The following is a 230,686-nucleotide window of genomic DNA, read 5'->3' as shown; positions in this document are numbered from 1 at the left end:
ACGATCTTGCCCAGGTACAGCGCGCGGCGTACTTTCTCAACGAACTCGGCTTTATCGCCAGCCAGTTGAGCCTGCGGGCCGGACAGTACTTTAGATGCAGCTACGCGCTGGTCTTTCAGAGAAGAGATATAGCGCGCGAATACAGACTCGGTGATCAGCGACAGCGGTTCGCCCAGATCCAGAGAACTCTGGCTGGTCCATTTACCTGTACCTTTGTTCGCCGCTTCGTCCAGGATCACATCAACAAGGTATTTACCGTCTTCATCTTTTTTAGTGAAGATGTCTTTAGTGATGTCGATCAGGTAACTGCTCAGCTCGCCTTCATTCCACTCGGTGAAGGTGGTAGCCAGCTCTTCGTTAGACAGATTCAGGCCGCCTTTCAACAGGGAATAGGCTTCAGCAATCAGCTGCATGTCGCCGTATTCAATACCGTTATGCACCATCTTCACATAGTGACCTGCACCATCAGCGCCGATGTAGGTTACGCATGGTTCACCATCTTCGGCAACAGCGGCAATCTTGGTCAGGATAGGCGCAACCAGCTCATACGCTTCTTTCTGGCCACCAGGCATGATAGATGGGCCTTTCAGGGCGCCCTCTTCACCGCCGGACACGCCGGTGCCGATGAAGTTAAAACCTTCCGCGGACAGCTCACGGTTACGACGGATAGTGTCCTGGAAGAAGGTGTTACCACCATCAATAATGATGTCGCCTTTATCAAGGTACGGCTTCAGGGAATCGATAGCAGCATCAGTTCCCGCCCCTGCTTTCACCATTAACAGGATACGACGTGGGGTTTCAAGAGACTCGACGAACTCTTTCACCGTGTAATAAGGAACCAGTTTCTTATCCGGGTTCTCGGCAACAACTTCTTCAGTTTTCTCGCGGGAGCGGTTGAAGATGGAGACGGTATAACCACGGCTTTCGATGTTGAGCGCCAGGTTGCGCCCCATCACTGCCATACCGACGACGCCGATCTGTTGCTTGGACATTACATACTCCTGTCAGTGATTACCACTGAATGATAATAAAACACCATTCGTATACACTCTAATATCTATCTACGTAATTCTTAAAGTTATACAACATATTTCATCACAAATCACTATTTTATTTTTGTGGTTTTTAAATCAACAAAATATATTTTTAATCTAGCACTTTTTGATATTTACTACCGCTACTTACCTTTTAAGAATGTCTTCGAATTTATCACCATAAACTTCATTACTGAAAAAATCGTTAATAAAAGAATTTCTTTTTTTCCTCTCATCCTGAGATAAGCCAAAAGAAAACAACTCATTAAAATTTATTTTATTTAAATCATCACTCATATTAAGCACAAGTCCAAAAGAAGGGTCTTTTATTATATCTGAAACACCATCAACAGGTCTACAAATGACATAAAGCCCTGCTTGAAGTGCTTCTATAATTGAACGAGGCAGTCCTTCCCGACGTGATGCAAAAAGAAAAACGTCATAATGCTCAATCATTGGAATAACTTCTGAAACATAGCCGTAAAAATGAACACTCTCATTTATTTCATTATCACTTTTTATTTTTAGTTTTAAAGATTCATAATATGAATAATCTGCAGGTTCATAGCCACCATATATATGAAGATTACATTTCGCATTAATACTAGAGCTTATATATTTGAAGAGTTCTATTACCTCTATTTGATTTTTCCGTTCGTTGATGGAACCAACCGTGACAAAGTTTATTGTTTTTACACTTTCAAAATTTGCCTCCAAACTTAATTGGTACTTTTGAAAACCCGTCATCAAAGTATATTTTTTTGTTTTACTCGAAATCCTCAAATTTTTTTTCACATCACTGGAGATAAAAATAACGGATTTACAAAAGAAAGACAAAAACCATATTAGAAGTGCATTATTTTCACGAATTCTAATATACCATATGTTTTTGTGCCTCGTAAAAATAAGTATAGGCAATAAAAACACAAAGGTTCGAGTATCATTAATACATATAGCATCATTTTTTATGAGCAAAGGTAATTTAAAAATCACTTTACACCAAAAAAAAATCAGTAAAGCTATATAAACAATCTTATCCAAAATAGAATTTAACTCAGTTACAGATCTTAAAATAGTTTTATATGCTTCAAAAGATATAAAGTCAAATTTCAAACGCCGCGCTTCATTTAATAAGTCCCCATCCCTCATACTAGAAATTGTAACATGATGCCCTCTATCACGCATTAAGCTACAAAGATTAATCATGCTCTTTTGAGCGCCATATAATGAATTAAAATAGCTATCAATAAATGTAATTTTCATTAGTGTTATTTCACATGTTTATGTCAGTAACTGTGGATTCACGCTTTTGTATAAGTACGGTGTCAGATGGAACATCTTTTGTCACGACACAACCAGCACCAATAATACAATTATTCCCAATCCGAACGCCACGTAATATTATAACACTGCAGCCAATCCAAACATTATTACCGATATGAATGGGTTCACTAATAAAATTATTTGCTATATTTTCAGTATTAAATCTAAAATCATGATCATGATCATATAATTTCACATTCTCACCAATTAAAACACTATTTCCTATAATAACATTTTCTCTTGCGTTGATTGAAACATTTCTATTAAAGAAAACATTTGTTCCAATTTTAATAACACCCCCATTTGCATTAAAAAAACTTCCTTCACGGCCTTTAAAACCGTCACCGATATATATACAGCCTTTATTTTTTATAATTACTTCGCCTGAAAAATAGGACTTCAAAGGATCAATATTTAATTCTTTATAGCATAATCTATAAACATAGATTGTAATAATTTGTTGAAGCCTACTAAATGCTCTGATTAAAGTTAATAACATTTTTGCCCCCGATAAATTTTCTTAAAGAAACGCAAATTATTTTCAAGAGTAAACTTATCATTTAATATAATATTACACTTATCATCTGAATATAATTCGATTTTTATTTCCTCAATCCAGTTTGAAAGTTCTAACGGTAAAAACTTAACCAACCCAATATCGCATTCATTTGTAATATTCGTTGAGACAATGCAGGGAATATGACATTTTTGTGCTTCAACTACACTTAATGGTAAACCTTCCCATAAAGAAGGCATAATAAATAAATTAGCATGTCTTATAATTACAGAACATGGATCACTTACAAAGCCTGGAAAAAATATATTTGTAAGACCTCTATTTTTTGCTTCAGAAGCATAGTATTCCAAACCCTCACCAAGACAATAAATTCTTATGTTTTTATCTTCGATTAACTTTTCAGCAATAGAAAGAATAAATTCATAATTTTTTGCCTTCGAAAAGCGACCAACATGAAAAATATTATAACTCGGTTCTCCAGGCACAATAAATGAATTATTGTTAGAAGACATTGAAGGCAAAGGAACACCACAATAATGTATTTCAAACCCTGTCCCAAACAACGAAAGCCCTGCATTATTTGATACAGCTATACGATGGTCACTTAGATTGTTAATAATTAACTTCATAAGCTTTATATAAACTCGCCTCAATATATTAACAGAGTTATCAATATTACGCCTATCAGAATGAGAATGAACAATTGTTATACTTTTAGTCAAAATTTTTGTGAGTAACAAATAAATACCGGAAGAATATCCAGGATGAAAATGTATAGCTTTTGGTTTTATCTTAAATAAGATTGATATAAAACTTATCATTCGATAGATAAGTCCATTACCTTTACTAAAAAAAACTTTATCGGTATCAATTTCAAATTCAGACAATATTTTTTTCTTTATCGGATCGGATGAAAAAATATAAAAATCCACTTCATTTGCCTGACTTTTTTCATAATTTATCATATTGCAAACCCATTTCTCTATACCACCAACATCTAAGGTTCCAACAACATGAAGCACTCTACTAACCATTATAGTCACACCTTAATTAGCTTTGACAGATCGACCGTTTTGATAAAACAAATCAGAAATGGATATATTACAAATGAGATTGTAGGTATAAAAACATATCTAAACCTATAAAACAGCCATGTTATAGCAATCAATTGCATGAAATAAAACATCAAAATAATCAATTTCTTACTTACATAGAACTCACTTTTGGAACTTAATAGATATATTACTGTACAAAGAACAGAAACATATTGATATCTTTCACTTATAACCCAAAATTCTGAAAAGACTAAGGAAGGTGCGAACAAGTTCCTGATATGAGATCATCATATTCATCCGGAGCGCATCCCAGAGGGACATCATGAGCCATCAACTCACCTTCGCCGATAGTGAATTCAGCACTAAGCGCCGTCAGACCCGAAAAGAGATTTTCCTCTCCCGCATGGAGCAGATTCTGCCATGGCAGAATATGACCGCTGTCATCGAGCCGTTTTATCCCAAGGCGGGCAATGGCCGACGGCCCTATCCGCTGGAGACCATGCTGCGTATTCACTGCATGCAGCATTGGTACAACCTGAGCGACGGTGCCATGGAAGATGCCCTGTACGAAATCGCCTCCATGCGCCTGTTTGCCCGATTATCCCTGGATAGCGCCCTGCCGGATCGCACCACCATCATGAATTTCCGCCACCTGCTCGAGCAGCATCAACTGGCCCGTCAATTGTTCAAGACCATCAATCGCTGGCTGGCCGAAGCAGGCGTCATGATGACCCAAGGCACTTTGGTGGATGCCACCATCATTGAGGCACCCAGCTCGACCAAGAACAAAGAGCAGCAACGCGATCCGGAGATGCATCAGACCAAGAAAGGCAATCAGTGGCACTTTGGCATGAAGGCCCACATTGGTGTCGATGCCAAGAGTGGCCTGACCCACAGCCTGGTCACCACCGCGGCCAACGAGCATGACCTCAATCAGCTGGGTAATCTGCTTCATGGAGAGGAGCAATTTGTCTCAGCCGATGCCGGCTACCAAGGAGCGCCACAGCGCGAGGAGCTGGCCGAGGTGGATGTGGACTGGCTGATCGCCGAGCGTCCCGGCAAGGTAAAAACCTTGAAGCAGCATCCGCGCAAGAACAAAACGGCCATCAACATCGAATACATGAAAGCCAGCATCCGTGCCAGGGTGGAGCACCCGTTTCGCATCATCAAGCGGCAGTTCGGCTTCGTGAAAGCCAGATACAAGGGGCTGCTGAAAAACGATAACCAACTGGCGATGTTATTCACCCTGGCCAACCTGTTTCGGGTGGACCAAATGATACGTCAGTGGGAGAGATCTCAGTAAAAACCGGAAATAACGCCAGAAATGGTGGAAAAAATAGCCTAAATAGGCTGATTCGATGTGTTTGCGGGAAAAAAATCGGCCCAGATCCGCGAAATTTTAATCAGCGAGTCAGCTTGGGAAGAAATGACCTGCTTATTCGCACCTTCCCTAATGAAATAGAGGCTGAAAGTACTGCGCAAATGTAGAATGTGTCTTTTGTTCTGGAGAAAAGAATGACAAAAACAGAAAGATAATATGGTAACTGAGTTAAAAACATTGCTATTTTTGCATTTAAGTTAAATTCTGCATCTCCTCCCCAACGATCTCCAGTAACATATATTCTGTATATATTTTCGAGTTTAGGTATGAAGGATAATTTTTGTACAAAAAATTCAATCACTGATGTTACATCTATAATTAATGATACTAATATGGAAATTACAATGATTACTTTCAAAATTCTCATTGAAACTAGTTTATGAAACCAGTTGCATATTATCAATAAAATTATCACTGGAGCTATAAAACTATGCATTAATATAGATAAGATAGAAAACAAAATAAATGTTTTTGTTCTAAAGTGATATAAGGATACTAACGAATATATAAAAAATGCAACAGATAAACCACTTCGTATACCATTGCTTAATGATAAAAATGAAATTGAAATGAACCATAACATATAGCATGAATATTTTTGCGAGCTGCTAATTTTAGCATCTAATACATATTTTAGTGCTGATAAAAGCAAGTAATATCCAATAAATGTTGACGTGAATGGCATCCATTCTTTATTTATTCCGATAACATTTAGTGTTTTCATGTAAAAATATAGTAAAATATTTTCACCCACATCAAAAATCTCACTATAACTCTGACTTGCTAGATCTTCAAATTTCCTGTAGTGAGTAGCAAGATCCATTGTATCATATGGAACAATATTATAGGCACATATAGCAGCCATCAACGCTACTACAAATATAACCACCTTTTCATTTTTGGCCAAATATAAACAACTAAGAATTGTACCAACCAATGGATTAATAATAAAAAGTATTAGGCTAAATATTAATGATGTGTTCATCATTATTAGCACCTCTTTGCACTAAGCAACAACTTTAAAACTATTGTAATACTTTTCATTGAACATACAATATATGATGCAACTTTCTTATTAATCTTTAAGTTTTGAAGTATAATATATACACGTTTGAACTTATTGTTTTTAATAAGTTGAATACGTGTATCTTTAACATGATTATTGTTTTTTTTAGATGTTCTCAGATTTTTATCTCTATTTTTGACATCTTTTATTAAATTCACAGACTCCTGTGTTGGTATATCTTCTTGTATAACATTGGCGATTAGAGAGCAATATTCTTTACTTGGAAACCAATCTGTGATCTGACCTTCTGATATCCTATATTGTGTATAAGGTTCGGGCAGATTAATTATCTTACCCGCAGGTGATATTTTATGCCAAAGGTGGTAATCTTCACATATTCCAGATAGAGATATATCATAGCCACCAGCATTTTTCACTATAGACTTCTTGAACATTGTTGCTGGATGAGAGTATATATTCATTTTTTTTAAAATTTCTTTTGATAAAAAAGAGAATATATATGGAAATGAACGGCCTATTACATTTCCATTAGTATCAATATACTCTACCGCACTAGATATCATGATAATATTTTTATCTTTTAAAAAACAATCATACTGTGTTTTTAATCTAAATGGCAACATTTTATCATCACCATCTAATCTAGCTATATACTCACTTTTTGCTAAACTTATACCATAATTTAGAGCAGCACTAATGCCTCTGTTCTCTTGGTAATAATAATATACTCTCGAATCTGTTATCGAATTTATTAATTTTGATGTTTCATCAGTTGAGCCGTCATCAACAATAATGATCTCGAATACTATTCCCTCTTGAGATAGAACAGAATTTATTGCATCCAATATCGTTGATGCACAGTTATATACCGGAATTAATACTGTTACATCCGGATTAACATCAATCATTATTTTCTCCATGAGTTGGCTAAAAACATAATGGTTTTTCTTTCATATAAATAATACATGAAAAGATAGAATACTAATGAAATAACAATGCCAATAAGTCTTATTTCCTCAAAATTTATAATATTTACAATTGTTAAACTAAAAAAAGCAGCGATAGATGCAATTATAATTGGCGGTAATATTACTGAGAGCATATTTATAAAAGAGGTAGTTAAAATTCTATTTGTGTATATGCAATTAATATATGTAGCAATCACAGAATATATCACCATCCCCCAACATATAGCAGCTATGCCTTTATTCAAAGTTATAGCTAAGAGTGCCAGTATTATTATTTTTTTAACCACTTCAAGTTTAAGGAACAGATCAGAGCGCCCATAAACATTAAGTATATTAAGACTAATTGCATGTATGGGGTATAAGCTAAAACACAAACACATTATTGATATATATTTTGCAGCAGGAACCCATTGATTTCCTATTAATAGAAGAATAATATCGGCACTATAAAATGAGAATGTCATCATTAAAGGAAAGAATATAAATGAAACATATTTCACAGTATCTAAATATTTATCCCTTAGTAATTTCCTATCATTTTTTATTTCACCAAAATATCTATATGTAACACGCTGAATTATTGCAGAATATGTATTTGTAGGAAGAGCTGTTAAATTCCTTGCTTGTACAAAATAACCAACCTGCATAGCACTGTAAAATCGACCTATTATAAGCTGATAAAGATTATCAAAAAATGTATTTAAGAGTGATGCCAAGGTCAGTTTGTAGCTAAATGAGAAGCTAACTTTAAAAAAACGGTAATTAAACTTCAATGATGGGAGCCATTTAACTTTTATAAAAAATAAAATAGTTGAAACACTAGAAAAAACGACACTATTTAATACTAGTGCCCATATTCCTCCTCCATTTACTGCGAATAAAATACTGGTTGCGCCACTGATTATTACTGAAATAAATGACACAACCGCCTGCGTTCTAAAATCCATAGCTATTATTAATTTCGCTTTATGAATAATACATAAAGCATTTATTATAATAATGAGCGCAAGAATTCTCAGCACATTACACAATATAGAAGAGTTATAAAAAACAGCAATATATTCTGAGAAGATATATATAATAATATATAATAAACACGATGTCGATAAATTAAACCAAAATATTGTTGAATACTGTTCTTGAGATACTTTCCTTTTTCTAACAAGTGATGATGTAAATCCACTGTCAACTAATGTTTGAGCTATCGCAATAAATAATGTTAACATCCCCATCAAACCATATATCTTAGGACCTAAGATTCGAGATAAAATTAACAAAATAAATAACTGCGATACTTGAGTTATAATTCTTTCAATGGCACTCCATTTAAACCCTGATACTAGTTTTTTATTTGAAGGCTCCAACTATCTATAACCCTATATAAAATTACTATATATATTGACAAGATATTGATATTTAAATACCAAACCCAATATGTATAGTGGAAGGAATTTTAATTAGCAATTATAATTATGACTTATAGTGATATATATAAGTCTTATATCGCCCCTAACAACTTAATTTTTACTTTCGTATAAGATTATTATACTCAAAAATTGTCTTGCTATACATAGCCTCGAAACAAAAATAATCCAAATACCGTTTTCTAGCGTCCTCTCCCATTTTCACACGCATTTCTTGGTTTTCTATGAGATTACTTAAGGCTCTCCTTAATGCCTGAATATCTTTCCTTGGTACAAGAAACCCTACATTTTCTGTCACCAGTTCAGAAACACCGCCAACATTTGTTGCGACGATTGGTAATGAAGAACACATAGCTTCTATTATACTAAGGGGTAAGCCTTCCCAATTTGTACTTAACACAAAGATGTCTGACTTGTCTAGAAAATCATGAACATTATGTATTTCACCATGAAAAAATACTTTATCCTCCAATTTATGTTCTTTAACCATTAATTCTACATTATTTATTCTACTTCCTTTCCCTATAAGATGTAATTCCCGGTGATGCTGCCAACTTACTGATTTAGTGTATGATGGTGTTTTTGAGGTGCTCCAGTGGCTTCTGTTTCTATCAGTTGTCCCTCCTGCTCAGCTACTGAAGGCGTAGTGCGTAACGGTAAAAGTACTGCCGGACATCAGCGCTATCTCTGCTCTCACTGCCGTAAAACATGGCAGCTACAGTTCACTTACACCGCCTCTCAGCCCGGTACACACCAGAAAATCATTGATATGGCCATGAATGGCGTCGGATGCCGCGCCAGTGCACGAATTATGGGCATTGGCCTCAACACGATTTTACGACACTTAAAAAACTCAGGCCGCAGTCGGTAAACTCACGTATACAACCGGGCAGTGACGTCATTGTTTGCGCGGAAATGGACGAACAGTGGGGTTACGTCGGCGCTAAATCCCGCCAGCGCTGGTTGTTTTACGCGTATGACAGGATACGGAGGACGGTTGTGGCGCACGTATTCGGTGAACGCACGTTGGCCACGCTGGAGCGTCTTCTTGGCCTGCTGTCGGCCTTTGAGGTCGTGGTATGGATGACGGATGGCTGGCCGCTTTATGAATCACGCCTGAAGGGAGAACTGCACGTTATCAGCAAGCGATATACGCAGCGCATTGAGCGGCATAACCTGAATCTGAGGCAGCATCTGGCAAGGCTGGGCAGGAAGTCACTGTCGTTCTCAAAATCGGTGGAGCTGCATGACAAAGTCATCGGGCATTATCTGAACATAAAACACTATCAATAAGTTGGAGTCATTACCTAATTCCCAATTTAAATTGGATATTCCTGACATTGCACATATTAATGTTTCATGATCTTTTTGTTCAGAAAAACGTGCCACGCTTGTGATGATTATTTTCTTACTATCCGAGTTTACTTTCTTATTCGGTACCTTTTCTTTAAATTTATCAATTATACCATTGTGGATCACTATTTGTTTTTCAGCTGTAGTTACATCATAATTTAATGCTAATTCTTTATCTTTCTCAGAAACAGTTATTATTTCATCTGTAAAATGGCTCATTATTTTTTCAATAAAAATGTAGAGCTTTCGTTTCCGATTCCCCACTCCATCTGTAAAAGACCATCCATGTGCAGTAAATATTACTGGAATTCCTAAACCTAATGCAGCTATGCGCCCAACAATGCCTGCTTTTGACGAATGTAACCCAACAAGATCAGGATTAAACTTTTTTATAATACCGCGTAACAGTACGCATGCTTTTAAATCTTTGTATGGTTTTATTTCTCTAACAAGTTCGGGTAAAATTGCATAAGCAATCCCTCTATCTTCAAGTTGATTAATAAATGCGCCGTACTCTCCAGCAACAACCATAACCTCATGATCATCTATTTTCAGCCTTTCAGCAAGATCGCGCACATGTATTTGTGCACCTCCGATTTCATCAGCCTTGGTAATGACATACAACACCCTCATATCGCCCCCGGTTACACCTTTTAAAGTAATATATCTAAAATATAAGCAGCCCTATTTAGGATAAATAAATAGAACTGCTATTGGTAGTTGTAGACTCAATGGAAGTTAAAATGATGAATGCTACCGCCCCTGGCTCTAAGCTACCAGTGCACTAACCAATGTTCAATTTGTATAAAGCAAGACGTTATTATATCCAAAAACAGAAAAATTCTATATTTTCAATTAAAGCCAAACATAATATTATTATCATTCATACAATATAATTAACAGTTGGAAAATACGGCGATAAAAAATTAGATATAAAGCATCAGTCACCGTATTTTATTTCTCATCTATTAATCGCAACTCATATCTAAAAATTATAACCCAGTAATTTCTCAATCCCCTTCCGGAACTTCGCCCCTTCTTTCAAGTTCCGCAACCCATACTTAACAAACGCCTGCATGTAGCCCATTTTTTTACCGCAGTCGTAGCTGTCCCCCGTCATCAGCATGGCATCAACAGACTGTTTTTTAGCCAACTCTGCAATGGCATCAGTCAGCTGAATACGTCCCCAGGCACCTGGTTGGGTATGCTCTAATTCTGCCCAGATATCAGCAGAAAGCACGTAGCGCCCTACGGCCATCAGATCGGAATCAAGCGTTTGTGGCTGATCGGGTTTTTCAATGAACTCAACGATACGGCTGACTTTGCCTTCGTTGTCCAAAGCCTCTTTGGTTTGAATAACAGAGTATTCAGACAGATCGCCCTCCATACGCTTAGCCAGCACCTGACTGCGCCCGGTTTCATTGAAACGAGCCACCATGGCAGCGAGGTTGTAACGCAGCGGATCTGCACTTGCAGTATCCAAAACGACGTCAGGTAATACCACGACAAACGGGTTATCACCAATGATAGGGCGAGCACAAAGAATTGAATGACCCAGCCCCAGCAGTTGAGCCTGACGAACGTTCATGATAGTCACGCCAGGCGGACAGATAGACTGCACTTCGGCTAATAACTGGCGCTTTACTCGCTGCTCAAGGAGTGATTCGAGTTCATAAGAGGTGTCGAAGTGGTTCTCAACCGCGTTCTTAGACGCATGAGTCACCAGAACGATTTCTTTGATACCTGCAGCTACAATTTCGTCGACAATGTATTGAATCATCGGTTTGTCTACGATCGGCAGCATCTCTTTAGGGATTGCCTTCGTAGCAGGCAACATGTGCATCCCCAGGCCCGCTACCGGGATAACTGCTTTCAAATTAGTCATTCTCTCTCCTACCTCCAAACGGCTGATAAAGTATAGACTTTAGCCGTACGTTAGCCAGTATTGCTGGCTCCATCCTCAACACGAAATAGCCAGGTTAAGGTAAACCGAATGCAAACTCTACACTTCACCAGCGCCAAGGTGAACTCGGATTCCTCGGAAACGAACTCATCTCTTCAGTTTTATAGCATTTCCGAAAAATCGAAGTTAACTAAGCCCCAGGCACTCTACAAACAACAATCACTCAGAGACAAACGTAATGTCATCTTTCTTATCGTGCAAAAATTCGTATTTCAAAGTGCGATCCAGCCCCTGAGACAATGTATAAGGTGCGACAAAACCGGATGAGTGGACTTTCGTTGCATCAAACTGTGTGGTGGCACAGAACTTCTTCACGCGCACAGAGCTAACAGCATATTTTTTGCCGGTCACTTTACCCAAAATATCAAAGCAATAGCCACCTAACATGCCTAAAGCGTAAGGTAAGTGTGCTGAGGGGATTTTTTTACTTAAGCTCTGTTCAACTTCGGTAACCAGTTGATTCATATTCAGATCAGGTTTATCAACGTAATTATAAACCTCATAACCAGCAGTCACATTCTTCAGTTTATACTTGATAAACTCAACAATATTACCCACATAAGCCATTGATTTATAATTCGTACCCGCCCCAACCATCATAAACTTACCGCCAGCGATCTGCTTCAGCAGATTATAAACGTTGCCGCGGTTGCGTTCGCCAAAGATAACAGTTGGACGAATGATAGTCAGCGAACGATCATCAGGCGCTTTAGCATGCCATTCACGAAGAACCTCTTCCGCTTGCCACTTGCTTTTACCGTAGTGGTTGAAGGGATCGTGAGGATGATTTTCATCAGGGTTGGTTTTGTTCAGGCCATAGACCGCAACAGAACTGGTGAAAATGATGTTCTTAACATCATTTTTCTCCATAGCGGCCAATACATTGCGCGTCCCCTGAACATTCACATCATAGTAGAGTGAAGTAGGACTGACATCATCACGGTGTTCAGCCGCTAGCAACACGACTGTGTCATAGCCTGACAGCGCCTGATCCAGAACTTGTTGGTCGCGAACATCACCGATTTGCGTGATTTGCGGATAGAAATGACTCTGCTGTTTATCCAGATTCTTGATATCAAAATCCGCAACAGCCGTCTCCAGGAGTCTGGTCCCCACGAATCCGGAGGCACCGATGAGCAAAACTTTATCGTTCATAAATCACTTTGTCTGTTCGTAACACAAGAAACGTATGATAAAGATGAGCGTCTTCCCTGAGTAGTCAATGCTGCCCAGCCCCAGCTTTAACAGTAATTGGGTGATTATAATCTTTTAGCCAATGATATCCAGTAAGAATATAGTGGGGTTACCTCCCCTGCCCCGGCAGTCGAAAATTCACCGCTTCGACATTCACCACCTGATGGTTTACCCGGTCAATGTCAACTGAACTTTGCCCAGTTTCGTTTACTGCATGTACGTTGGCCAGTGAGAGTAGTGTGTCCTGCTTAGCCATAAACTTGCCGCGTACGTCCTTGCGCAGATCGAAGTGCATCTTAAGCGCGGGTCCTGTTGCGGATTGCTGCATCACTCTGATGTTACGTAAAAAAAGATGCTGCGGTTGGTTGTGCAACTCAAGCGTGGCTCGCTTCATCTCAACGTTGGTAATGGCCACGAACGACGTTGCATTACCTGATGAGATCTGAATGCCGCGTAATTTATATTCAAGTTTCGTGTTATCCAGATGGATATTATTTAACTTAAAGTTCTGCGGGATGGATAAATATCGTCCTTTAATAACACCGTAGCCAATGAGCATGCCTGCGCTATTTTCCATATTGATATTATCAATCACGAAATTATCACAGCCATAAATAGCGACCGTTGCATTATCAATGCCTGCTTTCTTGCTAAAATCTGGGGTAATATTTCGTGCGGTGATATTACGAATGATAAAATGTTTGCCGTTCTCTACATGGACTAACTGTCGACAGTCGGTGCCGGTGATATTCGCCACCACAAAGTTTTTTACCGCCAGCTCATCGGGATAGGTATTGTCATAGGTACTGCCCGCCAGCCCAATGCCGATGCCCCAGTTCACGTTGCCGTTGGTACAGTTAATACGTTCAATGACATGGTCAGAAATGAGGATATTGCTGTCGTTGATCGCCACATTCCACTCAATGGCATCTCCCTGTAGATCGCTAAAACGGCAGTTTGTAATCTTTACGCCATCCATCCGGTTATGAAAGCCCTGACGCAGGATCCCATAGTTAGCGCGCGTGACGATAATATCCTGAATAGTCAGATTGCGCATCAGCCTCGGTGTTTTGCCGCCGATATAGATTTGCGTCACTGGCCCAAAACCACTCATGGCAATCCCTTTTATCACGCAATCCGAACCGCGCACATCGAGGGTAACATTCCTCAGGCTCCCCCCCTGCTCACCCACTACCTTACATCCATCCTGCAGAACAAAGCGACCACGGCCATTGCCGCTGATTCTGCCTTGCAGGTGTAGCGTTTTGCCAGGAGGAATAACGATAGCGGTATTGAGATCCTTACATTCCAGTTCTTTGGGTACGACTACCGTTTGTCCTTCTTTGAACGCCTGCCTGAAAGAAGCGACCCAATCCTTTGGGTTGTAATCCTGAATGTTAACACTGCCCGATGATTCAAGCGCCCGGACAACGGGAGTATGCAATACGACAAGCGCAGAGCCTGCCGTCAGAAAAGTACGGCGTGAGAGTTTGTTCTCTGACATACAACCTCGATTTACATCGTTTGCAGCAGACTGGCTAACTGTTTATTGATCGCTAACTGATTAAATTCAGTTTCAATTTTTTCGCGCGCACACTGCACAATCGGCTGTACCTGCTTACTGTCGAGCAGGCTAAATGCCGCTAATCTCTCAGCCAGGGCCTGCGCATCGTTTTCCGGTGCCAGCCAGCCAGATTTACCCGACTCGACCAGCTCAGGGATCCCACTGTGAACAGTTGAAATCACCGGAATACCTACCGCCATCGCCTCCATCAGCGCCACCGGGATCCCCTCCATATCGCCGTCTCTTCCGGTAATCGACGGCAGCAAAAATACATCCGCCTGCTCAAGCATCTCCTTTACCTGATGGCTGGGCTTAAAGCCGGGCATCTCAATCACGTCATCGAGTTGATATTGCTCGATCAGTGTGCGTAAACGTCGCTCCCAAGGGCCGATACCCAGAATGCGATAACGAAATGAAACGCCCTGCTCTTTTAACTGACGACAGGCTTCGATGGCGACGTGCAGTCCTTTTTTCTCGGTTAACCGGGCGACAGAGATAATTTCCAGCGGTGCAGCTGGTGCTTTCAGTTGGCGAGGGGTAAAACGCGTCATGTCGATACCCATACGCGAAACCGCGATTTTTTGCGGCGGGCATCCCATGTTTTTTAAACGTCCGGCCCAGAGATTGCTGATGGGTAACATCAAATCTCCACGTTGAAACAGCTGCTGATACTCAGGGGTATAGCGGGTAAGCACATCCCGATGCGAAACATCGACACCGTGAAATACCGTGGCGATTTTTCCGCGGATCATCCCAAGCTCACGCAGCTTAGCGGCCGTTACGCCTGCTGGCCCAAAATGAGCAATAAAGACATCCGCTTCAAACGCCCGCGGATTCCCACCGCAAATGGCCGCCAAAATCAGATTGCGTGCCTCGTCGCCATAGTGTGCAACATTCAACGCTTTCCAGGTCGCTGCGCGGGTAATACCGTTCAGAACTGCCGCCGCCCTATATTTCAGCTTCGCCAGTTTGCTTTCCGGTTCATTCAGCAACCAGCGCGTTTTTTCACCCAGCCGGTAGGTATTAAATGAGGCATGCGTATTTTCAAGATCGCCCTTCTGCAAAGCGACAATCTCCACGTCGTAGCCCATATCAATAAATGCGGTTATCTGATTGAGTACAAAGGTCTCAGAAGAGAGCGGAAATTTAAGCAGGAAAAAGCCAATCTTCATTTTTCCCCCTCAATACGCGTTAAAACCGACTGCACCATGTGCACCCCGCGTTCGCGTTCGCGTGTCACAGCATCCCCAAGCCGTATGTTCAGTTCAGGTAGCTGTCCGAGGGTATCGGCGACCTTTCCTTCCAGACTGCCATCGAGCAGATGGCGAATATCGACAGCCATCTCCGGCAACCCCAACTGTTGCATGATCCCTGCCGATTTATGCTCGTAGTTAATGGCGATGGCTGGCGTCATAAAATTCATCGAGATAATGGCCGAGTGCAACCGAGTACCCACCGTCAGATCGCATGCCCCCAGAATCTTCCCCATCTCCAGATCGTTAAGTTCATCCATCACCACGTGATATCGGGCCGGGTCGTTAACATACTGGCGAAGATTTAACGCCACCATGCGATCATCTTTGTTGTAACTATCAATACCGGTGCAGGTTGACAGTGCAATCACCTGATAACCTTCATCGAGTATGCGGTTCACTACCCCGGCAAAGGCTTGCTCATAGGCCTGCTGCGTTGTCCCCAGACGCTTATCAAAAGGCGCCAGCTCGCGCAATGTAATGGCAACGGTCTTCTGTTTAGCCGCCATGTCTAACCAGTGCTGTACCGCATAACCCGGCTCAAAATCCTCATGATGATTGTCGACCAGCCAGGCCGTATCTACGCCTGTTTCGACTTTATCCGTGGTAATTGCGCTGCGCTTCATCAGATCCAGACTGACGGATTCACGTAAAATCAATGCATTACAGTGGCCAAACACGTAGTTCGCCAGTTGATTAAACTGCTCATCCTGGAATGGCCCCACGCTATGACCAATCATGTACAGCGGTTTTTTTGCCATAAACGAACACAACGCATGTTCAAACTGCGGCACACCATACAGATCGACAAAGAACGATCCGCCGACCTGGATGATGGCGTCATAGCGCGACAACAAACGAACAAAATCGGTAAAGCCCTGGGCGATAGCGATATTGCGCAGATTACCGGAGTCGGTAACACGCGAGAGCAGTACCTGGTGCTGATAGCGACGACGCAGCACTTTCTTCACGCGCCCCATAACACCCACTGCATTGTTGTGTTGCTTCATCTGCGAATACAGCGGATCGCCCATCACCGGGCGGTTCAGTAACCATGAGGAGCTCACTGGGTAACGGCTCATAACATCCACTTCAGTCTCGGGACGCAACGCGTTAATGGCATCCAGCAAACCGCGCAGGATCGCGCTATCCCCTCGGTTCCCGCAGGTATGGTTGCCCAAAATTAATAGTTTCATTTTGACCTCTTAAAGCGTTGTTCTTATCCTGCACGGAGCAAGGTTTTCATTTTTTCACTGCGACAGAGCTGGCGTTTTATTTCCACCACCAGCGGATGACGCGACAGCACCATCATTAGCGCAAACGCCAGCGCCCCTGCCGCTATCTGGCTCCCCAACAACACGCCCAACGACAGCTGGTCATGCAGCATTACGCCCAGCGCATAGCTCACTACAAGGGTTGGCAAGGAGAGATACAACGGCAGCCAAAGACTGAGCATGTACTGGCGGTAGCTGGAGCCAAGAACAGGTTTAATCATCACGAAATAGCTGAGGACGGTGTTAATCACCTGGACCAGCAAAAAGCCCAGCGTCACGCCAATCGCTCCGGCCAGATGTCCACCGATGAAAATGGCGGGAATAAACAGAAAGGTTTTGAACACATTGAATTTAAAGCTGATATCGACCCGCGCCTTCGCCATCAGCAGTGAACCGATCGGGTTCCCCACCGAGCGCAGCAGCCCAACAATACACAGCAGTTGCAGGATGGGGATAATGCCGTTCCACTTCTCGCCAAATACCAGTGGCACCACATTGTTCGACACCACCATCAATCCCAGTAGTACCGGGAAGTTGATGATCCCGACCACCGACAGCAGCTTGTAAAAATTCACCCGTAGCTTTTCACTATCGTCCTGAATTTTGGCAAACGCCGGAAACAGGACACGGGTAATAATCGGGTTCAGTTTGATCGGGGGAACAACCGCCACGTTCCAGGCGAGATTGAATCCGCCCGCCACGCCAGCGCCCAACGTTCTGGCTAAAACCAGCGTGGAAAGGTTGGTATTGAGGTAATTGATAATGCTGTCTGCCGTCAGCCACGCGCCAAAACGCAGATTCGACGAAACGGATGCCAGCGAAAAATGCAGCCCCGGACGGTAAATCCGGCGACCAAAATAGCCGAACAGCAGCGTTCGTAGCGTACTGTTCACCAGATACCCGAGAATGGCCGTCAGCGCGAGCGGCCAGAAATGGGCGCTGACCACGGTAAAGGTAAAACCGGCCAACACCGAACTGGTTTCAATCATGCCAATTTTGTTGAAGGCCAGCTCTTTTTGCATCAGCGCGCGAAACTGCTGCCCGTGCGGTATCACCACAAACGCCAGCGATAAGGTTTTGATGAGTGGCGCCAGTTCGGGATTATTGAGCACGCTGGCAATCGTCCCGCTAAGCAGAAACATCACCACACATACCACCATACCCAGCCCAACGTTGAGCCAGTACAGCGTCGTCAGCTCAAGATAACCGATGTCTTTGCGCTGAATAATTGAATTGGCGATACCGAAATCCGACAGCGTATCGGCCAGCGCAATGATCACCAGCGACACGGTTAACAACCCAAACTGGTGGTTATCAATAATCCGTGCCAGGACAGTCATCTGGATAAGCCCCAGACCAATAATGATCACCGTAGCAATCGCCGACCACTTTGCGCCATTAAGCGTTTTTTCTCGTAAGCTCATGTTAATACGCCGCTTTGTTCACAAAGCCTTTGAATACCGTCAGAAAAACAATTTTGATATCGAACCACACGCTCCACTCGCGAATGTATTCGAGGTCAAACTCCACACGTTTTTCCATTTTTTCCAGCGTATCGGTTTCACCGCGCCAGCCGTTGATTTGCGCCCAGCCGGTAATGCCCGGTTTTACCTTATGACGTAACATGTAGCCCTCGATCAGTTGACGGTACTGTTCGTTATGCGCCACCGCATGCGGACGTGGCCCGACGATAGACATCCCCCCGGTCAGGACGTTAATAAACTGCGGCAGTTCATCGAGCGACGTCCGGCGCAGGAAATTTCCCACAGGGGTAACGCGCGGATCGTTTTGCGTCGCCTGCGTTACCACCGCGTCGTTCTCCATCACTTTCATCGAGCGAAACTTCCAGACTTTGATCGGCTTCCCGTCCATGCCATAGCGGGTCTGGCGGAAAATCACCGGACCTTTGGAGGTCAGTTTTACCAGCAGCGCAATACCACACAGCACCGGGGAAATAAGCAGCAGGATCAGTGAAGCCAGCACGATATCTTCCGCGCGTTTCAACAGGCGATTAATCCCCGAGAGCGGCGTGTCATACAACGGCACCACCGGAACGCCATTCATCTCTTCAATCCGTGAATGCAGAATGTTGAAGGTAAAGACATCAGGAATAAGGATCACAGAACAGGTGGTATCGGCCAGCTCGCGCACCAGTTTTTTGACGCTGGCGCCATCGCTCATCGACATGGCGATATAAACGTTATGAATACGTGAGGCTTTGGCGTCGTCCACCAGTTGTTGCAGATTACCGGCCCAGTCGCGGGAGTTTTTTCCAGGGATAGGATCGTGATAGACACCCGCCACTTCAAATCCCAGCCACGGTTCATGGCGAAAGCTGTCCAATAGCATTTGTCCGGCGGGCAGGTCCCCTGCCACCGCCACCCGGCGCGTGTTATACCCGCGATTACGCAACCATCCCGCACCGTAGCGAATAAACGAACGGCTCAACACCAGGCCAACACTGGATAGCAGATACCACGCCAGCCAGACGGCGAGACGGTTATCAAAATCGTTATTAAAGGCGATCAGACCTGCGCAAAAAATCAGACTCAGCGTCCAGTTTTGCAGCAACAGCACCAGCTCAGTGGAAATTTTGACACCGCGCCAGGAGCGATAAAAATCCGTTATGCCACCGAGCATCTGAAAAACGACCAGCGTGATCAGCGCCACCAGCAGGTGCATGTACAGGAAAGGCAAACCGCTTAATTCGCAGATTACCCACAACCCGCCAAACATGATGGTGATATCTGAAAAGCGTTGCACCATCGAAATTAACGACGCATTGGTTTTGGCGCGTTCGCGCTTTTTTAGATGTGTCATCGTGGTTCCTGTTAGTCACCCTTTGCCCAGAATCGGGCAAAGGAAGCACCAGCATTACTGATTCAGTAACGCCAGAAGAGTGCGCGTTCGCGCTTCCATCAACGGAATATCTCCGCGCGATTCCACGTTCAGGCGCACCACCGGTTCGGTATTGGAAGAGCGTAAATTGAAGCGCCAGTCGACAAACGACATGCTGATACCGTCCGTTCTGTCCACCGACAACGCCTCACGTGAAAAATGCTGCTCCACGCGCGCAATCGCCGCCGTCGGCTCTGCCAGCGTACTGTTTATTTCTCCACTAGCCGGGTAGGCCACCATCCGGTCGCGGACCAGTTCGCCCAGCGACTGCCCTTTCAGACACAGCAGTTCCGCCACCAGCAGCCACGGGATCATTCCGCTGTCGCAATAAGCAAAATCGCGGAAATAGTGGTGCGCGCTCATTTCGCCACCATAAATGGCATCTTCATGGCGCATCCGCTCTTTGATAAACGCGTGCCCGGTTTTAGACATCACCGGTTTACCGCCTGCCGCCGTCACCACATCCACGGTGTTCCAGGACAGGCGTGGGTCGTGGATAATTTTCGCCCCCGGATTCTTCTCCAGAAACGCTTCCGCCAGCAGGCCGACAATGTAGTAGCCCTCAATGAACTGACCTTTTTCATCGAACAGGAAGCAGCGGTCAAAATCACCGTCGAAGGCAATCCCCATATCCGCGCCGTGTTCAATCACCGCGTTACGCGTGTCTGCCCGACACTCCGGCAGCAGAGGGTTGGGAATACCGTTGGGGAAGTTGCCATCCGGCGTGTTGTGAATTTTGATGAACTCGACCGGCACGCCCAGCGCCTTAAAACGGGCTTCAATAGCGTCAACCACCGGACCTGCCGCGCCGTTACCGGAATTGAGCACCAGCTTCATCGGTTTCAGGTTGGCGGGATTGATGTAACCCAGCAGGTGATCAATGTAGGCATCGCGGGTAGTAATGCGCTGGTAGCGGCCACGTTTTGTCTCATCAACCATCGGGAAGTCATTGGCTTCCGCCAGGCGCTGCACGTCGCGCAGACCGGTATCTCCGCTGATGGGCCGTGCCCCTTCCCGCACCAGCTTCATGCCGTTGTAATCCATCGGATTATGGCTGGCGGTCACTTCAATACCGCCGTCAATGCCCAGGTGGAAAGTGGCAAAATAAATCTCTTCGGTGCCCGACATGCCAATATCCAGCACATCCACCCCTGCATCCTGCAGTCCTTTCGCCAGCGCCAGCTTTAGCGTCTCGCTGGTCAGGCGCACGTCACCGCCGAGGACAATCGTTTTAGGCTTCAGGAACTCGCCATAAGCGCGACCAATCCGCCAAGCGATATCTTCATTCAGCTCTTCGCCCAGCCTGCCGCGAATATCGTAGGCTTTGAAACAGGTTAATTTCGTCATGATTTACCCTTCTTCAGGCAACAGGAGGCCCTGACTCTTAATGAGCCTTTTAATGAGTGTTAAATGCATTTCCCGGCGCGCTTCGCTTATCGGGCCTACGGTGTTGTAGGCTAGATAAGCGCAGCGCATCCGGCATCAGGTACGCCCGTATCTGTCCGCAAACCGCACCACATCATCCTCATCGAGATAAGATCCGGAACGCACTTCAATCAGATCGAGCGGAATTTTCCCCGGGTTCTCCAGACAATGGGTCGCCCCCAGCGGAATATAGACAGACTCGTTTTCAGCGAGCAGTTTGATGTCATCATTGATTGTCACCTTCGCGGTACCAGCCACCACAACCCAGTGTTCAGCCCGGTGATGATGCATCTGCACGGACAATCCCTCACCGGGTTTAACGGTAATCCGCTTCACCTGGTAACGGTCTCCGGCATCAATAGAGTCGTACTTGCCCCATGGACGGTAAACTTCACGGTGAATATGGTGCTCATGACGTCCGTCAGCTTTAATTTGCTCCACCACTTTTTTGACGTCCTGCACCGCGTTGCGATCGGCGATCAGCACCGCATCTTTGGTCTGCACCACCACCAGATCCTTCACCCCGACGGTCGTCACCAGGCCAGACTCGGCATACACGTAGCTATTTTCCGTTTTATGGCTAATGACGTCACCATGATGCACATTACCTTCAGCGGTATGGGCGCTGATTTCCCACAGCGATGACCAGGAGCCTACATCGCTCCAGCCTGCGTTCATGGGCATCACCACCGCATCGGCCGTACGTTCCATTACCGCATAGTCCACAGACTCTTCCGGGCAGGCGAGAAACGCCTGTTCATCAACGCGGATAAAATCGAGATCGGGATCAACCGTACTCATGGCGTTTTCGCAGGCCTCAAGAATGTCGGAGCGATATTTTTTCAGTTCTTCCAGATAGCGCCCGGCCCGGAACAGAAACATGCCGCTGTTCCAGTAGTAGTCGCCGCTCGCCACGTAAGCCTGCGCGGTTTCCAGATTGGGCTTTTCAACAAACTGCGCCACCTCAAAAGCCACGGCGTCGGTATTGGTCGGCGAAACCTCGCCGCGACGTATATAGCCGTAGCCGGTCTCCGGCTGGTCCGGCACGATACCAAACGTCACCAGCTTACCCGCGCTGGCATACGGCATTGCATTGCGAACCGCCTCTCGAAATGCCTCTTCATCGGCAATCATGTGATCGGCCGCCAATACCAACAGCAGCGGATCTTCCCCCGGACTTTGACGTTTTGCCGCCAGCGCGGCCAGCGCTATCGCCGGTGCAGTATTGCGCCCGGCGGGTTCGAGAATAATATTCTCAGTCAGCTTGTGCAGTTGTCGTAGCTGTTCCGCCACGATGAAACGGTGTTGTTCATTACAGATAACCACCGGGCTTTCGCACTCCACACCGTTCAGACGACAAATCGTTGTCTGCAGCATGGTGAGATCGCCTTTCAGGCACAGAAACTGCTTTGGATATAGTACGCGGGACAGAGGCCATAAACGGCTACCCGAGCCACCGGCCATCACCACCGGAAAGAGTTTGTTTTGACTCATCATGTACCCCGAATATCTGCAATAAATTGGCTCAGCACGTTTTCTTTATCCAACGTGCGTTCGGCATACTCACGTGCCACCGTGTTAATCTTTGGCATGATTAACGCCTGTTGAATCCCGACAACCAGCGCACTCACTGATTCAGGCTCGACACACACCGCGATGCCTGGGTGAGCGTCACACAGCTGACCCAACTCGGTCTCAGGTTCGGCGGTAATCACCGCGTTACCACCAACGGCGAGGATATTGGTCAGTTTGGAGGGCAATACGGCATCCGCCGCACCGCGCTTTTGTACCACCAGATGACAGTCCGCCATCTTGAGCAGCGCAGGCAGCGCGTCATAAGATTGCAGCGGAAAGAACTTCACATTGTTCAGGCCGCGTTCGCTAGACATACTCTCCAGCCGTGCTTTACCTCCGCCCTGCCCGACAATCACAAACATCCAGGGCTGTTCGCTCAACAGGGCCGCTGCGTCAATCACACTTTCCAGCCCTTGCTTTTCACCGATATTGCCTGAGTAGAGAATGATTTTTTTATCATCAGGCAAGCCCAGTTGCTGGCGCACCGCCAGAGCATCGGCGTCGCTCACGTCACGAAAGCGCGCTACTTCTGACCAGTTCGGAAAGAAAATGACCTTCTGTGCATCAACGCCCTTCTCCTGCGCTTTATTCATCATTGAGCGAGAAATGGTCGAAATATGATCCATATTCAACAGCCCACTGCGCTCAAAGGCGCTGGCCAGTTTTGCCACCGCGCCACGCTTGCCTTTGCCTGCCATGCCAAGCCCCAGCATGGCATCGACTTCGTAATCCTGAATATGCAGCAGCGTGCGCGCCCCGGACAGCTTCGCCAGCAGGCGCATGCCCGGCGTACAAAACAGCGTTGGCACTACCCCAATGATGCGATCCGGCTTCCAGCGGCGCTGCGCCAGCAGCGGGAAGAAACTGCTCAGGGCGAAACTGGCTAGATGCAGCAAGCGCTTGAGCGTAGAAGGCTGCTCAGGCACATACAGCGGACAACGCCAGACGATGGCATCGCCCTCTTCACGACGATAGCGCCAGGATGAATAGCGACCGTTGACCTTCCACTGCGGATAATAAGGCGGCGCAGTGATCACCCGTACGTCATGCCCCTGTTGCGCCATCCACTCCACCATTTCACCGGTGTATTTACCGATACCGGTCAACTCCGGCGAATAGTTGATGCCATACACAAGGATCTTCATAGCCCGGGTACTCCGGCCTGACTCTTCTCACAGAAGTAAGCCCGGCTGTTGTCGTGCACGTGGTCACTGGCCAGGATCTCTTCAATTGTCAGCCAGCGGTACGCGTCATGTTGAACGTCAGGCAGTTGCAGGTCGTTTTCCGACACCCGCAGACGAAATCCCAGCACGATGTAATGCGTTGAGAAATCTTCCCCGGAAAAGTTGTCGTCATAGAAGTGCTGCCAGACCCCGTAAAACTCTGCAGCGGACAGCGGTAAACGTAACCCCAGCTCCGCTTCAGTAAGCCGCTCAAAGGCCACGTGCAGCGCTTCATCTTTTTGCACCCGACCGCCGGGCACGAACCAGTAACCCTGCGCCGGACGATTGAGACGCTTACCGAGCAGAAATTCACCGTGGGTGTTTTCCACGATCAAATCGATGGAAATCAGCGGAGTTGAACGTACTACGGTGGCAAAATCCTCATGACGTAAAAACATGTTTACCCCCGGTAGCGCTGCTGGTTTTCAAGGAACCACTGCCAGGTACTGGCAAGCCCCGCTTCCAGTGATATCTCGTGATACCAGCCCAACTGATGCAGACGCGTAACGTCGAGCAATTTGCGCGGCGTTCCATCCGGTTTGCTGGCGTCGAACACCACGCGCCCCTTGTAACCCACGACCTGCGCGATGGTTTGCGCCAGTTCGCGGATGGTGCAGTCCACGCCGGTCCCCACGTTGATATGCGACAGCATCGGCTGGGTATATTCCTGCAAGACTTCCTGAGCCAGCTCCATCACGTGGATACTGGCCGCTGCCATATCGTCAACATGCAGAAATTCACGCATTGGCGTCCCGCTTCCCCACACCACCACATCCGGCGTATTGTGCTCGCGAGCGTCATGAAAGCGGCGCAGCAGCGCCGGGATCACATGCGAATTACTCGGGTGGAAGTTGTCATGCGGCCCATACAGATTGGTCGGCATCACCGAGCGATAATCGCGGCCATACTGGCGGTTATACGATTCGCACAGCTTGATCCCGGCAATTTTGGCAATCGCATACGGCTCATTGGTCGGTTCCAGCTGCCCCTGCAACAGCTCGCTTTCGGCTATTGGCTGGGTGGCTTGTTTTGGATAAATACAGGATGATCCGAGGAACAGCAGTTTATTCACGTTATGCAAATGCGCAGCATGAATAATGTTGCTCTCAATCATCATGTTTTCATAAATAAAATCAGCAGGATAAGTATTATTCGCTATGATCCCGCCGACTTTAGCCGCCGCCAGATAAACCTGGTCAATACGTTCAGTGGCAAAGAACGCCTGCACCGCACTTGCGTCCAGCAGGTTAAGTTGGTCGCGGGTACGCAGCACCAGCTCGACATTATCTCGCTGCGACAATTGTCTGACGATGGCGGACCCCACCATCCCGCGATGGCCCGCCACAAAAATACGTTGTGTCTTCATCCTCAGTACTCCAGCGCGATGGCGACCTCGTAACCGTGCGACTTCAGCAGGGAATGCTTCTTCGCTGCTTCAAGATCGTTGGCAACCATTTCCGAGATCATCTGGCGCAACGTGATTTCCGGCTTCCAGCCCAGTTTTTCATGTGCTTTGGCCGGATCGCCCAGCAGCGTTTCCACCTCTGCCGGACGGAAATAGCGCGGATCGACGGCAATCATGACATCCCCAGGTTTCACACCCGGCGCGTCGTGTCCGGTTACGGAAACCACAATGCCTTTCTCATTCACGCCCTCGCCTTCAAAGCGCAATTTAATCCCCAACTGAGAGGCGGCCATTTCCACAAACTGGCGCACGGAATACTGCACGCCGGTGGCAATCACGAAATCTTCCGGCTTGTCCTGCTGCAGCATCATCCACTGCATCCTGACGTAATCTTTGGCATGCCCCCAGTCACGCAGCGAATCCATATTGCCCAGGTACAGGCAAGACTCCAGCCCCTGCGCGATGTTGGCGATCGCACGCGTAATTTTGCGCGTGACAAAGGTTTCGCCGCGGCGCGGAGATTCGTGGTTAAACAGAATGCCGTTACAGGCATACATACCGTAAGATTCGCGGTAGTTGACGGTTATCCAGTAGGCGTACAGTTTGGCAACGGCATACGGCGAGCGCGGGTAGAACGGCGTGCTCTCTTTCTGCGGGATTTCCTGTACCAGGCCGTAAAGTTCAGAGGTGGAAGCCTGATAAAAACGGGTCTTCTTTTCCAGCCCGAGGAAGCGGATAGCTTCCAGCAAACGCAAGGTGCCGATAGCATCGACATCCGCGGTGTATTCCGGTGAATCAAACGACACCGCGACATGACTCATGGCGCCGAGGTTATAGACCTCATCCGGTTGCACTTCCTGTAAAATACGGGTCAGGTTGGAGGAGTCCGTCAAATCGCCATAGTGCAGATGGAATTTGGGATTGCCCGAATGCGGATCCTGATAGATGTGGTCCACTCGTTCGGTGTTGAATGATGAAGCGCGGCGCTTAATACCGTGTACTTCATACCCTTTTTCCAGCAGGAACTCTGCCAGGTAAGAACCATCCTGCCCGGTTACGCCAGTGATGAGAGCGACTTTTGACATGTTATTACCTCTTAAATGATCCCCTCAGGGAGTAACTTTCTCGACGCGTTCGCGTGTGACTATTGCGGGATTTCCCCGACAAACGACATTGGCTGGCAGCGATTTAAATACACTGCTGCGTGCTCCGACGACGGTGCCATCGCCAATCGTCACGCCAGGCGCGACAAAGACATCTGTCGCCAGCCAGCATTTATCACCAACTACAATTGGTGTGGCGTTAATATCAAAATGTTGACTGGCATAATCATGACTCCCGGTGCATAAATAACTTTTTTGCGAAATAACCGCGTGCGCACCAATCGTAATATCACCCAGCGTATATAAAACCGCGTCATCACCCACCCAGGAATAATCTCCCAGGGTTAATTTCCACGGATAAGTAATTTTTACTGAAGGTCGAATAACTACGTTTTTTCCTATTTTTGCGCCAAACATTCGCAATAAAAACGCACGCCAGCGATACATTACCTGCGGGGACCAGCGAAATAATGTGGCTTGCACTGCCCACCATAATTGCACTTTAATGGCACCGCCGCCGCGAAAACCTCCCGGCACGTTGAAGCCGCTTAAATCCTGCATAATGTACCCTTACGCTTTTCCATATAAGGTTTTTGTTTTACCAGTTGTGCGCAGACGTAAATATTCTGACAGCCCGGTCCAAAAACCTGGCATGTGTAATATCTGGCGCTGTACCTTTTTTGCATCCCGGCACAATTCCAGATTATTCGTCGTTGACACCCCACCCATGGAAAACTCTGACACCAGCCCGCTCAGCTTTTTAAACGCGTAACCTGACTTGTATAATTTGGCTGCCAGTGCGTAATCAGACGATATCTTATATTGCAAATCATAGCGCCAGACATTCAGTCCAGAGAGAGGAAAGAAGATGGCCTGATGGCTGGCGGGAAGGCTGTGATAAATATACCAACCCGGCTTGGCCCGCCGCTTAATTTTGTTACCATTACCGAAATCCAGCAACGCATCGCCAATGACCATCGCTTTATCGCTCTGCGTTTTTAGCTGGCGGATAAAATGAGCAGCATCTGCATGCAAAATATCCCCGGAGTTGAGGAACAGCGCAAACCGCCCTCGCGCCATAGCGATACCTTTGTTCATTGCATCATAGATGCCCTTATCCGGCTCGCTGACAAACCGTAACCGGTGCTCTCCACTGAGCCCTTCAAGAAAGGCCGAGGTACCGTCAGAGGAGCCGCCATCAACAACAATCCACTCAAAACTGATATCACCCGCCTGCGCCAGATGAGCTAACGACGCGTGAGTTTTGACGATCCCTTCCAGATTACGAAAGGCGACGGTAATAATACTGAGCAGCATGCGTTCTACCTCGCTATATTCAGCGCCTTGCGCAAAATAAACGGACATACAATTAAAAATGCGTATTCCGGACTAAATACTGAACCTGTAAAAAACAGCGACAGCGGCGTAAAAAGATAAAGCTGCACCCGATAATTCTGATTATCACCAAACGCATTGATCATCATCTTCATGACTTTCCCCATGTACCACAGGGCTAATATCACCGCGAACCATGAGAAATAAATAATCAGCAGATACAAGCCATTGTCTATCGTTTTACCAACATCTGCACCGTTAAAAATTCCGAATGACGCAACATATTCATAAAGTGAGCCGAATCTCACTACCCCATCAACGTTAAGTAACGAATAACCGACCATTACTAATGGTCCCACGATACGATAATACGATGATGAGCCTTCAGTTCCTAAATCTCCAAGCCGTGTCGCGATGTACGGAAACGCAAATATCACACCAACGACAAACACGCTTAATGAGATTATCGCCAGCGGCAACTTCTTTTTTATCGCATCTTTATTCAGATACTGGAACGCCCACTCCAGGAGGTAAAACAAAATAAATGTCATTACCCCTGAAAACGATCCTGATAATATTATCCCTGCCAGAATCATAGCATCGGACTTAGGCGTTTTGATACCAAACTGTTTGATACTGAGCCAAATTGAGATTAACGCCAGAGCGAAGAATGCCGGTTCGAAATAGAGTGCAGTGGTACGCTTCCCGCCAAACTTAATAAAGTTCAGAACATAGCTATTACTGTAAATAAGATATTTCGAAATAACTTCCATTAAACTGCTGCCACCACTAAGAATTATCTGCGCCATTTCCACCGCAGCTAACCCCACCACCAGGCCCACAACCAGCCAGAAAAAACGCAAGATCTTAATGTAGTTATGCGGCGAAATGGTTTTGAAGCGAATACTCCACACCATACCGATAATTACCACGGTATAGACAAACAGCATTGCGGACGTCACGTACTTGCTGGCATCCAGTGATTGTCCGAACAGATAGTTAAACGCCGTCAGTCCGCCCCCCACGCCCAGCGCAATCATTAATTTTTTAATATTGATGCGCTCGACAAACAGCAACAGCAGAACGGGCAAAAACGTGACGATAGTTATCGGGAAGCTCTCGCCAAGCTGGGCGAGTTTGACGTTAACCAGCAGATAAAGCAGCGGTAGCACCAGATAGCTACAGATTCTGATAGAACGAGACATACTCCTCCAGCATCTGTTGCCCACTGTATGCCACCCGGCTGCGCTGGCTGAACGCGGCAAGCGACGTGTCAAATACCGCCTGCGCAATGTCTGATCTTTTCAGTTGCACCAGGTGCAAAACATCCGCTTCGCTGAACGTTTTGCCGCCCGATTTCGCCAGTACTTCCTGCGCGGCATCGCTATGCGTAGCAATAACCGGTACGCCGATGGAAAGCGCTTCGCACAGAATCAGCGGGTAGTTATCAACGCGCGAGCTGAACACCAGCCCATCCATCTCGTTAAGCGCGCTCATCAACGTGCGCTTATCGCTCTCAAACCCGTGATTGATGACGTTATCCCCGACAAACGGAGAAAATTTGCCGAAGGTATGCAGCTCAATTTTGTCTCCGAGCGCAATCATCGCTCGCACCAGTTGCTGACTGGTTTTTCCGTCATAGCGCAGGTCATGGGCCACTACGGCGATTTTCGGTCTGCCGCTTTCCTCATGCTTAGCGGGAAGTTCGGCAAGAATGGCTTCCGTTGCCACATCGATGCCGTTGTTAATAATGCGGCAACGACCGGCGCCATACAGACTGTTGAATGCATCGGCCACATGCTGACTGGGCGAGATGAACTGGCAGCCCAGTGCCAGCATGGCGCGAAACATCTGCCGTTTACCAGGCAACTGTTGATGGGCTTTATCGATTTTTACCGGCGGATAGTTACTAAGCGTTGGACATTTCTGACAGCCCGTTTTCCAGCTTTCGCAGCCATCGGTAAAGGCACAGCGCCCGGTCACGCTCCAGTGATCGTGCAGCGTCCAGACGAAGGTGATATCCGGTTTATGCGCCTTCACTTTTTGGCAAAAGGTGACCACCTCTTCCAGATTCAACCAGTAGCTGTGCAACACATGAAAATGCAGTACCAGCGGGCCGGAAGTGCGGGTTACCGTACGGTACAACTTGTCGAGATTGCCAAACATGTCGCGGTTCGCGAAACGAAACAGCGCAATGTTCGCCGCCGACGTCAGACGCGGCGTATGTTTGATAACCTGCGGGTAATTCGCATGGCTGACGCTTTTCTTACCGCCTTTGCCATAGCCGTAGACAAAACGCGATGACAGCCCTTTCTCCAGCGCCCTCAGATGCAAATCTAACGCCACGCCTGCCGCCCCGCCTTCTGCGAGTCGCACATTAAACTGTAATATCTTCATTTTATTACCTTCACCCGTGCCTTCTCGCCCACGACCAACGTATTGTCCGGGATGCTATCCACGACGACGCTCCCGGCGCCAATCGTCACGTTATCGCCAATGGCAACGCCGCCAAGCAGAGTGACATTGGCCCCCAGCTCAACGCCGTTACCGATGACCGGACAGGACAGATCGTTGCCGCCAAGATTGCCGATGGTGACGCCGTGGCGCAGGGTGAAATCATCCCCCGCCACCACGTGTTTATTGATCACCACCCCATAGCCATGATGGATGGTGAAACGACGACCAATAGATGCAGCGGCCTGGATTTCATAGCCAAACACGCATTCAGTGATAAGGCGATACATCACCAGCACCGGCGCCGCCCACAGGTTGTTCAAGACATTTTTTTTACGCCAGACGGAGCAAAAATGGGCAATCCGATAGGCCACCACCATGCAGCAGGGTCGCAGACTCCAGCCGTTCGCGCGTAAATCTTCCAGCATACTTAGCGTCCTCGCAGTCCGTCGGCCAGGCGCTTACTATTGCGAACAGAAAGCAGCGTCAGCAACGTGCGCCAGTTCATCCGTTTATTGCGGATTTGGTAGAGGGTAAACAGCTGATATTTCTTGCTGGCCCGGTCAAATTTGCCTTTGTGCTTACGGTAGAACTGAAAGTAGCCGGAGAATTTATGCGGGGATGAGGTAATACGCATTTCACCGTGATTCACATGCAGGATCTGCGTTGCCTCTTTTACCTTCCACGGTTTGCCATACGCCACCACCATACGCAGGAAAATGTCATAATCCTGCGCCGCTTTCAGCGTGGTATCGAACAGGCATGCTTTAAACCGCCAGGCCCAGGTAAACACCTGATTACCAATAATATTGCGCTTATAAAATTTACGGCGTGAATAAACGGCCTTCGGATAGAGCGGCAAACTGGTCGGCTGCGAATATACTTCGCCCTCACAGACATAGTCATTGGCATACAGAAACGCCCGCGTGACCAGATGATGGCGATAATTGAGAAATACGCTCAGGCGGTTCGGCGTCCATTCATCATCATCATCAATACCCGTAATATATTGCCCACTGGCCTGCATGATGGCCTGATTACGCACCGCACAGGCTCCGGAGTTAGTGGGATTACGCGTATACGACACACGCGGATCGTTGAGCTCTTCAACAAATTGCTGCAGTTGCTCATACGAGGAAGAGCAATCATCCACAATGATCATCTCCCAGTGAGGATAGTCCTGGCGCAGTACCGATTTAATCGCCCGGATGGCCAGTTGCTGACGGTTCCAGGTGGGCATATAAATTGAAATTAGCGGGTTGTCTGTCGTCATTTTCGTTTCCCAGATATCCCCGTCATACTTCAAGTTGCATCTGCGTTGGCTTTCCTGCAACCCGAATTATTTAGGGTATAAATATGTTTTTGTGGGCCGCTATCCGGCAATGTTCGTAATCTATTTCGAATCCGAGGTGTACTCGTATTCGTAGTAACCGTAATCCTGATACCCGCTGGCACGGCGGAAGATCGAGTTCAGGATCACCCCTTTCACCTGAATGCCGTTTTGCTCAAAGCGACTCAGGCTGGTTTCCACTTCTTTCAGCGTGTTGACCGCGTAACGCGCCACCATCAGCGTGGTTCCAACGTGATGCCCCACGATAGCCGCGTCGGTCACCGCCAGTATTGGCGGGGTATCGATCAGCACCAGGTCATAGTGCGAGCTGGCCCATGCAATCAGTTCGCCAAAGCGTTCACTCATCAGCAGTTCGGAGGGGTTGGGGGGAATTTGTCCGCGAGGGATCAGATCAAAATGTGGAATCGATGTCGGTTTCGCGCTGGATGAGATATCCCCCTTGCCGATGAGGATCTCAGACAGACCGTTAACGTTATTGGTCCCCAGCAGCTCGTGGGTATAGCCTTTGCGCATGTCGCAGTCGATCAACAGCACGCGTTTGTTGGTCTGACTAACGACCGCCGCCAGGTTGGCGCAGACAAACGTTTTACCAATTGACGGGCTGACGCCGGTCAGCATCAAGACGTTGTTGCGCGCCTGCATCATGGCAAAGTGCAGGCTGGTACGCAGGCTGCGGACCGCTTCTATCGCAAGATCCGTCGGATTCCCCACCGCCAGCAACTGGCTTTGCTTGTAGCGTTTCACGCCTTTAATGGTTTGCACGTTATCGCGAGCTTTTTGCCATTCTGATAGTGGAATGCTGGCATACACGCTGATGCCATGCTCTTCCAGCGCCTGTGGGCTTTCAATGCCGCGATTAAACAGGGAACGCAGCAATACGCCCACCACTGAAAGCATCAAACCAAGAATGATGCTGCCGAGAATAATCAGCGTCGTTTTCGGCTTCAGTACGCCTGGCTGGGCAATCGCGGGATCGACGATGCGCACATCTCCGACCGTACTGGCCTCGGTAATCTTCAGTTCCTGTTGCTTGTTCAGCAACTGCATATAGACCTGCTGACCGGACTCCACATCACGCGTCAGACGAACAATTTCCTGCTGCGTTTTCGGCATCGCCGTTACGCGCCCGTTCAGCTTACTTTTCTCATCTTCCAGCGCCTGGCGTTTTTCCAGCAGCGTGCGGTACGCCGGATGCGCTTTGGTGAACAGCTTGGAAATCTCCGCTTCTTTAAAGGTCAGTTCATTCAGTTGCGCATCGATATTCACCATCGAATCCAGCACCGCTTTGGCTTCCAGCGGCAAATCCACGGAGTCTTTATCCTGACGAAAGGCGTTCAGCTTGTTTTCAGCAACGTCAAGCCGGTTACGTACCTCAGGCAGTTGCTTTGCCAGAAACGCCAGACTTTTGGCGGCCTCTTCGGATTTACGTTCCACGTTTTGTTGCAGATAGTTGCGGGTAATACTGTCGAGGATCTGGCGGATTTGCTCGCGGTCTTCGCCGGTAAACGTCAGGCTCAATACGCCGGTGTCTTTGCCCGTTTCCGTCACCATCAGGTTATTTTGCAGGGTGTTTATCATGCCCAGCGTGGAGAATTTGCTGACGGTAAATTGGCTCTCCGGGCTGGCATGAATCGCCTCAACCAGCATCGTCACGCCATCATGTTCCAACACCTTGCCGACTTGCCCCCGGGCGCTAAAACCCCCGTCACTCACCAGTTGATAGCTTTTGTCATTCAGCACATTGAGCGTGAAGGTCTGTTCATTCATTGCCTTTGGCAACGTGAAGGTGGTCACATTAACCGTTTCGTTCTGGCGGCCCATCAGCCGGTCCCAGCCCGCGCCAAAAATAGGGAATGTATCTTTGGTAACGGCGATATCGAGGTTAAGATCGTCTACCGTTTTCCCTAATACCAGTCGCGACTGAATGAGCTGAATTTCCGCTTCCGAGGCCGGCGGTTTGTTCGACAACGCCGAGCCAATATCCTGCACCAGTGAATTTCCGGTATTTTGCTCAATTTGCACCAGCGCGTCCGCACTGTAGATAGGTGTGGCGAACAGCGTGTAGACCGCGGCACACAATGCAAAGCCCGCGGTAATGCCAAGAACCCACCAGCGGGCTTCCACTACCGTTGCGACCAGACGACCAATATCGATTTCATCATTGCCCGTTACCGGCGCAGCAGACTGTTTAACTTTTTCTGTCATTGTTTTCCCTGCTCTGCGTTCAGTGCCTGAGCCCATTGGCGGGCAGACCGTTCAAGTAATGCGTACACCGCGTCAAACGCATCACGGCTTTTACGATACGGATCGGGAATTTCGCGCTCGCTGTCCCAGTGCCCAAAAAGCATCACTTTGCCACGCATCTCCGGTACCATTTCACACAGGGCAGAGATATGGCGCTTCTCCATGGTCAGGATCAGGTCATACTCCCGGCACATGCGTCCCGAGATCTGCCGGGCACAATGATTATCCAGTGACAGGTTGTGCGCCTGCGCCACGCTAATAGCACACGGATCCGCGCCTTTCCCCACCAGCGCCCCAAGACCGGCTGAAGAGACCGTTAACGCCGGATGAAATTGCCTTAATAAACGCTCTGCCGTCGGGGAACGACAAATGTTCCCCACACAGACAACTAAGATTTTGTTAAACATGATGATTACCAGTTGTGAAGGTCGCTGGCCGTGTCCGTCATATAGCGAACACCGCTAATAGTCGGCAGCAACTGATTGATCAAACGGTTCCAGCGAGCAACCGGTGCGGTAGTGACGTACACCACATCGTATGGCTGGAGTCGGAATGATGTTGCCATCACCAGCGACGTCGCATCGGACATATCAAGCTGATAGATATTGGCGATCTTGCCGTTGTTCCCGCCCTCACCTTTCAATGGTCGAATAACGAAAATGCCGCTGGCATTGGAGGTGGTCAGGTCAATACCTTCGGCATTGCCCAGCGCTTCGGTAAGCGTCATGCCGCTGAAGTCCATTTTGAGGGTGCTCTGTTTTTTCACTTCCCCCATTACGAAGACTTTCAGATCGTCATTACGCGGAACAAACAGAATGTCGCCAGGATAGAGCAGACGGTTCTGGCTCAGGTCGCCATTTTGCATCAGCGCTTGCAGTGAAATGCGTTGCTCCTGCCCTTTATGAGTCAGCACAACGTTGCGCCAGTCTGCTGCCTCGGTGAGACCGCCAGCGGCGTTAATGGCATCGAGAACGGTAAGCGGCACGTTGGTGATGGCCTGCTGGCCGGATTTGTTCACCTGCCCGGAGACATAGGCCTTCTGCGAGCGGAAAGCGGCGATATTAACGTCCACCTGCGGGTCAGCAATGTACTTCGCTAAGCGCCCGGTAATATCACTACGAATCTCTGCCAACGTTTTTCCCACCACGCTGACTTTGCCGATGTAGGGGTAAAACATGGTGCCATCAGGCTGCACCCAGTTGCCGGTATCGCTTGAGCTACGGTACTGCCCGGCTGGCGTGGTGAGTTCAGGATGGTCCCAGACGGTCACATTCAGGACATCCCCCGGGCCTACCCGGTACTGATATCCGGAAATCTCCTGGTCCAGCGACATATTAGGCTGTGCAACATTTGGTCGAGGACGTAATTGTTCGACCAGCCGTGGCGTGAGTGGATAAACATTCACCATGCGATCGATATCAAAATCAGCGTCCTGCTGTTTAATCACATCTTTGCCCATCGTAGACATATTGCTGCCCGGAAGCACGGTACAACCGTTTATCAAGATTACCGATACCAATACTGGCATCAATTTAAGTTTGGATTTCATCATTGATTATTTATCACTTTGGCAGAGTATTTATCACATGCAATCTAAATAGCGACTTCGCCTGTACGTATTTACCTTGCCGTTAATTGAAAAGGAATTTAACTGGCATCTGTCCTAAAAAAAATGAATTCATCTGCGGTCTCTTGACAGAATAATTTAGGCTTGTTTCAGGCGACCAGACACGCTACCGCCCCTGGCTTCACTAGCTACCAATGCACTGATTAATTTAAATTTTTATCTTCTCCTTTATTTTCATCACATTTACAGCGTTAACGCATCGGGAATGGCGCCACTGATTGATGAGGAAATATTTATCTTTTGATTATTACCGCAAGAATTGTTGCAGCTATGCGAATATCAGGCAAGATAACAAACCGCCGATACCTGGCTTTTAAGATTAATATTAAGCGTAGGATTTATATATTTTTAGGATTTTATTGATATTGACAATGTTGATATAGAAATATTCCACCTGCGATATTTCCTAAATATATTTAGATTAATAAAATCATTTCCTGTAGTTACATTAAGGCTATTATCCTGCATCAGTTCTGATATAACCGACAGAGAAATCCCTTCTCGCCATTGCATTTTTCGCCAGTTTTACCCATGATCGAATTGTGACAATTGTCATACAACTATGGGTATAGCATTTACTATGGAATGGATTGCCGATCCGTCAATCTGGGCCGGACTGGTCACGTTAATCGTGATCGAACTTGTTCTTGGCATTGATAATCTTGTTTTTATTGCCATCCTCGCGGAGAAACTACCTCCTGCCCAGCGGGATAAGGCGCGTATTACCGGGCTACTGCTGGCGATGGTTATGCGCCTGCTGCTGCTGGCATCAATATCCTGGCTGGTAACGCTGACCACGCCGCTGTTCAGCATTCGCGATCTCAGCTTCAGCGCCCGCGATCTGATCATGCTGTTCGGTGGTTTCTTCCTGCTGTTTAAAGCCACTATGGAGCTCAACGAACGGCTGGAAGGGAAAGACAGCGATAACCCCACCCAGCGTAAAGGCGCTAAGTTCTGGGGTGTGGTCGCGCAGATCGTGGTGCTGGACGCCATCTTCTCTCTGGATTCCGTCATTACCGCTGTTGGCATGGTCGATCACCTGGCGGTGATGATGGCGGCAGTCATTATTGCCATCAGCCTGATGTTGCTGGCCAGCAAGTCGCTGACGCGCTTTGTTAACAGCCATCCAACTATTGTTATTCTGTGTCTGAGCTTCCTGCTGATGATTGGTTTCAGTCTGGTGGCCGAAGGGTTTGGTTTCCATATCCCGAAAGGTTACCTGTACGCGGCCATCGGCTTCTCGGTCATGATCGAAGCATTGAACCAGTTGGCTATCTTTAACCGTCGTCGCTTCCTCTCAGCCAACCATACTCTGCGCCAGCGCACCGCCGAGGCGGTAATGCGGCTGCTGAGCGGGCAAAAAGAAGATGCTGAACTGGATGCCGAAACCGCGGCGATGTTGGCGGATCATCATGAAGGTCAGATTTTTGCGCCTCAGGAGCGGCGGATGATTGAACGTGTGCTGAACTTCAATCAGCGTACCGTCAGCAGTATCATGACCTCGCGCCACGATATTGAACATATCGACCTCAATGCGCCCGAAGCAGAAATCCGCGCCTTACTGGAAAAAAACCAGCATACGCGTCTGGTGGTCACTGGCGAAGACGAGCAGGAGGAACTGCTGGGCGTGGTGCATGTCATCGATTTGCTGCAACAGTCTCTGCGCGGCGAACCGCTCGACCTGCGTGTATTGATTCGCCAGCCGCTGGTGTTCCCGGAGACCTTGCCGCTGCTTCCGGCGCTTGAGCAGTTCCGTAATGCCCGGACGCATTTCGCGTTTGTAGCCGATGAATTTGGTTCCGTCGAAGGGATTGTGACGCTGAGTGATGTGATGGAAACCATCGCCGGTAACCTGCCAAATGAGGTAGAGGAGATTGACGCCCGCCATGACATTCAGAAAAACGCGGATGGTTCATGGACCGCTAACGGACACATGCCGCTGGAAGATCTGGTGCAGTACGTGCCTATCCCGTTAGATGATAAGCGTGAATATCACACCATTGCCGGACTGTTAATGGAGTATTTGCAGCGCATCCCGAAAACCGGGGAGGAAGTTCAGGTTGGCGACTATCGACTAAAAACCCTGCAGGTGGAAAATCATCGCGTGCAAAAAGTACAACTGATACCGCTGCACAGTGAAGAAGAGATGGATTACGAGGTGTAAATCACGAGCCGGAGGCGGCATCGACCGCCATCCGGCAATATGAATCAGAGTTTATCCAGCAACTTTTTAACATCTTTACCGTTGCGGGAGTCTTTATTGCGATCGGCCCAGTCGTTAAGGCGACGTTTCGCTTCATCCTGCAAATGCTTACGCAAAATCTGGTCGACCTGCAGACTGTAGTTTAGCGCCTGCCACTGACCGTAGACTCTGAGAGGAACTGGGGTAGCCTTCAGGAAGTTAATCAGCTTACTTTCGCCATCCCAGCCGCCCAGCACGCGAATGTTAAACAGCGTGTCGCAATTCAGCTTCACCAGATCCAGCGTTCCCTTGCCGGTCAGCGCCAGCATCGCCGACTCACCCGCCATGTTATCCAGCGTAACCTCGCCGTTATCCAGCGTCATATCGGTTACAAAATGATCCAACCGGGTCACGTTATCCAGGTTTTGCTGAGCTTTAACATCCCCACCGTTACGCTCGACGGCCTGTTGTATCATCTGCTGGAAGTTCATTCCTTCCATTCGCGTATCGCTCATTTCGACATGGGCCTGCCCTTGCCAGCTATGACGAAACGCCTGGGCATCAATATCTGAGCCAGAGAAATCCCCTGCCAGTGATAGCTTACCGGTGAGGGCGATGGGGTAGTTGAAGGCTTTCAGAATAGTACCAATTTCTACGCCTTCCAGGCGCGGATGGAAGACAGCTCGCGGTTGTCCTTTTCTGGCATCCAGCATACCAGGAAGCGACACCAGCCCACCGTCACTTTTCCCCTGCAACTGCGTAACGTTCAATAAGCCGAACTGGTTGTCAATTTTTGCCGAGACATTGTCAAACACCATTTTCCGCCACAGCACTTTGTCAGCTTGCAACGCGATGTCTGCCGAAAATCCCTTCAGTCCCTGATACGAAACGGCATCAACTTGAGAAGCAATAACGGGGCGCGCCAGCGTTGACTGACTCTGACCTTGCTGAACCTCACCGTTCGTCGTCACAGCCTCACGCTGTACGAGCAGATTGTCCAGATTGAGCTGACCAAACTTCAGGTCGACGGCCCATTCTGGTTTATCCAACAATGTCACATGAGCTTGCCCGGCGAGAGAGCTGTCGTTAGCGGTCAAATGAATCTGGCTAAACGCGAGCTGTTTTTTCTCTTCCAGCCACTGCGCCTGAAACTGTCCCTGACCTTTGATCCCCTGCGTCGGTAGATCGGCCCCCTGCAGTTGCCAGCTTAGCTGCTCAATATTCGCGGATAAGTTATGCGGATAGTCGGAGGCATCAACGCTGCCGTTGAAGGATAATGCGAGGTCACGCTGATCGCGGTTAACGCGCCCGGAGAAATCAAACGTGCCGCGGTGCTGATTATCCTGTTCCATGTCCAGACGAATATCGCGAACCGTGATCTGTTCATCGTCTTCATGCTGGAATACCAGAACACTGTCGGCAACACGCAGGCGGGCAATATCAAACGACCATCCTCTGTCTTCAGCCAGGTCGGGCAACGTATTGTCTTTTGGGGCAACGGGCGCATCTTCGCCGCGCACCGCTTCAGTTTGCGGGGTCAGTTGAATCACCGCGCCTTTGAGCATCACCTGCTTCACGCTGAGCTGGTGACTCAACAGCGGCCACAACGCGACGTCAAGACGCATATTGTCGGCACGAATCAGGGGTTCGCTGGCGCCTTCAGCCGTTAACACCATGCGCCCCGAGAGGATACTCAGCTGTGGCCATACGTGCCAACGCAGAGGGCCATCCAACTGCAGCTGATATCCGCTACGCGCAGCAACCTGCTTGACCATATATGCGCGGAAATCATTCGGATTCACCAACAGTACTAACGCAGAAAAACCGGCCACCAGCACGACCAGTAGGATCATCAGCGTCGTCAGAAATCGTCTCATGCTATCCCCAATGGACTGAAAATACTCAGTCTTTATCGATCCGGCTGGCAACGGCGCCCTGCTGATCGCGATACTTTGCATCCTGACGACGGTTGTAAGGTCGCGCCGCCGGACCGGAAAGCGGTTCGAAGCTTAATGCGCCAATCGGCATGCCAGGACGCAGGGCCAGCGGTAGTTTTCCGGAGTTGTAAAACTCCAGTACGATGCAGCCAGACCAGCCCGGATCGATACGGTGTGCGGTGACGTGTACCATCAGTCCCAGACGCGCCAGCGAAGAGCGGCCATCTAACCAACCCACAAGATCGGAAGGCAGCGTCACGGATTCGAACGTTACTGCCAGCGCAAGCTCACCCGGATGCAAGAAGAATGCCTCGCCGTCCTTGAGGACGATTTCATCACTCATCACGCGATCCAGCGCGGCGCTGACTTCATCTTTCGGTCCGCTCAAATCGATATACGCCGCCGTATGACCGCGGAACGTACGGAATTTGTTGCCAAGACGCACATCTACCGTGGCGCCATTGATTCGCTCGACAGGAGGGCGTGGAGTGATCGACAGGCGACCTTCATCCAACCAGGCTTCAATATCTCGGTCACATAAACGCATGGCACTTTCTCCTTTCGTGCTTCAAACCCTTAATGCCAGGTGCGTTAAGGGTGAACCAGGTTATCACTGAACGGTACACAATTCGCTGAACTTATTCAAAGAACTGACTGATTTTAGCCTTCAGAATATCGATAGCGATGCGGTTTTTACCCCCGCGCGGCACAATGATGTCGGCGTATTGCTTTGAAGGCTCAATAAATTGCAGGAACATTGGACGGACGGTTTTCTGATATTGCGCCATCACTGAATCCATTGAACGACCACGTTCGTTCACATCGCGCTTGATACGGCGCATCAGGCAAATATCCAGCGGGGTATCAACAAAAATAGAGAAGTTCATCTCATCACGCAAACGCGCATCCGTCAGCAGCAAAATGCCTTCCAGGATGATGACTTTCTTGGGTTCGATATGAATAGTGTCTTGCGTGCGCGTGTGCTCAACGTAGCTGTACACCGGCAGCTCAATGGCACTACCGCGTTTCAGCGTTTGCAGATGTTGGAACAGCAGGCTGTGATCCATCGCGTTCGGATGGTCGTAGTTGGTTTTTACACGCTCTTCCATCGATAGATGGCTTTGATCTTTGTAATAGCTGTCTTCGGGAATAACGCCAATATGTTCGTCACCGACTTGTTCACGCAATTCGCGATAAAGAGTACTGGCAATAAGACTCTTGCCGGAAGCCGATGCGCCGGCAATGCCGATAATGACGCACTGATGGGACTGATCAGTCATAAATTTAGCGACCTGATTAACCTGGATGTTAGGAAGGGCGGCGCCGAAACGCCAAACGCGGCAATTATAGGGATTTCAGCGGCGCGACGCCAGCCCAGGCTGCACCAATGCCTTCCCTGTCGCAAATTAAAACGGTCATATTTAAAGCATGCGCTACATTTATTCGCCAGCCTTAGTAATTAATAGCTTGAGAGTGTTAATTTATGAGCAGCTGGCGTATAAATTGTAAATTATTTGTACTAGCATAAACCCAGATTAAATGTGATGCGTCCGGCATCTCTACTGGGCGACAACGGCTATTTGGGTAGAGTGGTAATGAGTAAACAATCCCAACATGTTTTAGTTACCTTACCTCATCCTCTACTGCGCCTGGCCAGTTTAGGTCTGGTGGCTTTCATCTTTACGCTGTTCTCGCTGGAACTGTCTCGTTTCGGGGCGCAGCTGGCGCCGCTGTGGTTTCCGACCTCAATCATGATGGTGGCTTTTTACCGTCATGCGGGAAAAATGTGGCCGGGGATCGCGCTGGCGTGCTCATTGGGTAACATCGCGGGTTCTTTGCTCTTCTTCCCCGGAGAGTCGCTTAGCTTTACCTACACGGCCATCAACATTATTGAGGCTGTCGTGGGGGCAATGTTATTGCGCAAACTGCTGCCCTGGTACAATCCTTTACAAAATCTCAACGACTGGGCGCGCCTGGCATTCGGCAGCGCAGTGGTCCCTCCGCTGCTGGGCGGCGTATTACTCTGGTTATTATTACCGCAAGAAACGTCGTTAAATACCTTCCTCATTTGGGTGCTTTCAGAATCCATCGGCGCGCTGGCGCTGGTACCATTAGGTTTACTGTTTAAGCCACATTATCTGCTGCGCCACCGCAATCCGCGATTACTGCTTGAAACTCTGATTACGCTTCTGGTGACGTTAACGTTCAGTTGGCTGTCGATGATGTTCATTCCATGGCCGTTTACCTGCGTTATTGTCCTGTTGATGTGGAGCGCTGTCCGTCTGCCGCGTATGGAGGCGTTTTTAATTTTCCTCAGCACCGTGATGATGGTTTCGCTGATGTTGGCCGCTGACCCTTCGCTGCTCTACACCCCCAAACAGAACATGATGACCAGCATACCGTGGCTGCCGTTTTTGATGATCCTGTTGCCAGCCAATATGATGACCATGGTGATGTACGCGTTTCGGGCAGAACGCAAGCACATCTCAGAAAGCGAAGCGCGCTTTCGCAATGCTATGGAATATTCCGCAATTGGCATGGCGCTGGTCGGGACTGAGGGGCAATGGCTACAGGCCAATAAAGCCTTGTGCCAGTTTCTGGGCTATAGCCAGGAGGAGCTACGTTCGCTCACCTTCCAGCAATTAACCTGGCCGGAAGATTTGAACAATGACCTCGAACAGTTAAACATGCTGGCGCGCGGGGAAATTAACAGCTATTCCATGGAGAAACGCTATTACACGCGCGCAGGCGAGGTGGTATGGGCCTTGCTGGCCGTTTCGCTGGTGCGCCATAGCGACACCACCCCACTCTACTTTATTGCGCAGATTGAGGATATTAACGATCTGAAACACACCGAGTGGATGAACAAACGGCTGATGGAGCGCATTACGCTCGCGAATGAAGCCGGGGGGATCGGCATTTGGGAATGGGAACTGCAGCCAGATGTAATCAGTTGGGATAAGCGTATGTTCGATCTCTACGAAGTCCCGGCACATATCAAGCCCAGCTGGCAAGTCTGGTATGAATGCGTTGTGCCTGAAGATCGCGAACACGCCGAAAATGTGATTCGCGATTCGCTGGCCGCACGAGCCCCGTTTAAGCTTGAGTTTCGTATCGCAGTAAAAGGTGGCATACGGCATATCCGCTCGTTGGCCAACCGGGTACTGAATAAAGACGGTGAAGTTGAACGCTTACTTGGCATCAATATGGATATGACCGAGGTGAAACAGCTCAACGAAGCGCTGTTTCAAGAAAAAGAGCGTTTGCATATTACGCTGGACTCCATCGGCGAGGCGGTGATTTGTATTGATGTCGACATGAATGTGACCTTTATGAATCCGGTCGCTGAGAAAATGAGCGGCTGGCAGCAGGAAAACGCAATTGGCATTCCGCTCCTGACAGTACTGCGTATTACTTTCGGCGATAACGGTCCGCTGATGGAAAATATCTACAGTGCCGACATGTCACGTAAGGCAATGGAGCAGGAAGTCGTCCTGCATTGTCGCAACGGCAACAGTTATGACATTCAGTACAGCATCACGCCCCTCAGCACCCTTGATGGCGGCAGCATTGGCTCGGTGCTGGTCATTCAGGATGTCACCGAGTCACGTAAGATGCTGCGCCAGCTTAGCTACAGCGCTTCGCATGACGACCTGACGCAGTTGGCCAATCGGGTCAGCTTTGAAAACCATCTCAAACAGTTGCTGCATACGGTGCACGACGCACACCAGAGTCATGTGCTGGTTTTTATCGATCTTGATCGTTTTAAAGCGGTGAACGATAGCGCAGGTCATGCTGCAGGCGATGCCCTGCTGCGCGAACTCTCTTCACTGATGCTAAGCATGCTGCGGTCCAGCGATATGCTGGCGCGCCTTGGCGGCGACGAGTTTGGTCTGTTGCTGCCGGATTGTAATATCGAAAGCGCCCGCTTCATCTCAGGTCGCATCATCAGTGCTATTAACGATTACCACTTCATGTGGGATGGCCGCTTGCACCGCATTGGCGCCAGTGCGGGAATTACGCTGATTGATGACAAAAACCATGTTGCGACTGACGTCATGTCTCAGGCGGATATCGCCTGCTACGCGGCGAAAAACAGCGGACGTGGGCGTGTCTGCGTCTATGAACCCCAGCAAAGCCAGGCGCATGCCGCGCGTAGCCAACTGTCATTGGACGAACAAAAGCATACCATTATGCACAGCCCGATGCTGATGATCGCCAGAGGCGTGGCTTCTCCTCGTATACCTGAGACGTTTAGCTTCTGGCTTATATCGCTACGCTTAGGGACCGCTGAAGGTGAAGTGATTGAAGAGCAAACATTCCGTACCGGGCTGGTCGATCCCACATTGAATCAAGCGCTCGACCGTCGGGTATTCAGCGAATTCTTCCAGAATGCGGCCCCGGCAGTCGCCAGCAAGGGCCTTAGTGTTGCGCTCCCCCTTTCCGCCGCCGGGCTGCTCAATTCAGAACTTGTTGATGAGCTGCTGGAACAATTGCAACATAGCCCGTTACCGCCACGGCTGCTGCACCTGACCGTTCCGGCCAGCGTCATCAAAACGAATCCAACGCAGGCGATATCCGCCCTGCATCGGCTACGTCAGTTCGGTTGTCGAATTGTGTTAAGTCAGGTCGGTCGTGATTTAGAGCTTTTTGACAATCTGAAATACCACATTGTCGATTACCTGTTGCTTGACAGCGAGCTAAGCGCCAGCGCTCACGGAGACCTGATTGACGAGATGTGGGTGTCCATTATCCAGGGCCATGCCCAGCGCCTGGACATTAAAAGCATCGCCGGTCCGGTGCAGTTACCGCTTATCATGGATGCGCTTTCTGGCATCGGTATTGACATGATTTATGGCGACATTATCGCCAACGCCCAACCGCTGGATCTGCTACTGAATACCAGTAATTTCGCCATCAACTGACGGTTGCCAGCCATCCGTGTACCAGATATGCAAGAGTGCATAGGAGCGCCAGGGTTTCCAACGCTCTGCATACCGCCGGATCTGGGCTGGCGTCATGCCGGGAAAACGCTGTTTAATCAGATAATCATCCGGCAAAAAAACATCCTTCGCCTGCCAACCACGCAGCGCAAAATAGTTGGCGGTCCAGCGCCCTATTCCGGGAAACGTTTGTAGTTGCTTAACACCTTGCTCAATATCGTCAGGCGCTACTGTCGCAAGCGTTCCTTCAAGCGTTGCACGCGCCAGGTGAATCAACGCTTCAGCGCGTTTGAGCGGCATCCCTAACGCTTTCAGGTGCAGCGGTTCGGCGTCAGCAAGCGCTTCAGGCGTGGGAAAAGAAACATACCCTGGCGCATCCTCCAGCGTGTCGCCATAAGCATGCGCGACTTTCGCTGTCAGTTTTGCCGCCATAGCCACGCTGACTAACTGCCCTAAAATCGCCCGTACCCCTTGCTCAAAAGCATCGACACATCCCGGCAGGCGCAGTCCCGGACGCGCCGCACCAAGGCTTCCCAGCGCGCTGACTATTTGCTGCGGGCAACAGGTAAGATCAAACAAGCGGGTTATTTTCGCCAGGCACTCGGGGGCGGCGGGTTGTAATCCCGAACTTAACGTCACGTGTAGCACATTGGCGTGCAAATCCGGTACGACGCGCACCAGACCCCGATGCTCCCCTACGGACAGGCTTCTGGCATAACTCAGTTCCTCCACCGTTTCGACACCGTCAACCGCACGGGCGGCAAGAAATCCCAGCATCCAGGGCCAGTCATAAGGCGGTTGCCAGCTCAGCGTGAACATTCCGTTTTCCTTTTTATGCAAACCTACAGCATAAACGGTATTCAATCGATGCGCCTTGCTTTCATATTCCAGTTGTCGGAGCGTCAACATTTCGTTAAAGTCACGCCCCTTCTTCACTGGCATGGGGATTTTTACGGTGTTTATTGGTTTTGACTACGGTACGGCAAACTGTTCAGTGGCCGTTATGCGTGACGGGCAGCCTCACCTGCTCAAAATGGAAAATAACAGCACGCTTCTGCCTTCAATGCTGTGCGCGCCAACGCGCGAAGCGGTCAGCGAGTGGCTGTATCGCCATCACGACATCCCAACCACTGACGACGAGACGCAGGCGCTGCTTCGCCGCGCGATGCGCTATAACCGCGAAGAAGACATCGACGTTAACGCCAACAGCGTGCAGTTCGGTCTGGCATCGCTGGGTCAATATATTGAAGACCCGGAAGAGGTGTACTTCGTTAAATCGCCAAAATCATTTTTGGGTGCCAGCGGTCTGAAGCCGCAGCAGGTTGCGCTGTTTGAAGATCTGGTCTGCGCGATGATGCTGCACATCCGCAATCAGGCACAAAATCAGTTGCCGGAAGCCATCACCCAGGCCGTTATTGGTCGTCCCATCAACTTCCAGGGGTTAGGGGGCGATGACGCCAACGCCCAGGCGCAGGGTATTCTTGAACGTGCGGCCAAACGCGCCGGTTTTCAGGATGTCGTCTTCCAGTACGAGCCGGTAGCGGCTGGTCTGGATTACGAAGCCACGCTGCAGGAAGAAAAACGCGTGCTGGTAGTGGATATTGGCGGGGGTACAACCGACTGTTCACTGCTGCTGATGGGGCCGCAATGGCATCAGCGCGCCGATCGCGAAAACAGCCTGCTGGGGCATAGCGGCTGCCGCGTTGGCGGGAACGATCTGGATATTGCGCTGGCGTTTAAACATCTGATGCCGCTGCTCGGTATGGGGGGAGAAACGGAAAAAGGGATCGCCTTACCTATTCTGCCCTGGTGGAACGCGGTCGCGATCAACGATGTTCCCGCGCAAAGTGACTTCTACAGTAGCGCCAACGGTCGCTTGCTCAACGATCTTGTCCGTGACGCGAAAGAAGCCGATAAAGTCGCCCTACTGCTTAAAGTCTGGCGCGAGCGTCTGAGCTATCGCCTGGTGCGCAGCGCAGAAGAGAGCAAAATCGCGCTTTCCGATCAGACCATTGTGACGGCGGCGATACCGTTTATCAGCAACACGCTGGCAACCGATATCAGTCAACACGGGCTGGAAGCTGCGCTCAATCAGCCCCTGGCGCGCATTCTGGAGCAGGTTCAACTGGCGCTTGAAAACGCGCAGGAAAAACCGGACGTGATTTACCTGACCGGCGGTAGCGCGCGTTCGCCGCTGATTAAAAAAGCCCTCGCCCAGCAACTTCCCGGGATTCCGATCGCGGGGGGCGATGATTTCGGTTCCGTTACTGCCGGACTGGCCCGCTGGGCTGACGTTGTTTTCCGCTAAGCGGCTCGCATGCTGAAAAGTACGCGTATTGACATCACCATTGCTGTGGCTTATTTTCAGGAGTGAGGGTTAGGGAGGGCTTCCCCTCCCCCTGGTGTCTTAGTAAGCCGGTAAGCTAATCACTAAGAGTATCACCAGTATGATGACCTGCTTCATCATAACCCTTTCCTTATTTTGGCCCCTTCCTCGGGAGGGGCTTTCCCGTTCCAGCGTCCCGCTGAAATCTCTGGCTCTCCTCCTTTTTGCCTTATCAGCACTCTAACGCACAATCACGTATTCGCTATCTTCACCACCGATTGTTGCGTAACGCTTCGCAAAGCCGCATTAGCATTCAGACGAATCCCGACAGTGTTTCATAATTCCTCCATTTTTCTCCCTTGTTCGCTGGCTAAACTAGTATCATTCCGCGAATCGTTTCAGGATGAGAAACTTATAACAATGAAAGGCAGTAAAAAATCCCGCTGGGTGATAGCAATCGCGATCGTTGTGGCCACCGTCGCCGCCATCTGGTTCTGGCAAAGCCGTAACGACGCCCAGGAAAACGCACCGGGCGCTACCAAACCAGCGCAGCACACGCCAGGTTCGGGACGGCGTGGAATGCGCTCCGGGCCGTTGGCTCCCGTTCAGGCTGCCACCGCCGCCATGGAAGCCGTTCCGCGTTACCTGACAGGACTGGGTACCATTACTGCCGCAAATACCGCCACGGTACGTAGCCGGGTGGATGGTCAGCTCATTGCCTTACACTTCGAGGAAGGACAGCAGGTAAAAGCCGGCGACCTGCTGGCAGAGATAGATCCCAGCCAGTTCAAAGTTGCTCTGGCTCAGGCGCAGGGCCAACTGGCAAAAGATAAAGCCACGCTGGCAAATGCCCGTCGCGACCTTGCCCGCTATCAACAGTTGGTGAAAACTAATCTGGTCTCCCGCCAGGAGCTGGATGCCCAGCAGGCGCTGGTAAATGAAACGTTAGGGACAATCAAAGCCGATGAAGCCAGCGTCGCCAGCGCCCAATTGCAGCTTGACTGGAGCCGGATAACCGCGCCTGTAGAGGGGCGTGTCGGTCTGAAGCAGGTCGACGTCGGTAACCAAATTTCCAGCGGCGATACCACCGGAATCGTCGTCATTACGCAAACCCATCCTATCGACCTGATATTCACCTTGCCTGAAAACGACATTGCCACCGTGTTGCGGGCGCAAAAATCGGGGTCTCCGTTAAAGGTCGAAGCCTGGGACCGAACCAATTCGCAAAAACTGAGCGAAGGCGTCCTGCTCAGTCTCGACAATCAGATTGATGCCACGACCGGAACCATCAAAGTTAAAGCCCGTTTTAACAATCAGGATGATGCTTTATTCCCTAACCAGTTCGTTAACGCCCGCATGCTGGTCGACACGGAACAAAACGCCGTGGTGATCCCAACGGCCGCCCTGCAAATGGGCAATGAGGGCCATTTTGTCTGGGTGCTGAACAGCGAGAATAAAGTGAGCAAACATCTGGTTAAACCAGGTATTCAGGATAGCCAAAAAGTAGTGATCGCCGCCGGGTTGTCCGCAGGCGATCGGGTCGTAACCGACGGTATTGACCGCCTGACGGAAGGCGCAAAAGTAGAAGTTGTAGAGGCGCATGACGCCTCAGCTCAGGACGAGAAAACTGCGCCCCGCGGATACGGCAAAAAAGGAGCTAACTCCTGATGCAGGTGTTACCTCCGCACAACACAGGCGGGCCATCACGCCTGTTTATTCTGCGACCTGTCGCCACCACGCTGCTGATGGTCGCGATTTTGCTTGCCGGTATTATCGGTTATCGTTTCCTGCCGATCGCTGCCTTACCGGAAGTCGATTACCCCACGATTCAGGTCGTTACGCTGTACCCGGGCGCCAGCCCGGACGTCATGACCTCGGCGGTAACCGCGCCGCTTGAGCGTCAGTTCGGACAGATGTCCGGCTTAAAACAGATGTCCTCGCAAAGTTCCGGCGGCGCATCGGTCGTCACGTTGCAGTTTCAACTAACACTCCCGCTGGATGTTGCCGAGCAGGAAGTTCAGGCTGCGATTAACGCCGCCACCAATTTATTACCGGGCGATCTGCCCAATCCGCCGGTCTACAGCAAGGTAAACCCGGCAGATCCACCGATCATGACGCTGGCGGTCACGTCCAGCGCCATGCCGATGACGCAGGTGGAAGATATGGTCGAAACCCGCGTCGCGCAGAAAATCTCTCAGGTTTCCGGTGTCGGTCTGGTAACACTTTCCGGCGGGCAACGACCGGCGGTCCGCGTGAAGCTTAACGCACAGGCTATTGCCGCACTCGGTCTGACCAGCGAAACCATCCGTACAGCCATTACCGGGGCTAACGTCAATTCGGCAAAAGGGAGTCTTGATGGCCCAACGCGTGCTGTCACCCTTTCCGCCAACGACCAGATGCAGTCCGCAGACGAATATCGCCAGCTCATCGTGGCCTATAAAAACGGTGCGCCGGTTCGTCTGGGCGATGTCGCCACCGTCGAACAAGGGGCAGAAAATAGCTGGCTGGGCGCATGGGCCAATAAGCAACAAGCCATTGTGATGAATGTTCAGCGCCAGCCTGGGGCGAACATCATCTCCACGGCAGACAGTATCCGTCAAATGCTGCCGCAGCTCACCGAAAGCCTGCCCAAATCAGTTAAGGTCAGCGTGCTTTCGGATCGTACGACCAATATTCGTGCGTCCGTTGCAGACACCCAGTTTGAGCTAATGCTGGCGATTGCGCTCGTGGTGATGATCATCTACCTGTTCCTGCGCAATATTCCGGCGACGATTATTCCTGCGGTCGCCGTTCCATTGTCGCTCATCGGTACTTTCGCGGTGATGGTATTTCTTGATTTCTCCATCAATAACCTGACCCTAATGGCGCTAACCATCGCGACAGGATTCGTAGTGGATGATGCTATCGTGGTTATCGAGAATATTTCTCGCTATATCGAAAAAGGCGAAAAACCGCTGACTGCCGCCCTGAAGGGGGCTGGTGAGATTGGTTTTACCATCATCTCTCTGACATTTTCGCTAATCGCCGTGCTGATCCCGCTGTTGTTTATGGGTGATATCGTTGGCCGATTATTCCGCGAGTTTGCCGTTACGCTGGCCGTGGCAATTCTGATTTCCGCCGTCGTCTCGCTCACCCTCACGCCGATGATGTGCGCGCGCATGCTTAATCAGGCCTCGTTGCGTAAGCAAAACCGCTTCTCCCGCGCCTCGGAGCGTATGTTCGATCGCGTCATTGCCGGGTACGGTCACTGGCTGGCAAAAGTGCTGAACCATCCGTGGCTCACGCTGGGCGTGGCGCTCGGCACGCTGGCACTGAGCGTTATGTTATGGGTCTTTATCCCCAAAGGGTTCTTCCCAATCCAGGACAACGGCATCATCCAGGGTACGCTGCAGGCGCCGCAGTCCAGTTCATTTGCCAGCATGGCCCAGCGCCAGCGCCAGGTTTCCGATGTCATCCTTCAAGATCCGGCGGTCGAGAGCCTGACCGCTTTTGTCGGCGTGGATGGTACTAATCCGGCATTGAACAGCGCGCGTCTGCAAATCAACCTTAAGCCGCTGGACGATCGCGACGATCGCGTGCAGAAAGTGATCGCACGCCTACAGGACGCAGTTGACAGAGTACCCGGCGTTGATCTCTATCTTCAGCCCACCCAGGACCTGACGATTGATACCCAGGTCAGCCGGACGCAATATCAGTTTACGCTGCAAGCAACGTCCCTTGACGCCCTCAGCACCTGGGTTCCACAGCTGTTAGAAAAACTACACCAGCTACCGCAACTGTCCGATGTCAGTAGCGACTGGCAGGACCAAGGGCTGGTGGCGTATGTGAACGTCAATCGCGATAGCGCCAGCCGTTTAGGCATCAGCATGGCGGATGTCGATAACGCCCTGTACAACGCCTTCGGCCAGCGACTGATTTCAACCATCTACACCCAGGCCAACCAGTATCGCGTCGTGTTGGAGCATGACACCAATAGTACGCCAGGACTTGCTGCACTGGACACTATCCGTCTGACCAGCAGCGACGGCGGCGTGGTTCCGCTCAGCGCAATCGCCAGCATTGAACAGCGTTTCGCCCCGCTGTCGATTAACCACCTCGATCAGTTCCCGGTCACCACCATCTCGTTCAACGTACCGGACGATCATTCGCTGGGCGATGCGGTGCAGGCAATTCTGGAAGCCGAAAAAACGCTCAATCTGCCAGCAAATATTACCACCCAGTTCCAGGGCAGTACGCTCGCTTTCCAGGCCGCGCTGGGTAATACCATCTGGTTGATTGTGGCTGCGGTTGTCGCGATGTATATCGTCCTCGGCGTGCTGTATGAGAGCTTTATTCACCCGATTACCATTCTCTCCACGCTACCCACGGCGGGCGTTGGCGCCCTCCTGGCGTTAATGATTGCCGGCAGTGAACTGGACGTCATCGCGATTATCGGCATTATTTTGCTCATCGGTATCGTCAAGAAAAACGCCATCATGATGATCGACTTCGCCCTTGCCGCGGAGCGCGAACAGGGCATGACCCCACGCGACGCTATTTTCCAGGCCTGTCTGCTGCGTTTTCGCCCGATTCTGATGACTACGCTGGCGGCACTGCTCGGCGCGTTGCCGCTGATGTTAAGTACCGGCGTGGGGGCCGAATTACGTCGTCCATTAGGAATTGGTATGGTCGGCGGTCTGCTGGTAAGCCAGGTATTAACCCTGTTTACCACCCCGGTGATTTATCTGCTGTTTGACCGTCTGTCGCTGTACGTGAAAAGCCGCTTCCCGCGTCAGGAAGAGGAAGCGTAAATGAAATTTTTCGCGCTTTTCATTCATCGTCCGGTGGCGACCATTCTCATTTCGGTGGCCATCACCCTGTGCGGGATACTGGGCTTTCGTCTGCTGCCGGTAGCTCCGCTGCCGCAGGTGGATTTCCCGGTGATCATGGTCAGCGCATCATTACCCGGCGCTTCCCCTGAAACGATGGCGTCTTCGGTAGCCACCCCGCTGGAGCGCTCACTGGGGCGCATCGCGGGCGTGAACGAAATGACCTCGAGCAGTTCCCTTGGCAGTACGCGCATTATTCTAGAATTCAAATTCGACCGTGACATCAATGGCGCGGCGCGGGATGTTCAGGCCGCGATTAACGCAGCGCAAAGCCTGCTACCCAGCGGCATGCCAAGCCGCCCCACGTACCGCAAAGCCAACCCTTCCGATGCGCCAATCATGATCCTGACGCTCACGTCGGACACTTACTCGCAGGGTGAGCTGTACGATTTCGCATCAACCCAATTAGCACAGACCATCGCGCAAATCGACGGCGTGGGTGACGTCGACGTTGGGGGCAGCTCTCTGCCTGCCGTGCGCGTAGGGCTTAATCCGCAAGCGCTGTTTAATCAGGGCGTGTCGCTGGACGACGTGCGTAGCGCGATTGCTAACGCCAATGTGCGTAAGCCGCAGGGAGCTATCGAGAATGATACCCACCGCTGGCAGGTACAAACCAACGATGAGCTGAAAACCGCCGCCGAGTACCAGCCGATTATCATCCACTACAATAACGGCGCTGCGGTGCGGCTGGGCGATGTTGCGTCTGTGAGCGACTCGGTGCAGGACGTACGTAACGCGGGGATGACCAACGCAAAACCGGCTATCCTGCTGATGATCCGCAAGCTGCCAGAAGCCAATATTATTCAAACGGTAGACAGCATTCGGGCCAAATTACCGGAGTTACAAACGCTGGTCCCGGCCGCCATCGATCTGCAAATTGCCCAGGATCGTTCACCGACCATTCGCGCCTCGCTGGAGGAAGTCGAACAGACGCTGATTATCTCCGTTGCGCTGGTTATTCTGGTGGTCTTTGTTTTCCTGCGCTCCGGGCGCGCGACCCTGATCCCTGCGGTAGCGGTTCCGGTCTCGCTGATCGGTACCTTTGCCGCCATGTATCTGTGCGGGTTCAGCCTGAACAACCTGTCATTAATGGCGTTGACCATTGCCACGGGATTTGTCGTTGATGACGCAATCGTGGTGCTGGAAAATATTGCCCGCCACCTGGAAGCGGGAATGAAGCCACTGCAGGCGGCGCTACAAGGTACGCGCGAAGTGGGATTCACGGTGCTCTCAATGAGCCTGTCGCTGGTAGCGGTGTTCCTCCCGCTGCTGTTAATGGGCGGATTGCCTGGGCGCTTGCTGCGCGAATTTGCCGTCACGCTGTCAGTTGCTATCGGTATCTCGCTGCTGGTGTCGCTGACATTAACGCCAATGATGTGTGGCTGGATGCTCAAATCCAGCGCCCCGCGTGAACAGTCTCGTAAACGGGGTTTTGGTCGTGTGCTGGTGGCACTGCAACAGAGTTACGGCACTTCGCTTAAATGGGTGCTGCGCCATACGCGACTGGTAGGCGTGGTGTTACTTGGCACCATTGCGCTGAATATCTGGCTTTATATTTCCATCCCCAAAACCTTCTTCCCGGAGCAGGATACGGGCGTGTTGATGGGGGGGATTCAGGCCGACCAGAGCATCTCTTTCCAGGCGATGCGCGGCAAACTGCAGGACTTTATGAAGATCATCCGCGACGACCCGGCGGTGAATAACGTCACCGGTTTTACCGGCGGTTCCCGGGTTAACAGCGGGATGATGTTTATCACCCTCAAGCCACGCGATGAGCGCGGTGAAACCGCTCAGCAGGTGATCGACCGCCTGCGCGTCGCGCTTGCAAAAGAGCCTGGCGCGAATCTGTTTCTGATGGCGGTGCAGGATATTAGCGTCGGCGGACGCCAGGCCAATGCCAGCTATCAATACACATTGCTTTCCGACGATCTGGCGGCACTGCGCGAGTGGGAACCGAAGATCCGTAAGGCGCTTGCCGCCCTGCCCCAACTGGCGGATGTCAACTCCGATCAGCAGGACAATGGCGCGGAAATGAACCTGGTCTACGATCGCGACACCATGTCTCGTCTGGGGATCGACGTTGCAGCCGCTAACAGCCTGTTGAACAACGCTTTTGGACAACGGCAAATTTCAACTATTTATCAACCGATGAATCAGTACAAAGTGGTGATGGAGGTCGATCGACGTTACACCCAGGACATCAGCGCGCTGGATAAAATGTTCGTCATCAACAATGACGGTAAGGCAATCCCGCTATCGTACTTTGCCAAATGGCAACCGGCGAATGCCCCGCTGTCGGTAAACCATCAGGGCTTGTCCGCTGCCTCAACCGTGTCGTTTAACCTGCCAACAGGTTCTTCACTGTCTGAGGCGACAGAGGCTATCAACAGAACCATGACCCAGCTCGGCGTCCCCTCCACGGTTCGCGGTAGCTTTGCCGGCACGGCACAGGTATTTCAGGACACCATGAACTCACAGGTGATCCTGATTATCGCCGCCATTGCCACGGTCTACATCGTTCTGGGGATGCTGTATGAAAGCTATGTTCATCCCCTGACCATTCTCTCCACGCTACCTTCAGCTGGCGTCGGGGCTTTGCTGGCGCTGGAGCTGTTCAATGCCCCGTTCAGCCTAATCGCCCTGATAGGGATAATGCTATTAATTGGCATTGTGAAGAAAAATGCCATCATGATGGTCGATTTTGCGCTGGAAGCGCAGAGAAACGGCAAGCTGCAGCCAGAAGAAGCCATTTTCCAGGCCTGCCTGCTGCGCTTTCGCCCAATCATGATGACCACGCTGGCGGCGTTGTTTGGCGCGCTGCCGCTGGTGTTATCCGCCGGGGATGGCTCCGAACTACGTCAACCGTTGGGGATAACCATTGTCGGCGGGCTGGTCGTGAGTCAACTCCTGACGCTGTACACCACGCCCGTGGTCTATCTCTTTTTCGACCGCCTGCGTCTGCGTTTTTCGCGTAAAAATAGCAAACCGGTAGCAGAGTTATGACAGAACTTCCCGACAGCACCCGCTGGCAACTTTGGATTGTGGCATTCGGCTTTTTTATGCAGTCGCTGGATACCACCATCGTGAATACTGCGCTTCCCTCGATGGCGGCAAGCCTCGGGGAAAGCCCGTTACACATGCATATGGTCATTGTGTCATATGTTTTAACCGTTGCCGTGATGCTGCCCGCCAGCGGATGGCTGGCGGACAAAGTTGGCGTGCGTAATATCTTCTTCACCGCCATCATCCTGTTTACGCTTGGCTCGCTGTTTTGCGCCGGGTCCAGCACACTCAACGAGCTGGTGATGGCGCGCGTCTTACAAGGCGTTGGCGGTGCGATGATGGTGCCGGTCGGCAGGCTAACGGTGATGAAAATCGTCCCACGTGAGCAATATATGGCGGCGATGACGTTTGTCACATTGCCCGGTCAGATTGGCCCGCTACTGGGACCGGCATTAGGCGGTATTCTGGTTGAGTACGCCTCCTGGCACTGGATATTTTTGATTAACATTCCGGTTGGCATTGTCGGCGCGATAGCGACGTTAATGCTGATGCCCAACTACACCATGCAAACCCGACGCTTCGATCTCTCCGGATTTGCGATGCTGGCAGTCGGCATGGCGGTACTGACGCTGGCACTTGATGGCAGTAAAGGAACCGGCATCTCCAGTATCTCGCTGGCAGCGTTGGTTATCTGCGGAGTGCTGGCTATTGCGCTGTATCTGAAACACGCCCATCGTAATCCACGCGCGCTGTTCAGCCTGAATCTGTTTCGCACACCGACCTTCTCGCTGGGTCTTTTCGGCAGTTTTGCCGGACGCATCGGTAGCGGTATGCTGCCGTTTATGACGCCGGTATTTTTACAAATAGGCCTCGGTTTTTCCCCCTTTCATGCCGGGCTGATGATGATCCCGATGGTGCTCGGCAGTATGGGCATGAAGCGCATTGTGGTGCAGGTCGTTAACCGCTTTGGCTACCGTCGCGTACTGGTCGCTACAACGCTTGGCCTGTCGCTGGTCAGTCTGCTGCTGATGACCACCGCGCTGCTCGGCTGGTATTACGCCCTGCCCTTCGTACTGTTCTTACAGGGAATGGTCAACTCAACGCGCTTTTCATCCATGAACACCCTGACGTTAAAAGACCTGCCTGACGATCTCGCCAGCAGTGGTAACAGCCTGCTGTCAATGATCATGCAGCTGTCGATGAGTATCGGGGTGACCATCGCGGGACTGCTGCTAGGTATGTTCGGTCAGCAGCATAGCGTTATCGACAGCGGAAGTACGCATACCGTCTTTATGTATACCTGGCTGTGCATCGCATTCATTATCGCGCTGCCTGCCATTATTTTTGCCCGCGTGCCGAACGACACGCAAACCAACGCGGTGATTTCACGGCGCAAAAGGAGCACCTGATGAAGTTCTGGCGGCCCGGTATCACCGGCAAACTGTTTCTGGCGATTTTCGCCACCTGCATCGTGTTGCTGATCAGCATGCACTGGGCCGTACGCATAAGCTTCGAACGCGGTTTTATTGACTATATCAAGCACGGTAACGAACAGCGGCTGCAAATGCTCAGCGACGCATTAAGCGAGCAGTATGAACAGCACGGCAACTGGCGATTCTTACGCAATAACGATCGGTTTGTTTTTCAGATCCTGCGCTCTTTTGAACACGACAACGACGATGATAAACCCGGCCCCGGCATGCCGCCGCACGGCTGGCGTACGCAGTTTTGGGTTGTCGACCAAAATGCCCGTGTGCTGGTCGGTCCGCGTGCTCCGGTCCCCCGTGACGGTATGCGCCATCCGATCCGCGTCAACGGTAGCGAAGTCGGTGCCGTGATTGCCTCTCCCGTGGAACGCTTAACGCGCAATACGGATATCAATTTCGACATGCAGCAAAGACGTTCAAGTTGGCTCATCGTCGCGCTCTCCACGATCCTGGCTGCGCTGGCAACGTTTACGCTGGCGCGCAGCCTGCTGGCCCCGGTCAAGCGGTTGGTAGAAGGCACGCACAAACTGGCGGCTGGTGATTTCACCACTCGCGTTGCGCCGACCAGTACGGATGAGCTGGGCAAGCTGGCGCAGGACTTCAACCAGCTTGCCAGTACGCTGGAAAAAAACCAGCAGATGCGTCGTGACTTTATGGCCGATATTTCTCACGAACTGCGTACGCCGTTAGCGGTGTTGCGCGGTGAACTGGAGGCCATTCAGGATGGCGTACGCCAGTTCACCCCTGACTCCGTTGCCTCTTTGCAAGCTGAAGTCGGTACGCTCACCAAGCTGGTGGACGATCTGCATCAGCTCTCCATGTCCGATGAAGGCGCGCTGGCCTACCAGAAAACATCGCTGGATCTCATCCCGCTGTTGGAAGTGGCAAGTGGCGCATTTCGTGAACGCTTTGCCAGCCGTGGACTGACGATACAACTTTCACTCCCGGACAGCATGACGGTATTTGGCGACAGGGATCGTCTGATGCAGTTGTTCAACAATCTGCTGGAAAACAGTCTGCGCTACACCGACAGCGGCGGTGGGCTGCACATCAGCGCCGAACAACGCGAGCGTATGGTTTTATTAACCTTCGCTGATTCCGCTCCCGGCGTAAGTGACGACCAGTTACAGAAGCTGTTTGAACGCTTTTATCGCACCGAAGGCTCGCGTAACCGTGCCAGCGGTGGTTCCGGGCTGGGGCTGGCAATTTGCGTCAATATCGTACAGGCGCATAATGGTCTGATTCGCGCTGCCCATTCGCCTTTTGGCGGGGTTAGCATTACAGTAACATTACCGCTGGAACGCGATTTACAGAGAGATGTATGACTGAGCTACCCATTGATGAAAACACGCCGCGTATTCTGATCGTGGAAGACGAGCCCAAGCTGGGGCAACTGCTTATCGACTACCTGCGCGCGGCAAGCTACGCTCCTACGCTCATCAGCCACGGCGATCTGGTTCTTCCTTACGTGCGTCAGACGCCGCCCGATCTGATCTTGTTGGATCTGATGCTGCCTGGAACTGACGGACTGACTCTGTGCCGGGAAATCCGCCGATTCTCTGAAGTCCCCATCATGATGGTAACCGCCAAGATAGAAGAAATTGATCGCCTGCTGGGGCTGGAGATCGGTGCGGATGATTATATTTGCAAACCCTACAGCCCGCGTGAAGTTGTTGCTCGCGTGAAGACGATTCTGCGCCGTTGCAAGCCGCAGCGCGAACTGCAACAGATGGATGCTGACAGCCCGTTGATCGTCGATGAAGGTCGTTTTCAGGCGTCCTGGCGTGGGAAAATGCTCGACTTAACGCCTGCTGAATTTCGCTTACTCAAAACGCTGTCGCATGAACCGGGAAAAGTGTTCTCCCGTGAACAGTTGCTCAATCATCTCTATGACGATTACCGTGTCGTTACCGACCGAACCATCGACAGCCATATTAAGAACCTGCGACGCAAGCTGGAATCGCTGGATGCGGAGCAGTCGTTTATCCGCGCGGTCTATGGCGTAGGGTATCGCTGGGAAGCCGACGCCTGTCGGATTGCGTAAACACTCCCGTCAGGACTCCGCGGCTTCGTGGAGTCCTGTTGACTAGCAACTCTCCAAATATCGCTCATACTCTTTGTGGCAACACTGTCGTCAATAACTGTTTGATATAAAACTTTAATCAAGGAGTTCATATGGCTGGTTGGTTTGAATTAAGCAAGAGTAGCGATGATCAGTACCGCTTTGTTCTTAAGGCTGGAAACGGGGAAACTATCCTTACCAGTGAGCTTTACACGACAAAAGGCGCGGCAGAAAAAGGGATCGCATCTGTCCAGGCTAACAGCCCCCTGGCCGAGCGTTACGAGAAAAAAACGGCAGCTAATGGCAAATTGCATTTCAATCTGAAAGCAGCAAACCACCAGATTATTGGTAGCAGTCAACTGTATGCGAATGAACAGTCGCGCGAGACCGGTATTGCTTCAGTTAAGACCAATGGTGTCACTCAGACGATAAAAGATAAAACCTGATAATGACTCGCTCAGCCGGGTAACGCCACGCTGTCGCCCGGCGTTTTTCTTTACCTGTCTTCCCCGCAGCGCTACAATGCCCGCCCTTAATATGGGGGCACTCCCCTAACCGCCTCATTGAGTGAGGCGAGTCTGACCTGTCATCAGAACGAGAAAATTATGTTTAAACCGGAACTCCTTTCCCCGGCGGGAACGCTGAAAAACATGCGTTACGCTTTCGCCTATGGCGCAGACGCTGTATATGCGGGCCAGCCGCGTTACTCACTGCGCGTACGCAACAACGAATTCAATCACGAAAACCTGCAGCTAGGCATTAATGAAGCCCATGAACTGGGTAAAAAATTCTATGTGGTGGTTAATATTGCCCCGCATAACGCCAAGCTGAAGACCTTCATTCGTGACCTGAAACCTGTGGTGGAAATGGGACCGGATGCACTGATCATGTCCGACCCTGGTCTGATTATGTTGGTGCGCGAAAACTTCCCTGACATGGACATTCACCTTTCAGTACAGGCTAACGCCGTAAACTGGGCGACGGTGAAATTCTGGAAGCAGATGGGATTGACCCGTGTGATCCTGTCCCGCGAACTGTCGTTGGAAGAAATTGAAGAGATCCGCACCCAGGTGCCGGATATGGAAATTGAGATCTTTGTTCACGGCGCGCTGTGCATGGCTTACTCCGGCCGCTGCCTGCTCTCTGGCTACATCAACAAGCGTGACCCAAATCAGGGTACCTGTACCAATGCCTGCCGCTGGGAATACAACGTGCAGGAAGGCAAAGAAGACGTGGTGGGCAATATCGTGCATAAGTACGAGCCTATCCCGGTACAAAATGTTGAGCCGACGCTGGGTATTGGCGCGCCGACTGACAAAGTCTTTATGATCGAAGAAGCCCAGCGTCCGGGTGAGTACATGACCGCGTTTGAAGACGAACACGGCACTTACATCATGAACTCGAAGGATTTGCGTGCCATTGCCCACGTTGAGCGCCTGACTCAGATGGGCGTGCATTCGCTGAAAATTGAAGGCCGTACTAAATCATACTATTACTGTGCACGTACCGCGCAGGTTTATCGCAAGGCCATTGATGATGCCGCTGCCGGGAAACCGTTCGACCCGCAACTGCTGGAAACGCTGGAAGGTCTGGCGCATCGCGGTTACACCGAGGGGTTCCTGCGCCGCCATACGCATGACGACTATCAGAACTACGAATACGGCTTCTCTGTTTCCGAGCGTCAGCAGTTTGTCGGCGAATTCACTGGCGAACGTAAAGGTGAACTGGCGGCTGTGCTGGTGAAAAATAAATTCACCGTCGGCGACAGCCTGGAGCTGATGACCCCACAGGGCAACATCAACTTTACCCTCGAACAGATGGAAAACGCGAAAGGCGAAGCGATGCCGGTTGCGCCGGGCGATGGTTACACCGTGTGGATGCCTGTACCGGAGGATATCGATCTGAATTATGCATTGTTGATGCGTAATTTTACCGGTGAGTCCACGCGCAACCCACATGCTAAGTAGTTAATTACGGTTATTTTTCAGCGTTCGGAAGATTCTTAGAAATCGATCACATACCGCTTCGTTCATTAAGGGTATTATCTCATCCGCTGAAAAACATAACCCATAAATGCTAGCTGTACCAGGAACCACCTCCTTAGCCTGCGTAATCTCCCTTACGCAGGCTTATTTTTTACCCATAATCTACTGAAATAAATGGATTTATTTCTTCCAATGTCCACACATTGACCACATCGATACTAAAAGCCTCGCTTATGCGAGGCTCACCCCTTCGTCACCTGAACTAAAAAGTAATGCCACACCAGACAAGAAGAATCCCTCATAAATCATGTTTTCGGGTTGTATAAATGAGATACCAGACACTTATTTTCGATTAATACCAATGTATTCTCATTAAATATTGTGAAATATCTATGAAAACAAGGAATTGGCAAAGATGGATACCAAGAGAAGATTAAAGCGGGCTCTAAGTGCAATTGATGACGCCATGACCGTTTTGAAGCGTACTCGCTCCAAGGTAGAGAATGGCCGTTCAGATATCAACAGGGCTATAAGTGAGCTTGACGACGCTGAATCAAACATACGCAAAGCGATACGCGAACTACCGGACGATGTCTAATCGCGAAAATACAGAAAACCCCGCATTTGCGGGATTTTCTTTTGACTCACAGCCAGGGCATTTGATGCTGACCGGACACTGTCGGGTGCGGTGGAGCCGGTACGACTTCCCCCGGCGAAACGATGAAACGCTCAACGGTTTCTGTCGTGACAAAAGTACAACTGCAGTTGATGTTTGTGCACTGATGATACCGCTCTTTTGTGGTATCAGAAAAATAGCGACTCGTGCGGGCATGGGCGGCGTAATGGCATTTCGGGCAATGAAACATGATGAGCACCTCTGAGCGTTTTCAATACAGTGATTTTACTCATTTTAACCTTATAAAACAAACACATATATTAAATTACCGCGTTATTTCCTCGCTCTCATACTCCACATCAGAAACCTTAACCTCAAGCTCTAAGCCCGTCGTGAAGCCGCTCCCGTTAAGGCTGTGCACCACACGGCTGATTATCCACGCCTGTTCGTCTATCACGCGCTTAAAGCCTTTCACGGCCACCGGCGTTTCGGGAAATAAATCAGCCCGGCCAGTGGCAAGCGTAATGGAAAACTCCGCCACGCCTCGCTGTATCTTGTCCCACTTTGCCTGAGCCGCGCGCATGGCCTGCGCCTTTGTGGCATAGATGGTCGTGAGCTCAAGAACGTTGTCCGACTCTCCGGTCATATACTCACCTTCCCGCGCTTCCTGCTCTTTTTTCTTCTTAGCCTTTGCTGATGTTTTGGTGGCTTTCGGGTGCTGCAGCGCGCGCAGGTGCTGCTCTTTGGGTTTACGTTTGAGCTTCACCTTTTGCTTTTGTGGTTTCGGGTCTCTGGTATGCAACCATTTCGCCGTCACGCCGGTGTAAGCCTCCCGGTCTGCAATGGCGAACTGATGGCGGTCGCCGTCGCCACGTTCGACAGTCATTTGGGGGATCGGCTTACCACTGGCCGTCATCGCACTACCGGCTTTCAGGAATAATAACTTCCCGGCTTTCACCGACACGGATGCACCGTTACGCTCAGCAAGGCGGGACAAAAACGCTGCGTCGGATTCCTGTGTCTGGTCGATATGGGGAATGGCGATAGCTTTCAGGGCGTCAGCAACACTGGCCGTCAGCTTATTACGCTGCGCGATGGCCTCCACAATCACCCCAAGCGTGGTGTCGTGCCATGACTGCTCGCGCCGCGAGTTCAGCGAGCCGCGAAAATCTGCACTACGTCCCCGGATGGTCAGCGTATCAGGCGCGCCCCGGTGCTCGATTTCATCAACCGTGAAACTCCCCTTGTTGACCAGTGCGGATCCCTGCCAGCCCAGCCACAGCGTCAGCGATGCCCCGCGCGGTGGCAGCTCGACCAGCCCGTCGGTATCATCGAGCGCAATATCGAGCTGGTCAGCCTCAAATCCGCGGTTGTCGGTCATGGTCAGGCCGATAAGCCGGTCGCTGAAATTCTGCGTGATATCCTCCCCGTCCAGCGTGAGCATATACGCGGGCGCGACTCGCGCCCCGGCCTGAATATTCATCCCTGTTATCATCCTGCCAGCCCTCCCGCCCATTCACTGGCAGACGTGACCAGATTATCCGCCTGCATTTTCAGGTCGCCATACATGGCCGCGAGCGACTCGTCGACACGTTTCATGGACAGAGTGAACTCGATTTTTCTCGCTGCGCCGTCGCTGAAAAGCTCGGTGTGGTTATGGGTCACTTTATCGATAACGTACATCCCGTGGATCATGCCGGTTCCGTCAATCAGCGGCCACGCACGCCCCTCATCGGCCATCAGCTCAATCGCCAGCAGCGACAGACGCCCGCCGGTGATTTCAGGGTAAAGCGTCCCCGACAGGGTGCGTGAGGTCTCACCCTCCCCCAGAAACTGATAAGCCGGTCGCTTGCCGATACGGTCATTGGATACCCACCGGTAGTCCTTCGAATACTGCATAGACTGATGCGGCAGGGTGCGCCGTTCAAACACAAAAAAGCCCAGCACCATTAACATTTTGCCCCCTCTCTCAGTCGAGTCTCATATTGGATCGCTGACGCGCACGCTTTTCACGGTCTAGTTTGTCGACGGCGTCGCGGAGCTGGCGGTCAAGGTCGCCACCCGGCGCACCCCCGCCCTGCAGTGTGATGTTGTATTCGCTTTTGCTCTGGTCGATATAGGAGCGACCTGCAGGCGCAGAAACCGGCTGGTACCCGCCATAACTCGCTGTCGCAGGAATATACGAGCCCGCCGGTGAAGCCTTATCCGCTTTGGCTGCAGTCTGGTCGAGGTCGGTCGATTCTTTTTTGATAACGCCGAGTTTCTCCAGCAGCCAGTCAACCTTGCCGCTCAGGCTATTAAACAGGTTGAGCGGCGTCATCAGCGCATCAGCCAGCGCCTGACCAAACGCCACGCCGACATTTTTGCAACTGTCGAGCGTGTCCTGCGTGGCTTTCACCGGTGCAAGCAGGTCTTTAAACCACTGGCAGACAACGCCCAGCTTTTCCGCAATGGCATCAAATACCGGTGCAAGCGGGGAAAACATCGCCCCCACCGGGGCAAAGGCGGCTTTCAGCCCCGCCACCACCCCCGAGAAAAATGCGCCAATCGGCTCCCAGTATTTACGAATAAGCAGCGCCCCGGCCACCACCGCCCCGGCAACCGCCAGCACCGGCAGACTGATTGCGCCAATAGCCGTGACAATCGCGCCGCCGACCGTACTGAAAACCACCCCGAGCACGCCAGCCGACGCAATGATGGCATTAATCCCCATCACCACCGGCCATGCGATAAGGCCAATCCCGCCCATCACACCAGTCAGCGCCAGCGCACCCCCGACCACCACGCCGAGGGTGGTCGCCAGCCCCTTATTTTTCTGGATCCAGCCGTCGAGTCTGAGCACATACTGCGTGGCCGTCTGCGTCAGCTTACGCAGTGAGCCCTCCTGCTGGTCAAACAGGTCGGTCCCGACCGCCTCATAGGCTGACTGAAATTCTTTGAAGTCGCCGCCGAGGTTATCCTGCATAACCTTAACCAGCTCCTCAGTCTTGCCGTCCGAGGCTTTAAACGCGGCGGTGAGCTTATCGAGCTTGCCGGTTGAGGCCGCCGTCATCAGCACGGCGGCCGCCGAGCTGGCTTCCTCCCCGAAAATGGTTTTCATGTATTCCGCGCGCTGACCCGTCCCGAGATTATTTTTCTCAAAACTGCGCTGCATTTCTTTCAGGATGGAAAATATCGGGCGGGTGTTGCCCTTGCTGTCGGAGGTTTTCACCCCGAGCTCTTTGATAGCATCGTAGGCTTTGCCGGTCGGTGCCTGCAGGCGACTCATGACGGCACGGCTTCCCGTTCCCGCCATCGAGCCGGTGATTCTGGAGTCGTGCAACGCCCCCACCATCGCGGCGGTTTCCTCGATACTTACCCCGGCATTTTTCGCCACCGGCGCGGCATAGGTCAGCGCATCGCTCATCCCGTCAAAGTCGGCGGCGGTTTTGTTCATCGTCATCGAGAGAACATCACCAATATGCGCGACCTTGTCGTTTGAAAGCTGAAACGCTGATTTCATCCCGGTCAGCAGCGCGGCGTTCTCTTCCATCGTGCGCCTGTTGGACAGCGCCATATTCAGCGTGACCGGCGTCGCCGCCTGAATCGCCGCCGCATCCCCGCCGCTTTTGGCGATAATAATCTGCGCCCCCGCCGCATCATCGGCAGAGGCCGCCGTATTGTCCCCGAGCTGGCGCGCCTGTTTGCGCAGCGCCTGCATTTCGGGTGACTGTTTGTCGACACCGAGCACCGCCTGCAGCTCTGAGTTCTTCTGCGCAAACTCATAGCCCGGCGTCAGCAGTTTAACCCCGGCCATCGTTCCCGCCGTCGCAATACCGACACCGGCAGCGCCCGCCGCCGCCGCGTTACCGGCCAGTGATTTACCGGCCTGATACCGTTCTTTCACCCGGCTTAACTTCGCCTGCTGTGCGCTGACTTTCGCCAGTGCCTCGCGCTGACGGTTAAGCTGCGCGGTGGTTTCAGCGATGCGGGATTTAAGCCCCCGCTCATCATTTGCCAGATTACGGGTATTAATCCCCACCGCACCGAGCTCGCGCTGCTGGCGCTTTATGGACTCCGTGAGGCTGTTGTATTTCGTCTGCAGCCCTTCGGCGGCACGCTTCGCGGATTCAAGCACCTGCGTCTGTGCACGCGTCGGGCGCTCCGTATTTTTAAACTGCGTGGCGAGTGCTTCGGCTTCCTGTTTCGCTTTATCAAGCGCGTGACCGGTCACGGCAAGCTGTGCGCTGGCTTTTCGGAATCCGTCGATACGGGATGCCTGCGCATTCAGCTCGCGCAGGCTTTTCTGTGAGGTGCGGATATCACCGGACAGGGATTTGCTGGCGTTCTGAATGGCTTTGAGCGGTCGGCTTGCCCGGTCGACGGCATTCAGCAGCACCTCGATTCTGACGTTATTGCTCATGATGGTTTCCGCTTCGTTGCAGCGCCTTGTCGCGCCATGTCAGGAGCTCGGTCACGCTCAGGGAATGTAACTCTGATGGCGGCCAGTGGAAAATCACCGCGATATCCGCCATCAGGTCATCGACCGACAGGTTTTTCGGAAAGGTCAGCGACCCGAAGCAGGCGACAAAAAACCGACCACCTTCCCGGCCAGCGAAATCAGATCAGACGCATCGAGACGCGTGACTTCGTGCTCGGTCAGGGCGGGATACGTCATGCGCGGCAGCACTTTAATCAGCGCATCAACGTCGGAATTCGCCAGCGAGGCCAGCGACACCCCGCGCAGGGTTCCGGCATTCGGTTTGGTCAGCGTGACCTGTTCAATTTTCTGCTCACCTCGCATCAGCGGGGTGTCAAAAATCACCACATTCGGATTGACGGTTTCAGTGTCAGTAACGGCAGTTTCATTGATATTTTTCATGGGTATTCTCATCAGGAAAAGTGACCGGCCAGCCTCACTGACCGGATAAGGGATTACAGGCCAATCGCCCTGCGGTGCTCCGCCAGACGGTCGACGCCGTCGACTTTCAGCACCATGTTAACGACGTCAATCTCGATGACTTCGCGGCCATCAATCGTGAGCTGGTAATAGGCGCACTCGGTCGACATTTTGGTCGTGCCGCTTTCGCCCTGCTTGTTCTCACCGCCGTCATACTCTTTGTGACGGCCACGCATCACCACCTCGACGGCAGAAATCGCGCCGGTGTCATCACGCTGGAAAGAGCCGGTAAAACGCAGCGGCACGCTGTCAGCCCCCGGCGAGGCATACTGCGCCCACAGCTCAACGTCAGGCAGACCGCCGAGTGTCCACTCCAGCGACAGCGCATCGTCATCGAGGCCGAGGTCAATCGACACCGCGCCCGGCATCCCGCCGCCGCGATATTTCTCCAGCTTACGGGTCAGCTTTGGCAGGGTGACAGACTCAACAACGCCCATGTAGCTGAGGCCATCGTTGAACATATTCAGATATTTAAGTTTGCGGGGTAACGCCATGCTCTGAGCTCCTTAGCTGTTGACCGAGTCCGACAGGTTCGCCAGATAGGTGTCGGTGATGCGCTGGCGCAGGGTCAGGTTCTCCAGCGGCGGGACGGGGGTGTAGTCATAATCGATATACAGCTTCCCGACTTTGAGGGTCGCAGTCTCGTTTGACTCCGGGTCATACCAGCAGGAGCCGTCAACGATATACCCGTTGTTTTTCAGCTCGCGGAATTTGGCATTGATGCCCGAAACGATGTCACGAATGAGGGTCGGGGTGATGGGCTTATCCATCGCCCACGCGTGCGCCTCCGCCATCGTGTCGGCCAGTACCTGCGCGGTGCGGGTGTAGTTCTCATACAGGAAAAGCGGGTCATCTGAGCAGGTGCGGTTTCCCCAAAACTTGAAACCGTCATTGCGGATAAGCGTCGTAACACCGGCTTTGTTAAGCAGATTGGCGTCGGTCGCGGGCTCCTGCAAATCCCACGACACCGAGGCGCTGACGCCGGTGACGCCATTCACGCCGACGTTTGACAGGGTTTTATGCCAGCCGACGGTCTGGTCAATTTTGGCACGCAGGCCGAGCGCGCGCGCCGTTGCCCAGGCTGTCGCAGTCTCATTCGCCGTGGTGTCCCATGCCAGAAAATCAGGGAAGATAACCATCAGCTCACGCTGGCTGAAATTCTCGCGGTAGTTGATGGCATCAGAAATGGTTTTACAGCCCCACGCACTGACATAGCCAAAGGCGCGCAGGCTCTGGCAGGTGGACGCGAGCGCCGTCGCCACTTCCTGTGAGTCCAGACCCGGCACGCCGAGAATGCGTGGCTTCACGCCAGTGACAGTCTGCGCCGCAAGCAGCGCTTTCAGGCCGGTGTATTTACCGTTTTCGTCAGTCGTGCCGATGATGTTGGAAATAGTTTGTTTCTTCCCGGCCTCCGGGTCATCCGGGTCTTCTGCACCTTCGGCCACGCGCACGGCCACAATGACCGGTTTGCACTGGTCAGCGATGGCCTGCAGGGATGTCGACAGCGTCCCCTTTTTGCCCGCCTTACCGATAGCGCTTTGCACGTTAGTAATGAGCACCGGCTCATTGAGGGGAAATGTCTTTTCGTCAGCATCGCTGGCCGTGCAGACCATGCCGATGATGGCCGTTGAGACGGTGGAAATGGTGCGCACGCCATCGTTAATCTCGATGACCTCTACGCCATGATGAAAATCACTCATCCGTTTAACTCCGTGGTTAAGGGTGAATGTATTTTCTGTTGTGTGGTGATGGCGGGCTATTTGTCAGGGTTGGATAAGGTCTGGCACAACCGGAGGCTGGAAAACGCGGGCAACCGCCCGCCTGAATTACACTGGTTATGCTGGCTGTTCCGGCCATGTGATATCGGGTGCGTCTTCGGGTTTTACCCTGTTGAGCATTACGCGATACTTTTTCCATGCGAGTAAAAGTGCGTTTTCATCTTCCGTTGCTTCGCCTAAATCAGCGGCATCCTGCAACGGGGCGATTTCAGTTGCAGCGGCAGCCAGTAATTCCGCTTTTTGTGCTTCCGCCTGTTTACACAATTCAACCGGTGAATACTGGCGAGGTTTAATTTCCCCCTCGCTGAATACCCACCCACCCGAAATCTCTACGTTCTGATTTTTCACAGTAATATCAACTTCAACGACACTAAAATCTCGCGGGTAAATACTTGAAACGTCCTTGCTGATACTGCGAATAATACCGGCCTCGTCATAGGCCACTTTCAGCGTATCGGGTGAGAAACTGGCCTGAGATTCATACCAGTCACGACCATCCTCAGAAATAAAAAATTCGGCGCTATGCTCTTTCATCAGAAACAGGCGGTATTCATCATCCGGCGTGTACATTTTCAGGTTTTTAAGATGCTGCATTCCATCCTCCACAATTTTAAGCGGTCACATTAATCCAGGTGCCGTTGATATCTTTTTGAACATACCGGACATACAGTCCACCAACGTTCGAGCTACCGCCGACCATCCATATTGCTGTCGCAAATGCGCTGTCATTGCCGGACCATCCGGCCCCGTCCCAAAACTTACGCTCCTGCGGGGCGCTGACTCGAATATTCCGCACGTAGCGCGCGTCAGACTCTGCTTTTGTGTAAGCCTGACCTGCAGGCGTGAAATTCCCTTTGGGTTGAAAGGTGGCGACAAGATAATCCCGCAACCAACGGTTGCCCCATATGGAGCCGTAAATGTTCCCGTCTGATGACATGCGTGCTGAGCCGTTACCCGCCTGCATTTCACCCGTGGCAATACAATTACCGTTAACTTTTAACGGCTTCATGCTTTCAATGAGGCTGCTGATAAACCGGAATACATGTGCGGAGTTCGCATAAACATTCAGGATCCCATCGCCTTCCTGCTTGAAGCCGGTATCGCTGTCGCCTAAAACAATGGAGTGGCCGCCGAGGCCGTTCGCCGTTCCAATTCCCAGCGCACCATTAATCGTGCCGCCGGTGATCGGGAGCGCACCAACATCACCTGCACCTGGCTTATTTTGCGTATTATATTCACGCGCCCAGGCCGTCCATCCCCCTGTGCTGTACTTACTTCGGGACCAGATTCGCGAGCTGTTGTAAGTACGATAAATCTGAGTCACTCCGGCGCTTCTCAGTACCATCAGGGACCCCGCATTATTCTCCGGGTAATTCAGCGCTGCACTGGTATTGGCGTTCATATCCTGGGCATACAGCCCCGGCGTCTGGTAATTGTCCAGATTCTGGTTTGCACCAATCCTCACGACCTGACCGTCAAAAATATCCTGCGAGGTGATGCTGATATCACCAGTAAGCGCCTTTCCGTTTACTTTTCGCCCGGACGGCACGCGGCCATTCGCATTATCATTCGCGGCTTTTACTGCCTTTGGGGTGGCGGCAAGCAAGTCAGACTCACTGTCGGTGGCGCTGCTGAGTTTAACAATACCTTTCTGCGCCGTGGTCGCATCCTGAGCCGTATATTTACCATTAGCAAGGTCATGAGCCGCCTTGACCGCTTTCGGCGTTGCTGCGAGCACCTCAGACGTGCTGTCGGTCGCGCTGCTGAGTTTAACGATACCTTTCTGCGCCGTGGTCGCGTCCTGAGCCGTATATTTACCACTGGCAAGGTCATACGCCGCCTTAACCGCTTTCGGCGTCGCTGCGAGGCTCTCAGACGTGCTGTCGGTTGCGCTACTGAGTTGCACAAAGCCTTTTTCTTTCAGCGTGCCGTCAGGATGATTGCGGGACCGCTCATGCTCTGTCAGTTTGTCGTCGACATAATCCTGCGTGGCCATCACCGTTGTCGCATCAATGGACAGCGCCACCGAGGCGATACTGCTGACAATAATCACCATGCGACAGGTCTGCGCACGCCCGGAACCCTCAGCCAGCTCGGGCTTGTAGCTCTCCGCCATATTGGCAACGGCAATCAGCGTGCCTGCGTCATCATACAGACCCAGCTCACGCATCCAGAAGCCGCCCACCTCGGGAGGAATGACCAGCTCAGCCACGATATAGTTTTTATTTTTGTTGTCCTGGCCGATTTTATTCAGCGCATGACGCCAGACTTCATTAATGAGTTTTACCTGACCGGCGTTCGGCTCCGACAGCACACCGCCGCCATCACCGACGGCCATCGCGGTAAGGTTCACTTTTTTACCACCCGGCATCGTGGCCGCCGCCAGTTTTGCAGCACCGGCAGTGGTGATAATTGTTTTAAATTTCGTGCTCATTATTCCTCACTCATCCGGGGTAAACCGTAATAATGTCGCCGTCATACACCACACCACCGACATACATATGACCGGGAATGTCCTGAATAATATTCAGACCAATCAGGTGACGGCTGGCAGGTTTCGCATCCGCAATCAGGCGCTCCATTTCAAAATACATTTCCTCAGAAATACCGCTTTCCAGCACACCGATATCAAGCCGGAATGTGCCGGGCGGGTCACTGGTCTCCCACCATTCCGTAACGTTGATGACATAACCGAGTGGCTCCACCACCCGACGAACAGCACCGATAGTGCCTTTGTGACAGTGAATAAAGTACGCATCACGGATGACCGCGCGCTTCGTTTCCTCCGGCCAGTTCTCATCCCAGCGGTCGACAGAAAACGCCCACGCCAGCCACGGCAGCAAATTTGCCGGGCAGGTGTCAGGGCTCCACAGACGACGCAGCGGGACGGGGGTGTTTTCGATATCCGCGCAGGCACGCGCCGCCGCCACCTCAAGCGGTGACGAGCCCACCGGCAGCAGACGGGTATCACTCATCCGAGCCCCCGATCACAATGCTGTAATCAGTGCAAAATGACGCCTGCGCACTACTGAGCACGAGGTCATCCACCGGCGCGGCCAGCTCCACACGCTGGACACCCTCGACATGCAGCGCGGCATAAATGGCAGACAGGCGAATGTCACGCCCGAGGCGGTGCTGCGCGTTGATATAGCCCTCCAGCTTTTTCACGGCAGCGGCGCGAATGGGTTCGCTTTCCGGACCGGGATAGAGATAAAGCGAGGCGGTTATCTGATAGTCAACAATGTCGGCTGACTGCACCATCACACGGTCTGCGACCGGCCTGACATCTTCGGCATTAAGCGCGTTACGTACCACGGCGAGCAGCTCATCAGAGGCGACGCCGTTGTTTTCACGCGACAGCACAGAAATCGTCACACAGGCGGGTGACGGGCTTGTTACTGAGATATCTGCGACCCGCCCGTCAGCGCTGCGGCCATGGAACTGATAAGCGCCAACAGACCCGGCCACGCTCATTCCTTCAAATGCCTGCTGAACGCGCAGACGGTAATCGGTATCCGACTCCATAACGGCAGGTGTGGGCGGCAGCGTGGTCTCAACTGCAGGCGTGATAACAAGACGCCCGACGCTGAAATTTGCGCCGATATTATCGAGGTCATTACCGGCGGCATACGCCAGCATGACCGCGCGCGCCGATTCATTCACGCGCTGACGCCAGATAACCTCCCGGTAAGCGTTCTCCTGCAGTAACTTAACAATCGGCTCCGATTCAAGCGTCAGCGCGCGCGCAACCGCCTCCTGTTGTTCCTCGGGATACAGTGAGACAAGCGTCGCTTTTCGTTCTGCCAGAATGGTTTCATAGTCCAGCTCATCCACCACATCAGGCGCAGCGAGCAGGCTCAGGTCAACAATAGCCATAGTGTTTAACTCAGTGGAATGGTGATAGAAAAAGGCTGGCCTGATGCTGACCGCGTGCCGGTGATATCGACATACATCGCGCCGCCATTCTCCCCGTGTTCAAAGGTGATGGTCGTCAGGCTGACGCGCGGCTCCCACTTCTGGATCGCGGAATAGCACGCGGCCATAATCTGCAGGCGCAGTGCCGGGGTCTGCGGCTGGTCAACAAGCGCCGACAGCAGCGAACCGTATTCACGACGCATCACACGCGAGCCCACCGGCGTGACCAGAATGTCGCGCACGCTCTGCCTGATATGCTCAACCTCAGAAATACTGAGCCCGGTATGACGGTTCATGCCCAGATAGCTCGTTGTCATTTTGTCCCCACCGTTCTGTCATCGCCCCGTTTCACGCCGCCGTGGTCATGGTCATCCACCTGCACACCGTTTGATTTAAACGTGCCGCCGCCGTGCTCGATGTTGCCGCTCATCTTCCCGCCCTTTTGCACCTCAAGCGTGGCCGTGGTCAGCTTGTTGGTGCAGACCACCTCGGGGGTATCGAGCGTGATACGGGTGGACGCTTTGACCAGTACCAGCGGCACAGTTGCGGTAATGGCGTCCGACGCGGTGACGTCAGCGGTTTTGATACCACTCACCGTGAGTGACCCGCTTTCGGGCTCGTACTCAATAACCGCTCCGTCAGGAAAGGAAACGTGAAAGGCATCAGGCGAGGCCGACGGCGCAGGATGGTCATCAGAAAAAATACCGGGCAGCACAAAGGCGGTATCAAGCTCGCCGCCAATGGCAAGAATAAGCACCTGCTCGCCAACCGAGGGAGCCCACCAGACACGCGAGCGACCGGCGCGGCAGGTCAGCCAGTTTAGCCAGGTGGTTTGCATGCCACCGGTCTGGACACGGCAGAGCCCCTCATCGGGATTGACTGCAGTCACAATGCCGGTGCGGATAAGGTTTCGGATCGCGCGGGCGATATCCTGAATGGAATTTAACGTATTCATGGGGAAAGGATGCCGCCTGATGAGGTCAGCGACAATTGAGCTGAGTTTTGTAGACTATGAAACAACAAACTATGGCTGAGGCGCCTAAATTCACTGTCGTCATAGTAAAATCGTTAAAAGTACAAGCTAACGGTTATTATCTCATTGAACACAAATGAAGATATTTTAAGGCCCTCTGCTTTTGATAAAAGAGAAAGCCTAGCAATATTAAAAATCAACTCTATCCACTAATAATTTCTCCTTATAACTGGGAAGATATACCGACCCATATCTTTCGAAGTCATCAAAATTAAAAACAAGATATTTATCTATAAAATTCTTAGTAAAGCCTCGCAAAAACTCAATGTTATTCTCAAGTTGCTCCTTCGAAAACCCCAACCTATTATTCAACTTTGATCTAAGTTTAAATATCCTATCAACAGGATTTGGATGTGAAGAATGAGCACCACTTCTTCTAGGATTTGTATAATCCAAAATCAAACCACTCACTTCAAAATACATCAACGCTAAAAAAGCAGCATTAGATATATCTTCCTTATACTTAGAATCCCCCTTAATATGTTTAATGGAATGCCAATCTGCATCATACTCAAGTTTATGGGAGTACTTATAATGCTGAATTACCTGCGTCCCTTCATAGGCATTTAATACATTTGAAAGGTTCTCACTAAACAACCGAGACTCATTTAAATGTCCAAGAAGATGATGAGCATATTCATGTCCAAGAATGAATTGATACTGCAAATCAGTTAATGACTGCAAAAAAGTCTCAATATGCTCAGGCAGATCACCTCGTGGGTCCAAATCAAAATCATACGACTCATACCCCGCCATAATCCTTTGAGCAATTAGAAACGCACTAAATACATCCTTTGGTTTTACACCGAAATCTTCACCATAAAAAAACAAATTCATAAAATATAAAAAGTTCTCAAGAGGTTCTGATATCGCTATTACATTTCCAAGGTTGGTTTTCATGCATATTGCATTTACATTATCTAAATATGCACTTCCAGCAGGAATGCCAGCCAATTTTCTTTGATTACCTTTAGATAAGGCCCTGAGGTAAGTATTCTCTCTAGCTTTGTTTTTATAATATCCATCTAAAGACCAATCCTTTTTATTCCCTCTTCGTTTTCTAAATACTCTAACCAACCTTGGATTATCGACTATTGCCTCTGCTCTAATCTGAAGAAGATAATCACTCAGAACCTTAGGTTTTTTTATTTTTACTATATCATCTCTATTACAAAAAGGAGCATAGAATGAAGCATCATTACTCAACCCTTCATAATCAGATTTATTAACAATTCCTGTCAAATGAAACAAGCCAGCATCAGTTTCTATTAACACACCATGACTAGCAGGCTTAGCATTTGGGACTCTCGCCAAAACACCTTCAAAAAATTTTTGTTCTTCAGACATAAAACACCCGCATTATTTGAACATTGAATGCATTTTAAAGATCAACACTCAACACTCAACACTCATCTTTAGCAACGAACGACATTTAAAACATCCATATTATATAAATTCATTCTTAGCTCATCAGAACACCCCCAACTCTAAATCATTAAAAAAAAACAGAATAAACATTACACGTAACTCTCAACCATTTCAAGCTAATGAAACTGGCTCATCGTGGATATTAATACTAGGCAGTTACCACTTCTAAAACCGAACATACCGAGCATCCTCGTCTTTATGCAAAAATTAACACCGTTCTATCAGTTATTGGACACGTCCGACTAGAGCATTACTTCTGAGAAGCTCAATTATCAATTCCTTAACCATTTCTTTATCTTCAAAACTTAAACCGAGTAATTGACGTTCTGGATACTGCACGTCCTGAGCATGAGAGTTAGGCCGGTCTTTGAGTCCGAGCTGATGAATCTGCGCAATACGTTGCACTCTGTCGGTAAACTCCACCACAGCAGAATCATTGCGGTCACTGGCTTTCATGTAGCGATTGGTGCGTAACTTCTGAAACATCGCCCGTTTTATTCGCCCTTTTTTAGCCCTGAGCGGCTGTCGTTTTCGAGCCTGATAGGGCGAGCCATCAGGTGCTTTTTGCTGTTTGATACGTTGCTGTTGGGATCTGCGCAGTTGCTTTGCTATTTCAGCGGCCAGCTTACGCCGACCAGCCGGTGATATTGCCGAAATCAGCCCCGCTAGTTTATCGTCAAAAGGCGTTAATTCACTCATCCCATTTACTCACCAGCTCACCATTGATATAGAGCTCGGTCGGACGGGTGACAGGTTCCGGCAGGGGTGGCTCCGGGGCATAGCTGACGTGTAATGCGCCGTTTTCCTCCCGGACAAGAGTGCGCTCCGTCAGTTGCAGGCTGATACTGATATCAACATTATCCCCGTCATTTAAATCCATCTGGAATCGATAGCCCTTCTTGCGCCCCTCATCGAGCGTGCAGATATCCGGCTGGTTATCTCGCAGCCACGCCGCCACCGGCACAAAAATCAGGTCGGGGTCGCCGACAAAGTCACACACGATCACATTCAGCGTGTATTTCTTTTCATGGGACAGCGAAGCCGCGAGACGCGCATCGATATTCCCCTCATCGGCAAAGATACGCATCATCTCGGGGTTATTCATGAGCTGTGGGACGGCGTCATTCAGCGCTTTGCGCAGGCTTTTCATTTTCTGCATCGATTTTATCCTGACAGTCTTTGATGGTTTCGACCTTAATCGCACAGGCGGTGAGCGCGTGCTCCAGCCTGCGAATATCGGCACTCAGATCACCGTTATTGACGGGGTCGCTTCCCGGCATCGGGCAGAGGCTCACCTTCGGACAGGCGTTGTAAACAATGGGCGGCGGAGGCGCAGCCTGTTCGGATGTGCAACCGGCGCACAGCATCAGGCAACTTATCGCTGTACCAGCGGCGTAACGTCTCGTTTTCATTCATCAGCCTCGTTATGGTTTCTTCCCGCCTTGCCGCCTGCTCACCGGCAACGGCCAGCTCATCACCGAGCCTGACCTGCGCATCCTCATTCGCCCTTGCGATTCGCTGCGATACGGCAAGCTGATTTTTCAGCATGCCAATCGTCGTCTTTTGCGCACTGGCGACGCGATTCGCCTCCTCAAATGACCGTGATAAGTTCTCATTTTCATGTCGCAGCCACAGCAACCCGGCCAGCGCAGCAACCAGAAGGATCACAATGAATCTGGACACATCCCCTCCCCCTCGATGCGCTGACGGTAAGCAGTGCGCACAACGTTAAGCACCAGAACACAAATCAGATACAGCAGCGCTGTAAACACCCATCCCGCGCCGACCAGACAGGAAAAAACGCCAGCAAAAATAAGCAGCGACCAGAAGCGGCGCAGCGGGGAAGGTTTACGATAAAACACAAAACGGAAAATCTTCATCACCGCATCATTCAACGGGATACCCTTTTGCCGGTTTCCCTGCCAGTGTTCATAGGCAGCCACACCGGCGAGGCTGGCAGCAATGCAGACCAGACAGCCAAACAGCGCCCATACGGCAACGAAATTGACCGCCACGCCCTGCGGGTTCGTCAGTCCCATAAACAGCATCAGTGTCAGCAGGAAATCAAAAATCAGTGAGGTAATGTGTTGTTTCATTGAGTCACTCCTTTCATGCAATACGCCAGCTCCCGCGCGCGGCGGTTCTCCAGCCCTTTATTTTTTGTGCCGTTGACATACACCCAGCGGGTGAGCTGGTCGCACGCCTGCCACCACTGGTGACGCTTGATAAACGAGACCAGCGTCGACCGACAGGCCGCACCGGTTCCGACGTTAAACGCAAAACTGACCAGCGAGTCATAGACGCGCGGTGGCATATCCACCGGCACACAGACCGCGAGCCGTTGCTCGACGTTAAGCACATCGGCAACGAGATTCTCCGCCGCGCGCTGTTCGGTAATATCCCCTTTCGGGACCACCCCGGCAGTGTGGCCGATGCCTGACGTCCACACTCCCGCGCTGCACTGGTAAGGTGTCAGGCGACATCCTTCGAGGTCGGCAATCAGTGCCAGCCCTTCGGGCGAGGTGTTAAGCAGACGAAAGTCAGGCATCAGCGCGGCCAGCGCCAGCACGGCGGCCACACTGCAGCGTTTAATGATTGAGCTCACGGGCAGCCCCCTTATCGGGTCCGAGTGAGGTCAGGTAGCGATACGTTTTGCGCTTAAACCAGTAATTCGTCAGCGCGGTAAAAATGGCGCAGGCACTCCCCACATAGAGCGCCAGCTTTTCGGGGGACATCGCCCCGAAATACGCCAGCCCCACAGCCAGCCAGTAAGCGATAAACGTCGTGATTTTTTCCACACTCAGTCCCATAAATTCACCGTTTCGGTTTTCGGGGCGCTGTCGGTTTCGGGCAGTTCGATTGCCGTGCCGTGCGCCAGAATAACGCCCAGTTCTGACAGCCCCGGATTCGCCTGCAGCACCGTTTCAACGACGCCCTCAGTGCGCCCGTAATAGCGGGCGCAAATCGCATCGAGGGTGTCACCCTGCATCGCCCTGACCTTCATCAGATTTGGCCGACAATACAGCGCGGCTTGTCCTGAATACGCGCCACAGACCAGCGCATATCCCGCCACAGTTCATCGATAACCGCCTCAGTGCTTTCCGCTTTGCGGTCGCCTTTTGCCGTCGCATCGATGCCGCGATAACGCTCAAACAGTGTGGCGCTGGTCATGGCGCAGACGGCGCGGAAATAGTGGAAACAGCGCACGCTTTCGCCATCGATATCATCGGCAGGCACATCAGCCAGCGTGTCATGCCCTGCGGCCATCTGCTCAACCCGCCACAGAGCAAGCTCCGCATTGGTTTCAGCCATACCGGCTTTAATCGCATCATTCAGGCGCAGCGCGGAAACGGTCTGCTCCAGACGCATCAGCTCGCGCACACGCTTCGGATCCACATCAGGGAAAAAGAAGGTGTTTTTTATTACCGGCTCGCTCACGCCCGGTGGTGGTATCACCACGCCCGGCACATCCTGCGGCTCTTTTTTGGCTCAATAATCACTGTCGTCATGACAACCTCGGGTAATGGGTGGGCGGTGGACGCCGGTCGCAGTCAGGGCAATCAATACCCGCATTGACCGGCGTGCCGCCCGGCTCGGGGAGCGCTCTGTTAACCTGCGGCTTTTGCCGCTTTCGGGGGACGCCCGCGCCGTGCCGCCGGTTTGGCGGCAGGTTTGCGCGTGCGCGGTTTATTCTGTTTTGGTGCGGGTTCTGCTTTGGGTTTCAGCGCGCGCTCGAGCTGTTCAATATCTTTTTTCACACCGATAGCCCGCTCCAGCTGGATCGCACGCTGCAGGTGCGCCAGCGCGTCGGTCAGACGGCCAGCCTCACGCAGCACGTAGCCGGTAATTTTGTGCAGCTTCGCGCGCACGACATCCGGCATGTCTGCCCGTTCGGTCAGTGCGATAGTGTCGAACAGGAGTTGCAGCCCGACAGGCTGTTTCGCATCGAGCAGGCGCTGCGCTGACAGAGCGACTTCTTCGGCCAGTAAATACGGCGTGGTGCGGCGGTGGCCGCCGGTCGGCATGGTCAGACCATAGGTCATTGCATAGCGGGCAATCTCCAGCGCACCGGCGATGTCATCCGCATCGAGGCGCCACAGCATGACGGTCATGACAATGTCATCCTGCGCCCCTTTTCCGGCGCTGAGGACACCCGACACCCACGGCAGATAGAACGGCAGCAGCTCACGCTTTTTGTCTGCCTTGCGTTCATTGGAGCGGATTTGTTTTAACGTGCGACAGTCTGCGGCCAGCTTGACGAGCATCTGCTCATAGGCAGTTGCATTGCGCAGCGGAGCAGCAGCCCGCCGCGCAGTCTCAGAGGCCGAGACCCGCATCATGTGACGCGCTGCGGGACTCGTCATGGCTTATTCCCCGCTTTCCGGTGCGGCAGGTGCAGTGAAGTCACCGAGGTTGATGTTTTCAATCAGGCAACCAGCGGCATAAGCCTCGACCACATAGTCAATATTCATTGACTCGTAGTTTTCGACACGGTCCTTTTTCGGCTCCTCGATGATGGCGCGGCGGTGCGCATCATCCATGAAGTAAATCGACAGGTTATCGAGACGTGTCACCATCAGGGCATTCGCCGGGAAGTACGGCACGCGCACAGCAGGCAGGTTGCCGATACGCTTCTGGCTGATGATGATGTCAGCGGCCAGCGTTTCGCTGTTTTCCTGCGCCTTGTTAACCAGCGGGAAATATTTATCTGCCATCAGCTTACGGCCAGTGATAACGACAAGTTCCGGGTCATCCTGATAAATCTCATCAATCAGGTTGGTGGTCGAATCCATCACCAGCGCATCAAGGTTTTCATAGTCACCGTCTTTACCCACGCGGATCACATCAGAAATGACCTTGCCGTCATCATCGGTGACGTTGGACATCACGCGCGCGGCAGCTTCATTGCGGTATTTCTGCAGCCAGCCCACCGCGACATCCTGCAGCATCGGGTTCGTTTTGCGGTTGGAGGTCTCCGCACGGGTGATACCGTTGAAACCTGCCATGATGAAATCGAGCGACTGACGCTTGATAATCGCGTCACGGATACGAGTCTGAAAGTCCTGGAAACGCGCCCACAGGTCGAGCTGTTTGTAACGAATATGGAAGTCAAAGTTGATTTGTGCGCATTCGTATTTGTTGGATTCGAGCGCAGTGAAATCAGCGGTCTTACGCTCGTCATCGGCGGCGGTGTCCGTGGTGCTCGCAATAGTGCCGTTGACGCCAACCCCGACCTTTTCGCCTTTCAGCTCGTCGACCGGCACGATATTGATTTTGGTCAGAAACGCGGATGACGCCTGCAGGGTGGTCATCAGGGTCTGCGTCACGGACGGCTCAACGGTGAATTTTTTCGCCACATCGTCGGTATCGACGCCGTTCAGCTCCGCCACGCGGGACAGGTAAGCATTAAATTTAAAGCGGGTATCTTTACGCATTGTTATTCCTGTTTTTCTAAAAAGGGGCATCAGGCCGGGCGACACACACCCGGCAGGTCTGTCAGCAGTTGGTCAGCAGCTCGTCACCCGTCCCGCCTTTCGATTTCTCGCGGCGTGGCTGGCGATAGCTTTCGGTGTTATCGAGGGAGCTTTTCAGGGCGTTAAGCGCCTGCGCGCTCTGCGTGGTCTGGCTGGTCACGTCCTGCTTTAGCTGTGCAAAGGCGGTTTCCAGCTCAGTGACGCGCGTTTCGGTGGCGGTCAGGTTGGTCTGTACCTGCTCAGAGACGGCGGTTACCGCTTCATGAACATCAGCCAGACGGGCGTCATCACTGACCTGTTTGCGGCTGAAAATCGATTTGACCTTGTCGGTCAGGCTGTTGAGCACAGTGTCGGGGACGTCTTCAAATTCCAGCTCTGCAAGCGTGGCAACGGAAAACAGATCGTCAGGATGGGCTTTTTTACCGGCGAGCGGGTTTTGCGTGGCGCGGCTGCAGAATTCGAGGTATTCGGTGCCAAGGCTTGCCGGGTCGTCGGTGACGGCCAGACCGACGAGATAGCACTTGCCGCTGTTGGCGAAGTTCGGGCGAATCTCCATCGAGGTGTAAACCTTCTGCCCGGCTTTCACCATGCTGACCAGCTCGTCGAGCGGCGCGATTTTGCCAAACAGCGCTTTTTTGCCGTTCAGTGCCGAGTCATCGCTGATGACTTCCGCTTTGACTTCGGTCACGTCACCATAACGTTTGAGCACGCTGTCAGGCAGAATGCCACGCAGGTGTTCGAGGTTGATGCGACAGCCATAGACGCGCGGGTCGAAGGTGTCCGCCATGTCCTGAATATCTTCGCCGTTAATCACGCGGCCATCGCAGGTGTCACCCTCGACGCCGATGCGAAACCATTTAGAAACTTTCTTTGCCATTGTTCAGGTGTCCTGATGTTGGTTTTTTCGGTTCGGGTTTAGTTTCCCGACTCCGCCACGCATCAGCCACCGCTTGCGGACGTGTCCCCCCTGACACAACAGGGGGTTAGCGATAATGCCCCGCTATTTCCTTAGCCTTGCCCCGTAATCACTGACACGAGGCAACCATGACCATTTCTACTGACCTCTCTCTTTTGCACGACCCGCGACGACAGGCGCGCCTGTTGTTCTGGCAGGGGTTTTCCGTGCCACAAATCGCCGACACGCTGCAGGTCAAACGCCCGACCGTGCAGAGCTGGAAACAGCGTGACGGCTGGGAAGAAACCGCCCCGCTTAACCGCGTGGAATCCACACTCGAGGCGCGCCTGATTCAGCTTTATGCAAAGCCTGACCTCACGCCGCACGACTTCAAAGTCGCTGACTTTCTGTCACGCCAGATGGAACGGCTCGCGCGTGTCAGCCGCTACGGCCAGACGGGAAACGAGGCGGATTTAAATCCCAACATTTCCAGCCGCAACAAGGGCGATCGCCGCAAGCCAAAACGTAACTTTTTCAGCGAGGAGGCCATCGAAAAGCTCGAAGAGATTTTCTTCGATCAGTCCTTTGAGTATCAGCTCAACTGGCACAAGGCCGGTATCGCGCACCGTATTCGCCACATCCTCAAATCGCGCCAGATTGGTGCCACATTTTACTTTGCCCGCGAGTCATTGCTGCGCGCCCTGAAAACCGGGCAAAACCAGATATTTTTGTCAGCCAGTAAGACGCAGGCTTACGTGTTCCGAAAGTACATCATCGCCTTTGCCCGCATGGTCGACGTCGACCTGTCAGGCGACCCGATTGTCATCGGCAACAACGGCGCAGAGCTGATTTTTCTCGGGACCAATTCCAACACGGCGCAGAGTCATAACGGCGACCTGTATGTCGATGAAATCTTCTGGATCCCCAACTTTCAGAAACTGCGCAAAGTCGCCTCGGGGATGGCGTCACAGTCACACCTGCGCACCACCTACTTTTCAACGCCCTCGACGCTGGCACATGGCGCGTATCCGTTCTGGTCAGGTGAGCTGTTCAACCGGGGACGCAGCAGCGCCGCCGAGCGTGTCGACATCGATATTAGTCCTAAGGCGCTGGCCGGGGGCGTGCTGTGCCCGGACGGCCAGTGGCGACAGATTGTCACCATCGAGGACGCGCTCGCCGGGGGATGCACGCTGTTTAATCTGGATCAGCTGAAACAGGAAAACAGCGCCGACGATTTCCGCAACCTCTTCATGTGTGAGTTTGTCGACGACAAGGCATCGGTATTCCCGTTCGAGGAGCTGCAGCGCTGCATGGTCGATGCGATGGAAGAGTGGGAGGACTTCGAGCCGTTTTCCGACCGTCCGTTTAACTGGCGTCCGGTGTGGATTGGCTATGACCCATCACACACCGGCGACAGCGCAGGCTGTGCGGTACTGGCTCCGCCACTGGTTGCCGGTGGCAAGTTCCGCATCCTTGAGCGTCACCAGTGGAAAGGGATGGATTTTGCGACACAGGCCGAGGCCATCCGCGAGCTGACCGATAAATACTGCGTCGAGTATATCGGCATCGATGCGACCGGCATCGGCCAGGGTGTTTACCAGCTCGTGCGCTCGTTCTTCCCTGCAGCGCGCGCCATTCGTTACACGCCGGAAATGAAAACCGCGATGGTGCTGAAAGCGAAAGACACCATCAGACGCGGGTGTCTGGAATACGACGCCGGGGCAACTGACATCACACAGTCATTTATGGCTATCCGTAAAACCATGACCAGCAGCGGGCGCAGCTCCACCTATGAGGCCAGCCGCAGCGAAGAGGCCAGCCACGCGGATATCGCATGGGCCACCATGCACGCCCTGTTAAACGAGCCACTTTCCGCTGGTAGCGGCATGCATTCAACGTCAATTCTGGATATTAACTGACATGAAAAAACATCAGAAGAAACCCACCACAACAACCGCCAGCACACCGCAAAAAATGGAGGCGTTCACCTTTGGCGAGCCCTCCGCCGTTCTGGATCGCCGCGATATCCTCGATTATGTCGAGTGCATCAATAACGGGAAATGGTACGAGCCGCCGGTCAACTTCTCGGGGCTGGCAAAAAGCCTGCGCGCCGCCGTGCATCACAGCTCGCCGATTTACGTGAAACGAAATATTCTGACGAGCACCTACATCCCGCACCTGCTGCTGTCGCGTCAGGATTTCAGCCGCCTCGTGCTGGATTATCTGGTCTTTGCCAACGGCTATCTTGAGAAGCGCATGAGCGTTACCGGCCAGCTTTTAAAACTGGAAACATCACCGGCAAAATATACCCGTCGGGGTGTCGAGGATGGCGTTTACTGGTACATATCAAGCTTTAACAACCCGCACCAGTTCGCACCCGGCTCGGTGTTTCACCTGCTGGAGCCTGATATCAATCAGGAGCTTTACGGCATGCCGGAATACCTGAGCGCACTCAATTCGGCCTGGCTGAATGAATCCGCCACCCTGTTTCGTCGCAAGTATTACCAGAATGGCGCGCATGCGGGTTACATCATGTACGTCACCGACGCAGCACAAAGCAGCACAGATGTCGAGTCACTGCGTTCTGCAATGCGTGATTCAAAGGGACTCGGGAATTTTAAAAATCTATTTTTCTACGCACCCAACGGGAAACCGGATGGCATCAAGATTGTGCCGCTGAGTGAAGTCGCTACGAAAGATGACTTTTTCAATATCAAAAAGGTGAGCGCCGCTGACCTGCTCGATGCACACCGCGTACCGTTCCAGCTCATGGGCGGCAAGCCGGAAAATATTGGCTCAATGGGGGATGTTGAGAAGGTGGCGCGGGTGTTTGTGCGTAACGAACTAACCCCGCTGCAGGAACGCTTTAAAGAGATTAACGACTGGCTCGGGATGGAGGTGATCCGCTTTAAAGATTACAGCCTCGAATCAGAATAACCCCGCAAAAAATGCCGCCTCCGGGCGGCTCATCCCTGACAACCTCAAACACACCACACTCCACACAATCCCACCGACACATCATCGCAGACCTGCAAAGCATCAGGGCCGTCACGACGCTCACAGATGCATTAAATTAAATGCTGTCACCGCCTCTGGCGCGCAGTGCTATCCCCGCCTCGCCTGCCCGCTTAATAGGTCGGTTTTAATGCAGTTGCATTAACCGCCAACCCTGCATGGCACCAGCCAGAGTGGGCAAGCCCATGACAATCAAAGTTTTAAGATTGCTAATGCATATTAACGCCTATTAATGCATTTAAAGACTTATTAATATAACGGGACAACCACACCTCATGCGAGGTGAATAAAGTCATTAAATGATACTCGGGAGAGAAGGACAAAATGTCGCAACCGTATGATTTAACACAGCTTGACTCAAACTCTTTTGAACATCTAGTCAATTTTTTAGCTTTGAAGGTTTTAGGGAATGGGGTAACGGGTTTCGCATCCGGCGCCGATGGTGGTAAAGATGGCTTTCTTTGTGGCAGAGCCCCATATCCAACATCAGTGGATAATTGGGAAGGTATTTGGTACATACAATCAAAATTTCACAAGCCACATTTAACCGCTGATAGCCAAAAATGGTTAATTGGGCAAGTAAAAAAAGAAATTGAGCAGTTTAAATTGAGTTCAAAGCGGTCCATCCCAGACAACTGGATAATAGCGACGAATATAGAACCTTCAGGAGCACCTAGAACTGGGTGTTATGATCAAATTATTGAAATAGCTCATAAGCATTTCCCTGATATGAAAGTTGATATTTGGGGTGGTAGAAAAATATTAGATTACTTGACTGAGAATCCATCGGTCGCAATTGAATATGGCCATTTTTTAACTCCAGGCCATATTATTAGTGAGTTATACAAAAAACTACAATCACCTAACAATCAAATCAAAGATTTGATAGAACACCTTATAATCAATCAATTTAAAGAACTTAGTTACACAAAGCTGGAACAGGCAGGCTCTGGAAGCGATCAGCGACCCAAAATCTATGAGTTATTCAAAGATCTTCCGATGATAACTTCAGACGAAAGCGAACCTCATTTTATAATGAACTGTTTAGTATCCTCTGCCAGCAATGTACAAAAATTATCCACTTGGCATCATTTTGGAGAGGGTTGGCGTATTTGGTCAAATAACCCTTTGAGAGCAAGAGTGCATCTACTAAAAGGAGGCCCGGGCCAAGGCAAATCTACAGCTGGTCAATATTTCGCACAGATACAAAAAGCTTTCTTTATTTTATCGACAAATGGCCCTGTAGTTACCCCACTGAATAAAGAAATAGCTATTGAATTAAAAAATGCAGCAATAAATCAAGGTTACTGGCCCACCGTTCCGCGCATCCCATTACTTGTTGAGCTAAAAGATTTTGCTGCGTGGTATATTAAAAAATCGGAGCATGAACCGAGAGGAGTTGTTGCATATATATGTGAGAAAATTAAAACAAAAATTAAAACATCACATGATATAACTGCTAATGTTTTTTGCGAAGCTCTTAAGGAATCAATGTGGTTTGTTAACTTTGATGGTTTAGATGAAGTTCCTAACGATTTAAAAGATAATATTGCCAATGAAGTAATAGAATTTACCAATGAATTAATACCTAAATTAAATGCTGATGTATTAGTACTATGTACGACTAGACCACAAGGATATTCTGGACAATTTGAAGATCTCGACTCATCCGTTGAAACTTTGCTCCCACTCCCAAGAGACATTGCATTAAATTGTGCCTCTGCTGTCGTGAAGTATAATAGAAGCGACGAAGATGCTGAACCACTTATCGAGATTTTAAATTCTGCCATGAATACAGAACAAGTGAGGGAACTAATGATTACCCCCTTACAATCTCATATAATGGCTGTTGTTGTTCGTGAAGGTGGTCGCCCACCTGAGAAACGCTGGGAGTTATTTAACAACTTTTATTCCGTGATGAAAAAAAGGGAAAGTTTAAAAAACTCACCTGATACTAAAATATCTGAGTTGTTAAGAGAAAAAGATCAACTTTTAAAAGCAATACATGACCGCCTTGGAATTAGCCTTCATGTCAGAGCGGAAAATAGTGATGGAGCAGTTGCAGCACTTGACAAATCAGAATTTCAGATATTAGCCGAACAAACTTCATCTCTTCTTCTTGATGGAAATATTGAAGATGTTGTGCAAACTCTTATGGAAGCCACAATCGAGCGACTAGTCTTTGTTAATACTCCAGAAAGTAGTAATTCTGTAAGATTTGACATACGGCAACTGCAGGAATTCTTTGCCGCAGAATTTATTTATTCTGCTGTCGATGACATTGAATTCAGAAGAAGATTTAACATTATTTGTGGTGATTCTCACTGGCGTGAAGTTGTACATTTCTTGTTAAGCGCATTAGTTCACCATAAGAGGCTTAGCGTTCTTGCCATAGCAGTCAGTTTGATACTACAGCTTGATGATGATAGTGAAAATCATTACATCAGGGCATTTAACAAAAGAATGGGAATAGGATCGTTACTTACCTTACGCCTACTTGAAGAAGGTATTTTTGAACAAGACAAAGGCATTAGACAACATTTCAATAAGACTTTAACACCATTATGGAATAGTATTGAACACAGCACATTACGACAGTTAACTGCATTAAATAAAGCACAATCATTAAATTGGTTAATAAATAACATGGTGGATGCCTTCATCGAATTAGATTTTAGCGAACATATATCCACAGGATATTTACTTTCAATAATGCTCGATAGCACACACCCCCGAATTAATGAAGTTAAAATTAGATTTCAACAAGCCCCAGAATTTTATCTAAAAGCAACGTTAATATTACAAACTGGAAGCTACAGAAGACCACAAAAAAAATGTCAACCATGGTTTATAAATTTTTTAATAAAAACCTTGTTTTCTGAAAACACTAAAAGCTTCCCTCTATTACTGGAGATATATTTTTACTTCATAAATATCGACACTTCAACTATGGTCCCTTTAGAGGACTTAGATATAACAGACGAGCAACGCAACATCATGAACGCAATTTTCTTTGCCAATAAAGAATCTACATCCCATGATAAAAAAGCGGCTAAGGAATATTCTTTTTTATCTGTAGTACCATATACTCATAACTGGAATACAAAGGATAATGAATTAATACCAAATTTTGAAATAAGCGACACACCGTACTCATCACCTATAAATCTTTTCATTTTTGCAGTTAAATTCTGTCGCTTCAGCAATGCAATTAACTTCAGAAACTTAATTAATTCAATTGTGGAGAATAAATATTTCACAGATGCAATTCCGTCCTATTTAAGAGCCTTAATCCCCATACAGTTCGATAGTTCAACTTTCGATGATCATATGAGAGACTTACAAAACTTAAATGATGAAGAGATGGAATCATATCTTGCCAATATTACCTCCGGAGTAAAAATAATAAATCCCGAAATTGAAATGACCACTGTAAACATGATTCCATACAGTAATGAATCATGGATAGAACTTTGCAACGATTTCCCTGACTTAGCACTTCGAGTACTAACGGAGAGTTATTGGGAAAATCAAGAATTGTTAAAATTGCAATCATCCTATGATATTGAATTTTACAAACCAATATTAAATATTGCCATCTCAAACACAGATCTTTTCAGTAAATATTTTTCGGGATGGGCCGCCGTATTTAGAACATTCCCAGAGCATGAAAAAATCATTCGACAAAAATTGCTTTCTTGCGACATAAAATATGGCGATGATCACTTTCGAGTTTCAGGGAAAAATATCTTCTTCAATATAGATATTGTTACGGAAAAGAAATTTGTTATAGTTTTAGCACACACATTGTTGCAATCCAATATTTATAATATGTACTCCAGAGTTTCACGCTCCAGAGTAATAAGAGATGACTTCAATGAAGAATTCATCAATAAATACGGCCTTGATAATGACTCTTTAATATCTTTTGCTAAGAGCACCCTTGAGGATGATATTTTTAGATCAGCATGTCTATCCCTTATAATATCCCAAAAAAACATCTATGGCGTGAGTATTACACAAGCCTTCTTTGATGAAGGTTTAGACATCATTTTCTTCGAGATTTTTAACGAAGATAGTAAGAAAATGTTAAGTTCGGCTGCTTATCAACTACTCTTAAGTGTAACCAGTTATGATATAAAACTCATGGAGTTTATTGGCCGACTTTCTTTACTCATTAAAGATGATATAGAGGAAAGACTTATGATCCAAAATATATATCTACGTTGGCGTGAGCGTTCTTCAGCACCAGTACTCAAAAGCAATGATTTTGAGCACTGGTTAAACTATACCTACTAAATACGTTAACATTTGCATGGGAGCCAATATATAAAGTGGCTCCCTCATTTAAAATGATATCAGCGACAAAAAAATTACAACCATCTATATTTTTTTCATCTCTATATTTTCAATATCCATTTTTGTTAAAACACTTCTCTGAATATATCCCAAACAATTCTAAATTTAAATTTCCACATATTTAAAGGCTAAATCACAATCTTGGATTCATACCGCACCTCATTGTCCACAAAACCCTCAGAAGTAGTTTTCTGTTTAAACATATGAACTGGTGCTTTATGTTTTCCCCTTTCCCTCCCACAGTTATTGACAGGACTCCGAGGCGCGGCAATGCCGCTTTTTAAAGTCAAAGGCTCAACGGCCAACAGCTTTGGAACGATGCGCCATTCGGCTGTACGGGTAACATGTACCAGCTCAGAGCCCAAGTGCGGAGCGTAGATGCCCACGACTCTCTCTATATCCTCTTCGTAGGCGTTAACCTCGTCAGTCACGTTACGAGCCACACGGACGGTCTGACTATCACGTGGTACGTTCGCCCCACCCTGCGCAGCGATATAAAGGTCAAACTCACCCTCGTCAGCTGCGGCTCTTGTAGCCTCGACACGCTCATCAAATTCATCAGCAATGCTTACGCCATGAGGTAATTTGCGCAGCTCACGATATGCACCCATCGTTGGCAATCCAATAGATTTAAATTGCGGGATACGCCACGTTGACGCCCATGCGGTTACTGCTGCTGCAGTATCAGTGAGAGGTTTACCGGTATCGTGATCGACTTGCCCATCAAGTGCATACCCGTCGATATTCTTCGCAATGTATTTTGCGATGTAACCGGCTGCACCACCTTGATTGAGGTGCTTAGCTTCAAAACGCTGTGCTGCTGCACCCTTTTCGTCGCCATCTTCCCTTAAGGCATAGCGTCGCATGATTTCAGTAATATGCTTACGTTGCTCTGGTTTGCAAAAAAGCATCATGTGCCAGTGCGGTGTTCCGTCATGATGCGGCTCTACAACGCGCATACCATAGACCTGCAAATCATTATCTTTAAAGGCTGTACGCATTAGGCTCCAGATACGGCATAAATACCGCTGACCATCCTTCGGCGTAAAAGCGGTGTCATTCCATCCGTGATTAAGTTGCACCGTCTTTTTATCGCCCTTTCCGACCTGACGTGTAGGGTGATACTTCGATGGCGTGGTGATAGTGATAAACATACCGACGTCACCCTGCCCAGCCGCATAGCGTTCAATACCTGCGATTGTGTTCATCAGTTCCATACGACGGATTTCAGGGTTTGAAATACTTCCCATGACTTTGCTGATGAGATCGATACGCTCACCGGTAACTTTGTTTTCCAGCTCGCACGATTTGAGGTATTCGAGATTAGCCAAGCGGCGAGAATGCACGTCGCGGATCGCCGTTCTGCTGGCGTATGGGGAGCGGTCTTTATTCACCTCACCGGCAGCAATCAGCAATGCTTCATGCCAGCGCATACGCTGAGCCTTAAACTGGTTAATCCACCACTCATCATTAATCAAACGAGATATAGCGGAAAATGCCTGGCGGATCGTGATTTGCCCTTTGCAGTATTTTTTCCAGAACATCGGGGTAATGTTGAATGCGCGAGCTGCACCAGCAACGTGGCCGTACAAATGCGCCTGAGCCTCATCAGTAAATAGAGTCTCTTTACCGCCGTGAGTGTCAGCCCAAGCGTCGCTAAGTTCCTCATAAGCAACATAGAGCTGCGAAGCGATACGGGCTGCAAATTTTTTGAGAGCCTTGTCACTCATACCTGCTAAACGCGAATAGCTTTCGCGCTCACTCAGGAAAAGTAGCGATGCCGTCTCGTTCATTCCGTTTAGCTGATTGACCCGCTCAAGACGCGGCCCCACCCTTTTCTCGACAGTGTTCTTGAGGAAATAGAAACCATGAAGGGGGCTTTTATTACGACGAATGAAATCATAACGCGAGTTAAACAGCGTTTTTAAGACATAAGGCAGACGATTAACTTTACCTAAAACACCTTGCACCTGACGGAATTCGCCACGTGTAAGGGGTCTGTCACGGCCAATTGCAGAACGTGGAGCATTCCAGGGATAAGCACCGACGAATGTATCATCGGTGTGCTTCGAGAAAGGAGGTGGTGGCGAAGGGGCAGTACGCCCCCGAGGTTCAGCGGCCATTCGAATTGAAGGCGTCAAGACATTGCTTCGCTACGCGCTCAATCTGAGTTTCAAGCGCCGAGAAAGAGATAGCATCTCCCGTTAAAAGGTCATGCAAAGCAAGGCCTGAAACGAGCTTAGGGATAGTTGGGTAGTAACCCACAACATCCAGCCATTCCTTACCTTCGTTTTTCCCGGAGGTAGCGATTTTCTTTTCCTGCAAAATAAATTGATAGCGGTCGCTGGTAATAACGTACTGGTTATTTATATCGATACGGATACTCATTATTACTTCCTTCTAAAGTGAATAACCCTCTCAACCGAAAATTGAGTTGTGCAATTTTTCTGATTCTTGACCTAACAACTCGATAATCTCGGTGCGGTTAAGTTCTGACTTACTGATGTGCGCGATAAGCCCGTCAAATTGAGAAGAGAAACTGGTCGCTGTGTCGCGCTGTGCTTCACTTACTGCCTGCTCCAGAAGTGCCGAAAACGCGCCCCGCTGCGCTGTTTTTTGTTTTTGCATTTGCCTATCTCCAGACAAAAGGAGTCCCCACGCGGTAAGGCGTGTAATAAATCGAATCCAGATTAATTAATGTAAATACTGCTCAGGTTTTACCGAGGTTAAAATGGTCGGTGCGTACTCAAAAAGGCTAAACAGCTCTCGCAAGGCACGGAAAAGTTTGTCCCGCCAATAGCAGTCGTCCTCGTTCAATCGCCAGTGCGGCATACTGAATTCTTGATCTGTGAGCCCCGCATGACGAAAAAGAGAACGCCTTTGGCTAACAGTAAGACGGCTAATGAAAGTCGCCCTAGCAGAGCCATGCTGACGAAACCGACAAAATGCGAATCTCAGTTCATCCAGCGCACAGACAAGGCGCTCGCGATCTGCTTCGTCCATTTCTTCTAAGCGCATGACAGAGTGACGCTGTTTTAATTGAGCATGAAAACAAACTGTCAGTCGTTCGCGCTCCATCATTTGATTGTAAAAATCACAGGTGTCTTGCCAACGTGGCTGAGCCAGGTACTTACCAACCAGCCCTCGAAGTGCCGCTGGCTGTTTCTGGATCACATCAAGAGTCATAACGGTCATAACCATATCCCTCTTTTTCTGACCAAACGGAAAAGCGTCTCAATAATGCCAGGCTTACGAGTGCGGATGATGATGCCTTTACGTCCCTTACCATGAGTAATCTTGAACGTCATAGGGCGCGGGCTTTCATTACGCAGTAATTGAGCGATACAGCGAGGCTCTTTCATTAAACCTCCCTCCTTATGCCCGTCCACCCAAACCAAGCCACATCAGCCAACCTTCACGAATTTCTTTCGGGCGACTTTCATAGGCAAGTCTCATCCCATTATTCCAAGCTGGTAGGTAAACCCAGTATTCTCCTGCCCGACCTGATGTCGATTGCGGATCTGTCATTTCAACTACCGGTAATTTCCCTTTTTCAATCATTCCTCTTACTGCTGCAGGGGTCTTACCAATAAGCTTGGCAAACTCTTGATAGGGGACGGCATCACTACTACTGACAATTTGTTTACTCATCTGTTAACCTTTCATCTAGATCTAACCAATGGGTTTCAATGTTCTCTAATGTGCCTTAATGAAACTTAGAAAAACTTGAAACATAGTAGAAGATGTCGTGATTATTAGAGGATCTCGATAACATGTCAACAGCAATCAGTGTAAAGCTGGCTCTCATACGTGAGTCAGAGAGGCTAAACAGAAAGCAATTCTCTGAAATTACTGGAGTTCCTTATAGCTCATTAACCTATTATGAAAGCGGTAGAACGATCCCCCCGACGGACGTCGCCATGAAAATTCTTCAACATCCTCGTTTCAGCAAATACACCCTTTGGTTTATGACTGAACAAATATCACCAGAAGCTGGGCAGATTGCACCGGCTCTCGCGCACTTTGGGCAGCAGACAACAACATCTCCCCACTCCGACCAGAAAACTGGCTAACCATTTACGGCGCTTATTTGTGTAGTAAATGCACGAAGAGTATTTGTTATTTAAATCAGGAAATTGAAGTAAGCAGTAACATCATCGGGAGGCTTTATGTCTATTAAAAAGCTCGATGATGGTCGATACGAAGTGGACATCAGACCTGCAGGGCGCAACGGAAAGCGCATCCGCAGGAAATTTGACAAGAAAAGTGAGGCTGTAGCTTTTGAGAAACACACTCAATACAACCATCACGATAAAGAATGGCTGGCTAAACCGACAGATAAGCGGCATCTGTCTGAATTAACAAAAGTCTGGTGGGATCTAAAAGGCAAGCATGAAGAACACGGAAAATCCAATTTGGGTAAGATTAAAATCTTTACCCGGCTCACTGATGACCCTTGCGCGTTCCAGATAACCAAAGCGCTTATTAGCCAGTACAGCATGACTCGCAGAGGGCAAGGCATAAAACCGGCCAGTATTAACCGCGACCTTACCTGCATGAGTGGTATGTTTACTGCGCTAATTGATGCGGAGTTGTTCTTTGGTGAACATCCTTTCAGAGGGATGAAAAAGCTCAAGGAGCAGAAACCAGAAACCGGCTATCTGACGCAGGAAGAAATAACATTGTTGCTTGCCAATCTTGACGGGGACAACAAGAAAATCGCGATTCTCTGTTTAAGTACCGGCGCTCGATGGGGTGAAGCTGCGAAACTGAAAGCTGAGAACGTAATACAGAATCGGGTTACGTTCGTTAAAACAAAGACGAACAAACCGCGTACTGTCCCTATCTCTGAGGAAGTAGCTGTAATGATTGCGGGTAAGGGTTATCTGTTCCCTGATGCCTCATACCCGAAGTTCAGGCGAACAATGAAAGATGTAAAACCAGATCTACCGGACGGGCAAGCAACTCACGCATTGCGTCACAGTTTTGCTACCCACTTTATGATTAACGGCGGGAGTATCATCACCTTGCAGAGAATACTGGGACATTCACGGATAGAGCAGACAATGGTCTATGCGCACTTTGCCCCGGAGTATCTTCAGGATGCTGTTTCACTCAATCCGCTACGTGGTGGTGTTGACTCCCAGAGTGTCCACACTGTGTCCACAGTAGGGTAGTTTATTATGGCTTTCAGTGGTCTTGCGTGCCGCGCGAACCCGCATTGCACCGCTGAAAGCCCATGTTACCTACCCTGAAAAACGCCCTTACGCAGGCTTATTTTTTGCCTGCCGTTTACCCCCCTATTCAAATCACGACTTTCAGGCGAAAAAAAACCGGGCATTACGCCCGGTTCATTAGGTGATTAGATATTAATGTGCTGCTTCTGGCTTGTGCTTTTGCGCACTCTGGAAACCATAAGTCAGCTCATTTTTCTCTTTATCCAGCGCAACGGTCACCTGACCGCCATCCACAAGCGAGCCGAACAGCAGTTCGTTAGCCAATGGTTTTTTCAGGTTATCCTGGACAACGCGCGTCATCGGGCGTGCGCCCATTGCGCGGTCATAGCCCTTCTCAGCCAGCCAGTCGCGGGCTTCCTGACTCACTTCCAGAGAGACACCTTTTTGATCCAACTGAACCTGAAGTTCGACGATAAACTTATCAACAACCTGATGAATCACCTCAGTAGAGAGATGATCGAACCAGATAATGTTGTCGAGACGGTTACGGAATTCCGGCGTAAACACTTTTTTGATTTCGCCCATCGCATCAGTACTGTTGTCCTGATGAATCAGCCCAATCGATTTACGCTCGGTTTCACGCACGCCGGCGTTGGTGGTCATGACCAGCACCACGTTGCGGAAATCCGCTTTACGCCCGTTATTGTCGGTCAGCGTACCGTTATCCATCACCTGCAGCAGCAGGTTAAAGACGTCCGGATGCGCTTTTTCGATTTCATCCAGCAGCAGTACCGCATGCGGATGCTTAATGACAGCATCCGTCAGCAAACCGCCCTGGTCGAAACCGACATATCCCGGAGGCGCACCAATCAGGCGGCTGACGGTGTGACGTTCCATATACTCGGACATATCAAACCGCAGCAGCTCAATACCCAGCGCTTTGGACAACTGCACCGTGACTTCGGTCTTACCTACACCAGTCGGTCCGGCAAACAGGAACGAACCGACAGGTTTATGCTCGTGTCCCAGACCAGCACGGCTCATTTTGATCGCTTCAGTCAGCGCCTCAATGGCTTTATCCTGTCCGAATACCAGCATTTTCAGACGGTTGCCCAGGTTTTTCAGCGTATCGCGATCGCTCTGCGAAACGCTCTTCTCCGGGATCCGCGCAATGCGGGCTACGACGGACTCGATATCCGCCACGTTGACGGTTTTCTTGCGCTTGCTGACCGGCATCAGACGCGCCCGCGCGCCCGCCTCATCGATCACGTCAATCGCTTTGTCCGGCAGATGACGATCGTTAATGTATTTCACCGCCAGTTCGACCGCTGCACGCACCGCTTTGGCGGTGTAGCGAACATCATGGTGCGCTTCGTATTTCGGCTTCAGACCGTTGATGATCTGCACGGTCTCTTCTACCGACGGCTCAGTGATATCGATTTTCTGGAAACGGCGTGCTAGCGCGCGGTCCTTTTCAAAGATATTGCTGAATTCCTGATAGGTTGTGGAGCCTATTACACGGATTTTACCGCTGGAGAGCAACGGTTTGATCAGGTTAGCCGCATCCACCTGGCCGCCCGATGCCGCACCCGCGCCGATAATGGTGTGGATCTCATCGATAAACAGAATGCTGTTAGTATCCTGTTCCAGTTGTTTCAGCAGCGCCTTAAAGCGTTTTTCAAAATCGCCACGGTATTTGGTACCCGCCAGCAGCGAGCCGATATCCAGAGAGTAAAGGGTACAATCAGCCATCACTTCCGGCACGTCGCCCTGGACAATACGCCACGCGAGGCCTTCCGCAATAGCGGTTTTACCGACGCCAGACTCACCCACCAGCAGCGGGTTGTTTTTTCGACGACGGCACAGTACCTGAATGGCGCGTTCCAGCTCTTTGTCCCGGCCAATGAGCGGATCAATTCCGCCCACACGGGCAAGCTGGTTAAGGTTAGTCGTGAAGTTCTCCATACGGTCCTCCCCGCCAGCTTGCTCTTCGTTATTCGGCTGATTACCAGAGTCAGAGGACTGACTTGGTTCGTCTTTGCGCGTGCCATGAGAAATAAAATTCACCACATCAAGGCGGCTCACTTCATGCTTACGCAGCAGATAAGCCGCCTGAGATTCCTGCTCGCTGAAGATGGCGACCAGCACATTAGCACCGGTAACTTCATTGCGCCCGGAGGACTGAACATGAAAGACCGCGCGTTGCAACACACGCTGAAAACTCAACGTGGGCTGCGTGTCGCGCTCTTCTTCACTGGCAGGCAATACGGGTGTGGTTTGTTCAATGAAGGCTTCGAGTTCCTGACGCAGCGCCACCAGATCCACAGAACACGCTTCCAGCGCTTCGCGGGCCGATGGGTTACTGAGCAATGCCAGTAGCAAGTGCTCGACGGTCATAAACTCATGTCGGTGCTCGCGCGCTCTGGCGAAAGCCATGTTTAAACTGAGCTCCAGTTCTTGATTGAGCATAGGCACCTCCCCCAATATTTATGCCTGCATTTAGGCTTTTTCTAGCGTACACAGCAACGGATGCTCGTTCTCCCTCGCATACTTGTTCACCATCGCAACTTTGGTTTCAGCCACTTCGGCAGTGAATACGCCGCAAATCGCTTTACCTTGATAGTGAACGGCAAGCATCAGTTGCGTTGCACGTTCTACATCATAAGAAAAGAATTTTTGTAACACGTCAATAACAAACTCCATCGGAGTGTAATCATCATTGACTAATATCACTTTATACATAGATGGCGGTTTTAGCGCGTCGCGCAATTTATCTTCCGCCAGCAGATCGAAATCCAGCCAGTCGTTAGTCTTACCCATTGTCAGTCGTCATCTTCAGTTACGGTTTCCGGCAGAAAATCTTGCCGCTGACAAGCAGCCTATGCGCACAATCAATCTACCTCAAGTATTAGATAACTATCATCTATTAGTGCCATCCGCGACATCTGTCACATAACCGACAATAGCGTTAACTGCTTCAAATTTTGATGCATTTTTACCCTATTCCGTCAGCCTGGCGCTTGACGCCTCGCCTGATTTCTCTAAATTGTAGTTTCGAGAGTTGGCGAGGTTTTGAACAGCCCCCACTCCGCCACCGGTTCATTCCATCTTACTTATATAAGATTTACGAAGGATGTCGAAGCATGGAAACGGGTACTGTTAAGTGGTTCAACAACGCCAAAGGGTTTGGTTTCATCTGCCCCGAAGGCGGCGGCGAAGATATTTTCGCCCATTACTCCACCATTCAGATGGATGGTTACAGAACGCTAAAAGCCGGACAGTCTGTCCAGTTTGATGTCCACCAGGGGCCAAAAGGCAATCATGCCAGTGTCATCGTGCCTGTCATTGAAGCAGAAGCTGTCGCATAGCTCTTCTGTTTCATTGTGTACATCCCGCAGTCAAAATGCCAGCCTTTGCGGCTGGCATTTTTATCTCGATAGTATTATTCCCGCGCCAGAGCATCTACCGGATCCAGCCGCGCCGCATTTCGCGCCGGTAGCCAGCCAAACAAAATCCCGGTCGCAGTCGAACACAGAAACGCCGTCAATAAGGCTACGGGTGAGAAACCTATTTCCCAGCCAGGCAGGAATAGCTGAAGCGTAAAGGCGATCAGCATCGACAAGCTAATGCCCAACGCGCCGCCAACCAGACACACCAGCACCGCTTCAATTAAGAACTGCTGCAGTACGTCACTGGCGCGGGCGCCAACCGCCATACGAATGCCAATCTCGCGCGTTCGTTCGGTTACCGAAACCAGCATAATATTCATCACACCAATTCCACCGACCACCAGCGAAATCACGGCCACCAGCGTCAGGAAGAGTTGTAATGTACGTGTGGTCTTTTCGGCGGTTTTCAAGACACCGTCCATATTCCAGGTAAAGAAATCCTTCTTACCGTGGCGTAACGTCAGTAGTCGGGTGAGCTGCTGCTCGGCCTGGGCACTATCAAAACCGTCTTTCACCCGCACGGTGATCGAGTTCAGCCACGACTGCCCCATAATTCGCCCGGACATGGTGCTGTAAGGCAGCCAGACCCGTAGGATCTTGCTACTGCCAAACATCGACTGTTTCTCTTCTGCAACACCAATTACCGTGGCAGGCATATTCCCCACCAGCACGACTTCGCCGACAACTTTCGCTTTGTTGGGGAACAATTGACGACGGGTATTGCTGTCGAGCACCACCACCTGAGCGCGACCCGCCAGTTGTTCAGCGTTAAAAGTGCTCCCTTCGCTAAACGTCATGCCATAGACGTTGAAATAGTCGCCGCTAACGCCATTAGCACTGGCTGCCACGTCGATATTGCCATAGCGTAGCCGCAGGTTTTTCGACACCGCAGGCGTCACCGAACTGACCCAGGGCTGCTTCTGTAACGCCGTTAAATCGTCATACTTCAGCGCCTGTTGATATTGTGGGTCGTCGTCGCCGAAATCTTTGCCAGGATAGATATCGATGGTATTGGTGCCAATAGCGCGAATATCTGCCAGTACCAGCTGTTTAGCCGCATCGCCTACCACCACAATCGACACCACCGAAGCAATACCGATGATGATCCCAAGCATGGTCAGTAGCGTTCGCATTTTATTCGCAGCCATTGCCAGCCAGGCCATAGTGAGCGCTTCGCGAAAACCGCTGACAAACTGCCCCCAGCCGGACGCCGTTTTCACCGTCGGCTCCGCGATATCGCGCCCGGTAGAGGGTTTGTGCGACGGCGGATTGCGCACAATCTCGCCGTCACGAATTTCAATGACGCGTTCGGCCTGTGCGGCGACCTGGCTGTCGTGAGTGACGATAATCACCGTATGCCCGCGATCGCGCAACTGATGCAAAATCGCCATCACCTCTTCGCCTGAATGGCTGTCCAGCGCGCCGGTGGGTTCGTCGGCGAGGATAACCTGTCCCCCGTTCATCAGCGCACGCGCAATACTGACCCGCTGCTGCTGACCACCGGAAAGCTGGGAAGGCTGATAGTCAACTCTGTCGCCCAGACCCAGTCGCTGCAGGAGTTCTTGCGCACGGGCCAGGCGCTGCTTACGTTCGGTGCCAGCGTAGACTGCAGGCACCTCAACGTTTTGCGCGGCGGTTAAATGCGACAACAAATGATAACGCTGGAAGATAAAACCGAAATGTTCGCGACGCAGCTGGGCTAACGCATCGCTATCCAGCGTGGAGACATCGCGCCCGGCAACCCGATACGTACCGCTGGTGGGTTTGTCCAGACAGCCGAGAATATTCATCAGCGTCGATTTACCCGAGCCAGACGCCCCGACAATCGCTACCATTTCCCCGGCCTGAATGCTCAAGGATACGTCCTTCAATACCTCGACCTGACCTTCGCCTGACGGATAGCTGCGGCGGATATTGCTCAGTTCAAGCAATGCCGTCATTTTGGCGCTCCAGCGTTGCCCTCACCGGTGATGACTTCATCCCCCTCTTCCAGCCCTTTAACGATCTCCACATCGGTGTCATTACGCGCGCCGATAACCACTTCGCGTTCACGGGTTTCGCCGTTACGCAGCAGCCTGACGTTATAACGATTGTTGCCAATAGGATCGCCCAGCGCCGACAGCGGGATCGTCAGGACATTTTTCACATCCGTGAGCTGGATATGGACCTGCGCGGTCATATCCAGACGCAGGATCCCTTTCGGGTTGGGAACTTCGAAGCGAGCATAGTAGAAAATTGCATCATTCACTTTCTCTGGCGTCGGAAGAACATCTTTGAGCTTACCTTCGTAGCGCGTCTGAGGATCGCCCAGTACGGTAAACCAGGCCTTTTGCCCGGGATGCAGGTGAATCACATCCGCCTCGGAAACCTGCGCTTTCACCAGCATGGTGCTCATATCTGCCAATGTCAGAATGTTAGGCGCCTGCTGGGCAGCAATAACGGTTTGCCCCTGAAGGGTAGTAATTTGCGTGACTTCGCCTGCCATTGGCGCAACGATGCGGGTGTAATCAAGGTTGGTTTTTGCCGTATCGAGAGAGGCCTGATTACGCTTAATTTGCGCATCAATTGTGCCGATTTGCGCCTGTTTGACTGCCATCTGAGTAGCCGCCGTGTCGAGATCCTGCTGCGAGACAGCCTGGGTTTTCGCCAGCTGTTGCTGACGGGAAAGCGTTACCCGCGCCAGCTTCCACTCTGCTTCAGCCTGTAAACGCTGAGCGCGTAATTCCATCAGCGTCGCTTCAACCTCTTTAATCTGGTTTTGCGCTTGTTCAGGATCGATAACGCCAAGCAGTTGATCTTTTTTTACTTTGTCGCCAATCGCGACCGACAGCGTTTTTAATTGCCCGCTTACCTGCGCCCCGACGTCAACTTTACGCAACGCATCCAGTTTGCCGGTTGCCAGTACGCTTTGCTGCAGATCGCCCGGACGAACAATTAACGTTTGATACTGAGGTAAAGGCGCATTAAGCGTTCGCCAAAGTGCAATTATCGCCACAATAATGATGATGGCGAAGAGAAAATAGCGCTTTTTGATTTTTCCCTTGAGCTTCATAAATGTCCCAATTTCCCCCAATACGTCCACCAGAGTGGAGTGGTAAACATCAACGTTAAATAAATAGCCGTTGAAAAACGCAAGAATAACAGAGTTATTGATGAATGGTTAAGATCCGCTGTGTTGAAATTAGTACCAGAGTATCAATCGGATTTAAATTATGAGTCAACTAACTGAAAGCACTTTTCTTTCCACTAAACCCATTACCAGCTTTGGCCTTTTTTACGGCCTGAGCAGCGGTCATATACGACCCGCACATTGCTGGGATAAACGGAGCTTTCGTCGTAAGTTTATCTGGCGCTCACTGTTGATACCCCGTCTGACTCAGGAATGGATGAGTGAACTCGCCCAATGGCCGGACCTTGAAAGCCTGCTCTCCCGCCAACCCCGGCTGCCGGTGCGTATGCACCGTCCTTACCTCGCGGCAAATTTCACTCGTAAAATGCGTTTAGACTCGGTGCGTTTTCATTACCATGTTATCCGCCACGCATTCTTACCCGCAGAGTTTAACGCCTTATTAACCAATGACGGTTTACAGCTGGCGCAAATTGAAGGCAAAGATGGCGATATATTTACCGTAACCATGATGATGTTCCCGGTACTGGATAAAGAGGGAGAAAGTACCATTCAGGTGCAAAATGGCGACGGGGACGTGCTGACCAAAATGACGTTTACGTTCTGCGAATATAATGGGAAAAGTACATTATTCATTGGCGGCGTACAGGGCAATTCGCAACTTCCACATGAAGCAATACAAAAAGCGACGAAGTCCTGCCACGGTATTTTCCCAAAACGTATAATTATGGAAGCCATTTGCCGTTTAGCAGAACAGTTGAATATCGAAAAGGTCATGGCGGTCAGCAATGAACAGCATATCTTTCGCAGCCCGCGTTACCACGATAAAAATAAGGTGATACTTTCCGACTACAACGCATTTTGGGAGTCGGTTGGCGGTGAGTGCGACAGTCACGGCTATTACCATATCCCACGCACAATGGCGCGAAAAAGCGAAGCGGACATTGCCAGCAAAAAACGCGCGGAATACCGCCGTCGCTACCAGTTACTGGACAGCATCCACTCGCAGCTGTCGTCGATGTTTCGCAACTAATCCGCTCTGCCGCGTGCCAACCACAGCACGCGGGAAAACATTTTTCGCAGCAGCGTTGGCACCGCGTCAACGCCGCGCCGCCCGGCCTCCATCGCCACCTCAATGGCTAAATCTGGTTTTGACGACCGGTGAATCGCCTTCGAGATAATTTTGCGCATATTCATGGGCACGTTTTCGGGGATTTGCGCCACCCTGTGAAAAACGTCAGCGAACCCCTGGCGATACATAAAGTGTTCCATGTCCAGCGCGGGAAGCATGGTTAAATGATCGCGCTCTTCTTCTCTGTCGTTATTCAACAAACTCCGCACCGTAGCGGCATACTTTTTCCCGGCTTCATCACCATCAACCAGCACATGCCACTCGATACCCATCCGGCGGGCGAACTTAACCAGCGGCTTAAGGCCGGACTGGGCAAATTCAATGACTTTGATACCTTCCGCATCAAAGTGGTGCCCACACTGGCGGGCCAGTTCGTTAATGACCCAGGTTTCCGTTTCGCCTTCCACCAGCAGCCAACAGCGGGCAAACAACGACGATGCACGGTTAAAACGAATATGAAAGGCAATACGCCGACCATCTTCTGCGCTGATCCCACCTGGCCCAAGCCGCCAGGCGGCGACGCGGGAAGACTCACGCACCAGGCGGACAACGTGTTCCACGGGGGTGAGGGACAGTAACTCACCTGAGTTGGTGGTCGCCACCCGTTGCAGTGGAAGCAAATTCAGCAGGTGCCAGGCAACCGACAGCATAATCGGATGTAAACGCGTTTCAGGATCTTCTACCAACAGTAACGGCCGGGCGTCTTTATCCAGCCTCAGCGTACCTTTGGCCTGTAACAGCGTCGAAAACAATCCCAACAAGATCACGCGGTGCGTGCGTCCGCCCGGTCTATCAATCATACGGTTGATAATATCCAGATAGCGCCAGCTACGTTGTTCGTTATTGGAACGTCGACGCATCAGACGATAGCGGGACTGACTGGAACCCTGCTCAGAAAAATAGTGTTCCAATAGCTGTACCATGGCCGATAACCCCTGACGTATCTGCCCATCTGTCAGGTTTTGCGGTCGGGTAGCCAGTTCACGTGCCAGAAAATCCAGTTGCCGCGCGGTCACTTCGACATCCGCCGAATCCGGCACCGTACCGTTACGGATCCGTCGCATAAAACGCGCGTCGCGCAGGCGCAGTACTGGCATCAAACGCACGAGGTGCCGCGCCTGATCGTTAATGTCGTCGAGGGGAAGCTGATGGCCCTCGCCATCCAGAAAACTGCGTAACGTCAGAACGCTACCGTCGTCCGCACATTCACCTTCCAGCCGATAGAAAATGCGGTGATAGCCATCCTGACACAGCGTCCAGCTGGCTTCCAGAGGACGATACCTGCGCACGCGGTGGCGACCTGGTTGAGACTCACGAAACGTCAGGATGATATGCAGATGATGTTCCCGGCCTTGTATATCACCCGGCGGGAACCAGAAATCTTCGCGGTCAAAGTGGTACAAATCAGTTTCCGGCGACAGCAACAGGGTTAAAGCATCCAGCAGACTGGACTTACCCCACGCGTTCTCCCCAATCAGCACGTTGCTTTGCTCCAGCATCAACGACAGACGGTTAATACCACGAAATCCAACAATCTCAACGCGTTCGAGAATCATATAGCCTCCGGAAATGCTAACTTTTTCCTTCAAGTTATCAGGAGTATAACGGCAAGCGGGCGCTCAGGACACCCGATATGATCAGGAGGTTAGTCGCAGAAATCAAAAAATATAAGAATATTCTTCTTATGTTTTCCCCGGAATATTATTTCAGAACTCAATCATCGCCGTTTTGCTAATTGAACTATGCTTCATTCATCCAATATTCAAAAAGGAATCACAACATATTGCCTTAAATCAAATTTTTTCATCAATTTAACTGGCGAAGGGATGATGTTTTTTTCTAAAATACCGGCTCTTTCATCATCGTCCCTTTTAGCGATGAATTACCGGGTAAGGAACACGAACCCGGAACTTTTAATTGAGGTGGTTATGTTCAGGAAATTAGCAGCCGAATTCTTCGGTACGTTTTGGCTCGTCTTTGGTGGGTGCGGTAGCGCAGTTCTGGCCGCAGCATTCCCGGAGTTGGGTATTGGATTTGCCGGTGTCGCGCTGGCGTTTGGTTTGACCGTATTAACCATGGCATTCGCCGTAGGTCATATTTCCGGCGGACACTTTAACCCGGCGGTGACCTTCGGTTTATGGGCGGGCGGTCGCTTCCCGGCAAAAGACGTTATTGGTTATGTTATCGCTCAGGTTGTGGGCGGTATTGTTGCAGCAGCGGCACTGTATCTTATTGCCAGCGGTAAAGCTGGTTTTGACGCAACTGCCAGTGGTTTTGCCTCGAACGGCTTTGGTGAACATTCACCTGGCGGCTATTCAATGCTGTCTGCCGTCGTAATTGAAATTATTTTGACCGCTGGTTTCTTATTAGTGATCCACGGTGCGACCGATAAACATGCTCCGGCGGGTTTTGCACCTATTGCGATTGGTCTGGCGTTAACCCTGATCCACTTGATCAGTATTCCGGTTACCAACACCTCCGTTAACCCGGCACGTAGTACCGCCGTAGCCATCTTCCAGGGCGGCTGGGCATTACAGCAATTGTGGTTCTTCTGGGTTATGCCGATTATCGGTGGGGTCCTCGGCGGTCTTATTTACCGCACTCTGCTGGAAAAACGCGATTAATCGATAACAAAAAAGGCCTGGCGCAAGTCAGGTCTTTTTTTCCCCGCTATATTTCCTTTTATTTGCAACTTTACTCCCTTCTTTGCATTGAGTAGTGTGTGCTGGCGCATTTCGTCTTACTCTCAGCAAGGATCTGGTTTTCATGTTTTCAGGGCTGTTAATCATTCTGGTTCCCCTTATTGTGGGCTACCTTATTCCGCTTCGGCACAGGGCTGCATTAAAACTCATCAATCGCCTGTTGAGCTGGATCGTCTACCTTATTCTCTTTTTTATGGGTATCAGCCTGGCGTTTCTGGATAATCTCGCCAGCAACCTGTTAGCCATTCTTCATTATTCTGCGGTCAGCGTGACGGTCATTTTGCTGTGTAATATCGCGGCGCTGTTCTGGCTGGAGCGTTCGCTTCCCTGGCGACATAACCACAAGCAAGAAAAGCTACCCTCGCGAATTGCGATGGCGCTTGAGTCGCTCCAGCTTTGTGGCGTCGTCGTCGTGGGTTTTCTGCTCGGCCTCACCGGTCTTCCTATTCTGCAACACGCCACCGAAGCCAGCGAATATACGTTAATCTTTTTACTGTTCCTGGTCGGGATTCAACTGCGCAACAGCGGTATGACCTTAAAGCAAATTGTGCTGAATCGCCGGGGGATGATTGTTGCGGTGGTCGTCGTCGCCAGTTCGATGCTGGCGGGGGTTATCAATGCGTTGATCCTCGGCCTGCCGCTGAAAACCGCGCTGGCGATGGCATCAGGTTTTGGCTGGTATTCCCTGTCCGGTATTCTGTTAACCGAATCCTTCGGGCCAGTGATTGGTAGCGCCGCCTTCTTTAATGACCTGGCCCGCGAGCTGATTGCCATTATGTTGATTCCTGGAATGGTGAGCCGCAGCCGCTCAACCGCGCTGGGGCTATGTGGCGCGACATCAATGGATTTCACCTTACCGGTGCTACAACGCAGCGGCGGTCTGGAGATGGTTCCGGCAGCCATCGTCCACGGCTTTATTCTGAGTCTGTTAGTGCCTTTGCTGATGGCGTTTTTCTCCGCCTGACGCCAGGCCAAATACCTCTCTGGCGGTAGTCATCTACCGCTAAAATTGCGCTAAATCAATCTCCCTGCAAGTTGTAGCAGAAATCCCTTTTATCCCTTCGCGCACAGGCATAACCTTAAACATGTATATTAAATATAACTTTAAAAGGTGTGACCATGTTTTGTGTGCAATGTGAACAAACCATCCGTACTCCGGCAGGAAACGGCTGCTCTTACGCGCAGGGTATGTGCGGTAAAACGGCTGAAACCTCCGATTTGCAGGATCTGCTGATTGCTTCCCTACAAGGTCTGTCTGCATGGGCTGTTAAGGCACGTGAATACGGCATCATCGACCATGAGGTTGATAACTTTGCGCCGCGTGCATTCTTCTCCACGCTGACCAACGTTAACTTCGATTCTCCGCGTATTGTTGGCTATGCCCGTGAAGCTATCGCCATGCGCGACGCCCTGAAAGCGCAATGCCTGAACATCGACGCGAATGCAGCGGTCGCTAACCCGATGGCCGATCTGCAACTGGTCAGCGACGATCTGGGCGACCTGCAACGTCAGGCCGCTGAATTTACCCCGAACAAAGACAAAGCAGCCATCGGCGAGAACATTCTCGGCCTGCGTCTGCTGTGCCTGTACGGCCTGAAAGGTGCGGCAGCTTATATGGAGCACGCGCACGTTCTCGGTCAGTACGACAACGACATCTACGCTCAGTACCACAAAATCATGGCATGGCTGGGAACCTGGCCTTCCGATATGAACGCTCTGCTGGAGTGCTCAATGGAAATCGGCCAGATGAACTTCAAAGTGATGAGCATTCTGGATGCTGGCGAAACCACTAAATACGGCCACCCGACGCCAACTCAGGTCAACGTCAAAGCAACCGAAGGTAAGTGCATCCTGATCTCCGGTCACGACCTGAAAGATCTGTACAACCTGCTGGAGCAGACCGAAGGTACCGGCGTTAACGTCTATACCCACGGTGAAATGCTGCCGGCGCACGGCTACCCGGAACTGCGTAAGTTCAAACACCTGATCGGTAACTACGGCAGCGGCTGGCAGAATCAGCAGGTTGAATTTGCCCGCTTCCCGGGCCCAATCGTAATGACCTCTAACTGCATCATCGACCCAACCGTTGGCGCCTACGATGACCGTATCTGGACTCGTAGCATCGTCGGTTGGCCGGGTGTAAGCCACCTCGAAGGCGACAACTTCGCTCCGGTAATCGCTCAGGCTCAGCAGATGGCGGGCTTCCCGTACAGCGAAATTCCGCACCTGATCACCGTTGGTTTCGGTCGTCAGACTCTGCTGGGCGCTGCTGATACCCTGATCGACCTGGTAAGCCGCGAAAAACTGCGTCACATCTTCCTGGTTGGCGGTTGTGATGGCGCGCGTGGCGAACGTAACTACTTCACCGACTTCGCAACCAGCGTGCCGGACGACTGCCTGATCCTGACCCTGGCGTGCGGTAAATACCGTTTCAACAAACTGGAGTTCGGCGATATCGAAGGTCTGCCGCGTCTGGTCGATGCAGGACAGTGTAACGATGCATACTCTGCCATCATCCTGGCGGTAACCCTGGCTGAGAAACTGGGCTGTGGCGTGAACGATCTGCCGCTGTCTCTGGTGCTCTCCTGGTTCGAACAGAAAGCGATTGTCATTCTGCTGACCCTGCTGTCTCTGGGTGTGAAAAACATCGTCACTGGCCCGACTGCGCCTGGCTTCTTCACGCCGGACCTGCTGGCAGTTCTCAACGAGAAGTTCGGTCTGCGTTCCGTGACCACCGTTGAAGAAGATATGAAGCAACTGCTGAGCGCGTAAGGAGTAAAGAATGACAATGCCAACTCATCAGTGCCCATGGCGGATGCAGGTTCATCACATCCATCAGGAAACGCCGGATGTATGGACAATTTCGTTGCTGTGCCACGACTATTATCCGTACCGCGCCGGGCAGTATGCACTGGTCAGCGTACGTAATTCAGCGGACACGCTGCGTGCTTACACCCTTTCTTCAACGCCGGGCGTTAGCGAATATATCACGCTGACCATCCGCCGCATTGACGATGGCGCAGGCTCACAGTGGTTAACCCGCGACGTGAAGCGCGGCGACTATATCTGGCTGTCCGATGCAATGGGTGAATTCACCTGTGATGATAAAGCGGAAGACAGATTCCTGATGCTAGCCGCTGGCTGTGGCGTCACGCCAATCATGTCAATGCGTCGCTGGTTGGCAAAATACCGCCCACAGGCAGATGTGCAGGTGATCTTTAACGTCCGTTCACCGCAAGATGTCATTTTTGCCGACGAATGGCGCGAGTATCCGGTGACCTTAGTTGCTGAAAACAATGCCACTGACGGTTTTGTTTCCGGCCGACTGACCACCGAACTGCTGCAAAGCGTACCGGACCTGGCTTCTCGCACCGTGATGACCTGCGGCCCGGCGCCGTATATGGATCTGGTCGAGAAAGAAGTCAACGCGCTGGGCGTGACACGCTTCTTTAAAGAGCAGTTCTTCACCCCGGTAGCTGAAGCCGCCACCAGCGGTCTGAAGTTCACCAAACTGCAGCCGGCAAAAGAGTTTTATGCGCCGGTAGGCAGTACGCTGCTGGAAGCGCTGGAAAGCAATAAAGTGCCGGTTGTCGCCGCATGCCGTGCGGGCGTTTGCGGCTGCTGCAAAACCAAAGTGGTTGACGGTAACTACACGGTCAGCAGCACCATGACGCTGACCGACGCAGAAATTGCTGAAGGTTATGTGCTGGCTTGCTCCTGTCATCCGCAGGGTGATTTAGTGCTGGCGTAATTGGCCGATATCTGATGTACAAAAGGCTACCCGGTTATATCGGGTGGCCTTTTTTTATGCTGTCAGACGCTGCAAAATTCCTATTTTTTCCCCCTCCCAGGCAAAATACCGTCTTCCTCTCGCGAATTATCGACCACACTTACCTGGCACAGGTTAAGCAAAACCCCGACTACCACGTCGAACTTTCTACAAAGGATCCCCATGAAAAAAGTGGCCATCGTCGGCGTAGGTCCCACCGGAATTTATACGTTTCATGCCCTCGTTGAGCGCGGTGAACCGCTGGAGATACAGCTTTATGAGCAAGCTGAGGAAGCTGGCGTAGGCATGCCTTATAACAGCGACAACAACGCAGACCACATGCTGGCCAATATAGCCAGCATTGAGATCCCGCCGATTTATATCAGTTATCTGACGTGGCTACAGAATCAAAGCGATGAATACCTGGCGCAGTTTCGGCTTGAACGTACATCGTTGCATGAGCGGCAATTTTTGCCCCGCGTGATCCTCGGCGACTATTATCGCGATCGTTTTTTAGCCATCGTCGATAAAGCGCAAAGATCCGGGTTCACAATTCGCGTATATGAATCAAGTAAAGTCACCGACCTGCAAGCAAACCCGACAGGGGTCTCCCTGTGGATCAATCACGCGTCACAGCCCGTCGAAGTGGATTTCGCCGCTATCGCCAGCGGTCATCTGTGGCCAGAAACTGATGCTCAGGCACGCAAGTTTTTCCCCAGTCCGTGGACCGGCCTGATGGAGGCGCAGATTAGCGCTTGCAGGGTGGGTATTCTGGGCACCTCGCTAAGCGCTATCGACGCGGCGATGGCCGTGGTCAGTCAGCATGGTAACTTCACCACCAATACCGACCGTTCACTGCAGTTCACGCGTAACCCCGACAGCCAAAACCTGAAGCTGACCCTGATGTCGCGCAGCGGTGTGCTGCCTGAAGCGGATTTTTACTGCCCTCTTCCCTATGAACCGCTGAATATCGCGACGCAAGAAGCGATTGAAGACGCCATTGCCGAGGGCCAAAACGGATTACTGGACCGCATCTTCCGGCTTATTGTGCAACAACTGCAAGACGCGGCCCCAGGGTGGTGCCAACAGGTTGCACTTGCAACGCTTAACGCCGACACATTCCCCGAGGTCTATTTTGCCGACAGGCTCAAGCATGACCCTTTTGACTGGGCGAGGCGTAACCTGGTGGAGGTTGAACGCAACAAGCAGGAACAACATACCGTCGCCTGGCGCTATACCTTATTGCGCCTACACGAGGTTATTGAAGAGATCGTTCCTCATCTTGATGCTCGCGACGAAAAACGTTTCAGGCACGGACTGGCGCGCGTCTTTATTGATAACTATGCGGCAATCCCGTCTGAATCTATCCGCCGATTGCTGGCTCTGCACGATGCCGGGCTGATTGAGATCCTCGCACTCGGCAAGGATTATGAGCGTACAAATGAGCAGGAAATGACGGTCATTTACCACCACGGTCAGCGCAGTGAATTTGATGTATTTATTGACGCCCGAGGACAACGGGCATTGCAGAGCAAAGATATTCCGTTCCCAACGCTACGCGATCAACTGCTGACCTGTGGCGATGAGATCCCGGATATCGGCGAAGATTACACGCTGCAAGCGCCGGAAAACGCCCGCAACCGCATCGCCTTTGGCGGACTGCCGTGGTTGATGCACGACCGTCCCTTTATTCAGGGGCTGGTGGTTAGCGCTGAAATAGGTGCCGCGATGGCAAAGGCATTGACGCAACGTGCACTGAGACGTCGGCACAAACTGTGGAGCAGTGACGACATGGATTAGCGGCCAGACTTAATGGCGAGGCGGAGATAGGTTATCGCGTCCCCGCCTCTGTCTTGATTCTCGGATGGCAAACTATCGCCAGGCCGAGTTTCCGGCAACGGAGAAACGCCCCGCACCCAAAAATGCCACGGCCAGAGCGCCGATGAAGAAATACACCAGACTTTCAATTGCCCATGCGCCGGTTTTATCCAGTGACCAGGTTTCACCCATCCCGACCATCAGCCAGGCCACCACCATCGTAAACGCCAGCCCCAACGCCGCCGGACGCGTCAGGATCCCAAGAATAATCATACACGGTGCCACAACCTCTCCCAGCAGAACGCCATACGCAATAAAGCCAGGGAAACCTTTCGCTATCAGCATGCCACTGATGCCATCAATACCCGCGAACAGTTTATGCAGCCCATGAAACAGCATTAATCCCCCCACGGCAATACGTAACAAAAACTTGCCAAAATCTTCATGAGTCAGTACCCGGTTAACTGTATTTAATAGTTTTATAACCATTTGAATTTATTCCTTGTTTCACCATGTCCAATAACAAACTACGCTTAATACAGGCTAAATGAAACCTGCCGGAAATAAGAGGTAATGATAAGCATAACTATTATCTTCATCTAAACTTGTAACCGGTATCACATTAAAGGAGAAGGAAAACCATGAAACAAACGGTTGCCGCTTTTATTGCTAAAACACTCGAACAAGCTGGCGTTAAACGCATTTGGGGTGTGACGGGTGACTCGCTAAATGGCCTTAGTGACAGTCTGAATCGTATGGGAACGATTGACTGGATGCCAACACGTCATGAAGAGGTTGCGGCCTTCGCCGCGGGAGCTGAAGCGCAGTTGACGGGAGAACTGGCCGTCTGCGCAGGCTCGTGTGGGCCAGGCAACCTGCACCTGATTAACGGCCTGTTTGATTGCCACCGCAACCACGTCCCGGTGCTGGCAATTGCTGCACACATTCCATCCAGTGAGATAGGCAGCGGTTATTTTCAGGAGACCCACCCGCAAGAGTTGTTTCGCGAATGTAGCCACTATTGCGAGCTGGTTTCCAGCCCTGAACAGATCCCACAGGTGCTGGCAATTGCCATGCGTAAAGCGGTGCTCAACCGCGGCGTCTCCGTGGTGGTATTACCCGGCGACGTTGCGCTGAAGCCAGCACCAGAAAGCGCCAGCACTCACTGGTATCATGCGCCGCTCCCGGTGGTCACTCCGGAAGAAGAAGAGCTCAGAAAACTAGCGCAACTGCTACGCTACTCCAGCAATATCGCCCTGATGTGCGGCAGCGGCTGCGCCGGTGCGCATAAAGAACTGGTTGAGTTTGCTGCTAAAATAAAAGCGCCGATTGTGCACGCCCTGCGTGGTAAAGAGCATGTGGAGTACGACAACCCTTACGACGTGGGCATGACCGGGCTGATCGGCTTTTCATCCGGCTTCCATACCATGATGAATGCCGACACGCTGATCCTGCTCGGTACCCAGTTCCCCTATCGCCCGTTCTACCCCACCGACGCCAAGATTATTCAGATCGATATCAATCCGGCAAGCATTGGCGCGCACAGTAAAGTTGATATGGCGCTGGTAGGCGATATTAAATCCACACTCCGCACCCTGCTGCCGCTGGTGGAAGAAAAAACCGATCGGCAGTTCCTGGATAAAGCGCTGGAACACTATCGTGAGGCGCGTAAAGGGCTGGATGATTTAGCCAAACCCAGCGATAAAGCCATTCATCCGCAGTATCTGGCGCAGCAGATCAGCCACTTTGCCGCTGACGACGCCATCTTCACCTGCGACGTTGGCACGCCAACGGTGTGGGCAGCACGTTATCTGAAAATGAACGGTAAACGCCGTCTGATCGGTTCGTTTAACCACGGGTCGATGGCCAATGCCATGCCCCAGGCGCTCGGCGCGCAAGCGACCGAACCGGGACGCCAGGTTGTCGCAATGTGCGGTGACGGCGGTTTTAGCATGCTGATGGGCGACTTTCTGTCGGTTGTGCAAATGAAGCTGCCGGTGAAGATTATTGTCTTCAACAACAGCGTGTTGGGGTTTGTGGCGATGGAGATGAAAGCTGGCGGTTATCTGACCGACGGCACCGAACTGCACGATACAAATTTCGCTCGGATTGCCGAGGCTTGCGGCATCACGGGCATTCGCGTGGAGAAATCCTCAGAGGTTGATGAAGCGCTGCAAAGGGCGATGTCGATTGACGGTCCGGTGCTGGTCGATGTGGTCGTCGCGAAAGAAGAACTGGCGATCCCGCCGCAGATCAAACTCGAACAAGCTAAAGGTTTTAGCCTGTATATGCTGCGCGCAATCATCAGCGGGCGCGGTGATGAAGTGATCGAACTGGCGAAAACTAACTGGCTCAGGTAAAACAGAGGGCATTACCTCACTTAAAAAGGAATGCCCGTGATTGATTTACGCAGTGATACCGTCACCCGACCAAGTCGCGCCATGCTCGAAGAGATGATGGCCGCCCCGGTCGGGGACGACGTCTACGGTGATGACCCTACCGTTAATGCCCTCCAGCAATACGCAGCCGAGCTTGCTGGCAAAGAAGCCGCAATTTTCTTACCCACAGGCACTCAGGCGAACCTGGTGGCTCTCCTCAGCCATTGTCAGCGCGGGGAAGAGTATATCGCCGGTCAGGGCGCGCATAACTATCTCTACGAAGCGGGTGGCGCAGCGGTGCTCGGCAGCATTCAACCGCAACCTATCGACGCCATGCCGGATGGCTCTTTGCCGCTGGACAAAGTGGCGGCAAAAATCAAAGCGGACGATATCCATTTTGCCCGCACGCGTCTGCTCAGCCTGGAAAACACCCACAACGGCAAAGTGCTACCACGCGAGTATCTGAAAGAGGCCTGGGAATTTACCCGTGAGCGCAATCTTGCGCTGCATGTCGACGGCGCGCGTATTTTTAACGCCATCGTCGCCTATGGCTGTGAGTTAAAAGATGTCACGCAATACTGCGATTCGTTCACCATTTGTCTCTCCAAAGGTTTAGGAACGCCGGTAGGCTCACTGCTGGTCGGCAGCCACGAGTACATCAAGCGCGCCATTCGCTGGCGTAAAATGACCGGCGGCGGAATGCGTCAGGCCGGTATTCTGGCGGCGGCCGGACTGTATGCGCTGAAAAATAACGTGTCGCGCTTACAAGAAGACCATGACAACGCCGCCTGGATGGCGGAACAACTGCGCGAAGCCGGAGCGGACGTCATGCGCCACGACACCAACATGCTGTTTGTCCGCGTTGGCGAAGAACACGCTGCGGCACTGGGCGAGTACATGAAAGCGCAAGGCGTGCTGATTAACGCCTCGCCGATTGTGCGTCTGGTGATGCATCTGGACGTATCGCGTGAACAGCTTGCTGAAGTCGTCGCCCACTGGCGCGCTTTTTTAACCCGCTAAGGAGATGGGCGTGCCGCAACGGATTTTGGTTCTTGGCGCCAGTGGCTACATTGGTCAGCATCTGGTACAGGCGCTCAGTCAGCAAGGGCATCAGGTGCTGGCTGCGGCACGCCGCATCGAGCGGCTGGAAAAGCAGCAGTTGGCCAACGTCAGTTGCCATAAGGTCGATTTGAATTGGCCAGATAACCTAACGCCGCTGCTGACCGGCGTTGATACGGTCTTTTACCTGGTCCATGGCATGGGAGAAGGCGGTGATTTTATCGCCCATGAGCGCCAGGTAGCAATGAACGTGCGCGATGCGCTACGTGATACGCCAGTCAAACAGCTTATTTTCCTGAGCTCATTACAGGCTCCCCGGCATGAACAATCCGATCATCTGCGTGCGCGACAGATAACCGCGGACACCCTGCGCGAATCAGGCGTGCCGATGACCGAATTGCGCGCTGGTATTATCGTAGGGGCAGGTTCTGCCGCCTTTGAAGTGATGCGCGACATGGTCTACAACCTGCCGGTACTCACCCCTCCGCGCTGGGTGCGCTCGCGTACCACGCCTATCGCGCTGGAGAATTTAATGTACTACCTGGTGGCGTTGTTGGACCATCCTACACGCCAACACCGCGTGCTCGAAGCCGCCGGGCCGCAGGTATTGAGCTATCAGGAGCAGTTCGAGCATTTTATGGCGGTCAGCGGTAAACATCGCCTGCTCATCCCTGTCCCCTTTCCTACCCGCTGGATTTCGGTCTGGTTTTTGAACGTCATAACGTCAGTGCCGCCGACCACGGCCAAAGCGCTGATACAGGGGTTAAAACACGACCTGCTGGCCGATGACACCGAATTACGCACGCTGATCCCGCAAAAGCTGATTGCCTTTGATGACGCGGTGCGCAGCACGTTGAAAGAAGAAGAGAAGCTGGTTAATTCCAGCGACTGGGGTTACGACGCGCAGGCATTTGCCCGCTGGCGCCCCGAATATGGCTATTTCGCTAAACAAGCTGGCTTTAGCGTTGAAACCTCCGCCAGTCGGCAGGCGCTGTGGCAGGTGGTGAATCGCCTCGGCGGCAAAGAAGGCTATTTCTTTGGCAATATTTTATGGAAAACGCGCGCGGCGTTGGACCTGCTGGTCGGCCATAAGCTGGCGAAAGGCAGACCGCAACACTCTCTGTTGCAGGTTGGCGATACCGTTGATAGCTGGAAAGTTATCATCGTTGAGCCAGAAAAACAGCTGACGCTGCTGTTTGGGATGAAAGCGCCAGGATTGGGTCGTCTGAGCTTCACGCTGGAAGATAAAGGCGACCACCGACGCATTGATGTCCGCGCCTGGTGGCATCCGCACGGCATGCCAGGCCTCTTCTATTGGCTGCTGATGATCCCAGCGCATCTGTTCATTTTCAGAGGGATGGCGAAGCGTATTGCTAAACTTGCAGAACAAATCACAGACTCATGATAAAAAGAGCCTGTATTCTTTCATGTTTCCCATTGCATACAGACGAAATTCACGGAAGAATGCGCACGACGTTTTTTAAACACAGTGGATTGATATGAAGGTACTGGTTACCGGAGCCACCAGCGGCTTAGGCCGAAACGCGGTTGAGTTTTTATGCAGCAAAGGCGTCAGCGTCAGAGCTACCGGTCGCAACGAAGCGATGGGCAAGCTGCTGGAGAAAATGGGCGCAGAGTTTGTGCATGCCGATTTGACCGAGCTGGTCTCTTCGCAGGCAAAAGTGATGCTCGCCGGTATCGATACGCTGTGGCACTGCTCCAGTTTTACCTCACCATGGGGAACTCAGGAAGCTTTCGATCTGGCCAACGTTCGCGCAACCCGCCGTCTGGGCGAGTGGGCCGTGGCCTGGGGCGTTCGTAACTTCATTCATATCTCATCACCGTCGCTCTATTTTGATTATCACCACCATCGCGATATCAAAGAGGACTTCCGCCCCCAACGCTTCGCCAATGAATTCGCCCGCAGTAAAGCGGCTGGCGAAGATGTGATTGCGTTGCTGACACAGGCCAACCCGCAGACCCGTTTTACGGTATTGCGTCCGCAAAGCTTGTTCGGACCACACGATAAAGTCTTTATCCCACGCCTGGCCCATATGATGTACCACTACGGCAGCATTCTGTTGCCGCACGGCGGAAGTGCGCTGGTGGATATGACCTACTACGAGAATGCGGTGCACGCGATGTGGCTGGCAAGTCAGCAAGCCTGCGATAATCTGCCGTCGGGTCGTGCGTACAACATTACCAACGGCGAGCATCGCACCCTGCGCAGTATTGTGCAGAAACTCATCGACGAGCTAAATATTGATTGTCGTATCCGCTCCGTACCCTACCCGATGCTGGACATGATTGCCCGCAGCATGGAGCGGTTAGGCAATAAATCCGCGAAAGAGCCAAAGCTTACGCATTACGGCGTCTCGAAGCTGAATTTTGACTTTACGCTGGATACCACCCGCGCTCAGGAAGAATTAGGTTATCAGCCCGTTGTGACGCTGGATGAAGGGATTGAGCGTACCGCGGCCTGGCTGCGTGACCACGGCAAGCTGCCGCGTTAACCCTGCCCGTATTTCTCCAGTAACGCTTCGGCAATCGCCTGAGTTTCTGCATCCGCCACGCCGTTCCACAACGTCGGGCGGAAGTGCATCTGGAAGGCCATAATCACCCGCCGCTGTTCACGCGGCGTCATTTCAGGTTTTACCTCATAACCATAGCGCGACAGCAGATCGAGCAATGATGAGGTTTCTACCGGTGCATCGGGCGCTCGCCCGGCAAGATAAAACACCACTCGCTGAGCATCCGGCCACGCGCCAATTCCTTGCGCAGCCAGTTCTTCCCATGGAAACAGCGGACCTGGATCGTCCTTGCGCTGCGGTGCGACATCCGCATGTGCCACCACGTTCTGTGGTTTTATGTCATAACGGGCAATAATATCTTTCGCCAAGGGGATTAACGCCTGAATTTGCGCGGGTTCAAACGGCGCAAAATACTTGCTGCCCGCCGATTTTTGCCAGCCGCGGTTTTCCAGCTCAATGCCGATCGAGGTATCGTTAATTCGCGTAGCGCCGCGCCAGAAGCTAATCCCCGCATGCCAGGCCAGATCTTTTTCCGCTACCAGTTGCCAGATACGCGGTTTGCCGTGGTAGAGCGGCGGCACTGCCGGGATCAGATAGTGCGAGCTGACGTTTTTATCGGTCAGCGTAGCCAGAGAAGAGTCGAAATCATCGGCTGTGTAATGGATAACCAGCACTTTAATGCGCGGGTAAGCAGCCTGCGCCTGACGACGGGTATCTAACTGATACCCGTCTTTGTCGACAATCCCTTTTTCGCCAGCACATCCTACCAGCAGCAGCGTTAATGCCAGCAGAGACAGCAGACGCTTCATCGGCGAGTTTTCACCGCGGTGCCGCTGACGCTCACCATCAGCATGCTACCGTCTTTGCCTACGGTTTCGTAATCGATATCGATACCGACTACCGCATCAGCACCGAGCGCTTTTGCCTGTTCACCAAGCTCCTGAAAAGCAATTTCACGCGCTTTACGCAGCTCTTTTTCATACGCGCCGGAGCGACCGCCGACGATATCGCGAATGCCGGCGAAGAAATCGCGGAAGATATTCGCGCCTAAAATGGCTTCGCCAGTCACAACACCGCAGTATTCCACGATGCTCTGCCCTTCCAGCGTAGGGGTAGTCGAAAACTGCATGGTTAATCTCCTTTTTGCGCTAAGAGCACGATCTCAAAAGCATTATCGAACCGATCCACTATCATTGAAAGGATATATTCTTTACACAAAATAATTCGAGTTGCAGGAAGGCGGCAAGAGAGTGAATCCCCAGGAGCATAGATAACTATGTGACTGGGGTGAACGCACGTAGCCAACGCACAAGCAACTTGAAGTATGACATGTAAATCAACGTAGAACACTAATAGTAGAAAGCTAATAAGGAAATCATTATGCGCTACTCGAAACTCTCTCTGCTGGTTCCATGTGCACTACTTCTCAGCGCCTGTACTACCGTAACGCCGGCCTACAAAGATAACGGCACGCGTAGCGGCTCATGCGTAGAAGGCGGGCCAGACAGCGTGGCTCAACAATTCTATGATTACCGTATTCAGCACCGAAACAATGACATTACCCCCCTTCGTCCGTACCTCAGCGATAATCTGGCGAAACTGCTGAACGATGCCAGCCGTGATAACGCGCATCGCGATCTGTTTAACAGCGATCCGTTCTCTAGTCGCGCTACGTTACCGGACAGTGCCAGCGTCGCCAGCGCATCGACCATTCCGAATAGTGATGCACGCAACATTCCGCTGCGCGTAGAGCTTAAACAGGGTGACCAAAGCTGGCGTGATGAAGTGCTGATGATCCGCGAAGGCCAGTGCTGGGTAGTTGACGATGTCCGCTATCTGGGCGGCAGCGTACACGCGCCAGCCGGGACGCTGCGCCAGTCTGTCGAAAACCGCTAACCGCCCCATTCACCTGCCTGAATCATAACCCCCATAAATTGTCTGGCATTCTGCATAGAATGCCGACAATTATTCTTGCCCACTGGTGGCCCCGCTATTTTGTGCTATGTTTAGATAAGAATGCGGTTTGCATTTAACTTTTAACGCATAAATATTGCATAACTATTCTGTCAAAGGTAGTATCTGCGGCTTCAATAGCTATCAGACTGCCAGTATCGAGTGTCAATGAGTATTCAATTAAACGGCATTAACTGCTTCTACGGCGCACATCAGGCGCTGTTCGATATCACGCTGGATTGCCCTCAGGGTGAAACACTGGTGTTACTTGGCCCAAGTGGAGCCGGGAAAAGCTCGCTGCTGCGCGTACTCAACCTGCTTGAGATGCCGCGCTCGGGCACACTCTCTATTGCGGGTAACCGTTTCGACTTCACGAAGACCCCGTCAGACAAAGCCATTCGGGAGCTGCGTCAGAACGTGGGCATGGTCTTCCAGCAATACAACCTTTGGCCGCATCTCACGGTTGTGCAGAATCTGATTGAAGCGCCCTGCCGCGTACTGGGTCTGACAAAAGATCAAGCGCTGGCGCGTGCCGAAAAATTGCTGGAACGTCTGCGCCTGAAGCCGTACAGCGATCGCTACCCACTGCATCTCTCCGGTGGCCAGCAACAGCGTGTGGCCATTGCCCGTGCGTTGATGATGGAGCCGCAGGTGCTGCTGTTTGATGAACCTACCGCAGCGCTTGATCCGGAAATTACTGCCCAAATCGTCAGCATCATTCGTGAACTGGCGGAAACCAACATTACTCAGGTGATCGTCACCCACGAAGTGGAAGTTGCACGTAAAACAGCCAGCCGTGTGGTGTATATGGAAAACGGTCATATCGTCGAGTTTGGGGATGCGAGCTGCTTTGCCAACCCGCAAACCGAAGCGTTTAAAAACTATCTCTCTCACTAAGATTCGGGACAATACAATGAAAAAAGTTCTGATTGCCGCGCTAATCGCAGGTTTTAGCCTTTCCGCTACCGCAGCCCAAACCATCCGTTTCGCCACCGAAGCGTCTTATCCTCCGTTTGAATCTATTGATGCGAATAACAAAATCGTAGGGTTTGACGTTGATCTGGCGAATGCGCTGTGTAAAGAGATTGACGCGACCTGTACCTTCACCAATCAGGCCTTCGACAGCCTGATCCCGAGCCTGAAATTCCGTCGTTTTGACGCGGTGATGGCCGGTATGGACATCACGCCAGAGCGTGAAAAACAGGTTCTGTTCACCACCCCGTATTACGACAACTCTGCCCTGTTTGTTGGTCAACAGGGTAAATACACCAGCATTGACCAGTTGAAAGGCAAAAAAGTCGGTGTACAAAACGGTACTACGCACCAGAAATTCATCATGGATAAACATCCGGAAGTGACCACCGTACCGTATGACAGCTACCAGAATGCCAAACTCGATCTGCAAAATGGTCGTATTGACGGCGTATTTGGTGATACCGCAGTGGTGACCGAATGGCTGAAAGACAATCCAAAGCTGGCCGCTGTTGGCGACAAAGTGACGGATAAAGATTACTTCGGTACGGGTCTGGGCATCGCTGTGCGCCAGGGCAATACCGAGCTGCAGCAGAAATTTAACGCTGCGCTGGAAAAAGTGAAGAAAGATGGGACTTACGAGACCATCTACAACAAATGGTTCCAGAAGTAATACTTGATGAATGAATTTTTTCCTTTAGCAAGCGCCGCCGGGATGACCGTCGGCCTTGCCGTTTGTGCGCTGATTATTGGCCTCGCGCTCGCCATGTTTTTTGCCGTCTGGGAGTCAGTAAAATGGCGTCCGGTAGCATGGACGGGCTCAGCTCTGGTCACCATCCTGCGTGGTCTGCCGGAAATTCTGGTGGTTCTGTTCATCTATTTCGGCTCTTCACAACTGCTGCTGACGCTGGCCGATGGCTTTACGATCAATCTCGGGGTTGTACAAATCCCGGTTCAGATGCAGATCGAAAACTTCGACGTCAGCCCGTTCCTGTGCGGTGTGATTGCGCTGTCATTGCTGTATGCGGCTTACGCGTCGCAAACGCTGCGTGGCGCGCTGAAGGCCGTACCACTCGGACAATGGGAATCAGGTCAGGCGTTGGGTTTGTCTAAAGCCGCGATCTTCTTTCGCCTGGTGATGCCGCAGATGTGGCGTCACGCTCTGCCGGGACTGGGTAACCAGTGGCTGGTATTGCTGAAAGATACCGCGCTGGTCAGCCTTATCAGCGTGAACGATCTGATGCTGCAAACCAAGAGCATTGCCACCCGTACCCAGGAGCCGTTTACCTGGTACATTGTGGCGGCGGCTATTTACCTGGTGATTACGCTGGTGAGTCAGTACATTCTCAAACGCATTGACCTGCGCGCGACACGATTTGAGCGGAGACCAGGCTGATGCTTGAGTATTTACCTGAATTGTTAAAAGGGCTGCATACCAGCCTGACGCTGACGGTCGCCTCCATCGTGGTTGCTCTGGTGCTGGCGCTGGTTTTCACCGTCATCCTGACGCTAAAAACGCCGATTGTGGTCTGGTTGGTTCGCGCCTATATCACGTTGTTTACCGGTACTCCGCTGCTGGTGCAAATCTTCCTGATCTACTACGGGCCAGGGCAGTTCCCGACGCTACAGGAGTATCCGGTACTGTGGCACCTGCTCTCTGAACCGTGGCTGTGCGCCTTAATTGCGCTATCGTTAAACAGTGCGGCTTATACCACCCAGCTGTTCTACGGTGCTATCCGCGCAATCCCGGAAGGCCAGTGGCAGTCCTGTGGAGCGTTGGGGATGAGTAAGAAGGATACGCTGGCGATTCTGTTGCCGTACGCCTTTAAACGCGCCCTCTCCTCGTATTCCAACGAAGTGGTGCTGGTGTTTAAAAGTACCTCACTGGCATACACCATCACGCTGATGGAAGTCATGGGCTATAGTCAGCTGCTGTATGGTCGCACTTATGACGTCATGGTTTTCGGCGCGGCGGGTGTGATTTACCTGATCGTCAACGGTTTGCTGACGCTGATGATGCGCTTGATCGAACGTAAAGCGCTGGCGTTTGAACACCGGAATTAAATCGGTTTTTATGTCTGATGGCGCTACGCTTATCAGGCTACGATTCATCTTCCGTTGTACACTCTCCGGTGAATATGCATAAAGCCAAAATAAAAAAGACGGACAACAACCTAAATTGTCCGTCTTTTTTTATACCAGAAAAAATAGTTAATCATTTTTATTGCATATAAATTCATTAAATGGCATTGTTAATTCACGCCGCAGACACGGTAAATAATCATAAGATTGACAGACGGGAGTTCCACCATGAAAAAGTTAGTACTGGCCGCATTACTTGCTACTTTCGCCGCAGGTGCCTCAGCTGCTGATAAAATTAGTTTCGGTGTATCAGCGACTTATCCGCCATTTGAGTCACTGGATGCAAGCAATAAAATTGTCGGTTTTGACATCGACCTGGCAACGGCACTGTGCAAACAAATGCAGGCTGACTGTACTTTCACCAATCATGCTTTTGATAGCTTGATTCCCGCGCTGAAATTCAAAAAATATGATGCGGTGATTTCCGGAATGGACATCACGCCTGAGCGTAGCAAGCAGGTGGCATTTACTCAGCCTTACTATGCAAACTCCGCGCTGGTGATTGCGAAAAAAGACACCTATAAAACCTTTGCCGACCTGAAAGGGAAACGCATTGGCATGGAAAACGGCACCACGCACCAGAAATACCTGCAGGACAAACACCCTGAAGTTAAGACCGTGGCCTACGACAGCTATCAGAATGCGATTATCGACCTGAAAAATGGTCGTATTGATGGCGTATTTGGCGATACCGCCGTGGTTAACGAGTGGCTGAAAACCAACCCGCAGTTAGGTGTAGCCACTGACAAAGTGACCGACCCACAATACTTCGGTACTGGTCTTGGCATTGCGGTTCGCCCGGATAACAAAGCCCTGCTGGAAAAACTGAATAGCGCGCTGGCCGCAATCAAAGCTGACGGCACGTACCAAAAAATCAGCGATCAGTGGTTCCCACAGTAACGTCCGCCCAATCTGAAAAGCCGCATCCTGCGGCTTTTTTTATCTCTTCGCCTTCGCTTTCAGTCAGTTCTTACGCCATAAACCCATTCCTGGCGTACACTTGTTAAAACGAAAAAAAGTGAGGCAAACGGATGATAGCGTTCCCTGCCAGTTTACTGATCCTCAACGGAAAAAGTGCTGATAATCTCCCCCTGCGTGATGTCATTGCAGAGCTACGCGATGAAGGCGTGGAAATCCATGTTCGCGTTACCTGGGAAAAAGGCGACGCACAACGCTACGTTGATGAAGCTCGCCAGTTAGGTGTTGCAACGGTGATTGCCGGCGGCGGCGACGGCACAATTAACGAAGTCTCGACGGCGCTGATCCAGTCGCAGGGCGGCAATATCCCGGCGCTAGGTATTTTACCGTTGGGAACGGCGAATGATTTTGCAACCAGCGTAGGCATACCCGACGCCCTTGATAAGGCGTTAAAACTGGCTATCGCCGGAAATGCGACTGATATCGATATGGTTCAGGTCAATGATAAAACCTGTTTTATCAATATGGCGACCGGCGGCTTCGGCACACGCATCACCACCGAGACGCCAGAAAAACTCAAGGCCGCATTAGGTGGCGTATCGTACTTTATTCACGGATTAATGCGCATGGATACGCTCAAACCCGATATCTGCGACATTCGTGGGGAAGATTTTCACTGGCAGGGTAAGGCGCTGGTCATTGGTATCGGTAACGGTCGTCAGGCCGGTGGTGGGCAACAGCTTTGCCCGACGGCGCTGATCAACGATGGTCTGCTGCAACTGCGTATTTTTACCGGCGAAGAGCTGCTGCCAGGGCTACTTTCGGCGTTAACGCAATCCGAAGACAACCCTAACATCATCGAAGGCGCATCATCGTGGTTTGATATCCGCGCCCCGCATGAAATTACGTTTAATCTCGATGGCGAACCGCTTAGCGGACAAGAATTTCATATTGAAATCCTGCCCGCAGCGCTACGTTGCAGACTGCCGCCGGGTTGTCCACTACTGCGTTAACACGACGACACCCCAACTGGGATCAGGCAATGGTGACTTTGCTGTCCAGATAAACATCCTGCACGGCGTTAATCAGCTTAACGCCGTCAGCCATGGTTTTCTTGAATGCTTTTCGTCCAAGAATCAGCCCCATGCCGCCAGCACGTTTGTTAATCACCGCCGTACGTACCGCATCGCTCAGATCGGTTTCGCCGCCAGCCGCACCGCCAGAGTTAATTAATCCGGCGCGCCCCATATAGCAGTTCGCCAGCTGATAACGCACCAGATCGATTGGGTTGTCGCTGGTCAGCTTGCTGTAAACGCGATCGTCGGTGTAGCCAAAGTTGACTGCTTTATACCCGCCGTTATTTTCCGCCATTTTCTGCTTAACGATATCCGCCCCGATAGTGGCTGCCAGATGGTTAGCCTGCCCGGTGAGATCGGCGGAAACATGGTAATCCACGCCATCTTTTTTAAACGCGGAGTTACGCAGATACGCCCATAGCACGGTGACCATCCCCAGTTCATGAGCACGCTCGAACGCCGCAGAAATCTCTTCAATCTGGCGACGGGACTCCTCTGAACCGAAATAGATGGTTGCCCCTACCGCAACCGCGCCCATATTGAATGCCTGTTCTACGCTGGCATACAGCGTCTGGTCAAACGTATTGGGGTAGCTCAGCGTTTCGTTGTGGTTAATTTTTACAAGAAACGGAATGCGGTGCGCGTAGCGACGGGAGACGGAAGCCAGCACGCCATAGGTCGATGCCACGCAGTTACACCCTGCTTCGATAGCCAGTTCCACAATATTCTTCGGATCAAAGTACAGCGGGTTAGCCGCGAACGATGCCCCCGCGGAGTGTTCCACGCCCTGATCCACCGGTAGAATCGACAGATAACCTGTCCCGGCCAGTCGGCCCGTGTTATACAGCGTTTGCATATTACGCAGCACCGCTGGCGGACGGTTGTTATCCACCATCACGCGATCGACGTAATCATGTCCAGGCAGGTAAAGTTGGTCAGAAGGAATGGTCATACAACGATGCTGTAAAAGGTTGTCGGCATCTTTGCCAAGCAACTGCGCAATATCAGTCATAGCTATGCTCCCGTAAGTTCCGATTTGAAACCGGAATGTGGATTGTCCTGACCCGCTTTGTTGCGGGCAGCAATAAGCCTGGTACCGACTGCGTTTTTTTTCCATCTTTAGCGCACTTTTCAGCAACTTCTGCTGGCTCGATTCAGGAAGAAATAATGTTAAGGCGGTCAAATTTAGACCTCAAAGGTATTTTAAAGGTATTATCGAATGGTACTATCAGTGCGTACCTTACCTGTCATGAAGGATTTAAAGATGAAAACTACAGTTAAGCTGTCGTTCATGATGTTTGTAGAGTGGTTTATCTGGGGCGCCTGGTTTGTACCGCTGTGGCTGTGGCTGAGTAAAAGTGGCTTTAGCGCCGGGGAGATCGGCTGGTCCTACGCCTGTACCGCGATTGCTGCGATCCTGTCGCCCATCCTGGTTGGTTCTGTCACTGACCGTTTTTTCTCCGCGCAAAAAGTGCTAGCGGTGCTGATGTTCGTCGGCGCTATTTTGATGTACTTCGCCGCCCAGCAAACCACCTTCAGCGGATTTTTCCCGCTGTTACTGGCCTATTCGTTGACCTATATGCCGACGATTGCGCTGACCAACAGTATCGCTTTTGCCAACGTCAGTGACGTTGAGCGTGATTTCCCGCGCATCCGTGTGATGGGGACCATTGGCTGGATCGCCTCTGGTTTGGCCTGCGGTTTCTTACCGCAAATGCTTGGCTACAGTGACATATCCCCTACCAATATTCCTCTGCTAATCACTGCCGGAAGCTCGGCTCTGTTGGGCGTCTTTGCGTTCTTTTTACCGGATACGCCGCCGAAAAGTACCGGCAAAATGGATTTCAAGGTCATGCTGGGTCTGGATGCGCTGATCCTGCTGCGGGATAAGAACTTCCTCGTCTTTTTCTTTTGCTCCTTTCTGTTCGCGATGCCGCTGGCGTTCTATTACATCTTCGCCAACGGTTATCTGACAGAAGTCGGGATGAAAAACGCCACCGGCTGGATGACGCTGGGCCAGTTCTCTGAAATCTTCTTTATGCTGGCGCTACCGTTTTTCACCAAACGCTTTGGCATTAAAAAGGTATTGCTGCTTGGTCTTATTACTGCGGCTATCCGCTACGGATTTTTCGTTTACGGCGGCGCGGAAGAATATTTCACTTACGCTCTGCTGTTTCTCGGCATTCTGCTGCACGGCGTCAGTTACGACTTCTACTACGTCACAGCCTACATTTATGTCGATAAAAAAGCGCCAGTACATATGCGCACCGCGGCGCAAGGGCTTATCACCCTCTGCTGTCAGGGATTCGGTAGCCTGCTCGGTTATCGTCTGGGCGGCGTAATGATGGAAAAAATGTTTGCTTATCAGGAACCGGTGAATGGTCTTACCTTTAACTGGGCTGGCATGTGGGGATTTGGCGCGGTCATGATCGCCGTCATTGCCGTAATGTTTATGATTTTCTTTCGCGAGTCAGATAAAGAAATCACCGCCATTAAGGTGGACGATCGCGATGTAGCGTTGAAACAAGGGGAAGTAAAATGAAAGCAGAACGTATTCTCGGTGCTCTTTATGGGCAGGCGTTAGGGGATGCGATGGGTATGCCGTCGGAACTGTGGCCCAGAACCCGGGTTAAAGCCCATTTCGGTTGGATCGACCGTTTTTTACCCGGCCCTGCGGAGAATAATGCCGCCTGCTATTTTAACCAGGCGGAGTTCACTGATGACACCTCCATGGCGCTGTGTCTGGCTGATGCCCTGCTTGAGTGCGACGGAGAGATTGTACCCGACGTTATTGGCCGCAATATTCTGGCCTGGGCCGAACGTTTTGATGCTTTTAATAAAAACGTGCTCGGCCCGACCTCAAAAATTGCGCTAAAAGCCATTCGCGACGGCAAACCTGTCGCCGAACTGGAAAATAACGGCGTTACCAACGGAGCGGCAATGCGCGTTTCACCGCTGGGATGTCTGCTCCCCGCGCGCGATCTCGATGCCTTTATCGATGATGTGGCATTAGCCTCCAGCCCGACGCATAAATCGGATTTGGCTATCGCTGGCGCAGTGGTGGTCGCATGGGCGGTATCACGCGCTATCGACGGCGGAAAATGGTCAGAGATTGTCGACGCGCTGCCAGCCATTGCCCGGCATGCGCAGCAAAAAAGGATCACTACCTTTAGCGCATCGCTCTCTGCACGCCTTGAACTGGCGCTGAAAATTGTCCGTAACGCTGACGGCATTGAGTCTGCCTGCGAGCAGTTGTATCAGGTTGTAGGGGCCGGAACCAGCACCATTGAATCCGTGCCTTGCGCCATCGCTATGGTTGAGCTGGCGCAGACCGATCCTAACCGCTGCGCCATTCTGTGTGCGAACCTCGGGGGCGATACCGACACCATCGGGGCGATGGCAACCGCCATTTGTGGCGCGCTCCACGGCGTAAGTGCGATTAATCCGGCATTGAAACATGAGCTCGATGCGGTAAATCAGCTGGACTTTATCCGCTACGCCAGTGGATTGATGCGACTGCGCGAGCAGCGGGAGGCACTATGAGCACCACGCGTCTGCAACAACTTCTCCCGCAGTTACGCACACAGCGACCCGTTACGGTGGTGGGTGCGGCGGTGATTGATGTCATTGCCGATGCGTATGCCCTTCCCTGGCGCGGATGTGACATTGAACTCAAACAGCAAGGGGTGAACGTTGGCGGCTGCGCGCTCAATATTGCCGTAGCACTCAAGCGGTTAGGTATCGACGCCAGTAATGCTTTACCGCTGGGTCAGGGGGTGTGGGCCGATATTATCCGCAACCGGATGGCAAAAGAGGGACTGCACAGCCTGATCGATAACGCCGCAGGCGATAACGGCTGGTGCCTGGCTCTGGTCGAGCCGGATGGCGAACGTACCTTTATGTCCTTTAGTGGCGTCGAAAATCAGTGGAACGCTGACTGGCTGGCACAGCTGGAGATCCCACGTCACAGCCTGGTTTATCTCTCGGGCTATCAGTTAGCCTCTCCGTGTGGTGAGTTGCTGGTGCATTGGCTGGAAGAGCTGGAGGAAGTGACGCCGTTTATCGATTTTGGCCCACGCATCGGCGACATTCCCGAGCCCTTACTGGCAAGAATTATGGCCTGCCGTCCACTGGTATCGCTCAATCGGCAGGAGGCGGAAATTGCCGCCGAGCGGTTTGCATTAAGCCAGGATATAGAAGGTTTTGGCGCACAATGGGTGCAACGTTTTGCCACACCGGTGGTGGTACGCCACGATAAAGACGGTGCGTGGTATTTCAGCACGCAAACTTCCGGTTGCATACCGGCATTTGCGACAGCGGTCGTTGATACCATTGGCGCTGGTGACAGCCACGCTGGCGGCATGCTGGCGGGACTGGCGTCTGGCTGGTCGCTGGCTGACGCGGTACTGCTTGGAAACGCCGTGGCGTCCTGGGTGGTAGGGCATCGCGGGGGCGATTGCGCCCCTACGCGCGAGGCGTTACTCCTCGCACACAAACACGTATAGATCGCTTCGACAATAGCTGATGCTGTATTCAATAGGCCGTTGCTGCTGGTCAAGCGCTACCTGCTTGATCACCAGCACCGGCACTTTGCTGTCCATTTGAATGTGCGCCTGGAATTCTGCGTCAGGCATTCGGGCACTGACACGTGAGCGCGTGCGCTGCGGGAAAATATGCTGGCTGCGAAAATAGTCATACAGTGAAACGCCGATGGCATCCACGTCATGGATTAGATGGGCAGGAACCCATGACTCTTCAATAGAAACCGCATCTTCATCTACGTAGCGAATGCGCTTGAGCAAGAAGACGTCACTCCCCGTGGCAACAGCCAGTTGCTGCGCTACCTCTTCCGGGCAAGGCACAATCCGCTTGTTAACCCACAGCGTATCTGGTTTTTTACCGCGCAACACCACCTGCTGTGAAAAACCACGCGCTTCTTTTAGCGAATACTCGAAGATGTTGTTGATCTGCGTCCCGTAACCGCGGGCGCGCGTCACGACACCTTCTTCTTCCAGGGCCTGCATCGCCTTACGAACCGTAATTCGCGAAACGCCGGTCAACTGGCTGAGATCGCGCTCGCCGGGCAGGATGTTTCCATGCTCCAGAATCCCGCTGCGCACAGCGTTTTTCACCGTTTGCGCAAATTTCATATACAGCGGCGTGTTATCTGCCGCGGAAATACGTTCATTCAGTTGCGCGATAAGCTGGGTATGCGCTTGTTCCATTTATCTTTTTCCTGCAGCCGTTTCTGCAGCCAGTATACTCATTACCACCACGCGTGGAAATGATGCACCGGACCAATTCCCTCACCGACTTCCAGGGTGTCGGCCTGCGCCAATGCCGCTGAAAGCCACAACTTAGCTTCCTGCACTGTCTGTGCCCAGTTGTCATGGCGCGGACGCAGCGCCGCCAGTGCCGCCGATAGCGTACAGCCAGTACCGTGGGTATTTTTGGTCATCACCCTTGGCGCGGTAAAACGCTGCTCGCCATCACGGGTAAAGAGCCAGTCGGGGCTTTGCGCATCCTCCAGATGACCGCCTTTCATCAACACCGCCTCGCAACCCAGCGCCCGCAGCGCCCTTCCCTGCTCTAACATCTCCTGCTCAGTCTGCGCATGGGGAGCCCCGAGCAGCGCCGCAGCTTCGGGTAAATTTGGGGTGATAATCGAAACCTGCGGCAGCAAATGGGTACGCAGCGTTTCAACCGCCGAAGGAGACAGTAACGGATCGCCGCTTTTCGCCAGCATCACGGTATCCAGCACGACATTTTGCACCCGATGGCGACGCAAACGTTCGGCGACCGCTTCAACAATATCCGTTTCCGCCAGCATACCGATTTTAGTGGTGTCGATACGCACATCACTGAACACCGAATCCAGTTGTGCGGCGACAAAGTCAGGTTCAATGCGATACACCGACTGCACCCCGCGCGTATTTTGCGCCACCAACACCGTGATAACCGAGCAGCCGTAAGCGCCAAGCGCCGAGAACGTTTTTAAATCGGCCTGAATACCCGCACCACCGCTTGGATCGGTTCCGGCAATCGTTAATGCGTTAATCCGTTTCATAGTTGCTCCTGCGCGTTCAGGTTATAGAGGGCGTCGATAAATGCCGGGACAAAACTGCCCGGTCCGGTTGATTGTTGAGTGGCTATTTGTCCAGCCTGTTTCATCCAGCTACAGGCGGAGGCAACATTATCAAGCCGGTCACCGTGCAGGGCGCAACTGGCCGCAACGACCGCCGACAGTGCGCATCCGGTGCCCACCACGCGCGTCATCAACGGATCACCGCCGTTCACGCAGACGGTACGCTGACCATCGGTGACATAGTCAATTTCGCCGGTAACCACGACAATGGTCCCAACCTGACGAGCCAGTGCCTGCGCTGCGGGAAGCACAGCGGCTGCCGTATCGGTCGTATCCACGCCGCGTCCCCCGCCGTTCATACCCGCCAGAGCCAGTATTTCCGAAGCGTTGCCGCGGATAGCTGCAGGCTGTAGCGCCAACAAATCCAGACAGAAGCGACGACGAAACTCCAGCGCCCCCACGGCAACGGGATCGAGCGTCCACGGGGTTTTAGCAAGTTGTGCCCGCTCAACTGCGGCACGCATCGCCGTAGCCCGTTCCCGGGTTAAGGTGCCGACGTTAATCAGTAATGCACTGGCAATAGACGCGAACTGACTGGCTTCCTCGGGCTCGATTACCATTGCAGGTGATGCGCCCAGCGCCAGCAGCGTATTGGCCGTAAAGCTTTGCACGACCTCGTTGGTCATGCAGTGTGTGAGAGGGGAAAGCGTTCTAAATTGGTGTAAGGTGTGAGCCGCGAGTGTGCGGCTGTGCAGGTCAGGCTGCATGGTTCAGCTCCTGCCCGCGCGAAGAAGGGACACGAGCAGTGTCAGACTTCCCTACGCTGGCATTATCCAGATCAGGTGGTACGGGTATTTCTCAGCCCATCAGCGATGGGGCACCCCGAGTCGTTGAAACACAAGTTTCGGTAACAGAATACTGCCAACGCTTGATGATGTAAATTAGCGCAGCACCATGGCCCTCCACGAAATTACGGGGTAAGGTTGCAGCTAATCTGTACATTCATTTACACTTTTTACGAAATGACTGGCGTGATCACAAAAAAGTTCTTGTCAGATGCCCTATAAGCCAGGAATGATACACGACTGATGTTGATGACCCGAACAGGTAAAGAGGATGGGTATGAAGAATAAAATGTTGCTGGGTGCACTCCTGCTTGCAAGCAGCGTCGTCTGGGCCGCGCCGGCCGCAACAGCTGCTCCCACCGGAATTGATAAGTATGAGTTGAGCGGTTTCATCGCCGACTTTACCCATTTTAAACCTGGTGACACGGTCCCACCGCTGTACCGTACTGACGAATATGCGATTAAGCAATGGAACCAACGCAACCTGCCAGCCCCTACCGCCGGTACCCACTGGACCTACATGGGTGGTGCGTACGTCCTAATCAACAATGCTGACGGTAAGATCATTAAAGCCTACGACGGCGAGATTTTTTATCATCGTTAATAGAAAAAACACGTACTTTCAGCAAGAAAGTACGTGAAATACCCGCAAATCAATTAGTCATAAGATACTGCAAATATCACTTTACTTTGTATTTCACCAGGCAGTAATGATTCCCCTGTCACGCGAACATATTTCGCAGTGATAGGGAAAGTGTACTGATTACTGATTGCTTCCAGTTTGGTCATTCTGTTCATCAGATTATCCCCCTGTTTTAGGGGAGAAGTCGCGGTGCCATTATATATCTGGAACCCCACCCCTTTGGCGCCATTCGCTATCGTGTTTTTTAGTATTTTCCCGCTTTCATCCCAGTCACCGCGCACCACTTTAAAAGTGACGGGATTGGTAGTAACGTTATATATACTTTCGCAATTCAATACCAGATTTGTAGAACCCGATTTGGTATTATTAACCGTGAGCATCTCATTTAATGTTGTATCTGGCATTTTAATTTCATATCGGGGTAATGAAAACTGACACGTAGTGGGTTGATGCGTTACTGTAAAGCTTAAATTCTGTGTAAAAGCTGAATTACTCGATAAACGTCCGGTAACCCAGCAATAAAGATAAGCTAGCCAGTTTGAAGTACAAGAATTATCAGAGGTAATACTTACTGCCGGGTCGCTCAGACTAAACGCATCACCGGATACTGTCTGCTTAATAGTCCCTGAATTTACATATCTTGCTGAGATGGTGAAACTTTTGGTATCCAGTACTTCGCCGGCACTAACCGTTTTCTTACCAATACTTACTGGAAAATCATTGCTGGTCAGATTGATATTAATTAAAACCTTCTTGCCGCTGCTCCCCTGAATTGCAACAATGTAATCCTTGAGCGGTGTTGTATAATATAAGCTATCACTGTTAGCTGTACACACTATGTTGCCACTGGAACTGAGATTAATTTGATTTGTTGCTGTTCCAGATGTCATATCCAGATTAATTGTCGTTAACCCGCCATTTTTTGTCTGAAATGTACACCCGGCATCAGCACCAAAGGATGACAGCAGCAAAAATATCAAAAATACGTATCCTTTCATATCTTGCATCCTTATCGGCAAATATAGACTTTATTCTCATCAATCACCCTATCGAAGGTAATTGTACAGAACTGTCCCTGCTGTTTATTAACTGCAACACGTACCGACGCGGGAATATCGTTGGTGCGAATAAATAACCGGCTACCCTGCCCCACCAGGCCAACATTATTACCGATATCATCTTCCACTTCATAACCGAATGATAACGGAGAGCCGTCCGGACGCTCGGCCAGGAAGTACCAGGGTTTGCGCCGATCGGTTTCAAACTCCGTCATCACGACCGCACCGCGATAGGGTACTGTACCTTTTCGATTCCCCAGTAATGCCACATCGCTATTAGTGTCGGAAAGATCCAGCATCAGCATATTTTCACGGTACGGCGTCAGACTGTCGTAAACCGCGTAACCTTTACTGTTGGTCGTTAGGTAACGATGCCCTTGCACAGCCGCACCCTGTAACCCAGGCGCTTTAACAATGGCGAATGTATCTGAAAGCCGGGGAGTCAGAGCGACGCCCTCAGACCACACCACGATCCCCCCCTGAATATTGCCGCTGGCCTGTTGATACTTTTTCGATTGGCTGTAACTACTGCCTACAGTCGCCACTGGCGCGCGCCAGACCATGCTAACGCCCGCCGTTGTCTCGTTCCCCTGTCGTTGCTGACTGAGGTTGGCACCATAGCTGAATTGATCGCGATGACCCGTCACCCCGCTTAAGCTGGTGTTATTCGACTGAAAGCCGTCATTATCAAACGTCGTGGAATTAGAGACGAACAGATCGCGTCGAGGAGTGGAAATACCGTCCCCCCACGAGAACGGGATGGAGATATACAGGTTAAAACGCTTATCCTCGTGGTTGTCCTCATCGTACGTTTGACTCACGGCAACGGTATAGCTAACTCGCTGCCAGGCGTTAGAGTAGCTAAGTTGATAATCTTTGCCGTTTCCACTGCGTTGCCAATAGTCGCGCCACAGGCCACTGACCGCCAGGGATCCCCAGTTTTCGGGTAACGCTTGATTTATATTCAGTGAAAAACTGTTCTTGCGGCCAAAGTCGTTTTGATAGTAGTCCGCAATGTCATAAACATCGTTTTTATCGCGATTATAGTTATTTTTATTATTCGCCCACACGTAGTCATTAAAGGTACGATAATCCCGCGAGGAATAACGATAAGCTGCCAGTGCAAACTGCGTACCGGTCTGCGTGACATATTTGTTCCATGCAACCTGATAGCTCTGACCATCAAAAACATCACCATTATCCTGCTCGCTATGCGATCGCGTGGCGTCTACCGATACTGCGCCAATGGGGGTATTCCAGCCAGTCCCAAGCACAAATGAAGAATAGTTTTGCGACAGCATTGTACCGCTATAGACCGTTAGCAGATTGTTCAGACCATACTGATAACTCCCTTACAGGAAATCATACTGATTGCCAGCCCCTTCAATATGACTACGCCCTGCAGCAAAATCATATTTCGATACGCCCGACTGCAGCATATTTGGCACAGATGAAAAAGGCACCAGATAATGAGATATCGAACCGTTAGCCTCTTTCACACTGACATCTAAATCCGAACCGCCACCAGCGAGTTGTAAATCATCAATAGCAAATGGACCTGGTGGCACTTCTTTCTGGTAAATAACAAAACCATTTTGTTCGATGGTTACCAGGGCGTTGCTCTGGGCAATCCCACGAACTACAGGGGTAAAATTCTGTTTTGAGTTTGGTAACATTTGCATATCGCGCCAGATACGCACACCACGAAAACGTACGGCATCAAAAATATCAGCCCCGGTATACATGTCACCGGCGCGCAATGTACCAAGAATCGACGGAACACCACGTTCCACATATAACGTGTTGCTCTTCCATTTGCCGTTGCCCTCATTACCTTTCGTATAGTTGTCACTTGAATGCAACTGCCACCCCAGCAGGTTCAACCCGCTATTCAGGTTCACATAGCTGCTTTTATCATCACCACCGTGTTTATAATTACTGTAATACTGGCTGGCGTAATAAGAGGTATAAAAAGCGTTCACCCCGCGATCCCAGGTTTCAGGCGGCATATATCCTGGTTCATATTCAACCACATACGCCTGAGGCACGCTTAAATTTAGAATAAACTCCCCAATGTCATAACTAACACTGCCGCCCTGCACTGCTGCACGCAGCGGCACGCAGCCTTCTTGTTTATCCATTTTAATGTTCCCGGTGCGAATACCAATTTGCTGCAATTGTGCCCAGGGCAGACATGTCAGTTCGGGATCATCTTTAATATCAATATCGTACCGACCACGCCACTTATTATTAAGATAAACATCCATTTCATATATACCGGGCATTGGCTTATCGCCATCAATTTGATAGCGAGAGATTTTCTCACCATTCAAACCACCGATCATAAAGTGGGTATCAAACGTGTCTTCTTCAGCCCATACGGATGAAGCGGCCAACACCGACAGGATTGACAGTGTAATAGAATTTATCTTTGACATAATCAATCCTTGACTATCTTTCCGTTTTTATTTTTTCACTTAAGTAGTTTCCGTGATCATCAATAAGAGTAACCTTGTAATGATTAACGACAGCAGTGGTGGCGACCTTTTTATCTGACCACGGAGCAAGTAACACTGTCTCGCTGTTTATTTTTGAATTACCCACTAGTTCAGGAATAGTAATCCAGTTGGCAGAATTATTTTTGATATTAATGCCACCGCTGATATCTCTGACGCTTAAGCGAGAAAAGCTTTGTTCATCTACACCGGCGATACCCTGCGGGCGATATATAAATTTTATGCGATTCTGCATAGCAAATTTAATCATGTTCTTGCCTTCTGATTCCGCAGAATTAGGAGGAATATCTAACACATTCAGGAAAAAAAGACTTTCACGATCTTCCGGTAGCGTATTTGCCAATTGCTTAATTTTCAGTTGTTGACCAGAGCCTCCGCTGACCTTTGCCACCGGAGGGCTCATTACAAATGGTACGTGGATTTTTTCGGGTGGCAGACTGGTATCTCCGTCATCTATCCAGGATTGAACCAGCGAGCTGCGACTGCCTTCATTCATTAACTGCACGGTAATTTCTTTTTTCTGTGCCGGATAAATGACACGGGTGCCGTAAATGTATATGCCGCCCCACGCAGGCATTACTGTACCGGCCAGTAAAAACACGAGTATTTTTTTCATTATAATTATCCTTACTGCGGAAATAATCGGCGGCCGGAGCCGCCGACAAACAGGATAGTCATCTTAATCAGTAACAACAGTCATCGTCAGCGAAGAGGCCACATCACCAGCGGAGACATCGGCAGAACCAATTTTCGCGTAGCGTGCGCTAAAGTTCAGAGTATATTTATTGTCCGCAGTTTTAGTTAACTCAATACCTGTATCGGGGTTAACCTGTTTAGTAAAATCATCACCATAGTAAACGGTGAAGCCAGCACCATTATTTGCTGCGGTATTTCGTGTAATATATTTATTATTGCTGTCAAATTGAGAACTGGAGAAAGTAATTTTTGGTGCTTTACTTCCTGTACATTCAACCGTCAATGGCACGGTGGTTTTATTTGAGTATCCTTCATAAACACCACCAGCACTTAAGGCATTTAATCTGTCAGCACCAATTTGGTTCATACCAATGGTCGCAGTGGTATCCCCTGTAAATTTACAGGTGGTCCCTACTACTTTACCAGTAATAATCAGTTCACCCTGATCAGAATCAGCAGCAAAAGCCCCAGCGCTCATAACTACAGCGGACAGAACAGCAGCGGAAATAATTGAACGTTTCATCGTATATTCCTTAATAAATTAACTTCTATTGGTTAAGAGGACTTAACCTGTGAAATTAAATTCGCACACCAGAAACGTTACCGCAATGTAAACGCGTTGTTTTGTTGATTTAAAACAAATTGCAAAGAGCAATATAATAGAAACAAATCAGTCGATTTTTTTATTCTTTTAAATTAATAAATTTACGAGATTAACTGTCGGAATGAAATTCTTCAGAGAAATGGTCAGTCACTTATTATTCACAATAATAATGCATGGCTGATAAAAGACGTTTAATCGTAACGCGTCATCACAATTTGTCGTGTAGCGTCACCGGTGATAGTAACAATTTCAGTTACCGCACCTTTTGTTGGATTGGAAACACCCGCTCTGACGTTTGAAAAGGAAATGGCATTGCCACAGCGTTGCTGCACTTCGTTATTTACAACATCAGCGCTACAGGTGGGTTCAGTTACCCGACCATTGATATTCAGGGTGGCAGTATCTGTGGCGAAAGCAGAAGCGCTCATTCCATAAGCCAAAGTAATAACTCCCAAGAATAAATTTTTTTTCATTACGTTCATTATTCCTGTATCGGTTGGGAAACAGCACACAAGCCGTCTTTCCATAGATTATGGATTAACTGCCTCGCTAAGACTAATTGAGATTGTAGATTAATTCGACCAATTTGATCAATTTAAATGATGCATTGAGGGTGTTTATTCAGAAAAAGACATGAATTATACAGTCCGGATAAATAATTGAGTGAGATTTTTCATCCAATATATTCACTGCATCAATGAATTATTGATACAGTGAATATTTGTAACGCTATTAATTACACCGCGCGGAAAGCAATTTCACCCGGGATCACTTCCCCTTGCCAGTAGAGCTGGGCAGCGACACGTCCTGCCAGGTCGCGGTAAATGGCGGTAAATTCGCTGTCAGGACGGCTGATGACCGTCGGCGTACCACGATCCAGGTCTTCACGCAGAGAAATATGCAGCGGCATCTGTCCCAGCAGTTGGGTGTGATACTGCTCAGCCAGTTTCTGCGCGCCACCGGTGCCGAAGATTGGCTCGTGATGACCACAGTTGCTGCAAATATGCATACTCATATTCTCAACAATACCCAGCACTGGCACTTCGACTTTTTCGAACATCACGATGCCTTTTTTCGCATCGATCAGCGCGATGTCCTGCGGAGTGGTCACCACAACAGCACCCGTGACCGGAATGTTTTGCGCCAGCGTCAACTGGATATCACCCGTACCCGGCGGCATATCCAGTACCAGGTAATCAAGATCCGGCCATAAGGTTTCTTGCAGCATCTGCAGCAGGGCTTTGCTGGCCATCGGGCCACGCCACACCATCGCATTATCGTCAGTAACCAGATAACCAATAGAGTTTGTCGCCAGGCCGTGAGACATGATCGGCGCCATATGGGTACCGTCTGGAGAGGTTGGACGCTGGTTTTCCGCACCGAGCATCGTCGGGATTGACGGGCCATAAATATCGGCGTCCAGTATCCCTACCTTAGCCCCTTCCGCAGCCAGCGCCAGCGCCAGGTTCACGGCAGTAGAGGATTTACCCACGCCACCTTTACCCGAACTGACGGCGATGATGTTTTTTACACCATTAATGCCCGGCTGGTTTTTCACGCGTTTCAGCGTCGCAATGTTATGCGACAGTTTCCAGTCGATCGCTTTCGCACCAGTAATACGCAGCAGATCGGCGCTACATTGCTCTTTTAAGTCCTCAAACGCGCTCTGCCAGACAAACGGCATGACCAGCTCAACGTGCAACGTGTCATCCATCCAGGCGACGTGATGCAACGCTTTAAGCGTCGTCAGATTATGTTTCAGGGTTGAATGCTGAAAATTCGCCAGCGTCCCGGCAACCATCGCGCGCAGGGTCTCTGGTGATTTGGCCTGGGATTGTGCGTTCATCCCGACTCCTTTTTGTTGTTCTGAAAATACAATAGTCACCAGGTAGTTTACTCCAACCGCAACAATTATTCATTTACGGATAAATGCCCTTATCGCTTGGCGCAGTAATTACCATTTTGGTACTATCAAAGCCCTTTTCACTACAAAAGAAGTAATTGCCCACTATGACTCAAGTCGCGAAGAAAATTCTGGTAACGTGCGCGCTGCCGTACGCCAACGGCTCTATCCACCTCGGCCATATGCTGGAGCACATCCAGGCTGATGTCTGGGTCCGTTACCAGCGAATGCGCGGCCACCAGGTTAACTTCATCTGCGCGGACGACGCACACGGTACGCCAATCATGCTGAAAGCACAGCAGCTTGGGATCACGCCAGAGCAGATGATCGGTGAAATGAGTCAGGAGCATCAGACTGATTTTGCGGGTTTTGACATCAGCTATGACAACTACCACTCTACGCACAGCGAAGAGAACCGTGAGCTGTCTGAGCTGATTTATACGCGCCTGAAGGAGAACGGTTTTATTAAGAACCGTACTATCTCCCAGCTTTACGATCCGGAAAAAGGCATGTTCCTGCCGGACCGTTTCGTTAAAGGCACCTGCCCGAAATGTAAATCTCCGGATCAGTACGGCGATAACTGTGAAGTTTGCGGCGCAACCTACAGCCCGACCGAACTTATCGAGCCGAAATCCGTCGTTTCTGGCGCGACGCCGGTAATGCGCGACTCCGAACACTTCTTCTTTGACCTGCCGTCATTCAGCGAGATGCTGCAGGCCTGGACACGCAGCGGCGCGTTGCAGGAGCAGGTCGCCAACAAAATGCAGGAATGGTTCGAATCCGGCCTGCAGCAGTGGGATATTTCCCGCGATGCCCCATACTTTGGTTTTGAAATCCCGGATGCGCCAGGCAAGTACTTCTATGTCTGGCTTGATGCACCAATTGGCTATATGGGTTCGTTCAAAAACCTGTGTGATAAGCGCGGCGACACGACCAGTTTTGATGAGTATTGGAAGAAAGATTCCGACGCAGAGCTGTATCACTTCATCGGTAAAGACATCGTCTACTTCCATAGCCTGTTCTGGCCGGCAATGCTGGAAGGCAGCAACTTCCGCAAGCCGACCAACCTGTTCGTACACGGTTATGTGACGGTAAACGGTGCGAAGATGTCCAAATCTCGCGGTACCTTCATTAAGGCCAGCACCTGGCTGAAGCACTTTGACGCCGACAGCCTGCGCTACTACTACACGGCGAAGCTTTCTTCACGCATTGATGATATCGACCTGAACCTGGAAGACTTCGTTCAGCGTGTAAACGCCGATATCGTCAACAAAGTAGTCAACCTGGCATCACGTAACGCAGGCTTTATCAGCAAGCGTTTTGACGGCGTACTGGCTGCTGAACTGGCCGACCCGGCGTTGTATAAAACCTTCACTGACGCTGCTGCGGTGATTGGCGAAGCATGGGAAAGCCGTGAATTTGGTAAAGCTATCCGTGAAATCATGGCGCTGGCCGATGTGGCAAACCGCTACGTTGACGAACAGGCTCCGTGGGTCGTTGCTAAACAGGAAGGCCGCGATGCCGACCTGCAGGCGATCTGCTCCATGGGTATCAACCTGTTCCGCGTCCTGATGACTTACCTGAAACCGGTTCTGCCAACGCTTGCTGAACGTGTAGAAGCTTTCCTGAACAGCGAGCTGAGCTGGGATGCCATTAAGCAACCGCTGCTCGGTCACAAGGTCAACACCTTTAAGGCGCTCTACAATCGCATCGACATGAAACAAGTTGAAGCGCTGGTGGAAGCGTCGAAAGAAGAAGTGAAGGCCGCTGCCGCACCGGTAACCGGCCCGCTGGCGGATGACCCAATTCAGGAAACCATTACCTTTGACGATTTCGCCAAAGTTGACCTGCGCGTGGCATTGATTGAAAACGCCGAGTTTGTGGAAGGTTCTGACAAACTGCTGCGTCTGACGCTGGATCTCGGTGGCGAGAAGCGTAACGTCTTCTCTGGTATTCGTTCTGCCTATCCGGATCCGCAGACCCTGGTTGGACGTCAGACCATTATGGTTGCTAACCTGGCACCTCGTAAGATGCGCTTCGGCATTTCTGAAGGGATGGTCATGGCGGCAGGTCCTGGCGGGAAAGATATCTTCCTGTTAAGCCCGGACGAAGGCGCAAAACCTGGCCAACAGGTGAAATAAATCAGACATCTCGAGCGCTGCAACTGCAGCGCTTTTTTTTGCTGAGGGATTTACCTTTAATCTTAAACACACTCCCCCACTCCATTTTCGGACTGCTCAGCCATCGCTATTAGATTTATTCTATACTGCTCTGCTATTAAGGCCGCCCGGCCCCATCATATTCATTAGAATTATTATTTAGCTTTCGATATTCATAAAATGGAGTTTCCATGACAGCGTTACAAAAATTAGTTTCTCTCGCCGTGGCATCGGTTGTGGTTTTTTCCCTGGCGGGTTGTGGTGATAAAGAAGAAACGAAAACATTCAATGCCAATCTTAACGGTTCGGATATCACCGTCTCTTACACCTATAAAGGTGACAAAGTTCTGAAACAAAGCTCCGAAAGTAAAATCAGCTATGCATCTGTCGGCGCCAGCAATAAAGAGGAAGCCGCAAAAGTATTCGATGCGTTAAGCGCCAAATATCAAAATATTGCAGGTGTAGAAGAAAAGCTCACCTATACAGATACCTACGCGCAGGAAAATGTCACTATCGATATGGAAAAAGTCGATATAAAAGCGTTGCAGGCAATTTCCGGGATGAAGCTTTCTGAGAAAGCCGATAAAAATATCAGCATGAAGCAAATGCAAACGGTAATGGAATCGGCGGGTTTTAAAGAAGTGAAATAACATCCTGGCGACCCGATATTCATCGTGGTCGCCAGCGTCGTTTTACGCTTTCGTTTTATGCACTCGCGACGTCAAACCCCGCAGGAAATAACGCAGAAACTGATCGCCGCATTCGCGATAGTTCTTATGGTCCGGCGCGCGCATCATGGCGGTAATTTCCGGCATCGACACACGAAACTTCTGCTCGGTCATAATGGCCAGAATATCATCGGTTTTCAGCGAAAAGGCGATACGCAGCTTTTTCAGCAGCGTATTGTTGTTAACACGACGATCAAGCGCCAGTTCCGGCGCAGACTCGTCTTTACCACGCAGATGATAAATCAGACCGTTTAAAAATCCGGAGAGAATGATATCCGGGCAGCGAATAAACCCGGCTTCATCTTCTTTTGTCATCCAGGTATCAAAACCTGCGGAGGTGGATTCCATGTCAGCAAGCGCAAGAATACGCACCATGTCGTTATTGTTCGCTTTCAGAGTGTAGCGCAGGCTACGAAGAATATCGTTACTTAGCATAGAGCCTTCAACTGTCGGTGATGCAATGGCGCGCAGTGTATCAGTTTTACAGTCCAATCGCCTCTTTTAGACTTTTAAGATAACGGCGACTTACCGGAACTGTCAGCCCGTTGCGTAAAATCAGTTCGGCCTGACCGTTTTCTTCCAGACGGATCTCCCGCAATTGCGCCATATTCACCAGATACTGCCGATGGCAGCGCAGTAAAGGTGTACGGCTTTCCAGCGTTCTGAGCGTCAGTTCGGTGAAACCTTCTTTACCATCGCTGCTGGTCACATACACGCCGCTCATGCGGCTGCTGATAAACGCCACGTCATCCATTTGCAGCAGATAGATTCGGCTGTGGCCGCTGCACGGAATAAACTTCAGCGCCTGCTGATTCTCCGGCAGTAGCGATACATCCTGCTTCGTGCGCTCCTGACGCAAACGGCTCAGCGTTTTTTCCAGTCGCGCCTCTTCAATCGGTTTGAGAAGATAATCAAACGCGTGTTCTTCAAAAGCTTTCACCGCATATTCATCAAAGGCAGTAAGGAAAACAATATACGGACGATGCTCAGGATCAAGCATGCCAACCATTTCCAGACCGCTGATACGCGGCATCTGAATATCAAGGAACAGGACATCCGGACGCAGTTTATGTACCGCGCCGATGGCTTCCACCGCATTCGAACATTCGCCGACGATCTCGATGTCGCTTTGCGCCTGCAACAGGATCCGCAGATTCTCCCGCGCTAACGGTTCGTCATCGACAATCAGCACTTTGATCATGCCAGTTCCTCCAGAGGAAGTCGTAAAGTGATTCGGGTAAAGCGGTCAGGTTCACACGCTACGCTGATGCCAAAATCGTCGCCAAACCGCTCGCGCAGTCGTTTATCAACCAGATTCATACCCAATCCGCTGGCCTCAGACGTTGGCTGATACAACCCGGCGTTATCTTCAATATCCAGCATCAGATACTGCCCTTCGCGGCGGGCGGTAATCGACACTTCGCCGGTATCCAGTAGCTGAGAGGTACCGTGTTTAATGGCATTCTCCACAATAGGTTGTAGGGTAAAGGCAGGTAATTGCTGATACGAAAGCGCATCTGGCACCGTCAAAGTCACCTGCAGGCGCGACTGAAATCGCGCCTTTTCAATTTGCAGATAGGCGTTAACGTGCTCAATTTCATCAGCCAGCGTCACAATCTCCGACGGACGTTTTAAGTTTTTGCGAAAGAACGTCGACAGATACTGCACCAGTTGGCTGGCCTGCTCGCTATCACGTCGGATCACGGCTTTGATGGTGTTGAGCGCATTAAACAAAAAATGGGGATTCACCTGTGCATGCAGGAGTTTGATTTCCGACTGCGTGAGCATCGCTTTTTGCCGCTCATACTGCCCGGCCAGAATCTGCGCCGAAAGCAGTTGGGCGATCCCTTCCCCCAGCGTGCGGTTGATCGAGCTAAAGAGGCGGTTTTTAGCTTCATACAGTTTGATGGTTCCCATCACCCGCTGGTTTTCACCCCGCAAAGGGATCACCAGCGTCGAGCCTAATTTGCATTGCGGGTGCAAAGAGCAGCGGTAAGGGACTTCATTCCCATCGGCATACACCACCTCTCCGGTTTCTATCGCCCGTTGGGTGTACGACGACGAAATAGGTTTTCCGGGTAGATGGTGATCGTCACCAATGCCGGTAAATGCCAGCAGCTTCTCGCGGTCGGTAATTGCCACAGCACCGATATCCAGCTCTTCATACAGCACCTGAGCGACCTTCATGCTGTTAACCTCGTTAAACCCCTGGCGCAAAATACCCTCCGTTGAGGCGGCAACTTTGAGCGCAGTGGCGGAAAAAGCAGAGGTATATTTTTCAAACATCGCCCGTTTATCGAGCAAAATACGCATAAATAAGGCTGCACCCACGGTATTCGTCACCATCATCGGCGCGGCGATATTACTGACCAGCCGAAACGCATCGTCAAACGGCCGGGCGATTAACAAGATGATCAGCATCTGCACCAGTTCGGCGACAAAAGTAATGGCACCCGCGGTCAGTGGGCTAAAGACTTTATCGGTACGGCCACGACGGGTGAGCACGCTGTGCACCAGCCCGCCGAGCAAACCTTCGACAATGGTCGAAATCATGCAACTGAGCGCCGTCATTCCGCCCATTGAATAACGATGTAAGCCACCGGTTAGGCCGACCAAACCGCCGACCACTGGGCCGCCAAGCAGCCCGCCCATCACCGCGCCGATAGCACGGGTATTAGCAATAGAATCATCAATGTGCAGCCCGAAATAGGTGCCCAAAATGCAGAAAATGGAAAAGGTAACGTAGCAAAGCAGCTTGTGCGGGAGCCGGATCGTGACCTGCATCAGCGGGATAAACAAACGCGTTTTGCTCATGAGCCACGCGATAACGAGAAACACACACATCTGCTGAAGCAGCAGCAACACCAGATTAAACTCGTACATACCTGCCAACCACACATCACTTAAAAGCGCGTAACATACATGGGCTGCGCGTAACTTTCTTTGAAGTGTTGCAAAAAAAAAGGAATTTGTGAGAACGATCACTCGAAAGCGCGAGCATGACTACAAATTCACCCATTTGTTGATCAAAAAACAGACAAAACTACCTGGTTCGCAAAAGAGCGTCTAAAGTAAAACTGGGACCTCGCGAGCATAAGTGAGACGACGATGGCGCTTTACACAATAGGTGAAGTGGCTTTGCTTTGTGATATCAACCCTGTCACTTTACGCGCGTGGCAGAGGCGTTACGGATTACTGAAACCGCAGCGAACAGACGGCGGGCATCGCCTGTTTAACGACGCGGATATCGACCGGATCCGTGAGATAAAACGCTGGATAAATAACGGCGTTCAGGTCAGTAAGGTAAAAATGTTGCTCAGTAATGAGAACATTGATGTGCATAACGGCTGGCGCGAACAGCAAGAGACGCTGTTGAGCTATTTGCAAAGTAATAATCTGCATAGCCTCAGGATGTGGATCAAAGAGCGCGGTCAGGATTATCCCGCACAAACGCTCAACACCCATTTGTTCATTCCGTTACGCCGCCGCCTGCAATGTCAGCAGCCGATCCTGCAGGCGTTACTGGGGATCCTCGACGGTGTCCTCATCAACTACATCGCGATTTGTCTGGCCTCGGCGCGCAAGAAACAGGGTAAAGATGCCCTGGTTGTCGGCTGGAACATTCATGATACCACCCGCTTATGGCTGGAGGGTTGGGTTGCCAGCCAGCAGGGATGGCGCGTTGACGTCCTCGCCCACTCGCTAAACCAATTGCGACCGGAATTGTTTGAAGGCCGAACCTTACTGGTCTGGTGCGGCGAAAGCCAAACGCCCGCTCAGCAGCAACAACTGAACGAATGGCGCGCGTTAGGTCACGATATTTATCCACTCGGTATTTAAAGCCAACCAGGATCGGCTCTTAATATTCTGTTAACAAACGTGTACAATCCTTAGATTCACATAAGGAGTGCATAATGAGCGCAGCTAAAATCGGTGTCATTACCCTCTTCCTGCTGATGGCCATCGGCGGTATCGGCGGCGTCATGCTGGCAGGCTACACATTCATTTTACGTGCCGGGTAAGGTGGCTCGCTAATCGCTCAAACCCGCGGTCAACTATCACCGCAGCCAGCGCGACCAGCAGCGCCCCCTGAATCACATAGGCGGTATTGAACCCGCTCAGGCCGATGATAATCGGCGTGCCCAACGTGTTGGCCCCGACGGTTGAGGCTATCGTAGCGGTGCCGATATTAATAATCACCGACGTGCGAATTCCCGCCAGAATAACCGGTGCCGCCAGCGGCAACTCCACTTTCCGCAGCCGCTGGCCCTGACTCATGCCCATTCCGCTGGCAATATCCATCACGCTGGGAGAAATTCCGCCAAGTCCTGCCAGAGTTGCCTGCAAGATTGGTAACACGCCATACAAAATCAGCGCGATAATCGCGGGTTCAAGCCCAAACCCCATCACCGGTACGGCGATCGCCAGCACGGCGACCGGAGGAAATGTCTGCCCCACGGCGGCAATCGTTTCCACCATCGGCCTGAATTCCGCGCCCCAGGGCCGGGTTACCGCTATTCCCGCTCCGGAGCCAATAATGACGGCAATAAGGCTTGAAATCCCCACCAACGCAAAATGACTCAACGCCAGCGCCGTAAAACTTTCCTGCTGATACACGGGACGCGGCAGCGCCGGAAATAGCGAACTAAACAGGGCCTGACTGTGAGGCAATCCCACCAACAGGATCAGAAACAGCACAACAAGCCATAGCAATGGATCAGCAAGACGTTTCACGGGTCGGCGTCTCCGAAAGCAAATCGCGAAAATGAAGCGTCCCGCAGGGTAACCCCTGCGGCGTCACGACCGGCAAGACATCGCAGCCACGCGCCACGAACACCGACAATGCATCACGTAGCGTCATCTCATCCACCAGCGGCTCGCCGTCTGAGTGTTCGCCGCGACGGATAAAATCCCCTACCGTACGCAGTGACAACAGCCTTACGCCCAGTTCACTGCGGCCAAAAAAAGTTTGCACGAAATCATTCGCTGGCGCAGTGAGCATCGACAGCGGCGTGCCTTGCTTCACAACTTTTCCCGCATCCATCAAAATCAGATGCTCCGCCAGTCTCAGCGCCTCGTCGATATCATGCGTCACCAGCACAATGGTACGTCCCAACAAACGGTGGATACGCGTCATCTCCTGCTGCAGCGCGCCGCGGGTGACCGGGTCCAGCGCGCCAAAAGGCTCATCCATCAGTAGCACCTGCGGATCTGCCGCCAACGCACGCGCAACCCCAACCCGCTGCTGTTGTCCACCGGAAAGCTGATGCGGATAACGGTGACGTAAACTCGCCTCGAGGCCCAGCAGCGCCATTAGTTCATCTGTTCGGTCATCAATACGTGAACGTGACCACTTTTGCAGCTGCGGTACGGTGGCAATATTCTGCGCGACGGTCCAGTGGGGAAACAAACCAATAGACTGAATCGCGTACCCCATGCGCCGTCGTAACTCCAGCACCGGCAGGCTGCGGATCTCCTCCCCGGCGAAACGGATCTGCCCGCTGTCATGTTCAACCAGCCGGTTGATCATCTTTAGCGTGGTAGACTTGCCCGAACCTGACGTGCCAATTAATACCGAAAAGCTGCCCTCTCCTAACTGCAGGTTCAGGTCATCGACGGCTTTTTGCTGGCCATAGGTTTTACTGACATGGCGAAATTCAATCATTATTCGATACCTTTAGCAGCGCGATCCCTAAATCAAACAGTGCATCAATCAACACAGCCAGCACAACGACCGGGATCACGCCCAACAGCACTAAATCAACGGCGCTACTGAGCAATCCCTGAAAGACCAGCGCGCCAAATCCCCCTGCACCAATCAGCGCGGCTATCACCGCCATCCCCACCGTCTGGACCATCACCACTCGCAAACTGCGCAAGAAGACCGGCAGCGCCAGTGGAAACTGCACCGAGATAAACCGCTGACGCGCGCTCATCCCCATCGCCCGGGCGCTTTCAAGTACATCGCGTGGAACCTGATTCAACCCAGCCACTACGCCGCGAACCAGCGGTAAGAGCGCATACAGCACCAACGCAATAAGCGCAGGCGTCAGACCGGTTCCCGCTACGCCAAGCGAACCCAGCAAGGGAAAGTGCTTCACCAGTCCGGCAAGCGGCGCAATTAACAGGCCAAACAGCGCGACGGAGGGAATAGTCTGGATGATGTTCAGTACCGCGAATACCGGCCCCTGATGGGAGACAGAAAAAGTACACCAGACGCCCAGCGGCACGCCAATGAGCAGCGCGGGCACCACGGTAGCGAACAGAATCGTCAGATGCTGCGTCAGCGCGTCGTTAAAGACATCCTGGCGATTGGCATATTCTTTAAGCAGAGAAAGATCGTTAAACGTACCGGAGAGCAGTAACACCAGCGGCAAAATGAATATTTGTGCGTGCAATAACCAACGCCACGACGCCCGTTCGGTGATGCGACGAATGGCGTCACTGGCTGCCAGCAGCATCAGTCCCAGCCCTAACCAGAACCCGCTGCCCAGGCTGGTTCTGGCCAGCGGACTACCCGTCTGAGCCAGATACGTTGCCGTTGTGCCGGCGATGACCAGCGCCGCAATCACCAACAGTTGGCTAACGATAAGCGTCAATATATTGCCGGATTTTCCCGGTACAAAGCACAGAAGAAACAGCAGCACACAGGCCGCCGCTAATCCCCATGCCATGTCGGGTTGGATATCCCAGAGTTGACGCCCTTCACCGGAAACCAGGCGATTGGGAGCATAGCTAATGAAAGGAAGCGCTGCCGCCGCGATGGTAAGAAACACCAGCAGCAACAGCACCCGATTTACTGAAATATTCGACAAAACACCCACCTGCTGCAAACTCCGTTACTTCACCCATCCTTTTTGCTTCAGGTAGTCTGCTGCGACTTTTTTCGCATCCAGACCCTCCACGGCAATACTGGCATTCAGCCGTTGCAGCGTTTTTTCATCCAGGCTGGCAAATACTGGTTGTAGCCATTCTGCCATTTGCGGGTAGTCCTGCAGCACCGATTCACGCACAACGGGCGCTGGCGCATAAATGGGCTGCACGCCTTGCGGATCGCTTAATGTTTGCAGACCGAGCGCCGCAACCGGACCGTCGGTACCGTAGGCCATCGCCGCATTGACCCCAGAGGTCTGCTGCGCCGCTGCTTTAATCGTCACCGCGGTATCCCCCCCCGCCAGCGACAACAGCTGATTCTGATTCAGTTTGAAATCATAGGCTTTTTCAAAGGCAGGCAGCGCGTCAGCCCGTTCGATAAATTCCGCAGAGGCGGCAAGTTTGAACGTCCCCCCGTCTTTCAGGTAACGGCCTAAATCGGCAAGGGACTCAAGCTTATTCTTTTGCGCGACATCCTGGCGAACCGCAATGGTCCAGGTGTTGTTGGCGGGCGCAGGCGTTAGCCAGATCAGCTTATTTTGCTCTGCGTCCAGCTTTTTCACTTTGTCATAACCGGCCTGCGCATTTTTCCATGCAGGATCATTCTCATCTTTAAAAAAGAATGCGCCATTGCCGGTATATTCCGGATAAATATCCAGTTCACCAGAGGTGATTGCCCCACGCACCACCGGAGTGGTACCCAGCTGTACTTTATTAACGGTTTTCACGCCGTGACTTTCGAGCACCTGCAAAATAATGTTGCCGAGCAGCGCCCCTTCGGTATCTATTTTTGAACCGACCGTGACGGGTGACGCGGCCTGTAAGGGCAAGCTGATCGCGGCTAACAACGCCAGCGAACCTACCCAAACTTTTGAAATTATCATGCTGCACTCCTCATTCTTTTACGGCCCTTTTCAGAGACTTGAGGAAAAAGCATAGTCGAAAAATCAAGCCTTAACCTGGCAATTGGGTAGTAACACTGAGAGTTACTCGCGGTAAGGCGATAATACAATAAAAAAAATCCGGCAAACCCAAAGTGAGTTTACCGGATGGTACGATTTCGCGGGCCTGATAAGCGTCACGCTATCAGGCATGATATCAATTACAGCAGTTCAAATTCGCCCTGCTTCACTCTGGCAGAATCCACGCCGATAAAGACGTTGAATTTGCCCGGTTCGGCATCGTATTGCATACGCTGGTTCCAGAATTTCAGCGCTTCAACATCAATTGGGAAGCTAACGGTTTGGGTTTCACCCGGCTTAAGATTCACCTTCTCAAAACCTTTCAGCTGCTTTACCGGACGACTCATTGAAGCGGTAACATCCTGCAAATACATCTGAATCACCGTCGCACCTTCGCGTTTGCCGGTATTGGTCACCTGCACGCTGGCCGTCACGGTCCCGTCACGCTTCATCGTCGGAGAAGAGAGTTTCACATCAGAAACCGTGAATGTGGTGTAGCTCAGGCCATAGCCAAAGGGATACAACGGACCGTTCGCTTCGTCAAAGTAGCGCGACGTGTACTTATTCGGCTTATCGGCATTATACGGGCGACCGGTATTAAGATGGCTGTAATAGACCGGGATCTGTCCGACAGAGCGCGGGAAAGACATCGGCAACTTGCCTGACGGGTTGTAATCGCCAAATAGCACATCGGCGATGGCGTTACCGCCTTCCGTCCCGGCAAACCAGGTTTCGAGGATCGCATCGGCCTGTTGATCTTCCTTAACCAGCGCCAGCGGACGACCGTTCATCAGTACCAGAACCAGTGGTTTACCCGTGGCTTTCAGCGCGGTAATCAGGTCACGCTGACTCTGCGGAATGGTGATATCGGTGCGGCTGGAGGCTTCATGCGCCATTCCCTGCGCTTCACCAACTACCGCGACGACCACGTCAGACTGCTTCGCGGCGTTAACGGCTTCATCAATCATCGCCTGCGGCGAACGCGGGTCAACCTTCACCGCCTCTTCATACTGGTTGAGGAAGTCGACAATGCCTTTGTCGTTGGTGATGTTCGCCCCTTTGGCGTATACCACTTTGCCCTGCTCGCCGATGGCATTTTTAATCCCCGTCAGCACCGTTACTGACTGATCGGCAACCCCGGCAGCAGACCAACTGCCCATCACATCACGCTTGCTGTCGGCCAGCGGGCCGACAACCGCTACGGTAGCGGATTTTTTCAGCGGCAATGTTTCCAGACGGTTTTTCAGCAGCACCAGGCTTTCACGTGCCACTTCACGCGCCTCTTTGCGGTGCAAACGGCTTTCCGCGTTGGTGTCCTGCGGGTCAGATTCTTTGGCCCCCAGATGGCTGTACGGATCGTTAAACAGCCCCATATCATATTTCACGTTCAGCACATGACGCGCAGCGTCGTCCAGCTCCGCCATCGTCACCTTACCTGACTTAATCAACCCCGGCAGGTATTTGCTGTAATACTCATCGCTCATGCTCATGTTGATGCCGGACTTGATCGCCACACGCACCGCATCTTCAGGATCGGCGGCAGTGCCGTGCTTAATCAGTTCCTTAATCGCGCCATGATCGGAAACGGTAATGCCCTTAAAGCCCCACTCATCGCGCAGCACGTCTTTTAACAGCCATGCATCCGAAGTCGCCGGCGTGCCGTTCAGCGAATTAAGCCCCACCATCACCGCACCGCTACCGGCGTCCAGTCCAGCTTTGTACGGTGGCATATAGTCGTTGAACAAACGCTGCGGGCTCATATCGACAGTGTTGTATTCCTTGCCGCCTTCAACCGCGCCATAGGCGGCATAGTGCTTGACGCTGGTCATCACCGAATAGCGATCGGCCGGGCTTTTACCCTGCATCGCTTCCACCATGGTTTTGCCCATCGTGGCGGTCAAATACGTATCTTCGCCAAACCCTTCCGAGGCGCGGCCCCAGCGCGGATCGCGCGAGACATCGACCATCGGTGCCCAGGTCATATTCAGACCATCATCGGCAGCTTCATACGCAGACACTCGACCAACGGTTCTGACCGCATCAAGATTAAAGGAGGACGCCAGACCGAGGCTTATCGGGAATACGGTACGCTGACCGTGCAATACGTCGTAGGCAAAAAAGAGAGGGATTTTCAGGCGGCTGAGATCCATCACCTGATCCTGCATTTTGCGGATATCCTGACGCGTGACGGTGTTAAAAATTGCCCCAACCTGCCCGTCTTTGATCATCTCGCGGATGGCTTCTTTCGGGTTATCAGGCCCGACGCTTATCAAACGCAGTTGCCCAATCTTCTCATCTACGGTCATCTGCTTGAGTAAATCGGTAACGAAGGCATCCCGCGCCTCTGGCGTCAGTGGATGGTTACCAAACAGAGTGTCCGCCAACGCTGGTTGCAATGCCAGACTCACCGCGACACCTACAGAACATAGCCATTTCATGTTGATTCTCTCTTTATTTTTTCCCGACGAGGCAGCGAAAATATAACAAAAACCGCAGTTTGCCGTAAGACTAAACGGGAGCGATAAAGAAAGCTAAGGTTATTCTCCTAATTTTCGAAACCAGCGCGAATCAGTAAAAGACGAACCAGAGACAATATGAATGAGAAAGCGTATTGTCATACAAAGCGCTATGCTTGTTCCTGATATTGAGTCCCACCACAAGGAGTGGAGAATGTCTTCCATTACAACAGATAATAAAGCTTTCCTGAATGAACTGACCCGTCTGGTGGGTCATTCACACCTGCTGACAGAACCTGCTAAAACCGCCCGCTATCGCAAGGGATTCCGCTCCGGCCAGGGCGATGCGCTTGCCGTCGTGTTCCCCGGGTCGCTTTTAGAACTGTGGCGCGTTTTGAGCGCCTGCGTCGCCGCGGATAAAATTATCCTGATGCAGGCCGCTAACACCGGCCTGACCGAAGGGTCTACGCCGAGCGGTAATGATTACGACCGCGAGATTGTCATTATCAGCACCCTGCGTCTTGATAAGCTGCACGTCATCGGCAAAGGTGAACAGGTGCTGGCCTATCCAGGAACCACGCTCTATTCGCTGGAAAAAGCGCTCAAACCGTTTGGCCGTGAGCCGCATTCGGTAATCGGATCTTCCTGTATCGGCGCTTCGGTTATCGGTGGCATTTGCAACAACTCCGGCGGCTCGCTGGTACAGCGCGGCCCGGCATACACGGAGATGTCGCTGTTTGCGCGTATTGACGAACAGGGAAAATTACAGCTGGTTAACCATCTGGGTATTGAGCTGGGCCAGACCCCGGAGCAGATCCTGAGCAAACTGGATGACGAGCGTATTAGAGATGACGATGTTCGCCACGACGGGCGTCACGCGCACGATCACGACTACGTTACCCGCGTCAGAGATATCGACGCGGACACGCCCGCACGCTATAACGCCGACCCGGATCGCTTGTTTGAATCGTCCGGTTGTGCAGGCAAGCTCGCGGTCTTTGCCGTGCGTCTGGACACCTTCGAAGCCGAAAAAAACCAGCAGGTCTTTTACATCGGCACCAACCAGCCAGAGGTGCTGACGGAGATCCGCCGTCATATTCTGGCAAAATTCGAGCATCTGCCGGTCGCCGGTGAATATATGCACCGCGATATTTACGACATCGCTGAGCAATACGGCAAAGATACGTTTCTGATGATCGACAAGCTCGGCACCGACAAAATGCCGTTCTTCTTCACCCTGAAAGGCCGCACCGATGCGATGCTGGAAAAAGTGAAAATTTTCCGTCCTCACTTCACCGACCGGGCAATGCAGAAATTTGGTCATTTATTCCCCAGTCACTTACCGGCGCGCATGAAAAGCTGGCGCGATAAGTACGAGCATCACCTGCTGTTAAAAATGGCCGGTGGCGGCGTGGCTGAAGCCCAAAACTGGCTAAGCGAGTATTTCAAAACCGCTGAAGGCGACTTCTTTGCCTGTACGGCGGAAGAAGGCAGCAAGGCGTTCTTGCACCGCTTTGCGGCGGCTGGCGCGGCTATTCGTTATCAGGCCGTACATGCGGATGAGGTGGAAGATATTCTGGCGCTGGATATCGCGCTGCGTCGTAACGACACCGAATGGTACGAGCATCTGCCCCCAGAGATCGACAGTCAACTGGTGCACAAACTCTATTACGGTCACTTTATGTGTTACGTCTTCCATCAGGATTACATCGTGAAAAAAGGCGTGGATGCGCATGCGCTAAAAGAGCAGATGCTGGAACTCCTGCGCGAGCGTGGGGCGCAGTATCCGGCAGAGCATAACGTCGGGCATCTATATCAGGCGCCGGAAACCTTGACCCGTTTTTACCGTGAGAATGACCCCACCAACAGTATGAATCCGGGTATTGGGAAAACGAGTAAGCAGAAGTTCTGGAAAGAATCGTAAACCTGAAAAAGATAAGCGCTACCGGGCATGTTGCCGGGGCGCTTTGCTTGCCCGGCCTACTGCTACATTCGCTATGCGTAGGCCGGATAAGACATCTTATTTAATCGTTCTGTGCGGTTTGCTCGCCCTTCGCCGAACCTGCCGCCGCCATCTGCGCAGCTTTTTGCTTTTTATAGCTCAGCGCCGCCGCCGGAACCGGCATCACCTTGCCCGTTTCAATCCAGGTACGTAAACGGCTGGCATCGGCAAAGTGAGTATATTTACCAAAGGCATCCATCACCACCAGCGCCACCGGTTTGTTGTTAATCACCGTGCGCATCACCAGACAGTGGCCTGCCGCATTGGTAAACCCGGTTTTCGTTAACTGAATATTCCAGTTATCGCGGTATACCAGATGGTTGGTGTTACGAAACGGCAGCGTATACGCAGGGTTGGCAAACGTCGCCATATCTTCACGCGTAGTACTTAACTGGCCGATCAGCGGATACTGTTTGCTGGCGATCAGCAGCTTGGTTAAGTCACGGGCGGTCGAGACGTTATGAATCGACAAGCCAGTGGGTTCCACAAAGCGTGTCTGAGTCATGCCGAGCGCTTTCGCTTTGGCATTCATGGCTTTGATAAACGCGTTGTATCCGCCCGGGTAATGATGCGCCAGACTCGCCGCCGCACGGTTTTCTGATGACATCAGCGCCAGCAGTAACATGTCTTTACGGCTGATTTCGCTGTTCAGTCGTACGCGAGAGTAAATGCCTTTCATCTCCGGCGTCTGGCTAATATCGACTTTCAGCTTTTCATTCAGCGGCAGTCGTGCATCAAGCACCACCATCGCCGTCATTAATTTGGTAATCGACGCAATCGGACGCACAAGGTCCGGGTGGTTCGAATAGATAACTTTGTTGGTATTCAGATCAACGATCATCGCGCTACCGGACGCTATCTCAGGTTGAGAAGCCGCTGCGGTAGTTGCCGTTTTCGCCACGGCTTGGGGTGCAAAAGGAACGGCCAGCACCAGGGCAAGGCTTAATAATGAAACTCGGAATTTCAGCATGATGAGATTTCTGATAATGGTTCACGCACGTCACAACGCACACCGCCAGAGATTAAGTATTATCTCAAGCTAGCTCAGGCATCATAGCGATCCGGCAGGTTTGCTGCCACAGGAGAATCGTCTCGAAATGCTGCGTTGCTGACTTTTACGTCAACAACGCAGCGTAGACAGGTTTATCCGTCAGAATAACCGATAGCCGTAACCCCACAGGATTACCGTAATAGCCAGCAGAACCTCCAGTACCAGCACACCAATTGCCAGCGTCGAACTGGAAAAACTCAACCCTTCCTCACGAGTGATATTCAGGAACGTCGGAATACCGAGATAAAGTAAATAACCGGTGTAAAACAGCGCGAGAGTCCCGACTAATGCGCACAGCCAGACCAGCGGATAAAGTGCGACCAGCCCGCTTAAAAACAGCGGCGTCGCGACATATCCGGCAAAGACCATACAATGCGCCAGCGACGGACGCTGCGGGTAGTTACGCGCCATCCACCAGATAACCCGGCCCATGACGGCAACGCCCGCCAGCATCACCCCGTAAAACAGAATCGCCATTGCAAATCCAGTCAACAGGGATAATTTCAGGATATTGCCATCGCCAAAATCCCAGCCGATTTGTGTGGTACCGATGAACGCACAAACAACCGGGATTGCCGCCATCAGAAGTACATGGTGGGTGTAGTGATGCGAAACGCTTTCGTTTTCGCTGTTGATCACATGCATTTCACGATCGGGATGGGAAAACAGCCCCCAGACATGGTTCATACCGCCCCCTTCTTGTCAGCTCCGGACCTCAACAGTTCAAGTATAATTCAGCTTTGGATTAATTTTTGTACAACAACAAAAATGACGAACCGCTAATTCAGCGCTTTTAAACCCCACGATGATTCACAGGGTGTATGCTTAACGTCGGGAGGTCATCCAGACATATGGATATAAACAGTCTTATTGCACATTACGGTTACGCCGCATTGGTCATTGGCAGTTTGGCCGAAGGTGAAACCATTACCCTGCTGGGCGGCGTGGCGGCACATCAGGGATTACTTAAATTTCCTCTGGTGGTTATCTCTGTGGCCCTGGGCGGGATGATTGGCGATCAATTGCTGTATCTGCTTGGGCGTCGTTACGGTGGAAAAATTTTGCGTCGTTTCTCAAAACATCGCGACAAAATCCGCAGGGCGCAGAAAATGATCCAGCGCCGTCCTTATCTGTTCGTGATTGGCACCCGTTTTATGTATGGTTTTCGCGTGATCGGCCCATTGCTGATTGGCGCAAGCCATCTGCCGCCTAAAATTTTCCTGCCGTTGAATATTCTGGGGGCGCTGGCGTGGGCGCTGATATTTACCACTCTGGGTTACGTGGGGGGAGAAGTCATTGCGCCGTGGCTACACAATCTCGACCAGCATATTAAGCACTGGATATGGCTGGCTCTGGTGATTGTGCTGGTGCCAGGCGTTCGGTGGTGGTTAAAAAAACGCAGCAGCAAAAGTACGGCCCGATAGCGCGATGTCTACCGGGCGGGTGCGTTACGAAGCGTGGTAGCCGCCCCCCAGCGCGCGGTTCAACTGGATTGAGGCATCCAGCCATTGCCCTTGTAAAAGCAGAGCGTTGCACTGTTCACGTAATGCCGGGATCTTTGCCTCACTGACCCGGGAGCCCGCAATAATTCCGGCATTGAAGCGCGCCTGCGCCAGACCCACTACGCGCAGTGCATCATGCTCAATCTGCTGCTGATGCTGATTCTTCTGCGCCAGGGTTTCTACCTGCGATGCTGCACGCGCCACGTCATTCACCGCATCCACCACGGCTTTGTTGTAATTCGCCACCGTCAGGTTGCTTTGCGCTTGAGTAATGTCGAGATTCGCGTTCAGCCTGCCGCTATCAAAGATAGGCAGCGTCAGCCCGGCCGTTACGCCCATTTGCTGCGCGGAATGGCGAAACAAGTCGCTCAGATGTAACGCATCCTGTTGTAAAAATGCCATCAGATTTACATCGGGATAAAACGCCGCTTTCGCCGCATCAATGCTGCTCAGCGATGACTCAATGTACCAGTGCGCCGCCTGCAAATCCGGTCGGCGGGCCAGCAGCGAATAACCTAGCTGGGACGGGAGCTGGCTTTCCACCGCGGGCAGCGGGGTCGAATGGAGTTTCAGGGCTGTGGACTGCGAGTTGGTCAGCGCGCTCAACCGCGCTTCAATCACCTTCATTTTACCGCTGACATCGTTCAGCTGCTGCTCTGTTTTGCTGGAATCGATATCGGTTTCAACGCCTTCCACCGAAGAAGTAAGACCATTTTGATACAGTTGACGATCAACGTTAATGACGTTCTGCTGCTCGGTTTCGATTTGCGTCAACACGGTTTTCAGCCCGGCCTGCGTTTGCCATTCCCAGTATAGACGAGCCACACCGCTCGCCAGCACCTGTTGCGTTTGCTCGCGCTCGGCTTCACGCGCCTTAACGGCCCCAATACGTGCCGTCACTTCGGCCCGATTTTTACCCCACAGATCCAGATTCCAGCCAGCAGTTAAACCAAAGGTGCCGTTGGTGTACCACGGCCCGGTCGTCCCGGCGGCCGGATCGGTAATGGCAAACGGACCCATCAGCCCTTCGGCTGACATTCTCTGACGCTCCACATCTGCTGAGAAATCGATCTCCGGGCCATCCTGCGCCTCCACAGCCTTAGCCTGCGCCTCCGCCAGTTGAATGCGCTGTTCCGCGACCTGCATATCAGGAGAGTTTCGTAACGTGCTGTCAATCAGCGCATTAAGCTGGGGGTCATGGTATGCCTTCCACCATTGGCTGTCCGGCCAGCCATTTTTTAACGCCGCAGGCAATGTGGTATCGACATTCGCAGCGGGGGTCTGCTGTGACAGAGACTGGCGGTCATCATGCATCGGCGCGCAACCTGACATCAAAATAAAAAGCGGCAACAATGCCGTCGTGACAAAAGCAGAATTACGATTCATGGAGAGACACAGGTAAGAAAAGATGTGCTGAGATTACGACTTGTCGCGTTTCCTTTTTTAGTTACGCGTGGCAATACACCTTTGGCAATAAAAATATATAATCGGAAAAATATACACCCAACAAATAATTTAGATTAATTAATTTTAATAATTTATGGATGGAGACATTATGTCACAGAATATCTATGACGATCCCGAGTTCTTTGCCGGATATGCCACACTGGACCGTTCAGTAAAAGGGCTCGACGGTGCGCCAGAATGGCCGACAATACAAGCGATGCTCCCCGCTCTACAGGGAAAAAATATCCTCGATTTGGGTTGCGGATATGGCTGGTTTTGCCGCTACGCGCGCGAGAACCTGGCGGCCAGCGTAGTGGGACTGGATATTTCACAAAAGATGTTAACTCAGGCGCACAGCATGACGCAGGGTAATGGCATCGTTTATCGACGTGAAGATCTCGAGACGCTTTGCCTGTCGCCAAATTCCTTTGACCTGGTTTATAGCTCACTTGCCCTGCACTATTTGCGCGATATCGCACGATTATTCGTAACGATTTACCAGTCGTTAACACCGGGAGGCATGTTGGTATTCTCTGCCGAACATCCCATTTATACTGCACCGCTTAACCAGGGTTGGATAAAAGATAAAACCGGGCAACAGTCCTGGCCGGTCAATCATTATCAGCAGGAAGGCACACGCATCAGTAACTGGTTCGCGGAGGGTGTCAAAAAACAGCACCGTAAGCTGGCGACCTGGATTAATGCGCTGATAGCCGCCGGATTCGAAATCGTTTGTGTCGATGAATGGGGACCGTCCGCTGAACAGATTGCTGAAAACCCGGCGCTGGATGAAGAAAAAGAGCGGCCAATGGTGTTTCTGCTCAGCGCACGTAAACCGGAGTAAGGTCATTACAGGAAGATTTTCAGAGGCTTTCCTATACTTAACCTGAACTCACCAAAAAAGGAACGCTGATGAAAATCTTACTGTGGATTATTTTAGTTATTTTTCTGATTGGGTTATTGGTGGTAACTGGCGTGTTTAAGATGATTTTTTGAAAAAAAGGCCACTCCGGTGGCCGATTAATGTGTTAATGCAATTTAGCGATATCAATGGCCTGAATCGCGCGCGCGATATCCGGTGAATTGTTTAACGCGCGGATTTCCTGAAACAGCGCGGTTGCCTCTGAGTATTCTTTACGCAAATACCCTAACCATTGTTTAATCCGCGCCACGTGATACAGCCCGGTATCACCCTGCTTTTCAAGACGGGTATATTTTTGCAACAGCATCACGACATCAGGCCACGGCATACGCGGCTCGTTGTACTTCACCACACGGCTCAGGTTCGGAATATTTAATGCCCCACGGCCAATCATCACCGCATCGCATCCGCTGATAGCCATACAGTCTTGAGCGCTTTGCCAGTCCCAGATTTCGCCATTAGCGATAACCGGAATGGTAAGCCGCTGGCGGATCTCACCGATCGCCTGCCAGTTGATATGTTCGGCCTTATAGCCCTGTTCCTTGGTTCGGCCATGCACCGCCAGCTCGCTGGCGCCCGCCTGCTGAACGGCATCAGCAATTTCAAACCGCCTGTCGCTGTTGTCCCAGCCCAGACGCACTTTCACCGTCACGGGGAGATGATCCGGAACCGCCTCGCGCATGGCTTTTGCGCCCCGGTAGATGAGTTCAGGATCTTTTAATAACGTTGCGCCACCGCCGCTGCCGTTGACCAGCTTCGACGGGCAGCCACAGTTCAGATCGACACCAAACGAGCCCAGTTCTACCGCGCGCGCCGCGTTCTCCGCCAGCCACTGCGGATACTGCCCCAGCAACTGTATGCGCACCCGCGTGCCGGATGGCGTCAGGCTATTGTTATGCAGTTCCGGGCAGAGCCGATGGAAGACTTTTGCCGGCAGGAGCTGATCCACCACGCGCACAAACTCGGTGATGCACAGATCGTAATCATTCACTTCAGTCAGCAGCTCGCGCACCAGTGAGTCGAGCACGCCTTCCATCGGCGCCAGTAAAACACGCATATCGTCACCCGCAAAAAAAGAGGCGCTATGGTAGCGCCTCCGTTCAGGAGATTAAAGAGGCTCAGCGCGGCAACAGGCAGTTATCTTCTTTCCAGCCGTACAGCCATTCCATACCACGATAAAATTCCGCCTGAGATTTGCCTTTCCACAGCAGATTACGCACCTGGCGCTCGACGCCTGCGGCGTGGTACACACGTCCCATTTCGCGCGTCGACCAGACGATGCGCGCAGTACGCGGAATACGCACCGACTCATACAAAGCAAAGGCATCAGCCGCATCGCAGTCACACTGCTGTAACGCCTTACCGAGAGTGACGGCATCTTCAAGCGCCATACAGGCACCCTGCGCCATATATTGTGCCACCGGATGCGCAGCATCACCCACCAGCGTAATGCGGTCGGTCCCCCATTTCTCTACCGGTTCGCGGTCAGCGGTGGACCAACGACGCCATGAGGTCGGCTTATCCAGCATCTGACGCGGACGCGCATGAATACCGGCAAAATAGGAGAGCACTTCCTCTTTACTGCCATCCTTCACCCCCCACTCCTCCTGCTGACGACTGTGGAAGGTCACCACCAGGTTATACTGCTTGCCGCCGCGCAGTGGATAGTGCACCAGGTGGCAGTGCGGTCCGGCCCATAGCACCGGCGCGTTAATGCGCAAATCTTCCGGCATATCATCGCAATCAATCACCGCGCGATAGACCACGTGCCCGGTCACGCGTGGCGCATCGCCAATCAGAGACTGACGCACAACCGACTTCACACCGTCACAGCCCACCAAAATATCCGCTGTCCAGCTGTTACCGTGCTCATCAAAGACCGTCACATCATCTTCTGTCTGGCGAATATCAACCACGTTAGTTGAAGTGCGATACTCAACGTTGGGATGAACCAGTGCCGCTTCCCAGACAGAAGCATGAATATCAACCCGATGGATAACCGCATAAGGACCGCCAAAGTGATCGCGGAACGCCTGCCCGGTTTCAATGCGTACAACCTCTTTCGCGTTTACCGCATCCATCATGGTGATGTGATCGGTAAAAACGGCGCGCTTGCGGGCGACGTCACCCACACCAAGGCTGTCCAGAGCAGAAAACGCGTTCGGCCCGAGCTGAATGCCCGCACCAATCTCACCAATCTCGTGCGCTTTCTCCAGCAACATCACTTTAATGCCTTGACGGGCAAGCGATAGCGCGGTCGCCGCGCCGCCAATCCCGCCACCCACGATAATTGCGCGTGTCACTTTAGCCATTGTCGTTCTCCTTATCAGGCTGGAATTTTGTCTTGTTGATTCTCGGGCGCGGCGGCGATAAACGCCGGAAGCTGGGTACAGGCATCATATACCGCCTTACAGCGCGGATACCCGCTCAGATCACAGCCCATACGTAACGCGTTCGCCCACTGCGGGATCAGACAGCAATCCGCCAGCGTCGGCGCATCCCCCACGCAGAACGTCCCCGAGTGACTCTGGCGCAGCATCTGTTCAACCGCGCTTAACCCTTGCTGGATCCAGTGCGCATACCAGCGTTTTTTATCCTCTTCACTGACCTTTAGCTCTTCGCTCAGGTAGCGCAGTACCCGCATGTTATTCACAGGATGGATATCACAAGCGATGGCATAAACAATTTCCAGCACCCGGCTGCGCGTCGGGAAGTCGGCTGGCAGCAGCGGCGACTGAGGAAAGTGACCATCCAGCCAGTCGGTTATCGCCAGCGACTGCCCGAGTGATTCTCCCTCATCAGTGACCAGCGTCGGTACAAGCCCTACCGGGTTCATCCGCCGGTAGGCCAGCTCGTTCTGCTGACCGATGCGAATGTTGACACCCACCGTCTGGTAATCAAGCCCCTTCAGCGCCAGCGCAATGCGTACGCGATATGACGCGGAGCTGTTAAAGAAACTGTACAGCTTCATCATCCACCTCAGACAATCTTCACAGCGATGGGGGTTAAACCGTCTACATTGCCGGTGATCACATCTCCTTTCACCACTGCGCCCACGCCCTCTGGCGTGCCTGTGTAGATCAAATCACCCGGCTGTAGTTCGAAAAAGCCGGACAGATAGCTAATGGTTTCATTAACGGACCAGATGAGGTGGCGAATATCGCTACGCTGATGATCGTCGCCGTTGACCTGCAACCAGATAGGCGCGTTGTTAACATCCGCACTTTCGCTGGCTTTATGCAGCGGCGCGATGGGGGCTGAGAGATCAAATGCTTTGCCGATTTCCCACGGACGCCCCATCTGGCGCATCTCCATCTGCCTGTCGCGGCGGGTCATATCCAGACCAGTGGCATAGCCCCAGATATATTCGTGCGCTTTTTCCAGCGGTATATCGCTGCCCTTTTTACCGATCGCCACCACCAGCTCTATCTCATAGTGATAGTTATCGGTCTGCGACGGGTATGGCAGCTCGAGGGTTTGACCGGCCGCCACCGGAACCACCGCATCGGCAGGTTTACAGAAGAAGAACGGCGGTTCGCGATCCGGATCAAAACCCATTTCACGCGCATGAGCGGCATAGTTGCGGCCCACGCAGTAAACGCGACGCACGGGAAACTGTTCATTACTGCCAACGACCGGAACGGTAACAGGCGCTTGTGGTTCGAATACGTATTGCGTCATTTTCTCTCTCCCAAATTAATAACGTGCTTCACGGAACAACCCCAGCGCTTCCTGAACCGGTCTGTCCGAAAAACTAAATAAGACGGCATCTTCGTGGGCCTGGAATGACACGCCGTGCCAGGTTGGCACCACGAAGATATCTTTTGGCGAAAAATTGAAGATCTCGGTGCCGATGGTGACCTGCCCGCTTCCTTCCACCACGTGATAGATAGTGCTGTCGGTGGTACGCGCCATCCGCGAGGAAAAGCCCTTCGGCAACAGTTGTAAAAAGGTCCCCATTGAAGGCATGGGATAACCACCGGTTACCGGGTTGACGTAACGCATCTTGTAACCGTCCCACTCATCGGCGTCGCCCATGCGGGTCAGGTCATGCAGCGCTTCACGGCTGCGATCGTAGCGATAGTTGAAAATTGGCGATGAGTTACCCTTCTGATGACGCAGCGGCAACATATTGGCCGCGTAGCGTGGTAAGTAATCCCCTTCCTTACGCGTGACCGGCTGCTGATCCTCCGGGTAATCTTCCGCAAAGCCGCAACCCAGCAGATTCACCAGTGGCAGATCCAGACCGTCCAGCCACACCACCGGTTCACTGCCTGGGTTGCCGTGGTCGTGCCAGCGCCACTGTGGCGTCAGAATAAAATCGCCTTCATGCATTTGGGTGCGCTCGCCATCCACCGCGGTAAATGCCCCTTTCCCTTCGACAATAAAGCGCAGCGCAGACTGATTATGCCGGTGACTCGGCGCAACCTCGCCCGGCATGATTAACTGCAATCCGGCGTACAGCGTTGGGGTGATTGAAGACTGTCCGCGCAGCATGGGGTTTTCCAGCACCAGTACGCGACGAATCGCCTCTTTCGCGCCAATCAGATCGCCGCTTTCCAGCAGCAGCGGGCGGACCTCCTGGTAGTTCCAGTACGCAGGAGCACAATGTGCGTTCGGCGTTGGCGGTACCAGGCGGTGCAGCGACTCCCACAGAGGGGTCAGATTCTGCCCGGAAATATGCTGGTAAAACTGCTGACGGCTGTTCTTAACATCCTGATTAAGTTCTGACATAGAGATTCTCCTTATTTGTTCACGATGCCTACGCGTGACAACGCGTCAGGGACAGAGGCCGACTGGCGGATAACAACCGTCAGCAGCATAAGCATCACCGCGCTGATGGCCGCCGGAACGGCAATAATGAAAAACAGGTTATCGAATGAGAAATTCATCGCCATCATCACGCCGCCGGAGAGCGAGCCGACAATCGCGCCGCAGCGGCCAATCGCATTAGACCAGCTGACGCCCGTGGCCCGGCTCTGCGTCGGATAAAGCGTGGCGGTTAAGGCATTCAGGCCCACCTGCGAACCGCTGATGCCGATGCCGGTGCCAAAAATGGCCAGCGCCATCAGCCACAGGCCGTTCTCGCTCAGGCCAATCATGACAATACATACCGCGCCCAGCGCATAGCTCACTGCCAGCACGCGGAAAGGATTGTATTTATCCATCAGCACTCCCAGCACCAGCGCACCTAGCGTACCGCCAATCTGAAAGGCAGCGGTCACCCATGAGGCATGCTGCAGGTCAATTCCACGATGGTTAAGCAGCGTTGGCATCCAGCTGGAGAGCAGATAAATAATCAGCAGGCTCATAAAGAACACCACCCATAACATCAGGGTAATGGGCAACTGTTGCCCGACGAACAGCTGGCGAATGCTGCCTTTGGCAATCGCGGCGCCCTCGTTGAGATAAAATTGGGTATTGTCATAACGTTCCCGGGTGATGGCGCTGACGGTTCTGGCAATCACGTTTTGCGGCAACTGACGACGAACCTGCCAGCGCGGGGATTCCGGCAGCGCAAACAGCAGAGCCACAAACAGCATCAGCGGTAGCACGCCTCCCAGCACCAGGATGCCGTGCCAGCCAATAACCGGCACCAGCTGTGCGCTGACAATCCCGCCCATCGCCGAGCCCAGGGTAAAACCGCAGAACATCATGGTGACCAGTGCACCACGCCGACGCGCTGGCAGGTATTCTGAGGTCATAGTGATAGTATTTGGCATCGCGCCGCCCAGGCCTAACCCGGTAAGGAAGCGCAAAAAAACCAGCGTTTGCAGATCGGGGGAAAAAGCCGAGATCAGGCTCAGTGCGCCGAACAGCGCCACGCAGAGTTCAATCACCCGTTTGCGGCCAAAACGATCCGATAGCGGACCGCAGAGCAGTGCGCCAGCGGTCAGACCCAGCAGGCCTGCGCCAAACAGCGGCGCCAGATCTCCGGCCGTCAGTTGCCAGTGGGTGCGAATATCAGGCGCGATAAAACCAATAGCTGCGGTATCAAAACCGTCGAGCATGACGACCAAAAAACAGCAAATGATAACGCGCCACTGGGTCTTACCGACGGGGGCGGAATCGATCAGTGCTTGTAAATCACGTTGTTGAGTCATAGTGAATGCCTCAGTGCAGGTAGAGTAGATGTCTGTTTTGTTTTAGGTATGTTGCGACTTTGTATGTTTGGAGATGAAATGTACAATGGCTTTTCATGCAGAGGCATAACCTGGAGGTTATAGCAAATGGCTAACTGGGCGCAGAAACTTAAGTTACACCACCTGCAAACGCTTATTGCGCTGGGCGAACAGGGGAATTTGACTCACGTCGCCCGAATGATGAATATCACCCAGCCAGCGTTGTCAAAATGGTTATCACAGCTCGAAGATGAGATGGGTATCACACTCTTTGAACGTCATAGCAAAGGCTTACGCCCTTCAGAAGGCGGCAAGCTGCTACTGCAGCATGCCCAACGCCTGATCAATGATATGGAACGTTCACAGTATGAAATCGCCCGTTTTAAGCAGGGAGGCCTGGTAGGGAGTCTGAAGATTGGCTGCTCGCCGGTGGCGACGGACTGCGTTTCACAGGCGATACTGGGTTTGCTCACAGAGCTGCCGACCTTGCATCTTAATATTGAAGAGAAGGTGATGACCCCGCTGCTGCACGATCTGCTCGCGGGTTCGGTGGATGTGGTGGTCGGACGCGTCGGTGGCCGGGCGCTTCAGTTGCCGCTCAATTACCAGGTGCTGTATACCGAACCGGTCTGTTTCGTCGCGCGCCCCGACCATCCACTGGCAAAATATCCCCTGCTCACCTGGCATGATCTGGCTAACTGGCGCTGGATTGTCTGGCCGACGGGAACGCCCATCCGGATAAGCATTGACAACGCGCTGGTAGATAACGGCGTCATGCTACCGGAAAACATCATTGAGTCGGCGTCGATAAACGTCAGCACCAACCTGCTGCAAAGTAGCGACATGATCTCTATTCTTTCTCTACGCCTGGCGCAGCGTTATGCCGCCCAGGGACAGCTGACTATCCTGAATCTGCCGAAGATTGAACAAAAAGGCAGCGTAGGCGTGTTCTGGCGCAACAATGAAACGCCCACGACCGCCCTGAATCGTTTTCTGTATTACCTGGCACAGGTTTAACGTGAACAGTTAGGGCCATCGCCCGATGTTCCAGATATCTATTTCTTCTATGCTTAGAATTCATGATGTGATCGGTAGCACGTTTTGAAGTTTAATTGTATGATGAATCAGTCTCGTCAAGGGTTTCAACTATGAGCAAAGCACTGAACATTATCTGGCAATATTTGCGCGCATTCGTCCTGATTTATGCCTGCCTCTATGCAGGTATTTTTCTTGCATCGCTACTCCCCATCACCATTCCGGGCAGCATTATCGGCATGCTGATTCTGTTTGTCTTACTGGCTTTGCAGGTGTTACCGGCAAAATGGGTTAACCCCGGCTGCTATGTGCTGATTCGCTATATGGCCCTGCTGTTTGTCCCGATTGGCGTGGGGATTATGCAGTACTTTGATCTGCTCCGTGCGCAATTTGGTCCGGTGGTGGTGTCCTGTACCATCAGTACGCTGGTCGTTTTCCTGGTGGTGAGCTGGAGTTCTCACATTGTGCACGGTGAGCGCAAAATCGTTGGGCAAAAAGGGTCTAAAGAATGATGTCGTATATCTGGTGGTCGTTACCCCTTACGCTGGCGGTATTTTTTGGCGCACGTAAGCTGGCTGCACGATTTAAAATGCCGCTATTGAACCCGCTACTGGTCGCCATGGTGGTGATCATTCCCATTCTGATGCTGACCGGAATTCCCTACGATCACTATTTCAAAGGCAGTGAGGTGCTGAACGATTTGCTGCAACCTGCCGTGGTCGCGCTGGCCTATCCGTTATACGAACAGCTGCACCAGATTCGCGCTCGCTGGAAATCAATTATTGCCATCTGCTTTGCGGGGAGCGTTGTGGCGATGGTTACAGGTACAACAATCGCCTTGTTGATGGGCGCATCGCCGCAAATTGCTGCGTCAATCATGCCGAAATCGGTAACCACGCCTATCGCTATGGCAGTGGGAGGCAGTATTGGTGGTATTCCGGCCATCAGCGCCGTGTGCGTCATTTTTGTTGGTATCCTCGGGGCTGTGTTTGGTCATACTTTGCTCAATGCGATGCGTATTCGCACCAAAGCCGCACGTGGACTGGCTATGGGTACCGCGTCGCACGCCTTGGGTACCGCACGCTGTGCAGAGCTGGACTATCAGGAAGGCGCGTTTAGCTCTCTGGCGCTGGTTATTTGCGGCATTATCACCTCGTTGGTCGCCCCATTCCTGTTCCCGATTATTCTGGCCCTGGTCGGTTAACCTTCAATTTTTGGCTAATTATTTGCGATGCGTTGCACATTTTTAATTTAAGTTTCATAAGTTGCATACACAATGAGATTTGGATCACATATAAAGCCGTAACAGGCCCGTAAACTACGATTCCATTACATTGTTATGAGGCATCGCCATGCATCCACGTTTTCAAACTGCTTTTGCCCAACTCGCGGATAACTTGCAATCAGCCCTGGCGCCTGTTCTGGCGGATGCGCATTTCCCCGCCATGCTGACTGCTGAGCAGGTCTCTTTGCTGAAACGCGAATCGGGACTGGACGAAGACGCGCTGGCATTCGCTCTACTGCCGCTGGCTGCGGCCTGCGCGCGTACTCCGCTGTCCAACTTCAACGTTGGGGCAATTTCTCGCGGCATCAGCGGCACCTGGTACTTCGGTGGGAACATGGAGTTCCTGGGGGCGACCATGCAGCAAACCGTTCATGCCGAGCAAAGCGCCATTAGCCATGCCTGGCTGCGCGGTGAAAAAGGGCTCGCCGCCATCACCGTCAACTACACGCCGTGCGGCCACTGTCGCCAGTTTATGAACGAACTGAACAGCGGACTGGATTTACGTATTCATCTGCCGGGACGTGCGCCACACGTGCTGCGCGATTACCTGCCAGATGCCTTCGGACCGAAAGATCTGGAGATTAAAACGCTGCTGATGGACGATCAGGATCACGGCTTCGCGCTGCAGGGCGATGCGTTGACCCAAGCGGCTATCACCGCCGCCAACAGATCTCATATGCCGTACAGCAACTCCCCAAGCGGCGTGGCGCTGGAATGTAAAGATGGTCGAATTTTTAGCGGTAGCTATGCGGAAAATGCCGCCTTCAACCCGACCCTGCCGCCGCTGCAAGGCGCGTTAAACCTGTTGAACCTTAACGGTTATGACTACCCGGATATCCAGCGTGCTGTGCTGGCTGAAAAAGCCGATGCGCCGTTGATTCAGTGGGATGCGACCTCCGCTACCCTGAAAGCGCTGGGCTGCAATAATATTGAGCGCGTGCTGCTCGGTTAATTGCCTGGCGCTACGCTTATCTGGCCTGCAATCGCTCCAGGTTGTCGGCCAGATTTGCTGTTGCTACCATCCAACAGGGCCGTTTTGCTGAAAATCCCCTCAATCAGATTGCTGTTTCTTGCGCTACGTCTTCCGGTACAGTAGCCTGATTGAAATTCCATCCAAATAACGAGTTTTCTGCATGTTAAAGCGCGTGTTTTACAGCCTGTTAGTCCTGGTAGGCTTGCTGCTTTTGACTGTGCTTGGGCTCGACAGGTGGATGAGCTGGAAGACGGCTCCCTACATCTACGACGAATTGCAGGATTTACCCTACCGCCAGGTCGGTGTGGTCCTGGGCACGGCGAAATACTATCGCACCGGCGTCATCAACCAGTATTACCGCTACCGCATTCAGGGCGCATTGAACGCCTATAACAGCGGAAAGGTAAACTATCTGCTGCTGAGCGGCGACAACGCGCAGCAAAGCTACAACGAACCCATGACGATGCGTAAAGATCTGATTGCCGCCGGCGTCGATCCCGCTGACATCGTGCTTGATTACGCCGGGTTCCGGACGCTCGATTCAATTGTACGAACCCGCAAGGTGTTCGATACCAACGATTTCATCATTATTACTCAGCGATTCCACTGTGAGCGCGCCTTGTTTATTGCGCTGCATATGGGCATCCAGGCCCAGTGCTATGCGGTGCCCTCACCAAAAGATATGCTCACCGTGCGGGTACGTGAATTTGGCGCCCGCTTTGGCGCACTGGCCGATCTCTATATTTTCAAACGTGAACCCCGCTTTTTAGGCCCGCTGGTGCCCATCCCTACCATGCATCAGGTACCGGACGATGCACAGGGATATCCGGCGGTCACGCCTGAACAACTACTCGAATTACAAAAGAAACAAGGAAAATAAGCATGGATGTACAAACCCTTTTCGTCGTGTTGGCCTTTCTGCTCATTCCCGTATTTTGTTTTCGCGAAGCATGGAAAGGCTGGCGCTCTGGGGCAGTAGATAAAATTAAAAAGAATGCGCGCGAACCGGTTTACGCTTATCGCAATCAAGAGCCCCTGCAATTTTGGTCTTATGTGCTGGTTTATGCCGGGTGCGGATGTTTATCCTTCGGGATGGTTATTTACTTAGTCTTTTATCGCTAAAGAATTTTCCTTTATATTAGCATTTGAGAATAGCTAATATTTTGATAATAGTTACCATTTCAATGTAAGGGATTAATGCTGCCCGCCAGCATTTCCCTCAGACTATCTTCTATTTGTGAATCCTTTCACAGAATACTCTTCCTGCAGTGCTTAGCCTTAAGAATAGCCTTCACTTTTTATATTTTGTTATTAACGGTTTGCCTTAATTTACTCAAGCATTAAGGAAGAAAATATGCCACAACAAAATTATCTGGATGAGCTCACGCCTGCTTTTACCCCATTATTAGCAATAAAAGAGGCTTCCCGCTGTTTATTATGTCACGACGCCCCCTGTAGTCATGATTGCCCGGCGCAAACAGACCCAGGGAAATTTATTCGCTCTATTTATTTTCGTAATTTTAAAGGCGCTGCCGAAACTATCCGCGAAAATAATGCGCTCGGTGCGGTGTGCGCCCGGGTTTGCCCAACCGAAAAATTATGCCAGCGCGGATGTACGCGCTCAGGAATTGATAAACCTATCGATATTGCACGTCTGCAACGCTTTATTACCGATTTTGAACAGCAGACCGCAATGAAAATCTATCAGCCGGCAACAAAAACGCTCGGCAAAGTAGCTATCATCGGTGCGGGCCCGGCAGGGTTACAGGCCAGCGTAACGCTAAGTAATCTTGGTTATGATGTGACAATCTTCGAAAAACAGGCCCAGCCAGGTGGCTGGTTGCGTTATGGCATTCCAGAGTTTCGTCTGCCGCAGGCAGTTTTGGATCTTGAAATTGCCCGTATCGTTGAAATGGGCGTGACCATCAAGTGCAATTGTGAAGTCGGCAATGCCCTTTCCGTTGAGCAACTCAAAGCAGAATACCGCGCCGTACTGGTTACCGTAGGGATGTCTTACGGTTCAACGTTGCCTCTGTTTGAGAGGGCGAATCACGTCGAAATCGCCGTCGATTTTCTGCAACGAGCCCGGCAATCCAACGGCGATATTACCGTCGCACAAAGTGCATTAATCATCGGCGGTGGCGACGTGGCGATGGATGTCGCCAGTACGTTGAAGCTGCTGGGCTGCCCGTCAGTCACCTGTGTCGCGCGTGAAGAACTCGCCGACTTCCCGGCCAGCGACAAAGAATTCAGCAGCACACAGGCTTTAGGGGTGTCGATAATTGACGGCTTCACGCCCGTGGCGGTTAGCGGAAATCGAGTCACCTTTAAGCACGTACGCCTGCCAGGAGAACTCACGCTTGAAGCCGAACAGATTATTCTCGCCGTCGGCCAACATGCTCAGCTTGATAATTTCGCCGCGTTAAAGCCACAGCGCAATCTTATCGATACGCACAATTATCAAACCGCCGATCCGGCTCTGTTTGCTGCGGGCGATATTGTTAAAGGCGATAAAACCGTTGTTTACGCCGTGAAAACGGGAAAAGAAGCCGCTCAGGCCATTCATCACTATTTAGAGGGAGCTTGCTCATGTTAACGAAAGATCTTTCTATTACTTTTTGCGGCGTCAAATTCCCCAACCCGTTCTGCCTCTCTTCCTCTCCGGTGGGCAACTGTTATGAAATGTGCGCCAAAGCCTATGATAGCGGCTGGGGTGGCATTGTTTTTAAAACGATCGGGTTCTTTATTGCTAATGAAGTCTCCCCACGTTTTGACCATCTCACCAAAGAAGATACCGGCTTTATTGGCTTCAAAAACATGGAACAAATTGCCGAGCATCCGCTGGAGGAGAATCTGGCCGCAATTCGTCGACTGAAACAGGACTACCCGGACAAAGTCCTGATTGCGTCGATTATGGGGGAAAATGAGCAGCAATGGCAGGAACTGGCCCGCCTGGTTGAAGACGCGGGTGCCGACATGATCGAGTGTAACTTCTCGTGCCCGCAAATGACCTCACATGCCATGGGTAGCGATGTCGGGCAAAGCCCTGAGCTGGTTGAAAAGTATTGTCGGGCCGTTAAACGCGGCTCGTCCCTGCCGATGCTGGCGAAAATGACACCGAATATTGGTGATATGTGTGAGGTGGCTCTGGCAGCAAAACATGGAGGTGCCGACGGTATCGCGACCATCAATACGGTTAAATCCATCACGAATATCGACCTGAACCGAAAAATCGGGATGCCGGTCGTCAACGGTAAATCCAGTATTTCCGGCTACTCCGGCAAGGCCGTTAAACCTATTGCTTTGCGATTTATCCAACAACTGCGCATGCACCCTGAACTGCGCGATTTCCCGATCAGCGGCATCGGGGGAATTGAGACCTGGGAAGATGCCGCCGAGTTTTTACTGTTAGGCGCGGCCACGCTGCAGGTGACCACCGGGATCATGCAGTATGGCTACCGGATTGTGGAGGACATGGCCAGCGGGCTGTCACATTACCTCGCCGATCAAGGGTTTGACTCACTGGAGGAGATGGTTGGTCTTGCCAATGCCAATATCATCCCAGCGGAGGATCTTGACCGTAGCTACATCGTCTACCCGTACATCCATCTTGATAAATGCGTTGGCTGTGGCCGCTGCTACATCTCCTGTTATGACGGCGGACATCAGGCGATGGAATGGAATGAGGAAACCCGCACACCGCATTGCAACACAGAAAAATGTGTGGGATGCCTGTTGTGTGGTCACGTTTGTCCGGTAGCCTGTATTGAGCTGGGTGAAGTGAAATTTAAACCCGGTGAGAAAGAGCATGCGTTAACGTTGTAACGCTGACAAAAAAGCCCGGTACAGATTACGCTGCACCGGGCTTTTTGCGGTATACGATTACTTCTTACGCGCGTACTTCAGTGAGTCCAGCGCGACCGCGAAGATGATAATGCCGCCCTTGATAATGTACTGCCAGTAAGGGTTCACGCCAATGTAGGTCAGACCGTAGTTGATGACGGTGAAGATAATCACACCGGTCACCACGCCAAACACGGTCCCTACCCCGCCGCTGAACGACACGCCGCCAACCACGCACGCCGCAATCGCATCCAGCTCATACATAAAGCCGAGGTTGTTAGTCGCCGAGCCGATACGCCCGGCTTCGAGCAAACCACCGAAGGCATAAAACACGCCAGACAACGCATAGATGATCAGCAGGTTCAGCGCAACGTTGACCCCGGACACTTTCGCGGCTTCAGGGTTTCCGCCGATGGCGAAAATGTTTTTACCGAAGCGGGTCTTGTTCCACAGCACCCAGACAAACGCCACCGCAATCAGCGCATAGAAGGTAATGTAGGAGAGGCGGAAACTACCCAGCGCAATAAAGCCCTGTGCGAAGGTGGAGAATCCGCTGTCAAAGCCAGAAATTGGTGATGCGCCGACAAAGTCGTAGTACAGGGAGTTGATCCCGTAAACGATGATCATCGTACCCAGGGTGGTAATAAACGGCGTCACATTCAGATAAGCAATGATAATACCGTTCACCAGACCGATAATGGCGCCAATCACGCAAACAATCAGCACGACTACGATGATTGGCATTGTAGCCATTTCCGGGAACACCTTGTTGGCGTTCTCCATCGACTGTAGCAAGGTTGCCGCCACGACTGCCGCCAGGCCAACCTGACGTCCCGCCGACAGGTCTGTCCCTTGGGTAACAATCAGCCCGGCCACACCCAATGCGATAATAATACGCACCGAGGATTGCGTCAGAATATTACTCAGGTTCAGTAAGCTTAAGAAAGTGGGATCCTGGAAAATAATAATCGCCAGTAAAACCAAAAGAACAACGTAAATTCCGCCTTCTTTCAGATAAGTAAGAAAACTTTTCTTATTTAACGCACTCATGAGGAGCCCCTAATCTTAAAGGTGCAAAGACGCAAGACGGAGGATTTCGTTTTGCGTTGTTGTTTTAGTGTCAACAATTCCGGCAACGAGACCATTGCTCATCACCAGAATACGATCGGTAATACCTAGCAGCTCCGGCATTTCAGAGGAAATAATAATAATCCCCTTATCCTTTTTCGCGAGTTCAGCAATCAGCTGATAAATTTCAAATTTCGCGCCAACATCGATACCACGCGTGGGTTCATCTAACATCAGGATTTCTGGCTGCGTTAATAACCAACGACCAATAACCACCTTTTGCTGATTACCACCGGACAGTGAACCGATTTGTGTTCGATGGCCCGGCGTTTTCACCCTCATTGAGTCAATTACCCACTGGGTATCACTCTTCATGCGGGAATTATCCAGCAGACCAACTTTATTTTTATAGTTTTGGATATTGGAGATTAACGAGTTAAAACCAATATCCAGATACGCGTAAATACCGGTTGAGCGGCGCTCTTCCGTGACCAGTGCAAAACCATGGTTAATGGCCTCATTTGCGCTGTGGTTATTAATCTTTTTGCCGTGTAGCGTAATCGTACCCGATGATTTCTCTCGAATACCAAAAAGCGTTTCAACGATATCGGTACGTTTTGCGCCGACCAGCCCGGCAATCCCGAGAATTTCCCCTTTGTGCAAATCAAACGAGATATCACGAATCGACGGCTGACGCAGCGAGGTCAGGTTACGCACTTGCAGAATGACTTCACCGGGTTTGTTTTCTTTATCCGGAAAACGTTGGTTCAGTGAACGGCCGACCATCATGGAGATGATCTTATCCATATCCAGCCCTTCCAGCGGCTGGGTCGCAATCCACTGACCATCGCGCAGCACGGTAATTTCATCGCATAGCTGGAAGATTTCTTCCATCTTGTGAGAAATATAAACAATACCGCATCCACGCTCTTTCAGCTTACGGATAATGGTAAACAGATGATTAACTTCTTTCTCGGTTAACGATGACGTTGGCTCATCCATGATGACGATTTTTGCGTCATAGGAGAACGCTTTCGCAATTTCAATCATCTGCATTTGAGAAACGGATAATGTACCAACACGCGCACGCGGATCGATATCAATATCCAGCTCATCAAATATCGCTTTGGTATCGCGGTACATTTTGTCCTGATCGACAAACATGCCTTTGGTGGGATAGCGTCCCAGCCACATGTTATCCATCACAGAACGTTGTAATACCAAGTTTAATTCCTGGTGTACCATCGAAATACCATTTTCAAGCGCTTCTTTAGCAGAATGAAAATCGATTTCTTTACCCTGAAATAAAATACTACCGGAATCTTTTTGATAGATACCGAAAAGACATTTCAATAATGTTGATTTCCCCGCGCCATTCTCCCCCATTAAGGCATGAATGGAATGTGGGCGGACTTTTAAATTGACATTATCAAGAGCCTTAACGCCGGGGAAGGACTTGTTGATGCCGGTCATTTCCAACAAGTATTCGCCTGACGACTGAGTATGTGTGCTGACCATAATTATACCTTGTTGGCCTTGCAGAGTGCGTTATTAAGGGCGCAATGACATTGCGCCCAAAGACGGAGTATTTACTTATTGGTAAACTCTGCCAGATTATCTTTATCGACACCTACGTACGGAACGCGAACAATTTTGTTCTCAATTTTCCAGTTAGTGCCATCTGCCGCACCTTTACCGTCAGCCAGGTTTTTCGCCAGATCGAAGGTGGCTTTCGCCTGGTTGTTGGCGTCGTTCAGCACGGTACCAGCCATTGCGCCAGATTTCACCAGAGCCAGCGCTTCAGGCAGCGCATCCACACCAAATACCGGTATGCTGGTTTTGTTGTGCGCTTTCAGCGCTTCAACTGCGCCCATTGCCATCGCATCGTTGTTTGCGATAACCACTTCGATTTTGTTGGCGTTCGGACCGGACATCCACGCATCCATTTTATCTTTTGCCTGAGCGGTATCCCACATTGCAGTATCTAACTGCAGTTGCTCAGTTTTAATGCCTTTATCGTTCAGCTCTTTAATCACGTAAGTGGTACGTGCTTCAGCGTCCGGGTGTCCCGGTTCGCCTTTCAGCAGAACAAACTGAATTTTGCCGTCTTTGTTCAGGTCCCAGTTCGGGTTCGCTGCCCAGTGTTTGGCGATCAAATCACCCTGAATAATACCGGACTCTTTAGAGTCGGTACCGACGTAAAACGCTTTGTCATAGCTGTCCAGCGCCTTACGAGAAGGTTCTTTGTTAAAGAACACGATCGGTACGTTCTGCCCTCGTGCTTTTTCAATGACCGTGCCTGCCGCTGCCGGGTCAACCAGGTTAATCGCCAGTGCTTTAACGCCTTTTGCCAGCAGCACGTCGATCTGGTCGTTTTGTTTGGACTGGTCGTTCTGCGAGTCATTCATCAGCAGTTGTACATCTGGCGCCGCTTTGGCATCTTTTTCAATAGCCTTACGTACTACAGACATAAAGTTATCGTCATACTTATAGATAGTTACACCAATGCGGGTATCAGCAGCGTGCGCAGCCGCGCCGAATAACATGCTTGCCATTACAGCAGACAGGGTCAACACCTTCTTATTCATGGTATCTCCGGTTTTATTATGCAGGGTAGTACTTGAGATAAATGCTCGGCAGGCAGAACGTTACTGAAGTGTTACTGAACGCCGAAGCTCACTTTTAAAAAATATTTCTTCCGTGTCTGGCAACGCTCCAAAAACAGGCTTTAATTTTTGTTTAAGGCACCTTTACCTCGGTGAAAGTGATTATTCACCGTTACATAGTAGTTACAGCGCAACAAACAGTGTCATCATAGCTATCGCATTGTTAATATACTGTGAATTTACTCACATATTGAAAGCGGTTACATCGCGCAACGTTATGAGTTAGTGATCGGTGCCGCATTCTGCCGTAGCGCCACTGAATGGCGACGCACCAGCGTCGGCATAAAGCAATGCGTCGCCTCCGGGTCTAACGTGCCTGCAGCCCCCTGTAGCGCAAGCTCCGTCGCCATTTTTGCCATTGAGGCAATGGGATAGCGTACGGTGGTCAGTTGCGGATCGGTGTAACGCGCGATAGGAATATCATCAAAGCCAATGATAGAAAGGTGTAATGGAATAGCGATGCCGTTGTCTTTTAGCGCGGTCAGCGCGCCGGCAGCCATATTGTCGTTATAGGCGAAAACCGCCGTCAGTTGTAAGTTACGTCCCAGCAGTTCTACCATCGCAGACTCTCCGCCTTGCATATCGGGCGAACCGGTGCCGACCCAACTTTCTGCCGCAACAATCCCCTGCTCTTTCAGGGCTGTTAACCACCCTTCTTTGCGCATGGTGTCATCTTCAATGCGATGGCTTGACGCCAGATAACCGATGCGTTGATGACCATTATTCAGCAGCATTCGGGTCGCCATTTTGGCACCGCTGATGTTATCCAGACAGACGCAGCGGTGGGCGTAACCCGGCACCAGACGATTTATCAGCACCATACCGGGGATCTGATCCATAAACTCGGCGAGTTCCCGATCGCTCAGTGCTTTCGAGTGTACAATCAGTGCGTTACAGCGCTGACGAATCAACACCTCAATGGCATGACGTTCTTTTTCAGCCTCATGATAGCTGTTGCCAATCAGGACATACTTCTGATGCTGCTGGGCAACCATATCCACGGCTTTTACCAGCGCGCCAAAAAAGGCGTCTGATACATCCATGACCACAACACCAATCGTGTCGCTCACCTGCGTCGCCAGCGCTTGCGCGTTGGCATTAGGTCGATAGCCCAGCAGAGTAACTGCCTTCATTACCGCTTCACGCGTATCGGGACTCACCAGCGCACTGTTGTTCAGTACGCGGGAAACGGTCGCTACAGAAACGCCAGACTGTCGTGCCACATCACGTATGGTGATCATATTCACTGCCCTGTTTTAGATTGCGGTTGCCCGCAGACACCCCAGGCTGGGTATTTTGTCAGCACAATGAAACGCACTGCGTGAGAGATGTCACAGGAATGAAAGCGCTTACATCCGTTTTGTTAATGAATGTGATCCAGATCGTTATCTGGATGTACGCGGCAATGATGTCCCCGCAGCACGCAGGGTTAATTGACGCCACAGCCATTCCACCGGGCCCTGGCGGTAAAAACGTAGCCATATGACGGAGAAAAGTAGGTTAACGGCCCAAACCGGAATGACGAAATACAGCAGCTCAAGTCGGTCAAATTTCATAAATAAGCCGACCTGGTAAAACAGCGTGGTGCAGATTAAGGTTTGTAACAGATAGTTAGTTAATGCCATGCGCCCCACACAGGCGATGGCAATGACCCATTTTAAGCGGCTAAGCTGCGGCCAGAAGCCGAACATCAGCGCGGCGTAACCAATGGTTTGCAACGGCGCGCCCAGCTCTCGCGGGGCTTGTAGCAAGAAGGCACACCAGCGATATGCCCAGTCCAGATGCCACTGAGCGACGATAGCAGGCAGGTTAATCGCCATCCCGAGAATGACCAGCAGTACACCGGTGCGTCGGTAATGCTGTAAGCTGTACTGCCCTTTTAACCAACCGCTGCGCATCAATGCCGCGCCGAGCAGCATCATCCCCGCCAGTTGCCAGCCGTACTGTGCGCCCAGCGCCAGCAAGCTATTGGACATCATATCCACGCGATTGCTGACGGCTTCCATTCCACCGTTTATTTTCCAGTATTTTTCATACAGCAACGCTGAGGCATCCGGCGTCCAGGCACGACTGGTTTCACTCCCGGAGATTACCCCCAGCAGCAGCAATACGCCAACGCCCACCAGATAAAGCAGTACGCCGGTGTTAAATAAGCTTTTTACCGACGGCGCATCACGGATCAACCGCCAACAAATCAGGCCGATTAAGCCATATGCCAGCAGGATATCGCCATCCCAGAAGAGTAAACCGTGCATAAAACCCAATAGAACCAGCAGCGTAAGCCGCGACTGGATCCAGCGTTTGCCGCGCGGGAGCAGCATTTGCAGACCGGCACCGAACAGCAGCGCAAACAGCGTGAGGAATTTTACCTGCGCAAAGAGATCGAGCAGCGCCCAGGTCCAGGCGTCGGATAAGGTGATGTTGCCATACCACGCGGGATTGAGGTATGCCGCCTTTGGCAGGCCAAAGGCGCTAATATTGAGAAGCAGGATACCAAGAATGGCGACGCCACGAATAAAATCCAGCGTGACATTACGCTCCATGGTCCCTGCCCTAATCAGTTGTGATGACGTACTGCGCGCAGGAATTCCTGACGCGTGTTCTGGCTGGACTTAAACAATCCGCCAAGAGAAGTGGTCGTGGTCGCACTGGTCGCATCGCGAATGCCACGCGCTTTCACACAGTAATGTACCGCATCAATCGACACCGCCACATTATTCGTCCCGAGAAGCGTTTGCAGCGCGGTGAGAATTTGCTGGGTGAGACGTTCCTGTACCTGCGGACGCTGTGCGAAAAACTGCACAATGCGGTTAATCTTCGACAGACCAATAACCGAATCTTTCGGGATATACGCCACCGTCGCTTTGCCATCGATAGTAACAAAGTGGTGTTCGCAGGTGCTGGTCAGCGTGATATCGCGGACCGTGACCATCTCGTCCACCTTCATTTTGTTTTCAATGACGGTAATTTTCGGGAAGTTGGCGTAGTCGAGGCCGGAGAAAATCTCATCGACATACATTTTCGCAATGCGATGCGGAGTTTCCATCAAACTGTCATCGCTCAAATCGAGATTGAGCAACTGCATTATCTCGGTCATATGGCCCGAGATAAGACGTTTGCGCGTTTCGTTATCCATCTCTTGCACGGGCGGGCGTAGTGGCGTTTCAAGACCACGCGCGACCAGCGCTTCATGAACCAGGGCCGCTTCTTTACTGAGTGATGACATTTCTTCTTCTCCTGCAGGTGGGGCGCCTCTGCCCTGCATGGGGCAAAGTTTTTAGGCTGTGTCACAGCCAGAACATTGTGCGTGAGGCGGCGCACATAATCCAGTATTCACCGCGATAATTATTGAAATTGGCACAGCCTTTCAGCGTAGCGATTTCACTTGTCGTTCTACCCGGCGACGTCGAGTGTTAATGTAAAGTTATATAGATGATGAAGTATGTTTGCTCAATGCGGAAGTGAAAGTTGCTCACAGTGCCATGAATAATCTGTATTATGGTGAGTTCGCAAACATATTCAGGTTCAACACAACAAGGAGCCCCGCATGGAAATGCTTGAAGAGCACCGCTGTTTTGAAGGCTGGCAGCAACGCTGGCGTCACGACTCCGCCACGTTAAATTGCACCATGACCTTCAGTATTTTTCTTCCTCCCCCGCGCGATAACACCCCGCCTCCGGTGCTGTACTGGCTGTCGGGTCTGACATGCAATGATGAAAACTTCACGACTAAAGCCGGCGCACAACGCATTGCGGCTGAGCTGGGCATTGTACTGGTGATGCCGGACACCAGTCCGCGCGGCGAACAGGTTGCCAATGATGATGGCTACGATTTAGGCCAGGGGGCGGGATTTTACCTCAATGCCACCCAACAGCCGTGGGCAACGCATTTTCGCATGTATGACTATCTGCGTGATGAGCTGCCGGCACTGATTCAATCGCAGTTTAACGTCAGCGATCGCTGCGCCATCAGTGGACACTCCATGGGCGGTCACGGCGCATTGATTATGGCGCTGAAAAATCCCGGGAAATACACCAGCATTTCCGCCTTTGCACCGATCGTAAATCCTTGCCGCGTTCCGTGGGGGGAGAAGGCTTTTAGCGCGTATCTGGGTGAAGATAAATCACAGTGGGCCGCGTGGGACAGCTGCGAGTTAATGTTGGCCAGCAAGCCCGCAGACGCGATTCCGACGCTTATTGATCAAGGAGACAGCGATCAGTTTCTCGCCGATCAGCTGCAACCCGCGGTACTAGCCGAAACGGCCCGTCAAACCGCATGGCCAATGACGCTACGCATCCAGCCAGGTTACGACCATAGCTATTACTTTATTGCGTCGTTTATTGAGGATCACCTGCGCTTCCACGCCCAGTATTTGTTGAAGTAACGCCTGAGTGAGGGCGCCAGCCCTCTTCATTTCTCCATCATTCCTTCACTTTTTCTCCTTTTTTCTTTTTCCACTATCCTATTGATTTAAAAAGCATTACCCTCAAAACGAGATCAAACACAAATGATTTCGATTATCATTTGTGTTTACAAATATTCATACTTTTGTACAATCCATTCGCTTCTTTACTGAAAAGAGTCCTTAAAAGACAAATACATACAATTGTCATGGCCTTTCACATGACGCGCTGATCGTTACCCTAAATAATTCGAGTTGTATGAACGCGCGTAGCCACGCATCTGCAACTTGAAGTATGCCGGGTAAATTCATTTAAATGGAATGATACAAATGACTATACCTCACGTTAAGGCTGTAGCTGCCGCAGTATGCGTCGCCAGTCTCCCATCACTCGGGCATGCCGCTGAACAAGACACCGTGGTGGTTACCGCCACCGGCTTCGAACAGAAAATTCAGGACGCTCCCGCTTCGATATCTGTTATTACCAAGCAGCAGATTGAGGACAAAGCCTATCGCGATGTTACCGATGCGCTAAAAGATGTCCCTGGCGTCGTCGTCACCGGCGGGGGTAGCAGCAGCGATATCAGTATTCGTGGTATGGCTTCGCAATACACGCTCTTCCTGGTCAACGGTAAACGCATCAGCACACGCGGCACACGTCCTAACAGCGACAACTCAGGTATTGAGCAAGGTTGGCTGCCGCCACTGGAATCCATCGAGCGTATCGAGGTAATCCGTGGCCCAATGTCATCTCTGTACGGCTCCGATGCGATGGGCGGCGTCATTAACGTCATCACCAAGAAAGTGTCGAATACCAAAGCCTGGACCGGCTCTCTGCACGGCGATGCCACTTTCCAGGAAGACAGAGACTCCGGCGATATTTATCAGACCAACGCCTATGCGTCTGGGCCACTGATTGACGGATTACTCGGCGCAAAAGTGACCGGATTATTCTCTCATCGGGCAGAGGACAAAATCCTCAATGGCTACAATGAACAGCGTATGCGTAACGGGGGCTTAACCCTGAACTTTACGCCAGATGATAAAAATGACATCGACTTCGATTACGCACGTGAACTGCAGGATCGCGACAGTACGCCAGGCAAATCCATGGCCGAGGAAAGCTGCCGCAACGGAAGCTGCAAGCCCAACAGTAAAAGCGAAAACAAGTATGTGCACACAACGTATTCACTAACCCACAGCGGTTATTACGACGACTTCAACTCCACCAGCTATGTCCAGCAGGAAGAGACCGAAAACCCAGGTCGCCAGATGAAGTCCTACAACACGATTTTCAATAACCAGAACCAGGTCTTCCTTGGGGCGCACACCCTGACGTTGGGCGGGCAATACCGTTATGAAAAACTGAGTGATAACGGCAACCAGCTGCAAGCTGCTGATGGACTGAACAAACTGACCCGCTGGAGCTGGGCGCTGTTTGCTGAAGATGAGTGGGCCGTTACCGATACCTTCACGCTGACTGGCGGTCTGCGTATGGATAAAGATGAAAACTACGGCGACAACTGGACGCCGCGCGGTTATGGCGTATGGCATCTGAGCGATCAATGGACCTTAAAAGGCGGCGTTTCAGCGGGCTATCGCGCACCGGATCTGCGCCAGTCGTCTGCCAGTTGGGGACAGGTCACCGGCGGCGGTAGACTGAACGGAATCATTGTCGGCAACCCGGACCTGAAGCCGGAGAAAAGCCTCAGCGAAGAGATCGGTTTACTGTGGGATAACGGCAACGATCTCAACGCGGGCGTCACGCTGTTCAATACTGACTTCAAAGACAAAATCACCGAAGTGCGCCGCTGTAACAGCAGCTCCGATCCGGCCTGTACCATCGGCAATACCCACTATGACTTCGTCAGCGATCGCGTTAACGTCGATAAAGCCAATATGCGCGGCGTAGAATCCACTTTCGGCTGGAAGATGACTTCCGACATCAACTGGACGGCGAACTACACTTACACGGAATCTGAACAGAAAAGCGGTCAGTTCTCCGGTCAGCCATTGAACAAAATGCCAAAGCATATGTTCAACACCACGCTGGACTGGCAGGCCACGCAGGATCTCGGTTTCTGGAGCCGTCTGAATCTGCGCGGGAAAACGTCTGAATACCTGAGCCGTACCTCCATGGCGCAGGGCACCCCATCCTATACTCAGGTCGATGTTGGTTTGCGCTACTATGCTAACAAAGATCTGCTGATGACCGCTGGCGTGTATAACGTGCTGGATAAGCAAATCGATTACGATACCTACGACACTGTTCTCGATGGTCGTCGTTACACGGTTGGCCTGACTTACAGCTTCTAAGTCTGGCGCAATAAAAAAACCCCGGCACTCATCATGCCGGGGTTTTTGTTATGCTTTTTATACTGTTATTTCTTCACGCGATCCGGGAATTTCATTTCGCTGTAGCGAACAAAATGAGTTCCTTTCGCCAGCTTATAGCCAAACCAGATAATCAGGAACAGCGGGATACCGATATAGGTTGCCATCACGCCGCCCCAGTCAATGCTATCTTTCAGGAACGCTTCGTAGTTCTGGCCCAGAGTGATAATCAGGCACAGCACAAAGGCGAAGATCGGACCCAGCGGGAAGAAGCCAGAACGGTACGGCAGATCCTTAACATCGTGACCCTGCAACACATAACCGCGACGGAAACGATAGTGGCTAATAGCGATCCCCAGCCAGGCGATAAAGCCCGTCATCCCGGAGGTGTTCAGCAGCCAGAGGTACACGGTCTGGTTACCAAACATCGAGGTCAGGAAACACAGCCCCGCCACCACGGTCGTCGCATACAGCGCGTTACGCGGTACGCCGCCACGAGACAGTTTGCCGAAAATACGCGGCGCTTTACCGTCGCATGCCAGGGTGTAAAGCATACGCGTGGAGGCATACATCCCGGAGTTACCCGCTGACAGTACCGCCGTCAGGATAACCGCGTTCATTACTGCTGCGGCTGACAGCAGACCCGCATGCTGGAATACCAACGTGAACGGGCTAACGCTGATGTCTTTCACATCGTTGCGCAGCAGGCTCGGATCGGTGTACGGGATAATCAGGCTGATAATCAAAATCGCGAACACATAGAACAGCAGGATTCGCCAGAACACCTGACGCACCGCACGTGGAATGTTCTTTTCAGGATCTTCAGATTCGCCTGCCGCGATACCGATCAGCTCAGTTCCCTGGAAGGAGAAGCCGACGATCATCGCCACGCCAATCATAGCGGCAAAACCCCCGGCAAACGGTGCATCACCGGTCGTCCAGTTGCTCCAGCCCACCGGCTGAGTACCTTTGAAGATACCGAAAATCATCATCACGCCAACCACGATGAAGATAATTACAGTGGTGACTTTGATCAGCGAGAACCAGTATTCCGCTTCACCAAATCCGCGAACGGAAATGTAGTTCAGCAGGAAGATAACGCCGAGGAACAGTGCGCTCCAGATCCAGCCCGGCGTGTCCGGGAACCACCAGCTCATCACCAACTGTGCGGCCACCAGGTCAACGGCAATCGTTACCGCCCAGTTGTACCAGTAGTTCCAGCCCAGCGCGAAACCAAAGCCTTCTTCTACGTAGTTTTGACCGTAAGTGGAGAACGAGCCGGAAACCGGCATATAGGCAGCCAGTTCACCGAGGCTGGTCATCAGGAAGTACACCATCAGACCGATCAGGATATAAGAGAACAACGCGCCGCCAGGACCCGCCGCAGAAATAGTTGCACCAGATGCAACGAAAAGACCTGTACCGATGGAGCCTCCAATGGCAATCATCGTCAGGTGACGCGCCTTCAGTTCACGACGTAGCGTGGGCGCTTCTGTGGTTTTAGTTTCGGAAACCATGTGAAAATGCTATCCATCCAAAAAATGAGGCGCGATTGTAGCAGACGAAATGGCATTCTTCCGGCACAAATGCGCTGTTATAAGAGACCTTCATGACTGGCCGCGGATTATAAGTAAAGCAGAAAATGAGCAGCACAAGGCGGTTAAGACGTAACAGCCATTATGGATAGGGTGACCTGACGAGAGTTAGCGCGCTATTCGCCCTACTCAACCTGGTCGCTGTAATATAAAAAACGCGTAATGGCATTGGAGATATGTTTTTGCCGGTGATGAACGCGCCAGAGAGTGCGCACTAAACGCGGTAGTGGCACGGTAACTTCGCTCAGCGTCCCTGCCTGTAACTGCTCCGCAATGACCCGACGCGACAAACAGCTGATCCCGAGACCATGGCGCACCGCATGCTTAATGGCCTCGGAGTTCCCCAACTCCATCGCCATCTGAAATCTTGGCAGATGAGACAACAGCAGGTAATCCACCAGTTCACGCGTCCCCGATCCTCGCTCACGCAGGATCCACGGCGAAGCAGCCAGCTGTTCCAGCGTAACGGGCCCCTTTGTGAGCGGTGACGACGGTGCGGCAAACACCACCAGTTCGTCCTCCAGCCACGGTTCAGAGATGATTTCCGTACTGTGACACGGCCCTTCAATCAGCCCGATGTCTACCCGAAAATCCAGCACCGCATTGATCACGTCCTGGCTGTTGCCCACGCTAAGTTCCAGCGGCAAATCGGGGAAGTCCTGGCGATAACGGGCGATCATGGCGGGCAGAATATAATTACCGATGGTGCTACTGGCATAGACCCGAATGGCGCCATTATCTTTGCGAAAAAGCTGTTCGATTTCGGTCGTTTGCTCAAGTAACGCCAGCGCGCGCGGATAAAGCAAGCGTCCGTGTTCGTTAACCACCAGCCGTTTGCCAACACGGTCAAACAGTTGCACGCCAAGTTGCCCTTCCAGATCGGTAAGTGCCGCACTCACCGCCGACTGCGACAATGCCAGCATGACAGATGCCTGGGTCGTTGAGCCGCTTTTTAGTACCTCAGCAAACACTTCAAGTTGTCGCAGGGTGATATGCATAGTCGTTTTCCACCGGATAGCCGTTACTTATACCCTAAATAATTCGAGTTGCAGGAAGGCGGCAAGAGAGAGCATCCCCCGGAGCGTACTTAAGTACGTGACTGGGGTGAACGAGCGCAGCCAACGCACATGCAACTTGAAGTATGACGGGTATACCACTTATATAGATTAATTATAAATATATAATCAATTTTATTTTTAAACCACTTCGCCTTACTCTTTTACCCAGATAAAGGAGAAGGATATGACAGAACTCACCTTACAGACTCATCGTCGTACAGCGTGGCATTTTATTCCGGGGCTTGCCCTGAGTGCAGTTATCACTGGGGTCGCCTTATGGGGAGGATCCATTCCCGCCGTCGCAGGTGCCGGGTTCAGCGCCCTCACCTTAGCCATCTTATTGGGGATGATTCTCGGCAACACCGTCTATCCGCACATCTGGAAAAGCTGTGACGGCGGCGTGCTGTTCGCGAAACAACATTTATTACGTCTGGGGATTATCCTCTACGGTTTCCGCCTCACCTTCGCGCAAATTGCTGACGTCGGCGTCAGCGGTATCGTGATTGATGTGTTAACGCTAAGCAGTACCTTTATGATTGCCTGTTTCCTGGGGCAGAAAGTATTTGGTCTGGACCGTCACACCAGCTGGCTGATTGGCGCGGGTAGCAGCATTTGTGGTGCCGCCGCCGTGCTGGCAACCGAACCAGTGGTGAAAGCAGAAGCCAGTAAAGTGACCGTCGCTGTCGCCACCGTGGTTATCTTCGGTACTATCGCTATCTTCCTGTATCCGGCGATGTATCCGTTGCTTTCACACTGGTTTAGCCCAGAAACCTACGGCATTTACATTGGCTCCACCATGCATGAAGTTGCACAGGTTGTGGCTGCCGGGCACGCCATTAGCCCGGATGCGGAAAACGCCGCGGTTATTGCCAAAATGCTGCGCGTCATGATGCTGGCACCGTTCCTTATCCTCCTGGCCGCACGCGTTAAACAACTGTCTCCGGCCACGGGCGGTGAGAAGAGCAAAATAACCATTCCATGGTTTGCCATCCTGTTCATTGTGGTCGCAATTTTTAACTCGTTCCACCTGCTGCCACAGTCAGTAGTGAACATGCTGGTAACGCTGGACACCATTTTGCTGGCAATGGCGATGGCGGCCCTGGGGTTGACCACGCACGTTAGCGCGCTGAAAAAAGCTGGTGCCAAACCGTTACTGATGGCCCTGCTGCTGTTTGTCTGGCTGATTGTGGGTGGCGGTGCGATTAACGTCGCTATCCACGCGCTGATGGCATAAACGATCACGACTCACCTCTATTAACCCGCTATACTCTCCCTTTTTGTATTTGAGTATGGCGGGTTAAATTTATGAAATATATCGGAGCGCACGTAAGCGCCGCTGGCGGTCTGGCTAACGCCGCTATTCGAGCCGCAGAAATCGAAGCGACCGCATTCGCCCTGTTCACCAAAAATCAGCGCCAGTGGCGTGCCGCGCCGCTGACCACCGAAATCATTGATGATTTTAAATCTGCCTGCGAGAAGTATCATTATACTGCCGCCCAGATCCTGCCTCACGACAGTTACCTGATTAACCTCGGCCATCCGGTTAGCGATGCGCTGGAAAAATCACGTGATGCGTTTATAGATGAAATGCAGCGCTGTGAACTGCTGGGCTTATCCTTGCTGAACTTTCACCCGGGCAGCCATTTGATGCAGATCCCGGAAGATGAGTGTCTGGCGCGCATTGCCGAATCCATCAACATCGCCCTTGCTCAGACCCAGGGCGTTACGGCAGTTATCGAAAATACCGCCGGACAAGGCAGCAACCTTGGATTTAAGTTTGAGCACCTTGCCGCAATTATCGACGGCGTCGAAGATAAGTCCCGCGTCGGCGTCTGTATTGATACCTGCCATGCCTTCGCGGCCGGTTACGATTTGCGCTCCGTCGAGGAATGCGAAAAGACGTTTGCGGAATTTGAGCGTATTGTCGGCTTCAGGTACCTACGCGGTATGCACCTGAACGACGCCAAGAGCGCATTTGGCAGTCGCGTTGACCGTCACCACAGCTTAGGTGAAGGCAATATTGGCCACGAAGCCTTCCGTTGGATCATGCAGGACAATCGTTTTGACGGCATTCCGCTGGTGCTCGAAACGATTAATCCGGATATCTGGGCAGAAGAGATTGCCTGGCTGAAAGCCCAGCAAACAGAAAAAGCGGTGGCATAATCATGAACGACAGGGAAAAGCAGATCCTTAAGATCCTGCGTCGCAATCCGTTGATTCAGCAGAATGAAATCGCCGATATTTTGCAGATCAGCCGTTCACGCGTTGCTGCGCATATTATGGATTTGATGCGTAAAGGCATGATTAAAGGTAAAGGTTATATCCTTACCGAACAGGATTATTGCGTGGTTGTCGGGGCGATCAATATGGATATTCGTGGTGTTGCTGACATCCACTATCCTCAGGCTGCCTCTAACCCTGGTAACATTCACTGCTCGGCAGGCGGCGTGGGACGCAACATCGCCCACAACCTGGCGCTGCTGGGCCGTGACGTCCACTTAATTTCCGCTGTTGGCAGTGATTTCTATGGCGAAACATTGCTGGAACAAACGCGTCAGGCCGGTGTTAACGTTTCCAGTTGCATACGCCTGCATGGACATAACACCTCAACTTACCTGTCGATCGCTAATCAGCAGGAAGAGACCGTACTGGCAATTAACGATACCCATATCCTGCAACAACTGACGCCGCAGTTACTGAACAGTTCGCGAGATTTGATCCGCCATTCCGGTGTCGTACTGGCAGATTGCAATCTGACTGCCGAAGCCATTGAGTGGGTCTTTACTATTGCTGATGATATTCCGGTATTCATTGACACCGTTTCAGAGTTCAAAGCGGCAAAAATGAAGACCTGGTTTACGCGTATTCATACGCTAAAACCAACGCAGAAAGAGCTGGCGATTTTGTGGGGTCAACCTATTCATTCAGATGCCGATCGCGTACTGGCCGTTAATAGTCTCCATCAGCAAGGGGTAAAACGAATCTTTGTTTGCCTGGAAGATGAATCCGTTTTTTGCAGCGAAAAGGACGGAGAACAGTTTTTACTGACGCCTCCTGAGCATACGGTTGTAGACAGTTTTGGCGCCGACGATGCTTTTATGGCGGGATTGCTTTACAGCTTTCTGGAAGGTAGTGAATTTCGTGAAAGCGCTCACTTTGCCATGGCCTGCGCGGCATTATCGCGAGCCAGCGTCAGCATCAACAACCCAACCCTCTCAGCAGATAACGCCTTGTATTTGCTGCAAACTGCTTAAATGTAATGCCGGATGGCGCTACGCGTATCCGGCATTATTGTCGCTATGCCAGCCCGATAAAGAAACCGGCTATAGTGGCGCTCATCAGGTTTGACAGCGTTGCTGCTGCCAGCGCGCGCATGCCAAGCTGCGCGATTTCCGGGGCACGCTGTGGCGCTATCGCCGAAAATGCCCCGACGACAACGCCAATCGAACCAAAGTTAGCGAAACCGCACAGCGCAAACGAGATAATCGCAATGGTCTTCACATCCAGCGTTCCACCCGCTTGCAGATACGGCGAGAAGTTGAGATAAGCGACAAACTCATTAATCGCCAGCTTCTGTCCGATCAGGCTGCCTGCCAGCGTCGCATCGCCCCAGTCCACACCCATAATCCACGCCAGCGGGGCTAGCGCATAGCCAAAGATCCCTTCCAGAGTGGCGTGACCAAAGCCAAACCACCCACCAATTCCGCCAATAATGCCGTTAATCAGCGCGATAATGGCGACAAATGCCATTACGACCGTCGCCACGCCAGCAGCAATTTTCAGCCCGGTCATCGCTCCGCTCGCCGCTGCTTCGATGATGCTTTTCGGTGGCGTTTCAGTAAATGACAGGTTCTCAAAGGTGACGCGAGATTCTTCAGTTGCCGGACTCAGCATACGCGCGAACAAAATACCGCCAGGAATTGCCATCAACGATGCCGCCAGCAAATAGTCAATCGGAACGCCCATTCCGGCGTAACCAATCATCATTGAGCCAGCAATCGAGGCCATCCCACTACAAATAGCGGTAAACAGCTCATTGCGATTCAGTCGGTCAATAAACGGCTTCACGATCGCCGGGATCTCGTTTTGACCGAGGAAAATCGTCGTTACGGCGACAAATGACTCGATCTTACTGATGTTCAGCGCTTTCTGGAAAATACCGCCGAGGATGCGGATCAACAGCCCCATCACGCCAATGTAGTAGAGAAGACTGATCAGTGCGGTCACAAAAATGATGGCCGGTAGCACCCGAAAAGCGAAGATAAACCCGGCTCCGTCAAACAGCACATCCATTTTTGGCCCTACCAGAGAGCCAAAGATAAATGCGCTTCCCGCGTCACTGTATGACATCACCTTGTGGACACCGAGCGCAGCCTGTTCAACCAGCCATTTTCCCGGTGGGAAATACAGCATAATGCCGCCGATTGCGATTTGCAGTACCAGTGCAGCCCCGACCGTGCGCAGACTTATACGTTTTTTATTTACTGACAGCAGAAACGCGATGGCCAGTAATACCACCATACCCACAACACTTCTCATTATATCCATAATGAAATTCCCTTCATGCCAGGAAACCCGGCGTTATCGCCAGGTTTTGGTAGGTTTGATATTCGCGGGCGACCGCATTCTGCCCGGGATACTCTGTCAGACGAGGCGCTGATACTCCTTCGCAATTTCACAGGCCAGTACCGCATTGTTGAACACCAGCTGAATATTTGATTTCAGGCTGTCACCACCGGTCAGCTCTGCAACCCGCGCTAACAGGAACGGCGTACTCTCTTTGCCCACGACGCCCTGATCTTCCGCTTCTTTTACCGCCCGATCGATTGCCGCATTAATTTTCTCTTCGGCCATCGCAAACTGCTCTGGGATGGGGTTCGCAACAACCAGACCGCCGTCGAGACCCGTTTGCCATTTCACCGCCATGGCACGGGCAATCTCTTTCGCACTGTCCAGACGGATACTGACCTCAAACGGACTGGTACGGCAGAAAAATGCTGGCAACGCGTTGGTTTGATACCCAATTAACGGCACACCAAAGGTTTCTAAATATTCAGTAGTTAAGCCGAGATCAAGAATAGATTTCGCCCCGGCACAAATTACCGTGACATTGGTATGCGCCAGTTCTTGCAGATCCGCGGAAATATCAAAGGTATGTTCAGCACCACGATGAACTCCACCTATTCCCCCTGTCGCAAATACTTTAATTCCCGCCAGGGCGGCAATAATCATGGTTGAGGCAACAGTCGTTGCACCATTTTTTCCTGCCGCGACCACAAACGGCAAATCACGACGACTTACTTTCGTAACGCTATGACCTTCTCGCCCAAGCAGCTCAATTTCATCTTTGCTTAAACCAACTTTCATTATTCCGCCAATAATGGCAATGGTCGCAGGAACCGCACCGTGTTTACGAATAGTTTCTTCTACTTCAATCGCTGTCTGGGCATTCTGCGGAAATGGCATACCATGAGAAATAATAGTTGATTCAAGTGCAACAATCGGCTTCTTACTGTTTAATGCTTCCTGTACTTCTGGAGATATTTGTAATAATTCAGAGGAAAGAGTTAATTCAGACATTCTGTGTTCTCCACTAATGAGCTTACATTCGCAACAGACAAATCAGGGTTATTGGTATATTCACAGGCTAACGCCATTGATGAACAACCCTGCGCAAATCGAACCGAATCAATAAAGGGCATGCCGTCTACCCAGCAGGACGCCAGTCCAGCCATCATTGCATCGCCAGCCCCGGTAACATTAATGACGTGAGTTTTAATCGGCAGTGACCAACCACTACTCCCCGCAATATCACTGTAATAAACACCGTCACCGCCCATGCTGAGCACCAGCCTATTTAAGCCGCGATCATGAAACCAGGCGGCGACTTTACCCACGTCATCACGCCCGGAAAGCGCAATACCGCTTAGCGTTTCGGCTTCAAGCCGGTTGGGTTTAAGAGTGTGAATTTGTCCAAGCCGCTCGCGAATTTTGACGCATTTCCATGCCGATACCGGGTCAACAAACACCGGAACCTCTCCGGCATTTTCCAGCACCCATGCCAGGGCATCTTCGCTGATATTGCAATCGGCGACGATGACTTTCGCCTGCCGAATAAAATCATGATGCTGTGATAAAAAATCTGCTGAAATATGTTCGGTAATGCTCATATCATTAATGGCAACCAACATTTCACCGGTGTTATCAAGCAATGATAAATAACTGGACGTATTCTCTCCGGGAACGATAAGACACTTATCAACATGAACTCCGGATTGATTGGTTTGCGCCAATAACGATTGTCCATAAAAATCATTACCAACCGCAGTCAGTAACCATGAATTTTTCCCCAGCAGCGCGAGATTATGTGCAATGTTACGTCCAACTCCGCCGGGGGTGAATTTTATCTTTCCTGGATTCGAATCCGCATAATTTAGAGAAGCATGCGAATACCCAGCAACATCCATATTGGCCGAGCCAATAGTTACTATGTATTCCTTTTCACGCATAGCACGTCCCCTGGCAATTAACTTGCCACAAATGAGTTCGTTAAAAATAACCAACGCCACACATCAGGTTATTAGAGCACATGTTCACTATTAAACACATGTTCATAGTAAGCGTGTTTTTGACAAAGTAAATCCATATTCAAGATCTAAACTCAATAGATATGAACAGAATCACAATTTTTTATAGATACAGTCTGTAAAGGAAAGAGAAAATGAGAGGTAGTACACAATTCAAGCAGTCTAAAGAGTTTAACTCCGGCATAACCGGAGATTTTTCAGATGCGCCAGACGATCCGGTTCGTATCAACTGAGCGAAACAAGGTCCTCTGGCATATGGTTGTACAAAATCCGCCAGAAGTGCTCAGCCGTTTTATTCAACCGGGTATCCATTCGGTAAATATAAGCCTGAATAGGCACCATCAGTTCCGGCGTCTGCAGACAAACCAGCCGCTTTTCGCGCAGTTTGTTTACGATTGTCCACGCCGGCAGCCAGGCGATACCATGCCCATCCAATGCCATATTTTTTAATAACTCACTCATCGAAGACATAAACAGCGTTCGGGCTGAAATGCCGCCTACTTCCGCCAGATGACGGTTTACCAATCTTCCCATGTAGGATGTGCTGGTATAGTTCAGAATCGGCGCCTGCGACTGGTAGATATCAAACAACGCCTTACCCTGCGCATCAACTGCACACACGGGGTACAGTTCAGACTCAAAAACCTTCAAGCCGCAGAAAGGTGACTGCATTAAATCTTCATCCCGAAAGGAGATAATAAAATCGCTTTTCCCCTCGCGCAGAGTATTCACCGCCTGAACAACATCAATAGCTTCAACATGATAGACAAACTCCTCACCCCAGGCCGCCATTGAGTGCACCAATCTGGGCAACATCGTCAGCGACAGAGAATGTGCCGCCGCTATTTTGATATTGGGTACACCCAGTAAATTGTGGCCGCTTAGCTCATCCAGATTACATTCCAGCTGTTGCAACAAACTACGGGTTTGCGAATGAAATAGCTTGCCCTCCTCCGTGAGTTGCAGTGGGCTCGTTGTGCGATCAAAAAGCAGCACACCCACGGCTGATTCGAGCGCCTTGATCCGCCGGCTAAATGCCGGTTGGGATATGTTGCGCTCCTCAGCCGCCTGGGAAAAATGACGGCATGCCTCCAACGTCAGAAAGTCATATAACCATTTTGTCTCAATATTTTTCATGCTTATCACGCGGATATTTAAATATGCCTATTAGCCTTAAAGCATCATGCCTGAATAGTTCCGGAGATGACATTCATCATTAGCGCCTGGTGATTCGTTTTTTGCATCAAGGCTTCATTTTTAACATTAACATACTTCTCTCCCTATCGGTTACGACCGCTTGTCCGCCGTGTAACGCGGAGCCTCTGGCCGAATACCGGCCTGCTGAGGTTACACAATAAACCACAGTCATGCGGTTTTTGCATTGAACCATACATTATTGCATTTCTCCTCACGTCTCACTGCTGTTAAACATTATCAGCAGACACAACCCAGCTCTGAATATTAATCATCGGTGAATTGAGGTATATATCGTGAAAGGTTTAATTGGCGTGCTTGGTGGTATGGGACCTGCTGCAACGGTCGATCTGTTTAATAAATTCGTCACTTTTACCGCTGCGCAACGTGACCAGGAACATATCCCCTTAATTATTTCATCTATTCCTGACATTCCAGACCGAACCGACGCGTTAATGCATCATGGTCATTCCCCACTTCCGGCAATGCGCGATTATATGCATAAACTCGAAGATGCTGGTGCCGAGTGTATTGTGATCCCCTGTAACACCGCCCACTTTTGGTTTAATGAATTAAAAGCGTGCTGCCATACAGAGCTGCTCAGTATCGTTGAAACGACCATCAATGAGGTTAAAAACTGCGGGAAATCGCAAATCGGATTACTCGCCACCAACGCCACTTTATACATGGGCCTCTATCAAAAAGGCATAGAATCTCTTGGGTTAACCTGCATCAGCCCTGACTCATCCAGTCAGGAAAAAGTGATGGAAAGCATCTATTGCTTAAAAGCTGGTGATGCTAAGCGGGCACAAACGCTGATGAATGAACAGGCTGAAGCACTCTTCTCACGCGGGGCACAAGTCATCGTGCTCGGATGTACTGAAGTTCCTGTCATTCTTGCTGAAGCCGTCAAAAAGTCACCTGAAAAATATATTGATTCAACCGGTTCGTTGGTTCGTGCCGGTATTAAATGGTACGAGAAACGCGTTGGTAAAAATCACCTTTTGGCACAATGAATGTCCATACCTGTTTAATTGTTGCATTAAATAAAAATCCATTTTAATTACAAATTACTCTCTGGCGGAGGCCATTATGATTTGGCTAGAAATTATCGTAGTGTTGGGCGCAATATTTTTCGGTATCCGCCTTGGCGGAATTGGTATTGGTTTATGTGGCGGGCTGGGGCTGGCTATTTTAACCCTGGGATTTGGGCTGCAAATTGGTTCACCACCCGTTGACGTTATTCTTATTATTATGACGGTGGTGGTGGCGGCATCGGCGCTACAGGCCGCCGGAGGCATGGATTATCTGGTTCGCATTGCCGGTAATTTTATGCGCCGTAACCCTAAATATATCAATATTATTGCGCCGATTATCACCTGGTCGATGACGATTATGGCGGGAACAGGGTTCATCGTCTTTTCTACTCTGCCGGTGATTGCCGAAGTTGCCAAAGAGTCAGGTATTCGCCCTTCCCGTACGCTCGCAGGCTCCGTAGTCGCTTCTCAGGTGGCGATATCCGGTTCGCCGATCAGTGCCGCAATGGCCGCTATGCTGACTATTATGGAAGGCAACGGTATCAGCTTTATTCAGGTCATGGCGGTATGTCTGCCTGCCTCATTTGTCGCCGCGATGGTCGCCGCTTTTATCGCCTCACGTCAGGGATGTGAGCTACAGGATGATGAAGTCTATCTGGAACGCCTGCAAAAAGGACTGGTGCGTAAATATACAGGGCAAAACAGCACAACGCCAGGTGCCAGACTGTCAGTGGCCCTGTTTATGCTGGCAACGGTGGTCATCGTTATTCTTGCCGCATGCCCTCAATTGCGCCCTGGATTCGATGAAGGCAACCCAATGAATACCCGGGATATTATCATTATCTGCATGCTAGCTGCCGCGTGTCTGATGGTGGTGCTATGCAAAACATCAACAGACGCGATTGTCCTGACATCCACGTTTCGCGCGGGTATGAGTTCGTTGGCAGTTATTCTGGGGATTGTTACGCTGGGCACAACTTTCATTGATGCCCACTTAACGGAGATAAAGGATATCGCGGGCGATATCCTACGGGCTTATCCGATGCTGTTGGCGCTGGTGCTGTTTGGTACCTGCGCGCTTCTCTATTCGCAGGGAGCCACCACGCCGCTGATTATCCCTCTTGCCGTCGCGCTCGGCGTACCCACATGGGCCATTCTGGCTTCCTATGTCGCAGTGACCGGCGTGTTTGTTCTGCCAACTTATCCGACTTCGCTGGCGGCAATGGAGTTCGACACCACCGGGACAACGCGCGTGGGTAAGTATGTCTTAAACCATCCGTTTATGTTGCCAGGGCTTGGCGGGATCATTGCTGGCGTTGCCTTTGGTTTTATCATCGCGCCAATGATTGCCTGAACCGGTTAACACTACCGGGCAGATTTAATGGATAAAAAAAGGGGCAGAGAAATCTCTGCCCCGGATGTCAGCGTTAAATCAGGCCGCCTTTGCCACAACCTCTGCTTCCGGGCGTTTCAGCACCGCGTAGGAGAGACCGGCTACCAGCGTACCGGCAATAATGGCCAGCAGGTATCCAACCACCGGAGTGATTGCGCCAGGGATTAACAGCACGAACAGACCGCCGTGCGGCGCCATCAGCTTAGCCCCCACCGCCATCGAGATAGCCCCGGTAATCGCGCCGCCAACGATACAGCAAGGCAGAACGCGCATCGGGTCACGGGCAGCGAATGGGATAGCCCCTTCGGTAATAAAGCACAAGCCCAATACCAGCGCAGCTTTACCGCCTTCCTGCTGCGCTTTGTCGAACTTACGACGCGCCACCAGCGTTGCCAGCCCCAGGGCCAGCGGAGGCACCATACCCGCCGCCATAATCGCCGCCATCGGCGCATAGGTTTGCGTACTAAGCAGGCCCACACCGAAAGCATACGCCGCTTTGTTAACCGGACCGCCCATATCGGTACACATCATGCCGCCAAGAATCGCTCCAAGCAGCACCGCGTTCGCGGTTCCCATGGTTTGCAGCCAGTGGGTCAGACCTTCCAGAATGCCCGCCACTGGTTTACCGATCAGGTAGATCATGGCCAGACCAACCACCAGGCTTGAAAGCAGCGGAATGATCAGGATCGGTTTCAGCGCTTCCATACTCTGCGGGAGTTTCAGCTTCGTGCTGATGAGCTTCGCCACATAACCGGCAAGGAAACCGGCAATAATCCCGCCAATAAAGCCGGAACCGGTGCTCACCGCCAGCATACCGCCGATAAGACCAGGCGTCAGACCCGGACGGTCAGCGATGGAAAACGCGATGTAGCCCGCCAGAACCGGCACCATCAGCGCGAAAGCTGAACCACCGCCAATCTGCATCAGCGCCGCCGCCAGCGTACCCTGCTCCTTGAACGCTTCGATACCAAAAGCGAATGAGAGTGCAATACACAGACCGCCAGCAACCACCATCGGCAGCATGTAGGATACGCCCGTCAGCAGGTGACGATACGCGCCAGCGCTCTCTTTCTTACCTTCAGTGGTTGCAGACTGCGCTTTGCCGGCTGGCTGGTACGGCGTTGCTTCTTCCAGCGCTTTGTCCAGTTCCTGCTTCGTTTTCTTCAGCGCAAGGCCAGTAGAAGTACGGTACATTGGTTTTCCGGCAAACTTCGCCAGATCAACTTCAATGTCAGCCGCCACAATCACCAGATCCGCCTGAGCCACCTCTTCCGGCGTAATGGCATTGCCTGCGCCAACAGAACCACGGGTTTCAACCTTCACCCACCAGCCACGTTTTTTCGCTTCCGTTTCAATAGCTTCAGCGGCCATAAACGTATGGGCTACGCCAGTTGGACAAGCCGTCACCGCCACCACGCGTTTTGGACCACTACTGGCCACGGACGCTGTCGCAACCGGAGCGCTATAAGGTTTTGCGTGGCCTTTCGCTTCACTGAGGAAAAGTTCAGGATGCGCAACCGCACGACCAATATCGCCCAGCCAGACTTTTTTGCCGTTCAGCGAACTGTCGGCAGGAAGCGTGTCGCCCAGAACAATTGCCAGTTCGGCATCATTAGGATTATCAATAATTTCCAGATGTGCTTTCTGCGCCGCCGCTCCAAGCAGGGTTTTCGCCATATAAGCGCGAGCCTGGCCGAGATTAGCGTCAATAATCAGCAGCGTTTTCATTATGCCTCTCCTGCTGTCAGTTAAACGGTTTTAAGTCGACACGCGCCATCATTGCGGCCAACTGAGGACGATCGGTAATGCCCACATTGCTTTGGCTTACCGCCAGGGCGGCAACAGCGGTTGCCAGACGCAGGGTGTGTTCACTGGATTCACGCATCAGCAGGCCGTAAATCAGGCCGCCAACCATTGAATCACCCGCGCCTACGGTGCTTACCACCTCGACTGACGGCGGTTTAGCAATCCACTCACCCGAAGCGTTAACCCACAGCGCACCTTCCGCGCCAAGTGAAATCACCACGTGAGCAATACCCTGCTCGCGCAACGCATGTGCAGCTTCAATCACATCTTTCATTTCTGGCAGCTTACGGCCTGCCCAGATTTCCAGTTCACGACGGTTTGGTTTCACCAGCCATGGTGCCGCTTTCAGACCGGCGACCAGTGCTTCACGACTACTATCAAAGATAATGCAAGGACACTGACTGCGCAGGCGCGTCATCCAGTCGGTGAATGCTTCCGGGCTAACGCCGGTCGGCAAACTGCCGCTGACGCACACCATGTCGAACTGGCCCAGCCAGCTCAGCGAGTCATTCACAAAGCGTTCCCAGTCAGCCGGGGTGACTTCAAAGCCGGAGAAATTGAAATCGGACACTTCGCCGTCTTTTTCGGTCAGCTTGACGTTGATACGGGTACGCCCCTGTACAACCTGAAAACGGTTGGCGATACCCAGCTCGCTGAACAACTGCTGAAAACCATCCTGGTTGTCTTTACCGAGGAAACCGCCCACCGTTACATCGATACCTAAATCTTTCAAAACCTTAGCGACGTTAATCCCTTTACCTGCCGCGTGCAGACCGGTCGTTTTAACCAGGTTCACTTCACCGCGTTCAATTTCCGGGCAGAAACCTACCAGATCGTAGGCTGGGTTAAGGGTGATAGTAGCAACACGTCTGCTCATTACGCGCCCTCCCCAAGACCCGCCGCGATGGCTTCGCCAATCTCTTTCAGCGCCTGTTCAGCATCTTCACCCTGAGCGGTAAAGCGCAGGTGATGTCCTTTCTTCACGCCTAATGCCACAACTTTCATCAGACTGCGTCCATTCGCCGGCTTGCCGGTTCCATCAAGATTTGTCACGGTAATTTCACTGTTAAATTGTTTAATCGTATTCACCAGCATGGTGCCCGGGCGGGCGTGTAAACCATGCTCATTGCGCACAATAAATTCGGCGCTCAGTACATCATCAGTTAAGGCATCATCGCTGGTCAGCAGCGCCAGCACCGTTGCCGCATCGGCTTTCAACAAACGGTCAGCTTTATTATTCAGCAGCAGATCGCCAAGGCGCTTCAGCACCGCAACCGGTTGTTCGTCATTCATGGCGACGGTCACCAGCAGGGCTGCCGCTTCACCTTGTACATCGAACGCTGTTGCTGCGCGGCTGACCGCAACGGCGCTGCGCACATTGCCTTCAGCACAGTCATTCAGCCAGATCCCCTGACCGAGATTCATCGGTTGCTCATTAATGGCTCTGGCCACAAAGGTGGCGTCAACCGCGCCGACCTCTTTCAGCCGTGCGGCGTTGAGAGCCTGCAGCGTGACCAGCGAGTTGGCAACGACGTCCAGCGACAGCGTTTCGTTATCAAGCTTCAGCTGTTCGCTTTGCTTTTCCCCCATCAGCAACGCGCGCAACTCTTCCGCCGTGGTCGCAGATTTCAGCTGTTCAGCGACGGAGTCATCGCTCAGCACGTGCGTCAGCTGACGCAGTAAACCGAGGTGCTCATCAGAGCTGGCGGCGATGCCGATTGCCACATAAGCAACCTGCCCTTCACCCCAGATCACACCCTGCGGAAACTGAAACACCTGCACGCCGGTTTTCAGCACCCGATCGCGCGTGTCCGTCGTACCGTGAGGAATAGCAATACCGTTGCCGAGGAACGTGGACGTCTGTTGTTCACGCGCCAGCATGCCATCGACGTAGCCTTCCGCTACGTTACCTGCCAGCACTAAGGCAGCGGCAACCAGGCGAATAGCCTCTTCTTTATTCCCGGCCTGTTCGCCCGGGTGAATATCCTGAACAGATAACTGGAACATGGTTCTCCTCTCCCGCTGATTTGAAACGATTCAGCTAACATGAGAAAAAAGGCGTCACCTGACTCCATCAGTTATGGCAAGATGACGCTGAAACGTTTCAAGAAGTCTTGCTCTTTTTTCTTCAGCACACAAGTAAAGTTGACAAATTACTTGCTGAATTTAGAGATAACGCACATTTTCTCCGCGGAGGAGAAAAAATTGCTGACGCAAAAACGGCGTCAGCCTGTCAGATTCAGCAGCGTCAGCAAACTGCTTTCTCTGACTGAAATGCTATTTTGATTTTTGATGCCGATTTTGATTTGGCTCCCTGTTTATTTTCTGACAAGCAGCGTAAACTCCGCGTCTCTTCACATTATTGATATCAAAACATGCACAACACCCCCGTAGCCGCCACACCCAAGGCGTTTGATTTAACGTCTTCGGCGTTCCTGCTTGTCGCATTTCTGACGGGTATCGCCGGTGCGTTGCAGACACCAACGCTCAGCCTTTTTCTGACGGATGAAGTCCATGCCCGTCCCGGCATGGTCGGGTTCTTTTTTACCGGTAGCGCCGTGATCGGCATTTTGGTGAGTCAGTTTCTGGCCGGACGTTCAGATAAAAAAGGCGATCGCAAAAACCTGATTGTGTTTTGCTGCGTGCTGGGGATGCTGGCCTGCGTGCTGTTCGCCTGGAACCGTAACTATTTTATTCTGCTGTTTGTCGGGGTATTCCTCAGCAGTTTTGGTTCGACCGCCAACCCGCAAATGTTTGCTCTCGCCCGCGAGCACGCCGACCGTACGGGTCGGGAAGCCGTCATGTTCAGCTCGATATTACGTGCGCAGGTTTCGCTGGCCTGGGTGATTGGCCCGCCGCTGGCCTACGCGCTGGCCATGGGGTTTAGCTTTACGGTGATGTACCTCAGCGCGGCGGTGGCGTTTGTTGTCTGCGGCGTAATGGTCTGGCTGTTCTTACCCTCGATGAGTAAAAACGTGCCTCTCGCGACAGGCGCGGTAGAAGCCCCGCGCCGCAATCGACGCGACACGCTGCTGCTGTTTGTTATCTGCACGTTAATGTGGGGGACTAACAGTCTCTATATCATTAATATGCCGTTGTTTATTATCAACGAACTGCATCTGCCGGAAAAGCTGGCGGGCATCATGATGGGAACTGCCGCGGGGCTGGAAATCCCAACCATGTTGATTGCCGGATACTTCGCGAAGCGTCTGGGCAAACGCCTGTTAATGAGAATCGCCGTTGTCGCCGGATTTTTCTTTTATGCCGGCATGCTGTTGGCCCACTCTCCGGCGATATTGCTTGGCTTACAACTGCTGAACGCGATTTACATCGGCATCCTCGGCGGGATTGGCATGCTTTATTTCCAGGATCTGATGCCGGGACAAGCGGGTTCAGCCACAACTCTCTATACAAATACCATTCGCGTGGGCTGGATTATTGCCGGATCGTTGGCGGGTATTGCCGCTGAAATCTGGAACTATCACGCGGTATTCTGGTTTGCGTTGGTGATGATCGTCGCCACCGTCGCGTGCCTGACGCGCATCAAAGACGTTTAAGGTGCGGTCAGCGCCTCGAGCTCGATGAGATAGACCATGGCCTAGTGCGTCGTCTGTCCGCACATTTCCGCACTGGGCTGTAAACCGGCGCACACTTTTGGCCGCAGAGGCGAAGCAAAAATTTTACAGCGCAGAGATTCATCCAGTTGAACGCATGGTGTGTTAGCGGGCTTGCCTAATATATAATTATTCACTGTTTAAAAATTCACATTCCTGCTGTTAGCATCTGATCAATCAATACCATCCGAAGGTAATCACTCTCAATGAAACCCAAGCTGTATTCGTATGTGCGTTCTTCATCTGTGAAACAACGGGAAGGTGACTCCCTGGAGCGTCAGCAAGATACCGCTCTAAAAATTGCGGCCCGTTATAATCTCGAACTTGATACAACGGCTTTCCATGATCTCGGCATGTCCACGTTCAAAGGAAAAAATGCTCATGAAGGGAAGCTATGGAAGTTCATCAAGCAGATTGGGGGTAAATTTTGTAGTGGTTTACTGAATTTGGCCACCGAATAGAGGTGATATGCTCATCTCAGAACAATACAGGTGTCCCAATGAAAAAAAAGAAATTTCAGCGCAGAGTTTAAACGCGAATCAGCTCAACTGGTCCTTGACCAGAGCTACACCGTTGCAGCTGCGGCCAGTGCTATGGATGTTGGTTTTTCTACCATGACACGATGGGTAAAGCAGTTGTGGGATGAACGACAGGGTACATTTGAAGGTATTTTCCTGAATGATTCGCAAATCATGACCAATTTGATTTCAAAGAAAAAAAGCAAATGCTGGCTGTAAATGGTGGAGTCTATGATCGGGAAATTTGCCAGAAGTAGTATTTCATACTATCAAATGCAGGGATATATCCCTGTAAATCGCTCAAAGCGCAATTCCCATAAAGTCTGACCTGCACAGACCTTCATGAAACGCCAAGTCTAAAACATATTTAGCTTGACGTTTTCATTCTTCCAATTCAAAACAAGCAGGACATTATGATAGTTGTAAAGAATAAAACGATCATTATCAAGAATAATGTAAACTTTACATGTAGCCATGATACCTTATCTTTAGGTAAACTTTTGATGAAATCATAATGTTCTGGTTCCATATTCCTAACTGCAAAACTTCCCTTTCTAAAAACGAATGGGGATATGAAATAGAAATCCTTCTGAAAAGTTAAGAATATACCTCCTGCTTGAGCAAAGATTATTCCTACAGGGACATAACCAAATCGCTCCTTAAAATCATCACATAACAAAAGATGTTGCTTGCTCTTTATTGCTGAATACCCATAAGCAATAATTGTAGATAAAACAAACAATGTGAACAGTACAACCGATGCAATTTTCACTACTTACCTACCGCATTGTAAATTAGTTCACCATACTCTTCACCTTTATCAGATAAATATTCCCCGCCCATATAACCGCCGCCAGCACCTAAAATTACACCGCAAGCTAAAGCTCCAGAGCCACCAGCAGCCATTGTTGCTGCACCTAACACTAATGAACAGACCCCCATACCAACAGCCCCTCCGACCAAACCACCAGCAAGTCCACCGGAAAAACTACCAATTTCAGTATATTTCTTTTTTGTACATTCCGCTTCTCGCCCGACAGAACAGGCTTCATTAATTTCATTCATTGAATGAACAGCACTAAACCCAATTCCGACATAACCAGTATAACGCATCGCTTTAACATATTTTGCAGCACGTTCAATATGAGTTGCATAACCTTCAATATCGCTGATACCAGTTTGATTCCATTTATGGGTGATCGAACTCGTTGACAAGCCCAGAGCATTCTTTATTTTTGTATATTCACCAAACTTCATGCCCTTGTTCAGGAAGCCCACTTTAAGCACCTGTTCAAGCTCTTTGAATAACTGAGCACGTTTTACATAGAACTGTTCACCAATCAAGGCACCGCGAGTCATATAGGTATTCTTGTATGTATCCTGGATCTCTTTGAGAATCTTTTCGATGTTCTCGAAATATTTACCAACAGGTTCAGCAGCAAGACCAATGCCTTTATCAGCAATACTGGAAAAGTTAGCAATCGTGGCGTAGTGCTTATGAAGGAAATTGGCCTCTTGATGGGTCAATGGTTCCAGCGCAGTATCAATACGCTCTTTAGCCTCCTGCATATGTGCTATCTGTTCATCATCCTGCTTGTCAGGATCAACCAGAAGCATGATTGAACCAGCTTTATACCTCTCGTCTGCGCCGTTCAACGTAGCGAACAGTTCCTTGGCTCCTGCTGGCGGGGTGCCAGTGAATAGCAGACGTTGCCAGGCTTCTGTAGTACCCCCATAGGGGATTACAGCAAAACCAGCATCTACCCCCTCGCCAGTATCGCTTTTAGGCTCTTTCGTTGCTGATTGCGCATGTTGTACGGGCTCAGGCAGTTCAGGAATATTGGCGATCTCATGTGAACCAATATTGTTTACTTCCGCTTCTCCACCAAGTTCGTAATCAGCATCGAGGATTGATGGAATAAATTTTGATTTGCAGGGACAAGAGCTATAGCAGTGCAACGTTCCGGCAATCCTTTTGCCATGTATGTCGTCATCATCAAGCCCGCCGCAAATACGGAAACTGCCGGGATGTTTGCCGCAAGTCACTTTATGTCCTTCACAAGCCATGTCTCTACCATGATGCTGATGATCACTCCATCCTTCAAGAATCCGACCGCCGCAAACAGTCTTATCACCTCTGAATAAATAATAACCTTTAGCTGCCATTAATGTTTACTCCCTGGCATGGTTAAAAATCCCCGTGGCAATATATCACCTTCGCGGAAGACCAGCTTCACACCTGATTGCGGCGTTGAGATTATTTCATCGCCATTATCAAGCATGCTGCCAACCAGAGCAGCAGATGCTCCCTGGATAATACGCGCCTCACCAGCACCGGAAACGATGGTAGTTTCACTACCGTCAGCATAAACAACTTTATCTCCAACTCGTGCCATCGGATAGCCACCAGCTGTACAACTCCCAGAAGCATGGCGGATTATTCCACCTTTTCGGGTAAGACTACCAACTACGGCAAATCTGAATATGTAAGCGAGGGGGCGGCTTGCTTTACGCTTGTTATTTTTTTCGAGTTCTTCGCGGGTTTTGTTGTCACAGCCTGATAAGAGATTTTCGTCATACAGTGGCTGTGAAAGCGATTCGCAGATCTCAGTCGTAATCTCATTGGTGTATTGCTGCATAAGTCCATTTGCCATCAAAAAATAATCGAAGAATTCATTTTACAAGCAATGACCATACATGCAATAAACATTAGACTTAAGCGAAACTGCATTTCGCGACAGAAGATTATCGGATAATGTAGACAAATTACTCATTGAAAAATTTCAGGCAGAGAACGTTATGGCAGGTATATTAGCAAGTACGGCAGCAGCGGTCGGGATTCTTGATAAAGCTGTGAGTATCACTCAAAAACTGGCGAATAACAGCGATGAACTGGACAAAGCCACACTTAAACTTGAATTAGCCAATCTGATGGTTGAACTTGCCAATGCCAAGATCGAAGCAATAACTACGCAAACGTTGCTCTTTGAGGCTGAACAAAGAAATAAGCATAAAGTTAATCATGTATTGGTCATGTTCTAAAACGTCCTGAACGCGATTCTTAGCGTTATTTATAACGTTGGTAAATCGTATAACTTGCAAAGAAAAACGCTTTACGGACTTCTTGTGCAATATTTACGAATCCAGTGTTTTACGACTCAACTTTAATGTGGTATACAAGCGCGTTCCCTTCCCTGTTTGCGACTTCCCGCGTTCTTTTGCCAGGTAAGAAAGCCGGAATACCGGACCTTTGAGTGTCGAAGGATCATCCCGATGAATGACGTAGTGATCGGGATAGTCTTTAGCAGACTTAGGCAAGTTTACCAGTGTTGCTTTACCACCTGTCAGTTTCATCCAGATTTCCGTAATAACACCAGCAATCCCTCTGTCTGGCGTTCCAAACCATCTTACCTGTCGATGCGGGAGCGCAATCCAGCAATGGTAATGAGGCTGTGATGCTTTTCCCTGTTGGCAAACCCAACCGCAAGCAAAATCGATGATAGGTTCCGATAAACCGTTGTTTCCAGACTCCGGACGGGCACCTAATCGTTTGAACAGTTTGCGTATGTATTCGTTACCTGCTTCAACAGAAGTGAATGCAGGGAGGTGAAGATCAAAACTGGTATAGAACACTCGACTGTAGCGCCTTTGCATTGCTTTTAGTTCGGTGAACATCACCATAAGTATATCATGGCGAACACCTGATCCAATTCTGGTGTTAATCGTGTATTCATAACCATCATGAACAAAAGACTTGCCATCAATGGCTTTGTAACGACCGTGTTCATGATAAACATTTCGATAACTGTTAGCTTCCAGTAAAACTAGTGGTAGCTGGATTTGAGATTATTGTAATTCTGTTAATAGAACACCTTTCTTTAATGTAAAAAATACACCGAACCCTTCTCTAAGCTCTAAGTTATTACCTAAAAACCACGGCAAAACGCGGGCGTTTGTGATAGCACAAAGCCGCTTCATGTTTGATGTAGGAGATGTATTTGAGGGGGGAGAAAACCCGGAACAAAATTTACGAAACTATAATAAACACTATCGAAATCTTACAATAAGTACAAATAGTAATTTATCAGCGTAAACCTACGAAGTAGCAGTGGGGCAAGTTTCATCTTCGAGTCTGATTAAGTAGGTCATCGCATCTGTTCGATTCGTTGAACACATATCCAGAGATGGTTGCAGGCTACTGCAAACTTTAGGACGAAGGTTGGATCCAAAAATGTTACATAAATTATCATTAGATAGCTGAACACACCTTACATTCGCTGGTTTCCCTTGTGGCATACCTGGGATAGGGCTGGATATTGAAGGAGCAATGCAACAGGCCCCACAGTCGATTCGGCATTCCATTAGGACCTCTCAATTTCTTTGTATTCGAATAAAACATTAACACACTGTCACAATCGGGGCGATAGCATGTAACCAGGGATGCCTTAGTTGTTGGCAGAACCTGGAAGTATGTCAACAAGTCTGGTGGCCCAGATAGACGATTTAAAGACAATACAGAAATTCCGATATGTCTATATGAAAATCTTTCGTCCAAAAGTCATTCTGGACTAAATGAGTTATTACAGCTGTCTAAAACCGGCTATGGGGAAAGCTTTTCGCATGCAATTAAAACACTTAGTAGAAAAGCCATATCGTCTTAGTTAAGTCGTTTTTATACCGTGAACAATTGACTATTAGGCTTGCCATCAGGCATGCCGGGGATGGCACTGGAAATTGAAGGCGCAGTGCAACATGCACCACAATCCGGACGGCATTCCATACAGTACTCTCTTTATCGTAAACCATCGGATTGTGCAGGAAGCGCACAGTAACACCTTTTGGGCACCAGCAAAAGCATCAATTCCGCTTGCCTGAATGCCCCGGCGCGAGTAGTTTTACGCGATATTTTAGACACTCCTCATTACAGGATTTTTTCGATGCCAAGAGCGAACGAAATTAAAAAAGGTATGGTACTGAATTACAACGGCAAACTGCTGATTGTAAAAGATATTGATATTCAATCACCAACCGCACGTGGCGCCGCCACGCTGTACAAAATGCGTTTTTCTGATGTTCGTACCGGTCTGAAAGTTGAAGAGCGCTTCAAAGGTGATGACATCGTTGATACCGTCACCCTGAGCCGTCGTGGCGTTGATTTCTCCTATGTCGATGGCAACGAATATGTCTTCATGGATAAAGAAGACTATACCCCGTATACCTTCACCAAAGACCAGATCGAAGAAGAATTGCTGTTCATCCCGGAAGGCGGAATGCCGGATATGCAGGTACTGACCTGGGACGGCCAGCTGCTGGCGCTTGAACTGCCGCAAACGGTAGACCTGGAAATCGTTGAAACGGCACCGGGCATTAAAGGCGCGTCAGCAAGTGCGCGTAACAAACCAGCGACCATGAGCACCGGTCTGGTTATCCTGGTTCCTGAATATCTGAGTGCAGGCGAAAAAATCCGTATTCATATCGAAGAACGTCGCTACATGGGCCGCGCAGACTAATTTTTCTGCTGCGACAGCGGTGAAAAGGGACAGCATTTGCTGTCCCTTTGTTCTTTTCAGCCCTGGCTGCTGAGGTAAAAATCATCCATCAACAGAGATTCCAGATACAGCTCATCCTCACGCATAAAATGCGTTATGACGTTAACCGCCTGAGGATAAACCCCCTCTTCGTCCCGGTGTAAACAACTTTCCCGTAGCAGGGGTGCCCAGCACATAATGTGATGATGCAAAAAGTAATATTGCGCCGATAACGTCTCCTTTTTGGTAACCATTCTCGCCATCAGTGCCAGCTGTACAGCAATATGGTCGGCAGGCTCGTTGTCCTGCGGGGTCAGCCCATACTCGACTAACAGCACATTCATTTCCTTGCGTTCTTCAGGCGCGATCGTATGCGGATAATGCCCCGCATAGGGAGAAACGCCGCCGGGAGGTGCCAGCAAAAACAACGAGGCATAGTCCGCCGCCAGCTCCAGCTGTCGGCTTTCACGGCGCAGCGCCCGAACGAGACTACGTTCCAGGTTTTTGACATCAACGGATAACCCAGGGATAGCCGTCAACGACGCCAGCCACTTTCGGCTTTCCCCACTTTCAAGGCGGATGAGTTGCTCCTCGTCCAGCTCACGGAACAGCAGTTGCGAAAACCACTGGTACACCGCCGCCCGCTGTCGATGAATATGATTATGCTGCACTTGCCCCCTCCTCTTTCACAACCTCCGGCCCGCCAAAGCCCGTGACCTGCGGGGCATTCTCCTGGTACCGCTCCACCTCGACCAGCACCGTATGCGCCGAAGGCCCCTGCGCCAGTTGTGATGTACCGATATCCGCACTCAGCACATTCGGATCGCCATAAGTGCATAGTGTGCCCGCTTTCCCACCTTCCTGCGGCGAATACCACGCGCCTTCATGAATCCGGACGACGCCAGACGCGTAATCCGGACTGATCACCACCCCGGCCAGCACCTGGCCTCTGGCGTTAAACACGCGCGCAATATCCCCGGCTTTCAGGCCACGTGCGCGGGCATCCGACTCGCTCATGTACAGCGGCTCTCTTCCTGCCACCGCATAGGTGTTACGAAACGCCTCGCTTGAGCACAACTGGGAGTGCAGACGTTTATCCGGATGGCAGGACTGCAGATGCAGCGGATATTTATCTGTTTTGCTGCCATGGGTACGCTCAAAGGGTTCCATCCACACCGGATGCCCCGGGCAGTCCTCGTAGGCAAAGCCCGCGATGGTTTTGCTGTAAATTTCAATCAGACCAGAGGGTGTTCCTAACGGATTGATATCCGGCTGTTCGCGAAATTCTCCGTGACGCACCCACGGCTTCCCGGCAGGATATTCAATGTATCCTTCGCCCTGCCAAAAGCTCTCGAAGTTCGGCATACTCACGCCAAGGGACGCTCCCGTTTTCGCGCCCTCATCATAAATGGCTTTTATCCACTGCATTTCATCCCGCTTTTCGCGGTATGTCTCTTCCTGACCAAAGCGTTTGCACAGACCGGCAAAGACATCAAAGTCATGTCGCGCTTCAAACTGCGGTTTAACCACCTGATGTATCGCCATCAGCCCTTTATTCGAGTGTGTACCGAACTGCTCAATGTCATTACGCTCAAAGCGTGTGGTCACCGGCAGGACGATATCGGCAAAACGACAGGATGCTGTCCACTGATGATCCAGAACCACCACGGTTTCCAGCTTCTTCCACGCTTCGATCATGCGGTTACGATCCTGCTGCGCATGGAACGGATTGGCGGCGCTGAAAATCGCCATTTTGATATCAGGGAAAGTTAATGTTTCACCATTGAAAGCGATCTTTTTGCCTGGCGCCAGCAGACAATCGATCATTCGCGAGGTAGGAATATGCTCTGAAGCGCCGCGGAAATCCGCTTTGTATTTCGCGGCCGGGGGATTGTTGATGCTCCCGAGGCCGGACAGGACGGGACCGGCAGAGGTGACCGTCCCGCCGCCGTTATAGTGCCAGCCAAACCCTACTCCGCCGCCCGGCAAGCCAATTTGGCCAACCATGCTGGCCAGCACCACCAGCATCCACGGATACTGCTCGCCATGGTGCATACGCTGCACGCACCAGCCGCCCATAAACTGTGTCCGACCTTTGACCAGCAGGCGGGCGAAGTAGCGGATCTGCTCCGCCGTCAGGCCGCAGATTTCCGCCGCCCATTCGGCGTTTTTCGGCTGCTTGTCGCTTTCCCCAAGCAGATACGGCAAGAACTGTTCAAAGCCCACGGTATAATCGTTAATGAACGCCACGTCATACAGTTTTTCTTCGTACAGGGTATGCGCCAGCGCCAGCAATAACGCGACATCCGTTTGCGGTCGTAGCGCCAACTGCTCACAGCCAAGATAGTTTTGCGACTTGCTACGCACCGGATCAACGCTGATAACGCGCATCTTACCCTGCGCAACCGCTTCTTTAATCTGCTGCCAATAGCCAAACGCATCGTGATCGGGAACCAGGAACTCGATCTGCAGATTCTTGATAGGATCGCAGCCCCACAGCACGATGGTTTGGGTATTTTCGATAACCAGCGGGAGTGACGTTTGCTGCTCATAAACTTCCAGCGAACCAATCACATGCGGCAAAATGACCTGCGCCGCGGCTGCCGAGTAGTCGCCGACGGTCGTTACATAGCTACCGTGCAAGCCGAGTCCCCGATCCATCGCGCCACCGGCCTTATGATATTTGCCAACAATTTGCCAGTCCGCCAGCCCGGTAAAGACACCAGAAGATCCGTAGGTCTTTTGTACCCGCTCCAGCTCTTCATAAACCAGATCCAACGCCTGATCCCAGCTCACACGGACAAAGCGATTATCGCCGCGCTGGTTGCGATCTGACTTTTCACGCTTGCGCAGCCAGTCCAGCCGCACCATCGGGTAGCGCACGCGCGATGGGTTGTAGACCACCTCCCGAACGGCATTGAGCATATCGCAGGGGTATTTGTCATGTTTGAAGGGGCGGGTATCGACCCATTCACCGTTCACGACTTTGGCTTCAAAAGCGCCAAAGTGCGAGCCAGACTGGATCCATTGCTCCGGGTTTTCACCCGCTGCCCAGACCTTTGAGATCAGTGGATTTGACCCTAAAGCGCTGACGGCACCGACTGCCAGCATTCCACTTAAAAACCGTCGACGTGACGGATTAAAATCATGAATATCCATAAATTATCCTTTTGAATTGTTAGGTTGAGGTATATCGCTGGCGTGAGTCTGGAGATATTTCAACAACGTACGGTCTTCCACCGGGTTAAGCCGGTAGTAGGTGGACATGGATTTCAGTCCGGCGATCCAGCCATTCGCGGAATAACGGGTCGGCGGCGGCGTGCTGTGGCAAGCGCTACAGGTGGATTGCAACATCTGATCGGCGTATTGCCAGAGGGGGTCAATATTGTCGGTAAACCCCTCCGCCGAACTCCAGGCTGTCACGCTTACCTGCTGCCACTCCTGATGTGACTCCGGATCAACCTGTGTTTGCTCAACCTTCACATTGCTCATCAGCGAGGCATCTAATACGGCAGCAAAAACGCGTTTACCCATATACTGGGTAATCACCCGTCCACGTCCTTTGCTTTCCCGCCAGCCGGTCAGCTCTATCTGAACGTTTTTCCCTTCTCTTTTCAGCACACGCACTTGCGTTGCCGGGTACAGCATGGCTTTACCTGCCGGACTCTCTGCTGTCGCAGTCAGTGATTTTTCGCCTAACGAATACAGCTTCGTCGCCGTGGGTAACTGCTCTCCCTGACGCTGCAGCTGCTTGTAACGATCGCGAAAACCGCTGCTCATATCGGGTTTGTGATGGGCAATGCCTTTGTGACAATCGATACAGTTACTGTCTTTTGCCGCCGCCGCGGTCATTTGCGCCGCTGCATTTGCCGATTGCTTGCCGTGATCCATCGCCTCGTAGCTATGGCAGGATTTACACGCCGCTGAATTATTCGCGCTCATGCGCGCCCATTCTCGCTGGGCCAACTCCGCCCGCTTTGCGGCAAATTTTTCCGGGGTATCGATCGAAGGAGAGATAAAGGTGTGGTAGAGGTCGTTTAAGGCTTGCGTTTTACGAACCAGCGTTGGGACGATGCCTGGCGGAATATGACAATCCTTACACTCCGCACGCACACCTGAAGCATTACGAAAATGCACGCTGGTTTTATACTCCTCGCCAGATGTGCGCATCGAGTGACACGATAAACAAAACTCGGTAGAACTGGTGTAATGAACGCCTTGCCACGTTCCCCAAATAGCCAGGGCCATTGCTACCGCCCCGGCGAATGCGCACCATAGTGCGTTTTTTCTTATCCACGACATGCTTGCCTCCATTTTTTTAATAGCGACACGCTAAGGGATAATAAAAATCAAAAATAGAGACAGCGAAGGCAGATTATAGGAACAGCATCCACTCTATGAGGTTCGTCAAATAGTAATGAGCAGAAGTCCGTAATATAATTACCATCTATAAATAAGGAATTTATCATGCTCAAACTGACTCTCGATAGAGAAAGCCGGACTCCGCTGCAGTTGCAGATATTTCAATTTTATTTACAGGCCATTCAGCGGGGTGATTTGCTGTGTGGAGATAAACTCCCCTCTATTCGCGAGCAGGCTCAGGCATTGAACATTGCCAAAATAACGGTAGTGATGGCCTATGATAAGCTGATGGCGGCTGGATTAATTAAGAGCCGACACGGCATTGGCTATGAGGTGATATTCACCACGCCTGTACGTGTAACCCCAGCGCATGTGTCCGTACCCCAGGGCTCTCCGCCAGTAACACCAAAAGCGGCCGGGGTCTCTACCGATGTTTACGCAGAGCCTGGGCGGGAGTGCTACTGCCGGATGGGCGTCCCCGATCCCAATGCTTTTCCCTGGGCAAGCTGGCGAAAATGGAATAACGCGCCAAGCGTACTTAAAGAGCAATTGTTTACCCGATATCATTCATCAAATGGATTATTTTCACTGCGTGAGCAACTAGCCAGGTACCTTAATTTATCTCGCGGCATTAATACCCGGGCGGAGAACATCATCATTACCAATGGGATTCAGGAAGGATTGTCGCTGCTCAGTCAAATATTTATTGTTCATCATGCCGTCAGTCAGCAAAAAAAGTGCCACGTTGTGGCCGAATCCCCTTGCTATTCTGGCGCATGGCATCTGTTTAATTATTACGGTGCAGACATTACGTCAATTGCTGTAGATAACCACGGGCTGCAAACAGATAAATTACCCGAATATGAAACCCAGCTTTGCTATGTGACTCCGGCTCACCAGTATCCAATGGGAAGCGTCCTTTCGCTGGAGCGCCGTCAGTCATTATTGACGTGGGCGCAGCGCGTCGGCGCTTATATCCTTGAAGACGACTACGATGCTGTTTTTACCTATGGCGAGAACCCCCTTCCTGCACTGAAAGCTATGGATTATCACAACCGGGTTATCTACATGGGGACATTTTCCAAAACGCTGGGGCCGGGAACGCGTCTTGGCTATCTCATTTGTCCTGATGAACTGCTCCCGGCAGTAAAGAATATGAAAGCACTCAATAACAATGGCAGTCAGTGGTTATTGCAGCAATTTTTAGCCGAATTAATGCAAAATCAGGTGTTTTACTCGCACATCAGCAAGCTGGCCTGCAACTATGCGGCGCGCCTCAATCTGTTACGCGATGGCCTTTCTGTTCTGTTTCCGTCAGGGAAAATCGCTGGCGCAACGGCGGGTCTGCACCTCTCGTTACGCGTTGACAGACACCCAGATATGATAGCCAGGCTGCAACAGCGCTGCCTGCTGGCAGGGATCCGCTTTGACACTCTGCCAGATATAGAAAATGGCTCAGGTGCCGCATGGCGTAGGGAGAATAGCGATGCTGTTATGTTTTTCGGGTTTGGCGGATTGCAGATACAGCAGATCAAAAAGGTGCTGTCGGTACTGGAGCAGGCGCTAGCGCAGCCTTGATGAATTTCAGGGATCGCGCCTGCGGCACAATCCCTGTTGTTAACCTTACAGCAGATCGCGGAACTGCGTTTGTTTTAACGCCAGCTCAACGCCGCGAACTTCCGCCAGCCCTTTCAGACGACCAATCGCGGAGTAGCCTGGGTTGGTTTTCTTGTGCAGGTCGTCAAGCATCTGGTGTCCGTGATCCGGACGCATCGGGATAGGACGCAAATCGCCCGCCTTTTTACGGCGCTGTTCTTCGCTCAGGATGGCAGCAACCACCGATACCATATCCACATCGCCTTGCAGGTGCGCACCTTCGTGGAAGGTTTTCGGGTTATCTTCACGGCAGGTGGAGCGCAGATGCGTGAAGTGGATTCGATCGCCAAAGGTTTCGATCATTTTCACCAGATCGTTATCGGCGCGCACGCCGTAGGAACCGGTGCACATGGTGAAGCCGTTATTGATGCTGTCGACGGTTTCTTTCAGCCACTGCATATCTTCGATAGTCGAAACAATGCGCGGCAGGCCGAGGATCGGACGCGGCGGATCGTCAGGGTGGACAGCCAGACGCACGCCGACTTCTTCCGCCACAGGCACAATCGCCCGCAGGAATACCGCCATATTATCGCGCAGATCGTCTTTGCTGATGCCGTCATATTCAGCGAGGCGCGCACGGAACTGATCCAGCGTATAGCCCTCTTCCGCACCGGGCAGGCCGGCAATGATATTGCGGGTCAGCTTTTCGATATCGGCATCGCTCATAGCATTGAAGTAATTCAGCGCCTGGCGTTGTTCTTCTGCGGTGTAATCCGCTGCGGCGCCAGGGCGCTGAAGAATATGCAGTTCGAAGGCTGCAAAAGCAATCTGGTCAAAACGTAGCGCTTTGGAGCCGTCCGGCAGCTGATATTCGAGATCGGTACGTGTCCAGTCGAGGATCGGCATGAAGTTATAGCACACGGTATCGATGCCGCAGGTCGCCAGATTACGGATACTCTGCTGATAATTGGCAATCCACGTTTGGTACTGGCCTGAACGCGTTTTGATATCTTCGTGGACAGGAATACTTTCCACCACCGACCAGGTCAGCCCTTTTTCAGCCAGAATAGCCTGACGCTGTTGAATCTCTTCTACCGGCCACACTTCACCGTTGGGAATGTGGTGCAAGGCGGTCACAACACCCGTTGCGCCAGCCTGACGCACATCATCAAGCGATACCGGATCGTTAGGTCCGTACCAACGCCAGGTTTGTTCCATTGTTTCACCCCACAAGTTGTTATACCAAATTAAACTACCTGAATGACGACTACCATACAGCCATCCCAGAGATGTTCAACAGATGGCCTATCATTGATTGATCCAGCTCACATTCCCCGGATAAATGAGGCACACCAATTCAATTTGCTGTCATATAACTTTATACTGCCATTGTTAATTAATGGTTAATCAGGTGTATTTAATGAAAACTATTGCCTCAGCGCCACTGGCGGAAAATGTCATGATGCCGCAGTACGACCGCCAAAAATTAAAAACGCGGATTGTACATTTTGGTTTCGGTGCTTTTCATCGCGCCCATCAGGCGTTATTAACCGACAGGGTGCTGAATGCGCAGGGCGGAGACTGGGGGATTTGCGAGATCAGCCTGTTCAGTGGCGATCGGCTGATGCGTCAGCTTCGCGAACAGGATCATTTATTTACCGTGTTAGAAAAAGGGGCTAACGGCAACCAGCCTATTGTTATCGGTGCCGTTAACGAATGCCTGAACGCCACACTGGATTCGCTGGCGGCCATTATTGAAAAATTCTGCGAGCCTCAGATCGCGATTGTCTCGTTAACCATCACTGAAAAAGGCTACTGCATCGATCCGGCGACGGGTTCGTTAGATCTCTCTAATGCGCGTATTATTCACGATCTGCAGACACCGGCTGAACCGCACTCCGCCCCCGGTATTATCGTTGAAGCGCTGCACCGCCGACGTGAACGTGGACTGCAGCCGTTTACCGTCCTCTCCTGCGATAACATCCCGGACAATGGTCATGTGGTAAAAAATGCCGTACTGGGGATGGCGGAAAAACGCTCTCCTGAGCTGGCGCACTGGATCCAGGAACACGTCAGTTTCCCGGGTACTATGGTGGATCGGATTGTTCCCGCCGCCACCGAAGAGTCGCTGGCTGAAATCGCCCATGAGCTGGGCGTTGCCGATCCTTGCGCAATCAGCTGCGAGCCGTTTATTCAGTGGGTGATTGAAGACAACTTTGTCTGTGGTCGTCCGCAATGGGAATCTGCGGGTGTCCAGATGGTCGAAAACGTCTTGCCGTGGGAACAAATGAAACTGCGGATGCTGAACGGCAGCCATTCGTTTCTCGCTTATCTCGGCTATCTGGCCGGATTCCAGCACATCAGCGACTGTATGCAAGATAGCGCATTTCGTGAAGCCGCTTACCGGCTGATGCTCACCGAACAGGCCCCCACGCTGCAAATTACCGATGTTGATTTAAACCAGTATGCCTTAAGCCTGCTGGACCGCTTTGCCAATCCGGCGCTGAAACACAAAACCTGGCAAATCGCGATGGATGGTAGCCAGAAATTACCCCAGCGAATGCTGGAAGGGATCCGCGTGCATTTAGCACGTCAAAGCGAGTGGCCGCTGTTGGCGCTCAGCATCGCAGGCTGGATGCGCTACGTGAGCGGTGTGGATGATTCAGGCGCTACGATTGATATTCGTGACCCGCTCAGTGAGAAAATTGCCGCTCTGGTGGCACAGAGCACTGAATCAGAACGCGTCAGCGCCCTGCTTTCGCTGCATGAGATTTTCTCCGCCGATCTCGTACAGAATCCGCAGTTTGTCGCGGTCATTCAGCAGGCCTGGCAACGTATTGCCCAATACGGTGCACATCAGGCTGTCATTGAAACGTTAAAAAATTAACGATTTCTGCCATTAAACAGGACGAAGCACGTCTTCGTCCCCTCACCCCTTCTCTTTTTCCCCATTTTTCGCCAGGATTGTTAAATGCCATTACGGTAATTTATGATTCTGGAGTAATTGTGACTAAAACCAATCTCATCACTGGTTTTCTCGGCAGTGGCAAAACCACCTCTATTCTTCATCTATTGGCGAACAAGGATCCCGCAGAGAAGTGGGCCGTGCTGGTCAATGAGTTTGGTGAAGTAGGTATTGATGGCGCCCTGTTAGCCGACAGCGGCGCATTGCTAAAAGAGATCCCCGGCGGCTGTATGTGCTGCGTTAACGGTCTACCGATGCAGGTTGGCCTCAATACGCTGCTGCGTCAGGGAAAACCCGATCGATTGCTGATTGAACCCACTGGCCTCGGACACCCTAAACAAATTCTGGATTTACTCACCGCACCGGTTTACGAACCGTGGATCGATCTGCGCGCGACCCTCTGTATTCTTGACCCCCGGCTGTTACTGGATGAAAAAAGCGTCGCCAATGACAATTTCCGCGATCAGCTGGCCTCCGCAGATATCATTGTTGCCAATAAAGCCGACCGCGCCACAGCGGAAAGCGAAAACGCCTTGCAAACCTGGTGGCAACACTACGGCGGTAATCGCCAGTTGGTTCATGCCGACCATGGGCAAATTGACGGGCAGTTACTGGATTTACCCCGACTAAACCTGGCAGAGCTTCCTGCAAGCGCAGAGCACGCCCATAGCCATGCAGACAAAAAGGGACTGGCGGCATTGAGTCTGCCGTCACAGCAGCGCTGGCGGCGCAGCCTGAACAGTGGCCAGGGCCATCAGGCCTGCGGTTGGATTTTTGACGCCGATACGGTGTTCGATACCATCGGTCTGCTGGAATGGTCTCGTCTTGCCCCCGTGGGGCGCGTGAAAGGTGTCATGCGTATAAAGGAAGGACTAGTGCGCATTAACCGCCAGGGAGAGGACTGGCATATTGAGACGCAAAACGTCGCGCCACCGGATAGCCGTATTGAACTCATCGCCGATACCGAGACCGACTGGAATACGCTACAGAGTGCATTGTTGAGACTTCGTTTAGACGCTAACGCGTAAGGTTGCCTTCGTTTTTATAGCAATGGTAAACGATGATGAAAACCCGATACCCTCTTATTCTCCTACTCAATATTGCGGGACTGGCGTTGTTTCTGTCCTGGTATCTTCCTGCCGGACATGGGATCTGGTCTTCATTGGATACGGGCGTTTTCCGCTTCTTTAACCAGAAACTGGTGGAAAGCCCGCTGTTCTTGTGGATTGTTGCTATCACCAATAACCGGGCATTTGATGGTTGCTCATTGCTGGCAATGGGCGCCTTGATGCTGCATTTTTGGCTGAAAGAAACGTCGGAAGGTCGCCGACGCATTGTCGCTATTGGCCTGGTTATGCTGCTCACCGCAGTGGTATTAAATCAGTTAGGCCAGGCGCTTATTCCCGTTAAACGCGCCAGCCCTACTCTGATGCTGGATAATATTTATCGCGTCAGCGAACTGCTGCATATTCCGACTAAAGATGCGTCCAGAGACAGTTTCCCCGGCGATCACGGTATGATGCTGCTTATTTTTTCCGCATTTATGCTGCGTTATTTCGGAAAAGTCGCCGGAATAATCGGCCTTATTATCGCTGTGGTTTTTGCCTTTCCACGCATAATGATTGGCGCTCACTGGCTCACCGATATCGTGATCGGTTCCATGACTGTCGTCTTGATTGGTCTGCCCTGGTGGCTAATGACACCGTTAAGCGACCGATTAGTCACTCTGTTTGCGAATTATCTGCCCGGTAAAAACAAACATTTTTTAAACAAATAACGCAGAGTAATTAACATCATCAGGGAAAACTCTGATTCCCTGATGATGCTTGTCGATATTTCATCATTCTGGCTGTCATTCTCTCGTCATCTTATTCATCTTTAAAATGATTGGGTTGCGTCTTTTTTATCCCGATTGTTCTTAATTTAGGCAATGCCGGTTATTCACTTTCTGTATCAATTTTTCTTATAAGAAATCACGTAAATTCACTCGCAATGACCGGACCGATCGGGTAATCTCGAACTCGTTTTGCCTCGCGGGATAATTATTCTCTTCAGGAATAAATTTGTGCGTTCTGCCACAGATTTGACCTTAAAGAATTGTCTCATCGTGCGATGGTAATTAGTCTCGTCACGTTTGGCATTTTTTATAACGATATTTATCGTTAAGGACTTCAAGGGAAAACAAACAAAATGGTCAAATCTCAACCGATTTTGAGATATATCTTGCGGGGCATACCCGCGATAGCAGTTGCGGTTCTGCTTTCTGCATGTAGCACAACGAACACCGCCAGGAATATGCATTCTGAGACGCATGCTGTGGGCAATGGAGATAACTCTTCACTGCAAGCCTCTCAGGATGAATTTGAAAATATGGTCCGTAATATCGATGTTAAATCACGTATTATGGACCAGTATGCTGACTGGAAAGGCGTGCGTTACCGCCTTGGCGGCAGCACCAAAAAAGGTATTGATTGTTCAAGCTTCGTACAACGTACGTTCCGCGAGCAATTTGGTTTAGAGCTTCCTCGCTCAACCTATGAACAACAGGAAACGGGTAAATCCGTTTCGCGCACTAACCTGCGCACAGGCGATCTGGTTCTGTTCCGTGCTGGCTCCACTGGCCGTCACGTCGGTATTTATATCGGCAACAACCAGTTCGTACACGCCTCGACCAGCAGCGGCGTTATCATTTCCAGCATGAACGAACCTTACTGGAAAAAACGTTACAACGAAGCTCGCCGGGTCCTGAGCCGCAGTTAATTTCGTTTGGCAGCTATCCCTTGGCTATCCTGATGAGACATTTTGAAAAGCACTGCTTCGGCGGTGCTTTTTTTTTGCTTTGTCTTGTGACTAAGAAAAATCTCACAAGGTGAGTCATTTCAGGTTATATTCATACAGAATAAGCGGTTAACTCAGGTAAACATAAGGAACTATGTTTAAACGCTCCTCTTCATCCAATCAGAAAATCCTGCTTTCCTGTATGTTAACGGGGCTTATCGTCGCGCTCCTGGTGAGTACCCTGCAATTTTTCGTGACCTGGCATAAACGAGACATTAAGTACGACACGCTCCTTTCCGATATCCAGAATTATGTCAGCAGCTACTTCGCCGATCTCAAATCCACCACAGATGACCTTCAGCCACTGGTCGCCAACAGTTGCCAACAAGTCGCTGCTCAACTGACCTCCAGCGCGGCCTTTAGCCTCAACGTTCGCGCATTTTTACTGGTCAAAAACGGCATTGCTTTCTGCTCCTCCGCAACGGGCGCAATGTTCACCCCGATTTTAGATCTGGTCCCAAGCCTCGATATCAGCAGAAATATTGATGTGGAATTACTCCCCGGTACGCCCATGATGCCGAACAAGCCGGCGATAATGATTTGGCACCGGAATCCATCGTTCACTGATAGCGGCGTGTTTACCTCACTGAATATTAATCTGGCCCCTTATCTGCTTTACACCGCCCGACAGGATGATTTTAACGGTATTGCCATAGTCGTCGGTGATAACGCGATTTCAACATTTTCATCACGGATTATTGATGCCTCCGCTCTGCCCCACTCTCACTGGCGGCAGGCGACCGTGGAAGGTATTCCGCTACAGATTCGTTTATATGCCGATGAGTGGACCTATACCGACATCTGGTATTCGATTATGTTGGGATGCATGGCGGGGATTATTGCCGCGCTTCTTCTCTGGTACTACATCTACACCATCCGTTTACGTCCGGGCAAAGATATCCTCAACGCTATCAAACATAACCAGTTTTATGTGGTGTACCAGCCCGTGGTAGAGGTGCAGACACTGGAGGTGAAAGGTGTAGAGGTGTTATTACGCTGGAATCATCCGACAACGGGTGAGATCCCACCGGATGCTTTTATTCACTACGCCGAATCCCAGAAAATGATTGTCCCGCTGACCCAGCATCTCTTTAAGTTGATAGCCCAGGACGCACCGATGCTGCAAAAAGTGTTACCCGCTGGTGCAAAATTGGGGATCAATATCGCGCCAACGCATCTGCACGGCGAGACGTTTAAAGACGACATTCATCACCTGCAGGCCTCGCTTCCCGCAAACCATTTCCAGATGGTGCTGGAAATCACCGAACGGGATATGCTTAATCAACACGAGGCCACAAAGCTTTTTGAATGGCTTCATTCAGCAGGTTTTGAAATTGCCATTGATGATTTTGGCACCGGTCATAGCGCGCTGATTTATCTGGAACGCTTTACCGTTGACTACCTGAAAATCGATCGCGGCTTTATTAACGCCATTGGAACAGAGACCCTGACCTCTCCGGTTCTGGACGCCGTGTTGACACTCTCTAAGCGTCTTAATATGCTGACGGTGGCTGAAGGGGTTGAAACGCCTGAGCAAGCCCGTTGGCTACGCGATCGTGGAGTGCATTTTTTCCAGGGATACTGGATTAGCCGACCATTAAAACTTGCTGATTTCGTGCGTTGGATGGCGCAGCCCAATAAGCCGACGTGGTGATCGCAGTATGCGAATCATATACTCTCACTCGCCGCCACATCCCTTATCTTTCAGGCATGATGCCCGTCGGGTTGTGGCAGGAAAAGGAAATCGCATTTAATGATCCCTCGCGTATTGCTGCTGTTTATCGCCCTCATCGGGTTTAGCGCCGAGGCGCAGTCCATCAAAGAAAGCTATGCTTTTGCCGTACTGGGCGAACCGAAGTACGCGTTTAACTTTAATCACTTTGATTACGTCAACCCTGCGGCCCCCAAAGGCGGGCAAATCACCCTCTCCGCCATCGGCACGTTCGATAACTTCAACCGCTATGCGATGCGCGGTAATCCCGGAGCACGTACCGAAACGCTTTACGATACGCTGTTTACTACCTCTGACGATGAACCTGGCAGCTATTATCCGCTCATCGCCGACAGCGCACGCTATGCTGATGACTATTCCTGGGTAGAAATCGCCATCAATCCGCGAGCGCGTTTTCACGATGGCTCACCCATTACTGCCAGCGATGTCGCATTCACCTTCCACAAATTTATGACTGAAGGCGTGCCGCAATTTCGCCTGGTCTACAAGGGAACAACGGTAAAAGCGATCGCGCCATTAACCGTACGTATTGAATTAGCCAAACCGGGTAAAGAGGACATGCTCAGCCTGTTTTCATTACCCGTGATGCCAGAGAAGTACTGGAAAGATCATAAGCTCAGCGATCCCTTATCATCGCCTCCGCTCGCCAGCGGTCCTTATCGCATCACGAAATGGAAGATGGGTCAGTACATTGTCTATTCGCGCGTCAACGATTATTGGGCCGCTAATCTGCCCGTCAACCGTGGCCGCTGGAACTTTGATACCATCCGCTACGACTACTATCTGGATGACAACGTCGCCTTTGAAGCGTTTAAGGCCGGGGCGTTTGACCTGCGTCTTGAAAACGATGCTAAAAACTGGGCGACACGTTATACCGGTAAAAATTTCGCGAATCATTACATCATCAAAGATGAGCAAAAAAACGAATCCGCCCAGGATACGCGTTGGCTGGCGTTTAATATTCAGCGCCCGGTGTTCAGCGACCGACGGGTGCGAGAAGCCATCACCCTGGCATTTGATTTTGAATGGATGAATAAAGCTCTGTTCTATAACGCCTGGAGCCGGACCAACAGCTATTTTCAGAATACCGAGTATGCCGCTAAAAATTACCCCGATGCAGATGAACTGGTAATACTTGCGCCCTTGAAAAAAGATCTCCCCCCTGAGGTCTTCAGCCAAATTTATCAGCCGCCGAAATCAAAAGGCGATGGCTACGATCGTGACAACCTGTTGAAAGCCGATGCCTTACTGGAGCAGGCCGGATGGGTACTTAAGGGACAACAGCGCGTAAACAGCGCCAACGGTAAACCTCTGAGCTTTGAACTGTTGCTCCCGGCGGGCAGTAACAGCCAGTGGGTGCTGCCGTTCCAGCACAACCTGCAGCGCTTAGGCATTACAATGAACATCCGCCAGGTTGATAACTCACAAATCACAAACCGGCTGCGCAGTCGTGACTATGACATGATGCCGAGATTGTATCGCGCAATGCCGTGGCCAAGTTCGGACCTGCAAATTCTCTGGGCCTCTGAATATATTGACTCCAGCTATAACGCCCCGGGCGTGCAAAGCCCGGTGATTGATAAACTGATCAACCAAATCATCGCGGCGCAAGGTGATAAAGCCAAACTAGTCCCACTCGGTCGGGCACTGGACAGGGTATTAACCTGGAACTACTACATGTTGCCGATGTGGTTTATGGCAGAGGATCGCATCGCCTGGTGGGATAAGTTTTCGCATCCAGCTATTCGCCCCATTTATACCATTGGTCTCGACAACTGGTGGTACGACGTTAACAAAGCGGCGAAACTGCCAGCAGCCAGACGGCAGGGAGACTAAATGGGCGCTTATCTGATTCGACGTCTGCTACTGGTGATCCCAACGCTTTGGGCCATCATCACCATCAACTTTTTTATCGTGCAGATTGCCCCCGGTGGTCCGGTTGAGCAGGCCGTCGCCGCTATTGAGTTCGGACAAAGCGGGGCATTACCCGGCGCGGGTAGTGAAGGCATTCGCGCCAGCCACGCGCAAACCGGCGTCGGCAATATCAGCGACAGTAATTACCGAGGCGGCCGTGGTCTTGACCCGGAAGTGATCGCCGAAATCACTCGCCGTTACGGGTTCGATAAGCCCATTCATGAGCGTTATTTCAAAATGCTCTGGGACTATATTCGTTTCGATTTCGGCGACAGTCTGTTTCGTAGCGCCTCAGTGCTGACGCTTATCAAAGACAGCCTGCCTGTTTCCGTCACGCTGGGGCTATGGAGTACGCTCATTATCTATCTGGTGTCGATACCGCTTGGGATCCGCAAAGCCGTTCACAACGGCAGCCGATTTGATGTCTGGAGCAGCGCATTCATTATTATTGGCTATGCCATACCGGCTTTTCTGTTTGCGATTTTACTGATTGTCTTTTTTGCCGGGGGCAGCTATTACGACCTGTTCCCGCTTCGCGGGCTAGTTTCCGCCAATTTTGATTCCCTGCCCTGGTATCAGAAAGTGACCGACTACCTTTGGCATATTACCCTGCCAGTGCTGGCGACGGTGGTTGGGGGGTTTGCCGCGCTAACCATGCTGACCAAAAACTCATTTCTGGATGAGGTACGCAAACAGTATGTCGTCACCGCGCGCGCCAAAGGGGTCAGCGAGAAAAACATTCTGTGGAAACATGTGTTTCGCAATGCCATGTTGCTGGTAATCGCTGGCTTCCCGGCAACGTTTATCAGCATGTTTTTTACCGGTTCGCTGCTGATTGAAGTGATGTTTTCGCTTAACGGTCTGGGACTACTGGGTTATGAATCCACCGTATCACGTGACTACCCGGTAATGTTTGGCACGCTCTATATCTTCACCCTGATCGGTCTGCTGCTGAATATCCTCAGCGACATCAGCTACACGCTGGTCGATCCCCGTATTGATTTTGAGGGACGCTAATGTCGCGATTAAGCCCCGTCAATCAGGCCCGCTGGGCGCGTTTTCGCCATAACCGTCGCGGCTATTGGTCGCTGTGGATTTTTCTACTGCTCTTCGGCCTTAGCCTGTGTTCAGAACTGATTGCCAATGATAAGCCGCTACTGGTGCGCTACGACAGTAGCTGGTATTTCCCCCTGTTCAAAAACTACAGTGAAAGCGACTTCGGCGGACCATTGGCGACCCAGGCTGATTATCAGGATCCGTGGTTACAGCAGCGCCTGGAAAACCGGGGCTGGATCCTGTGGGCGCCGATACGCTTTGGAGCCACCAGCATTAACTTTGCCACTGATAAGCCCTTCCCTTCCCCGCCTTCTGCACAAAACTGGCTGGGAACGGACGCCAACGGCGGTGATGTGCTGGCACGGATCCTCTATGGCACACGTATTTCTGTCCTGTTTGGATTAATGCTAACCCTGTGCTCCAGCGTGATGGGGATCATGGCTGGCGCAATCCAGGGCTATTATGGCGGCAAGGTGGATCTGTGGGGGCAACGATTCATTGAGGTTTGGTCAGGTATGCCAACGCTGTTTTTGATCATACTGCTGTCGAGCGTGGTCCAGCCAAACTTCTGGTGGCTACTGGGCATTACCGTGCTGTTTGGCTGGATGAGTCTGGTTGGCGTGGTACGCGCGGAATTTTTACGTACCCGAAACTTTGATTACATTCGTGCCGCTCAGGCGCTCGGCGTGAGCGATCGCAGTATTATTCTGCGCCATATGCTGCCCAATGCGATGGTCGCCGCCCTGACCTTTTTACCGTTTATATTATGCGCCTCGATCACCACTCTGACCTCGCTGGATTTTCTTGGCTTCGGCTTACCGCTTGGCTCGCCATCGCTGGGAGAACTCCTGTTACAGGGTAAAAACAACCTGCAGGCACCGTGGCTTGGCATCACCGCGTTCATCTCCGTTGCCCTGCTATTATCGCTACTGATATTTATTGGTGAAGCGGTACGCGACGCGTTCGATCCCAACAAGGCGATTTAAGATGACACAACCGCTGTTAGCTATTGAAAATTTATCGGTAGGTTTTCGCCAACAGGAGACCGTTCGCACCGTGGTCAATACCCTCTCACTGAGGGTTGAAGCCGGGCAAACTCTGGCGCTGGTGGGCGAGTCCGGTTCGGGTAAAAGCGTGACCGCACTTTCTATTCTACGGTTATTACCGACCCCTCCCGCAGTCTACCTTTCCGGCGACATCCGTTTTCATGGTGAATCATTGCTTCATGCCGATGAGCAGACGCTTCGCGGCGTTCGCGGGAATAAAATCGCCATGATTTTCCAGGAACCAATGGTGTCGCTAAACCCGCTTCACAACCTGGAAAAACAGCTGTATGAAGTGCTGTCGCTGCATCGGGGAATGCGTCGGGAGGCCGCGCGGGCAGAAATACTGACCTGTCTGGATCGGGTCGGCATCCGTCAGGCGGCCAAACGTCTCGCAGACTATCCGCACCAGCTATCCGGCGGTGAACGCCAGCGCGTGATGATCGCCATGGCGCTGCTTACGCGACCGGAGCTGCTTATTGCCGATGAACCGACCACCGCGCTGGATGTCTCCGTACAGGCGCAAATCCTGCAGTTGCTGCGGGAGCTACAGCGCGAGCTGAACATGGGATTACTGTTTATTACCCACAACCTCAGCATTGTGAAAAAACTCGCCGATACCGTTGCGGTGATGCAAAACGGCCAGTGCGTTGAGCAAAATCGAGCGGCACAGCTGCTCACTGCGCCAACGCATCCCTACACGCAGAAATTGTTAAACAGCGAACCTTCCGGCGATCCAGTACCTGTACCTGCCGGGCAAGCGCCATTGCTGGAAGTGGAAAAACTCTGCGTTGCCTTCCCCATCCGTAAAGGTATCCTGAAGCGCGTGGTGGACCATAACGTTGTGGTTAACAACGTCAGTTTTTCCCTCCGCCCCGGTGAAACGCTGGGGCTGGTCGGGGAGTCAGGATCGGGGAAAAGCACTACCGGGCTGGCGCTACTGAGGTTAATCACCTCACAGGGAAGCATTGTGTTCGATGGCCTGGCGCTGCATACCTTAAATCGCCGCCAGCTGTTACCGGTACGTCACCGCATTCAGGTCGTTTTTCAGGATCCCAACTCCTCGCTGAACCCGCGCCTGAGCGTGCTACAGATTATTGAGGAGGGACTGCGCGTTCATCAGCCAACCCTGTCAGCCGAGCAGCGCGAAGCGCAGGTGAAAGCGGTAATGGCGGAAGTGGGACTGGATAGCGAAACGCGGCATCGTTACCCGGCGGAGTTTTCCGGCGGTCAACGTCAACGCATAGCCATTGCCAGAGCCTTGATTCTCAAGCCTTCCCTGATCATTCTGGATGAACCAACATCGTCGCTCGACAGAACCGTACAGGCGCAAATCCTGACGTTGTTAAAGTCTTTACAGGAAAAGCATCGCCTGGCTTATATCTTTATCAGCCATGATTTGCACGTAGTACGCGCGTTATGCCATCAGGTTATTGTGCTAAGGCAGGGAGAGGTCGTGGAGCAAGGACAATGCGAGCACGTATTTAACGCGCCACAGCAGGCATATACGCGTCAGCTGCTCGCGCTAAGCTGACGCTCAAAACGGATTGTTATTTGAAAACGGCTCTGCGATGGCCACGCCGAAATTTTTCAGTCTGCAGGTCGCGGCAAATTCATCCTGACGATTCACAAACAGGCACGGCTCCCCTTCGCATTCCAACACGGAACAAGGTACCTCAATGTCGCTGAGGGCCTGGCTGAGTTTATGCATGACTGACCACGCGCTGTCACCATCAGGGCTAAGCAATTTGAGCGCCACCAGGCTGTTCTCATTGCTCTGACCGTTTTGCGGAATCGGTTCAACCTTTGAACCTGCGAAACCCACCGACCAACGATAGCACTGTGGCAGACGATGAACGATTGAGAGTTGTAATGTCATCACTTTCTTTCCCTGGAAGTACAATCACTTCACAATTATTTTACATCAATATTAACACATCATTGACAATACGTCTTTAAACAGTTCGTAAACGTTTACACCCTGACTTTATGCCACTTTCCGAACCAAATATTTAAATTTATTCAACGGTTCTGGCATATTTCCGCGCTATATGTACTCGTTTCTGCGATCTAACTCAACCTTTTTAACTACAATGATGTGACTTTTTACATAAATTGATTTTACATAAAATAAACATAAGCGGGGAAATTGATAGATTTTCGGTTGATGTACATCAACTCTGGAGGCCCTATCGCCCCCAGGTTGTGTAATAGATCACCGTTTTTTGGCGCGGCTGGCGTAGAGATAGAAGAGAATTGAACAGGTAGCGCAAAACGCTATCGACCAGATCATCGGCCAGGCCGAGTTAAAGGTCGCCAGTGATAGCAGCGCCCCAACGATGGCGCCAATGCCAAAACGGAACGTCCCTGCCAGCGATGACGCCGTTCCCGCCATATGTGGAAATTCATCCAGAATGACCGCCATGGCGTTGGATGACACCATCGACACGCAGCCAACAAACGCCGCAACGCCCACCACCAGCGCCCAGAAACCAACCCCGAACAGCGCGCTAAAGACCATCCAGCCCGCCATCACGAACTGGATCCACAGGCCAGTACGGAACATATTCAACGCCCCAACCCGACGAACAAAGCGGCTGTTGATGATGGTCATCACGAACAGGAAAACAATGTTCAGCGCGAAGTAATAGCCGAAATGCTGCGGTGAAACGTGGTTAATCTCAATGTAAACAAAAGGTCCGGCGCTCAGGAACGAGAACATCCCGGCAAAACTAAACCCACTGGCCAGCATATAGCTCAGTACACGCTTGTGGCGAAACAGCGAGGCAAAGTTGCCGAGAGTAGTACGCAAGCGAAACGGCTGGCGGCGCTCAACTGGCAAGGTCTCTTTGATAAGCGTAAAGATCATCACCGACGCCAGAATAGCCGCCACGGCGAGGATCCAAAAGATGTAGTGCCAGCTCAGCCATACCAATACCCAGCCGCCCACGATGGGTGCCAGTAAGGGTGCAATTGTCGTGACCAGCATGACAAATGACATCATGCGCGAAAACTCTTCCTTCGGATAGATATCGCGCATCAGGGCGTTGATAACCACGCTCGCCGCAGCCGCAGCCAGACCATGGAAGAAACGCATCACGATCAGCTGATCGATAGTTTGTGCCAGCGCACAGGCAACTGCCGCCGCCGCAAACACCAGCGTCCCGCCCAGAATCACCGGCTTGCGCCCAATGCTGTCAGCCATTGGACCATAGAGTAACTGCCCCACCGCGAACCCAAGAATATAGGTACTGAGGGTCATCTGCGCGCTACCTGCAGGCACACCAAACTGTTCAGAGATAACAGGTAGTGCCGGAAGATACATATCAATCGACAACGGCATCAGCATGGCTAACAAGCCAAGGATAAAGACAATGGCAATTGACGAGTTCTGCCGGGTGGTCACATTTAGCTCCTGAAATTAACGCGGGGTTAAGTTAACGCTGGCGATTTCTTCTTCGGTCAATGGACGGTATTCACCCGGCTCCAGATCCTCATCAAGCTTGATGTCACCAATCCGTTCACGGTGCAGTTCCACAACGTGGTTACCGACGGCGGCAAACATACGTTTAACCTGATGATAGCGCCCTTCGCTGATGGTCAATCGCACCTGAGTTGGCGTAATAACCTCCAGCACGGCCGGTTTGGTCAGGTCTTTCTCATTATGCAGTTGTACGCCATGGGCAAACTGTTCAGCGGTATCATCTGCCACCGGCGACTCCAGCGTCACCAGATAGGTTTTCTCACAATGGTGACGTGGCGAAGTGATGCGATGCGACCACTGTCCGTCATCGGTCATCAGCACCAGTCCGGTGGTGTCGATATCCAGACGCCCTGCCGCATGCAGTTTGTAGGCAACCGGCTCATCAAGGAAATAGAGCACTGTCGGGTGATCCGGGTCATCCGTTGAACAAACATAACCCTGAGGTTTATTCAGCATAAAATAGCGCGGGCCATTTTGTTGAATCAGGGAATTGCCGTCATATTCTACGTCGTGTTCTGGCAGCAGCTTAAAGGCACTGTTTTTGACGATTTCACCGTCGACGGTAACGCGGTTAGCACGGATCTCACGCCCGGCAATAGCGCGGCTGACGCCGAGTTGCTGAGCGATAAATTTATCAAGTCGCATGAGTGTGATTTTTGCCTGTAAAAAACAAGAAGCGGGATTGCGCCCGAAAAGTGGGACGATTATCCGCCCAGTATAGCGGCGTTACACCATCCCTCAAGGGAAATGATTCATGGCATACTATACATTGTTGCTGCTTACCTTAATGAGCCCATGATTTTTACTCTTCGCCCGTACCAAAAAGAAGCCGTGGATGCCACGCTCAACCATTTCCGCCACCATCGCACGCCAGCGGTTATCGTCCTGCCAACCGGTGCGGGAAAAAGCCTGGTGATTGCTGAACTGGCCCGCGTGGCGCGTGGTCGCGTGCTGATACTGGCGCACGTTAAAGAACTGGTCGCGCAAAACCATGCCAAATATCGCGCGTTGGGGCTGGAAGCCGATATTTTTGCCGCAGGTCTGAAGCGTAAAGAGAGCCACGGGAAAGTGGTATTTGGCAGCGTACAGTCGGTAGCGCGTAATCTTGACGCCTTTCAGGGAGAATTCTCGCTGCTTATCGTCGATGAATGTCACCGTATTGGTGATGATGACGAGAGTCAATATCAGCAAATCCTCACTCACCTGACCAAAGTAAATCCCCACTTACGCCTGCTCGGGCTTACTGCCACTCCTTTTCGTTTGGGCAAAGGCTGGATTTATCACTTTCATTATCACGGTATGGTGCGCGGCGACGAAAAAGCGCTGTTTCGTGACTGCATTTATGAATTACCGTTGCGTTACATGATTAAACACGGCTACCTGACGCCGCCAGAACGCCTCGACATGCCGGTAGTGCAGTATGACTTCAGCCGCCTGCAGGCGCAGAGTAACGGCCTGTTTAGCGAAACAGATCTCAATCAGGAACTGAAAAAGCAGCAGCGAATAACGCCGCATATCATCAGCCAGATTGTCGAGTTTGCCCAGACGCGCAAAGGGGTGATGATTTTCGCCGCCACAGTGGAGCACGCCAAAGAAATTCTGGGCCTGCTGCCTGCTGACGATGCCGCGCTAATCACCGGAGACACGCCTGGCGCAGAGCGTGATGTGCTGATTGAAGAGTTCAAAGCCCAGCGCTTTCGCTATCTGGTGAATGTGTCGGTCCTGACCACTGGCTTCGATGCCCCGCACGTCGACCTTATCGCCATTCTGCGCCCGACGGAGTCAGTTAGCCTTTACCAACAAATTGTCGGTCGCGGCTTGCGCCTGGCGCCGGGTAAAACCGACTGTCTGATCCTCGATTATGCCGGTAACCCACACGATCTTTACGCGCCGGAAGTGGGGGCACCGAAAGGGAAAAGCGATAACGTTCCGGTGCAGGTGTTCTGTCCCGCCTGCGGGTTTGCAAACACCTTCTGGGGCAAAACAACGGCAGACGGCACGCTGATTGAACACTTTGGCCGCCGCTGTCAGGGGTGGTTTGAAGATGATGACGGCCATCGCGAACAGTGTGATTTTCGTTTTCGTTTTAAAAACTGCCCACAATGCAACGCGGAAAATGATATCGCCGCCCGCCGCTGTCGGGAGTGCGACACGGTGCTGGTTGACCCGGATGACATGCTGAAAGCCGCGCTCAGGCTCAAAGATGCGCTGGTCCTGCGCTGTAGCGGCATGGTGTTACAAAACGGCCAGGATGAAAAAGGCGAATGGCTAAAAATCACCTATTACGATGAAGATGGTGCCGACGTTAGCGAACGCTTTCGCCTGCATACTCCCGCGCAGCGTACGGCTTTCGAGCAACTGTTTATTCGCCCGCACACCCGAACGCCCGGCATTCCCTTACGCTGGATAACCGCCGCCGATATCCTCGCCCAGCAGGCGCTGTTACGTCATCCTGATTTCGTGGTGGCGCGCATGAAAGGTCAGTACTGGCAGGTCCGTGAAAAGGTCTTCGATTATGAAGGACGCTATCGTCGGGCACATGAATTACGCGGTTAATCGTACTTTTGATTGATGTACCAGCCGTTTAAGTATAGAATCTCGCCCGCTTTTGCATACGCAAAGCAGATCACTTACCTGTTGCTGGGTCGCCTGTAGCAGGAATTATTAAAGAGAGATTTAAATGTTTACTATCAACGCTGAAGTACGTAAAGAGCAGGGTAAGGGTGCGAGCCGCCGCCTGCGTGCCGCTAACAAGTTCCCGGCAATCATCTATGGTGGCGCAGAAGCCCCGGTTGCTATCGAACTGGATCACGATGCAGTTATGAACATGCAAGCTAAAGCTGAATTCTACAGCGAAGTTCTGACCATCGTTGTTGACGGTAAAGAAGTTAAAGTTAAAGCTCAGGCTGTACAGCGTCACCCGTTCAAGCCGAAGCTGGCACACATCGACTTCGTTCGCGCGTAATCGCTTACAAGTTGAAAGAAAAACCCCGCCTCGGCGGGGTTTTTTTATGGGATTTTGTTGGCGGTAAAGATGAATCACGCAAGCCGGATAAGGCGTTAACGCCCCCATCCGGCAAACGGCTTTATTTCCCGCCCGAGGTACGACGCTGTAGCTGATCGCGCAGGTTCGGCGGCGTACCTTTGATGGTCAAAGTATCTGTGGCTGGATCCCAGAAAATACGCTCACCCAGTAACATGGCGTCGAAGTTGATGGTTAACCCGCCGCCGCTTCCGGCAAATTTGGTTAACTGGCGCAGCGTGCTGCGATCTGCCGGGAAGCTCTCTTCCAGTTCGTAGCCTTTATCAGCGGTAAATTCGCTGAAGCTGACTTCACTGACGCCGGAAAGCTCTTTGGACAGCGACTCCAACTCGATCTCTTCACCGGCCTGCAGTTGCTCGTTACAGTAGCTGTACACCTGCTGACGCACGTTCTGGCGTTCAGCTTTATCGAGTTGCGCCTCTGCAGTAAAGTCATCGACCGCCTGCAACAGGCCGCGGTTTTGCGCTTTGGCGTTAAGCCCCTCGCTGGCACCCAGGAAGTCCATAAAGAAATCGGCGACTTTGCGCCCTACCCGCCCTTTCAGGAACGTCAGATAGCGCGTGGACTCCGGGTTGGTTTCCCACTCGGTTAAATCAATACGCGCCACGATATCCGCATGATTGATATCCAGATAGTGCGTCGGGTTGATATCCAGATTTTCATTGACGCGCATACTGCTTAAATTGTTCAGCACGGCGACCAGCAGATACTCTACCGCCAGATAGCGGTAATGGCAGAACAGGACAATGCCGCCATCAGCAAAAGGATATTTCGCCAGTTCGTCTCGCAAGCGCCCAGTCGCTGCACGACTAAAGGCCAGAAAATCCTCTTCGCCCTGACGCTGTAAACGCAGCGTTTGCGCCAGTTCACTCTCTGCGCTAAACAGGCCATAAGCTTTATTCTTGGCGCTGTACACCCGATGCAACTCAGCCATCATATCGACAACGGTCGCTGTCGGTTCCAGTAATGAATCGCGCAAGACCAGCTCAAGGTTCTGCTCGTCACGTTTGATAAGCTGGTGCAGGGCAATCTGGTTGATATCCAGACTCATGATAAACTCTCCTTTTAGACCGGGCGGTATTCAACCACCTGCCGGGCAGTGACGCAATAGAAGATAAAAAAGCAGAAAAAAAACTGTCTGTACGGTAATATGTTGCCCTTTCATGAACAGACTGATTTCGATTTATGCCACAAATTTCCCGCTATAGTGACGAACACGTTGAACAACTGCTGAATGAGATGCTCAACGTACTGGAAAAACATAAGGCGCCGACCGACCTTTCCCTGATGGTACTGGGAAATATGGTGACTAACCTTATCAATACAAGCATCGCACCGGCCCAGCGCCAGGCGATTGCCAACTCTTTTGCCCGCGCATTGCAGTCTTCGGTAAACGACGACCAAGCGCATTAAGAGCCTGCTCCGGGGAAACGAACAACAGTTTATGGTAACTCATCGTCAACGCTACCGTGAGAAAGTCTCCCAGATGGTTAGCTGGGGGCACTGGTTTGCCTTGTTCAACATTCTGTTGGCCATGGTGCTCGGTAGCCGTTACCTGTTTGTCGCCGACTGGCCGACAACCCTTGCAGGTCGTGTTTATTCCTACCTGAGCGTTGTCGGGCATTTTAGCTTTCTGGTGTTCGCCACCTATCTGCTGATCCTGTTTCCCCTGACGTTTATCGTCATGTCCCAGAGGCTGATGCGATTCTTATCAGCTATTCTGGCG

General features: G+C 51.1%; 209 protein-coding genes, 6 pseudogenes and 1 riboswitch (2 of these 216 only partly in view). Of the genes and pseudogenes, 82 read left to right on the top strand and 133 right to left on the bottom strand.

Going from position 1 to position 230,686, the window contains the following annotated elements:
• From gndA to HV229_RS09535, 4 genes are all read right to left on the bottom strand, one after another.
• On the bottom strand, window positions 1-992 hold the 5' portion of the coding sequence (gene gndA / locus HV229_RS09550; protein ID WP_181547426.1) for an NADP-dependent phosphogluconate dehydrogenase. Its footprint begins 415 nt before the window's first position; 992 of the gene's 1,407 nt are visible here — the first part of the coding sequence; it begins with the start codon at window positions 990-992; its stop codon lies beyond the left edge, outside the window.
• A gap of 189 nt (window positions 993-1,181) precedes the next feature.
• The gene (locus tag HV229_RS09545; protein ID WP_181547417.1) at window positions 1,182-2,297 is read right to left on the bottom strand and encodes a glycosyltransferase family 4 protein; all 1,116 of its coding nucleotides are present in this window, start codon (window positions 2,295-2,297) and stop codon (window positions 1,182-1,184) included.
• Window positions 2,298-2,307: 10 nt separating this feature from the next.
• Window positions 2,308-2,856, bottom strand: a complete 549-nt coding sequence (locus tag HV229_RS09540; RefSeq protein WP_181547415.1) for an acyltransferase — start codon at window positions 2,854-2,856, stop codon at window positions 2,308-2,310.
• The gene (locus tag HV229_RS09535) at window positions 2,847-3,908 is read right to left on the bottom strand and encodes a glycosyltransferase (RefSeq protein WP_181547413.1); all 1,062 of its coding nucleotides are present in this window, start codon (window positions 3,906-3,908) and stop codon (window positions 2,847-2,849) included. The genes HV229_RS09540 and HV229_RS09535 overlap by 10 nt, the downstream gene beginning before the upstream one ends.
• Before the next feature lie 343 nt (window positions 3,909-4,251).
• Between HV229_RS09535 and HV229_RS09530 the strand changes: the two genes are divergently transcribed.
• A complete protein-coding gene (locus HV229_RS09530; RefSeq protein WP_000019445.1) occupies window positions 4,252-5,232 on the top strand; it encodes an IS5-like element ISKpn26 family transposase in 981 nt (326 codons plus the stop codon).
• A complete protein-coding gene (locus HV229_RS26500; protein ID WP_346655013.1) occupies window positions 5,214-5,417 on the top strand; it encodes a hypothetical protein in 204 nt (67 codons plus the stop codon). Before HV229_RS09530 ends, HV229_RS26500 begins: the two co-directional genes overlap by 19 nt.
• Here HV229_RS26500 and HV229_RS09525 read toward each other — a convergent pair.
• From HV229_RS09525 to HV229_RS09510, 4 genes and pseudogenes are all read right to left on the bottom strand, one after another.
• Window positions 5,333-6,298, bottom strand: coding sequence for an EpsG family protein (locus HV229_RS09525; RefSeq protein ID WP_181547411.1), 966 nt, complete (start codon window positions 6,296-6,298; stop codon window positions 5,333-5,335). The genes HV229_RS26500 and HV229_RS09525 overlap by 85 nt on opposite strands.
• Before the next feature lie 2 nt (window positions 6,299-6,300).
• Window positions 6,301-7,245 (bottom strand): glycosyltransferase, encoded by a 945-nt coding sequence (locus HV229_RS09520; RefSeq protein WP_181547409.1) that lies wholly within the window; start codon window positions 7,243-7,245, stop codon window positions 6,301-6,303.
• Window positions 7,245-8,669 carry a lipopolysaccharide biosynthesis protein gene (locus HV229_RS09515; protein ID WP_181547407.1) on the bottom strand — a complete coding sequence of 475 codons (1,425 nt, stop codon included), beginning with the start codon at window positions 8,667-8,669 and terminating at the stop codon, window positions 7,245-7,247. The genes HV229_RS09520 and HV229_RS09515 overlap by 1 nt, the downstream gene beginning before the upstream one ends.
• A gap of 160 nt (window positions 8,670-8,829) precedes the next feature.
• A pseudogene (locus tag HV229_RS09510) lies at window positions 8,830-9,258 on the bottom strand (glycosyltransferase); the annotation flags it as partial.
• Between the two features lie 66 nt (window positions 9,259-9,324).
• On the opposite strand from HV229_RS09510, the gene HV229_RS09505 reads away from it, so the two are divergent.
• Window positions 9,325-10,022, top strand: a protein-coding gene (locus tag HV229_RS09505; RefSeq protein WP_249417763.1) for an IS1 family transposase whose coding sequence is annotated in 2 segments (ribosomal slippage) — window positions 9,325-9,574 and window positions 9,574-10,022 — 699 coding nt in all. Because the reading frame shifts where the segments join, the coding sequence is not laid out codon by codon here.
• On the opposite strand, the gene HV229_RS09500 is transcribed toward HV229_RS09505, so the two are convergent.
• From HV229_RS09500 to HV229_RS09390, 23 genes are all read right to left on the bottom strand, one after another.
• On the bottom strand, window positions 9,957-10,715 hold the full coding sequence (locus HV229_RS09500; protein ID WP_181547405.1) for a glycosyltransferase: 759 nt from the start codon (window positions 10,713-10,715) through the stop codon (window positions 9,957-9,959). The genes HV229_RS09505 and HV229_RS09500 overlap by 66 nt on opposite strands.
• A gap of 352 nt (window positions 10,716-11,067) precedes the next feature.
• Window positions 11,068-11,967, bottom strand: coding sequence for a UTP--glucose-1-phosphate uridylyltransferase GalF (gene galF / locus HV229_RS09495; RefSeq protein WP_181547403.1), 900 nt, complete (start codon window positions 11,965-11,967; stop codon window positions 11,068-11,070).
• A 237-nt stretch (window positions 11,968-12,204) separates the two neighbouring features.
• Window positions 12,205-13,200 (bottom strand): SDR family oxidoreductase, encoded by a 996-nt coding sequence (locus HV229_RS09490; protein WP_048215967.1) that lies wholly within the window; start codon window positions 13,198-13,200, stop codon window positions 12,205-12,207.
• A gap of 148 nt (window positions 13,201-13,348) precedes the next feature.
• Window positions 13,349-14,743, bottom strand: coding sequence for a colanic acid biosynthesis protein WcaM (gene wcaM / locus HV229_RS09485; protein WP_181547401.1), 1,395 nt, complete (start codon window positions 14,741-14,743; stop codon window positions 13,349-13,351).
• An 11-nt stretch (window positions 14,744-14,754) separates the two neighbouring features.
• Window positions 14,755-15,975, bottom strand: coding sequence for a colanic acid biosynthesis glycosyltransferase WcaL (gene wcaL / locus HV229_RS09480; RefSeq protein WP_181547399.1), 1,221 nt, complete (start codon window positions 15,973-15,975; stop codon window positions 14,755-14,757).
• Entirely contained in the window at window positions 15,972-17,252 is a 1,281-nt protein-coding gene (gene wcaK / locus HV229_RS09475) for a colanic acid biosynthesis pyruvyl transferase WcaK (protein ID WP_153687515.1), read from the bottom strand. The genes wcaL and wcaK overlap by 4 nt, the downstream gene beginning before the upstream one ends.
• Window positions 17,253-17,275: 23 nt before the next feature.
• A complete protein-coding gene (gene wzxC / locus HV229_RS09470; RefSeq protein ID WP_181547397.1) occupies window positions 17,276-18,754 on the bottom strand; it encodes a colanic acid undecaprenyl disphosphate flippase WzxC in 1,479 nt (492 codons plus the stop codon).
• Window position 18,755: 1 nt separating this feature from the next.
• Entirely contained in the window at window positions 18,756-20,150 is a 1,395-nt protein-coding gene (gene wcaJ, locus HV229_RS09465) for an undecaprenyl-phosphate glucose phosphotransferase (protein ID WP_008785190.1), read from the bottom strand.
• Between the two features lie 54 nt (window positions 20,151-20,204).
• Window positions 20,205-21,575: a colanic acid biosynthesis phosphomannomutase CpsG gene (cpsG, locus tag HV229_RS09460; RefSeq protein ID WP_048235033.1), complete on the bottom strand. Its 1,371-nt coding sequence runs from the start codon at window positions 21,573-21,575 to the stop codon at window positions 20,205-20,207.
• Between the two features lie 135 nt (window positions 21,576-21,710).
• A complete protein-coding gene (gene cpsB, locus HV229_RS09455; protein ID WP_048225800.1) occupies window positions 21,711-23,147 on the bottom strand; it encodes a mannose-1-phosphate guanyltransferase in 1,437 nt (478 codons plus the stop codon).
• Window positions 23,147-24,373, bottom strand: coding sequence for a colanic acid biosynthesis fucosyltransferase WcaI (gene wcaI, locus HV229_RS09450; protein WP_181547395.1), 1,227 nt, complete (start codon window positions 24,371-24,373; stop codon window positions 23,147-23,149). The genes cpsB and wcaI overlap by 1 nt, the downstream gene beginning before the upstream one ends.
• Complete coding sequence (locus HV229_RS09445) at window positions 24,370-24,849, bottom strand: GDP-mannose mannosyl hydrolase (protein WP_181547393.1); 480 nt, start codon at window positions 24,847-24,849, stop codon at window positions 24,370-24,372. The genes wcaI and HV229_RS09445 overlap by 4 nt, the downstream gene beginning before the upstream one ends.
• 2 nt (window positions 24,850-24,851) lie before the next feature.
• Window positions 24,852-25,817, bottom strand: coding sequence for a GDP-L-fucose synthase (locus HV229_RS09440; protein WP_172860503.1), 966 nt, complete (start codon window positions 25,815-25,817; stop codon window positions 24,852-24,854).
• A gap of 2 nt (window positions 25,818-25,819) precedes the next feature.
• Window positions 25,820-26,941, bottom strand: coding sequence for a GDP-mannose 4,6-dehydratase (gene gmd, locus HV229_RS09435; RefSeq protein WP_181547391.1), 1,122 nt, complete (start codon window positions 26,939-26,941; stop codon window positions 25,820-25,822).
• Window positions 26,942-26,965: 24 nt separating this feature from the next.
• Window positions 26,966-27,520: a colanic acid biosynthesis acetyltransferase WcaF gene (wcaF, locus tag HV229_RS09430; RefSeq protein ID WP_016153587.1), complete on the bottom strand. Its 555-nt coding sequence runs from the start codon at window positions 27,518-27,520 to the stop codon at window positions 26,966-26,968.
• A 9-nt stretch (window positions 27,521-27,529) separates the two neighbouring features.
• Window positions 27,530-28,276, bottom strand: a complete 747-nt coding sequence (gene wcaE, locus HV229_RS09425; RefSeq protein WP_019077134.1) for a colanic acid biosynthesis glycosyltransferase WcaE — start codon at window positions 28,274-28,276, stop codon at window positions 27,530-27,532.
• A 5-nt stretch (window positions 28,277-28,281) separates the two neighbouring features.
• Window positions 28,282-29,499 (bottom strand): colanic acid polymerase WcaD, encoded by a 1,218-nt coding sequence (gene wcaD / locus HV229_RS09420; protein WP_016153589.1) that lies wholly within the window; start codon window positions 29,497-29,499, stop codon window positions 28,282-28,284.
• Window positions 29,474-30,691: a colanic acid biosynthesis glycosyltransferase WcaC gene (gene wcaC, locus HV229_RS09415; RefSeq protein ID WP_181547389.1), complete on the bottom strand. Its 1,218-nt coding sequence runs from the start codon at window positions 30,689-30,691 to the stop codon at window positions 29,474-29,476. The genes wcaD and wcaC overlap by 26 nt, the downstream gene beginning before the upstream one ends.
• Window positions 30,688-31,176 carry a colanic acid biosynthesis acetyltransferase WcaB gene (gene wcaB, locus HV229_RS09410; protein ID WP_016156923.1) on the bottom strand — a complete coding sequence of 163 codons (489 nt, stop codon included), beginning with the start codon at window positions 31,174-31,176 and terminating at the stop codon, window positions 30,688-30,690. Before wcaB ends, wcaC begins: the two co-directional genes overlap by 4 nt.
• 2 nt (window positions 31,177-31,178) lie before the next feature.
• Window positions 31,179-32,021 (bottom strand): colanic acid biosynthesis glycosyltransferase WcaA, encoded by an 843-nt coding sequence (gene wcaA, locus HV229_RS09405; protein WP_016153592.1) that lies wholly within the window; start codon window positions 32,019-32,021, stop codon window positions 31,179-31,181.
• A 120-nt stretch (window positions 32,022-32,141) separates the two neighbouring features.
• Complete coding sequence (wzc, locus tag HV229_RS09400; protein ID WP_181547387.1) at window positions 32,142-34,304, bottom strand: tyrosine-protein kinase Wzc; 2,163 nt, start codon at window positions 34,302-34,304, stop codon at window positions 32,142-32,144.
• Window positions 34,301-34,750: a low molecular weight protein-tyrosine-phosphatase Wzb gene (gene wzb, locus HV229_RS09395; protein ID WP_032949610.1), complete on the bottom strand. Its 450-nt coding sequence runs from the start codon at window positions 34,748-34,750 to the stop codon at window positions 34,301-34,303. Before wzb ends, wzc begins: the two co-directional genes overlap by 4 nt.
• A gap of 5 nt (window positions 34,751-34,755) precedes the next feature.
• A complete protein-coding gene (locus tag HV229_RS09390; RefSeq protein ID WP_003834266.1) occupies window positions 34,756-35,895 on the bottom strand; it encodes a polysaccharide export protein in 1,140 nt (379 codons plus the stop codon).
• 655 nt (window positions 35,896-36,550) lie between these two features.
• Here HV229_RS09390 and HV229_RS09385 point away from each other — a divergent pair.
• Window positions 36,551-38,134: a TerC family protein gene (locus HV229_RS09385; protein ID WP_032943936.1), complete on the top strand. Its 1,584-nt coding sequence runs from the start codon at window positions 36,551-36,553 to the stop codon at window positions 38,132-38,134.
• Window positions 38,135-38,178: 44 nt separating this feature from the next.
• Here the strand turns inward: HV229_RS09385 and asmA are convergent, their stop codons facing one another.
• From asmA to udk, 3 genes are all read right to left on the bottom strand, one after another.
• Window positions 38,179-40,029, bottom strand: coding sequence for an outer membrane assembly protein AsmA (asmA, locus tag HV229_RS09380; RefSeq protein ID WP_181547386.1), 1,851 nt, complete (start codon window positions 40,027-40,029; stop codon window positions 38,179-38,181).
• A gap of 25 nt (window positions 40,030-40,054) precedes the next feature.
• Window positions 40,055-40,636, bottom strand: coding sequence for a dCTP deaminase (gene dcd, locus HV229_RS09375; RefSeq protein ID WP_003834269.1), 582 nt, complete (start codon window positions 40,634-40,636; stop codon window positions 40,055-40,057).
• Window positions 40,637-40,727: 91 nt separating this feature from the next.
• Window positions 40,728-41,369, bottom strand: a complete 642-nt coding sequence (udk, locus tag HV229_RS09370) for a uridine kinase (RefSeq protein ID WP_003036776.1) — start codon at window positions 41,367-41,369, stop codon at window positions 40,728-40,730.
• Window positions 41,370-41,684: 315 nt separating this feature from the next.
• Here udk and HV229_RS09365 point away from each other — a divergent pair, with 315 nt between their 5' ends.
• Complete coding sequence (locus HV229_RS09365; RefSeq protein ID WP_075848513.1) at window positions 41,685-45,014, top strand: diguanylate cyclase; 3,330 nt, start codon at window positions 41,685-41,687, stop codon at window positions 45,012-45,014.
• Here HV229_RS09365 and alkA read toward each other — a convergent pair.
• The gene (alkA, locus tag HV229_RS09360) at window positions 44,982-45,851 is read right to left on the bottom strand and encodes a DNA-3-methyladenine glycosylase 2 (protein ID WP_181547384.1); all 870 of its coding nucleotides are present in this window, start codon (window positions 45,849-45,851) and stop codon (window positions 44,982-44,984) included. The genes HV229_RS09365 and alkA overlap by 33 nt on opposite strands.
• Window positions 45,852-45,987: 136 nt before the next feature.
• Here alkA and yegD point away from each other — a divergent pair, with 136 nt between their 5' ends.
• Window positions 45,988-47,340 carry a molecular chaperone gene (gene yegD / locus HV229_RS09355; protein WP_016156931.1) on the top strand — a complete coding sequence of 451 codons (1,353 nt, stop codon included), beginning with the start codon at window positions 45,988-45,990 and terminating at the stop codon, window positions 47,338-47,340.
• A 99-nt stretch (window positions 47,341-47,439) separates the two neighbouring features.
• On the opposite strand, the gene HV229_RS09350 is transcribed toward yegD, so the two are convergent.
• Window positions 47,440-47,499 carry a type I toxin-antitoxin system Ibs family toxin gene (locus HV229_RS09350; protein WP_109017525.1) on the bottom strand — a complete coding sequence of 20 codons (60 nt, stop codon included), beginning with the start codon at window positions 47,497-47,499 and terminating at the stop codon, window positions 47,440-47,442.
• A 279-nt stretch (window positions 47,500-47,778) separates the two neighbouring features.
• Between HV229_RS09350 and HV229_RS09345 the strand changes: the two genes are divergently transcribed.
• The 8 genes from HV229_RS09345 to yegQ all read left to right on the top strand — a co-directional run bounded on the left by HV229_RS09345 (window position 47,779) and on the right by yegQ (window position 60,745).
• On the top strand, window positions 47,779-49,026 hold the full coding sequence (locus tag HV229_RS09345) for an MdtA/MuxA family multidrug efflux RND transporter periplasmic adaptor subunit (RefSeq protein ID WP_181547382.1): 1,248 nt from the start codon (window positions 47,779-47,781) through the stop codon (window positions 49,024-49,026).
• Entirely contained in the window at window positions 49,026-52,148 is a 3,123-nt protein-coding gene (locus tag HV229_RS09340) for an MdtB/MuxB family multidrug efflux RND transporter permease subunit (protein ID WP_181547380.1), read from the top strand. Before HV229_RS09345 ends, HV229_RS09340 begins: the two co-directional genes overlap by 1 nt.
• Window positions 52,149-55,229 carry a multidrug efflux RND transporter permease subunit MdtC gene (gene mdtC, locus HV229_RS09335; RefSeq protein WP_181547378.1) on the top strand — a complete coding sequence of 1,027 codons (3,081 nt, stop codon included), beginning with the start codon at window positions 52,149-52,151 and terminating at the stop codon, window positions 55,227-55,229.
• Window positions 55,226-56,638, top strand: coding sequence for an MFS transporter (locus HV229_RS09330; RefSeq protein WP_016153605.1), 1,413 nt, complete (start codon window positions 55,226-55,228; stop codon window positions 56,636-56,638). Before mdtC ends, HV229_RS09330 begins: the two co-directional genes overlap by 4 nt.
• Window positions 56,638-58,041: a two-component system sensor histidine kinase BaeS gene (gene baeS, locus HV229_RS09325; RefSeq protein ID WP_016153606.1), complete on the top strand. Its 1,404-nt coding sequence runs from the start codon at window positions 56,638-56,640 to the stop codon at window positions 58,039-58,041. Before HV229_RS09330 ends, baeS begins: the two co-directional genes overlap by 1 nt.
• On the top strand, window positions 58,038-58,760 hold the full coding sequence (baeR, locus tag HV229_RS09320; RefSeq protein ID WP_019077149.1) for a two-component system response regulator BaeR: 723 nt from the start codon (window positions 58,038-58,040) through the stop codon (window positions 58,758-58,760). The genes baeS and baeR overlap by 4 nt, the downstream gene beginning before the upstream one ends.
• A gap of 131 nt (window positions 58,761-58,891) precedes the next feature.
• Window positions 58,892-59,224: a YegP family protein gene (locus tag HV229_RS09315; protein WP_019077150.1), complete on the top strand. Its 333-nt coding sequence runs from the start codon at window positions 58,892-58,894 to the stop codon at window positions 59,222-59,224.
• Window positions 59,225-59,383: 159 nt separating this feature from the next.
• The gene (gene yegQ / locus HV229_RS09310; RefSeq protein ID WP_046275427.1) at window positions 59,384-60,745 is read left to right on the top strand and encodes a tRNA 5-hydroxyuridine modification protein YegQ; all 1,362 of its coding nucleotides are present in this window, start codon (window positions 59,384-59,386) and stop codon (window positions 60,743-60,745) included.
• A gap of 662 nt (window positions 60,746-61,407) precedes the next feature.
• Here the strand turns inward: yegQ and HV229_RS09305 are convergent.
• The 27 genes and pseudogenes from HV229_RS09305 to HV229_RS09175 form a co-directional block, all read right to left on the bottom strand.
• Window positions 61,408-61,629 (bottom strand): DNA-binding transcriptional regulator, encoded by a 222-nt coding sequence (locus HV229_RS09305; protein WP_041327762.1) that lies wholly within the window; start codon window positions 61,627-61,629, stop codon window positions 61,408-61,410.
• A 75-nt stretch (window positions 61,630-61,704) separates the two neighbouring features.
• The gene (locus tag HV229_RS09300) at window positions 61,705-62,874 is read right to left on the bottom strand and encodes a phage late control D family protein (RefSeq protein ID WP_181547376.1); all 1,170 of its coding nucleotides are present in this window, start codon (window positions 62,872-62,874) and stop codon (window positions 61,705-61,707) included.
• Window positions 62,871-63,335, bottom strand: a complete 465-nt coding sequence (locus HV229_RS09295; protein WP_181547374.1) for a phage tail protein — start codon at window positions 63,333-63,335, stop codon at window positions 62,871-62,873. Before HV229_RS09295 ends, HV229_RS09300 begins: the two co-directional genes overlap by 4 nt.
• A gap of 13 nt (window positions 63,336-63,348) precedes the next feature.
• On the bottom strand, window positions 63,349-65,781 hold the full coding sequence (locus HV229_RS09290) for a phage tail tape measure protein (protein ID WP_181547372.1): 2,433 nt from the start codon (window positions 65,779-65,781) through the stop codon (window positions 63,349-63,351).
• The gene (locus tag HV229_RS09285) at window positions 65,771-65,929 is read right to left on the bottom strand and encodes a GpE family phage tail protein (RefSeq protein WP_306308100.1); all 159 of its coding nucleotides are present in this window, start codon (window positions 65,927-65,929) and stop codon (window positions 65,771-65,773) included. The genes HV229_RS09290 and HV229_RS09285 overlap by 11 nt, the downstream gene beginning before the upstream one ends.
• Window positions 65,926-66,240 carry a phage tail assembly protein gene (locus HV229_RS09280; RefSeq protein WP_019077156.1) on the bottom strand — a complete coding sequence of 105 codons (315 nt, stop codon included), beginning with the start codon at window positions 66,238-66,240 and terminating at the stop codon, window positions 65,926-65,928. Before HV229_RS09280 ends, HV229_RS09285 begins: the two co-directional genes overlap by 4 nt.
• A 53-nt stretch (window positions 66,241-66,293) precedes the next feature.
• Window positions 66,294-66,812 (bottom strand): phage major tail tube protein, encoded by a 519-nt coding sequence (locus HV229_RS09275; RefSeq protein WP_041327772.1) that lies wholly within the window; start codon window positions 66,810-66,812, stop codon window positions 66,294-66,296.
• Between the two features lie 12 nt (window positions 66,813-66,824).
• Window positions 66,825-68,018, bottom strand: coding sequence for a phage tail sheath protein (locus tag HV229_RS09270; RefSeq protein WP_181547370.1), 1,194 nt, complete (start codon window positions 68,016-68,018; stop codon window positions 66,825-66,827).
• Window positions 68,019-68,153: 135 nt separating this feature from the next.
• Window positions 68,154-68,690: a tail fiber assembly protein gene (locus HV229_RS09265; RefSeq protein ID WP_181547368.1), complete on the bottom strand. Its 537-nt coding sequence runs from the start codon at window positions 68,688-68,690 to the stop codon at window positions 68,154-68,156.
• Between the two features lie 16 nt (window positions 68,691-68,706).
• Window positions 68,707-70,530, bottom strand: a complete 1,824-nt coding sequence (locus HV229_RS09260; protein ID WP_181547366.1) for a phage tail protein — start codon at window positions 70,528-70,530, stop codon at window positions 68,707-68,709.
• A gap of 10 nt (window positions 70,531-70,540) precedes the next feature.
• On the bottom strand, window positions 70,541-71,071 hold the full coding sequence (locus tag HV229_RS09255) for a phage tail protein I (RefSeq protein ID WP_047090164.1): 531 nt from the start codon (window positions 71,069-71,071) through the stop codon (window positions 70,541-70,543).
• Window positions 71,064-71,972: a baseplate assembly protein gene (locus tag HV229_RS09250; RefSeq protein ID WP_181547364.1), complete on the bottom strand. Its 909-nt coding sequence runs from the start codon at window positions 71,970-71,972 to the stop codon at window positions 71,064-71,066. The genes HV229_RS09255 and HV229_RS09250 overlap by 8 nt, the downstream gene beginning before the upstream one ends.
• Before the next feature lie 5 nt (window positions 71,973-71,977).
• A complete protein-coding gene (locus HV229_RS09245) occupies window positions 71,978-72,328 on the bottom strand; it encodes a GPW/gp25 family protein (protein WP_181547361.1) in 351 nt (116 codons plus the stop codon).
• Window positions 72,325-72,966, bottom strand: a complete 642-nt coding sequence (locus HV229_RS09240) for a phage baseplate assembly protein V (protein ID WP_181547359.1) — start codon at window positions 72,964-72,966, stop codon at window positions 72,325-72,327. Before HV229_RS09240 ends, HV229_RS09245 begins: the two co-directional genes overlap by 4 nt.
• Window positions 72,967-73,173: 207 nt before the next feature.
• Complete coding sequence (locus HV229_RS09235) at window positions 73,174-74,391, bottom strand: M48 family metalloprotease (protein ID WP_181547357.1); 1,218 nt, start codon at window positions 74,389-74,391, stop codon at window positions 73,174-73,176.
• Window positions 74,392-74,697: 306 nt separating this feature from the next.
• Window positions 74,698-75,171 carry a phage virion morphogenesis protein gene (locus HV229_RS09230; RefSeq protein WP_181547355.1) on the bottom strand — a complete coding sequence of 158 codons (474 nt, stop codon included), beginning with the start codon at window positions 75,169-75,171 and terminating at the stop codon, window positions 74,698-74,700.
• Window positions 75,164-75,631, bottom strand: a complete 468-nt coding sequence (locus tag HV229_RS09225) for a phage tail protein (RefSeq protein ID WP_181547353.1) — start codon at window positions 75,629-75,631, stop codon at window positions 75,164-75,166. Before HV229_RS09225 ends, HV229_RS09230 begins: the two co-directional genes overlap by 8 nt.
• On the bottom strand, window positions 75,594-75,839 hold the full coding sequence (gene lysC, locus HV229_RS26135; protein WP_249417791.1) for an Rz1-like lysis system protein LysC: 246 nt from the start codon (window positions 75,837-75,839) through the stop codon (window positions 75,594-75,596). The genes HV229_RS09225 and lysC overlap by 38 nt, the downstream gene beginning before the upstream one ends.
• Window positions 75,727-76,155, bottom strand: a complete 429-nt coding sequence (gene lysB / locus HV229_RS26270) for an Rz-like lysis system protein LysB (RefSeq protein WP_181547351.1) — start codon at window positions 76,153-76,155, stop codon at window positions 75,727-75,729. Before lysB ends, lysC begins: the two co-directional genes overlap by 113 nt.
• The gene (locus HV229_RS09210; RefSeq protein ID WP_181547349.1) at window positions 76,137-76,568 is read right to left on the bottom strand and encodes a DNZ54_00345 family protein; all 432 of its coding nucleotides are present in this window, start codon (window positions 76,566-76,568) and stop codon (window positions 76,137-76,139) included. The genes lysB and HV229_RS09210 overlap by 19 nt, the downstream gene beginning before the upstream one ends.
• Window positions 76,565-77,077 (bottom strand): lysozyme, encoded by a 513-nt coding sequence (locus tag HV229_RS09205; protein WP_181547347.1) that lies wholly within the window; start codon window positions 77,075-77,077, stop codon window positions 76,565-76,567. The genes HV229_RS09210 and HV229_RS09205 overlap by 4 nt, the downstream gene beginning before the upstream one ends.
• Window positions 77,061-77,282, bottom strand: a complete 222-nt coding sequence (locus tag HV229_RS09200; protein WP_019077171.1) for an HP1 family phage holin — start codon at window positions 77,280-77,282, stop codon at window positions 77,061-77,063. The genes HV229_RS09205 and HV229_RS09200 overlap by 17 nt, the downstream gene beginning before the upstream one ends.
• A complete protein-coding gene (locus HV229_RS09195; RefSeq protein WP_181547345.1) occupies window positions 77,273-77,476 on the bottom strand; it encodes a tail protein X in 204 nt (67 codons plus the stop codon). Before HV229_RS09195 ends, HV229_RS09200 begins: the two co-directional genes overlap by 10 nt.
• Window positions 77,476-77,981: pseudogene (locus HV229_RS09190) on the bottom strand (head completion/stabilization protein). The gene HV229_RS09195 and the pseudogene HV229_RS09190 overlap by 1 nt, the downstream one beginning before the upstream one ends.
• 99 nt (window positions 77,982-78,080) lie before the next feature.
• Complete coding sequence (locus HV229_RS09185) at window positions 78,081-78,836, bottom strand: terminase endonuclease subunit (RefSeq protein WP_181547343.1); 756 nt, start codon at window positions 78,834-78,836, stop codon at window positions 78,081-78,083.
• Window positions 78,837-78,839: 3 nt separating this feature from the next.
• Window positions 78,840-79,907 (bottom strand): phage major capsid protein, P2 family, encoded by a 1,068-nt coding sequence (locus HV229_RS09180; RefSeq protein ID WP_181547341.1) that lies wholly within the window; start codon window positions 79,905-79,907, stop codon window positions 78,840-78,842.
• A 61-nt stretch (window positions 79,908-79,968) separates the two neighbouring features.
• Window positions 79,969-80,823 carry a GPO family capsid scaffolding protein gene (locus HV229_RS09175; RefSeq protein ID WP_181547339.1) on the bottom strand — a complete coding sequence of 285 codons (855 nt, stop codon included), beginning with the start codon at window positions 80,821-80,823 and terminating at the stop codon, window positions 79,969-79,971.
• Between the two features lie 167 nt (window positions 80,824-80,990).
• On the opposite strand from HV229_RS09175, the gene HV229_RS09170 reads away from it, so the two are divergent.
• The 3 genes from HV229_RS09170 to HV229_RS09160 all read left to right on the top strand — a co-directional run bounded on the left by HV229_RS09170 (window position 80,991) and on the right by HV229_RS09160 (window position 88,155).
• Complete coding sequence (locus HV229_RS09170; RefSeq protein ID WP_181547337.1) at window positions 80,991-82,760, top strand: terminase ATPase subunit family protein; 1,770 nt, start codon at window positions 80,991-80,993, stop codon at window positions 82,758-82,760.
• A gap of 1 nt (window position 82,761) precedes the next feature.
• Window positions 82,762-83,778 carry a phage portal protein gene (locus HV229_RS09165; protein ID WP_181547334.1) on the top strand — a complete coding sequence of 339 codons (1,017 nt, stop codon included), beginning with the start codon at window positions 82,762-82,764 and terminating at the stop codon, window positions 83,776-83,778.
• Window positions 83,779-84,180: 402 nt separating this feature from the next.
• On the top strand, window positions 84,181-88,155 hold the full coding sequence (locus HV229_RS09160; protein ID WP_181547332.1) for a hypothetical protein: 3,975 nt from the start codon (window positions 84,181-84,183) through the stop codon (window positions 88,153-88,155).
• A 188-nt stretch (window positions 88,156-88,343) separates the two neighbouring features.
• Here HV229_RS09160 and HV229_RS09155 read toward each other — a convergent pair whose 3' ends face one another.
• The 6 genes from HV229_RS09155 to HV229_RS09130 form a co-directional block, all read right to left on the bottom strand.
• On the bottom strand, window positions 88,344-90,338 hold the full coding sequence (locus HV229_RS09155) for a replication endonuclease (protein WP_249417799.1): 1,995 nt from the start codon (window positions 90,336-90,338) through the stop codon (window positions 88,344-88,346).
• The gene (locus HV229_RS09150; RefSeq protein WP_049042475.1) at window positions 90,328-90,603 is read right to left on the bottom strand and encodes a DUF5405 family protein; all 276 of its coding nucleotides are present in this window, start codon (window positions 90,601-90,603) and stop codon (window positions 90,328-90,330) included. The genes HV229_RS09155 and HV229_RS09150 overlap by 11 nt, the downstream gene beginning before the upstream one ends.
• 30 nt (window positions 90,604-90,633) lie before the next feature.
• A complete protein-coding gene (locus tag HV229_RS09145; protein WP_181547330.1) occupies window positions 90,634-90,843 on the bottom strand; it encodes a DUF2732 family protein in 210 nt (69 codons plus the stop codon).
• Window positions 90,844-90,909: 66 nt separating this feature from the next.
• Window positions 90,910-91,410: a hypothetical protein gene (locus HV229_RS09140; RefSeq protein ID WP_049042493.1), complete on the bottom strand. Its 501-nt coding sequence runs from the start codon at window positions 91,408-91,410 to the stop codon at window positions 90,910-90,912.
• Complete coding sequence (locus HV229_RS09135) at window positions 91,407-91,577, bottom strand: hypothetical protein (RefSeq protein ID WP_170976156.1); 171 nt, start codon at window positions 91,575-91,577, stop codon at window positions 91,407-91,409. Before HV229_RS09135 ends, HV229_RS09140 begins: the two co-directional genes overlap by 4 nt.
• A 13-nt stretch (window positions 91,578-91,590) precedes the next feature.
• Entirely contained in the window at window positions 91,591-91,866 is a 276-nt protein-coding gene (locus HV229_RS09130; RefSeq protein ID WP_071684349.1) for a regulatory phage cox family protein, read from the bottom strand.
• A 122-nt stretch (window positions 91,867-91,988) separates the two neighbouring features.
• Here HV229_RS09130 and HV229_RS09125 point away from each other — a divergent pair, with 122 nt between their 5' ends.
• Both HV229_RS09125 and HV229_RS09120 read left to right on the top strand, forming a co-directional pair.
• Window positions 91,989-92,288, top strand: coding sequence for a helix-turn-helix transcriptional regulator (locus tag HV229_RS09125; protein WP_048234962.1), 300 nt, complete (start codon window positions 91,989-91,991; stop codon window positions 92,286-92,288).
• A gap of 96 nt (window positions 92,289-92,384) precedes the next feature.
• Complete coding sequence (locus HV229_RS09120; protein ID WP_181547328.1) at window positions 92,385-93,392, top strand: tyrosine-type recombinase/integrase; 1,008 nt, start codon at window positions 92,385-92,387, stop codon at window positions 93,390-93,392.
• A gap of 192 nt (window positions 93,393-93,584) precedes the next feature.
• On the opposite strand, the gene clpA is transcribed toward HV229_RS09120, so the two are convergent.
• Together clpA and clpS are read right to left on the bottom strand one after the other, a co-directional pair.
• Complete coding sequence (gene clpA / locus HV229_RS09115) at window positions 93,585-95,861, bottom strand: ATP-dependent Clp protease ATP-binding subunit ClpA (protein WP_016153651.1); 2,277 nt, start codon at window positions 95,859-95,861, stop codon at window positions 93,585-93,587.
• Window positions 95,862-95,891: 30 nt separating this feature from the next.
• Entirely contained in the window at window positions 95,892-96,212 is a 321-nt protein-coding gene (gene clpS / locus HV229_RS09110; protein ID WP_003036810.1) for an ATP-dependent Clp protease adapter ClpS, read from the bottom strand.
• A gap of 323 nt (window positions 96,213-96,535) precedes the next feature.
• Between clpS and cspD the strand changes: the two genes are divergently transcribed.
• Window positions 96,536-96,760, top strand: coding sequence for a cold shock-like protein CspD (gene cspD / locus HV229_RS09105; protein ID WP_003036813.1), 225 nt, complete (start codon window positions 96,536-96,538; stop codon window positions 96,758-96,760).
• A gap of 74 nt (window positions 96,761-96,834) precedes the next feature.
• On the opposite strand, the gene macB is transcribed toward cspD, so the two are convergent.
• Complete coding sequence (gene macB / locus HV229_RS09100) at window positions 96,835-98,781, bottom strand: macrolide ABC transporter ATP-binding protein/permease MacB (protein ID WP_181547326.1); 1,947 nt, start codon at window positions 98,779-98,781, stop codon at window positions 96,835-96,837.
• Window positions 98,778-99,893, bottom strand: a complete 1,116-nt coding sequence (gene macA, locus HV229_RS09095; RefSeq protein ID WP_016156938.1) for a macrolide transporter subunit MacA — start codon at window positions 99,891-99,893, stop codon at window positions 98,778-98,780. Before macA ends, macB begins: the two co-directional genes overlap by 4 nt.
• A 160-nt stretch (window positions 99,894-100,053) precedes the next feature.
• Between macA and HV229_RS09090 the strand changes: the two genes are divergently transcribed.
• Window positions 100,054-101,001 carry a VirK/YbjX family protein gene (locus tag HV229_RS09090; RefSeq protein ID WP_181547324.1) on the top strand — a complete coding sequence of 316 codons (948 nt, stop codon included), beginning with the start codon at window positions 100,054-100,056 and terminating at the stop codon, window positions 100,999-101,001.
• Here the strand turns inward: HV229_RS09090 and HV229_RS09085 are convergent.
• Window positions 100,998-102,656 carry an ATP-dependent endonuclease gene (locus HV229_RS09085; RefSeq protein WP_016153655.1) on the bottom strand — a complete coding sequence of 553 codons (1,659 nt, stop codon included), beginning with the start codon at window positions 102,654-102,656 and terminating at the stop codon, window positions 100,998-101,000. The genes HV229_RS09090 and HV229_RS09085 overlap by 4 nt on opposite strands.
• A 372-nt stretch (window positions 102,657-103,028) precedes the next feature.
• Between HV229_RS09085 and aqpZ the strand changes: the two genes are divergently transcribed.
• The 5 genes from aqpZ to HV229_RS09060 all read left to right on the top strand — a co-directional run bounded on the left by aqpZ (window position 103,029) and on the right by HV229_RS09060 (window position 109,371).
• Complete coding sequence (gene aqpZ, locus HV229_RS09080) at window positions 103,029-103,724, top strand: aquaporin Z (protein WP_003840208.1); 696 nt, start codon at window positions 103,029-103,031, stop codon at window positions 103,722-103,724.
• 142 nt (window positions 103,725-103,866) lie between these two features.
• A complete protein-coding gene (locus HV229_RS09075; RefSeq protein WP_181547322.1) occupies window positions 103,867-104,766 on the top strand; it encodes a lysine exporter LysO family protein in 900 nt (299 codons plus the stop codon).
• A 155-nt stretch (window positions 104,767-104,921) separates the two neighbouring features.
• Entirely contained in the window at window positions 104,922-106,574 is a 1,653-nt protein-coding gene (hcp, locus tag HV229_RS09070; RefSeq protein WP_016153657.1) for a hydroxylamine reductase, read from the top strand.
• 10 nt (window positions 106,575-106,584) lie between these two features.
• Complete coding sequence (gene hcr / locus HV229_RS09065) at window positions 106,585-107,553, top strand: NADH oxidoreductase (RefSeq protein ID WP_181547320.1); 969 nt, start codon at window positions 106,585-106,587, stop codon at window positions 107,551-107,553.
• A 201-nt stretch (window positions 107,554-107,754) separates the two neighbouring features.
• Window positions 107,755-109,371 carry an FAD-NAD(P)-binding protein gene (locus HV229_RS09060; RefSeq protein ID WP_181547318.1) on the top strand — a complete coding sequence of 539 codons (1,617 nt, stop codon included), beginning with the start codon at window positions 107,755-107,757 and terminating at the stop codon, window positions 109,369-109,371.
• Window positions 109,372-109,443: 72 nt separating this feature from the next.
• Here the strand turns inward: HV229_RS09060 and HV229_RS09055 are convergent, their stop codons facing one another.
• On the bottom strand, window positions 109,444-109,878 hold the full coding sequence (locus HV229_RS09055) for a DoxX family protein (protein ID WP_169329972.1): 435 nt from the start codon (window positions 109,876-109,878) through the stop codon (window positions 109,444-109,446).
• A gap of 152 nt (window positions 109,879-110,030) precedes the next feature.
• Here HV229_RS09055 and poxB point away from each other — a divergent pair, with 152 nt between their 5' ends.
• The 4 genes from poxB to HV229_RS09035 all read left to right on the top strand — a co-directional run bounded on the left by poxB (window position 110,031) and on the right by HV229_RS09035 (window position 115,339).
• Window positions 110,031-111,749 (top strand): ubiquinone-dependent pyruvate dehydrogenase, encoded by a 1,719-nt coding sequence (poxB, locus tag HV229_RS09050; RefSeq protein ID WP_016156946.1) that lies wholly within the window; start codon window positions 110,031-110,033, stop codon window positions 111,747-111,749.
• Window positions 111,750-111,785: 36 nt separating this feature from the next.
• Window positions 111,786-112,787, top strand: a complete 1,002-nt coding sequence (gene ltaE, locus HV229_RS09045) for a low-specificity L-threonine aldolase (RefSeq protein WP_016153662.1) — start codon at window positions 111,786-111,788, stop codon at window positions 112,785-112,787.
• A 10-nt stretch (window positions 112,788-112,797) separates the two neighbouring features.
• A complete protein-coding gene (locus tag HV229_RS09040; protein ID WP_181547316.1) occupies window positions 112,798-114,231 on the top strand; it encodes an SDR family oxidoreductase in 1,434 nt (477 codons plus the stop codon).
• Between the two features lie 94 nt (window positions 114,232-114,325).
• Window positions 114,326-115,339, top strand: coding sequence for an NAD(P)-dependent oxidoreductase (locus HV229_RS09035; RefSeq protein ID WP_016153664.1), 1,014 nt, complete (start codon window positions 114,326-114,328; stop codon window positions 115,337-115,339).
• Here the strand turns inward: HV229_RS09035 and HV229_RS09030 are convergent.
• Together HV229_RS09030 and HV229_RS09025 are read right to left on the bottom strand one after the other, a co-directional pair.
• Window positions 115,336-116,166, bottom strand: coding sequence for an N-acetylmuramoyl-L-alanine amidase (locus HV229_RS09030; protein WP_181547314.1), 831 nt, complete (start codon window positions 116,164-116,166; stop codon window positions 115,336-115,338). The two genes, HV229_RS09035 and HV229_RS09030, sit on opposite strands and share 4 nt — an antisense overlap.
• A complete protein-coding gene (locus HV229_RS09025; RefSeq protein WP_001160725.1) occupies window positions 116,163-116,486 on the bottom strand; it encodes a heavy metal-binding domain-containing protein in 324 nt (107 codons plus the stop codon). Before HV229_RS09025 ends, HV229_RS09030 begins: the two co-directional genes overlap by 4 nt.
• A 251-nt stretch (window positions 116,487-116,737) precedes the next feature.
• Between HV229_RS09025 and HV229_RS09020 the strand changes: the two genes are divergently transcribed.
• The 7 genes from HV229_RS09020 (at window position 116,738) to yegS (ending at window position 122,355) form a co-directional block, all read left to right on the top strand.
• Entirely contained in the window at window positions 116,738-117,253 is a 516-nt protein-coding gene (locus HV229_RS09020; protein ID WP_016153666.1) for a lipoprotein, read from the top strand.
• 225 nt (window positions 117,254-117,478) lie between these two features.
• Complete coding sequence (gene artP / locus HV229_RS09015; RefSeq protein ID WP_016156950.1) at window positions 117,479-118,207, top strand: arginine ABC transporter ATP-binding protein ArtP; 729 nt, start codon at window positions 117,479-117,481, stop codon at window positions 118,205-118,207.
• A 16-nt stretch (window positions 118,208-118,223) separates the two neighbouring features.
• Window positions 118,224-118,955 (top strand): arginine ABC transporter substrate-binding protein ArtI, encoded by a 732-nt coding sequence (gene artI, locus HV229_RS09010; protein WP_003027298.1) that lies wholly within the window; start codon window positions 118,224-118,226, stop codon window positions 118,953-118,955.
• A 6-nt stretch (window positions 118,956-118,961) separates the two neighbouring features.
• Window positions 118,962-119,678: an arginine ABC transporter permease ArtQ gene (gene artQ / locus HV229_RS09005; RefSeq protein ID WP_046275435.1), complete on the top strand. Its 717-nt coding sequence runs from the start codon at window positions 118,962-118,964 to the stop codon at window positions 119,676-119,678.
• Window positions 119,678-120,346 (top strand): arginine ABC transporter permease ArtM, encoded by a 669-nt coding sequence (gene artM, locus HV229_RS09000; protein WP_016153669.1) that lies wholly within the window; start codon window positions 119,678-119,680, stop codon window positions 120,344-120,346. Before artQ ends, artM begins: the two co-directional genes overlap by 1 nt.
• Window positions 120,347-120,592: 246 nt before the next feature.
• Entirely contained in the window at window positions 120,593-121,324 is a 732-nt protein-coding gene (gene artJ / locus HV229_RS08995; protein WP_016153670.1) for an arginine ABC transporter substrate-binding protein ArtJ, read from the top strand.
• A gap of 131 nt (window positions 121,325-121,455) precedes the next feature.
• Window positions 121,456-122,355 carry a lipid kinase YegS gene (gene yegS / locus HV229_RS08990; protein ID WP_016156953.1) on the top strand — a complete coding sequence of 300 codons (900 nt, stop codon included), beginning with the start codon at window positions 121,456-121,458 and terminating at the stop codon, window positions 122,353-122,355.
• 22 nt (window positions 122,356-122,377) lie between these two features.
• Here yegS and fbaB read toward each other — a convergent pair whose 3' ends face one another.
• Complete coding sequence (fbaB, locus tag HV229_RS08985) at window positions 122,378-123,430, bottom strand: class I fructose-bisphosphate aldolase (protein WP_016153672.1); 1,053 nt, start codon at window positions 123,428-123,430, stop codon at window positions 122,378-122,380.
• 252 nt (window positions 123,431-123,682) lie between these two features.
• Here fbaB and HV229_RS08980 point away from each other — a divergent pair, with 252 nt between their 5' ends.
• The 3 genes from HV229_RS08980 to HV229_RS08970 are packed head-to-tail and all read left to right on the top strand — an operon-like array spanning window position 123,683 to window position 126,923.
• Window positions 123,683-124,960 (top strand): nucleoside permease, encoded by a 1,278-nt coding sequence (locus tag HV229_RS08980; RefSeq protein WP_016153674.1) that lies wholly within the window; start codon window positions 123,683-123,685, stop codon window positions 124,958-124,960.
• A complete protein-coding gene (locus HV229_RS08975) occupies window positions 124,957-125,961 on the top strand; it encodes an ADP-ribosylglycohydrolase family protein (protein WP_019077202.1) in 1,005 nt (334 codons plus the stop codon). Before HV229_RS08980 ends, HV229_RS08975 begins: the two co-directional genes overlap by 4 nt.
• On the top strand, window positions 125,958-126,923 hold the full coding sequence (locus HV229_RS08970) for a PfkB family carbohydrate kinase (protein WP_053388838.1): 966 nt from the start codon (window positions 125,958-125,960) through the stop codon (window positions 126,921-126,923). Before HV229_RS08975 ends, HV229_RS08970 begins: the two co-directional genes overlap by 4 nt.
• Here HV229_RS08970 and HV229_RS08965 read toward each other — a convergent pair.
• Genes HV229_RS08965 through thiM form a run of 3 tightly spaced genes read right to left on the bottom strand, consistent with a single transcriptional unit; the run spans window position 126,897 to window position 129,270 of the window.
• Window positions 126,897-127,643 carry a GntR family transcriptional regulator gene (locus HV229_RS08965; RefSeq protein ID WP_016153677.1) on the bottom strand — a complete coding sequence of 249 codons (747 nt, stop codon included), beginning with the start codon at window positions 127,641-127,643 and terminating at the stop codon, window positions 126,897-126,899. The two genes, HV229_RS08970 and HV229_RS08965, sit on opposite strands and share 27 nt — an antisense overlap.
• 41 nt (window positions 127,644-127,684) lie before the next feature.
• Window positions 127,685-128,485 (bottom strand): bifunctional hydroxymethylpyrimidine kinase/phosphomethylpyrimidine kinase, encoded by an 801-nt coding sequence (thiD, locus tag HV229_RS08960; protein ID WP_181547312.1) that lies wholly within the window; start codon window positions 128,483-128,485, stop codon window positions 127,685-127,687.
• On the bottom strand, window positions 128,482-129,270 hold the full coding sequence (gene thiM, locus HV229_RS08955; protein ID WP_181547310.1) for a hydroxyethylthiazole kinase: 789 nt from the start codon (window positions 129,268-129,270) through the stop codon (window positions 128,482-128,484). The genes thiD and thiM overlap by 4 nt, the downstream gene beginning before the upstream one ends.
• Before the next feature lie 31 nt (window positions 129,271-129,301).
• A riboswitch (TPP riboswitch) is annotated at window positions 129,302-129,398 on the bottom strand.
• 221 nt (window positions 129,399-129,619) lie between these two features.
• On the opposite strand from thiM, the gene HV229_RS08950 reads away from it, so the two are divergent.
• Window positions 129,620-129,952 (top strand): RcnB family protein, encoded by a 333-nt coding sequence (locus tag HV229_RS08950; RefSeq protein WP_181547308.1) that lies wholly within the window; start codon window positions 129,620-129,622, stop codon window positions 129,950-129,952.
• A gap of 53 nt (window positions 129,953-130,005) precedes the next feature.
• On the opposite strand, the gene HV229_RS08945 is transcribed toward HV229_RS08950, so the two are convergent.
• The 6 genes and pseudogenes from HV229_RS08945 to apbC all read right to left on the bottom strand — a co-directional run bounded on the left by HV229_RS08945 (window position 130,006) and on the right by apbC (window position 136,711).
• The gene (locus HV229_RS08945; protein ID WP_181547306.1) at window positions 130,006-130,989 is read right to left on the bottom strand and encodes a fimbrial protein; all 984 of its coding nucleotides are present in this window, start codon (window positions 130,987-130,989) and stop codon (window positions 130,006-130,008) included.
• A gap of 11 nt (window positions 130,990-131,000) precedes the next feature.
• Window positions 131,001-133,487 (bottom strand): annotated as a pseudogene (locus tag HV229_RS08940) (fimbrial biogenesis outer membrane usher protein).
• A gap of 13 nt (window positions 133,488-133,500) precedes the next feature.
• Entirely contained in the window at window positions 133,501-134,181 is a 681-nt protein-coding gene (locus HV229_RS08935; RefSeq protein WP_181547304.1) for a fimbrial assembly chaperone, read from the bottom strand.
• A 63-nt stretch (window positions 134,182-134,244) separates the two neighbouring features.
• Window positions 134,245-134,784: a fimbrial protein YehD gene (yehD, locus tag HV229_RS08930; protein WP_016156961.1), complete on the bottom strand. Its 540-nt coding sequence runs from the start codon at window positions 134,782-134,784 to the stop codon at window positions 134,245-134,247.
• A 272-nt stretch (window positions 134,785-135,056) separates the two neighbouring features.
• The gene (locus tag HV229_RS08925) at window positions 135,057-135,338 is read right to left on the bottom strand and encodes a DUF2574 family protein (RefSeq protein WP_016153685.1); all 282 of its coding nucleotides are present in this window, start codon (window positions 135,336-135,338) and stop codon (window positions 135,057-135,059) included.
• A gap of 263 nt (window positions 135,339-135,601) precedes the next feature.
• Window positions 135,602-136,711 (bottom strand): iron-sulfur cluster carrier protein ApbC, encoded by a 1,110-nt coding sequence (apbC, locus tag HV229_RS08920; RefSeq protein ID WP_016153686.1) that lies wholly within the window; start codon window positions 136,709-136,711, stop codon window positions 135,602-135,604.
• Between the two features lie 164 nt (window positions 136,712-136,875).
• On the opposite strand from apbC, the gene metG reads away from it, so the two are divergent.
• Both metG and HV229_RS08910 read left to right on the top strand, forming a co-directional pair.
• Window positions 136,876-138,909, top strand: coding sequence for a methionine--tRNA ligase (gene metG / locus HV229_RS08915; protein ID WP_016156963.1), 2,034 nt, complete (start codon window positions 136,876-136,878; stop codon window positions 138,907-138,909).
• Between the two features lie 209 nt (window positions 138,910-139,118).
• Complete coding sequence (locus HV229_RS08910) at window positions 139,119-139,577, top strand: YehR family lipoprotein (RefSeq protein WP_016156964.1); 459 nt, start codon at window positions 139,119-139,121, stop codon at window positions 139,575-139,577.
• Window positions 139,578-139,619: 42 nt separating this feature from the next.
• Here HV229_RS08910 and HV229_RS08905 read toward each other — a convergent pair whose 3' ends face one another.
• From HV229_RS08905 to HV229_RS08895, 3 genes are read right to left on the bottom strand one after another with little or no spacing between them, the layout of a single operon-like run.
• Entirely contained in the window at window positions 139,620-140,090 is a 471-nt protein-coding gene (locus HV229_RS08905; RefSeq protein WP_181547302.1) for a DUF1456 family protein, read from the bottom strand.
• Between the two features lie 46 nt (window positions 140,091-140,136).
• Window positions 140,137-140,856, bottom strand: coding sequence for a two-component system response regulator BtsR (gene btsR / locus HV229_RS08900; RefSeq protein WP_016153690.1), 720 nt, complete (start codon window positions 140,854-140,856; stop codon window positions 140,137-140,139).
• Window positions 140,853-142,538, bottom strand: coding sequence for a sensor histidine kinase (locus tag HV229_RS08895; protein ID WP_016153691.1), 1,686 nt, complete (start codon window positions 142,536-142,538; stop codon window positions 140,853-140,855). Before HV229_RS08895 ends, btsR begins: the two co-directional genes overlap by 4 nt.
• A 225-nt stretch (window positions 142,539-142,763) precedes the next feature.
• Between HV229_RS08895 and mlrA the strand changes: the two genes are divergently transcribed.
• Complete coding sequence (mlrA, locus tag HV229_RS08890) at window positions 142,764-143,495, top strand: HTH-type transcriptional regulator MlrA (protein WP_016153692.1); 732 nt, start codon at window positions 142,764-142,766, stop codon at window positions 143,493-143,495.
• Between the two features lie 74 nt (window positions 143,496-143,569).
• Window positions 143,570-143,677 carry a protein YohO gene (locus HV229_RS08885; protein ID WP_003027354.1) on the top strand — a complete coding sequence of 36 codons (108 nt, stop codon included), beginning with the start codon at window positions 143,570-143,572 and terminating at the stop codon, window positions 143,675-143,677.
• Here the strand turns inward: HV229_RS08885 and HV229_RS08880 are convergent.
• The 5 genes from HV229_RS08880 to bglX form a co-directional block, all read right to left on the bottom strand.
• Window positions 143,658-144,389 (bottom strand): ABC transporter permease, encoded by a 732-nt coding sequence (locus HV229_RS08880; protein WP_181547300.1) that lies wholly within the window; start codon window positions 144,387-144,389, stop codon window positions 143,658-143,660. The genes HV229_RS08885 and HV229_RS08880 overlap by 20 nt on opposite strands.
• On the bottom strand, window positions 144,373-145,320 hold the full coding sequence (locus HV229_RS08875; RefSeq protein ID WP_016153694.1) for an ABC transporter ATP-binding protein: 948 nt from the start codon (window positions 145,318-145,320) through the stop codon (window positions 144,373-144,375). The genes HV229_RS08880 and HV229_RS08875 overlap by 17 nt, the downstream gene beginning before the upstream one ends.
• A complete protein-coding gene (locus HV229_RS08870; protein WP_276569465.1) occupies window positions 145,313-146,479 on the bottom strand; it encodes an ABC transporter permease in 1,167 nt (388 codons plus the stop codon). Before HV229_RS08870 ends, HV229_RS08875 begins: the two co-directional genes overlap by 8 nt.
• A gap of 15 nt (window positions 146,480-146,494) precedes the next feature.
• Complete coding sequence (locus HV229_RS08865; RefSeq protein ID WP_016153696.1) at window positions 146,495-147,412, bottom strand: ABC transporter substrate-binding protein; 918 nt, start codon at window positions 147,410-147,412, stop codon at window positions 146,495-146,497.
• 218 nt (window positions 147,413-147,630) lie between these two features.
• A complete protein-coding gene (gene bglX / locus HV229_RS08860; RefSeq protein ID WP_016153697.1) occupies window positions 147,631-149,928 on the bottom strand; it encodes a beta-glucosidase BglX in 2,298 nt (765 codons plus the stop codon).
• 232 nt (window positions 149,929-150,160) lie between these two features.
• On the opposite strand from bglX, the gene dld reads away from it, so the two are divergent.
• A complete protein-coding gene (dld, locus tag HV229_RS08855) occupies window positions 150,161-151,870 on the top strand; it encodes a D-lactate dehydrogenase (RefSeq protein WP_016153698.1) in 1,710 nt (569 codons plus the stop codon).
• A gap of 100 nt (window positions 151,871-151,970) precedes the next feature.
• On the opposite strand, the gene pbpG is transcribed toward dld, so the two are convergent.
• Together pbpG and HV229_RS08845 are read right to left on the bottom strand one after the other, a co-directional pair.
• The gene (pbpG, locus tag HV229_RS08850) at window positions 151,971-152,918 is read right to left on the bottom strand and encodes a D-alanyl-D-alanine endopeptidase (protein WP_016153699.1); all 948 of its coding nucleotides are present in this window, start codon (window positions 152,916-152,918) and stop codon (window positions 151,971-151,973) included.
• A gap of 180 nt (window positions 152,919-153,098) precedes the next feature.
• Entirely contained in the window at window positions 153,099-153,686 is a 588-nt protein-coding gene (locus HV229_RS08845; protein WP_016153700.1) for a Yip1 family protein, read from the bottom strand.
• Between the two features lie 164 nt (window positions 153,687-153,850).
• Between HV229_RS08845 and HV229_RS08840 the strand changes: the two genes are divergently transcribed.
• Window positions 153,851-154,423: a DedA family protein gene (locus tag HV229_RS08840; protein WP_016153701.1), complete on the top strand. Its 573-nt coding sequence runs from the start codon at window positions 153,851-153,853 to the stop codon at window positions 154,421-154,423.
• 24 nt (window positions 154,424-154,447) lie between these two features.
• On the opposite strand, the gene mdtQ is transcribed toward HV229_RS08840, so the two are convergent.
• Window positions 154,448-155,887 (bottom strand): multidrug resistance outer membrane protein MdtQ, encoded by a 1,440-nt coding sequence (gene mdtQ, locus HV229_RS08835; RefSeq protein WP_153690208.1) that lies wholly within the window; start codon window positions 155,885-155,887, stop codon window positions 154,448-154,450.
• A gap of 169 nt (window positions 155,888-156,056) precedes the next feature.
• Here mdtQ and HV229_RS08830 point away from each other — a divergent pair, with 169 nt between their 5' ends.
• A complete protein-coding gene (locus HV229_RS08830; RefSeq protein ID WP_181547296.1) occupies window positions 156,057-156,791 on the top strand; it encodes a class I SAM-dependent methyltransferase in 735 nt (244 codons plus the stop codon).
• A gap of 184 nt (window positions 156,792-156,975) precedes the next feature.
• On the opposite strand, the gene dusC is transcribed toward HV229_RS08830, so the two are convergent.
• The 6 genes from dusC to HV229_RS08800 form a co-directional block, all read right to left on the bottom strand.
• Window positions 156,976-157,926 (bottom strand): tRNA dihydrouridine(16) synthase DusC, encoded by a 951-nt coding sequence (dusC, locus tag HV229_RS08825; protein ID WP_181547294.1) that lies wholly within the window; start codon window positions 157,924-157,926, stop codon window positions 156,976-156,978.
• A gap of 61 nt (window positions 157,927-157,987) precedes the next feature.
• Complete coding sequence (locus tag HV229_RS08820) at window positions 157,988-159,181, bottom strand: 3-hydroxybenzoate 6-monooxygenase (protein WP_181547292.1); 1,194 nt, start codon at window positions 159,179-159,181, stop codon at window positions 157,988-157,990.
• A 14-nt stretch (window positions 159,182-159,195) separates the two neighbouring features.
• On the bottom strand, window positions 159,196-159,840 hold the full coding sequence (gene maiA, locus HV229_RS08815; RefSeq protein ID WP_019077220.1) for a maleylacetoacetate isomerase: 645 nt from the start codon (window positions 159,838-159,840) through the stop codon (window positions 159,196-159,198).
• 8 nt (window positions 159,841-159,848) lie between these two features.
• On the bottom strand, window positions 159,849-160,550 hold the full coding sequence (locus HV229_RS08810) for a fumarylacetoacetate hydrolase family protein (RefSeq protein WP_016153707.1): 702 nt from the start codon (window positions 160,548-160,550) through the stop codon (window positions 159,849-159,851).
• A 15-nt stretch (window positions 160,551-160,565) separates the two neighbouring features.
• Entirely contained in the window at window positions 160,566-161,603 is a 1,038-nt protein-coding gene (gene gtdA, locus HV229_RS08805; protein WP_141895427.1) for a gentisate 1,2-dioxygenase, read from the bottom strand.
• An 11-nt stretch (window positions 161,604-161,614) separates the two neighbouring features.
• Complete coding sequence (locus HV229_RS08800) at window positions 161,615-162,973, bottom strand: aromatic acid/H+ symport family MFS transporter (protein ID WP_016153709.1); 1,359 nt, start codon at window positions 162,971-162,973, stop codon at window positions 161,615-161,617.
• A gap of 126 nt (window positions 162,974-163,099) precedes the next feature.
• On the opposite strand from HV229_RS08800, the gene HV229_RS08795 reads away from it, so the two are divergent.
• From HV229_RS08795 to preA, 8 genes are all read left to right on the top strand, one after another.
• Window positions 163,100-164,008, top strand: a complete 909-nt coding sequence (locus HV229_RS08795) for a LysR substrate-binding domain-containing protein (RefSeq protein ID WP_181547290.1) — start codon at window positions 163,100-163,102, stop codon at window positions 164,006-164,008.
• A 131-nt stretch (window positions 164,009-164,139) separates the two neighbouring features.
• Window positions 164,140-164,538, top strand: a complete 399-nt coding sequence (locus tag HV229_RS08790; protein ID WP_016153711.1) for a CidA/LrgA family protein — start codon at window positions 164,140-164,142, stop codon at window positions 164,536-164,538.
• A complete protein-coding gene (locus tag HV229_RS08785; RefSeq protein ID WP_016153712.1) occupies window positions 164,535-165,230 on the top strand; it encodes a CidB/LrgB family autolysis modulator in 696 nt (231 codons plus the stop codon). Before HV229_RS08790 ends, HV229_RS08785 begins: the two co-directional genes overlap by 4 nt.
• Before the next feature lie 148 nt (window positions 165,231-165,378).
• Window positions 165,379-166,263 carry a cytidine deaminase gene (gene cdd / locus HV229_RS08780; protein WP_047500989.1) on the top strand — a complete coding sequence of 295 codons (885 nt, stop codon included), beginning with the start codon at window positions 165,379-165,381 and terminating at the stop codon, window positions 166,261-166,263.
• A gap of 181 nt (window positions 166,264-166,444) precedes the next feature.
• Window positions 166,445-167,164 (top strand): outer membrane permeability protein SanA, encoded by a 720-nt coding sequence (gene sanA / locus HV229_RS08775; protein ID WP_016153714.1) that lies wholly within the window; start codon window positions 166,445-166,447, stop codon window positions 167,162-167,164.
• Between the two features lie 2 nt (window positions 167,165-167,166).
• Window positions 167,167-167,406, top strand: coding sequence for a DUF2542 family protein (locus tag HV229_RS08770; RefSeq protein ID WP_016153715.1), 240 nt, complete (start codon window positions 167,167-167,169; stop codon window positions 167,404-167,406).
• 232 nt (window positions 167,407-167,638) lie between these two features.
• Window positions 167,639-168,880, top strand: a complete 1,242-nt coding sequence (locus tag HV229_RS08765) for an NAD(P)-dependent oxidoreductase (protein ID WP_047500987.1) — start codon at window positions 167,639-167,641, stop codon at window positions 168,878-168,880.
• The gene (gene preA / locus HV229_RS08760) at window positions 168,874-170,109 is read left to right on the top strand and encodes an NAD-dependent dihydropyrimidine dehydrogenase subunit PreA (RefSeq protein ID WP_016156976.1); all 1,236 of its coding nucleotides are present in this window, start codon (window positions 168,874-168,876) and stop codon (window positions 170,107-170,109) included. Before HV229_RS08765 ends, preA begins: the two co-directional genes overlap by 7 nt.
• 57 nt (window positions 170,110-170,166) lie before the next feature.
• On the opposite strand, the gene mglC is transcribed toward preA, so the two are convergent.
• From mglC to folE, 6 genes are all read right to left on the bottom strand, one after another.
• Window positions 170,167-171,177, bottom strand: a complete 1,011-nt coding sequence (mglC, locus tag HV229_RS08755; protein ID WP_003027393.1) for a galactose/methyl galactoside ABC transporter permease MglC — start codon at window positions 171,175-171,177, stop codon at window positions 170,167-170,169.
• 15 nt (window positions 171,178-171,192) lie between these two features.
• A complete protein-coding gene (gene mglA, locus HV229_RS08750) occupies window positions 171,193-172,713 on the bottom strand; it encodes a galactose/methyl galactoside ABC transporter ATP-binding protein MglA (protein WP_016153718.1) in 1,521 nt (506 codons plus the stop codon).
• A 71-nt stretch (window positions 172,714-172,784) separates the two neighbouring features.
• On the bottom strand, window positions 172,785-173,783 hold the full coding sequence (gene mglB, locus HV229_RS08745) for a galactose/glucose ABC transporter substrate-binding protein MglB (protein ID WP_181547288.1): 999 nt from the start codon (window positions 173,781-173,783) through the stop codon (window positions 172,785-172,787).
• A 293-nt stretch (window positions 173,784-174,076) separates the two neighbouring features.
• A complete protein-coding gene (gene galS, locus HV229_RS08740) occupies window positions 174,077-175,102 on the bottom strand; it encodes an HTH-type transcriptional regulator GalS (RefSeq protein WP_016153720.1) in 1,026 nt (341 codons plus the stop codon).
• Window positions 175,103-175,246: 144 nt separating this feature from the next.
• Window positions 175,247-176,404 (bottom strand): DUF418 domain-containing protein YeiB, encoded by a 1,158-nt coding sequence (yeiB, locus tag HV229_RS08735; RefSeq protein ID WP_016153721.1) that lies wholly within the window; start codon window positions 176,402-176,404, stop codon window positions 175,247-175,249.
• A gap of 14 nt (window positions 176,405-176,418) precedes the next feature.
• On the bottom strand, window positions 176,419-177,087 hold the full coding sequence (gene folE, locus HV229_RS08730; RefSeq protein WP_003027410.1) for a GTP cyclohydrolase I FolE: 669 nt from the start codon (window positions 177,085-177,087) through the stop codon (window positions 176,419-176,421).
• A 321-nt stretch (window positions 177,088-177,408) separates the two neighbouring features.
• Here folE and fghA point away from each other — a divergent pair, with 321 nt between their 5' ends.
• Both fghA and HV229_RS08720 read left to right on the top strand, forming a co-directional pair.
• Window positions 177,409-178,245 carry an S-formylglutathione hydrolase gene (gene fghA / locus HV229_RS08725; protein ID WP_016153722.1) on the top strand — a complete coding sequence of 279 codons (837 nt, stop codon included), beginning with the start codon at window positions 177,409-177,411 and terminating at the stop codon, window positions 178,243-178,245.
• A gap of 348 nt (window positions 178,246-178,593) precedes the next feature.
• Window positions 178,594-180,579: a ligand-gated channel protein gene (locus tag HV229_RS08720; protein ID WP_016156980.1), complete on the top strand. Its 1,986-nt coding sequence runs from the start codon at window positions 178,594-178,596 to the stop codon at window positions 180,577-180,579.
• A gap of 65 nt (window positions 180,580-180,644) precedes the next feature.
• Here the strand turns inward: HV229_RS08720 and lysP are convergent, their stop codons facing one another.
• Entirely contained in the window at window positions 180,645-182,114 is a 1,470-nt protein-coding gene (gene lysP, locus HV229_RS08715) for a lysine-specific permease (RefSeq protein WP_016153724.1), read from the bottom strand.
• 203 nt (window positions 182,115-182,317) lie between these two features.
• Window positions 182,318-183,190: a DNA-binding transcriptional regulator YeiE gene (yieE, locus tag HV229_RS08710; RefSeq protein ID WP_016153725.1), complete on the bottom strand. Its 873-nt coding sequence runs from the start codon at window positions 183,188-183,190 to the stop codon at window positions 182,318-182,320.
• A gap of 244 nt (window positions 183,191-183,434) precedes the next feature.
• On the opposite strand from yieE, the gene HV229_RS08705 reads away from it, so the two are divergent.
• From HV229_RS08705 to HV229_RS08695, 3 genes are all read left to right on the top strand, one after another.
• Entirely contained in the window at window positions 183,435-184,484 is a 1,050-nt protein-coding gene (locus HV229_RS08705; protein WP_016153726.1) for a YeiH family protein, read from the top strand.
• Window positions 184,485-184,555: 71 nt separating this feature from the next.
• Complete coding sequence (gene nfo / locus HV229_RS08700; protein WP_053388823.1) at window positions 184,556-185,413, top strand: deoxyribonuclease IV; 858 nt, start codon at window positions 184,556-184,558, stop codon at window positions 185,411-185,413.
• Window positions 185,414-185,415: 2 nt separating this feature from the next.
• A complete protein-coding gene (locus HV229_RS08695; RefSeq protein ID WP_047359177.1) occupies window positions 185,416-186,504 on the top strand; it encodes a sugar kinase in 1,089 nt (362 codons plus the stop codon).
• A gap of 43 nt (window positions 186,505-186,547) precedes the next feature.
• On the opposite strand, the gene HV229_RS08690 is transcribed toward HV229_RS08695, so the two are convergent.
• The 4 genes from HV229_RS08690 to hypT form a co-directional block, all read right to left on the bottom strand.
• Complete coding sequence (locus HV229_RS08690; RefSeq protein WP_016153729.1) at window positions 186,548-187,798, bottom strand: NupC/NupG family nucleoside CNT transporter; 1,251 nt, start codon at window positions 187,796-187,798, stop codon at window positions 186,548-186,550.
• 96 nt (window positions 187,799-187,894) lie between these two features.
• Window positions 187,895-188,830, bottom strand: coding sequence for a pseudouridine-5'-phosphate glycosidase (locus HV229_RS08685; RefSeq protein WP_019077232.1), 936 nt, complete (start codon window positions 188,828-188,830; stop codon window positions 187,895-187,897).
• Entirely contained in the window at window positions 188,818-189,759 is a 942-nt protein-coding gene (locus tag HV229_RS08680) for a pseudouridine kinase (RefSeq protein WP_181547286.1), read from the bottom strand. The genes HV229_RS08685 and HV229_RS08680 overlap by 13 nt, the downstream gene beginning before the upstream one ends.
• Window positions 189,760-190,062: 303 nt before the next feature.
• Window positions 190,063-190,974, bottom strand: coding sequence for a hypochlorite stress DNA-binding transcriptional regulator HypT (gene hypT, locus HV229_RS08675; RefSeq protein WP_181547284.1), 912 nt, complete (start codon window positions 190,972-190,974; stop codon window positions 190,063-190,065).
• A 353-nt stretch (window positions 190,975-191,327) separates the two neighbouring features.
• Here hypT and HV229_RS08670 point away from each other — a divergent pair, with 353 nt between their 5' ends.
• Window positions 191,328-192,047, top strand: a complete 720-nt coding sequence (locus HV229_RS08670) for an amino acid racemase (RefSeq protein ID WP_049281984.1) — start codon at window positions 191,328-191,330, stop codon at window positions 192,045-192,047.
• 76 nt (window positions 192,048-192,123) lie between these two features.
• Entirely contained in the window at window positions 192,124-193,422 is a 1,299-nt protein-coding gene (locus HV229_RS08665) for an anaerobic C4-dicarboxylate transporter (protein ID WP_181547282.1), read from the top strand.
• 78 nt (window positions 193,423-193,500) lie between these two features.
• On the opposite strand, the gene fruA is transcribed toward HV229_RS08665, so the two are convergent.
• Genes fruA through fruB form a run of 3 tightly spaced genes read right to left on the bottom strand, consistent with a single transcriptional unit; the run spans window position 193,501 to window position 197,274 of the window.
• The gene (gene fruA, locus HV229_RS08660) at window positions 193,501-195,189 is read right to left on the bottom strand and encodes a PTS fructose transporter subunit IIBC (protein WP_016153736.1); all 1,689 of its coding nucleotides are present in this window, start codon (window positions 195,187-195,189) and stop codon (window positions 193,501-193,503) included.
• Window positions 195,190-195,205: 16 nt separating this feature from the next.
• The gene (fruK, locus tag HV229_RS08655; RefSeq protein ID WP_003834544.1) at window positions 195,206-196,144 is read right to left on the bottom strand and encodes a 1-phosphofructokinase; all 939 of its coding nucleotides are present in this window, start codon (window positions 196,142-196,144) and stop codon (window positions 195,206-195,208) included.
• On the bottom strand, window positions 196,144-197,274 hold the full coding sequence (fruB, locus tag HV229_RS08650; RefSeq protein ID WP_181547280.1) for a fused PTS fructose transporter subunit IIA/HPr protein: 1,131 nt from the start codon (window positions 197,272-197,274) through the stop codon (window positions 196,144-196,146). Before fruB ends, fruK begins: the two co-directional genes overlap by 1 nt.
• A gap of 368 nt (window positions 197,275-197,642) precedes the next feature.
• Here fruB and setB point away from each other — a divergent pair, with 368 nt between their 5' ends.
• Window positions 197,643-198,824, top strand: coding sequence for a sugar efflux transporter SetB (gene setB, locus HV229_RS08645; RefSeq protein WP_016153738.1), 1,182 nt, complete (start codon window positions 197,643-197,645; stop codon window positions 198,822-198,824).
• Between the two features lie 41 nt (window positions 198,825-198,865).
• Here setB and HV229_RS08640 read toward each other — a convergent pair.
• Window positions 198,866-199,000: pseudogene (locus tag HV229_RS08640) on the bottom strand (YkgJ family cysteine cluster protein); the annotation flags it as partial.
• A gap of 87 nt (window positions 199,001-199,087) precedes the next feature.
• Here HV229_RS08640 and HV229_RS08635 point away from each other — a divergent pair.
• Window positions 199,088-199,342: a hypothetical protein gene (locus HV229_RS08635; protein WP_249417790.1), complete on the top strand. Its 255-nt coding sequence runs from the start codon at window positions 199,088-199,090 to the stop codon at window positions 199,340-199,342.
• Between the two features lie 87 nt (window positions 199,343-199,429).
• Window positions 199,430-199,537: pseudogene (locus tag HV229_RS08630) on the top strand (transposase); the annotation flags it as partial.
• Between the two features lie 633 nt (window positions 199,538-200,170).
• Here HV229_RS08630 and HV229_RS08625 read toward each other — a convergent pair.
• The gene (locus HV229_RS08625; protein ID WP_181547276.1) at window positions 200,171-201,565 is read right to left on the bottom strand and encodes a PAAR domain-containing protein; all 1,395 of its coding nucleotides are present in this window, start codon (window positions 201,563-201,565) and stop codon (window positions 200,171-200,173) included.
• A complete protein-coding gene (locus tag HV229_RS08620; protein WP_181547274.1) occupies window positions 201,565-202,038 on the bottom strand; it encodes a PAAR domain-containing protein in 474 nt (157 codons plus the stop codon). Before HV229_RS08620 ends, HV229_RS08625 begins: the two co-directional genes overlap by 1 nt.
• A 160-nt stretch (window positions 202,039-202,198) precedes the next feature.
• On the opposite strand from HV229_RS08620, the gene HV229_RS08615 reads away from it, so the two are divergent.
• The gene (locus HV229_RS08615; protein WP_249417789.1) at window positions 202,199-202,441 is read left to right on the top strand and encodes a hypothetical protein; all 243 of its coding nucleotides are present in this window, start codon (window positions 202,199-202,201) and stop codon (window positions 202,439-202,441) included.
• Between the two features lie 93 nt (window positions 202,442-202,534).
• On the opposite strand, the gene HV229_RS08610 is transcribed toward HV229_RS08615, so the two are convergent.
• The 3 genes and pseudogenes from HV229_RS08610 to HV229_RS08600 all read right to left on the bottom strand — a co-directional run.
• Complete coding sequence (locus tag HV229_RS08610) at window positions 202,535-203,080, bottom strand: inovirus-type Gp2 protein (protein WP_249417788.1); 546 nt, start codon at window positions 203,078-203,080, stop codon at window positions 202,535-202,537.
• Window positions 203,081-203,494: 414 nt separating this feature from the next.
• Window positions 203,495-203,761, bottom strand: a complete 267-nt coding sequence (locus tag HV229_RS08605) for a YkgJ family cysteine cluster protein (RefSeq protein WP_095715447.1) — start codon at window positions 203,759-203,761, stop codon at window positions 203,495-203,497.
• 334 nt (window positions 203,762-204,095) lie between these two features.
• Window positions 204,096-204,179, bottom strand: a pseudogene (locus HV229_RS08600) (YkgJ family cysteine cluster protein); the annotation flags it as partial.
• A 157-nt stretch (window positions 204,180-204,336) separates the two neighbouring features.
• On the opposite strand from HV229_RS08600, the gene yeiP reads away from it, so the two are divergent.
• On the top strand, window positions 204,337-204,909 hold the full coding sequence (gene yeiP / locus HV229_RS08595; RefSeq protein ID WP_016153740.1) for an elongation factor P-like protein YeiP: 573 nt from the start codon (window positions 204,337-204,339) through the stop codon (window positions 204,907-204,909).
• Between the two features lie 56 nt (window positions 204,910-204,965).
• On the opposite strand, the gene torD is transcribed toward yeiP, so the two are convergent.
• From torD to torC, 3 genes are read right to left on the bottom strand one after another with little or no spacing between them, the layout of a single operon-like run.
• Complete coding sequence (gene torD / locus HV229_RS08590; RefSeq protein ID WP_181547272.1) at window positions 204,966-205,598, bottom strand: molecular chaperone TorD; 633 nt, start codon at window positions 205,596-205,598, stop codon at window positions 204,966-204,968.
• On the bottom strand, window positions 205,588-208,086 hold the full coding sequence (torA, locus tag HV229_RS08585; protein ID WP_181547270.1) for a trimethylamine-N-oxide reductase TorA: 2,499 nt from the start codon (window positions 208,084-208,086) through the stop codon (window positions 205,588-205,590). Before torA ends, torD begins: the two co-directional genes overlap by 11 nt.
• A 3-nt stretch (window positions 208,087-208,089) precedes the next feature.
• Entirely contained in the window at window positions 208,090-209,229 is a 1,140-nt protein-coding gene (gene torC / locus HV229_RS08580; protein WP_047359184.1) for a pentaheme c-type cytochrome TorC, read from the bottom strand.
• 165 nt (window positions 209,230-209,394) lie between these two features.
• Here torC and HV229_RS08575 point away from each other — a divergent pair, with 165 nt between their 5' ends.
• Complete coding sequence (locus HV229_RS08575; RefSeq protein WP_016156993.1) at window positions 209,395-210,867, top strand: PLP-dependent aminotransferase family protein; 1,473 nt, start codon at window positions 209,395-209,397, stop codon at window positions 210,865-210,867.
• A 45-nt stretch (window positions 210,868-210,912) separates the two neighbouring features.
• On the opposite strand, the gene uxuA is transcribed toward HV229_RS08575, so the two are convergent.
• Complete coding sequence (uxuA, locus tag HV229_RS08570) at window positions 210,913-212,103, bottom strand: mannonate dehydratase (protein WP_016156994.1); 1,191 nt, start codon at window positions 212,101-212,103, stop codon at window positions 210,913-210,915.
• Between the two features lie 202 nt (window positions 212,104-212,305).
• On the opposite strand from uxuA, the gene HV229_RS08565 reads away from it, so the two are divergent.
• The 9 genes from HV229_RS08565 (at window position 212,306) to yejF (ending at window position 223,967) form a co-directional block, all read left to right on the top strand.
• Window positions 212,306-213,772 (top strand): mannitol dehydrogenase family protein, encoded by a 1,467-nt coding sequence (locus HV229_RS08565; protein ID WP_181547268.1) that lies wholly within the window; start codon window positions 212,306-212,308, stop codon window positions 213,770-213,772.
• A 119-nt stretch (window positions 213,773-213,891) separates the two neighbouring features.
• Window positions 213,892-214,878: a GTP-binding protein gene (locus HV229_RS08560; RefSeq protein ID WP_181547267.1), complete on the top strand. Its 987-nt coding sequence runs from the start codon at window positions 213,892-213,894 to the stop codon at window positions 214,876-214,878.
• A 35-nt stretch (window positions 214,879-214,913) separates the two neighbouring features.
• Window positions 214,914-215,627: a phosphatase PAP2 family protein gene (locus HV229_RS08555; RefSeq protein ID WP_046275466.1), complete on the top strand. Its 714-nt coding sequence runs from the start codon at window positions 214,914-214,916 to the stop codon at window positions 215,625-215,627.
• Window positions 215,628-216,040: 413 nt separating this feature from the next.
• A complete protein-coding gene (gene mepS / locus HV229_RS08550) occupies window positions 216,041-216,610 on the top strand; it encodes a bifunctional murein DD-endopeptidase/murein LD-carboxypeptidase (RefSeq protein ID WP_003027474.1) in 570 nt (189 codons plus the stop codon).
• A 172-nt stretch (window positions 216,611-216,782) separates the two neighbouring features.
• Window positions 216,783-218,342 carry a cyclic di-GMP phosphodiesterase gene (locus tag HV229_RS08545; protein WP_016153749.1) on the top strand — a complete coding sequence of 520 codons (1,560 nt, stop codon included), beginning with the start codon at window positions 216,783-216,785 and terminating at the stop codon, window positions 218,340-218,342.
• 99 nt (window positions 218,343-218,441) lie between these two features.
• Window positions 218,442-220,256 carry an extracellular solute-binding protein gene (locus HV229_RS08540; protein ID WP_137380895.1) on the top strand — a complete coding sequence of 605 codons (1,815 nt, stop codon included), beginning with the start codon at window positions 218,442-218,444 and terminating at the stop codon, window positions 220,254-220,256.
• Entirely contained in the window at window positions 220,257-221,351 is a 1,095-nt protein-coding gene (locus HV229_RS08535) for a microcin C ABC transporter permease YejB (RefSeq protein ID WP_016153751.1), read from the top strand.
• Entirely contained in the window at window positions 221,351-222,376 is a 1,026-nt protein-coding gene (locus HV229_RS08530; protein ID WP_016153752.1) for an ABC transporter permease, read from the top strand. The genes HV229_RS08535 and HV229_RS08530 overlap by 1 nt, the downstream gene beginning before the upstream one ends.
• 1 nt (window position 222,377) lies before the next feature.
• Window positions 222,378-223,967, top strand: coding sequence for a microcin C ABC transporter ATP-binding protein YejF (gene yejF / locus HV229_RS08525; protein WP_047500955.1), 1,590 nt, complete (start codon window positions 222,378-222,380; stop codon window positions 223,965-223,967).
• Window positions 223,968-223,970: 3 nt separating this feature from the next.
• Here the strand turns inward: yejF and HV229_RS08520 are convergent, their stop codons facing one another.
• The 3 genes from HV229_RS08520 to rsuA all read right to left on the bottom strand — a co-directional run bounded on the left by HV229_RS08520 (window position 223,971) and on the right by rsuA (window position 226,562).
• The gene (locus HV229_RS08520; protein WP_029139605.1) at window positions 223,971-224,315 is read right to left on the bottom strand and encodes a YejG family protein; all 345 of its coding nucleotides are present in this window, start codon (window positions 224,313-224,315) and stop codon (window positions 223,971-223,973) included.
• A 333-nt stretch (window positions 224,316-224,648) separates the two neighbouring features.
• Window positions 224,649-225,839 (bottom strand): Bcr/CflA family multidrug efflux MFS transporter, encoded by a 1,191-nt coding sequence (locus HV229_RS08515; protein WP_016153755.1) that lies wholly within the window; start codon window positions 225,837-225,839, stop codon window positions 224,649-224,651.
• A gap of 15 nt (window positions 225,840-225,854) precedes the next feature.
• A complete protein-coding gene (gene rsuA, locus HV229_RS08510) occupies window positions 225,855-226,562 on the bottom strand; it encodes a 16S rRNA pseudouridine(516) synthase RsuA (RefSeq protein WP_016153756.1) in 708 nt (235 codons plus the stop codon).
• Window positions 226,563-226,712: 150 nt separating this feature from the next.
• Here rsuA and HV229_RS08505 point away from each other — a divergent pair, with 150 nt between their 5' ends.
• Window positions 226,713-228,473 carry a DEAD/DEAH box helicase gene (locus HV229_RS08505; RefSeq protein ID WP_032931694.1) on the top strand — a complete coding sequence of 587 codons (1,761 nt, stop codon included), beginning with the start codon at window positions 226,713-226,715 and terminating at the stop codon, window positions 228,471-228,473.
• A 124-nt stretch (window positions 228,474-228,597) separates the two neighbouring features.
• Window positions 228,598-228,882: a 50S ribosomal protein L25 gene (rplY, locus tag HV229_RS08500; protein WP_016153758.1), complete on the top strand. Its 285-nt coding sequence runs from the start codon at window positions 228,598-228,600 to the stop codon at window positions 228,880-228,882.
• Between the two features lie 121 nt (window positions 228,883-229,003).
• Here rplY and yejK read toward each other — a convergent pair whose 3' ends face one another.
• Window positions 229,004-230,011 (bottom strand): nucleoid-associated protein YejK, encoded by a 1,008-nt coding sequence (gene yejK / locus HV229_RS08495; protein WP_016157002.1) that lies wholly within the window; start codon window positions 230,009-230,011, stop codon window positions 229,004-229,006.
• A gap of 134 nt (window positions 230,012-230,145) precedes the next feature.
• On the opposite strand from yejK, the gene HV229_RS08490 reads away from it, so the two are divergent.
• Both HV229_RS08490 and yejM read left to right on the top strand, forming a co-directional pair.
• The gene (locus tag HV229_RS08490; protein WP_003027506.1) at window positions 230,146-230,373 is read left to right on the top strand and encodes a YejL family protein; all 228 of its coding nucleotides are present in this window, start codon (window positions 230,146-230,148) and stop codon (window positions 230,371-230,373) included.
• A gap of 31 nt (window positions 230,374-230,404) precedes the next feature.
• A protein-coding gene (gene yejM / locus HV229_RS08485) for an LPS biosynthesis-modulating metalloenzyme YejM (protein WP_065554077.1) crosses the window boundary here: on the top strand, window positions 230,405-230,686 show its 5' portion. The gene runs 1,479 nt beyond the window's last position; the window shows 282 of its 1,761 coding nt (coding positions 1-282); its start codon is at window positions 230,405-230,407; its stop codon lies off the right edge, out of view.

The organism is Citrobacter sp. RHBSTW-00524 (assembly GCF_013747755.1).
Taxonomy (GTDB): Bacteria; Pseudomonadota; Gammaproteobacteria; order Enterobacterales; family Enterobacteriaceae; genus Citrobacter; species Citrobacter braakii.
This window is presented reverse-complemented; position numbering and strand designations above follow the sequence as displayed.

Coding starts and splice junctions, on each gene's coding strand:
- HV229_RS09545 (WP_181547417.1), bottom strand. CDS start 2,297: ATGAAAATTACATTTATTGATAGCTATTTTAATTCATTATATGGCGCT.
- HV229_RS09540 (WP_181547415.1), bottom strand. CDS start 2,856: ATGTTATTAACTTTAATCAGAGCATTTAGTAGGCTTCAACAAATTATT.
- HV229_RS09535 (WP_181547413.1), bottom strand. CDS start 3,908: ATGGTTAGTAGAGTGCTTCATGTTGTTGGAACCTTAGATGTTGGTGGT.
- HV229_RS09530 (WP_000019445.1), top strand. CDS start 4,252: ATGAGCCATCAACTCACCTTCGCCGATAGTGAATTCAGCACTAAGCGC.
- HV229_RS09525 (WP_181547411.1), bottom strand. CDS start 6,298: ATGATGAACACATCATTAATATTTAGCCTAATACTTTTTATTATTAAT.
- HV229_RS09520 (WP_181547409.1), bottom strand. CDS start 7,245: ATGATTGATGTTAATCCGGATGTAACAGTATTAATTCCGGTATATAAC.
- HV229_RS09500 (WP_181547405.1), bottom strand. CDS start 10,715: ATGAGGGTGTTGTATGTCATTACCAAGGCTGATGAAATCGGAGGTGCA.
- galF (WP_181547403.1), bottom strand. CDS start 11,967: ATGACTAATTTGAAAGCAGTTATCCCGGTAGCGGGCCTGGGGATGCAC.
- HV229_RS09490 (WP_048215967.1), bottom strand. CDS start 13,200: ATGAACGATAAAGTTTTGCTCATCGGTGCCTCCGGATTCGTGGGGACC.
- wcaM (WP_181547401.1), bottom strand. CDS start 14,743: ATGTCAGAGAACAAACTCTCACGCCGTACTTTTCTGACGGCAGGCTCT.
- wcaL (WP_181547399.1), bottom strand. CDS start 15,975: ATGAAGATTGGCTTTTTCCTGCTTAAATTTCCGCTCTCTTCTGAGACC.
- wcaK (WP_153687515.1), bottom strand. CDS start 17,252: ATGAAACTATTAATTTTGGGCAACCATACCTGCGGGAACCGAGGGGAT.
- wzxC (WP_181547397.1), bottom strand. CDS start 18,754: ATGAGCTTACGAGAAAAAACGCTTAATGGCGCAAAGTGGTCGGCGATT.
- wcaJ (WP_008785190.1), bottom strand. CDS start 20,150: ATGACACATCTAAAAAAGCGCGAACGCGCCAAAACCAATGCGTCGTTA.
- cpsG (WP_048235033.1), bottom strand. CDS start 21,575: ATGACGAAATTAACCTGTTTCAAAGCCTACGATATTCGCGGCAGGCTG.
- cpsB (WP_048225800.1), bottom strand. CDS start 23,147: ATGAGTCAAAACAAACTCTTTCCGGTGGTGATGGCCGGTGGCTCGGGT.
- wcaI (WP_181547395.1), bottom strand. CDS start 24,373: ATGAAGATCCTTGTGTATGGCATCAACTATTCGCCGGAGTTGACCGGT.
- HV229_RS09445 (WP_181547393.1), bottom strand. CDS start 24,849: ATGTTTTTACGTCATGAGGATTTTGCCACCGTAGTACGTTCAACTCCG.
- HV229_RS09440 (WP_172860503.1), bottom strand. CDS start 25,817: ATGAAGACACAACGTATTTTTGTGGCGGGCCATCGCGGGATGGTGGGG.
- gmd (WP_181547391.1), bottom strand. CDS start 26,941: ATGTCAAAAGTCGCTCTCATCACTGGCGTAACCGGGCAGGATGGTTCT.
- wcaF (WP_016153587.1), bottom strand. CDS start 27,520: ATGCAGGATTTAAGCGGCTTCAACGTGCCGGGAGGTTTTCGCGGCGGC.
- wcaE (WP_019077134.1), bottom strand. CDS start 28,276: ATGCTGCTCAGTATTATTACCGTCGCCTTTCGTAATCTGGAAGGGATC.
- wcaD (WP_016153589.1), bottom strand. CDS start 29,499: ATGTCTCGTTCTATCAGAATCTGTAGCTATCTGGTGCTACCGCTGCTT.
- wcaC (WP_181547389.1), bottom strand. CDS start 30,691: ATGAAGATATTACAGTTTAATGTGCGACTCGCAGAAGGCGGGGCGGCA.
- wcaB (WP_016156923.1), bottom strand. CDS start 31,176: ATGCTGGAAGATTTACGCGCGAACGGCTGGAGTCTGCGACCCTGCTGC.
- wcaA (WP_016153592.1), bottom strand. CDS start 32,021: ATGACGACAGACAACCCGCTAATTTCAATTTATATGCCCACCTGGAAC.
- wzc (WP_181547387.1), bottom strand. CDS start 34,304: ATGACAGAAAAAGTTAAACAGTCTGCTGCGCCGGTAACGGGCAATGAT.
- wzb (WP_032949610.1), bottom strand. CDS start 34,750: ATGTTTAACAAAATCTTAGTTGTCTGTGTGGGGAACATTTGTCGTTCC.
- HV229_RS09390 (WP_003834266.1), bottom strand. CDS start 35,895: ATGATGAAATCCAAACTTAAATTGATGCCAGTATTGGTATCGGTAATC.
- HV229_RS09385 (WP_032943936.1), top strand. CDS start 36,551: ATGGAATGGATTGCCGATCCGTCAATCTGGGCCGGACTGGTCACGTTA.
- asmA (WP_181547386.1), bottom strand. CDS start 40,029: ATGAGACGATTTCTGACGACGCTGATGATCCTACTGGTCGTGCTGGTG.
- dcd (WP_003834269.1), bottom strand. CDS start 40,636: ATGCGTTTATGTGACCGAGATATTGAAGCCTGGTTGGATGAAGGTCGC.
- udk (WP_003036776.1), bottom strand. CDS start 41,369: ATGACTGATCAGTCCCATCAGTGCGTCATTATCGGCATTGCCGGCGCA.
- HV229_RS09365 (WP_075848513.1), top strand. CDS start 41,685: ATGAGTAAACAATCCCAACATGTTTTAGTTACCTTACCTCATCCTCTA.
- alkA (WP_181547384.1), bottom strand. CDS start 45,851: ATGTTCACGCTGAGCTGGCAACCGCCTTATGACTGGCCCTGGATGCTG.
- HV229_RS09345 (WP_181547382.1), top strand. CDS start 47,779: ATGAAAGGCAGTAAAAAATCCCGCTGGGTGATAGCAATCGCGATCGTT.
- HV229_RS09340 (WP_181547380.1), top strand. CDS start 49,026: ATGCAGGTGTTACCTCCGCACAACACAGGCGGGCCATCACGCCTGTTT.
- mdtC (WP_181547378.1), top strand. CDS start 52,149: ATGAAATTTTTCGCGCTTTTCATTCATCGTCCGGTGGCGACCATTCTC.
- HV229_RS09330 (WP_016153605.1), top strand. CDS start 55,226: ATGACAGAACTTCCCGACAGCACCCGCTGGCAACTTTGGATTGTGGCA.
- baeS (WP_016153606.1), top strand. CDS start 56,638: ATGAAGTTCTGGCGGCCCGGTATCACCGGCAAACTGTTTCTGGCGATT.
- baeR (WP_019077149.1), top strand. CDS start 58,038: ATGACTGAGCTACCCATTGATGAAAACACGCCGCGTATTCTGATCGTG.
- HV229_RS09315 (WP_019077150.1), top strand. CDS start 58,892: ATGGCTGGTTGGTTTGAATTAAGCAAGAGTAGCGATGATCAGTACCGC.
- yegQ (WP_046275427.1), top strand. CDS start 59,384: ATGTTTAAACCGGAACTCCTTTCCCCGGCGGGAACGCTGAAAAACATG.
- HV229_RS09305 (WP_041327762.1), bottom strand. CDS start 61,629: ATGTTTCATTGCCCGAAATGCCATTACGCCGCCCATGCCCGCACGAGT.
- HV229_RS09300 (WP_181547376.1), bottom strand. CDS start 62,874: ATGATAACAGGGATGAATATTCAGGCCGGGGCGCGAGTCGCGCCCGCG.
- HV229_RS09295 (WP_181547374.1), bottom strand. CDS start 63,335: ATGTTAATGGTGCTGGGCTTTTTTGTGTTTGAACGGCGCACCCTGCCG.
- HV229_RS09290 (WP_181547372.1), bottom strand. CDS start 65,781: ATGAGCAATAACGTCAGAATCGAGGTGCTGCTGAATGCCGTCGACCGG.
- HV229_RS09280 (WP_019077156.1), bottom strand. CDS start 66,240: ATGAAAAATATCAATGAAACTGCCGTTACTGACACTGAAACCGTCAAT.
- HV229_RS09275 (WP_041327772.1), bottom strand. CDS start 66,812: ATGGCGTTACCCCGCAAACTTAAATATCTGAATATGTTCAACGATGGC.
- HV229_RS09270 (WP_181547370.1), bottom strand. CDS start 68,018: ATGAGTGATTTTCATCATGGCGTAGAGGTCATCGAGATTAACGATGGC.
- HV229_RS09265 (WP_181547368.1), bottom strand. CDS start 68,690: ATGCAGCATCTTAAAAACCTGAAAATGTACACGCCGGATGATGAATAC.
- HV229_RS09260 (WP_181547366.1), bottom strand. CDS start 70,530: ATGAGCACGAAATTTAAAACAATTATCACCACTGCCGGTGCTGCAAAA.
- HV229_RS09255 (WP_047090164.1), bottom strand. CDS start 71,071: ATGAGTGATACCCGTCTGCTGCCGGTGGGCTCGTCACCGCTTGAGGTG.
- HV229_RS09250 (WP_181547364.1), bottom strand. CDS start 71,972: ATGGCTATTGTTGACCTGAGCCTGCTCGCTGCGCCTGATGTGGTGGAT.
- HV229_RS09245 (WP_181547361.1), bottom strand. CDS start 72,328: ATGACAACGAGCTATCTGGGCATGAACCGTCATACCGGGCTCAGTATT.
- HV229_RS09240 (WP_181547359.1), bottom strand. CDS start 72,966: ATGAATACGTTAAATTCCATTCAGGATATCGCCCGCGCGATCCGAAAC.
- HV229_RS09235 (WP_181547357.1), bottom strand. CDS start 74,391: ATGTCTGAAGAACAAAAATTTTTTGAAGGTGTTTTGGCGAGAGTCCCA.
- HV229_RS09230 (WP_181547355.1), bottom strand. CDS start 75,171: ATGAGTGAATTAACGCCTTTTGACGATAAACTAGCGGGGCTGATTTCG.
- HV229_RS09225 (WP_181547353.1), bottom strand. CDS start 75,631: ATGCAGAAAATGAAAAGCCTGCGCAAAGCGCTGAATGACGCCGTCCCA.
- lysC (WP_249417791.1), bottom strand. CDS start 75,839: ATGCTGTGCGCCGGTTGCACATCCGAACAGGCTGCGCCTCCGCCGCCC.
- HV229_RS09210 (WP_181547349.1), bottom strand. CDS start 76,568: ATGAAACAACACATTACCTCACTGATTTTTGATTTCCTGCTGACACTG.
- HV229_RS09200 (WP_019077171.1), bottom strand. CDS start 77,282: ATGGGACTGAGTGTGGAAAAAATCACGACGTTTATCGCTTACTGGCTG.
- HV229_RS09195 (WP_181547345.1), bottom strand. CDS start 77,476: ATGAAGGTCAGGGCGATGCAGGGTGACACCCTCGATGCGATTTGCGCC.
- HV229_RS09185 (WP_181547343.1), bottom strand. CDS start 78,836: ATGACGAGTCCCGCAGCGCGTCACATGATGCGGGTCTCGGCCTCTGAG.
- HV229_RS09180 (WP_181547341.1), bottom strand. CDS start 79,907: ATGCGTAAAGATACCCGCTTTAAATTTAATGCTTACCTGTCCCGCGTG.
- HV229_RS09175 (WP_181547339.1), bottom strand. CDS start 80,823: ATGGCAAAGAAAGTTTCTAAATGGTTTCGCATCGGCGTCGAGGGTGAC.
- HV229_RS09170 (WP_181547337.1), top strand. CDS start 80,991: ATGACCATTTCTACTGACCTCTCTCTTTTGCACGACCCGCGACGACAG.
- HV229_RS09165 (WP_181547334.1), top strand. CDS start 82,762: ATGAAAAAACATCAGAAGAAACCCACCACAACAACCGCCAGCACACCG.
- HV229_RS09160 (WP_181547332.1), top strand. CDS start 84,181: ATGTCGCAACCGTATGATTTAACACAGCTTGACTCAAACTCTTTTGAA.
- HV229_RS09155 (WP_249417799.1), bottom strand. CDS start 90,338: ATGGCCGCTGAACCTCGGGGGCGTACTGCCCCTTCGCCACCACCTCCT.
- HV229_RS09150 (WP_049042475.1), bottom strand. CDS start 90,603: ATGAGTATCCGTATCGATATAAATAACCAGTACGTTATTACCAGCGAC.
- HV229_RS09145 (WP_181547330.1), bottom strand. CDS start 90,843: ATGCAAAAACAAAAAACAGCGCAGCGGGGCGCGTTTTCGGCACTTCTG.
- HV229_RS09140 (WP_049042493.1), bottom strand. CDS start 91,410: ATGACCGTTATGACTCTTGATGTGATCCAGAAACAGCCAGCGGCACTT.
- HV229_RS09135 (WP_170976156.1), bottom strand. CDS start 91,577: ATGAAAGAGCCTCGCTGTATCGCTCAATTACTGCGTAATGAAAGCCCG.
- HV229_RS09130 (WP_071684349.1), bottom strand. CDS start 91,866: ATGAGTAAACAAATTGTCAGTAGTAGTGATGCCGTCCCCTATCAAGAG.
- HV229_RS09125 (WP_048234962.1), top strand. CDS start 91,989: ATGTCAACAGCAATCAGTGTAAAGCTGGCTCTCATACGTGAGTCAGAG.
- HV229_RS09120 (WP_181547328.1), top strand. CDS start 92,385: ATGTCTATTAAAAAGCTCGATGATGGTCGATACGAAGTGGACATCAGA.
- clpA (WP_016153651.1), bottom strand. CDS start 95,861: ATGCTCAATCAAGAACTGGAGCTCAGTTTAAACATGGCTTTCGCCAGA.
- clpS (WP_003036810.1), bottom strand. CDS start 96,212: ATGGGTAAGACTAACGACTGGCTGGATTTCGATCTGCTGGCGGAAGAT.
- cspD (WP_003036813.1), top strand. CDS start 96,536: ATGGAAACGGGTACTGTTAAGTGGTTCAACAACGCCAAAGGGTTTGGT.
- macB (WP_181547326.1), bottom strand. CDS start 98,781: ATGACGGCATTGCTTGAACTGAGCAATATCCGCCGCAGCTATCCGTCA.
- macA (WP_016156938.1), bottom strand. CDS start 99,893: ATGAAGCTCAAGGGAAAAATCAAAAAGCGCTATTTTCTCTTCGCCATC.
- HV229_RS09090 (WP_181547324.1), top strand. CDS start 100,054: ATGAGTCAACTAACTGAAAGCACTTTTCTTTCCACTAAACCCATTACC.
- HV229_RS09085 (WP_016153655.1), bottom strand. CDS start 102,656: ATGATTCTCGAACGCGTTGAGATTGTTGGATTTCGTGGTATTAACCGT.
- aqpZ (WP_003840208.1), top strand. CDS start 103,029: ATGTTCAGGAAATTAGCAGCCGAATTCTTCGGTACGTTTTGGCTCGTC.
- HV229_RS09075 (WP_181547322.1), top strand. CDS start 103,867: ATGTTTTCAGGGCTGTTAATCATTCTGGTTCCCCTTATTGTGGGCTAC.
- hcp (WP_016153657.1), top strand. CDS start 104,922: ATGTTTTGTGTGCAATGTGAACAAACCATCCGTACTCCGGCAGGAAAC.
- hcr (WP_181547320.1), top strand. CDS start 106,585: ATGACAATGCCAACTCATCAGTGCCCATGGCGGATGCAGGTTCATCAC.
- HV229_RS09060 (WP_181547318.1), top strand. CDS start 107,755: ATGAAAAAAGTGGCCATCGTCGGCGTAGGTCCCACCGGAATTTATACG.
- HV229_RS09055 (WP_169329972.1), bottom strand. CDS start 109,878: ATGGTTATAAAACTATTAAATACAGTTAACCGGGTACTGACTCATGAA.
- poxB (WP_016156946.1), top strand. CDS start 110,031: ATGAAACAAACGGTTGCCGCTTTTATTGCTAAAACACTCGAACAAGCT.
- HV229_RS09035 (WP_016153664.1), top strand. CDS start 114,326: ATGAAGGTACTGGTTACCGGAGCCACCAGCGGCTTAGGCCGAAACGCG.
- HV229_RS09030 (WP_181547314.1), bottom strand. CDS start 116,166: ATGAAGCGTCTGCTGTCTCTGCTGGCATTAACGCTGCTGCTGGTAGGA.
- HV229_RS09025 (WP_001160725.1), bottom strand. CDS start 116,486: ATGCAGTTTTCGACTACCCCTACGCTGGAAGGGCAGAGCATCGTGGAA.
- HV229_RS09020 (WP_016153666.1), top strand. CDS start 116,738: ATGCGCTACTCGAAACTCTCTCTGCTGGTTCCATGTGCACTACTTCTC.
- artP (WP_016156950.1), top strand. CDS start 117,479: ATGAGTATTCAATTAAACGGCATTAACTGCTTCTACGGCGCACATCAG.
- artI (WP_003027298.1), top strand. CDS start 118,224: ATGAAAAAAGTTCTGATTGCCGCGCTAATCGCAGGTTTTAGCCTTTCC.
- artQ (WP_046275435.1), top strand. CDS start 118,962: ATGAATGAATTTTTTCCTTTAGCAAGCGCCGCCGGGATGACCGTCGGC.
- artM (WP_016153669.1), top strand. CDS start 119,678: ATGCTTGAGTATTTACCTGAATTGTTAAAAGGGCTGCATACCAGCCTG.
- artJ (WP_016153670.1), top strand. CDS start 120,593: ATGAAAAAGTTAGTACTGGCCGCATTACTTGCTACTTTCGCCGCAGGT.
- yegS (WP_016156953.1), top strand. CDS start 121,456: ATGATAGCGTTCCCTGCCAGTTTACTGATCCTCAACGGAAAAAGTGCT.
- fbaB (WP_016153672.1), bottom strand. CDS start 123,430: ATGACTGATATTGCGCAGTTGCTTGGCAAAGATGCCGACAACCTTTTA.
- HV229_RS08980 (WP_016153674.1), top strand. CDS start 123,683: ATGAAAACTACAGTTAAGCTGTCGTTCATGATGTTTGTAGAGTGGTTT.
- HV229_RS08975 (WP_019077202.1), top strand. CDS start 124,957: ATGAAAGCAGAACGTATTCTCGGTGCTCTTTATGGGCAGGCGTTAGGG.
- HV229_RS08970 (WP_053388838.1), top strand. CDS start 125,958: ATGAGCACCACGCGTCTGCAACAACTTCTCCCGCAGTTACGCACACAG.
- HV229_RS08965 (WP_016153677.1), bottom strand. CDS start 127,643: ATGGAACAAGCGCATACCCAGCTTATCGCGCAACTGAATGAACGTATT.
- thiD (WP_181547312.1), bottom strand. CDS start 128,485: ATGAAACGGATTAACGCATTAACGATTGCCGGAACCGATCCAAGCGGT.
- thiM (WP_181547310.1), bottom strand. CDS start 129,270: ATGCAGCCTGACCTGCACAGCCGCACACTCGCGGCTCACACCTTACAC.
- HV229_RS08950 (WP_181547308.1), top strand. CDS start 129,620: ATGGGTATGAAGAATAAAATGTTGCTGGGTGCACTCCTGCTTGCAAGC.
- HV229_RS08945 (WP_181547306.1), bottom strand. CDS start 130,989: ATGAAAGGATACGTATTTTTGATATTTTTGCTGCTGTCATCCTTTGGT.
- HV229_RS08935 (WP_181547304.1), bottom strand. CDS start 134,181: ATGAAAAAAATACTCGTGTTTTTACTGGCCGGTACAGTAATGCCTGCG.
- yehD (WP_016156961.1), bottom strand. CDS start 134,784: ATGAAACGTTCAATTATTTCCGCTGCTGTTCTGTCCGCTGTAGTTATG.
- HV229_RS08925 (WP_016153685.1), bottom strand. CDS start 135,338: ATGAAAAAAAATTTATTCTTGGGAGTTATTACTTTGGCTTATGGAATG.
- apbC (WP_016153686.1), bottom strand. CDS start 136,711: ATGAACGCACAATCCCAGGCCAAATCACCAGAGACCCTGCGCGCGATG.
- metG (WP_016156963.1), top strand. CDS start 136,876: ATGACTCAAGTCGCGAAGAAAATTCTGGTAACGTGCGCGCTGCCGTAC.
- HV229_RS08910 (WP_016156964.1), top strand. CDS start 139,119: ATGACAGCGTTACAAAAATTAGTTTCTCTCGCCGTGGCATCGGTTGTG.
- HV229_RS08905 (WP_181547302.1), bottom strand. CDS start 140,090: ATGCTAAGTAACGATATTCTTCGTAGCCTGCGCTACACTCTGAAAGCG.
- btsR (WP_016153690.1), bottom strand. CDS start 140,856: ATGATCAAAGTGCTGATTGTCGATGACGAACCGTTAGCGCGGGAGAAT.
- HV229_RS08895 (WP_016153691.1), bottom strand. CDS start 142,538: ATGTACGAGTTTAATCTGGTGTTGCTGCTGCTTCAGCAGATGTGTGTG.
- mlrA (WP_016153692.1), top strand. CDS start 142,764: ATGGCGCTTTACACAATAGGTGAAGTGGCTTTGCTTTGTGATATCAAC.
- HV229_RS08885 (WP_003027354.1), top strand. CDS start 143,570: ATGAGCGCAGCTAAAATCGGTGTCATTACCCTCTTCCTGCTGATGGCC.
- HV229_RS08875 (WP_016153694.1), bottom strand. CDS start 145,320: ATGATTGAATTTCGCCATGTCAGTAAAACCTATGGCCAGCAAAAAGCC.
- HV229_RS08865 (WP_016153696.1), bottom strand. CDS start 147,412: ATGATAATTTCAAAAGTTTGGGTAGGTTCGCTGGCGTTGTTAGCCGCG.
- bglX (WP_016153697.1), bottom strand. CDS start 149,928: ATGAAATGGCTATGTTCTGTAGGTGTCGCGGTGAGTCTGGCATTGCAA.
- dld (WP_016153698.1), top strand. CDS start 150,161: ATGTCTTCCATTACAACAGATAATAAAGCTTTCCTGAATGAACTGACC.
- pbpG (WP_016153699.1), bottom strand. CDS start 152,918: ATGCTGAAATTCCGAGTTTCATTATTAAGCCTTGCCCTGGTGCTGGCC.
- HV229_RS08845 (WP_016153700.1), bottom strand. CDS start 153,686: ATGAACCATGTCTGGGGGCTGTTTTCCCATCCCGATCGTGAAATGCAT.
- HV229_RS08840 (WP_016153701.1), top strand. CDS start 153,851: ATGGATATAAACAGTCTTATTGCACATTACGGTTACGCCGCATTGGTC.
- mdtQ (WP_153690208.1), bottom strand. CDS start 155,887: ATGAATCGTAATTCTGCTTTTGTCACGACGGCATTGTTGCCGCTTTTT.
- HV229_RS08830 (WP_181547296.1), top strand. CDS start 156,057: ATGTCACAGAATATCTATGACGATCCCGAGTTCTTTGCCGGATATGCC.
- dusC (WP_181547294.1), bottom strand. CDS start 157,926: ATGCGTGTTTTACTGGCGCCGATGGAAGGCGTGCTCGACTCACTGGTG.
- HV229_RS08820 (WP_181547292.1), bottom strand. CDS start 159,181: ATGGCTAAAGTGACACGCGCAATTATCGTGGGTGGCGGGATTGGCGGC.
- maiA (WP_019077220.1), bottom strand. CDS start 159,840: ATGAAGCTGTACAGTTTCTTTAACAGCTCCGCGTCATATCGCGTACGC.
- HV229_RS08810 (WP_016153707.1), bottom strand. CDS start 160,550: ATGACGCAATACGTATTCGAACCACAAGCGCCTGTTACCGTTCCGGTC.
- gtdA (WP_141895427.1), bottom strand. CDS start 161,603: ATGTCAGAACTTAATCAGGATGTTAAGAACAGCCGTCAGCAGTTTTAC.
- HV229_RS08800 (WP_016153709.1), bottom strand. CDS start 162,973: ATGACTCAACAACGTGATTTACAAGCACTGATCGATTCCGCCCCCGTC.
- HV229_RS08795 (WP_181547290.1), top strand. CDS start 163,100: ATGGCTAACTGGGCGCAGAAACTTAAGTTACACCACCTGCAAACGCTT.
- HV229_RS08790 (WP_016153711.1), top strand. CDS start 164,140: ATGAGCAAAGCACTGAACATTATCTGGCAATATTTGCGCGCATTCGTC.
- HV229_RS08785 (WP_016153712.1), top strand. CDS start 164,535: ATGATGTCGTATATCTGGTGGTCGTTACCCCTTACGCTGGCGGTATTT.
- cdd (WP_047500989.1), top strand. CDS start 165,379: ATGCATCCACGTTTTCAAACTGCTTTTGCCCAACTCGCGGATAACTTG.
- sanA (WP_016153714.1), top strand. CDS start 166,445: ATGTTAAAGCGCGTGTTTTACAGCCTGTTAGTCCTGGTAGGCTTGCTG.
- HV229_RS08770 (WP_016153715.1), top strand. CDS start 167,167: ATGGATGTACAAACCCTTTTCGTCGTGTTGGCCTTTCTGCTCATTCCC.
- HV229_RS08765 (WP_047500987.1), top strand. CDS start 167,639: ATGCCACAACAAAATTATCTGGATGAGCTCACGCCTGCTTTTACCCCA.
- preA (WP_016156976.1), top strand. CDS start 168,874: ATGTTAACGAAAGATCTTTCTATTACTTTTTGCGGCGTCAAATTCCCC.
- mglC (WP_003027393.1), bottom strand. CDS start 171,177: ATGAGTGCGTTAAATAAGAAAAGTTTTCTTACTTATCTGAAAGAAGGC.
- mglA (WP_016153718.1), bottom strand. CDS start 172,713: ATGGTCAGCACACATACTCAGTCGTCAGGCGAATACTTGTTGGAAATG.
- mglB (WP_181547288.1), bottom strand. CDS start 173,783: ATGAATAAGAAGGTGTTGACCCTGTCTGCTGTAATGGCAAGCATGTTA.
- galS (WP_016153720.1), bottom strand. CDS start 175,102: ATGATCACCATACGTGATGTGGCACGACAGTCTGGCGTTTCTGTAGCG.
- yeiB (WP_016153721.1), bottom strand. CDS start 176,404: ATGGAGCGTAATGTCACGCTGGATTTTATTCGTGGCGTCGCCATTCTT.
- folE (WP_003027410.1), bottom strand. CDS start 177,087: ATGTCATCACTCAGTAAAGAAGCGGCCCTGGTTCATGAAGCGCTGGTC.
- fghA (WP_016153722.1), top strand. CDS start 177,409: ATGGAAATGCTTGAAGAGCACCGCTGTTTTGAAGGCTGGCAGCAACGC.
- HV229_RS08720 (WP_016156980.1), top strand. CDS start 178,594: ATGACTATACCTCACGTTAAGGCTGTAGCTGCCGCAGTATGCGTCGCC.
- lysP (WP_016153724.1), bottom strand. CDS start 182,114: ATGGTTTCCGAAACTAAAACCACAGAAGCGCCCACGCTACGTCGTGAA.
- yieE (WP_016153725.1), bottom strand. CDS start 183,190: ATGCATATCACCCTGCGACAACTTGAAGTGTTTGCTGAGGTACTAAAA.
- HV229_RS08705 (WP_016153726.1), top strand. CDS start 183,435: ATGACAGAACTCACCTTACAGACTCATCGTCGTACAGCGTGGCATTTT.
- nfo (WP_053388823.1), top strand. CDS start 184,556: ATGAAATATATCGGAGCGCACGTAAGCGCCGCTGGCGGTCTGGCTAAC.
- HV229_RS08695 (WP_047359177.1), top strand. CDS start 185,416: ATGAACGACAGGGAAAAGCAGATCCTTAAGATCCTGCGTCGCAATCCG.
- HV229_RS08690 (WP_016153729.1), bottom strand. CDS start 187,798: ATGGATATAATGAGAAGTGTTGTGGGTATGGTGGTATTACTGGCCATC.
- HV229_RS08685 (WP_019077232.1), bottom strand. CDS start 188,830: ATGTCTGAATTAACTCTTTCCTCTGAATTATTACAAATATCTCCAGAA.
- HV229_RS08680 (WP_181547286.1), bottom strand. CDS start 189,759: ATGCGTGAAAAGGAATACATAGTAACTATTGGCTCGGCCAATATGGAT.
- hypT (WP_181547284.1), bottom strand. CDS start 190,974: ATGAAAAATATTGAGACAAAATGGTTATATGACTTTCTGACGTTGGAG.
- HV229_RS08665 (WP_181547282.1), top strand. CDS start 192,124: ATGATTTGGCTAGAAATTATCGTAGTGTTGGGCGCAATATTTTTCGGT.
- fruA (WP_016153736.1), bottom strand. CDS start 195,189: ATGAAAACGCTGCTGATTATTGACGCTAATCTCGGCCAGGCTCGCGCT.
- fruK (WP_003834544.1), bottom strand. CDS start 196,144: ATGAGCAGACGTGTTGCTACTATCACCCTTAACCCAGCCTACGATCTG.
- fruB (WP_181547280.1), bottom strand. CDS start 197,274: ATGTTCCAGTTATCTGTTCAGGATATTCACCCGGGCGAACAGGCCGGG.
- setB (WP_016153738.1), top strand. CDS start 197,643: ATGCACAACACCCCCGTAGCCGCCACACCCAAGGCGTTTGATTTAACG.
- HV229_RS08635 (WP_249417790.1), top strand. CDS start 199,088: ATGAAACCCAAGCTGTATTCGTATGTGCGTTCTTCATCTGTGAAACAA.
- HV229_RS08625 (WP_181547276.1), bottom strand. CDS start 201,565: ATGGCAGCTAAAGGTTATTATTTATTCAGAGGTGATAAGACTGTTTGC.
- HV229_RS08620 (WP_181547274.1), bottom strand. CDS start 202,038: ATGCAGCAATACACCAATGAGATTACGACTGAGATCTGCGAATCGCTT.
- HV229_RS08615 (WP_249417789.1), top strand. CDS start 202,199: ATGGCAGGTATATTAGCAAGTACGGCAGCAGCGGTCGGGATTCTTGAT.
- HV229_RS08610 (WP_249417788.1), bottom strand. CDS start 203,080: ATGGTGATGTTCACCGAACTAAAAGCAATGCAAAGGCGCTACAGTCGA.
- HV229_RS08605 (WP_095715447.1), bottom strand. CDS start 203,761: ATGGAATGCCGAATCGACTGTGGGGCCTGTTGCATTGCTCCTTCAATA.
- yeiP (WP_016153740.1), top strand. CDS start 204,337: ATGCCAAGAGCGAACGAAATTAAAAAAGGTATGGTACTGAATTACAAC.
- torA (WP_181547270.1), bottom strand. CDS start 208,086: ATGGATATTCATGATTTTAATCCGTCACGTCGACGGTTTTTAAGTGGA.
- torC (WP_047359184.1), bottom strand. CDS start 209,229: ATGTCGTGGATAAGAAAAAACGCACTATGGTGCGCATTCGCCGGGGCG.
- HV229_RS08575 (WP_016156993.1), top strand. CDS start 209,395: ATGCTCAAACTGACTCTCGATAGAGAAAGCCGGACTCCGCTGCAGTTG.
- uxuA (WP_016156994.1), bottom strand. CDS start 212,103: ATGGAACAAACCTGGCGTTGGTACGGACCTAACGATCCGGTATCGCTT.
- HV229_RS08565 (WP_181547268.1), top strand. CDS start 212,306: ATGAAAACTATTGCCTCAGCGCCACTGGCGGAAAATGTCATGATGCCG.
- HV229_RS08555 (WP_046275466.1), top strand. CDS start 214,914: ATGAAAACCCGATACCCTCTTATTCTCCTACTCAATATTGCGGGACTG.
- mepS (WP_003027474.1), top strand. CDS start 216,041: ATGGTCAAATCTCAACCGATTTTGAGATATATCTTGCGGGGCATACCC.
- HV229_RS08545 (WP_016153749.1), top strand. CDS start 216,783: ATGTTTAAACGCTCCTCTTCATCCAATCAGAAAATCCTGCTTTCCTGT.
- HV229_RS08540 (WP_137380895.1), top strand. CDS start 218,442: ATGATCCCTCGCGTATTGCTGCTGTTTATCGCCCTCATCGGGTTTAGC.
- HV229_RS08535 (WP_016153751.1), top strand. CDS start 220,257: ATGGGCGCTTATCTGATTCGACGTCTGCTACTGGTGATCCCAACGCTT.
- HV229_RS08530 (WP_016153752.1), top strand. CDS start 221,351: ATGTCGCGATTAAGCCCCGTCAATCAGGCCCGCTGGGCGCGTTTTCGC.
- yejF (WP_047500955.1), top strand. CDS start 222,378: ATGACACAACCGCTGTTAGCTATTGAAAATTTATCGGTAGGTTTTCGC.
- rsuA (WP_016153756.1), bottom strand. CDS start 226,562: ATGCGACTTGATAAATTTATCGCTCAGCAACTCGGCGTCAGCCGCGCT.
- HV229_RS08505 (WP_032931694.1), top strand. CDS start 226,713: ATGATTTTTACTCTTCGCCCGTACCAAAAAGAAGCCGTGGATGCCACG.
- rplY (WP_016153758.1), top strand. CDS start 228,598: ATGTTTACTATCAACGCTGAAGTACGTAAAGAGCAGGGTAAGGGTGCG.
- yejK (WP_016157002.1), bottom strand. CDS start 230,011: ATGAGTCTGGATATCAACCAGATTGCCCTGCACCAGCTTATCAAACGT.
- HV229_RS08490 (WP_003027506.1), top strand. CDS start 230,146: ATGCCACAAATTTCCCGCTATAGTGACGAACACGTTGAACAACTGCTG.